The sequence below is a fragment of the Ochrobactrum soli genome, from assembly GCF_003664555.1.
Taxonomy (GTDB): Bacteria; Pseudomonadota; Alphaproteobacteria; order Rhizobiales; family Rhizobiaceae; genus Brucella; species Brucella teleogrylli.
Map to the genome: position 1 here is coordinate 633,553 of NZ_RCHH01000003.1, position 227,922 is coordinate 861,474.

A 227,922-nucleotide genomic window follows, 5' to 3' on the forward strand; every position below is an offset into this window, starting at 1 on the left:
GAACTGCTGTGGAACCCGCCCGGCGATCAGACCCGCCCGGTGGCACTGCTGTCACAGAGCATTCAGGCGCGTTTCAAGGATTCGTGACGCGAGCGGTTCCTGTTAAAACGGAATCGTGGAACCGCTCTATCTATTTGTTTTTACGCATTATCCTACGCATCGAAGCGGGACCAGAAATCAGTCCAGTGGACTGATTTCCCCGCGTAGGCGCTACGCACTTTTGCTGGAAATGCTCTAGCTTGCAAAGCGTCGGGTTTTGCCCGGCGCTTTGTCTTTGCTGGATAGCGTTTATTCAGCCGCTTCCTTGACCGCCATCGGATTGTTCGGATGGGTGGTCCAGTTGGCGTAATCAGGCATGATCGGCGCCTTGGTGCGTGGATCGACGCCGCCGATCTGCTCCATGGTGATGCAGTTCTCGACCGGGCAGACATTGACGCAGAGATTGCAGCCGACGCATTCCTCGTCGATCACCTCGAAATGGCGCGCGCCATTGACGAGATTGGTGATCGCCTGATGCGAGGTGTCCTCGCAGGCGATGTGACAGCGACCACATTTGATGCAGAGATCCTGATCGATGCGCGCCTTGGTGACATAGTTCAGGTTCAGATACTGCCAGTCGGTAACCTGCGGTACGGCCATGCCGCGGAAATCGTCGAGCGTTTCATAGCCTTTCGAATCCATCCAGTCCGACAGGCCGTCGATCATTTCCTGCACGACCTTGAAGCCGTAGGTCATGGCCGCCGTGCAGACCTGCACCGTGCCGCAGCCGAGCGCGATGAACTCGGCTGCGTCGCGCCATGTCGTGATGCCGCCAATGCCTGAAATCGGCAGGCCGTGGGTTTCGGGATCTCGGGCGATTTCCGCCACCATGTTGAGCGCAATGGGCTTTACCGCCGGGCCGCAATAGCCGCCATGGCTGCCGCGACCGTCAATGGAGGGCACCGGCGACATGCGGTCGAGATCGACCGAGACGATGGAGTTGATCGTGTTGATCAGCGACACGGCATCCGTACCCGCCGCATGCGCGCCGCGCGCGGGCTTTCGAATATCGGTGATATTGGGCGTCAGCTTGGTGATCACCGGCATGCGGCTATATTGCTTGCACCATTTGACGACCATGGCGACATATTCCGGCACCTGGCCGACGGCGGCACCCATGCCGCGTTCGCTCATGCCATGCGGGCAACCGAAATTCAGTTCGATGCCATCGGCGCCGGTTTCCTCGACCAGAGGCAGGATCGCCTTCCAGGCTTCCTCCTCGCAAGGCACCATGATCGAGGCGATCAGCGCGCGGTCCGGCCAGCGCATCTTTACCTCTTTCATCTCGCGCAGATTGACCTCCAGCGGACGGTCGGTGATCAGCTCGATATTGTTGAGGCCGAGCAGCCGCCGGTCGGCGCCGTGGATCGCGCCGTAACGCGGGCCGTTGACATTGACTACCGGCGGGCCTTCCGCGCCCAGCGTCTTCCAGACAACGCCGCCCCAGCCCGCCTTGAAGGCGCGCTCGACATTATAGGCCTTGTCGGTCGGCGGGGCGGAAGCCAGCCAGAACGGATTGGGCGATTTGATTCCGAGAAAATTCGTTGAAAGATCAGCCATGTCCTGAACCTCCTCAGCCTTGCTCGTTGCCAAGCTGGGTCGTTGCCCAATGATCGGATGGGACGTTGCGGTCCCGCGAGGGAGCAGCCGTGTGGTGCGCGCCGCCGGAAAGCACGGCTTCCGCAAAGCCTTCCACGGCCTGCGGACGCCGCGTCAGCGTGGCATGGATCGATTCAGCGGCAATCTTGCCCGCCTCGACCGATGCGACCGTCAGGTCCTTGCCGCCTGCAACGCAGTCGCCCCCCGCCCATATGCCTTCAACCGTGGTTCGGCCTTCCGCATCTGCGTTGATCCGGCCCTTGGCCATGCCGATACCGGAGCCGCGCAGCGGTTCTGGATCGAATGTCTGGCCGATAGCCTTGAAGACCTGATCAGCTTCCAGCGTCAAATATTCGCCCATGCCGACCAGCTTGCCGTCCTGATTGCCGGTATATTCAAAGGTCACGGCATGGACGGTGCCGTCGCCGCTGCGTTCCAGCGCATGGGGTCGCAGCCAGTGCCGGATGACGACGCCATGGATCTGCGCCAGTTCCTGCTCGTAGGCGCTGGCATTCATGCTTTCCTGACCGCGCCGATAGACGACGGTAACATTTTCCGCGCCGAGCTTCTTGGTCTGGATGGCGACGTCGATGGCCGTCATGCCGCCGCCGATGACGACCACATTGCGCCCGACGGGGAGGGCGGAGAGGTCCTTGGCCTGACGCAGATTGGCGATGTAATCGACCGCGTCGAGCACATTGGGCGCATCTTCGCCGGCAAGGCCAAGATCGTTCACGCCTGGCAGCCCCATGCCGAGGAACACCGCATCATGGCCCGCTTTCAGCGCTTCGATGGTGATGTCCTGACCGAGCGTCTGGTTGTATTCGATCGTGATGCCGCCGATTTCCAGCACGAATTCCAGTTCGCGCTGGGCGAAATTATTGACGGTCTTATAGGCCGCAATACCATATTCGTTGAGACCGCCGCCCTTCGGCCGCGCCTCGAACACGGTGACCTGATGGCCCTTCATGGCCAGACGATGCGCTGCCGAAAGACCGGCGGGACCAGCGCCCACCACGGCAATATGCTTGCCGGTTTCCGCTCCACGCTTGAAGGGCTGCTTGCCTTCGGCCATCAGAACATCGGTGGCATAGCGTTGCAGATTGCCGATCTTGACCGGCTTGCCCTCTGCCGTTTCGCGCACGCAGACTTCTTCGCAGAGCGTCTCCGTCGGGCAGACGCGGGCGCACATGCCGCCCAGAATGTTTTCGCTCAGGATTGTCTTGGCCGCACCGACCGGATTGCCCGCATTGATCTGCCGGATGAACAGCGGAATGTCGATGCCCGTCGGGCAGGCATTCATGCAGGGCGCGTCATAGCAGAAATAGCAGCGGTCGGATTCGACAATGGCTTCGTGCCGCGTCAGCGGCGGATGCAGATCGTCGAACACATGCGCATATTCACCGGCGGCAAGGCGCGCGCCGTGAATGTCAGGCGTGTGGCCCGTTTCTGCATCAATGGATGAACTGCCTGCGGATCCCCTCGTGGAAGGATTCATGGATCGCATCTCCCATTTTTATCTACAGTATTGGCCCAAAAGTCCGGATCGACCTTTGGAAATCACGATGCGTAGAAATGCTTCGGAGCGACCTTTGTGCGCCCTTGCGGACGCCTTGGTGCTCCATGCGACATGCGGGTTCCCTTTGCGCAATGCCGCTCATGTCCAGGCTGCAATCTTGCTGTTGCTTGCTCCGGTTATGGTTAGGATGACAGATTTTTTCGGAAGGTCAAATTTTTTATCATCTGGTCAATTTATGATTCCCGAGCATTGCCAGCAAAAGTGTGAAACGGTTTTGCGTTCGGAAATGCGGCGCTCAAAAACTGTCAAGAAATAGGCGATGCGAGGCACCGCTTTTCAAGGCAGATAGATGGTTTGAAATTATGCTGTTCTCGCAGAGGCTTCGGATGCAGCTTCGCCAATATTGGCGAAGAAGCGGTCGGCCACTTTGCGCGCGACAGAACCGAGCAGCTTGGTGCCGAGCTGGGCAATCTTGCCGCCCGCATCGCCGCGTATGGTATAAGACAGGATTGTTTCGTCGCCATCTTCGGTCAGCATCACGTCGGTCACGCCATGCGCAAAACCGGCAATAGAACCCTCGCCATGGCCGGAAATCGTATAGGAGGCTGGCGGGTTCATGTTGGACAATTCCAGCATGCCGTGGAACCGGACTTTGACAATGCCGAGATTGACTTTCAACGCAGCGCGGATTTCGGTTGGCGACAGACGCTCGATATCCTCGCAGCCGGGAATGCAGTCTTTCAGCGTCTCGATGTCGTTCAGCGCATCCCAAACCGCCTGTCTTGGCGCTGCTATGCGTTCTTCACCTGTCAGGTCCATGCTTTGCTCCAGACGCGTGCTGCTATCAATGTAATTTGATTGATAAGATGTATATGGCAATCTATCCAAATAGGAAGTTTCGGTGATTTAATTGCCACAAACTTTCTTAAACTGCCCTAATATGCGGAATTAAATCGATTTGATTCGGGAGTAGCATCATGGCAAGAGACGCGACGAAGCTTGAAGCAACGGTCGCTAAGCTGAAAAAGCACTGGACGGAGAAAGCCCCGCACGACATGCGCGCGGCATTTCAATCCGATCCGGGCCGGTTCGAGCGTTATTCGCTGTCGCTGGACGATCTCTTGTTCGACTGGTCGAAATGTCGGGTCAATGACGAGACCATTGGGCTTCTGAAAGAGCTGGCGCTGGCCGCAGACGTGGAAGGCCGCCGCGCTGCCATGTTCGCAGGCGAACATATCAACAATACCGAAGACCGCGCCGTGCTGCATGTGGCCTTGCGCGACACATCGTCGAAGGAAGTGCTCGTTGACGGCCACAATGTGCTGCCGGATGTGAAGCAGGTTCTGGATCGCATGGCGGCCTTTGCTGACGGCATCCGTTCCGGCGCGCTAAAGGGTTCGACGGGCAAGAAGATCACCGATATCGTCAATATCGGCATTGGCGGTTCCGATCTCGGCCCGGTCATGGCGACGCTGGCGCTGGCGCCTTATCACGATGGTCCGCGCGCTCATTTCGTGTCCAACATCGATGGCGCACATATTGCCGACACGCTGGCTCCGCTCGATCCGGCGACGACGCTGATCATCATCGCCTCGAAGACCTTCACCACCATCGAAACCATGACCAATGCGCAGACGGCGCGCAAATGGATAGCCGATGCGTTGGGCGAGGCGGCGGTCGGCGCGCATTTCGCTGCCGTGTCGACGGCGCTCGACAAGGTTGCGGCCTTCGGCATTGCCGAAGAGCGCGTCTTCGGTTTCTGGGACTGGGTCGGCGGTCGCTATTCGGTATGGTCGGCGATTGGTCTGCCGGTGATGATCGCTGTCGGTCCCGAAAATTTCCGCAAGTTCCTCGCCGGTGCCCATGCCATGGATGTGCATTTCCGCGATGCGCCGATGGACAAGAACCTGCCCCTGTGGCTCGGCCTGATCGGCTACTGGCACCGAGCGATTTGCGGCTATGGCAGCCGCGCGATCATCCCCTACGATCAGCGCCTTTCGCGCCTTGCGGCCTATTTCCAGCAGCTCGACATGGAATCGAACGGCAAGAGTGTGACTGTGGACGGCAAGCCGGTTTCCGGCCCGACCGGTCCGGTTGTCTGGGGCGAGCCCGGCACCAACGGCCAGCACGCTTTCTTCCAGCTTCTGCATCAGGGCACCGATACGATCCCGCTGGAATTCATCGTGGCCGCCAAAGGGCACGAACCGGAACTCGATCATCAGCATGAAATGCTTTTGGCCAACTGCCTTGCGCAGTCGGAAGCACTGATGAAGGGTCGCACGCTCGACGAAGCCCGCGCCCAGTTGCAGGCGAAGAAGCTGCCGGAAAGCGAAGTCGAGCGGATCGCGCCGCACCGTGTTTTCTCCGGTAACCGCCCGTCGCTGACGCTGGTGCACGACAAGCTCGATCCTTATGCGCTGGGTCGCCTCGTCGCGCTTTATGAACACCGTGTGTTCGTGGAAGCGCAGATTTTCGGCATCAATGCCTTCGATCAGTGGGGCGTGGAACTGGGCAAGGAACTGGCCACCGAATTGCTGCCGGTGGTTTCCGGCAAGGAGACGGCAGGCACCCGCGACGCCTCCACGCAAGGTCTTGTCGCGCATCTGCACGCACGACGCAAAGCTTGACGGCATAATCCTGCGTAATAGAAATAATGTGGAGCCGGGTTTGTTGTACCAGACCCGGCTTCATTCGTATGAAAATGAAATGGGATGTGAAATGAAGACTGAGATCATCGAATTTGCGGGCGACGTACCGGGCAATGCCATCGAACTGCGTGTGCTGCGCTTTGCAGGCAAGGGTGGCGATGCGCCGACAGCCTATCTGCAATCCTCGCTGCATGGTTCGGAGCTGCCGGGTCAGGCCGCACTTCATTTTCTCATCCCGATGCTGAAAAAGGCTGGCGAAGAAGGCCGCATTCTGGGCAACATCACCGTGGTGCCACAGGCCAATCCGGTGGGTTCCAACCAGTGGCTGGCCTATCAGCATCAGGGCCGTTTCGAGATGTTCTCGGCGGTGAACTTCAATCGCGCATTCCCGCTGCTGCCGGATTTCGATACCTCGGAACTGCCCGGTCCCGATGCGCCGGAAGCTTTGGCCAAGCGGCTCAAGGCGACGCTTCTCAAGCTCGCATTGCCGAACGATATCGTGCTTGACCTGCATTGCGACGACGAGAGCGAAAATTATGTCTATATCGCGGAGGAATTCGTGGAGGACATGAAGGATCTGGCGGTCGCGCTCAATTCCACAGCGATCCTTGCATGGGACACCACAGCTGACGCTGCTTTTGAGGAAGCCTGCGCGCATCCCGTTCTGCAACTGCCGAAAGACAAGCGCGATATGAAGCGCCGCGCCGTGACCACGGTGGAATTCCGCGGCCTGACCGATGTTTACGCCGATATGGGCAAGGGCGATGCGGAAGGTCTTTATAAGTTTCTCGTGCATCGCGGCGTCATCCGCGACGAGAGCGTCAAGCTCGACCTCGACTATAAGGGCCTCATATCGCCGCTTTCGAACGTCGAAATGGTCCGCGCACCGCAAGGCGGCATGGTGTTCTTCCATGTCGAGCCGGGCGATCAGGTGGAAGCAGGCGCGAAGCTCGTCACGATTGTCACCGTGCCGGGCGAACCGGAACACGACATCGTCATGACCGCGCCGCAGGCCGGTCGCATCCTGACGCGCCGCTCGCTGCGTTATGTGCGCCGTGGCGACGATCTCCTGAAACTGCTCGGTGCCAAGCCGTCTTCCGTCAAGAAGCGTGCGGGCGCACTCGAAGCATGAGTGCGACGCCCTTTGCCGACCGCCTGAAAAACATCCGTGCCGTTCTTTTCGATAAGGACGGCACACTGATCGATTTCGACCGCACATGGTTTTCGGTTTCGTGGACACTGGCGCAGCGTTCTGCCCAGTGTTTGGGAAAGGGCGACGAGCCGCATGCGCGCTCCCTGCTTGATGCCGGTGGCTATGACTGGACGGCAAAGCGTTTTCGCGCCAATTCGGTGATTGCTGCGGGAACGGTGGAAGACATCGTCTCGCTCTGGCATCCGGAACTGGACGACGCTGACCGGCGCAGCCTGATCGGCGAATATGACCGCTATGCGGTGGCGGAGGGCGCGCGTTCGGCGGTCGCCATCGAAGGCCTGCGCGAAACGCTGGAAGCGCTGCGCGCCATGGGCTATCGGCTTGGCATTGCGACGAATGATTCCGAGGCGGGCGCCCATGCGACGGCCAGGGCGCTCGGCATTGAGGGCTTCTTTGAAGTGATCATCGGTTATGACACGGCAGCGCGCCCAAAACCCTTTCCCGATCCATTGCTGCATTTCGCAGAGAAGCTGGGGCTTCAGCCGCGTGAAATCGCCATGGTGGGCGATAATCTGCACGATCTCGAAACAGCGCATGCGGCGGATGCGGGACTGGCCATCGGCGTCCTGTCGGGCAACAGCCCGCGTGAGGCGCTGGAACCGCATGCCGATGTGGTGCTTCAGTCCATTGCCGGTCTGCCGCAACTGCTGAAAGCCATACCGTAAAGCTTTCCGTTTTCTGATCTTTCGTTCAGAAGAATTCATCGCAGTGACCCTTGCGGAAGCGGGGTCCTGCGGTAGCATGGCCGGATTACAACCTCATCCGAGCTTAAGTCCATGATCCTTATCGGCCAATATGATTCACCCTTCGTCCGACGTGTTGCAATCGCCATGCGCCTGTATGGCCTGCCATTCGAGCATTGGCCGTGGTCTACATTTGGCGACCGTGACCGACTGGCGGATTATAATCCGCTCAGCCGTGTGCCGACCTTGTTGCTCGACGATGGCGATGTGCTGATCGAAAGTGCGGCGATCCTCGATTATCTCGATGAGATTGCCGAGGCGGGAAAACCGCTGATCGCTGGTCACGGCATTGAACGGCGTCAGGCGTTAAAGATTTGCGCGCTGGCAACGGGGCTTGCCGACAAGGCGGTGAGCCTTCTCTATGAGGGGCTTTTGCGCAAGGAACAGTCACCAGTCTGGGTGGAGCGGTGCGAAACACAGATCGGGCGTGTGCTCGACGTTCTGGAGCAGGACTTTTCCGCGCGCGGTTCGCCGTTCTGGTTCGGTAACGATATCGGGCACGCGGATATCGCGGTTGCCTGTGCGCTGCGGTTTGTTGGCGAGGCCCATGGGCATCTCGTCGACGTCGAGAAATATCCGGCGCTGGCGACACTCGCCGGGCGCTGCGAGGCGCTCGCACCTTTTCAGGAAATCGTGCAGCCGCTTGCCCCGCCATCGGCCTGATCTAGAGCATTTCCAGCAAAAGTGCGTAGCGCTTTAGCGTGGGATAATGCGTAAAAACAAATAGATAGCGGTTGCCCGATTCCATTTTACCCGGGACCTCTCTAAAGAGAAAAGCCGGGGAGAAAACCCCGGCTGTTGATTTTTGCGATCAGTCGCGCAATTCGCGGCGCAGGATTTTACCCACATTGCTCTTCGGCAGGCTTTCGCGGAACTCGATTTCGCGCGGGCGCTTGTAATTGGTCAGCCGTTCGGCACAGAAGGCCTTGACCTCGTCTGCCGTCAGGTTCGGATCGCGGCGCACCACATAAAGCTTCACCACTTCGCCGGAATGCTCGTTGGGAACGCCGATGGCGGCTGATTCCACAATGCTCGGATGGCCTGCTGCGACTTCCTCGATCTCGTTCGGATAGACGTTGAAGCCGGAGACGAGGATCATGTCCTTCTTGCGGTCGACAATCTTCGTATAGCCGCGCTCGTCCATGAAGCCCATGTCGCCGGTGCGGAAAAATCCGTCCGGCATGATGGCGCGGGCGGTTTCGTCGGGACGGTTCCAGTAGCCTTTCATGACCTGCGGGCCGCGCACGCAGATTTCGCCGACTTCGCCGAGCGGAAGATCATTGCCGTCATCGTCGCGGATGGCAATTTCGGTCGAAGGCATCGGCAGGCCGATGGTGCCGCTGAATTCGGTCGCGTCCAGCGCGTTGGCGCTGGCGACCGGCGAGGTTTCCGACAGGCCATAGCCTTCGGTGATCAGGCAACCGGTCATGTCATGCCAGCGTTCGGCCACCGGGCGCTGCACGGCCATGCCGCCGCCAAGCGTCAGGATCATCGGCTTGAAATCCAGCGTCTGGAAATCGGGATTGTTCATCAGCCCGTTGAACAGCGTGTTGAGGCCGGGGAAGATATGGAACGGATATTTCTTCAGTTCCTTAACGAAGCCCGGAATGTCACGCGGATTGGGGATCAGGATGTTGCGCGCGCCAAGTTTCATGCCGTAAATCGCATTCACGGTCAGCGCGAAGATGTGATAGAGCGGCAGCGCGCAGACAAAGTTCAGCGCTTTCGGCCTGCCCTTGATGCGGAAGGCCACCTCATTCCACAGTTCCATCTGCTCGACATTGGCGAGAATATTGCTGTGGGTGAGCATCGCCCCCTTGGAAATGCCGGTCGTGCCGCCGGTATATTGCAGAAAGGCGAGGTCCGAACCTTCGACGGGAACCGGATTGAACGACTTCGACCTGCCTTGCGCCAGAGCATCCTTGAAGCTGACATGGCCGGGAAGGTTCCAGGCCGGAACCATCTTCTTGACCTTGCGCACCACCAGATTGACGATGTGGCCCTTGAGCCCCAGCATATCGCCCATGGAGGCCACGATGATGGTCGACAGCTTGACGGCGGGCAGGGTCTTTTCAACGGTCGCAGCGAAATTCTCCAGCACGATCAGCGCCTTGGCGCCGGAATCATTGAGCTGGTGTTCCAATTCGCGCGGCGTATAGAGCGGATTGACATTCACCACGACGAAGCCCGCGCGCAGGACGGCGGCGATCGCGATGGGATATTGCAGCACATTCGGCATCATGATGGCGACACGGTCGCCCTTGACCAGTCCGCGCGATTGCAGGAATGCGGCGAGCGCCCGCGCATTCTCGTCGAGCTCTTTAAAGGTCAGGTCCTTGCCCATGCAGGTGAAGGCAGGATTGCCGGGAAACTGACGGCAGGCGGTAGCGATCATGTCACCAATGGACATGGCGCGGTTCAGCTCGAACTCATGGGGAACGCCAGCCGGATAGGATTGCAGCCAGTAGCGGTTCAACTGTCCGGGTGCAGGCTTGGCCTGCTGCGCCATGACGGTTTCGGTTGCAGATGCACTTTGCCCTGTCGCTTTTTTCGCCATTTTTTCTCCCCGGATCGCTCCGTCCGTTGCAGCTGGAGCGCCTGCGATCCCATCACCGGACCGGCGCTCTGATCGTTTGTTCGTGCACATCGCATCCGAAAGCCATTTCACAGTTTTCGGAATGTCTTCCAGCGGAACGTCATCCGCCCATCTCCCAAGCTGGCCCGTCCTCCCGGTCAGCTCCCTCCAGAATAATGTGGTCGAGTTTCCACTTCTTCGCAAGGCTTACATTGACGTAAACGTAAAATAATAAGCTGTCGAGTCTTCCTGAAAAACTTTAGCAAACACTGGATAATGGCCTGATCTCGGTGTCAGGGGGTGCGGGCTGTGCTGGCGGAAATGCAAATTTTGAGAACCGGAGCGTAGCTTTACCGTGTCTGACCGATCTCAGTCGTTCCGGCGAAGCGACTGGATATGTGTCCTCACAGCCCTGCTGCCGCCCGCCACCAGATCGAAATTCTTTTCGCTGCGCAGCCATTCGTTCAGCAGTCCGCTGACAATGGCGAGCAGGATCGGAGCCGCGGTGCTGGCTGTCCATTCCGGCGACAGCTCGCCGCGCCGTTCCGCAACGTCCAGAAGTCCGGTGAAAAGCGACAGCACATTGTCGCGGGCTTCCTTGATGCGCTCCACCACCGGGGCCATTTCGCCCACATATTCGCAGCGCTGGTTGATGATGGTGAAAATGACCTGCTGGCGCTCATTCGTCACGAACAGTTCCAGCGCCGAAACAATGGATTGTTCGAGCACATTGAGCGGGTTCGGATGATTGACGCTCGCCGCCTGCAGCATGATCTCTTCTTGTGGAAAGCGCGCCTGTCCGATGATGGCCTGAAATATGTCCAGCTTGTCGTGAAAGTGGAAATAGATCGCGCCACGGGTCACGCCTGCATGGGACGCGATTTCCATCAGCGATGACTGATTAACTCCGCGTTCCAAAAACATCTGCTCGGCAGCGATCAGTATGGCTTCCCGCGTTTCGGCGGCTTCGGCTTTGGTTCGGCGCATATTTGTCTCAATCTGCCGGAAAAGACTGGATTTCCTTGCTTTTTCGGCTGTACCGTGGATAAATCATTCGTGATCTACCTTTGAGCTTATTGACTATAGCATCGCAAATCGTGTTTACAAACAGATATGTATGTTTAATTGGCCGCACCTCATGGGCACCACCGGGGCGACAGCAAGGGCAACACCCATCATGACCATCCATCGTTCTATCCGGCTTTTTGCGGCGGGAGCCGCTTTTCTTGTTTTTGCAGGGCAGCCTGTTTTTGCACAGGCACCCGCAGGCGCACCGCCTGCGCAGGTTTCTGTCGTGACGATCAGACCGCACGACGTGCCCGTTACCTATGAATATGCAGCGCGCATCAGCGCCTATCGTAACGTGCAGGTTCGCGCCCGCGTCGGCGGCATTCTCCTGCACCGCAACTTCGTCGAAGGCACCGAGGTGAAGGCCGGCGAAGTGCTGTTCGAAATCGATCCGGCGCCCTATCAGGCCGAGCTTGAAAAAGCGCAGGCTCAGGTTGCGCAGGCGCAGGCGCAGTATCAGCAGTCCATCCGCGATGCCGAGCGCGCCGAACAACTGGTCCAGCAGAAGGTGCAGAGCACGGCAGTCCGCGATACGGCCTTCGCGACCCGCGATCTGAACAAGGCCGCTGTCGCCGCCGCGCAGGCGCAGTTGCGCACTGCCGAACTCAATCTGAGCTATACCAAGGTGACCGCGCCGATCAGCGGCATTACCAGCCAGGAACAGGTGTCCGAGGGCAGCCTTATCGGCACCGACGCGACATCGAGCCTTTTGACCTCGATCACGCAGCTTGATCCGGTCTATGTGAATTTCTCGTTCACCGACACGGAAGCCGCTGAAATCCAGCGGCTGCGCGCCGAACGCGGCGCGACGGGCGAGGATGCCGACCGTCTCAAGATCAAGATCCTGTTCGGTGACGGACAGGCTTATGACCATGAAGGCACGATCGACTTCACCTCGTCGTCGCTCGATACGGAAACCGGAACGCTCGGCGCCCGCGCCGTGGTCCAGAACCCGGATCGCCGCCTGATCCCCGGTCAGTTCGTGCGCGCCGTCATTCTCGGCATTCAGGTGAAAGACGCCGTGACGATCCCGAAGGCTGCCCTGATGCAGGGTCCGCAGCTGCAATTCGTCTATGTCGTGAACAAGGACGATGTCGTGGAAGTGCGCCCGGTCACGGTCGCGCGTGAACTCGCCGACGAATGGCTGATTTCCGATGGCCTCAAGGAAGGTGACCGCATTGTGACCGAAGGCGTCATCAAGGCGCATCCGGGCGCCAAGGTGCAGCCTGTCGAGGCGGCGGCTGCCGGCAACAAGGAAGCATCGTCGGCTGAAGCTGGCAAGGAACAGGCGGCAGGCAGCAAATGAATAAGTTTTTCGTAGACCGCCCCGTTTTCGCGGCGGTCATATCCATTGTGCTTGTGCTTGCGGGGCTTATCTGCATCCGCATCCTGCCGATCGCCCAATATCCGGAGCTGACACCGCCGCAGGTGGTGGTCACCGCGACCTATCCGGGTGCAAGCGCGGAAACGGTGACGCAAACCGTCGCCGCGCCGCTGGAGCAGCAGATCAACGGCGTCGAGAACATGCTTTACATGCAGTCCTCGAGCCTTGGCAGCGGCACCATGCAGCTGACTGTGACCTTCGCGCTGGGCACCGACCCGGATCAGGCCACGATCAACGTCAACAACCGCGTTCAGCGCGCGACCTCTTCGCTTCCGCAGGAAGTGCAGCGTCTCGGCGTGACCGTGGACAAGCGTTCCACCACCATTCTGGGCATGGTCGCCATGTTCGCGGAAGAGGGACGCTATGACCGTACCTATGTCGGTAACTATGCGCTTTTGAACGTCATCGACGATCTGAAGCGTCTGTCGGGCGTGGGCGATGTGCAACTGCTCGGCAATATCGATTATTCGATGCGTATCTGGCTGCGCCCGGACAAGCTCGCGCAGTATAATCTGACGCCATCCGACGTTCAGACCGCCATTCAGGAACAGAACGCGCAGTTTGCTGCAGGTCGCTTCGGCGATCAGCCTGATCCGCAGGCCGGTCCGTTCACCTATACGGCGACGACGCAGGGCCGTCTGCCGGATACAAAGGCCTTCGAAAACATCATTCTGCGGTCCAGCCCCAATGCGGCGACGTTGCGTCTGAAAGACGTGGCGCGCGTGGAACTTGGCACCGAAAGCTATCTCGTCGATAGTAATCTCAATGGAACGCCCGCCGTTCCGATTGCGATCTATCTGCAGCCGGGCGCAAACGCGCTCAACACGATGGAACTCATCCAGAACCGTATGGATGAGCTGAAGGCCAGCTTCCCGGCGGGCATCAATTATTCCATCCCGTTCGACACGACCAAGTTCATTAAGGTTTCGGTCGAGGAAGTCATCCACACCTTCATCGAGGCTATTATCCTCGTTGTCCTCGTGGTGTTCATCTTCCTGCAAAACTGGCGCGCAACGCTTATTCCCGTTATCGCGGTGCCGATCTCGATCATCGGTACATTTGCGGGCATGTATGTGCTGGGCTTCTCGATCAACCTTCTGACCCTGTTCGGTCTGGTTCTTGCCATCGGTATCGTCGTGGACGACGCCATCGTGGTGCTTGAAAACGTCGAACGTATCATGACGACCGAGAAGCTCTCGCCGCGCAAGGCCGCCATCAAGGCCATGGGCGAAGTGACGGGGCCGGTTATCGCGATTGTTCTCGTGCTTTGCGCGGTGTTCATTCCGGTTGCCTTCATGGGCGGTCTCGTCGGTGAAATGTACAAGCAGTTCGCCGTCACCATCGCGATCTCGGTGGTGCTGTCCGGTACTGTGGCGCTGACCCTGACACCGGCGCTCTGCGCGCTGATCCTGAAGCCGGGACATCATGAGCCGATCCTGCCGTTCCGCATCTTCAACCGATTCTTCGACCGGGTTACGGAAGGTTATACGGCGGGCGTTCGCTTCTTCCTCAAGCGCGTTGCCATCGGCCTTTTGATCTTTGCAGGTCTTCTGGGCAGCACGTATTTCCTGTTCCAGAAGGTTCCAAGTTCGCTTCTGCCGGATGAAGATCAGGGCTTCCTGTTCAGTGTCGCCATCCTGCCTCCGGCCGCCTCGCTGGAACGTACGACGGCGGTTCTCAATCAGGCGAGCGAAAATATCCGCAAGCATCCAGCCGTGGAAAACGTGTTTGCCGTTTCGGGTTTCGACCTCTTGTCGGGCGGTCTGAAGACCAGTGCGGGCACCATGTTCATCATGCTTAAGGACTGGAAGGAACGCACGACGCCGGATCTCGACGCGCGCAACCTGCCGGGCGCCATCATGGGCATGAATGCGGGGATCAAGGACGGCCTTGTGCTGGCCTTCAACCCGCCGCCGATCCTCGGCCTCAGCACGACCGGCGGTTTCGAACTTTATGTTCAGGACCGTACCGGCGGTGGTGTGGAATCGCTGACCAATGCCACGAAGCTGCTCACTGATGCAGCCGCCAAGCGGCCCGAGCTTGCAGGTGTACGCACGACATTCGATCCGAATGTTCCGCAATACGACATCCAGCTTGACCGCGAAAAGGCCAAGGCGATGGGCGTGCCGATCAACTCGGTGTTCACCGCCATGCAGGCGACCTTCGGCAGTGTCTATGTCAACGATTTCACGCTGTTTGGTCGTAACTATCAGGTCAATCTGCAATCCGAGGCAGAGTTCCGCCGCGATCCAAGCGATCTGAAACACGTGTTCGTGCGCGCCGACTCCGGCAGCATGATTCCGCTGAGTGCTCTTGTGACCGTCAAACGCATCGTCGGTCCCGACCAGCTCGAACGTTTCAACGCGTTCAACGCTGCAAAGGTCACCGGCAACCCGGCGCCGGGCTACACCTCGGGCGACGCCATCAAGGCGATGCAGGAAGTGGCGGCGGAAGTGTTGCCGCAGGGCTTCCAGATCGCGTGGACGGGTTCCGCCTATCAGGAAGTCACGACCAGCGGCACCGGCACGCAGGCCATGATTTTCGGTCTTCTGATGGTGTTCCTCATCCTGGCTGCCCAGTATGAGCGCTGGAGCCTGCCGCTTGCCGTTATCACGGCGGTGCCTTTCGCAATCTTCGGCGCGCTTTTGGCCACCCATCTGCGCGGACTGACCAATGACGTCTATTTCCAGATCGGTCTGGTGACACTCATCGGTCTTGCGGCAAAGAATGCGATCCTGATCGTGGAATTTGCCGTGCTGGAACGCGAGACGGGCAAATCCGCCTTCGATGCGGCATTGTCTGCGGCACGCCTGCGTTTCCGCCCGATCGTGATGACCTCGCTGGCCTTCATTCTCGGCGTGGTGCCGCTGGCAATCAGCTCGGGCGCAGGCTCGGCCAGCCGTCACTCCATCGGTACGGGCGTTATCGGCGGTATGCTGGTTGCAACCTTCGTTGCGACGCTCTTCATCCCGATGTTCTACAGCATCATCGCGCGCAAGCCGCCGAAGAAGCCTGAGGACGAGGATGATGCAATCGAGCAGACGCCATCCCATGATGCGCCGAATGGCTCGGCCGGCGGTCTCTGACCGCTAGCCCTGAAACCAAAAAAGCAAAAGCCCCGCTATCCGGCGGGGCTTTTCATTTGCTCAAAATCTTGTTTCACGAACATCCTCACCGGGATGTCCCCAATGGTTTACAGATCACGCCACAGCAGCCCCGGTCTCCTCAAGCCGGGTGAATTGCGTTCTGACCCGAAAACCGCTCAGTGCAGCAGCGAGCCGATGCTCTGGAACAGTGCCCAGCCGAGAAACGCCGCCGGTACGGTCAATGCTGCCAGCATGATCCCCAGAAAGACATATGCCGCTTCATTCGGCGAGCGTTTGGTTTGTTCCGGAGTTTTGTGCCATTGTGCGGGAACGCCATCAAACATCGTATAAATCCTCCTTCTCCCCATGACAGATTAGGGATCAGGCGGTTGTTTCTTCAAGTCAAAATAAATCGATGTATTTAAACTTATGTTTGTGGTAAAAGCGGCGCGTAACTGCTTGATATCGGTCGCTTTATCAACCTTTTAGCGGCTGAAATTTACCAAAAGTGCTTGATAGTAAACATTTTTACTTTATTACTGTAAGTATTGTTCTGTCGGAAGTTTCAAAAATTTGTGAAATCCGAAATCGTTGAGTCTATGCTCTGCGTCAAAATGGCACGCATGTTTGGCCCCCTGTGGGGAGCGTGTGCAGCAAATGCCGTCATTTGAAATGCGCATTTGGGCGTGGGGTGGCCGAAAAGTGTTATCCGGCTGATTCAACCCGGGCTCAGTAAAAGCTTGTCGGGAAATAACGCAGGTACAATTCGGTCAGGACGCCCTTTTGCTGCAAGGCTTGCAGCGCATTGTTGATGGCGCTGGCGATGGCGGCGTTCTCGCTCGTCACGGCGATGCTGAGGCCGGTTCCCAGATATTGCGGCGCGAGATAGGGGCCATCGGTCAGGGCGCAGCAATTGCCGCTTTCGGCATCATTGAGCCAGAAGGACAGCGCCATGCCGTCGTCGAACACGCTATCGAGCTTGCCGCCTTTCAGGTCGGCCAGCATGGCTGCGCGATCCGGATAGGGTTTTGCCAGCGCCTGTGGGAAATAGCTCTTGAGCAATTGCTCATGCGCGGTGCCCGCAACAACGCCAACTGATTTGCCGCGTGTTGCCAGCGAGGCGGGCTGGTTAAAGCTCTTGCTTTTTTGCGTCGCGAAGCGGGCGGGCAGGCGCATATAGCTGCGCGAAAACACGAAATCCTTCCTCCGCGCTTCGGTGGGTTGCCAGCCGCCGATGATAGCCTCCGCATCACTTTTCAGGACACGGTCTTCCAGCTCGTTCCAGGGGGCTGCTTCGATCTGGCAGATATCCTCGATGCCGAGCTGGCGGCAAAGCGCCTTGGCCAGATCGACATTATAGCCGGAGAGCTGCCCCTGATTGTTGAGCGTGTTGAACGGCGGAAAATCCACTGTGGTAATGAAACGCAGCCGCGTGAGCCGTTGCAGCGAAGGCAGGGGCAGGCGTTCCCTCTGGTTGAGGAAATCCGGAGCAGCCGGTGCCGTCTGCGCAAACGCGGTCGGGCTCGCCGCCAGCGCGCCAGCTAAAATCATCAAGCTTGAAAGACACCGTTTCATGGGCAGGCTTCCTATCAGCTTCGGCATAATTTCGCGTTAACGCGCAACTTGCAAGAGTTGCATAGTGAATGGCGCTTAAAATAATGGTTGCATTTTTATAATATTTTTTTACTTTAAAATTTCAATAAAAGGCGAAGAGAAAGGTAGTAGTGCATAATTATATTCTACTATTATAAATCAATAAAATAAATATATCTGATTTATATTTGTCGAACGTCGGGGGGCGTTATGAATAACGGATCGATTGGCTTCGATCTGGAGATATGCGGCGCCATATCTGCCAGATTGCAGCGGCGCGGAGTTGCACGATGTTCGCTTATCGGGGCTTATAGCGAAGCCGTGCGCAACGGGACCACATTCTGCGCCGAACTTGTTCAGCAGCCCGGCATGACGGAAATTGCGGTTTTCGAAGCGATTGCAGACCTGTTGGGGCTGGAGTTCACGCAGGCAATATTGCCGTCTCGCGTGTTCATGTCGGATGAAGAGGGCTTGCTGCGGCTCACCGATGTCGCGCAGGTCACGACCATCGGGCCGGATGGCACGACATATCTCTATATTGCGCCGGCGGAGCATCGGATCAGGAGCCTGCTTTAGCATGTGCGTGCAAATCCGTCGCTGCGCAGGCGTATCCGCATCTGCACGCCTACACTTCTCAGGCAGATCTTGCGACGGCGATACCGCGCGCGGCTGATTGAACGGGCGCGGCAGATGACGCCGCAAACCCTTTCGGCAGCCCGCGTCTTGCATAGTTGGCAAGCCTTCGTCATTGCGATGGCGCTTTATCTGCTGATCGCCGCCCTCATCAACTGGCCGCTCCAGACTTTTCTTGCCATCCATGTCCTGATGACGCTGTTCTTCTTCGGCTGCGTGCTGATCCGGCTGTTCGCGGTGACGAGCGGCGGGCGTCTGTGCTTTGTGGAACTCTTCCCGCTGAAGAAAAGTGAGTTGCCGGTCTATTCCGTGCTCGTGCCGCTTTATCGGGAAAAAGAGGTAATCGGCCAGCTGATTGCCGCGCTCAACGGGATCCACTGGCCACGCAGCAAGCTGGAAATCAAGCTCGTCTGCGAAGAAGACGATGTCGAAACCCGCGCCGCGATAGAGCGCCACACTCTGCCTGCGAATTTCGAGGTCATTACCGTGCCGCCGGGTGGGCCGCGCACCAAGCCGAATGCACTGAACTATGCATTGCAATTTGTGCGCGGCGAGATTGTTGCGGTGTTCGACGCCGAGGACCGCCCGCATCCCGACCAGTTACGCGAGGCATGGCAGGCTTTCCGGCGCGACGGCGGGCAGCTTGCCTGCGTGCAGGCGCCGCTGATCATCGGCAATTTCCGGCATAATCTTTTGACGCGCATGTTCGCCTTTGAATATGCGGCACTGTTTCGCGGGCTTCTGCCATGGCTGGCCAGCCGGGGGTTGGTCATTCCGCTTGGCGGCACGTCCAATCATTTCCGCCGGTCGTGTCTCGAAGAGGTCGGCGGCTGGGATGCTTTCAACGTAACCGAAGATGCCGATCTGGGCATTCGTCTGGCGCGCTATGGCTACAGTATCGGCATAATCAGTCGAGGCACCATCGAGGATGCGCCTGAGGATTACGCTGTCTGGCGCAAGCAGCGCACGCGCTGGATCAAGGGCTGGATACAGACATGGCTGGTGCATGCCCGCGACCCTTACACGGCCTTGCACCAGCTTGGCGGCTGGCGCTTTGCGATCAACCAGATTTATACGCTTGGCATTATTGCTTCGGCGCTGCTGCATCCGTTCATGCTGGTGACGCTGATCGTCCTGGTCGTAAAGCTGCTCGCGCAGCCGCTGACGCCCGCCAGTCTCTGGCTGCTGGTACTGGATGTGGTGAATATTCTGCTGGCCTATCTCAGCTTCTATCTGCTCGGCGCAAAAACCATGGAGCCGACAGAACGCGGCGGTTATGCCTATCTGCCGGGAATACCGATTTATTGGGTGCTGATTTCGCTCTCGGCCTGGCGGGCGCTGTGGCAGCTGGTGCGCAAACCACATCTTTGGGAGAAAACGCCGCACAGGCCGAGTATTTTTTACTTGGATGCCGTCGACTGCGTGATGAATGCCGAACCGCGCCCGATAATGGACTGATCTTCCGGGCCGATGGCGTCGAGGTCTCGTCCGTCATAGGGGAGGGTCAAAAGGATACGCCGGATGGCGGCCAGTCGTGCGCGCCGCTTGTCGTTGGAGCGCACGATGGTCCATGGCGCATAGCCGCTGTCGGTGCGTTCCAGCATGGTGTGGAGTGCTGCGGAATAATCATCCCAGCGCGAAATACCGGCCACATCCATCGGCGAGAATTTCCAGCTCTTGAGCGGGCTGTGGCGGCGCTCGTGAAAGCGTTTCAGCTGCATTTCCTGCCCGATATCGAGCCAGAATTTGAACAGGTGAATGCCGTCCGTCACGATCATCCGTTCGAAATCGGGCGTTTCGGTGAGGAAGATTTCAAGCTGCGCAGGAGTGCAGAAGCCCATCACCGCTTCCACGCCAGCCCGGTTATACCAGGAGCGGTCGAAGGTGACGAATTCGCCCGCCGTGGGGAAATGCGCCACATAGCGCTGGAAATACCACTGCCCGCTTTCGGTGGGGGTGGGTTTTGGCAGGGCGACGTTGCGCGCGGTACGCGGGTTCATGAATTCGCGGATGGTGAAGATGGTGCCGCCCTTGCCAGCCGCATCGCGCCCTTCAAAGACGCTGATGACGCGTCCGCCGGTCGATTGCAGCCAGTATTGCAGTTTGACCAGCTCGATCTGCAGGCGTTCGAGCGTCGCCTCATATTCATCGCTCTTCATGCGGGATGAATAGGGATAGCCACCGGACTGCAGCGCCTGATCGTCAATCCAGTTGGGAAGCTTGGGATCGTTGATATCGAACTTGCGGGTTTCGCCGCCGATTTTCAGCTTCAGCGGCTTATCAATAGCTGGGATATCGCTTTTCTTGTCGTTCTTTTTGTTAGCTGTCTTCGAACTGTCACCCACGGCAATTCCCTTTCGTTTATATCAATCCATGATATGGGCAGATAAGAAGTTGCGTAAAGACGTCGCTGTGGATTTTGGGGCAGATCTTCGGCACGCCTGAGGGACAAGAATGAGTGAAAACAACCGCCATACCGAGGATGCCAAGACCGCCCAGACGGCGCAGGTTCAGGAATCGTCGATTTTTGCGCCGCTAGGCAGGGTAAAAGGCGTTCTCATCGTCAGCATGGTTCTGGCGGTCTGCGTCATGGCTCTGGAACTGCCATTCTGGTTCCGGGCTGCGCTTCTGGCTCTGGTGGTGCTGGGGGCGGTGTGGGTCGCGAATGAAGTCGGTAGTGGTGAACCCGAAGCGGCTCCGGTCAAGGACGAAGACCACAGCGAAATGGCCGGTGTTTCCGGCGAGCGGCTGGCCGATCTGCTTACTGATCCGATGATCGTTTTCGACCATGGCGGCACGGTGCTGTTCGCCAACGCGGCGGCGCTTGAAGCCTTTCAATCGCTGGAAAGCGGAACGGCGCTCTATCTGCGCTTCCGCGCCCCGGAAATGCATGCGCTCATTCAGGGCGTTATTGCCGATGGCGAGCCCCGCAGCATCGAATATTTCGAGCGTGTGCCAATCGACCGCTGGTACAAGGCCATGGTCAAGGCGCTGCCGGATATGGACGGGCGGCCCGAACTCTTCGTGCTCATCTTCCGCGATCAGAGCGAGACGCGCCGCATCGACCGCATGCGGTCCGACTTTATCGCCAATGCCAGCCATGAATTGCGCACGCCGCTCGCCTCCTTGCGCGGTTTCATCGAAACCTTGCAGGGTCCGGCGCGCAATGACGTTGCCGCCCGCGACCGCTTTCTCGATATCATGCAGAAGCAGGCCGAGCGCATGTCGCGTCTGATTGACGATCTCCTGTCTCTGTCCCGGCTGGAAATGCGGGCGCATCTGGCGGTCAATGAAAGCGTCGACCTGACGGCTGTTATCAACCATGTCACCGACACGCTGACCCCGCTTGCCGCCAATCTGGGCGTGGCCATCGAACGCAATCTGCCGGATCGTCCGGTGCTGGTCACGGGTGCCCGCGACGAGTTGATACAGGTGTTCCAGAACCTTGTCGAAAATGCCTGCAAATATGGGCAGGGCGGCAAGAAAGTCATCGTCAAGCTGGAGACGGATGAAACCGGGAGCGCGCCGGAAGTCGTGGCTTCGGTGCAGGATTTTGGGCCGGGCATCTCTGCCGAACATCTGCCGCGTCTGACCGAGCGGTTCTACCGCATCGATGTGGAAACCAGCCGGGCGCAGAAGGGCACCGGGTTGGGGCTTGCCATCGTCAAGCATATTCTGGCCCGCCATCGCGGACGCCTCGTCGTCCGCTCGCAGCTTGGCGAAGGCTCCACCTTCATGGTGCGCCTGCCGAAGCGCGAGGGCTGAGCGTTCAGCGCGAGAACCGGCGCAGCAATTCCCATTTGAGCGGGCGAAGCCGCTGATAAAGTCGGGTGGAGCGCAGCGATCGTAACAGTTGCTGGCTTGCCAGAGACAGTTTCCCGCGCGCTGTCCGGGCGGCAACATAATCGCGCAAGGGGATCGTGCGATCTGCGAAATCCTGCTTCCACGGCTCATTGCCGAAGCCGAGATCGAAACAGGCGTAATTGTCGGTTTTCAGCGCTTCGATCAGGCGCAGGATCAGCACCTTGCCAGGCGAATATTTGTTCCAGACACCATCTTCGAAAGTGGTGATCATTGCACAATAATGCCCGTTGCGCGTGACGCTCCACATGGTGGCGACCACCTCGTCGTCCATGGTCAGGGCGGAGAAATGCAGGGCGTTGCGGGCGGCGAGCGGTTCCGTCACCAGCTCGAAGAACTGGCGCTTTTCGGGATGAGCGTCGAAGCCCGGCACGCGGGTTTCCACGAAGCGCCGCTGCTTCTGCCGCAACATGGCGTCGAGAATGGTGGCGCGTTCTTCCGGCGTGCGCGTGACGAGAAAGCGATAGCGGCCTGCCTGACGCAGCGCCTTGGCGCGCTTTTTCAAGGTGCGCAGGCCGCGGATCGATGCTTCGATATCGGGCTGTGCCCGGTCGAGCGTGATCCATTGCGTTGCCTCATCGCAATCGCGGTTGGAAATATACCAGAACGGATTGGGGCGGCCCTCGATGCTTTCCGGCATCTTGTCGAAAGCCGCTATGTCGAAGGGCGGCAGAGCGGCGATAATGGATTGCAGCAGCGCCTCCGCACTTGCGGCATCCCATGTCTGCCCATGGTCGAAAAGGATCGGCGCATTGTAATCGGCCACACCGTCATCGGTGAAGGCGAGGACGCGCGCGCCATGTTGCTGCTGGATGTAAAGGGGGACAAAAAGGACCGGGCGCCGGTCCTGGTCGCGCACCTCGACCAGACAAAGCTGGGCCTTGCGGGCTTGGCCATAACTCGCTTCCCAGGCGCGCAAAAACGTTTTCGACTGAAAGACGAACAATGCGCTGCCGCTGCTGTCATTTGCATCGGGCCAGTCTTCGGATATATCATCAACGCGACTGTGTACTTCTATTTGAAAATTGGCATTCGACATCAGTAGCCTTGAAATATCTGTTTGCTTTGCCGGTTGATAAGCTTATCCGCCAATATGCACTGACGATTCGATATTGGCATAGCGGTGTTTAGTTTATTTGAAACTAAACGGAACTATGAAACTTTGGAAAACATCCAAGAAGTGTATGTGCTTCAAGCGATGACTGTCGATAACCAACCGGTAGCGGGCAAGGCGGGGTAATGTCAGTTTCGATCATCATCAAGACTTTGAATGAAGAACAGCGCATCGCCGCCGCGATTGAAAGCGCGCTTGCAGCCTTGCCGGACGAACAGGTCGAAGTCATCGTCTCCGATAGCGGTTCGACAGATCGCACGGTGGAGATTGCCAGCGCCTATCCGGTGCGGGTGGTGCAGATCGAAGCGCCTGCGCGGGCGAGCTGCGGTCTGGGGCCGCAACTGGGCTTTCAATATTCCACGCAACCTTTCGTCGGCCTGATTGACGGGGACATGATCATCGAACCGGATTTTTTTCCGGCAGCCCTGCAATATATGGCCGACCACCCCGAAGCCGGTGGCGTCACCGGCCATGTGGTGGACCAGATTCTGGAAAGCCTTGAATTTCAGCGGCGAGCCCGCAGGCATACGCCCGAAAAGCAGGCTGGTAACATCGACCGGATGAATGGCGGCGGGCTCTACCGTCGTGCCGCAATCGAACAGGCAGGCTATTTCTCCGACCGCAACCTGCATGGCCATGAGGAGTTTGACGCGGGCGTGCGGCTGCGTACCCATGGCTGGAAATTGCACCGTCTCGACCGGCCATTCGTGCAGCATTTCGGCTATTCGATGAATGCCTACAAGCTTCTGACACGCCGCTGGAAAAGCAAATATCTGCGCGGCACGGGCGAGGTGCTGCGCGCGGCAGTCGGGCAGCCGCACTGGAAGAACGTTATAAAAGAACTGCCGGAATTGCGGCTCTGGGGCGCGGTCTATGTCTGGTGGCTGTTGGTGTTCGCCGCGCTATTGCTGGGTTTCGTCACGCCTTGGGGGCCTGTCGCAGCCCTCGTTTTCGCGCTGTTGCCTTTCGTGCTGATGTCGATCCGCGAGCGCAGCGTTTCGCTTGGCGTCTACGCGGTTGTTGCGTGGATTTTCCACGCAGCCGCCATGCCGCTCGGCTTCTTCCAGTCGCGCCGAAAGCCGCAGGACTGGATCGAAAGCCGAGTTGTGAAAGAAATATCGAAAGAGCCTCTCAAAGAGACGACATGAGAAAGCCGCGCGCCGCTTTCCTAACCTGCCTTGCCGGTCTCGGCGCTTTGGCGTGCTGGCCGGTAACGGCTGGCGCGGAAGAGTGGATGCCGGTCACCGAAACCCGGCTGGAAATGGCACCGGGCAGCCCGCTGGACTTCTCGTCCTTTCTGCCCAACCCTGCGATCGATGAGCAAGGTCGCATCGTCGCCAATGCCGCCGGGCGTCTGGTCCGGGCTGCAAAGCCGGATGAGCCTCAGCGCCTGTTTTGCGCGTCGCTCTCCTGGCGATTGCCGTCAGCCGGGAAAATTGACCACGCCTTCATCGACCGTTATGTGCGGCAGCTGCGTCTCCATGGCTACAATATTGCGCGGCTGCATTTCCTCGACACCGACCTGATGCTGGGTCGGGATGGTGACTTCAACTTCGACCCACAGGCGCTGGACCGCATTCGCTATCTGATGGCGGCGTTGAAACGCGAAGGCATCTACTTGACCATCGACGGGCTGACGGCGGAAAGCGGCGCGCTCGGCGGCAAGGATATCAACCGCTGGGGGCCGGAAGGCAATCTGAAACGCCGCATCTATGTGGACGACACCGCGTTCGACCACTGGTTGCGGTTTCAAAAGGAAGTCTATGCGACGGTCAATCCCTATACGGGGCTGGCCCCGCTGCACGACCCGGCGCTGGCGCTGATTGTTCCCTTCAATGAGAATGGCATTGAATTCACGAGTTTCCTGCATGGTAGGCCAGCGAGCGGGCCGTTCTGGCCGGGATTTGCCCCGGCTTTCAATGCGTTTTTGAAAAAACGTTATACCGGCACGGCTGCATTGTCGCGCGCCTGGGGCGGTCTTGCCGCTGGCGAAAGCCTTGAAGCGGGAACGGTGCAACTGCCACAAAGCCGCTCCGGCGGCGGTCGGCGGCTGCATGATTTTCAGGCTTTCGCCGTCGAGCGGGAACAGGCGCTGGCCGCGCGCTTTGAGGCTGCCTATCGGAAGCTGGGTTATAAGGGGCTGATCGCACCCTATAATAACTGGTTCACGGTCCAGACCGCGCTGTCGCGCATGCCGCAACAAGCGGTCAGCGCCAACAGCTATCACGACTGGACCGGCTCAATGGAACAGGGAACGACGATGAAGCAGAACAGCTCCATCGGTGAGGCCGCTTTCTATGTAAGCGAGCTTGCGGCGGGGCGCTGGATCGGGCGTCCGTTCTTCGTTACCGAATATGAACATCTGTTCTGGAACCGCTATCGCTACGAAGCCGGGCTGGTCTTTCCGGCCTATGCCGCCTTGCAGGGCTGGGACGGCATTTGCCGCCACGGGCAGGGGCCGGTCACGCTTGGTTTCGACGAGGCGGAGCCGCTTCGCCAGCGCATCGTGCCCTATACATTTGCGGTCGATCCGGTGGCGCGGGCGGGCGAAACGCTGGCCTCGCTGTTGTTCCGGCGTGGCGATGTCAAAACGGCGCCTTTTACCGTTCCCTTCATGATACAGGGCGAAACCAGCTTGGGAGATTCGCTTGAGGCGCGTGAGCCGGAAAGGCTGAAACCGCTGGCGCTGGTCGGCGGTATCGGACTTTTCGCCTCCGGTCTGCAATGGCCGGAAACCGTAACGCGGGGCATCGAGATCAATTATCGCAATGTCGCGCTGGATAATGTTCTGGGGCGTTTGAAACAGGCAGGCTTGCTTTCGCAGGACAATCCGACCGATCCCTATCGTGGCATCTTCGCCAGCGCGACCGGGGAACTCCTTCTGGAACGTGACCGCAGCCGCATGCGGGTGGTGACACCCCGCACCGAAGCTCTGGCCTTTGCCGATCTGAAGGACAGTCTGACGCTCGGGGTTGTGACACTTGGCAATGCCGAAGAGCGCGGCCTCGTTTCCGTGTCGGCGCTCGATGAACAACCCCTCGCGACCAGCGAAAAGATGCTGGTGATTTTTGCCACCGATGCGCGCAACACGGATATGCGTTTTCGCGACAGCGCGCAAAAGGTGATCGAGGATTGGGGGCGTCTGCCCGTTACACTGCTGCGCAACCGCGTCGATATCCGGCTTGCAGGCGCCGCATCGGTCTGGAAACTGTCCGCCATCGGCCTTGACGGCAAGCTTCATGCGCCCGTTGCGACCGGCGAGGGCGCAGTGGAGTTTCGTCTCGATAACGGCGCCAGCGCCAATGGGCCGACGACATTCTTCCTGCTCGAACGCCGGTTCAGCCGCTAGAGCATTTCCGGTTAAAATGGAATCGTGGAGCCGATCTATCTATTTGTTTTTACGCATTATCCTGCGCAAAACCGCTTCGCACTTTTGCTGGAACTGCTCTAGCTAGAACCTCACTGGAAATCGGTTACAAGCCTGCTCCAGCTTTCTCCCGCGAGTCCGCCGACAAAGATATCGTTGTGGTCGAGGGCGTTCAGCACATCTGGATTGGCGGTCACCACACAGACATTGGCTTTCAGGCGGAAGAACATCACCGATTGCTGCGACAGCGCGCCGAGAAAGTGCGGGTCTGCACGGCCTTGCGCCGCGATATGCCCGGCCTCCTGCAAGTGGGACAGCATGACTTCGACCACGGCTTGCTCGCGGTTTTTCGGCGCCAGAATGCTGAGCACTTCGGCAATCCCGTTTGGCCGGGCATAATAGCAGAAGAAACCCACCGGCTCGCCGCTCGTGCCGGAAACCGAGCAGGAACGGAGCGCACCGGCGGCGCGGTTGTCGCGGGCAAGGTTCAAGACCCAGTGCAGGTCCTGTTCCGTCCATGCCGGATAGGCGTCTTAGGTCGGCAGGAAGTGACGGATCAGGCCGATGGCGTCGCTTTGCTCAATGTCCTGCACCGCCAGCTTGCCATTGGTGGAATTGCGCAATTTGGGCAGTGGAACGAGAGGGTCCAGAAGCTGGCCGACCTTTGCCGCAGGCCAGCCGCGCAAGGCGGCGCGGCGTTCGGCGACGAACTGGGCCACATAACTGGCAGCGCGGAAAATCCGGGTCCAGGCAAGGCCATGGGTATCGAGCGTGATGCCACCGACCGCGCTGAAATGGCGGGTGCTGACGGGTGCTGCACTGTCGCTGAAGGAGAAATCATTGGGCCGGGAGCGCAAGGTCAGCGTCAGTTCCGCTGCGCCGCGTGGTGAGCTGCCGGGGCGCATCATATAGGCGCAGAGCAGCCTTCCCATGACGATCTTGCCGTCGACATGATAGGGGATGGGCAACACGCAAAGCGTACTGTCGATCTCGCCCTTACTGTCCTCATGCACGATGCTGCACAGATCGGCATCGTAATAGGGGTTTTCGAAGAAAACTTGCTGGAAATAGCGGTCGAAACTCTCGTCGTTCGAGGTGGCTTCGGGTCGGAAGACCTGTCTGAACAGGTCGCGCACCGCTGGTATGTCGTCGACACGCATGGACCGGACCCGATGTGTCCTTGTATCCGCGACAGATGTGAACCCCACTATACCCTGCCCCTCTGCCCGGGCGGACCGGGCTTAAACTTGAACCTCTTTCCTTGCAGCAGCCTCGCGGCTTCTTTTGACGAGATAGAAGACGCAGCACCACGAAGCCAACACGATACATATTTCAATAAAGTAAATGGCGGTGAACGTGCCGGTGATCGGGGCGTACCATGTGGCTGCCGCCAGAAGCGGCGCACCCAGAATATTACCGACATTCAGCACCGCCGTGCGATAGGCGTGCTGGCTGGCAGCACCGAGCAAATCCACTGCAATCGACCACAGGGCGACGAAGATCGTGATCCAGCACAGTGTGCGGCAGAAGGCGATCAGCGTCGTATATTCCTGGCCGAACAGAAGAGGGAGATAGGGCGCGGCGATGAAGATGACCAGCGAGGTCAGCGTTCCGATCAGAAGCGAAGCACCGAGCAGACGCAGCGTGATCGGCAATGCGTGGTGAATGCCGTTGGCGCTGGCTTGCGACAGGCGCGGATAGACGAGACGGTTCATAGCCTCGATGGTCAGCATACTGCTGTCCACGATACGGCGGGTTACGCCATAGCTGCCGACGATGCTGGGTGCGACAAGCGCGCCGAGGATGAGAAGGTCGGCATTTTGGCGAATAGCGCGGAAGATGAACTGCGAGGCGAACATGATGCCGAGCCGGATTTCCTCGCGCACGATGCGATATTGCGGCGCGCCGAGCCGGCGCAAAAACCACACATAGATCGCCAGCACCAGCACATGGCAGCCGAACTGCCAGTAGGCCCACTGCACCACGGTTGAAATATCGAAGACGAGGCAGGCAATGACTGCGGCCAGCGTGCGCGCCACCGCAAAACCGACCACCGACAGGTTGGCCGATACGAAGTCGGTATGGGCGATATAGATCTGTTCGACGAGAAGAATGGCGCGGACAAGCACGATATTCGTGACGAGCAGGAAAAACATGCCGAGATAATTGCTGGCGAATTCCGGGACAGATTCAAGCCAGAACGGCAGCAGGATCATGCCGATCACCACCAGCACGACGCCGCTTGTGACGATCAGGATGATATTGTGCCCGAGCATGGCGGGGTAGATGGCCCGGTTTTGCGCCACGCGCCGCACGAGGCATTCGGCTCCGCCAAGTCCGCAAATGTAATTCGCTATGGCCGTGATCGCCATGACGGTCACGAAAAGCCCGAACTCGTGTGATCCGAGATACCGTGCCAGAATGGCAAAAGTCAGCAGCTGCGCCACATTGGCTGCAAACAGACTGCCACTCGATGCGGCATAGGACAACAAGGTGGGCCAGTAGCGTTTCAACATTTCTTACTGCGGATTTAGGGGGTAATCTGTGTCGGGCATTGTCTGCCGATGTCGGCTTTGCGCCTCGGTCCAGCCCGGCATGGCTTTTGCGGAAAGGTTGTTTCCCTCTCCCGACTTACTCAATATTGTCTTGATCTGCGGTTATTCTGCTTATTGCACATGTAGCGTTGAAATATGAACCCTAACTGAACAGGTCATGTATTTTCCAGTTTTATCGCGTATTGCTGCCCGATAGTTGTGATTAACCAATTTTTTTAATCTTCTCATATAAACAAGGCAAAGGCGCTTTTTGCGCGACGGGGCAACACGAGGGCGATCAAAGGCCCAACCATAGGATCGATCAATGTACACCTTGCGTGACCTTGCTTCGAAGGCTCAGCAACCGGCTGCTCAAAAGCGCGGTGCAGAGACGCTCGAGCAATGGAACCAGGCTTTGGCGCAGAACCATGCGCCGTCATATCCAAGGCCAGCGTCCGTTTCCGATGCACCTGCATCCCGTCCGGTGGAGCGGGAGACGGGGTCTAACGGCGGCGGGCTCATGCTGCCGGAAATCGATCTCTGGGCGGCACTTGAATGGGTGCGCGCCCGCTGGATATGGATCGTCATTCTCGCGCTTGCCGGTGCACTGGCGGGCCTTGCCTATGGCATCACGGCCAAGCCGCGCTATACGGCCTATACGGATATGCTGGTGCCGCCATCCGGCTTGCAGCTTTTGCCCAACGATATCTATGCCCAGAGCCTTCAGGCTGACAGCCAGATTCTCGACATCGAAAGCAAGATGAAAATGCTGGTGTCGGGCAATGTGTTGCGTCGTGTCGTGCAGGATCTCAACCTGCAAAGCGATCCGGAATTCGTACCGCCGCCTGCCAGTTTCGATCTGCGCGCGCTGGTTGGACTTGGCAAACCGAAGGGTGCATCCGACGACACGCTGACGGCGGTGCGCGCCTTGTCGCAACGCATTGTCGTGAGCCGGCCGGAGCGGTCCTATCTCGTGACCATCGGTGTCTGGACTGATAATCCCGAAAAATCGGTCAAGGTTGCCGATACTCTGGCGCAGTCGTTTCAGGAAGAAGTGGCCGAGGCGGATGCCGATGGCGCAGGTCGCGCTGCTGCGGCCTTGTCGGAACGCCTGACCTCCTTGCAGAAAGCCGCCACCGATGCGGAAGAGAAAGTCGCCGCTTTCCGCCGCGCACATGGTCTCCAGACCACCGGCGGCGAACTGGTCAGCGCGCAGTCCATGGCGCAGATCAACACGAAGCTGGTCGATGCCAAGGCGCGCCAGACCGACGCCAGCACCCGCTATAACGAGCTGACTCGTGATACGGGCAGCCCGGTTGGCCCGGCAAGCACGCTGCAATCGCCGACCATGACCAATCTGCGCAGCCAGTATGCGACGCTGAAGCAGCGTTACGATGCGCTGACCATGACCTATGGCCCGCGCTATCCCGAGCTTATCAACACGCAGCGCCAGCTCGACGGGCTGGAACAGCAGATCGCCAATGAACGCTCGCGCATCCTGCAATCGGCAAAGGTCGATCTCGATCAGGCCAATGCGGTTGTCAATGCGCTCAATGCGCAGGCCGCGACGGCGCGCTCTGCGGTAGCGCTGGATAATGATGCGCAGGTGCAGCTGTCCGACCTTGAGCGCGACATGACCGCCAAAGTGTCCATCTACAACACGTTCCTGACGCGCTCGACGGAAACGCATCAGCGCCAGCAACTCGACGCCACCAATATCCGCGTGATCTCGACGGCGATCCCGCCCGTCAGCCGCAGCTGGCCGCCGCGCACCGTGTTGCTCGGTGCAGCCGGTGGTTTCGTGGGGCTCGGTCTCGGCGTGGCGCTGGCGCTGGCGCTGGGTTATCTTGGCGCCTGGCGGAGAAATCGGGAGAGCCGTGTCTGACCTCGCTTCCCATCGGCGTGTGACGGCCCCTGTCCCAGTCAAAGCATCGCCCCGCGACCTGACGACGGTATCGTCATCGCTGGGCGTTGCCCTGTTTCTGATCATGTTTCTGTTCATGTGGGTGGGGATCAGCCCCTATCCGACTTCCAGTGCTGAACTGGGCACTGCTGCCTCGGCAGGGCAATCGAACCTGCTGAACCAGCTGCTGACGCTGGGACTGACCGCAGGCTTCATCGCTTGCGGCCTGAGCAGTCCCTTGCGCCAGACCATTCTCCAGCCGCGGACGCTTCTGGTAACGCTGTTCATCTGGATGTTCGTGACGGCCCTTGTCTCGGCGCATCCTTCGATCGCAAGCCGCAAGGTGGTGCTGTCGGTATTGATGGCGCTCAATGCCAGCATATTCCTGCTTTTGCCGCGCTCCGCCACCCAGATGGCGCGGCTCCTGCTGATCGGGTCGTTCATCACGCTCGGCTTTGCCTATTTCGGCGTTATCTTCATGCCGAGCCGGGCCATCCATCAGGCAACAAATGTCATCGAGCCGATGCTGGCGGGCGCATGGCGCGGACATTTTCCGCACAAGAACGCTGCTGCTGCTGCATTGGTGCTGCTCAGCTTCTTCGGCCTTTATGGCTGGCAAATGGGGTATCGCAAGGCAGGCGGGCTGGTCGTGGCGCTCTGTGTCTTCTTCCTGCTGCACACGGGCGGCAAGACATCGACGGCCATGCTGCCCTTCATTGCCATCATATCGCTGATCTTCACGCATTGGCGCTGGACACGCATTCCGATCTCGATCGGCGGGGTGGCGGCGTTCAATTTCGTCGCCATTGGAGCGGCGGTTTCGGACCCCATCCGCCAGCTGATCACCAGCATCGGCATTGACGCGACATTTACCAACCGCGCCGATATTTGGCGCATAGCCTTTTCGGCAGTCGCTAAAAAGCCGATATTCGGTTACGGGCTGGACTCTTTCTGGAAAACACCGGAAATGGTCTATGCCGGGGGAGGCGGGGCGACATGGGCAGTCGCGGCCTTCAACGCGCATAATGCCTATCTGGATATGATGATCAATGCGGGCGTTTTCGGCCTGATCCTGATGCTGATCTGGCTGATGATCCTGCCGCTACGTTATATCAAAGCAGCCGAAGCGACGGGGAACGATCCGGCATTGACGCTTCTTTTCAGCCGTTTGTGGTTGTACGGCCTCTATGCATCCTGCATGGAAAGCACGTTTTTCCAGAATGGCAGCGCCGTCTGGTTTTGTTTGATGATTGCCGTTTTCGGCATGCGCCTTCAGGCGAAGGCGCGACTTGTAAGTTAAGCTTTTTGGGGCAAAGGCTTGGTAAAGACAATGGGACAGGAAAAATTGGGGGAGCAGGACAGATTGGGCTGGGCGCGGGCACGTCTGGACCGGCTGAACAACCGCCTGCATGACGCGCTGAGCCGCAGTTTTCCGTTGCGGCCCTTTCCACTGCCGAAGGACCGGCGGATCATCAGTTTCACATTCGACGATGTTCCCGACAGTGCTGAAAGCGCAGGGGCGAAGATACTGGAACGCTACGGCTTTCATGGCACGTTTTATATTGCCGGTGGTCTGGTCGGCTCCGTCGAAACCCACCGGCGGCTGATCACCGAAGACGGGCTCCGCAGGCTGGCCGAGGCCGGGCACGACATTGGCTGCCACACATATGCACATTGGAATGTGCCTTCGGTCGGCGCGCGCGATCTGACGGCCGATCTTGACCGCAACCACGCTTATCTGCACGGGTTCGAACCGAACCGGGTCGGGCGGCGCAATTTCGCCTATCCCTATTGCGCCTCGTCGATGCGCTCGCGCGGCCTGTTTGCCGACCGCTTCGCCACCTGCCGCAGTGGCGGCGAGCGCATCAATCGTGATGCGGTTGATCTCGCCTTTCTGGAAGCCGTCGAGATAAGGCAGCCGGAGCAGCATGCGGAGCAATTGACCCGCTGGATCGACGATCTCGTCGCAAATCCCGGCTGGCTGATCTTCTATACGCATGATATCAGCGACAGGCCGACGCCTTTCGGTTGCACGCCGGAAACCTTCGAAGAGCTGGTTTCCCATGCGGCACAAAGCGGCGCGGAAGTTTTGTCGATACGCGATGCGCTGGCTCATATCGGAGCAGAGGAAGGTGCTCCCTGATGAAAGCTGCCGATCCGGATCACCGCCTGCTGGCAATCAATAATTATTTTTACCGTCGCGGCGGGGCCGAAGCGGTTTTTCTCGACCATATCAAGCTCTTTTCCGAGATTGGATGGGAGACGGCTCCCTTTGCCATGCAGCATCCGGACAATTTCGCCTCCGACTGGTCGTCCTATTTCGTGTCGGAAATCGAATATGGGCGCGAGAGCGGCCTTCTCACCAAAGTCGCGCAGGCAGGCAAGATCATCTATTCATGGGAAGCGCGCGACCGCATCAAGGCGCTGATCGAGCGCTTTCGCCCGAACGTCGCCCATGCGCATAATGTTTATCATCACCTGTCGCCGTCGATCTTTCCGGTGCTGAAAGCGGCGGGTATTCCGACCGTCATGACCGCGCATGATCTGAAGCTCGCCTGCCCGGCCTATAAGATGCTGTCGCATAACCAGATTTGCGAGCGCTGCAAGGGCGGGCGCATCTACAATGTCGCAGTCCATAAATGCATCAAGGATTCGACGGCGTTGAGCGGGTTGGTTCTGGTCGAAACGGCGATCCATCGCACGCTCGGCCTTTATCGCAACACGCTCGATCGCATCGTGGTACCGAGCCGCTTCTATATTTCGAAGCTGATCGAATGGGGCTGGCCGGAGGAAAAGCTGGTCTATATCCCGAATTTCGCGCAGACCGATAATCTCGAACCCTTCGAGCATGAGAGCGACTATTTCGCCTATGTGGGCCGTCTGGCCCCGGAAAAGGGCATTGGTACGCTGATCCGCGCAGCTGCAATTGCCGGCCAGAAACTGGTGATTGCAGGCACCGGCCCGGAAGAGCAAAGTTTGCGGGCGCTGGCGGCTGAAACCGGCGGCGATATTACCTTTGCGGGTTATGTCTCGGGCGAGCGGCTGCACCGGCTCATTGGCGAGGCCAAGGCGCTGATCCTGCCGTCGGAATGGTATGAAAATGCGCCGATCAGTATTCTGGAGGCCTATGCGCTTGGCGTGCCGGTGATTGGCGCCGACATTGGCGGTATTCCCGAAATGATCGTGCCGGGCGAGACCGGCATGGTGGCCAGAACCGGCGATGCTGAAGACCTTGCCCGCGTCATGAGCGAAGCCGCCAGTCTGCCCCCGCAGGCCCGGCGCAGGATGGGCCGTCTTGGCCGCACCTGGGCCGGTCGGGAGTTCTCGCCGGAGGCTTATCGGAACCGGACACTGGAACTTTACGCGGAACTGGGAGCGCTTTGATGGAACAAAGGGCTAAAAAGCGACGTGTCATGATGCTCGGCCTGCGCGGCGTTCCCAATGTGCAGGGCGGCGTGGAGCGACATGTCGAAGAATTGGCCCGTCTTTACATCGCCAAGGGTTGGGATGTCGAAGTGGTGGGCCGCAGCCCCTATCTCCCCAACAAACAGCCCTATGTCTGGGAAGGCGTGAAAGTCACGCCGATCTGGGCGCCAACGTCGATGAAGTTCGAAGCCATCGTGCATACCCTTCTGGGCGTGCTGCGCGCGGGTTTCACACGGCCCGACATTTTGCACATCCACGCTATCGGCCCGGCACTAGTGACGCCGCTTGCGCGTCTGCTCGGTTTGCGGACGGTCGTGACCCATCACGGCTTCGATTATAACCGTCAAAAATGGGGCCGCCTGGCGCGCACGACATTGAAGCTTGGCGAAAAATGGGGAATGCGCTTTGCAAACGCCCGCATCGCCGTCTCCAACGATATCGCGAAAACGGTCGGGCAACGCTATAACGTTCCCGTCACCTTCATCCCGAATGGCGTGACCCTGCGCGAGCCGAGCCGTGATCCAAGCTGGCTGGAAAAGCATGGGCTAGTTCCGAGCCGCTATATTGCGCTGGTCGCGCGCATCGTACCGGAAAAGCGCCAGCTCGATCTGATCGAGGCATTCGCCAAGCTCTCCGATCCATCGCTGAAACTCGCCTTGATCGGCTCGGCGGAATATACGGCCGCCTATGCGGGAGAGGTGCGCACCCGTGCCGAGGCCGTGCCAGGCGTCGTCCTGACCGGGGCATTGCAGGGGGAGGAACTCTCCGCGCTTTTCAGTCAGGCTGGGCTATTCGTGCTGCCGTCGAGCCATGAAGGTATGCCTATCGCGCTTCTGGAGGCGATGGGCTACGGGCTCAATGTGCTGGCCAGCGACATCACGGCCAATCTGGAAGTCGGACTGCCAGACGACGACTATTTCCCGCTCGGCGATATCGATGCGTTGAAAACCGCGCTACGCCGCAAGAGCGACAACCCGCTGACGGCAGAACAGTCGCAGCAACTCATCGACTGGATCGCCCGCGATTACAGCTGGGACGGCATCGCGGATCGCACGCTGAGGGTCTATGAGGAGGGGAATAGGGGAGTAAGTGAGTAGGTGAGTAGGTGAGTAGGGGAATAAGGGAATAAGGCAGTAGGGCAGTAGGGCAGTATGTGAAGGAATAGGGTGGCAGGCAAAGAAAAAGGGAGCTGCCGACGATATCGTCAAGCATACTCCCTTATTCCCTTACTCACCTATTCCCTTAGATCAGCGTGCCCGGCGTCGTTCTGCCGTCGGCTGGAAAGCCAGGCGGGAGTGGTAGCTGCAATAAGGGCTGGATTCACCCGATTCACTGCCGCAGAAGTGGAAATCTTCGTTCAGCGGGTCGCCGATCGGCCACTTGCAGGTACGCTCGGAGAGCTGCAACAAAGTGAGGCGACGCGAAATCGGCACCACCACATTCGAAGCCGGCTTGACGACGGTTTCCGTCACCACTTCGGCTGCATATTCCATCTGCAATGCCGTTGCGCCTACCGTCTTGGTGACCGTTGCGGTGCGCATCGTCGTCGTATGGGCCGTATGCGTGCTGCCGCCCGCATGCTGCGTTACAGGACGCGGTGCTGCTGCAACCGTATTGACTTTCTTGCTGCGCGGAGCAGCGGTCGTCGTCTTACCGCGACCCGAAAGCTTCAGACGGTGCACTTTGCCGATCACTGCATTGCGGCTCACACCGCCAAGCTGTGCTGCGATCTGGCTTGCGCTCAAGCCTTCGCTCCACAGTTTCTTCAGTAGTTCAACGCGTTCGTCTGTCCAGTTCATCGCCCTGGGCTCCAATCATTTTCGTTATCCGGAATCCACCAGTGTTCCCGGATTGCTCCAGGCGCAAACACCATATCTATCCGGGTGACTAGGTCCGCCGCACGAAATGTAGCTTTTTTCTTTAAAGAGAAACTACAATACCGGATGACTCCATGACAAGGGATAGCCCTGTCAGGCAGATTCCATTTTTAAGGTTTTCCCCAACTTGGGTGGCAAAGACGGTTTTTCTTTGGTCCCGTGGTGCATTTTTGAACACCTTTGAGAGAGAAGCCGCTGCACGCGCCGCGCCGTGGAAACTGGGCTCTATATATAGGCGGGATGTCGGTAGCGCTAGCCCGCTTCCGGAAATGTTGGCGACAAGTCCGGCATGCGCGCTGAAAAAGTGCGGGCAACGCCCGTACAACGGGCAAAAAATGCATCAACTCATGCGTAAAGAAGCGCGATAATCGAGCCTTAGTTTGATTGACATTTTTTTCGCGAGCGCCAATATACACCCAGAATAATTATGCCGCCCGGTGGGCGGCTTTTTATTTCGGCAGGTTCGTCATGCGAAGGGCGCATGATCGACGTGCCAAAATCCTGTGATAACTGGCCGGAGAGAGGGCCGGAATATCGCTCAAAATGGCAAGGCTGACAGTCCGCTTTCTGCGGATATGCAGCATTAGAAAGGCTTATGGAGGCCTGATTGCAATGACCGACGCTACGACCGTGCAACCGCTTTACGACACCTATAATCGTGCGGCTCTGCGCTTCGAGCGAGGTGAGGGCATCTGGCTGATCACCGAAACCGGCGAGCGCTATCTCGATTTTGCGGCTGGCATTGCGGTGAACTCCCTTGGCCATTCCCATCCGCATCTGGTCGAAGCCCTAAAAAATCAGGCAGACAAGCTGTGGCACCTGTCCAATCTTTATGAAGTTCCCGGACAGGAAAAGCTCGGCCAGCGTCTGGTCGACAACACATTCGCCGACAAGGTCTTCTTCACCAATTCCGGTGCTGAAGCGCTGGAATGCGCGATCAAGACCGCCCGTCGCTATCATTTCGCCAACGGTCATCCGGAGCGTTTCCGGATTGTCACCTTTGAAGGCGCGTTCCATGGCCGCACGCTTGCGACCATCGCTGCCGGTGGCCAGGCCAAGTATCTCGAAGGTTTCGGCCCGAAGGTCGAAGGCTTCGATCAGGTGCCGTTCGGCGACGAGGTGGCCCTTCGCGCCGCCATCACTGATGAAACCGCCGCTGTCCTGCTTGAGCCCATTCAGGGCGAGGGCGGTCTGCGTGGCTTCCCGGAAGAATTCATGCGCCTTATCCGTCAGATCTGCGACGAAAAGGGCCTGCTCCTGATCCTCGATGAAGTGCAGACCGGCGTTGGTCGTACCGGCAAGCTTTTCGCCCATGAGTGGTCGGGCATCACGCCGGATATCATGGCGGTTGCCAAGGGCATCGGCGGTGGTTTCCCGGTTGGCGCCTGCCTTGCAACGGCTGAAGCCGCCAAGGGCATGGTTGCCGGTGTGCATGGCACCACCTATGGCGGCAATCCGCTGGCCATGGCGGTCGGCAATGCCGTGCTGGACGTCATTCTGGAAGAGGGTTTTCTGGAAAATGTTCAGGCCACCGCGCTTGTCATGAAGCAGGGCCTTGCGTCGATCATCGACCGGTTCCCGAATGTGGTGTCCGAGGTGCGCGGTCGCGGCCTTTTGATGGGCATCAAATGCGTTGTGCCGAACACCACGCTCATTCAGGCGCTGCGCGACGAGCATTTCCTCAGCGTCGGCGCTGGCGACAATGTCGTGCGTCTGCTGCCGCCATTGGTCACGACGCCGGAAGAAGCCCGTGAAGCGCTGAACCGCATCGAAACAGCCGTGGAACGGCTTTCTGTCGTAAATCCGATCATCAAGACGGCGTAATCATGGCTCAGGATAACGGTATCAAGCACTTTCTCGACCTGTCTTCTGTTTCAGGAAGCGAATTGCGTTCCATCCTCGAAGACGCCAAGGCGCGCAAGGCGCGGCTGAAGGCGGGCGAGATTGAAAAGCCCTATGCCGGCAAGGTGCTGGCGATGATTTTCGAAAAGCCATCGACCCGCACGCGCGTGTCGTTCGATGTCGGCATGCGCCAGCTCGGCGGCGAAACGCTGATGCTCACCGGCTCGGAAATGCAGCTCGGTCGCAGCGAGACTATCGCTGATACGGCAAAGGTCCTGTCGCGCTATGTGGATGCGATCATGATCCGCACCACATCGCATGACCGCATGCTCGAATTGGCCGAATATGCCACCGTTCCGGTCATCAACGCTTTGACCGACGACACCCACCCTTGTCAGATTATGGCCGACGTACTTACATATGAGGAACATCGCGGCTCGATCAAAGGCAAGACCTTTGCCTGGATGGGGGACGGCAACAACGTCCTGCATTCGCTTGTGGAAGCCGCGGCGCGGTTTGACTTCAACGTCAATATCGCGACGCCGGAAGGCAGCGAGCCAAACCAGCACTTCATTGACTGGGCCAGGGCAAACGGTGCGGACATCATGTCCACGACAGACCCGGAAAAAGCGGCAAGCGGTGCGGATTGCATCGTGACCGACACCTGGGTTTCGATGGGACAGGAGGACCGTGCCCGTGGACATAATGTGTTCATGCCCTATCAGGTCAATGCGCGGCTGATGGCGAAAGCCGACCCGAAGGCGCTCTTCATGCATTGCCTGCCCGCACATCGCGGGGAGGAAGTGACCAACGAAGTGATCGACGGGCCGCAATCGGTCGTGTTCGACGAAGCCGAAAACAGGCTCCACGCCCAGAAGGCCATTCTGGCCTGGTGCCTGCAAGGCGCGTGATTGGAGTTTTCTGTGGCTGAGAATACCAGCAACGATTATATCGAAGCCGAAAACGGCCATTCGGGTCCCAAGCTCGATCTGGGTGATTTCGGCTTTGCAGGCGACGACGCCGTCGTGCCTTTCCAGGTGGAAGGGCTCGATGTGCGCGGTCGCGCGGTTCAGCTTGGCACGAGCATCGACGCCATCCTGAAACGCCACGAATATCCGGAAGAAGTGGCCCGCCTGCTGGCGGAGGCGACGGTTCTGACCGTTCTGCTCGGCACTTCGCTCAAATTCGAAGGCAAGTTCATCTTCCAGACCCAGTCCGACGGTCCGGTGGACATGCTGGTGGTGGATTTCAGCACACCCAATGCGGTGCGCGGCTATGCGCGTTTCGATGAGGATCGCCTGAAGGACGCCATCGCCACAGGCAAGACGCAGCCTGAAGAGCTGCTCGGTCGCGGCACATTGGCCTTCACGGTGGATCAGGGCGCCTATATGCAGCGCTATCAGGGTATTGTGGCGCTGGACGGCTCGACGCTGGAGGAAATTGCCACGACCTATTTCCGTCAGTCTGAACAGATCCCGACCGATCTGAAGCTGAGCGTCGCCAAGCTGGTCGAACGGGGTGCCGATGGCAAGCCGGTCGAGCAATGGCGCGCAGGCGGTCTGATCATCCAGTTCCTGCCGGAATCGGAATTGCGCGCGCGTGTTCCCGATCTGCCGGGCGGCGACGGTGACGAGGAAGAAGCCGTGTTTCATCCGGTGGATGATGCCTGGGATGAGGCGCGGTCACTGCTCGGCACCATCGAAAGCTCGGAACTGACCGATCCGCAGGTCGGCTCGGAACGCCTGCTGTATCGCCTGTTCCACGAGCGCGGCGTGCGCGTCTTCAACGCCATCAAGGTGGCGGATATATGCTCCTGCTCGCGGGAGAAAATCCAGGGCGTCCTGTCGGGCTTCTCGGCAGAGGAAATTCAGGACAGCATCGAAAACGGCAAGATTTCGGTGTCCTGCGAATTCTGCTCGACGCATTACGAGTTTGATCCGGCGCAGTTCGCCAAGTAATCAAAAAAGGCGGTTCAGAAGAACCGCCTTTTTTGTTTCCTGCTCTAATTCAGCGTGCGGCGCTGTTCCGGCACATCCAGCGAGAAAGCCGGAATATCCACTTCGAATGTATTGCCCGTCGGGTTCTGCATCTGATAGCGCCCGACCATGACGCCGGATGATGTGGTCAGCGGACAGCCGGATGAATATTGGAACGAGTCGCCCGGATCGAGCACCGGCTGTTCGCCGACGACACCGGCCCCGCGCACTTCCTCGACGCGGCCATTGGCATCGGTAATCTGCCAGTAGCGCGAGCGCAGCTGCACCGTGTCGGAGGAATTATTGGCAATGGTGATGCGGTAGCCCCAGACATAGCGGTTGTCTTCGGGAGCCGACTCGTCTTCCAGATAAAACGGCTCAACCGTTATTTCGATCCCCTGCGTCACCGCCCTGTACATCGCATCCGCCTTTGTCATGTGCCTGTTGCCCACCTATCGCCAAAGTTGCGTTGGAGGTCAACGTGGCGCGGCAATCTCGACAGGGCCAAAGCGGGCGGTTTTCTGCAATCGGATCGTTCTTGTGGTGGATTGCAGCGAAAAGGTCACATTTTTTAAGACGAAACACCGTCTTTTGCATGATCCGGAGATGCTTCGGCACAAGAAAATGCAGAAAATAAACGGATGACCCGGCCTGACGGAATCAGGCCGGATCATCCTTTTCTTTATTTAGCGAACGGCTGCCTTCAGCGCCTCTTCGACGTCTTCCAGAAGATCGTCGGTATCTTCAAGGCCAACCGAAATGCGCAGCACGCCATCGGAAATGCCAAGCTCGGCCTTGGCCTCATCGCTCAGGTTCTTGTGCGTCGTGGTGGCCGGATGGGTGATCAGGCTCTTGGCGTCGCCCAGATTGTTGGAGATGCTGAACACCTGCAACGCATTTTCGAATTTGAACGCGGCTTCCTTGCCGCCTTCCAGTTCGAGCGCGATCAGGGTCGAACCGCCAGTCATCTGCTTGGCGATCACATCTGCCTGCGGATGGTCGGCGCGGCCCGGATAAAGGACGCGCTTGACGCCCGGCTTGCCTGCGAGAACATCGGCAACGGCAGCCGCCGACTGCGTCATCTGGCGCACGCGCACGGACAGCGTTTCCAGACCCTTCAGCATAATCCAGGCATTGAACGGGCTCATGCCGGGGCCGGTATGGCGATAATAGTCCTGAAGCTCGGTTTCGACCCATTCGCGGTCGGACAGCACGATGCCGCCAAGGCAGCGGCCCTGACCGTCAATATGCTTGGTGGTCGAATAGACGACGATATGCGCGCCAAGCTCCAGCGGCTTCTGGTAAAGCGGGGTCGCAAAGACATTGTCCACGATCAGCTTCGCGCCTGCTTCATTGGCCACTTCGGCCACGGCGGCGATATCGATGATTTCGAGCGTAGGGTTCGACGGGCTTTCGAGGAACATCACCTTGGTGTTCGGACGAACAGCGGCTTTCCAGTTGGCGATGTCCGAGCCGTCGATGATCGAGATTTCCACACCATAGCGCGGCAGCAGGGTCTCGACGATATAGCGACACGAGCCGAACACGGCGCGCGCGGAAATCACATGATCACCCGCCTTGACCTGACACAGAATGGCAGCGGCGACGGCAGCCATGCCGGAAGCCGTGGCACGGCCTTCCTCGGCGCCTTCCAGCGCGCACATGCGCTTTTCGAACATGTCCGTGGTGGGGTTGGCGTATCGCGAATAGATGAAACCCGGATTTTCGCCCTTGAAACGCGCTTCGGCGGCTTCGGCATCGGGATAAAGGAAACCCTGCGTGAGGAACATCGCTTCCGACATTTCGGCGAAACCGGAGCGGAGCGAACCGGCGTGCACGAGCTGCGTTGCGGGGCGGAACTTGCGGGTAGTCTCAGTCGTCATTTTTCCAACCTGTCAAAAGCTGGTCGGCCGGGACGCCCAAAAGCGTTTAGTGGCATCTCGGCGGCCAATAAAAAACCGGCCCAAAAGGCCGGTAACGAACCGCGGCCCTTTTTAGCGAATTCTTTAACGTGGCTGCAAGCCGGCCGGCCAAATCACCACGGAACACATTTTCCATATGCCTGTTGCGCAAGGTCGTCAATGCCACGATAGCGAGTTTTGAGGAAAAGCCTGCCTCGTTGGCTCACGATTGGGTTCGATTCCTGCGGAAAACCCCGTTTCTCCGGGCGTGAAGGGTTGGCATTGGGCCTTCGAGTGGTCAAAGGTCTTTTGAAGAATTGCTCAGACTATGGAGTACGAGGTCGATGGCGCTAAGAGATGCGGGAATTCTGGCGGATGCGGATATCGCTGCGCTGTTCGAAAGCGGTTTGCTGGCTTCGCCGCGCCCGCTGGATACCGACCAGATTCAGCCTGCGAGCCTCGATCTCCGCCTTGGCGCAAAGGCCTATCGCGTTCGCGCCTCCTTCATGCCGGGTCCCGGCACACCGGTTATAGATAAGCTGGAACGGCTCAAGCTGCACGAGATCGACCTGACCGCAGGCGCGGTTCTCGAAACCGGCTGCGTCTATATCGTGCCGCTCTTGGAAAGCCTTGCGCTGTCGCCCGAACTGTCGGCATCCGCCAATCCGAAAAGCTCGACTGGCCGTCTCGACATCTTCACCCGCGTGATTGCCGATGGCGCGCAGGAATTCGACAAGGTGCCTGCCGGTTACAACGGCCCGCTTTATCTGGAAGTCAGCCCGCGCACATTCCCCATTGTTGCGCGCACCGGCTCGCGCCTGTCGCAGATCCGTTTCCGCAAGGGCCGCGCCCAGCTCGATGAGGCGGAACTCGCCGCGCTGCATAATTCCGAGACGCTGGTGGCCGCTGAAATGCCGAACATCTCCGGCGGCGGCATTGCGCTTTCCGTCGATCTTTCCGGCGGCCCGGACAAGTTGATCGGCTATCGCGGCAAACATCACACGGGCGTTGTCGATGTGGACAAGCGCGCCGCCAATGATGTGCTCGATTTCTGGGAGCCTATCTATGATCGCGGCGCACGCGAACTCGTGCTTGACCCGGATGAATTCTATATCCTCGTCTCGCGAGAAGCCGTGCATGTGCCGCCGCTCTACGCCGCAGAGATGACGCCGTTCGATCCGCTGGTCGGTGAGTTCCGCGTTCACTATGCGGGCTTCTTCGATCCGGGCTTTGGTCACAGTGCGGCTGGCGGCACGGGCAGCCGCGCGGTTCTCGAAGTGCGCAGCCATGAAGTGCCCTTCATTCTGGAACATGGCCAGATCGTCGGACGCCTTGTCTATGAGCATATGCTGCACCGTCCGAAGGCGCTTTACGGCACCGATCTCGGCTCCAATTATCAGGCGCAGCAGTTGAAGCTTTCCAAGCATTTTCGTTGACTGTATGAGCCTGCTCCGCGCAGATAGATGAAGTGCGGAGGAAAGCGACGAACGTGGCCAACGGAACAGGACCGGAAACAAGCCGAAAACAGGATGCCCCGGCGGATGCGTCGCCGCGCAGGCTGTCGGTTGGCATTGTCGCGCTGCCGGGTTTTACGCTGACGGCGCTCAGCCTGTTTCTCGATCCCTTCCGCCTCGCTGCCGATGATCGTGACAAGAGCCGCCAGATCCGCTGCGCCTGGAAAATCTGCACGCTGTCGGGCGATCCGGTTGCGTCCAGTTCCGGCATGGTGATCGAGCCGACAGCTCCCATCGGCGAACTCGACGAATGCGATTATGTGGCGGTCGTTGGTGGGGTGCTTGCCCAGTATCGTCCGCGCCAGCAGGCATTGATCGATCTCATCAAGCGCGCCGACAAACGCGGCAAGACCGTGGTGGGGCTTTGCACCGCCGCTTTCCTGCTTGCCGAGGGCAGCTTGCTCGAAGACCGCAATTGCTGTGTGAACTGGTTCCACCGCGACGATTTTCTCGATCTGTTCGACGGCTATACCGCCGATACGACCAGCCTGTTTCACCGCAGCGGGCGGCACTATACCTGCGCGGGTGGATTGGGTGCAGCGTCGCTGGCGCTTTCCATCATCCAGAACGAAATTTCCGAGGAACTGGCGCGTAAAAGCGCATCGATCCTCATGATCCCTTACGAGCTGGTACGCTCCGAACAGCCAGCGCTTAGTTTCAATGGCGTGCGCTCGCCGATGATCCGCAAGGCCATCCGCATTTTCGAGGAAACGCTGGAAGACCCGGTGCCCATGATCGATGTGGCGCGCAGGCTCGGCATTTCGGTGCGGCAGATGGAGCGCGGCTTCCGGCTGGCGCTGGAACGCACAGCCTTCGAAGTGCGCGAAGAACTGCGCGTCAAGAAGGCAAAGGAACTGCTGGCCGAGACCGGATTATCGCTTCTGGAAGTGGCCGTCGCGAGTGGCTTTACCGATACGCGCAGCATGAACCGGTCCTTCTCGCGCCAGAAGCAGAAGGCTCCACGCGATTATCGTAAGCAAAGATAGATGCAGACGCTCAAAACTTGCGGATGTCATCATCTCCGCTTATGTCTTGCGCGATGAATCTGTCAGCATGGCGGAAAATTGAGACGCAGGAGATTTGCATGTCTGATGGTGTAAACCGTTTTCTTGGCGATACGCCTGCACGCATCATCGTCAAGCTGGTGCTGATTTCGCTGGTGGTTGGCGTGGTCATGAGCGCGTTCCACTGGACGCCCTACGATATTCTCTGGGGCATTCGCGATTTCTTCCTGCGCCTGTGGAATATGGGCTTCTCCGCCGTCGCCCGTTTCGCGGATTATCTCATTTTGGGCGCAGCCGTTGTCATCCCTGCCTTTATTTTGCTCCGTATCCTCAGCTATCGCAAATAGCAGATATTGGAAGCAGGGTTATACATTCGGACGATGCAGCAAAAACAAGGATTTATGCTTTCCCGGCGCGGCTTTCTGGTTCTCGCCGGGGGCGCGGTTTCGCTCTCCGTCTTGCCGTTCGGCGCAGCGGATGCAGCGACGAATGTGGTGAGCGCGGGTGATCCCACCGCGCTGTTCAACACCATCCGCAAGGCAAACGGCCTCTCGCTCATGGCGACCGATTCCAAGCTGGAACAGGCCGCGCTTTTTCAGGCGAAGCGCATGGCAAGCTATGGCAAGATCGGCCACAGCGTCGGCTGGGGCAATGGTTTTGTCGCGCGGTTGCGTCAGGCGGGCATTCGCGGTCCTGCGGCTGAAAATGTCGCCTCCGGCCAGCCCAATACCGAAGCCGTGTTCGACGCCTGGATGAAGTCGCCCGGCCATCGCAAAAACATGCTCGATCCCACCTTCAGCCATTATGGCCTGGCCTGGGCCACGCCGGAAAACAAACCCAATCGCATCTATTGGGCAATGATGCTGGGCCTCTGATCTCTAGAACTCCTGACATAAAGCTGTCAGGGGCTGCGACAATCTATGGGCCGAATTCTCTGTAGTTTCGAGCGATTCCAGAGTAGACGTTCTCGAATTACAGGTGTGAATTCGGGGATAGTGGTTATGGATCAGTCGCAGCGCGTTGGAAGCGTTACGAGGCCGTTCGATGTGACGCATCGCATGGTCATGCTGATCGCCATTCCCATGACGCTTGCCGCCATCACGACGCCGCTGCTGGGGCTCGTCGATATGGGCGTGGTCGGGCAGATGGGCAAGGCCGAACTGATCGGCGGGCTGGCCATCGGCGCGCTGGTGTTCGATTTCCTGCTGTCCATGTTCAATTTCCTGCGCTCCGGCACTACTGGTCTGGTGGCGCAGGCCATGGGTGCTGAAGATGCCGTCGAAGAACAGGCAATCTTCTGGCGCGCCATCATTATTGCGGTGATCGCGGGCGGCTTGATGATCCTCTGCCTGCCGCTCATTCTGGCCGCGGCCTCCAGCTTCATGCATCCGACAAGCGCGACACAGGAGGCCATGGCGACCTATGTGTCGATCCGTATGCTGGCCGCGCCGGTGGCGCTCATCAATTATTCGGTGCTGGGGCTGGTTCTCGGACGCGGACAGGGCCTGCTTGGCCTCGGCCTTCAGGTTCTGCTCAACGGCATCAATATCGTGCTCTGCATTATCCTCGGTCTGGAACTCGGCTGGGGCGTGACAGGCGTTGCCTGGGCCACGGTCACCGGCGAAACCGTCGCGGCGATTGTCGGCCTCTTTCTGGTGGTCCGGCATTTCCGCAAGGACGCGACCAAGCGCCCGAGCCGCCAGCGCATTTTCCAGAAGGAAGGCATTCTGCGCATGTTCGCGGTCAATCGCGATATCATGATCCGTTCCTTCCTGCTTCTGACCGCTTTCGCCTTCTTCACACGTGCGGGTTCCGATCTCGGGCCGGTGACGCTCGCAGCCAATGCCGTGCTGATGAATTTCTTCCTCGTGGCGGGCTTTTTCCTCGACGGCATGGCCGCCGCCGCTGAACAGATCGTCGGGCGGTCGATCGGTGCGCGCTACAGCCCGGCCTTTGTGCGCGGCACTAAGCTCACCTTTGTGTGGGGTCTGGTGATGGCCAGCATCATCGCCTTCGCGCTTTTGGTTTTCGGAGATCCAATCATCAGCCTCTTGTCCAAGGCTGAGGATGTGCACGCCGAGGCGCTCAAATATCTGCCATGGGCAGCACTCACCGGTATCACCGGGCTGCTCGCCTTTCATATGGACGGTGTCTATATCGGGGCTACATGGTCGCGCGACATGCGCAACATGATGTTCCTGTCGCTGGCCTTCTTTATGGCCGTGCTTTACGCGGCAAAGCCCGCGATGGGCAATCACGGGCTTTGGCTGGCGCTTAATCTGTTTCTGTCGATACGTGGCATCACGCTTCTGGCGATGCTGCCACGCCGCTATCGGCTGGAATTCACGAAATAATCACGCAGGCAACGGACGCGCTGCCCAGTCTTTTGTGTCGCGGTCGCGCAGTTCGGCAATATTGGCAACGCCTTCGCGTTTAACCGCTGCCGAAAGCCCGCGCAGAATGTCGCTTGGCAGACCGGGGCCGCGATAGATGAGGCCCGTATAAAGCTGTACCAGATCAGCCCCAGCCTTGATCTTGGTCAGGGCGGTTTCGGCGCTATCGATACCACCAACGCCGATCAGCGGCATGTCAGGCCCCACACGCTCGCGCATGCGGGCAAGAACCACGGTGGACCGTTCGAACAGCGGTGCGCCGGAAAGCCCGCCGGTTTCGTCGCGGTTTTCAGCACTTTTCAGCCCGGTACGCGACAGGGTGGTATTGGAAACGATGATGCCGTCCAGTTTCTGCTCGGTGGCCTCGGCGGCAATGTCGTCCAGTTCCTCATCGGCCAGATCAGGCGCGATCTTGAGGAACACCGGACGCTTCAGCGTGCACATGCTGCCTTCCTCGTTGCGCGCTTCCAGCACACGGCTCAAAAGCTCGCGCAGACTGTCGCGCGCCTGGAGATTGCGCAGGCCCGGCGTGTTGGGCGAGGAAATATTGACGGTGAAATAGCGCGCCAGCTGGTAGAAGCGGCGAATGCCCGCCACGTAATCGGCGATGCGATCTTCCGCATCCTTGTTGGCACCGATATTGACGCCGACAATGCCGCTCTTGCCTGCGCGCTGCGACAGGCGCTTGAAAGCCGCCTCGTGGCCTTCATTATTGAAGCCAAGGCGATTGATGACGGCCCTGTCATCCACAACACGGAAAATGCGCGGACGCGGATTGCCGCTTTGCGAGCGCGGCGTGATGGTGCCGATTTCGGTGAAGCCGAAGCCGAGCTTCAAAAGCGCATCCGGCACTTCGGCATTCTTGTCATAGCCAGCGGCCATGCCGAGCGGATTGGGAAACTGCAATCCCGCAACCTTGACCGACAAAGCGGGGTCGCTCGGTGCGCTGCAGCTTACGAGGCCGGTTTTCAGCCCGGCAATGGACAGGCCATGCGCCTGTTCTGCGTCGAAAGAGAAGAGGGCGCGTCGGCCGAGAGTTTCAAAAAGTCCGCTCATTCGTCTTTCAGCTCCGGGAAAATATGAAGTCCATTGTCGTCGAGCAGCAAGGGCTCGACAGCCACGACCGCATCAAGCGGCAGGTCCGCATAGAGATGAGGGAAAAGCGCACCACCGCGCGAGGCCTCATATTTAAGGTCTTCACCAAGACGGGTCGCGTCCACGCTCACAAGAACCAAGTTGTTCTGGTTCGCGAAATGCTTCGCAGCGGTTTCGCGCACCTGTGTTGCAGTAGAGAAATGGATATAGCCATCGGCAATATCAACCGGTGCGCCGGAAAAGCTTCCCGCCTTTTCCGCTTGCTCCCAGAGTTCGCGCGGGGCGATCTTGTAGATGATCTTGGTCATGGCTGTCCTCTAGACCGAAATTGTCAGAAAATCAAAGACCGTGATGTTCGATTTTCGTCGCAAAGCTCCCATATGATGACAGGAAGCCAAAGGGAGATCGGATTATGTCGAACAAAAACACCTTTTTCGCCGCACGTCCCGTCATGCGCGGTCTGGCGGCGGTGGCTCTGGTCGCACCGGTTCTGGCTGCATCCGGGGCGGTGGCGCAGGAAAATGGCCGCTATCGTCTGGAACAGACTGAAACCGGCTATGTGCGCCTTGATAGCAAGACCGGCGCGATTTCGGTTTGCACCGAACAGTCGCAGGGCCAGATGATCTGCAAGATGGCCACGGAAGACCGCGAGGCTTATGAGAATGATCTGGCGGATTTGCAGGGCCGCGTGAAGGTGCTGGAAGACCGGCTGGCGGCCATCGATCAGAAGGGCGGCGGCAATACCGCTTCGGGCCTGCCGAGCGAACAGGAGTTCGAACAATCCATGAGCTATATGGAACGCTTCATGCGCCGCTTCATGGACATTGCCAAGAGCTTCGACAGCGAGCCGGAAAAGCCCGCCGAGACGACACCAACACCGCCCGGCGGACGGACGTGATCGCTCGTGGATAATAAAAAAGGCGCCAAATGGCGCCTTTTCTGTTTCTGTCGTTACGCCGCGTAGCGCTTGGTCGCTTCGATCAGCTCATGAACGATGCCCGGCTCGGTCACGGCGTGGCCGCTATCCTCGACGATCTTGAGGTCGGCTTCCGGCCACAGCTTCTTCAGCTGCCATGCATTGATGAAGGGCGTGCAGATGTCGTAGCGGCCATGCACGATGACGCCCGGAATATGCCGGATGCGTTCGACATTGCGCAAAAGCTGGTCGTCGGAATCGAGGAAGCCGCGATTCTGGAAATAGTGGCACTCGATGCGCGCAAAGGCGATTGCATATTCATCCGCTCCGAAGGCATCAACGCGGGATGGGTCCGGCAGAAGCGAAATGATTGAGCCTTCCCAGCGCGCCCAGCGACGGGCGGCTTCCAGCTGAACTTTCGGATCGCGGTCCGTCAGGCGCTTGTAATAGGCGGCAATCATATCGCCGCGCTCGGCTTCGGGAATATGCTCCTGAAAGGCTTCGAAGTGATCTGGAAAAATGATGCTGGCACCGTTGGTATATGTCCAGTCGATTTCGAACCGGCGCAGCATGAAGATGCCACGCAGCACCATTTCCGACACGCGTTCCGGGTGCGTTTCAGCATAAGCGAGGCCGAGCGTCGAACCCCAGGAGCCACCGAAAATCTGCCATTTGTCGATGCCGAGATGGGCGCGGATATGCTCCATATCGGCGACCAGATCCCAGGTGGTGTTTTCACGCAATTCGGCGTGCGGCGTGGACCGACCGCAACCGCGCTGGTCGAACAGGATGATGCGATAACGCTCCGGATCGTGCAGGCGACGCATGGCTGGCGTGATGCCACCGCCGGGGCCGCCATGAATCATGATCACCGGCTTGCCGTCCGGGTTGCCGCACTGCTCGACATGGATGCGATGCAGCGGGGACACCTGCAGCATCTCTTCCTTGAAGGGTTCAATCTCGGGATAAAGCATATTGCGCGTCATGAAAGGCCTTCTGGTTCCCACCCTCTGCTTCACGTGCCTGGCGGGGCCTGTGTTTCAATTTCCGGCGCAACCCTACCACAGAATGCGGCCAGATGGCGGCAATGAGAAATGCGAAAACACGTTAGCAACGTGATTTTTGGTTGCTCCGCATAAAAATAGGCATAAAAACTTGTTTGGTAGCATTGGATGCACCGCACGGGGAGGAACCACTTGAAATTGGCGCGCGAGGCACATGCACTTTATCATCGCTGACGATCACCCGCTTTTTCGCGGCGCATTGAGACAGGTTCTGTCGGGACAATCCGAAAACGTCGAGATTGTCGAAGTTGGCGATTTCGATGCCGTCAGGAAACTGGTTGCCGAACGCGACGATATCGACCTTCTGCTGCTCGATCTGACCATGCCCGGTGGTGCAGGCCTGTCAGGGCTGGTTGCGCTGAAGGCGCTCCAACCGGCTTTGCCGGTGGTGATCGTATCGGCCACGGATGACGCCGCCACCATCCATCATGCGGTGGAGCTTGGCGCATCGGGCTTCATCTCCAAATCTGCCAGCATGGAAACCATCGGCGAGGCGGTTCGCGCCGTGCTTGCAGGCGATATCTGGACGCCGGAAGGCATCGATCTCGATCACCCGAAGGATCCGGAAATCGAGGGGCTGATTGCGCGCCTGCGCACGCTCACACCGCAGCAGACCCGCGTGCTGACCATGCTCGCCGAGGGTCTTCTCAACAAGCAGATCGCGTATGAGCTGAGCGTGTCGGAAGCGACCGTCAAGGCGCATGTCTCGGCCGTGTTGCAGAAGCTTGGCGTCGATAGCCGCACTCAGGCTGTCATCTTGCTGTCGCGCATCGGCAGTGACGTTATCAGCACATGATATGATTATTGCGCAGCCGTCTGTGACGGGCTGCCGTCCTGTCGCGCATGATAAAAATGCGACAGCAATGAGCGCAACGCCGCCGGGCGAAGCGGCTTGTTCAACAAGGTGATGTTTTCATCCTCGGCGCGCTGGCGCACTTCCTTGGAACGGTCGGCGGTCAGCAAGATGGCGGGTATTTCCGTCTCGAAATGCTCCCGCGTGAAGCCGATCATGTCGATGCCGTTTTCATGGATCAAATGATAATCGGCGACGATGACATCCGGCGCGGTGCTGCGATTGGCGCAAAAGGCTTTCAGCGCCGCGCCGTTGCGCAGCGTGGTCACGTTGCAGCCCCAGCCCGAAAGAAGCGTTTCCATGCCGGACAGAATGTCGGCATCATTGTCGATGCACAGCACATCGAGGCCTGTCAGTTCCAGCGCGCGCGCATGGCCACGACGGCTTCTGGTTTCCTCTACCGGCACCGGCTCGTTTGAAACCGGAATGCGCAGGGTGAATGTTGTGCCCTTGCCCTGCACCGAGCGCACCGACAGCGGAAATTCCAGCAGCCGGGCGATGCGGTCGACGATGGACAGGCCAAGTCCCAGCCCTTCCGCCTCGCGCATACCTTCATCAAGGCGGGTGAATTCGCGGAAGACGAGCTTCAGCTTGTGCTGCGCAATGCCGATGCCGGTGTCCAGCACCTGCAATTCGACAAAAGCGCCCCGCCGCCGGACGCCAAGCAGCATGCCGCCGCTGCGGCTATATTTGATCGAATTGGAAACGAGATTCTGGATCAGGCGGCGCAGCATGTTGCGGTCGGTTTTCACCACGATGCTCGACGGCACCACGCGCAGTTTCAGCGCCTTCTTGCGCGCCAGCGGCGTGAAATCCGTGGCGATCTGGCTCAGCAACCTGTCCAGCCGGAACACCGAGACTTCCGGTTTCAGCGCGCCTGTGTCGAGGCGCGAAATATCCAGCACCATGCCCAGAATGGCTTCCACCGCCTCCAGCGAGGAATCGATGTTGCGGGCAAATTCGCTGGTTTCCGAACGCCCAAGTTTCTCCGACAGCGCGGTGGAATAGAGGCGCGCGGCGTTGAGCGGTTGCAGAATGTCGTGGCCCGCGGCGGCGAGAAAGCGCGTCTTGCCGAGATTGGCCTCTTCGGCAGCGGCCTGCGCCCGCGCCAGTTCCTTGTTCACATGGGTCAGTTCCGCCGTGCGGTCGGCCACGCGCTGTTCCAGCATTTCGGCGGCCTTCTGGCGCATCAGATCGGCTTCGACGGCGGCGGTGATGTCGGTATAGGTCGCGACGATACCGCCATCCGGCATCGGATTGGACTGGATTTCCAGCGTCTTGGCCGTCGATTTCATCTTCAGGCGCGCGGGCTTGCGGCTGGCCGTCAGCGAATGGATGATGCTGTTGCGCGCATTGAAGGCGATGTCTTCGCGGCGGATCAGATGCTCGACGATTTCCGAGACCGGGATACCGACCTGCATCACCTCGTCAGGCAGGTTGAGCAGGGTGCGGAACTGGCGGTTCCAGAAGGCCAGCCGAAAATCCTTGTCGAAAACCGTAATGCCCTGTTCCATCTGGTCGAGCGCGATCTGCAACAGGTCGCGATTTTGTTGCAGGGCGGCGGAAGCGTCATCGAGAAGCTGGCGCGCATCACGCCCTGAAGCATCGTTGCGTTGCAGAAGCAGCGACAGAACGAGCCGTGCCGAAGCGGTGCCAACCGCCGTGCCAAGCAATTGTTCGGCATGGCGGATCAGGGGCGTGTCAACGGTCATGCCCGGATCGAGCCTGCGCTGTTCATGCCCTTCGAACCGCAGGAAGGCGCGCTCGACACGTTCGGAGCCGAGATAGCGCGCCATGGTGGCTTTCAGTTCCGCCACGGTGACGGTGGTGCGGAACCGTCGGAGCGTCGGCGTCGCGATGAAATAGCGCGGCAGGAAGATGCTGGCCTGAATGCGCTCCAGCGGCGTCGAGGCGCGCGAGAGCGAACCCAGAATATAGAACAGCGTGTTGGCGGTGAGGCTCCAGATCACGCCATTGGTCAGCGGCAGCGCATCGGTGCCAAACAGCGCTTCCGGGCGCAACGCGGTGAAACCCAGAAAGCCGTCGCGCAAAATGGCGGCATCTTCCGGCGCCATGGTGGGCAGCAACAGCGTATAGGCCCATACGAGAAAGCCCGCCGACAGCCCCATCATTGCGCCGCGCCCATTGGCATTGCGCCAGAACAAACCGCCGATAAAGGCCGGAACGAATTGCGCAATCGCCGCAAACGATACGAAGCCGATAGAGGCAAGGTGAATATTGTTGGACGTGAAGCGATAATAGGCGAAGGCGAGCGCCAGAATGGCGATGATCGTCACACGCCTTGTATTGAGAATGACCTTTGTCAGGTCGGGCTGTTCAGCCGGGTGACGCTTGGCCATGCTGCGGATGAAAAGCGGCAGCACGAGATGGTTGGAAATCATGATCGACAGCGCCACGCAGGCGACGATCACCATCGCCGTTGCAGCGGACAGACCGCCAAGGAAGGCGATGAGCGCCATCCAGTGCGCTTCGGCGGCAAGCGGCAGCGCCAGCACGTAAAGATCGCCACTGACCGTGGTGCCAAGCGTCATCACGCCGATCAGGGCAATCGGAAACACGAAGATATTGATCAGCACCAAATAGACCGGGAACAGCCAGGATGCGGTGCGTAATTCCTTTTCGCTGCGGCTTTCGACGACCGTAACGTGGAACTGGCGCGGCAGCATGATGATGGCCGCAGCACTCAAGGCGGTTTGTATGATCCAGGTGCCGATGGAGGTCTGGTAGTGGAAGGCTTTCAGCGCATCGGTGGACTGGGAAATCTGGTCGATGAGCTGCGAGGGCGAGCCGAACAGGAAGAACGTGCAGGCGAGCCCCACGGTGAGAAATGCGCAAAGTTTGATGACGGATTCCACCGCAATGGCGAGGATCAACCCGTTCTGGTGTTCGGTCGCATCGGTGTGGCGCGTGCCAAACAGGATCGCGAAGACGGCGAGCACAGCGGCAACCGCCAGCGAAATATCGCCGAAGATGAAGGCAGGCGGCGCGACGGCGCGGCCATAATGGTCCATCACCAGCCCGACGCTGCCCGCAACTGCTTTCAGCTGCAAGGCGATATAGGGGATCGACCCTACGGCGGCGATACAGGTGGCGAGAGATGCCACGCCAAAACTTTTGCCATACCGCGCCGCCAGAAAATCGGCGATGGAGGTGATGCGCTCCGCCTTGGCCAGCCGCACGATATGGCGCAGTAGCCGGTTGCCGAGCGTGAACACCAGGATCGGCCCGATATAGATTCCGAGAAATTCCAGCCCGCGCTGTGCGGACAGGCCGACAGAGCCGAAGAAGGTCCAGGACGTACAATAGACCGCAAGGCTCAGCGCATAGACATAGGGACGCGGCGCACTGTTCCAGCGTGAGGCTCTGCGGTCGCCGATACTGGCAACAGCAAAAAGCAGCAGCAGGTACAGGAAGGCAGCGCCGATGATTCCCCAGCCTTGCATAGGCGGCTTTATTCCTCTTCAGTTTATCCAAGTCTGTCTGACGCAAGCACTTTCATGTCCTGCGTGCAAGAATATTGATGAAAAAGCGGATGTTTTACCCGTCGATATCCGCGTTTATCTTTTCTTTGAAGTTTTTCGAATACAAACTAAGCGAAATACAGTTTGATAGAACCGTTCTTCGAGCCTCCCCCTGTCAGGAGCGGTCCTATCGTTCACCGTCGGAGCGATCTGACGCCATATTAATTGACGAACGCACCGCAGCAACGACGGCCCGGTTATGTGGAATGCAATCGTGAGGGAGACTGACGAATGTTGAAAGAATTCAGGGAATTCGCTCTCAAGGGCAATATGGTCGATCTGGCCATCGGTGTGATTATCGGCGGCGCCTTCGGTGGCCTCGTCAATTCCATCGTCAACGATATCATCATGCCGATCATCGGTCTGATCACCGGCGGTATCGATTTCTCGAACATGTTCATCCAGCTTGCCGGCGAGCCGAAGTCCACGCTTGCCGCCGCCCGTGAAGCCGGTGCAACCGTTGCTTACGGTAACTTCGTGACCCTGCTGATCAATTTCCTGATTATCGCCTGGGTGCTGTTCCTTGTCGTCAAGGGCATGAACCGCATGAAGAAGAAGGAAGAAGCAAAGCCTGAGCCGGAAGCTCCGCGCGAGGAAGTGCTGCTGACCGAAATCCGCGATCTTCTTGCCAAGAAGGCCTGATCGGGATTTTTTCTTTGCGTTACAAGACGGAGCCTGCAAGGGCTCCGTTTTTGTTTTGGCATTCATCAATACCGATGATCGGATCATCACAAAATGCCGAGTGATTTTGTGCTCGCGTCTTGCTAAGGCCGATAGACATAGAGCAAGTAGCGCAGGATCATCATGACACTTTTAGCCAGTCTCCGCCGTGAAGCAGCGCAAGCGCCAGAAAGCGGCATTGTCGCCGTTGCCAATCATGGCAGGGGCCGCGAAGGGCTCATTCCGTTATGGGTGGGCGAAGGCGATCTGCCGACGCCGGATTTCATCCGCGATGCGGCGCAGAAAAGCATTACCGACGGCGAGACCTTCTATACATGGCAGGCCGGTATTCCCGAACTGCGCGAGGCGCTGGCCCGTTACCATGCGCGTCATTTCCCGCTGGCCTTGAAGCCTGAGAATTTCTACGTCACCGGCTCGGGCATGCACGCCATCGAAATGGCGCTGACGGCGACGGTCGGTGCGGGCGAGGAAGCGATCTATCTGTCGCCGGCCTGGCCGAATTTCGTCGGCGCGGCTGGTCTTGCAGGTGCGGTGCCCGTCGCGGTGGAACTGGAATTCGGCGCGAATGGCTGGGTGCTCGACCCGGAGAAGGTCGCCGCCGCCATCACGCCCCGCACCCGCGCGCTGTTCATCAACACGCCGTCCAACCCGACCGGATGGACCGCCGACCGTGAGACGCTGCGTTACATCCTTGATCTGGCGCGCAAGCACGGGCTCTGGATCATCGCCGACGAGATCTATACGCATTTCTATTATGGCGGCGGTCACGCCCCGTCTTTTATGGAAATCATGGAGCCCGACGACCGCATCATCTTCGTCAATTCCTTCTCCAAGAACTGGGCGATGACCGGCTGGCGCGTGGGCTGGATGACGGTGCATCCATCCGTCGGTCCGGTGATCGAAAACATGATCCAGTATTCGAACTCCGGCGTGGCGCCATTCATGCAGCGCGGCGCGGTGGCCGCGCTCGATCAGGGTGAACCCTTTATCGCCATGCAGGTGGAGCGTGCCCGCGCCACCCGCGACAGGCTTTGCTCGACCTTGCAGGCAACCGGCAAGGTGCGCCTGGCCCCGCCGGAAGGCGCGTTCTATCTGTTCTTCGGCGTTGAAGGCGTGACGGATTCGGTCAAGGCGGCCATCGATATTATCGACCGGGCCAATGTGGGCCTTGCACCGGGCAGCGCCTTTGGGCAAGGCGGCGAGGCGTTCTTCCGCCTTTGTTTCGGTCGCGCCCCGCATCAGATTGATGAGGCCGCAGCCCGCCTCGTGAAATGGATTGAGCGACTTTAATCTAAAACAAAGGCCGGTGAAAACCGGCCTTCTTCATTCAGCTGTATACGAGAATCTTATCCGCCCGCCTTGGACACCATCAGCGGCACGACGCGGTCGGAACTGGCTGTCTGCGGGGCATTGGTTTCGGCAAAGGGAATGCCAAGCGTGTTCCAGACTTCCAGCAGAGCATCTTTCAGCCCGTCGATCAGCGCATCGTCATGCAGCGGCGACGGCGTGATGCGCAGGCGTTCGGTGCCGCGCGGCACAGTCGGATAGTTGATCGGCTGGATATAGATGCCGTGGACATCGAGCAGCCGGTCGCTGGCCTTCTTGCACAGTTCCGGATCGCCGACCAGCACGGGCACGATATGCGTGTCCGACGGCATGACCGGCAGGCCCGCTGCCGACAGCACATCCTTGGCCTGCTGCGCTTGACGCTGCTGGCCGTCGCGTTCGATCTGCGAGGTTTTGAGATGGCGGATCGAAGCCGTTGCAGCCGCTGCCACCGATGGCGGAAGCGCGGTCGTGAAGATGAAGCCCGGCGCATAGGAACGCACGGCATCGATAATGGCGCGTGAGCCGGTGATATAGCCGCCCAGCGCGCCGAAAGCCTTGGCGAGCGTGCCTTCGATGATGTCGATGCGGTGCGCCAGACCATCACGGTCGGTGATGCCGCCGCCGCGCTTGCCGTACATGCCAACCGCATGAACTTCATCAATATAGGTCATGGCGTTATACTTGTCGGCCAGATCGGCGATCTTCTCGATCGGTGCAATATCGCCATCCATCGAATAGACGGATTCAAACACGATCAGCTTTGCGCGCGCCGGATCGGCGGCCTTCAAAAGCTGTTCCAGATGCTCGACGTCGTTATGACGGAAAATCTTCTTCTCCGCGCCCGAGCGGCGCACGCCTTCGATCATCGAGGCATGGTTCAGCTCGTCGGACAGGATCAGGCAGTTCGGCAGCAGGCGCGCAATGGTCGAAATCGAGGCTTCGTTGGAAATGAAGCCGGAGGTGAAGACGAGACCGGCCTCCTTGCCGTGCAGGTCGGCCAGTTCGGCTTCCAGCTCGACCAGCGGATGGTTGTTGCCGGAAATGTTGCGCGTGCCGCCTGCGCCGGAACCGGCATTGCTTGCGGTGTCGCACATGGCCTTGATCACATCGGGATGGTGTCCCATGCCGAGATAATCATTGGAACACCAAACGGTGATTTCACGGGCCGTGCCATTGTTCCGCCAGATCGCGCGGGGGAAACGTCCGACGATGCGTTCCAGGTCGGCGAAAACGCGGTAACGCTTCTCTGCGTGCAACTGATCAATCGCGTCTTCGAAAAACCGGCGATAATCCATCATGCGCTCCTTAGAGGGCAGCGCGTCCTTCAGGGCGCACAAAACTCGCTCTAACTATTTGATTCGACGCACCGTGTTTCCGAAAAATCGCTCCCGATTTTTAGGCCGATGCGCTTGTCTTTGCCTTAACTAGCGCTTTTGGCCGTTAAGGTCCATGGCGTGGTCGCGGGCAATTTGCCACGTTTTATTGAAGCAGCATTGATCAGGATCAAGCAAATGCAGCCAGAAGGGCAAAATGGCTGAGACGTTCATTCACGCATTCGTATCGTCGCATCACACAGCGTGATTCTTGCTGACATGGAATTGCCTGGAATGAATAGCGATATAGTGTTTATTAGCGCTTCCTGAAAGACATCCCCCGTATGAAGTCGGTTTTGCCGCCAATGCACTATCCAGCGTCAAAAGAAACGGATTGGGCCGCCTATTGGCGCGCCTCGTCGGCCCAGCGGTTCAAGCTGCGCTGGCGTCATGCGCGGCTGTCGGTGCCCAAAAAGCGCGGCAAGGCCAATTTGATCGCCTCGGCTGGAAGTTTCGCGGCCCTGCTGCCGAATGATCTGCCGCTGATTTGCGTGGTGCGCAATGCTGGCGCCTATCTGAATTCGTTCCTGCGCTATTATCGTGCGCTGGGCGTCACGCGTTTCATCGTCGTGGACGACAAGTCGGATGACGGCACGGCCGAAATTCTCGCCAATGCCGCCGATGTCGATCTGTTCGTTTCTGACGTGCGCTATGCTGAGGCGGATCGCGGGCGCGCCTGGCGCGATGCGCTGTTCAATATTTACGGTCGCCGCCGCTGGTATCTCTCGGTGGATGCCGACGAGTTCTTCGTCTTCCCGCGTATGGAACAGCGCAGCTTGCGCGATTTCATCGGGGAACTGGAAGCACATGGTATCCGGCGTTGCCTCGCGCCGATGATCGACATGTATCCAGCCGGTCTTTTGCGCGATGGCGTTTTTGTCGATGACGGAACGAAATATCCTTTCGAAGTGTCGTCGCATTTCGACGGCGACGGCTATACGGTCAAGCAGGAGCGTTTCGGCGTTGCCGTGCGCGGTGGGCCGCGGCAGCGCCTGTTCGGGCGCAGCATGCGCCTGTCCAAGTTTCCGCTGATCTGGGTGGACCGCAAGACCGATTATCGCCGCGGCAGCATTCACGGGCCGGGCCCTTGCTTCCGCAATTATCTGCCGGTCACCGGGGCGCTTTTGCACTATCGTTTTTCGTCGCGCTCGGTCGAGGAGTTTCAACGGATCGCGAAAGAGGGCGGCCATGCAGGCGGCTCGGAACACTACAAGGCCATCGTCGGCAACGAGCGGTTTTCCGACGACCTGTCGCTGGTCTATTCCGGCTCGGTTCACTATACGGGACCGGAATGTCTGGTCGAACGCGGCTTCATGGTGGATTTGCAAAACCTGACGAAGCCGCCCCGCATGGAGCGGGCCAAGGCAAGCTGAAACCGGTTATGTTTCGGCTCAGGACAGGGCGATCTTCCGCAGGAATTGCAGCCATATATCGTTACGCCGGATCGTCAGGCGCGGAATGCCGAACGGGTCGTCGGTGGCTTTTGCGCGGCGCTTTTCCGTGGTGGTGGCGTATTTATACCCGGCCTGCGCGACGATCTCGCGTGTTCTCGCAGTCTCGCCGCCATAGGGATAGGCGAATGATATGACTTCCTGACCAAGCAAGTCCTCGATCTTTTCGCGAGACTGCCGGATCTGCACTTCAGCATCCGTATCGTTTGCGGTGCTCAGATTGATGTGATCGAGCGTATGTGACCCGACTTCGTGACCGAGGGCCGCCCATTCCCGCATTTCGGCGACGCCCATGCAATCGGCCCGCGCCACGCCGATTTTCTGATCCCAGAGATTGAAGCCACCGATCTGGTTCGCGACGAAATAATTCGTGGCGGTAAAGCCATGTTCCTGCAAGATAGGCAGAGCATTGCGGAAGACATTGTCAAACCCATCATCGAAGGTGATGACCGCGACTTTCCCCTCTTTGCCACCATAGATATAGGGCAGCGCATCCTTCAGCGACAATCCCTGATAGCCGAGGCGCTTGAGCCAGGCCATCTGGTTGCCAAAACGGTCGGGATGCACGGTCATGCTGCGAAAAGGCGCCTTGTGCCGGGGCGGAACATCGATCTGGTGATAAAGAAGAATTGGGACGGACACGATAATCCTCGATCTTGTATGTTCAGTCGGTCGCGCGAAATATTGTTTTGTCGCTAAATCTTTAAAAATAAATAATTAAATCAGTTTTTTCCTGAATGGAATTGCTAACTCTTGCGAGAACGATTTTTGATCTTCCAGCGATAAAGCGGTCGCAGGATTTCCCGCTTCAGCTTATCGGGCAGGGATCGGGATTTCTGGATGGTGCTGCCGCCCAGACGCACCGACACCTCGCGCACGCCGCCGGGCAGGACGGAAAGCGGCTTCAGTCCCGTCACCCAGTTCATCTGCGCCGTGGTGTCGACCGGCCGGTCGAAAGTTTCGGTCGCGGCCAGCAGCCGTCTCGCCGCGTCGCGCCCGACAAGCTGGGCGACCATGCCGAGGCCGACCGGTACGGGCAGGATCACGCGCACGCCATCGATATTCAGCACTTCGCGGCCTGTTTCCCGCTCGCGGAAAGGAAAGCGGATGAAGCTGTCATGGTCGACAAGCTGCAACGCGGCCTGAAAAGCGGCGGCAAATTCCGGCGTCAGCTCCACGTCATCTTCCAGCACAAAACCGGCGTCGATCTTCTGATCGACGATGGCCTGCCATGCCTTGCGATGCGACAGAAAGCAGGCAATCTCGTTGGTGCTGAGGGGGAAGGGGTAGTGGGGCTTGTGCACCGAGCGGCGATAAACGCGCTGGATCGTTTCTCCATCAAGCACACGCCCGTCAATGGCGTCTATCACCTCGGCCCGCATGGGCAGGCTTTCGATGAGCTGCGCCACCTGCGGCTGGCGATCGCTCGCCCGCTTCAGATGGATGATGAAGGCCTTCACGGCCCTTTTCGGGCCGTCTGGTTTTTGTTGCGTGGCGGGCTTTTGCGATCCGCTTTGCGCTGGAGAGTCATGACGCGTTTCGTTCATGGTCTCTATGTAGCGTGGAGCCGATGAAAAAGCTTCAGGATTTTTGCCGGAAAGGAGCGGCGATCAGACCGGCTTCCAGCCCGGTTCCACAAGGTCGGCTTCGGCGCGCCACAGATCGGCATAATCGACATTCTGCCAGTCTTTGAACCAGGGACCGCCGCTGGTGTAATGCACGACTTTCGGCAGGCCGTGTTCGGGCTTTTCGTTCCAGCCTTCAAGCCAGTTATACTCGGTCGGCAAGGCGCCGATTTCATCATCGGCAGCCCATTGCATGCGATGCAGAAAAGCGCCTGTTTCGCGGTTGACCAGTTCCGGCGTCAGCTGCTGCGTCGAAGGATGCCCGCAATTGAACAACATGCAGGACGACCAGTTCTTGCGCGGATAGGTGGTCTGCACCTTGCCATCCATCTTGACGCTGTCTTTCGGCTGATAGTCGTGCTGCACGCAGTAAACCGCCTTCGACGGGTCGTTATAGGCCTGCAGCCCGGCAATATCGCCGAGAAACAGGAAGTCGCAATCGCAAAACAGCGCCCAGCCCTTGTAGCCGGCAAGCCAGGGCGTGAAGAACCGCGAATAGGTGAATTCCGTGGAGGCCAGCGGGTCGATGTCACGCGTATAGACGCCCTGATCGACCAGATCCTGCAACTTGATCGGTACGATCTCCAGCGGAATGGAAGAATGTTTCAGCGCCGAGGCCCTGGCGACTTCATAGGCGATCGGTTCGCGGGAGTCCCAGCCAATAAAAATGCGTAACGGTTCAGTCATTCAAATACTCCTTTTAACGAGATTTGTGGCGAAGGCCCGAGCAGGTCGGGCTATTCGATGATGCTGATGCGCCCGGAAGCCACTTGTCTTTCGACCCAGCTGCGCTCGTCGCCCCATGCGTGGCGTTTCCAGCCTTCCCAGGTGAAACCGCACAGCTTCACGTCCCAGCTTTCGGCGGGGCATTTGCCCAGCATGTGCCAGATGCCGAAAAAGCCGGTGCTGGGAAAAACTTTGCTCAGCTGCTCCTCGCTGACGCCCAGTTCCTTGCAGCCAGCCATGTAGAACTGCGGCGGCATGATGCGGATTTCCTTGCCCGCAGCGCCCACGACTTCGATGGTTTCGGCGGTCCAGTCGGAACGACGCCCCTTGAGACGCGACAGGATATTCGGCTTGGGGTGATAAAGACGCATGATGCTCGGGTGATAGGCGAGCATGACTTCCTTCGCGGCCCGGAAGGTCGGGGTTTGCACGAAGCCCGGATCGCGCAGGCGGCGCTGCATCGGCTTGCTGGAGGTGGCCAGTATCAGGAGGTCGGTCCGCGTGCCGCTCATGCCGATCGATTGCTTGGGCTCGTTGAAACGCACCACGAAATCTGCAGCATCAACCTCGCGCGACAGGTCGCGGGGTAAAGGGGCATTACCGACTATAATGAGAGTTTTCTTCATTTTTACCGGCGGGAATCGACTTGAAAGACGTTCTGCTTCCCGTCTAACCGGAATTTTTATATTTTAAAAGCATTAGCTAATTTAGATAAAAAGAATGTTGGCTGATTTGCAGGATTTCCCCAATCACAATGCAGCCATGCAGTATCTGCACTTCTCAAACGCGTTTGAAAGGCGGAAGCTCATTTTTGGGAGGAAGATAAAAACAAGGGGATACCGCCATGAGCCTTCCAATCAATCTTCGTACCCAATTCAATCGCTGGATGCAGTATTGCGAAAACCTGCGCGAGCTTGAAAGCTGCAGCGACCGCGAACTGAGCGATCTCGGCCTCAGCCGCAACGACATCCGCCGCGTGGCGCGCGAAGCCGCTTACGCCGCAGCCTGACAATGCGGGCAAAAGGAGCCCATCGCGTTCGGCATGAAACCGGACGCGGGCTCCAGTCGCGGTGGAATGTTAGCCGTTAAACATCTCCAGGCTTCTTGAAGCGGACGTGAATATCGTCGCCCGCAAGATCGAAACCGGCATAGTTGCGCTGGAAGGCGATCAAGGCGTCATTGACGCCCTTGGAATAATCGTCGTCCTGCACTTCGATATGGTGCCGGTAGAGGATCCTGTCGCCTTTGTAGAATATAACCTGACCTTCCATCATAGCCTCCTTCTCAGCTGATAAGCATCAAGACGGAACGCCGCCGGATGGCGCGTAAAGTCGGTGTATCTATTTGAGATAGGCGACGACCCGCGCGCTTCAAGGGGTTTTTGACGTTCCACCGCTTGCAAGTGTCAGCCAGGCCCGCGCCGCATGGGACAGAAACGCGCCTTTGCGCCAGATCAGAGCCATGTTCCAGTTCATGTCCGCATCGGTGATTTTCTGAATGCGGACGCCGGAATGATGGCGTTGCTCGGCGATCATCAGGGGCAGGAAGCCGACGCCCATGCCCGCTGCCACCAGCTCGACGATGAAATCGATCTGACTGGAACGCACCGCGACATTGGGGGCAAAGCCATGCTGCTGGCAGGCATCGAGGATGATATGATTGAGTGCAAAGCCGCTTTCAAAAAGAATGAAAGGCAAGCCTGCGATCTGGTCCAGCGTCACGCCGTCGCCTTTGGCGGCCTCATGGGTCGCGGGCAGCAGGGCGACGACCGGCTCGCAGCGTACATCCTGCCACTCGAAACTGTCCTCAACAGGCAGAAGCGAGGCGGCAAGCTCGACATCACCCGCCAGCAACAGCTCTTCCAGGCGGCGGCTGCCATGCTCGACCAGCTGAATGTCGATATCCGGGTGAAGCTTGGTATAGGCGGCGAAAACCGGCGCAAACAGCACGCTGGAGCCGATGGGCGGCAGGCCGAGGCGCAGCAGACCGCGTTTCAGGCCGCGCAATTCGCCCAGTTCCGCCAGCATATCGTCTTTCTCGGCCAGCATGGCGATAGATCGGCGATAGACGATTTCGCCCGCAGCCGTCAGGCGGGGCGGGGAAGCGTCGCGGTCGAGAAGGGCAAGGCCCAGCTCTTCCTCCAGCTGCTTCACTGCCTTGCTGACGGTGGACTGGGTCGCGTGAATGGCTCTGGCCGCGGCGGAAAACCCGCCCTGCCGCACCACCTCCACAAATGCCTGAAAGCTCCTCAAGTTCATGAGCTATTCTATATCGGAATAGCTGCAATGAAATCAATTCATTTCTAGAATAAGCCATGACGGCCTATATTGTTGTTCACAAGAGACCGAATTCAAACGGGTCAACGCCCGGGAAGAAGCCAATGAACGCCTCCAAAAATGCCCGTACTCTCGCCGTCCGCTTCCGCTATGCGCTGCACCACAGCCGCATGATGCAGATTGCGACGCTGGTCGGCTTCTGGCTGGCGGGTGAAGCTTTCGTCCGCGTGGTTGGCCTGCCCCTGCCGGGTGGCATCATCGGCATGGCGCTGGTGTTGGCGCTTTTGTTGAGCGGGCGCGTCAGCCTGTTCAGCATGAAGCGCGGCGCGGAATGGTTTCTGGCGGAAATGCTGCTGTTCTTCGTGCCCGCCGTTCTGGCGATCCTTGAGCATCGCGAACTGATCGGTGTGCTTGGCCTCAAGATCATGGCCGTCATCCTGCTCGGCACGCTGACGGTGATGAGCGTCACCGCATTGACGGTAGACCTCTGCTATCGCTGGAGCCTCCGTTATGCTGCCAAGTAACCCCTTCGTGGCAACGCTGTTCTGGTCGGCGGCCACGATCCTGCTTTATCTCGCGGCCAAGCGCGTTTATCGCCGCTTTCCCCTATGGTGGCTGACGCCTTTGGCCGTCACGCCGCTTCTGCTGATGGGGCTGGTTGTCGCGCTTGATGAAAACTATCGCGGCTATTTCGGCGCCACCCACTGGCTGGTGGCGCTGCTCGGCCCTGCAACGGTTGCCTTCGCCATTCCCATCTATCAGCAGCGCGCGACCATCCGCCGGTACTGGCCGGTTTTGCTGGCTGGTGTGCTGGTCGGCAGTTCATCGGCCATGGCTTCGGCCTGGGGGCTGGCGCATCTGCTGGGCTTGAACGAGGCGATCAGCCTCAGCCTGATGCCGCGTTCGATGAGCACGCCGTTCGCCATGACGGTTTCGGGCGACATTGGCGGCACGCCGGACCTGACTGCCATCTTCGTGGTGCTGACCGGTGTTTTCGGCGCGGCGCTTGGCGAAGTGATGCTCAACTGGCTGCCGCTGCGCTCCGCACTGGCGCGCGGCGCACTGTTCGGCATGGGAGCGCATGGCGCCGGTGTGGCAAAGGCCCACCAGATCGGCAGCGAGGAAGGTTCCATCGCCGGTCTCGTCATGGTGCTGGTTGGACTGGTGAATGTACTGGCTGCGCCGATGATTGCACATTTCCTCTAAATCGCTGATTATAAATATAAATCTTCCTTCAGAAGCGCCCGTTTTTGCCGGCGCTTTTGCATTTTCCGCAGATGCCTTTTTCTTGAGCAGTGCGGAATTTGCATAACTGACATGCATTATTGGCCGTTGTTGTATAAAGTACAGCGGGTTAGAACTTGGCCATCGAGTTCACTCCTCCTCCCAGAACTCGATACCGGAATACGGCACTCCTCCTCCCAGCCGTATTCGAAGATCAGGCCGCGCATCCTCCTCCCGCGCGGCCTTTTTCTTTTTGTGAGCCTCCCCAAAATCTGCACAAGCCAAACGCTCCATCCGTTGACAATCCGTCACCGTATAGCCCCATGGGCAATCCGCACTGGCTGTACTATCTCTCGTGCAGCTTTATTAGGACGGGAGATCGCAATCATGACCAGTGGCATCCATCATCTCACGCTGATCACGCACAAGGTGCAGGCGAATGTCGATTTCTATGCGGGCTTTCTGGGTCTGCGTATCGTCAAGCGGACGGGCGGCTTCGAGGATGCCGAGCAGCTGCATCTGTTCTATGGCGACCGCTCCGGCACGCCCGGTTCGCTGATCACCTTTCTGGTCTGGGAAGACGGCTCCAAGGGCCGGGTCGGTCACGGGCAGGTCAGCGAAATCGCGCTTTCCATCGACCGCACGGCCATCGGCTTCTGGCTGGAGCGCGCGTTGCGTTATCACGTATCGTCCGAGGGTCCGGTGCAGGAATTTGGCGAGCCGGTTTTGCGGCTGCGCGATCCCGATGGCGTGATCGTCAAGCTGGTCGGCAGCGATCTTGCGGCCAATGACCCGTGGTCCGGTGAGGGCATTCCGGCTGAATTCGCCATTCGCCGGATACGCTCCGCCACCATCCTGTCGGAGCAGCCCGAACAGACCGCCGCATTCATCGAGCGATATTTCGGCTTTCGCCATCAGGGGAAGGAAGAAACCATCGACCGGCTGGTCTCCGATTCCGGTGACGCCATCGATGTGCGCGATGCGAGCGGCTTCTGGCCCGGCATTCCGGGGACCGGCATTGCCGATCATGTGGCGTTTCGCGCCCGCACGACCGACGATGTGACGACGCTGGAAAAGGAGCTGTCCAAGCTCAATTCCAGCGAGGTCAATGTGCATGACCGCAAATATTTCACCTCGCTCTATGTTCGTGAGCCGGGCGGAACCCTGTTCGAATTTGCCACCGACGCCCCTGGTTTTACCGTGGATGAGCCGGTGGAAACATTGGGGCAGCTTCTGTTCGTGCCGCCGGGCAATGAGAAACAGGCCCAGGCAATCCGCGCCCGCATGCCGCAATTCGGCCTGCCGGGTGAGGAGCGGGTGATCTATCGCGATCTGCCCTTCGTCCATCGAGTTCACCTGCCGGAAGATCCGGATGGCAGCACGCTGATCCTGCTGCACGGTTCGGGCGGCAATGAGAATGATCTCATGCCGCTCGCCCGGCTGGCCGCGCCGCGCGCCACGCTGATCGGTGTTCGCGGTCGCAGCACGGAGGAGGGCATTCAGCGCTGGTTCCGCCGTTTCGATCAGAAGCGGTTCGATCAGAAGGACATCCGGTTCGAAGCGGAAGCCTTTGAGGCTTTCGTTGAGGGCGCGATTGCGGCCTATGACATCGACCCGGACCGACTGGCCTTTATCGGCAATTCCAACGGGGCAAACCTGCTTGCGGCCTTCATGCGGCTTCATCCGCATATCGTGCGCAAGGCGGTTCTGCTGCGCCCTTCGGAAGTTCTGGAGGAACAGCCGGACGCCGATCTCTCCGACGCTGCCGTTCTTCAATTGAACGGCGCAGCCGATCCGTTCGGCGATGCTTCGGGCGCATTGGCAAAGGCGCTGCGGGATGATGGTGCCGATATCGATGTTCACGCCATCGAGGGCTGGCATGGCCTGACCGACGACGATATTCGCCTCACAGGCGATTGGCTGAAGCAGAAACTCTGAATGCCTCGTCGATCAAACGAAAAAAGGGCCGCCGGATTTCTCCGGCGGCCCTTTTTATTTGCTTAGTCCAGCGGCTTGAGGCCTTTTTCGATGGCTGCGCGCTTGCTTTCGAGGAAAGGCGGCAGCGACAGGCTTTCGCCGAGGCTCTCCAGCGGTTCATCGACGGCAAAGCCCGGACCGTCGGTTGCGATTTCGAACAGGATACCGTTCGGTTCGCGGAAATAGAGCGAACGGAAATAGTAACGCTCGACTTCACCGCTGGACGGCACCCTGAGCGACCGCAGGCGTTCGACCCATTCCTGCATGCTTTCCTGATCCGGCGTGCGGAAGGCGACATGGTGCACCGCTCCCGCACCCTGCCATGCTGTCGGCAGGTTGGGCTGCACGGCGACATGAAGTTCGGCAGCCGCGCCGCCCGGTCCCATCGAGAAGACATGCACATGGCCTTCGCCATCGGGCGAGGCATAGTCGCCGGTCTCGCTCATGTTCATCAGCTTTTCGAGCACGATCCTGGTCGGCGCGAGGTCGGGGACGCTCAGCGTTATCGGGCCGAGGCCACGAATCTGCCTCTCGGCGGGTACGGGGCTTCTGTCCCAGCTATGGGCGTCGCCCGCGCCGCCATCGTCGGTCAGCCGCAGACGCTGGCCTTCCGGGTCTTCGAAATCGAGTACGGCGCGACCGGCCACTTCAAAAATATCGCCGGCTTCGATGCCCTGTTCGTTCAGGCGCTTGCGCCACCAGTCGAGGCTTTCGACGCCATTCACGCGCAGGCCCGTGCGGGCCACGCTGTTGGTGCCGCGGCGTTCGCGCTCGACCGGCCAGTCGAAGAAGGTGATGTCGGTGCCCGGCGATGCCAGACCATCGGCATAGAACAGATGGTAGGCGCTGGTGTCGTCCTGATTGACGGTCTTCTTGACGAGCCGCAGCCCGAGCGTATCGGTGTAGAAGCGCCGGTTGGCCGGTGCATTGGCGGTGATGGCCGTCAGGTGGTGCAGTCCGGTAAGTTCCAAAGCCATAATTGCCTCCTTTGTTCAGGGAGTTGCGTTTGCTGTTGGTCCCTATATCGTCCGTTGGGGCGTTCCGGAAAAGTGCTGGTTGCTGAACAGTGTGTAACCGATAAGCCGCAGCCGTGGCCTGATCGTTCGGTGGTGGATAAAAGGGGCTTGGCAGAGCTTGGCCCGTCAAGAATATATTAACCTGCAAAATTCGCAGTGTAAAAGAAACGCGAATTCATTGACGTGGCGTGTCTGGCCTTTCAGAAATCAGGTCTGATTTCGGTGCGAAGCGGTGGCGTAAAGGGAGCTTGGTTTTGCAGAGCATGTTTCGTCGGGCTGTGCCTGCATTGCTTGTTTTGGTGACGCTGCTCGCAGGTTGCGCCAGTCGTCCTGAAGGCGTGCTTGTGCCGGTGGGCGAGGTTACATCGCCCGGAACGACCAAGGTTGATCTGCTCGTCGCAACCACCCGCCGCCCATCTGACAATCCCGGCATTCTGTTCTCCGGCGAGCGCGACAAGCTTGTCTCGATCAATGATATCGTCGTATCCATCCCGCCGGAAAAGAACCGCAAGGCCGGCGAAGTGCAGTGGCCAAAGAAGCTGCCGCCCAATCCGCAGACCGATTTTGCCACCGTCAGCGTAACACCGCTCAAGACCGATGTTGAGAAGGCAGGTTGGGTTCGCCCGCACCTCACCAAGAGCCGCCGCGTGATGGTGTTCGTGCACGGCTTCAACAACACGTTTGAAGATTCCGTCTACCGCTTTGCCCAGATCGTGCATGATTCCGGGGCCGATGTTGCGCCGGTGATCTTTACCTGGCCGTCGCGCGCCAGCGTGTTCGACTATAATTACGACAAGGAAAGCACCAACTATTCCCGCGACGCGCTGGAACAGATCCTTCGCGCCATCGCCCGTGAGCCGGAGGTGAAGGACATCACCGTGATGGCCCATTCGATGGGCAGCTGGCTGACGGTTGAAGCGCTGCGCCAGATGGCGATCCGCGACGGGCGCGTGAATGCCAAGATCACCGATGTCATTCTGGCTTCACCCGATCTCGACGTCGATGTGTTTGCCAAGCAGTTTCTGGCGATGGGCAAGGACCATCCGCGCTTCACGCTGTTCACCTCGCGTGACGACCGCGCGCTTGCAGTGTCGCGGCGCATTTCCGGTAATATCGACCGCCTCGGCCAGATCGATCCGTCCATAGAGCCTTATCGTTCGGGGCTTGAAAAGGCGGGCATTACCGTCATCGATCTTACCAAGCTCAAATCGGGTGATCGCCTCAATCACGGCAAGTTTGCCTCAAGCCCCGAGGTCGTGCAGCTGATCGGCCAGCGCCTTGTTGCAGGCCAGACCATCACGGATTCGCAGATCGGTCTCGGTGATCGTCTGGGCGCCGTGGCCATCGGCACGGCGCAAGGCGTCGGTACGGCGGCCTCTCTCGTGGTCACAGCGCCGATTGCCGTGTTCGATCCGAAAACCCGCAAGACCTATGACGAGCAGATCGACCGTTTTGGTCGCGCTGTCGGCAATACGGTGGGAGCGGTGGCGACCCCGACGCAATAAGCGGCTTGGTGCGCCTTGCCTTCGCTGTTGTCATATTTGAGTTGACGCTGTAGGACTCGCGGCCATCAGAAGATCGGCCCGCGAGGAGGAACGCGTATGCAGATTATCCGGACCATCGAGGAATTGCGGCAGGTTCTGGCGCCTGCGCGTCGTGCGGGCAAGCGCATCGGCTTCGTGCCGACCATGGGCTATCTTCACAAAGGCCATCTGGAACTTGTACATCGTTCCCGCGCCGACAATGACTTGACCATCGTGTCGATCTTCGTCAATCCGCTGCAATTTGGCGCGAATGAAGATCTCGACAAATATCCGCGCGATCTGGAGCGCGATGCGGCTCTGTTGCGCGGGGCAGAGGTCGATTACCTCTTCGCACCAGCCGTCAGCGACATGTATCCGCGCCCGATGCAGACGGTGGTGGATGTGCCGACGCTCGGCAATCAGATGGAAGGCGAGGCGCGTCCCGGCCACTTCGCCGGGGTCGCGACGGTGGTGAGCAAGCTCTTCAATATCGTCGGTCCCGATGCCGCCTATTTCGGCGAAAAGGATTTTCAGCAACTCGTCATCATCCGCCGCATGGTGGAGGATATGGCCATTCCGGTGCGCGTCGTCGGCGTGGAGACGGTGCGGGAGGATGACGGGCTCGCCTGTTCGTCGCGCAATGTCTATCTGACGCCCGCTGAGCGTGCTGCCGCCATCATCGTGCCGAAGGCGCTTGATGAGGCTGAGCGGCTTTATCGCTCCGGTGTGGATGATCCCGATGCGCTGGAAGCGGCAATTCGCGCCTATATCGCCACGGAGCCGCTGGCGACGCCGGAAGTAGTGGCGCTGCGCGACCCCGAAACGCTGGAGCGCCTGACGGTGGTGCAGGGGCGTCCGGTGCTGCTTGCGCTGTTCGTGCGGCTTGGCACGACGCGGCTCCTCGATAATCGTGTCATTGCGCATGTCGCGCAGGAACAGGCGGCCTGACATGAGCGCACCCGTCAAACAGAAGCGACTGACGCCCAAGGCCATTTCAGCCCTGAAGGGCGAGCGCCCGATTGTCAGCCTCACCGCTTATACGACACCGATTGCGCGTCTGCTCGATCCGCATTGCGACCTGCTGCTGGTGGGGGATTCGCTCGGCATGGTGCTTTACGGCATGGATTCCACCCTTGCCGTGACGCTCGACATGATGGTCGCCCATGGGCAGGCGGTGATGCGCGGAGCCGAGACGGCCTGCGTCATCGTCGATATGCCGTTCGGTTCCTATCAGGAATCGAAGGAACAGGCGTTTCGCAACGCCGTTCGCGTGATGCAGGAAACTGGCTGTGATGGCGTCAAGCTCGAAGGCGGCGAAGAAATGGCCGAAACGGTCGATTTTCTGGTGCGGCGCGGCATTCCGGTCTTCGGCCATGTCGGTTTGATGCCGCAACAGGTCAACACGGTCGGCGGTTTTCGCTCGCTCGGACGCGGCGACGAGGAAGCCGACCGCATCCGCCGTGACGCGCAGGCCATTGCCGATGCCGGCGTGTTTGCGCTGGTGATTGAAGGCACGGTGGAGCCGCTGGCGCGCGAGATCACCGGTGCCCTTGCCATTCCGACCGTCGGCATCGGTGCGTCGGCGGCTTGCGACGGGCAGATACTCGTCTCCGACGATATGCTGGGGCTGTTTCAGGATTTCACGCCGCGCTTCGTGAAGCGCTTTGCGCAACTGGCGCCGCAGGTGTCCGATGCCGCAAAAGCCTATGCCGAGGAGGTGCGCGCGCGCACATTTCCGGGGCCGGAGCATGTTTTCGGGGCCAAGAGCAAGGCGTAGGCGCTGAAAGCTGTGGCCGGTAACGCACAGCGCCTTGTATTCGTTGGTCAATCGCGTTCAATGTCGGAACTGTTTTCCGGAGTTGCCGTGACCGACGATATTGCCCATACCGAACTGATTGCCGTGCTGGCCGCCGTGACCAGCGAACAGCCGCGCGTCATGACCGTGCGGCAGGGGCAGGCTCTTCCCTCTGGCCCGTTCGAAAGCGAGCATCGTTCGTTGCAATCCGGTCTGCGCGCCTGGGTGCAGTCGGAAACCGCACATCCGGTCGGTTATCTGGAGCAGCTCTACACTTTTGCCGACCGTGACCGTCACGCACAGGGCGAACGCATCATTTCGATCAGCTATCTCGGCCTTGTGCGTGAGAGCGATGCGGCGGCAGGGCAGGCCGGCTGGCGCGGCTGGTATGATTATCTGCCGTGGGAAGATCACCGTCAGGGCGAACCGGCCATCATGGAGCATCTCAACAATGCGCTCCTTGTCTGGGCCTATCGGGCCGAAACGCCGGAACTGACCGCGCAGCGCATGCGGCGTATCGCCTTCACCTTCGGCTTTGAAAATGGCGAGTGGGGCGGGCGCTGGAACGAAGACCTCGTGCTGCAACGCTATGAACTGCTGTTCGAAGCCGGTCTGGTGGCGGAAGCTGGGATGAAGGAAGACGAGAACGGTCGCTCCATGTTTGCCGATCATCGCCGCATCCTTGCCACGGCCATTGCGCGACTGCGCGCCAAGATCAAATATCGCCCGGTGGTGTTCGAATTGATGCCGGACAGTTTTACGCTTCTGCAATTGCAGCGCACGGTCGAAGCGCTGGCCGGTCTGCGCCTGCACAAGCAGAATTTCCGCCGCCTGATCGAGCAGCAGGATCTGGTCGAGGAAACCGGCGAAAGCGATAGCGAAACCGGCGGTCGCCCGGCAAAACTCTTCCGTTTCCGTTACTCGATTGTCGAGGAACGCGCCCTTTCCGAGCGCCATCTGGCTGGAGCCAAGCTGCCAATCTCCCGCGATTGACAATATACTCGAATCGAGTATAAGTTCATAAACATGAAATGCTCAGATTGAGTATAATGGGTAGGCTCGGGAGGCCCAACCATGAACGATCATGTTTCCGTTTCGCAACTCTATGACCGCGTGGCCAAGGTGCTACCCAAGGCGGAGTGGCTGGGCTTCGAAGACGATGTCGCAGCCATTCTCGAATTGAAGAAAAAACGCAATGCGGTGATCCTTGCGCATAATTACCAGACGCCTGAAATCTTCCATTGCGTGGCTGATATTGTCGGCGACAGTCTGGCGCTGGCCCGCAAGGCTGCGGAGGTCGATGCCGATGTGATCGTGCTGGCGGGTGTGCATTTCATGGCCGAGACGGCGAAGCTGCTTAATCCCGGCAAGACGGTGCTGATCCCCGATATGGGCGCGGGCTGTTCACTGGCCGACAGCATCACGCCGGAAGATGTGGCGTTGTTGCGGCAGGCGCATCCGGGCGTGCCAATCATCACCTATGTCAATACATCTGCTGCCGTGAAGGCGGCGTCCGACATTTGCTGCACTTCCGGGAATGCCAAGAAAGTGGTGGAGTCGCTTGGCGTGCCGCGTGTGCTGATGATCCCCGACGAGTTTCTGGCGCAGAATGTGGCGCGCGAAACCAATGTCGAAATTCTCGCCTGGCATGGCCATTGCGAGGTACATGAGCGGTTCACGCCCGACGATATCCGTGAATTGCGTGAAAGCCATCCCGGCGTGGTGGTTCTGGCCCATCCCGAATGCCCGCCGGAAGTGGTGGCGGTCGCCGATTTTGCCGGTTCCACAGCGGTCATGTCGGACTATGTCGGCGAGAAGAAGCCGCAGCGTGTCGTGCTTTTGACCGAATGCTCGATGAGCGACAATGTCGCCGTCGATCACCCGGATGTGGAGTTCATCCGCCCGTGCAATCTCTGCCCGCATATGAAGCGGATCACGCTCGCCAATATTCGCGACGCGCTGGAAAACAACCGTCATGAAGTGACCGTCGATGCAGCATTGATGGAGCCTGCCCGGCGTGCCGTCGAGCGGATGCTGGCGGTATGAATACGGCCCCGGTCCTCGTCATTGGCAGCGGCCTTGCCGGTCTGATGACGGCGCTGACCTTGTCGCCGCAGCCTGTGTTGCTGGTGACGGCGGGAACCCTCGGCCTTTCCGGATCCAGCACGCTGGCACAAGGCGGCATTGCCGCGAGCCTTGGCGCGGATGACAGCGCGGCGCTGCATCTGGCCGATACGATTGCGGCGGGCGACGGCCTGTGTGACGCAGGCGTGGCGGCAGAAATTATCGCGGCAGGCGCGGACGTGGTTGCCGCGCTGGAAGCCCATGGCGTACACTTCGACCGCACGGCGGACGGTTCATTTTCGCTCGGGCTGGAAGCCGCCCATAGTCGCTATCGCATTGTGCATGTGGATGGCGATGGGACCGGCGCTGGCATTATGCGCGCCTTGATTGCGAAAGTGCTGGCGACGCCTTCGATCAACGTCATGGAAAACACCCGCGCCTTGCGGCTCATCCGGCAGGATGGCCGTGTCGCCGGCGCTTGTCTTGAAAATGTCGGTCCGGTTGCAGCGCGCGCCGTGGTGCTGGCGACGGGCGGGATCGGCGGACTTTATAACGCAACGACCACGCCGCTCGGCAATCTCGGCCAAGGGGCCGCTCTGGCAGGCCGTGCAGGCGCTGTGCTGGCCGATATGGAATTTGTGCAATTCCACCCGACCGCGCTAGCCGTTTCCGCGCCGCGTCTGCCGCTGATCAGCGAAGCGGTGCGCGGGGAGGGCGCCAATCTCGTCAATGATCGTGGCGAGCGCTTCATGGCGGATATTCCGGGCCGCGAGCTTGCGCCCCGCGATGTAGTGGCGCGCGCCATCGGCAGCGAGATCGCGCAAGGGCGCAAGGTCTATCTCGATGCGCGTACAGCTCTGGGCGCGCGTTTTGCAACCCGGTTTCCCGGTATCGATACGCTTTGCAAACAACATGGCGTCGATCCGTCCCGCGATATGATCCCGGTCAGACCCGCCACGCATTATCACATGGGCGGCGTCAAGACCGACGCTGACGGTCGCACCAGCTTGCCCGGTCTCTGGGCTGTGGGCGAGGCTGCCTGCACCGGCCTGCATGGCGCCAACCGGCTTGCCAGCAATTCACTGCTTGAAGCCGCCGCCATGGGGTTGCGCGCCGCCCGCGCGATTGGCTGTGAAGAGGCGGTCGCCGTGCGGCATCCCGTGCCGGTCAGCCTGCCGCAGAGCGCGGACGCTGAACCCGTGCGGCACATTGTTTCCCGCCATCTTGGCCTGCTGCGTGATGAAGAAGGTTTGCGCTCTGCAATCACCACCCTTCTCCCCCTCGCGGAGACCGACGATGCCGCAGCCGTGGCGCTGGTCGCTGCGGTTGCGGCATTTGACCGGTGCGAGTCGCGCGGCAGCCATGCCCGCACCGACTATCCCACCAAAAGCACGGATTCAGGCCGCAGCTTTTTCACCTTTCCGGTCGCTTTCGCACTGGCTTGCGAAATCGCCGCGCCTCACCCTGTTACAAGGACTGCATGATGAACCTGCCGCGCTTGTCTCCGCTTGTCGTCGAACCGCTGGTGCGCGCCGCACTTCTGGAAGATCTGGGGCTCGCTGGCGATATCACCAGCAATGCGGTGGTGCCGGAGGATCACCGTTCGGCCATGCTTTTCAGCCTGCGCCAGCCGGGCGTCATTGCCGGGCTGGATGTGGCCGAAATGGCGTTTCGTCTGGTCGATCCGGATGTCAAATTCGAACGTTTGGCGCGGGACGGTCAGTCTCTTGAGAAGGGGGCGGATGTTGCCCGCGTTTCCGGCTCGTCCCGTTCCATTCTGGCGGGGGAGCGCACGGCGCTGAATTTCCTCGGTCACCTCTCCGGTATCGCCACAGCCACCGCCGGCTTGGTGCAGGCGGTCCAAGGCACCAGGGCCTCCATCGTCTGCACGCGCAAGACAACACCGGGGCTGCGCGCCTTGCAGAAATATGCAGTGAGGGCAGGCGGCGGCATGAACCACCGTTTCGCGCTTTATGATGCGGTGCTGATCAAGGACAATCACATCGCAGTTGCTGGCGGTGTGCGTGAGGCCATCGAACGTGCCAAGGCCGGGGCCGGTCACATGGTCAAGATCGAAGTCGAGGTCGATACGCTGCAACAGCTTGATGAGGCGATGGCTGTCGGCGTGGATGCGGTGCTGCTCGACAATATGTCGCCTGCGCAATTGCGCGAGGCGGTGTCGGTGATCGACGGGCGCGCGATTTCGGAAGCGTCCGGCGGGATCACGCCGGAAACGGTGGCGGCGGTGGCTGCCAGCGGCGTTGAGCTGATTTCGGTCGGCTGGACCACGCACAGCGCGCCGAACCTCGATATCGGGCTCGATTTCGAAGAGCTGAAATGAAAATGGGAGGCAATCGCCTCCCTTTTTTCGTCTGCATGGCTGCGAAACTTATTTTTCGACAAAAGCCTTTTCGATCACGAAATGACCGGCTTCGCTCTGGCTGCCTTCCTTGAAACCGCGCTCTTCGAGGAGCTGCTTGGTTTCAGCCAGCATTTCCGGGCTGCCGCACAGCATCACGCGATCGTCTTCCAGATTGAGTTCCGGCATGTCGATATCGGTGAAAATCTGGCCCGAGCGAATGAGGTCGGTGAGGCGTCCGCGGTTCTTGTAAGGCTCGCGGGTGACGGTCGGGTAATAGATGAGCTGCTTTGCCGCCATCTCGCCGAGGAATTCGTCCTGCGGCAATTCGTTGGAAATGAAATCCGTATAGGCCAGTTCCGCCACCTGACGCACGCCATGAACGAGAATGATCTTCTCATAGCGCTCATAGGCTTCCAGATCGCGGATGATCGACAGGAATGGCGCAAGGCCGGTGCCGGTCGAGAGCAGCCACAGATTCTTGCCGGGCTTGAGATTGTCATAGAGCAGCGTGCCGACCGGCTTCTTGGACAGGATGATCTGGTCGCCAACTTTCAAATGCTGGAGCTTGGAAGTCAGCGGACCGTTCGGCACCTTGATCGAGAAGAATTCCAGCCCGTCTTCGTAGAGGCTCGAGGCAATGGAATAGGCACGGGTGAGCGGCTTGCCGTTCACTTCGAGGCCCATCATGATGAACTGGCCGCTCTGGAAGCGGAAGCCCGGATCACGCGTCGTGCGGAAGGAAAACAGCGTGTCGGTCCAGTGATGGATATCGGTGACGGTTTCCTGATTAAAGTTGCTGCTCATCTTCGGAACTGTCTCTGTTGTTCTCCGGCACCACGCTTGGGAGGACGGCGCCTTCAGGATTGGGTCGGTTGGTTTGGTCTTTATCGGTCATTGCTGCGGCCCGCCCGCATGGATGCAACTCCGTGGAGTTTGCATCCTGAGCAGGCAGGCCGCTTTGATCGCAATCAATATAAGCGCGTCAGGCTGCCTTCAGGGTGGCTTCCGCGAATTCGTAGTTGGCCAGCTTGTCGAGGAAGTTCGTTACATAGTCAGGCCGACGATTACGGAAATCGAGATAATAGCTATGCTCCCAGACATCAAGCCCTAATAGCGCCTTGCCTTCGCCGGTTGCCAGCGGATTGGAGCCATTTGGCGTCTTGGTGACCTTCAGCTTGCCGTCATTGGCCAGAACCAGCCACGCCCAGCCCGACCCGAACTGGCCGACAGCCGCCGTCTTGAAGGCTTCCTTGAACTGGTCGACGCCGCCAAAGTCTTCAACGATCTTCTTTTCCAGCGCGCCGGGAAGGCGTCCGCCATTTGCCGACAGGTTCTGCCAGAATAGATCATGGTTCCAATGCTGACCGGCATTGTTGAAGACCGGAGCGAGATCGGCCTTGTCCTTGGCAAAGAGCACGATTTCCTCAAGCGACTTGCCCTTGAGCGCATCGTTCTTCTCAACGAAGCCATTGAGCGCCGTTACATAAGCCTGATGGTGCTTGCCATGGTGCAACTCAAGCGTTTCGGTGCCCATGCCGACGCCTTCAAGAGCGTTGGTCGCATAGGGAAGCGGAGGCAGGGTAAAGCTCATTTTGGACTCCTTCATACAGAACGATCTTGATAATTCCGGGCGGTTCGCTTAATTTAACAAGATAATGCTTCTTTAAATCGAAAACAGGCAATATGTCAAGGAATGACTTTCTAAATACGGACGTTTCGGGAGCACGTTCACCCGCAGAACGCGTGATGCTGGCGCTGAAGATGCGCGGTGCGCAGACGGCTGCCGCAATCGGTGAACATCTCGGCACCACCGGCGAGGCGGTGCGCCAGCAGTTGGTGCGGCTGGCCGAGGAAGGTCTCGTCGCGCCGCATTCCGTTTCGCAGGGCGTTGGCCGCCCGTCGCAGTTCTGGGATCTGACGGAAACCGGCAATAAGCGCTTTCCCGATACCCATGCCGATCTGACCGTGCAGCTTCTGCATTCCGTGCGCACCATCCTTGGTGAAGACGCGCTGGAAACGCTGGTTGCGCATCGCGAGACGGAAACCCGCCGCCAGTATCATGCGCGCCTCAAGGACATGGAGTTCGACGAGCGCGTCAAGGCGCTTGCAGATATTCGCTCGACCGAGGGCTATATGGCCGATGCCGAGCGGCGGGCGGATGGTTCTTGGCTTTTTGTCGAGAACCATTGTCCGATCTGTGCCGCCGCCGATGCCTGTCAGGGCTTTTGCCGGGCCGAGCTTCAGGTGTTTGAAGCGGTTCTGGGTCCCGATGTTTCGGTTGCCCGTACCGAGCATATTCTGGCCGGGGCGCGGCGCTGCGCCTATGTTTTTACCCCGGCCAGTCTTTCCTGATCAGCACGATGCCACTTGCGGCTGTCTTGCGCTGCGCACCAAAGCCAGCGCGGACAGGAATGCCAGCGCCGACATGATGGCAAAGCCGGAAAACAGCCACATGGCGGCATTGGCGGTGCCTGCAAAGCCGCCGGGATTGCTGAGGCCAGCCATATTGGCGACCATGCCCGCCAGCGCGGCGCCGAGCGCCGTGGTGAAAAGCTGGACAGTCGTGACGGATGCCGACGCTAGATTCTGGTCATCCGCATCGGCGCGCTTGAAAATGCGCGTCAGAAGATGCGGCCATGTCATGCCCACGCCAAAGCCGATGACCGCCAGCGCCAGACAGATTGGCAACAGGCTTGCCCATTGACCGTCGCTGCCGACGGGAACCAGCGTGGCGAGCGTGACCATGCCCGCTATGCCCATCAGCGGCGCGGCGATGATCACCCGGTCAACCCGGCCTGACGAGACGCCCGAAGATCCGATGGAACCGAGCGTCCAGCTTCCGCCCATGATGGCGGCCAGATAACCGGCGACTAAGGGCGACTGGTTATGCAGCACCTGAAAGAACAGTGGCACGAACACTTCGGCGCTGGTGACCGAGGCGCTGAGGAAGGCGAGCGTCAGATAAAGCGCGCCGAGCCGGCGGAGACTGAAAGACCCCTTGGGCAGAATGCGCCGTGACGAATTGCGTTCGATCACGAAGAGCAGGACCAACAGCACGATAGCCAGCGCGACGCCTGCCGCATTCATGACGGCATTGACCGAAATGCTGGCGGCGGAGACGGCAAGGACAGCCGCCGTCAGCAAAATGAGCTGCGGCCAGGCCAGTGGTGCGCGGCTGCCTGCATCGCCGGAGGCGCGCGGCAGCACGACCATGGCCATAATGGCGAAGATGCCGATCACCGGTGCCAGCGACCAGAAGGCAGCGCGCCAGATGCCAAGCTCGGCGAATATGCCGCCGATCGCGGGACCGACGAGGGTTGCAACGCCCCACATGCCGGAGACGAGACCGATGGCGCGGGGCCAGAGGTTTTCAGGGAAAACGATGCGGATCATCGCATAGGAAAGCGCCAGCATCATGCCGCCGCCAAGGCCCTGCACCGAACGCCCGGCCAGCATGACCGGCATGGATGGCGCGAGACCGCAGGCGAGCGTCCCGGCGGCGAAAATTATTGCCGCCAACAGATAGGCGCTGCGCGGACCTGCCTGCGAGAGCAGGCGCGGAACGAGCGCAGAGCCGAGAATGGAGGCCGTCACGAACAGCGCCGTGTTCCAGGCGTAATAATCCATGCCGCCAATATCGGCGACGACCGTGGGCAGGATGGTGGTGGCGATGAACACGTTGATGGCGTGCAATGCGACACCGCCGACAAGCGTGAGCGACCGGATGGCGTTCTTACCGGCAAACAGGTCTCCCCAACCGGCGGTCTGGCCGCTAGCGGATGTTTGGTCCTGCATGATTTTTACCTTACACAACTGAATAACCGGACATGGAGGCCCCAAAATGCCCATCTGTCCGAACTGCATGCCAATCGCTACGCCCGCCCCTTTAATTTGTCAAGAAGATGCTTGTTTAATTATCAGGGAAATATTTCGGGCGATGATAGAGCGGTCAATCACGCGCAGGAAGCCGGGCCAGCGCACAAAGACTTTCAATCAAAACAAGGGAGAAGCGTGTAAAGGGTTCAAATTCTGGCGAAAAGCTCTATATCAGGGCCAACCGTTGAAGGCTGATAGCCAAGATGGAAGCGATCCGCGACAGCTTGTGGGGAAATTTTTCCCCGTGGTGCTGTGGCGGATTTGTGTTTCTGTCACAAGCTTCCTATAAGCCTTTGAATAATTCCAGAAGAAGCGTCTGACGCTTCTTCCCAACGTGGCGACCAGCCTTGCTGGACAGGCCAGATTTCCCCATTGGACGACCCGAAGACGAAGAGCCATGATCCAGACGCCTTATTACCTGATCGACAAGACCAAGCTGAAGCGCAACATGGAAAAGATCGCCTATGTGCGCGAGAAGTCCGGCGCGAAGGCTTTGCTGGCGCTGAAATGCTTCGCGACATGGTCTGTGTTTGATTTCATGAGCCAGTATATGGACGGCACCACCTCGTCCTCGCTCAACGAAGTGCGTCTTGGCCACGAGAAATTCGGCGGCGAAACCCACGCCTATAGCGTTGCCTATGCCGATCACGAGATCGATGAAGTCATCGCCAATGCCGACAAGATCATCTTCAATTCCATCGGCCAGTTGGATCGCTTTGCCGATAAGGCGGCGCATATCAAGCGCGGCCTGCGTCTCAATCCGGGCGTGTCGTCATCGAGCTTCGATCTTGCCGATCCGGCGCGTCCGTTCAGCCGTCTTGGCGAGTGGGATGTGGCGAAGGTCGAGAAGGTCATGGACCGCGTGACTGGCTTCATGATTCACAACAATTGCGAAAATTCCGATTTCGGTCTGTTCGACAAGATGCTGACGGAGATCGAAGACAAGTTCGGCTCACTTCTGCGCCGGGTTGAATGGGTCAGCCTTGGCGGCGGCATTCATTTCACCGGCGAGAATTATCCCGTCGATGAATTCTGCACGCGCCTGAAGGCGTTTTCGGAAAAGTTTGGCGTGCAGGTCTATCTGGAACCGGGCGAAGCCTCGATCACCAAGACCACGACGCTGGAAGTGACGGTTCTCGACACGCTGTTCAACGGCAAGAACCTCGCCATCGTGGATAGCTCCATCGAAGCCCATATGCTCGATCTTTTGATCTATCGCGAAACCGCGAAGATGGAGCCGAATGAGGGCAACCACCGTTACATGGTCTGCGGCAAGTCGTGCCTGGCGGGCGATGTTTTCGGCGAGTTCAATTTCGGCCATGAACTGAAAGTTGGCGACCGTCTCTCTTTTGCGGATGCCGCCGGTTATACGATGGTCAAGAAAAACTGGTTCAATGGCGTGAAAATGCCTGCGATTGCCGTGCGCGAATTGGACGGCACGGTCAATGTTGTCCGCGAATTCACCTTCGCGGATTTTGAAGGGTCGCTTTCGTAAAGATCCGGTTGCGGCTTCAGGCTGCAACGAACTCATGTGTTCCGAATGAGAAGGCAATCGGGACGGTCAATAGATGGCGGGAAACCGCTGGAAGAGGAAGCATCGACAGAAAATGAAGAAGAACGTTCTCATTATCGGCGCCGGGGGCGTGGCACAGGTTGTTGCACATAAATGTGCGCAAAACTCTGACATTTTGGGCGATATCCATATTGCGTCCCGCACGGTTGAGAAATGCCGCAAGATTATCGATAGCGTGCATGAAAAGAAGAGCCTCAAGACCGAGGTGAAGCTGGAAGCGCATGCGCTGGATGCTCTGGAAGTTGAAGCCACCAAGGCTCTGATCCAGAAGACGGGTGTTCAGATCGTCATCAATGTCGGCTCGGCCTTCCTCAATATGTCGGTCCTTCGCGCCTGTATCGATACGGGCGTTGCCTATATGGACACGGCCATTCACGAAGATCCGAAGAAGATCTGCGAGACGCCGCCATGGTATGGCAATTACGAATGGAAGCACCTCAAGGAGTGCGAAGAGAAGGGCATCACAGCCATTCTCGGCATCGGCTTCGACCCGGGCGTGGTCAATGCCTATGCGCGTCTGGCCGCTGACGATTATCTGGATGATGTGACGTCGATCGATATCGTCGACATCAATGCCGGTTCGCATGGTCGCTGGTTCTCGACCAATTTCGATCCGGAAATCAATTTCCGCGAATTCACCGGCACGGTCTATTCCTGGCAGAAGGGCGCGTGGCAGTCGAACAAGATGTTCGAAGTTGGCCACACCTTCGACCTGCCTGTCGTCGGCCCGAGCAAGGCTTACATGACCGGCCATGACGAAGTGCATTCGCTGTCCAAGAACTACCCGAAAGCGGATGTCCGCTTCTGGATGGGCTTTGGCGATCACTACATCAACGTCTTCACTGTGCTGAACAATCTTGGTCTCTTGTCCGAACAGCCGGTCAAGACTGCTGAAGGCCTGGAAGTCGTGCCGCTCAAGGTGGTCAAGGCTGTGCTGCCCGATCCGTCGTCGCTGGCGCCGGATTATACCGGCAAGACCTGCATTGGCGATTTCGTCAAGGGCACCAAGGACGGCAAGGAAAAGGAAGTCTTCATCTACAACGTTGCCGATCATAAGGACGCTTACAACGAAGTGGGTTCGCAGGGCATTTCCTACACGGCTGGCGTTCCCCCTGTGGCTGCCGCAATCCTGATCGCTTCCGGCGAATGGGATGTGAAGAAAATGGTCAATGTGGAAGAGCTGAACCCGAAGCCTTTCCTCAACATCCTGAACCATATCGGCCTGCCATCCCGTATCAAGGATGAGAATGGCGACCGCGCGCTGGACTTCGCGTGAGGTTATAGCTTTACACAATAAAAAACCCCGCTTTGGCGGGGTTTTTTATTGCGTGCTTCATGCTTTGCACTGTCTCCTTCGATCCTCATCCTGAGGAGGCCCGTAGGGCCGTCTCGAAGGATCGAGGATATTCTGGAACCCTGAATTTCGGCGGCATAGAGTTGGGGATGTGGGAGAATCCGATCTGTGTTCAACTCCACTGTGTTTACAACAGAGGAGGTCTTCGATGAAAAATACAGTGATAGCCTTATCGGTCCTGACAGGAATTCTGGGTGGCGCCATGGGCGCATCCTGGGCCGGCGGGCAGGCCAAAGGTCTGTCTAGTCCTTTCCACGTATTGCCATGCTGGAATTGTGGACCTCGGCGCTAAACCAGTACCGCTCTATTCGAACGAATCCGGCTATTCGCCCCGGGGCCAGGTGTCCGACAACCGATACCCCCCGGGAAACGGATCGCTCGGATCGAGCATCAGCTGCGCGGTGCCGGTCACCCATGCGCGACCGGAAATGATCGGGCTGATGGCGGGCTTGCCGCCAAGTTCCAGCGCTCTGTCCAACCGGCAATGAAATTCCGTACCCAGTACGGATTTGCCGATGAAGCGCTCACCCACTTTCATCTGGCCCTTGGCGTGCAGCACAGCCATTCGCGCCGAACATCCCGTCCCGGTCGGCGAGCGGTCCAGCTTGGCCGGACGGATAGCTACCGTGTTCACGCCGGTCAGCACATCGCCGTCGCGCGTGACCGGCTCGGTGATCTGGCAAAACGAAATGTGGTTCCAGTCCTTTTCCGGGTGACGAAAGCCGAGCTGCTCATTGGCGGCCTTGGTGATCCTCACGCCGATCTCTGCCAGTTCCCGCGCCTGACCCGGCTCGATCTTCATGCCGATCTCAGCCGCATCGATAATGACAAAGCTGTCGCCACCATAGGCCGTATCGACGGTGAGGGTGCCTAGTCCTTCGACTTCAAGCGCAGCATCCAGCCGGTCAGCGAAAGACGGCACGTTGCGCACGCTGATACGCTCGGCCTTGCCGTTGCGACACTCCGCTTCCACCTCGATAAGCCCGCCCGGCGCTTCGAGCACCATGCGCGTTACCGGTTCCTGCATCGGGATGATGCCGCTATCAAGCAGCACTGTTGAAACGCAGATCGAGTTCGAACCCGACATAGGCGGCGTATCGGCAGGTTCCATGATGATGAAGCCCATCTGCGCGCGCGGATCTTTCGGCGGCACCAGCAGATTGACATGGCGAAACACTCCGCCGCGCGGTTCGTTCAGCACGAAATTGCGCAAGGTCTCATCGCTGGCGATGAAGCGCGACTGTTCCCACCCTGTTTCGCCCGGAGGCGGCGCGACACCACCGACGATGACATCGCCGACTTCGCCCTCCGCATGACAGCCGACGATATGGATGACCTTGGTGCTGCGCATGGGAACCTCGCAAAATACAACACGTATATTCCTATCCAGACGCTGTGCCGGTCAATCATTTATCGGACGATGGATGGCTCATTCGCGACAGTTTTGAAAACTGGTTTCGAGGCATGCCGCGAAGTTGGAATTTACTTCCCAAGATGTGTTGCTCTTTTAAGCGGGTCTGATATCCATGTGCTGCTAAATTGTGCAGATCGATGCGCAACCCGCTTGGCTCCGGATCAGTTTCAGGAACATGCAAAACGTTCCCCATTGAAATTGAACAACCCGAAAAGCTGGGGCGCCGTTGTTTTGAAAAGCAACGCGCGGCTCTTAGCCGGCATGGGACGGTCGATGATCGTATCGCGACGCCACTCTCTCCTCAGATTGACCCGGTCTCTGAGTCTTTGATGTCTCGGCGCGTGGTTTTCAGGTTTTGAATTGTCCGGCGGAGTGACGGCTCCTCGGATGATTCAGGGGAGTGGAATGTGAGCAGTACAACCAATGCGGGCTTTCATGAGCCCAATCAGAACAGCGTTCAACGCTGGGGCAGGGAACTTTCGGCGGCGCTGAAGCTCGGCTGGCCGCTGATCCTGACCAATGTTTCGCAAGCCGCATTGACGGCAACCGACGTGATCTTCATCGGGCGTCTCGGCAAGGATACGCTCGCCTCGGCGTTGCTCGCCACGAGCTTCTACCACACGCTGGTCATCTTCTCGATGGGGCTGGTTTCCGCGGTCATGCCGATGATCGCCATCGCGCTTGGCAAGAACCGCCATTCGGTGCGCGATGTGCGCCGCACGGTCCGTCAGGGCTTCTGGACGGCGATCATCATCTCGATCCCGATCTGGGTCGTGCTGTGGCATTGCGAGGAGATATTCCTGTTCCTCGGCCAGCAGCCGGATATTGCCGCACGCTCGACCGATTTCATGCACACGCTGCAATGGGCGCTGTTGCCCTATCTGTTCTACATCGTGCTGCGCTCGTTCTTCGCGGCGATGGAAAAGCCCATGTGGACGCTGCTGATTGCAGGTGCTGCGATCGGCTTCAACGCGCTTGCCGGATGGACGCTGATCTTCGGTCATTTCGGCTTTCCGCGCATGGAGCTGCATGGCGCAGGTATTGCGACGACACTTTCCAGCCTGATGATGTTTCTCGGCATGGCGGTGATCGCGCTGCGTCATCGCCGCTTCCGGCGCTATCACCTGTTCGGTCGCTTCTGGCGTCCTGACTGGCCGCGTCTGCGCGAGCTGTGGCGCATTGGCTTTCCGATGGCGCTGACCTTCGTGTTTGAAACCTCGATCTTCTATGCGGCGGTGGTCATGATGGGCCGGATCAGCCCGACCGCCATGGCGGCGCATGCGGTGGCGATCCAGATCGCATCGCTGAGCTTCATGGTGCCGCTCGGTTTCGGGCAGGTGGCGACCGTGCGGGTGGGGCGCGCTTATGGCGCGGGCAATCCTAAAGCCGTCGCCTATGCAGGCTGGAGCGCCTATGCGCTGGGCGTCGGCTTCATGATGATCATGGGCCTTCTGATGATCCTGATCCCGCGTCTGTTCATCGGCGTGTTTCTCGATCTGCACGATCCGGAAAATCTGCCCGTGATGGAACTGGCCGTCAGCTTTCTTGCGCTGGCCGCCCTGTTTCAGACGGTCGATGGCGCGCAAGCGGTCGCGGCGGGCATGTTGCGCGGCATGCGCGACACGCGCGTTCCGATGTTTCTGGCGCTGCTTGGCTATTGGGGCGTCGGCCTGCCGCTTGGCGCGCTGCTCGCCTTCAAGGTCGGCATGGGCGGTCAGGGCATTTGGCTCGGCCTTGCCGCCGGGCTTGGCATCGTTGCGGTGATGATGACCCTGCGCTGGCGCAGGCATCTGGCCCATATTTCCAGAACACTGGCATAAAACAAAAATGCCGCACGGCCTGAAGGTCGTGCGGCATAGTTGCATGCTGCGGATATCATACCGTATCCGCGTTCTCGCTTTTGCGATTACTTCGTCAGAGCAATAATGCGATCAAGCGCGCTGCCGAAACCCTTCAGGGAAATCTTGAAGGCGACCGGCTGGCTTGGGCTGAGCGCCGTCGCGGTCACGTTGATATTGGCACCCGCCTTGATGGCCGCAACCTGTTTGGGGTCGAAGCTGACCGGTGCAAGGCAACCCTGCGGAAGGCAGGTGGAAAATGCCAGATTCGGACCAGCGGCCTCATCAACCTTGATGGTTGCGCCTTTGCCGATATCAAGGCCGAACGGCATCAGGATGACGCCGTCGACCTTTCCGCCCGCCACATTGCGCAGCTCGACGGTCAAGACGCGCTGGCCGGTCTGAGAGCTGTTCTGCTCCTGGCGGATAGCACAGGTGGACGCGTCCTTCTGCGTCTGGCAGGAGACGGTCCAGTCCTGATAGGTTTCCTGCAAGCTGTTTGCACCGCCCGGAAGGGGGGCTGCAAAGGCAGGGGCTGCGAGAAGTGCTGACAGCGTGCAAGCAAGGCCGAGCGCGCGATGGTTTTTCATAAATATATTTCTCTCTAAAAAACAATCATCCGAAGCCTGCTGCTCAAAAGAGGCGGCTTTGGAGATTTATTGAGCATAAATCAGGAGGGCGTTCAACTGCAATCCCATCAAAATATCTTGTTTGCTCGAATAATCTTAAAAGGTTATCGAAGTCTAATATAGTCTTCACTGCAACGTTTGCTTGAAAATAGCGGGTTGGGCGTTGCAGTGAGCAGGTATCCAGCCAGCTTTGGCCGGATACCTGTTGCGGTTTACGCTTATCGCGACAGTTTCATATGACGGTTCACATCCTTGTAAAGCAGATAGCGGAACTTGCCCGGACCGCCTGCATAGCAGGCCTGCGGGCAGAAAGCGCGCAGCCACATGAAATCACCGGCTTCCACTTCCACCCAGTCCTGATTGAGCCGGTAGACCGCCTTGCCTTCCAGCACATAGAGGCCGTGCTCCATGACATGGGTTTCGGCAAAGGGGATCACGCCGCCCGGTTCTAGCGTCACGATGGTGACATGCATGTCGTGGCGCAGATCGTTCGGATCGACAAAGCGCGTCGTTGCCCAAACGCCATTGGTGTCGGGCATGGGCGAGGGGGCGATGTCGTTTTCGTTGAGGAAGAGCGGCTCCGGCACATTAAGCCCGTCCACATAGTCATAGGCCTTGCGGACCCAGTGGAAACGCGCGGTCGCGCTGGCCGTGTTGCGCAGGCTCCAGCCGCTTTTCGGCGGCAGATAGGCATAGCCGCCTTCGGTCAGCGTGTGGGTCTTGCCCGCGACGGTGACGGTGACTTCGCCTTCGACCACGAACAACACGCCTTGCGCCGTGTCATCAAGCTCGGCGCGGTCGCTGCCGCCGCCGGGCTGCACTTCCATGATATATTGCGAGAAGGTTTCGGCAAAACCCGACATAGGGCGGGCTATCACCCATAGACGCGTCTTTTCCCAGAAAGGCAGGAAGCTCGTCACGATATCGCTGAACGTGCCTTTCGGAATAACCGCATAGGCTTCCGTGAACATGGCGCGGTCGGTCAGAAGCTGCGTCTGCGGTGGCAACCCACCGGTCGGTGCGAAATAAGTGCGGGTCATTGTCTGTTCCTGATCAATAAAGCGTTTCTGGCAGAATATCTTTCAGCCGGAGAAGGGCGATACGCTCGACTTGCGCGCAAGCGGTGGCGAATTCCGTATCGCGGTCATTGGCGACGCGGCGCTGGAACGTGCCGAGGATTTCCTGTTTGTTGCGCCCCTTCACGGCAATGATGAAGGGAAAGCCGAATTTCTGCGTATAGGCGTCGTTCAGTTCGGTGAAAGTCTGCTTTTCCGCATCGGTCAGTGCATCGAGCCCGGCACCGGCCTGTTCGGCGGTGGATTCCGCCGTCAGGCGTTTGGCCTGCGCCAGCTTGCCGGCGAGATCCGGGTGGGCATTCAAAACGCCAAGCCGCTCCTCGGGCGAGGCGGCGCGGAAGATTCTCGTCATCGCAGCGGCAAGACCGGAGGCCGTGTCCTCAGCGGCACCGAAGCCGGCATCATAGGCGCGCTCGGCGATCCACGGCGAATGCTCGAAAATGCTGCCGTAACGGGCCACGAAATCGGCTTTGCTGGCTTGGGATGGCACTACATCGGCCACTTTTGGCTTATGGTGTTCGTGCCAGTGATTGGCAATGTCGATGCGCTTGGCAACCCAGACCTTGTCGTGGCTCTGGACATAGTCGAGGAAACGTTCAAGGGCGGCTGCCCGACCCGGACGTCCAACCAGACGGCAATGCAGGCCGATGGAGAGCATCTTGGGCGCGCCTTCTGCGCCTTCGCGGTAGAGCACGTCGAAGGCGTCCTTCAGATAGGTGTAGAACTGGTCACCGGAATTGAAGCCTTGCGGCGTTGCAAAACGCATGTCGTTGGCATCGAGCGTATAGGGCACAATCAGATGCGGGCCTTTCGGGCCCTTGACCCAATAGGGCAGCTCGTCCGCATAGGAATCGGCTGAATAGACGAAGCCGCCTTCTTCCATCACCAGTTTCAGCGTGTTGTCGGACGGCTTGCCCTGATAAATGCCGAGCGGACGCGAGCCAGTCACTTCCGTGTGCAGGCGCACGGCTTCGCGAATATGCTCGCGCTCCACTTCTTCCGGCACGTCCTTATATTCCCACCAGCGCAGGCCGTGGCTGGCGATTTCCCAGTCGGCTTCCTTCATGGCAGCGACTGCTTCGGGATTGCGCGCCATGGCCAGCGTCACGCCATAGACAGTGACGGGCATGTTGCGCCGCGTGAAGGCGCGCCACAGACGCCAGAAACCGGAACGCGCACCGTATTCGTAGATGGATTCCATGTTCAGGTTGCGCTGGCCGTTCCAGGCCTGTGCACCGACGATTTCCGACAGCAGGCATTCGGAGGATGCATCGCCGTCGAGAATGCAGTTTTCCGCACCCTCTTCATAATTGACCACGAATTGGACGGCTATATTGGCCCCGCCGGGCCAGCGCGGATCTGGCGTGTTGCGGCCATAGCCGATCAGATTACGTGGATAGCTCATGCCATACATCCCCTTCCAAACATCCCTTTGGGTTCTGTTATTTGGTCCATGATAATAAAGATTTGCGCACCGAATTCCCCTTCAAAATTTTGAAAGACATCCAATGAGAAAGCTCTTTCTTAATGCCGCATAAGGCGGAATACTTCACGATGGGAACAAAAGCGGGAACGCCGCCGGTCTGCCATAAAAATGTGCTTTCATTGCAAAAACAGCACTGGCAAACCGAGTAAAATCAGCAACTTGCGGCGGTTCGGCTGTTAATGGCCGGAGAATCACGCAAGCGGTCAGGAGTGCAAATGGGTCAGGGACATCACGGCGATGAGGGCAGAACAGGTCGTTTGACGACACATGTTCTCGATACGGTCAGCGGCAAGCCTGCTGCGGGATTGCGTATCGAATTGCGCCGGATCGAGAATCACACGCCGCACAGCGTCAAGGAAATCCGCACCAATCAGGACGGGCGCAGCGGTGAGCCGCTGCTGGCCAATGGCGACCTGCAACGCGGCTCCTATGAGCTCCTGTTTCATGTCGGCGAATATTTTGGCAAGGACGAAGACGGCGTGCCGTTCCTTGACGTCGTGCCTTTGCGCTTTGGTGTTTCCGATGAAAAGGCGCATTATCATGTGCCGCTTCTGGTTTCGCCTTTTTCCTATTCGACCTATCGCGGGAGCTGAGCATTATGGTTCAGTCTGTGAGAAACAGGATATGCTTTCTTCTCAACAGCGAACGGGTTGAACTCGACCGGGTTTCGCCAACGGAAACGCTGCTCGATTATCTGCGCCTGTCGTGCAAGCTGCGCGGCACCAAGGAAGGCTGCGCCGAAGGCGATTGCGGCGCCTGCACGGTGCTGGTGGGCAAGATCGCGGGCAGCGAACTGGTTTATGAAAGCGTCAATGCCTGCATTCGTTTCGTCGGTTCGCTGGATGGCTGCCATGTGGTGACGGTCGAGCATCTGCGCGGGGCCGATGGCGGCCTGCATCCGGTGCAAAAGGCGATGATCGACTTCCACGGCTCGCAATGCGGCTTCTGCACGCCGGGCTTCGTCATGTCGCTTTACGGGCTGTGGATGCGCAATCCGAAGCCCGCCGATCCGGCCATTGAAAAGGCGCTGCAAGGCAATCTCTGCCGCTGCACCGGCTATGAGGCGATCATTCGCGCCGCCCGCGCCATTTCCGATTACGGCAATACGACGGAAGACCCGCTGGCGGCAGAACGCGCCCATGTGCTGGAACAGTTGAATTCCATGCGCGACGGTTCGCGGGTCGAAGTCGGCGATGGCAAGGACCGTCTGGTGGTGCCTGCTGACCTCGATGATTTCGCGCAAGTCCTCGCCAATGAACCGAAGGCGACCGTGGTGGCCGGTTCCACCGATGTGGGCCTCTGGGTCACAAAAATGATGCGCGATATTTCTCCGGTCGTCTTTATCGGCCATCTGACCGAATTGCGGGCGATCACCGAGGACAACAATGTCGTCACCATTGGCGCGGGCGTGACCTATACGGAGGCCTTCGCTTTCCTTGCCAAGCGCATTCCGCAGCTTGGGCAACTCATCAACCGCATCGGTGGCGAGCAAGTGCGTAATATGGGCACGATCGGCGGTAATATCGCCAATGGTTCGCCCATCGGCGACACCCCACCGCCGCTGATCGCGCTCAACGCAAGGCTGACGCTGCGCAAGGGCGATAGCCGCCGCACCATTCCGCTGGAAGATTTCTTCATCGCCTATGGCAAGCAGGATCGTCAGCCCGGCGAGTTCGTCGAGGCGGTGCATGTGCCGATCCCGGCGGAAGACAACCACTTTGCGATCTACAAGGTGTCCAAGCGTTTCGAGGAAGATATTACCGCAGCGCTCGGCGCATTCCACATGGTGCTCGATGCGGCAGGCAAGGTCGCTTCCATTCGCATCGCCTATGGCGGCATGGCGGCGACACCAAAACGCGCCTTTGCGGTTGAAGCCGCACTGCTCGGCAAGCCATGGACCGAAGAGACGGTTGAAGCCGCCATCGGTTTCTATGAGCAGGATTATCAGCCCTTGAGCGATATGCGCGCCACGGCGGATTATCGTCTGATGGTCTCGAAGAATTTATTGCGCCGCTTCTATGCCGAAACGCAAGGGCAAGCCGAACCCTTGCGCGCTCAGCATATCGAAGAAGCGGTCTGAAGGAGGCAGGCATGAACAAACATCCTGCAAGCACGATCAAAGCCGCAGCTATAAAAGGTGGTGTCGCCACCGACCAGAAGCATGATTCCGCGCATAAGCATGTGACGGGCGAGGCGGTCTATATCGACGATATTCCCGAACCCGAAGGCACGCTGCATGTCGGCATCGGCCTTGCGACGGTGGCCCATGCCAATATCAAGTCTATCAACCTTGCCGCCGTGCGTGCAGCGCCCGGCGTGGTTGATGTGCTGACCTGGCGGGACATTCCCGGCGAAAACGACGTTTCGCCATCGGGCATGCACGACGACCCGATTTTCGCGGTCGATAAGGTGCAGTTTCATGGCCAGCCGATCTTTGCCGTGATTGGTCGCACCCGCGATCAGGCCCGCCGCGCCGCGCGTCTGGCCAAAGTCGAATATGAGGAAATGCCCGGCCTGTTTTCCATTGCCGGTCTCGACGGCGCAAAAGACCGTCTGGTCTTCACGCCGCTGACGCTTAATCGCGGCGATGCCCGCAAGGCCATCGACGAGGCCCCGCGCAAGGTCAAGAACCGCATGATGGTCGGCGGTCAGGACCATTTCTATCTTGAGGGCCAGGCTTCACTGGCCGTTCCCGGTGAAGATGAAGACGTCACCATCTATTGCTCCACGCAGGGGCCGAGCGAAACGCAGCATCTGGTCGCCCATGCGCTGGGTGTGCCGAGCCATGCGGTCACGGTCGAGGTGCGCCGCATGGGCGGCGGCTTCGGCGGCAAGGAAACGCAGGCCAATCAATGGGCCGCCATTGCCGCCATCGCCGCCAAGAAGCACAGGCGCGCGGTGAAAATCCGTCTCGACCGCGACGAGGACATGACCGCCACGGGCAAGCGTCATGATTTCATGATCGATTACGAGGTCGGTTTCGACGACGAAGGCAATATTCTGGGCGTCGATTATATGTTTGCGCTTAATGCCGGTTTTTCCGCCGACCTTTCGGGACCGGTCGGTGACCGCGCGCTGTTTCATTGCGACAATGCCTATTTCTTCCCGGCAGTGCATGCGCAATCCGCGCCGCTTTATACCAATACCGTGTCCAACACGGCGTTTCGCGGTTTTGGCGGCCCGCAGGGCATGGTTGGTGCCGAACGTGTCATTGAGGAAGTGGCCTTTGCGGTTGGCAAGGACCCGCTCGATATCCGCAAGCTCAATTTCTACGACGCGATGGGTACCGAGGGTGGCGCTCGTAACGTCACACCCTATCACCAGAAGGTGGAAGACTGCATCATCCAGCGCATTGTCGCGGAACTGGAAGAAAGCGCCGATTACGCTGCGCGCCGTGAGGCTATCCGCGAATTCAACGCCAAAAGCCGCACCGTGAAGCGCGGCATGGCGCTGACGCCGGTGAAATTCGGCATTTCCTTCACCAAGACCGAGTCCAATCAGGCGGGGGCGCTGGTGCATGTCTATAATGACGGCTCGGTGCATATGAACCATGGCGGCACCGAAATGGGGCAGGGGCTCCATATGAAGGTGGCGCAGGTCGTGGCGGAAGAATTCCAGATCGATATCGACCGGGTGAAGATCACCGCGACCACCACCGCCAAGGTGCCGAACACTGCGCCGACGGCGGCATCGTCGGGTGCCGATCTCAACGGCATGGCCGCGCAGGATGCCGCGCGCCAGATCAAGAAGCGGCTGATCCGTTTTGCTGCCGAGCAATATCGGGTGCCGGAAGATCAGGTTGTATTCCTGCCCAACCGCATTCGCGTCGGCAATCAGGAGATCAGCTTTAATGAGCTGGTGAAACAGGCCTATATCGGGCGCGTGCAGCTTTCCGCCGCCGGGCACTACAAGACGCCGAAAATCCACTGGGACCGGGCCAAGGGTAAAGGCCATGCGTTCTATTATTACGCCTATGGCGCGGCCTGCTCGGAAGTCTCTATCGATACGCTGACCGGCGAATATGTGGTGGAACGAACCGATATTCTTCACGATACCGGACGCTCGCTCAATCGCGTCATCGACATCGGCCAGATCGAAGGCGGCTTTGTGCAGGGCATGGGCTGGCTCACCACCGAGGAACTTGTCTGGGACGACAAGGGACGGCTGCGCACACATGCGCCGTCCACCTACAAGATCCCGCTCGCATCCGACCGGCCCAAGATTTTCAATGTCGCGCTGACCGACTGGTCGGAAGCCTATGAGCCGACCATCCATCGCTCGAAAGCGGTGGGCGAGCCGCCGCTGCCGCACGGCATGTCGGTGCTTTATGCGCTGTCGGATGCGGTGGCGAGCGTTGCCGATCACAAGATCAGCCCGCGTCTCGATGCGCCAGCCACGCCTGAGCGTGTGCTGATGGCCATTGAGCGGCTGCGCGCGCAAAAGGGGTAACACTATGAGCCGCGGCACGCTGGGCAGGCGGGACGATATAAGGGCATTCCTGAACCGTCGCCACGACAGCGTGCTGGTGGAGGTGGCGGACGTGAAGGGCTCTGCGCCCCGCGATGCCGGGGCATGGATGCTCGTCGCCCCCGATATGATCTTCCGCACCATCGGCGGCGGACAGCTCGAATATATGGCCATCGACCACGCCCGGAAAATACTCGCTGGCGGTCGCGATTCCCCGATGGATGTGCCTCTGGGCCCCGAAATCGGCCAATGCTGCGGCGGGCGCGTGGCTTTAAGTTTCAGACGCGTCAATCGCGGCCTCGCCGATGAACTGGTCGGCAAGATCGATGCGGAAATCGCCACCCGACCGCATGTATATGTCTTCGGCGCAGGCCATGTCGGCGATGCGCTGGCCTATGCGCTGTCGCTGACGCCGGTGCGGGTGGTGCTGGTGGATACGCGCGAGGCGGAGCTTATGGCTGTTGACGCGCCGGGCGTCGAAACTTGCCTCGCGGCCATGCCGGAACAGGTGGTGCGTTCCGCGCCGCCTAGCAGTGCGTTTATCATTCTGACGCATGATCATGCGCTTGATTTTCTGATCGCCGCCGAGGCGCTGCAACGCCGCGATGCGATCTATGTCGGCATGATCGGCTCGAAGACGAAGAAGGCGACTTTCAAAAATTGGTTGAACCGCGAATTCGGCAGCGACGAGTTGTTTGAAGAGCTCATCTGCCCGGTCGGCGGTGCGGTCGTGAAGGACAAACGGCCGGAAGTCATTGCAGCCCTTGCGGCGGCCGAAGTGCTGACCGCCGTTTTGACCGCGAGCAAGGTCTCGCAGCCTGTTTAAGCCAGCGCTTCCCGTATGAGCCGCTGGCAGCGCTCCGTCATGAAATCGATGATCAGACGCACCTTCGGGTCCTGAAAACGCTTGTGCGGATAGATCGCGGCAAGCTGGATCGGTGCTGGCGGCGTGCTTTCGAGAAGCGGCACCAGCCGACCGTCGCGGAGATATTCCTTCACCTCGAACAGCGGCTTGTTGATGATGCCGCGCCCGCCCAGCGCCCATTGCGTCAATACGTCGCCATCATCGGAATCATAAGGCCCGGTGACTTCGAATTTGCGAAGACCCTCCGATGTTTGCAGCGACCAGTAATATTCCTTCGACCCCGGAAAACGCAGCAGCAAACAGTCATGCGTGTCGCCCAGCAGCTCTTCCGGTGATTGCGGAATCCCATGTTTTTCAAGATATTGCGGGGCGGCGCAGATCACGCGCTCACAATTCAGGATGCCGCGCATGCGCAAGTTGGAGTTTTCCAGAACACCGAGTTTGAAGGCGACATCCACGCTTTCGCTCATAATGTCGATCTCGTGGTCAGATAGTCTCAGGCGCACTTCGATATCCGGATATTTGTCGTGAAACTCCGGAATGCCCGATGCGATGAGCCTGCGGCCAAGCCCCAAAGGCGCGGTGATGCGAATCGATCCCTTGGGATTTTTCGCAAGTTCCGCGACGGCTGCTTCCGCCTCATCGACTGCTTCGAGGATTTTCAAAGCGCCGTCATAGAATATGCGGCCATGCTCGGTCGGCGTCAGCTTGCGCGTGGTACGGTTGAAGAGCCGGACGCCAAGATGCTTCTCCAACTCCTTGATTCGATTGCTCGCAACCGCCGGAGAGGCGCGCTGGTCGCGCCCGGCGGCAGAAAGATTTCCCAATTCGACAACGCGCACGAAAACGCGCAGATTATCAAGATAAGACATGCGTCCCCTCCACGATTGTCTAGTTTTTTTTGAAAGTGATGGTCGTGTTGTGACGTTCCCTCGGACGCAAAGCTTTGGCACATAATAAGATAACGAACAATGGGGCGAACAATGGGAGTGCCTGATGTATGATTTTGCCGTAGCCTGGGACTGGCTGGGCTTCGCAGCGCGGTGGCTGCATGTCATTACCGCGATTGCGTGGATCGGCTCGTCTTTCTACTTCATCGCGCTTGATCTCGGTCTGCGCCAGCGTCCCGGCTTGCCGGTTGGTGCGCATGGCGAGGAATGGCAGGTCCATGGCGGTGGTTTCTATCACATCCAGAAATATCTGGTTGCTCCAGCCGAAATGCCGGAACATCTCACCTGGTTCAAATGGGAATCCTACGCCACCTGGCTGTCGGGCTTCACGCTGCTCTGCATCGTTTATTACACGGGCGCCGATCTTTACCTGATCGATCCGAATGTGCTCGATGTGTCGGTTCCGGTCGCCATCGCGATTTCCATCGCCTCCCTGGCCTTTGGCTGGGTCGCCTATAACACCATCTGCAAGCTGATGCTGGGCAAGAGCGACACGCTTTTGATGGTCATGCTCTATGCGGTGCTGGTGTTCGTGGCCTGGGGCTATACGCATCTGTTCACCAGCCGCGCGGCCTTCCTGCATCTGGGCGCTTTCACGGCGACGATCATGTCGGCCAACGTGTTCATGATCATCATCCCGAACCAGAAAATCGTGGTGGCCGATCTCATCGCCGGTCGCAAGCCCGATCCGAAATATGGCAAGATCGCCAAGCAGCGCTCGACGCATAACAACTATCTGACGCTGCCGGTTCTGTTCCTGATGCTGTCGAACCACAATCCACTGGCTTTCGGCACGCAGTATAACTGGATCATCGCCTCGCTGGTGTTCCTGATGGGTGTTACGATCCGCCATTGGTTCAACACCCAGCATGCTCGCAAGGGCAAGCCGACATGGACCTGGCTGGTGACGGTCATCCTGTTCATCATCATCATGTGGCTTTCCACCGCACCGAAGATTCTGACCGGCCAGCCGGAAGAACAGAAGGTTTCCGCTTTACAGCAAACTTTCATCTCGGACCCGCACTTTGGCAAAGTGCGGGATACCGTTTTGGGACGCTGCGCCATGTGCCATGCGGCGGAGCCGGGTTGGGAAGGCATGATCACGCCGCCGAAGGGCGTGACGCTTGAAACGGATCGGGAAATCGCCGCTCATGCGCGTGAAATCTATTTGCAGGCCGGTCGCTCCCATGCCATGCCGCCCGCCAATGTGACCGGAGTGACCGACCAGGAGCGCCAGCTTCTCGCCTCCTGGTATGAATCCGCTACTGCTGGAGCAAAGTAACAATGACCCGACTTCTCATCCGTGGCCGCGTGCTGACCTTTCGCGATGAGCCGCAAAGTCTCGATGACAGCGCTTCCTATCGCTATATCGAAGATGGCGCCATTTTGGTCGAAGACGGACGCATTGTGCGCCTTGGGGAGTATGCGCAAGTTAGCGCGGAAGCGGGCAGCGATGTGAAGCTGGCCGATCATCGTCCGCATCTGATCCTGCCGGGCTTCATCGATACGCATATCCATTATCCGCAGACCCAGGTGGTCGCGTCCTATGCCGCCAATCTTCTGGAATGGCTCAACACCTATACATTCGTGGCCGAACAGAAATTCGCCGATGAGCAGCACGCGGAATTCATTGCCGAGCGTTTTCTGGACGAACTAATCCGCCATGGCACCACCACCGCTGTCGCTTATTGCTCGGTGCATCCGCAAAGCGTCGACGCCTATTTTCGTGCCTCGCAGCATCGTAACATGCGCATGCTGGGCGGCAAGGTGATGATGGACCGCAACGCGCCGCCCGCTTTGCGCGACACCGCCCAATCCGGTTACGACGATAGCAAGGCACTGATTGCGCGCTGGCACGGCAAGGACCGCCTCGACTATGTGATCACGCCGCGCTTCGCCATTACCTCGACGCCGGAACAGCTCGAAGCCAGCCAGGCGCTTGCCCGTGAACATCCCGAATGCTTTATCCAGACGCATCTTTCGGAAAACCACGACGAAATCGCCTTCACCAAGTCGCTTTATCCCGATGCGCCGGATTATCTCGGCATTTACGAGCATTACGGCCTTTTGGGAAACAAGACGCTGCTTGGCCATTCCATCCATCTGGAAGAGCGCGAAGTGGGCGTGATGGCGGAAACCGGCTCGGTGGCGGTGTTCTGCCCGACCTCGAACCTGTTTCTCGGTTCCGGCCTGTTCGACCGTGATCGCCTGAAGGCGTCGGGCGTGCGCATGGCTGTGGCAACCGACGTCGGCGGCGGCACCAGCTTTTCCATGCTGCGCACCATGGACGAGGGTTACAAGATTTTGCAGTTGCGCGAACAGCGTCTGAACCCGTTCCAGTCCTTCTACATGATGACGCTTGGCAATGCTCGGGCGCTGTCGATGGAAGACAAGATCGGCACGCTGGACGAAGGCACCGAAGCCGATATCGTGGTGCTTGATTCAGCCGCCACATCGCCGATGCGTCTGCGCATGGCGGCAGGCGCAACGCTGGAACAGGAGCTGTTCCTGCTGCAAACGGTCGGCGACGACCGCGCCATTGTCGAAACCTATGTGGCGGGGAGGCCGCTCAAGGCGGAACTGTAAAGTACAGATGTAGCCTGACGATTTTCGTCTAATCCGTCGCTTCGCTTCCCCCTCATCCTGAGGTGCGGAGCGAAGCGAAGCATCATCCTGAGCCTGTCGAAGGATCGAAGGACGAGGGGGCGCTGATTTGTTTTTCCTCAGCCCTTCGAGACGCTTTCCTTCGACAAGCTCAGGAAAGCTCCTCAGGGTGAGGGAAAAGAGCAGCGCGGCAACATAAGCGCTCAGCCCAAAATAATCGTGTTCAGAGTTCTTCCGGGCGCTTGCCGCCGATGGCCCGGGTCAGTTGATCGGCGGTCGCGCGGATGAGCGGCCCCAGCTCTTCAAGCTTCTTCTTGGGCAGGCGCACGGCGGGACCAGAGATGGAAATGCCCGCAATGCCCTCGCCATATTCGTTGAAAATCGGCGCGGCGATGCAGCACATGCCGAGCGTGTGTTCCTCTTCATCGATGGACCAGCCGCGCATGCGTGTCGCCTGAATGTCTTTCAGAAGCGCAGGCAGGCCATCCAGCGTGCGCTGGGTGAAGTGCTCCAGCGCTTTTCCTGAAAGCGCGCGGGCGATTTCGCCATCCGACCAGGTCGACAGAATTGCTTTGCCGATGCCCGATGCGTGGATCGGTCCGCGCCGTCCGGGACGAAAGAAGGCGCGCATCGGCGCATGGCTTTCAATCTGCGAGATGAACACCACATCGCCGTCGTCCTCGACGCCGATATTCGCGGTCTCGCCGCTCGTCTCCATGAGTTGCTTCAGATAGGGGCGCGCCAGCGTGCCCAGCTTGCGGAAGCGGCGAAAGGCATTGCCGATTTCAAACGCCTTGACACCGATGGTCCAGTCGCCGCTTTCCAGATCGTGCGAAACCATGCCGTGATTGGCAAGCGAGGATAACAGACGGTGCACGGTGGAAGGTGCCATGCCGCTCGCATCGGCGAGATCGGTCAGGGTTGAGCCATCATTCTCGGCGATCAGCGCCAGAAGTTTCAGGCTGCGGTCCAGAACCTGCACGGACGAGGGCGCTGCATTATCCGCCGCCTTGCGGCCCCGCTTTGCCTTGGCCTGTTCCATCTGCCCGCCTCCGATTCTGCTGTGATCATTCACTATCCTATCGCTGCACCGGCGAAAAGGGCCGCCGATTATCTCCATTCCGTTGAAAATCTTTATTTCCATATAATGGTATGCATTTCCATTTTTTGAAAATAGGATTTGTAAATGGAGAATAATTCCATAGGAGGATTGGCCATGGCCAGAATGCGTGCAGTCGATGCAGCCGTGCTTGTGCTGGAGAGGGAAGGGATTAGTTGCGCTTTCGGCGTGCCGGGCGCGGCTATCAATCCATTTTATTCGGCGATGAAAGCGCGCGGTTCGATCCGCCATATCCTGGCGCGTCACGTCGAGGGCGCTTCGCATATGGCCGAAGGCTATACGCGGGCAAAGCATGGCAATATCGGCCTGTGCATCGGCACCTCCGGCCCGGCGGGCACGGATATGATCACCGGCCTCTATTCGGCATCTGCCGATTCCATTCCCATTCTCTGCGTCACAGGGCAAGCCCCCCGTGCCCGGCTCGACAAGGAGGACTTTCAGGCAGTCGATATCGCCAAGATCGCGGCCCCGGTCACCAAATGGGCGGTCACGGTCATGGAGCCTGCACTGGTGCCTTTTGTTTTTCAGAAGGCGTTTCATGTCATGCGGTCAGGCCGTCCCGGTCCGGTGCTGATCGATCTGCCGATTGATGTGCAGATGGCCGAAATAGAGTTCGACATCGACACCTATCAGCCGATGGAAGCCTATAAGCCAGCGGCCACGCGGGCGCAGGCCGAAAAGGCGATTGCCATGCTGAACGCGGCGGAACGTCCGCTGATCGTTGCTGGCGGCGGCATCATCAATGCCGATGCATCGGATTTGCTGGTCGAATTCGCCGAGATCACCGGCATTCCGGTCATCCCGACTCTGATGGGCTGGGGTGTCATCCCGGACGATCACCGTCTGATGGCGGGCATGTGCGGCCTCCAGACCTCGCATCGCTACGGCAATGCCAATCTGCTGGCGTCCGATGTCGTCATCGGCATCGGCAATCGCTGGGCCAACCGTCACACCGGCAATGTCGATACCTATAAGAAGGATCGCACCTTCATCCATGTCGATATCGAGCCGACACAGATCGGTCGTGTGTTTGCGCCGGATTTCGGCATCGTGTCCGATGCGGGCAAGGCGCTGAAGCAATTGCTCGACGTTGCGACCGAATGGAAGGCAGCAGGCAGGCTGCGCGACTGGTCTGGCTGGGCGAAGGAATGCGAGGGCCGCAAGCGCACCATGCTACGCAAGACGCATTTCGACCAGACGCCGCTGAAACCCCAGCGTGTCTATGAGGAGATGAACAAGGCTTTCGGGCGTGACACCTGCTATGTCACCACCATAGGCCTCAGCCAGATCGCGGGCGCGCAGTTCCTGCATGTCTATCGCCCGCGCAACTGGATCAATTGCGGTCAGGCCGGTCCGCTCGGCTGGACCCTGCCTGCGGCTCTGGGCGTCCGCGCTGCCGATCCGGATCGGCCTATCGTGGCGCTGTCGGGCGACTATGACTTCCAGTTCATGATCGAGGAACTGGCGGTCGGCGCGCAGCACAAACTGCCCTACATCCATGTCGTCGTGAACAATTCCTATCTCGGCCTGATCCGTCAGGCGCAGCGCGGCTTCAATATGGATTTCGAGGTCAGCCTTGCCTTTGACAACATCAATGCGTCCGGCGATGCGGAGAAGGGCTATGGCGTCGATCATGTGGCGGTTGCCGAAGGTCTCGGCTGCAAGGCGATCCGGGTGCGCAGCCCTAACCAGTTTGCGGAAAGTTTCGAGCAGGCCAAGGCGCTGATGCAGGAGCATCAGGTGCCGGTCGTGATGGAATTCATTCTGGAACGCGTCACCAATATTTCCATGGGTGCCGACATCGATCAGGTGGTCGAGTTCGAGGACCTGGCCGAGCGCGGCGAGGATGCGCCGACCGCGATTGCGGCATTGCTGGATTAGCGGCGCGATTTTTCCCCCGGCTTCACTCCTCATCCTGAGGTGCGGAGCGAAGCGAAGCATCATCCTGAGCCCGTCGAAGGGTCGAAGGGTGAGGGCAGGCACGGTGCGTTTTCCCTCGCCCTTCGAGACGCCTCCCTTCGACAAGCTCGGGAGGCTCCTCAGGATGAGGGAAAAGAACAACATTAGAGCAATTGGAGAAGTGTGAAGCGGTTCTCCGCAATTGCGTAGAAAAACAGAGGAGGCGGAAATGCCAAGATTTGCAGCCAATCTCACCATGCTTTTCACCGAAGTGCCGTTCATGGATCGCTTTGCGCTGGCCGCCAAGGCGGGTTTCACCGGGGTGGAATATCTGTTCCCCTACGAGTTCAACCGGCATGAGCTGAAAGCAGCGCTGACCCGGCACAATCTGGCGCAGGTGCTGCATAATCTGCCCGCCGGCAACTGGGCAGGCGGCGAGCGCGGTATCGCCGTCTTGCCAGATCGTGTGGATGAGTTCCGGCGCGGCGTGGCGGATGCCATCGATTACGCCACGACGCTCAACTGCTCGCAGGTCAACTGCCTTGCCGGGATCGCGCCGCAGGGCATCGATCCGGACGCGCTGCGGGCCACCTTTGTCGGCAATCTGCGGCTGGCCGCGAAGGAACTGGGCAAGCACGGTATCCGCCTGCTGATCGAGCCGATCAACCATTACGACATTCCCGGTTTCTATCTGAACACGGTGGAGCAGGCGGTTTCGATCATCGACGAGGTGGGCAGCAACAACCTGTTCATTCAGTACGACCTTTATCACCAGCAGCGCACGCGCGGCGAACTCGTCGCCACCTATGAGCGCTACAAGCCGCTGATTGCGCATGTGCAGCTTGCCGACAATCCGGGGCGCAACGAGCCCGGCACCGGCGAGATCCATTATCCGAACGTCTTCGAAGCACTGAAGAACGCCGGATACAAGGGCTGGATCGGCTGTGAATACAAGCCGAAGACCACCACCGAGGAAGGTCTGGGCTGGTTCAAACAATATGAAGCCGAGCGTCTGAGCGCGTAAATTGCATAGGGAGGTAGAGAATGGCCAAGATCGGCTTTATCGGACTGGGTATCATGGGCAAGCCGATGGCGCAGCATTTGCAGAAAGCAGGCCACCAGCTTTTCACCTCGAAGCATAGCCAGCCGCCGCACAAGGACCTGATGGATGCGGGGCTGACGGTTCTCGATACGCCCAAAGCGGTGGCCGCGGAATGCGAGACGACCATACTCATGCTGCCGGATACGCCGCAGGTGGCCGAAGTCCTTTTCGGGGAAAACGGCGCGGCGGAAGGTCTGGGCAAGGGCAAGACGCTGATCGACATGAGTTCGATTTCGCCCATCGAGACCAAGGAATTCGCGAAAAAAGTCCGCGCCACGGGTGCGGAATATATCGACGCGCCGGTTTCCGGTGGCGAGGTGGGCGCGAAGAACGCCAGCCTCTCCATCATGGCGGGCGGCGCGCAGGCAAGCTTTGATGCGGCGCTGCCGCTTCTCAAGCTGATGGGCAAGAACATCACGCTGGTCGGCGATTGCGGCGATGGCCAGACCACCAAGGTCGCCAATCAGATCATCGTGGCGCTCAACATCGAAGCTGTTGCCGAAGCGCTGGTCTTCGCCTCGAAGGCGGGTGCCGATCCGGCCAAGGTGCGCGAAGCGCTGATGGGCGGTTTTGCTTCCTCGCGCATTCTCGAAGTGCATGGCGAGCGCATGATCAAGCGCACCTTCGATCCTGGTTTCCGCATTGCCTTGCATCAGAAAGACCTCAATCTGGCGCTTCAGGGCGCGAAGGCCTTGGGCGTCTCGCTGCCCAACACGGCCATGGCGCAGGAGCTGTTCAATTCCTGCGCGGCGCACGGCGATGATGGTCTCGACCATTCCGGTCTGGTGCGCGCGCTTGAGCGGATGGCCAATCACGAGGTCGCCTGAGCTTCGGGCATGACCTTTTCTCTGGAGGGGAGAAGGTGGAGCTGGCCGCTTTGGAGGAGGTGGCCGGCTCCATTGATTTTATGTGCGCGGCACGAAATAGTGCTGCCAAACCAATAATCAAAATCGGGAATCTCATGACTGCCCCAAGCGCCATCGCCGATCCGAAGAAGTTTTTGACCAGCCTTTTCGATGCGGCTGTTGCCGCAGCCGATCCGGAACTGGTGATACGGGCAAACCTGCCCGCGAAGCCCAAGGGCCGCACGATCGTCATCGGCGCGGGCAAAGGTTCCGCGCAGATGGCGGCGGCTTTCGAAAGGGCGTGGGGCGGGCCGATTGAGGGTCTTGTGGTGACACGCTATGGCTATGGCACGCCCTGCGAACGCATCGAGATTATCGAGGCGGCGCATCCGGTTCCAGATGATGCCGGGCTTGTGGCATCCAAGCGCCTGTTCGAAGCCGTATCGGGCCTCACGGAAGACGATCTCGTGGTGGCGCTGATATCAGGCGGCGGCTCGGCACTGCTGCCATCACCGCCGGAAGGGCTGACGCTGCAAGACGAAATTGCCGTCAACAAGGCCTTGCTGGCGTCGGGCGCGCCGATCTCGGCCATGAATGCCGTGCGCAAGCATCTTTCGACCATCAAGGGCGGACGCCTTGCCGCCGCCGCCCATCCGGCCAAAGTTTTCTCGCTGGTGGTCTCGGATATTCCGGGCGACAATCCGGCCTTCGTGGCTTCCGGCCCGACTGTGCCGGACCAAACCAGCCGCGACGATGCGCTGAAGATAATCGAACGCTACCGGCTCGACTTGCCGGAGGCTGCGCTCAAGCATATTCGCGGCGAAGGCGCACATGCGCCAAAGCCGGACGACGCGGTTTTCGCGCAAAACGAGGTGAGGGTGATTGCATCTGCCGCCGTATCGCTGGAAGCGGCGGCGAAAGAGGCCGCCCGCCACGGCGTCGAAGCCGTGATTCTGTCAGACGCCATGGAAGGGGAATCGCGCGAGGTGGCGCATGTCCACGCCGCAATTGCCCGTGAAGTGGCCGAACGCGACCGCCCGTTCAAGAAACCGGTGGTCATTCTGTCCGGGGGCGAAACCACCGTCACCATTCGCGGCAAGGGTGGCAAGGGTGGGCGAAACAGCGAATTCCTGCTGTCCTTCGCGCTCGATATCGACGGCTATGGCAATATCCATGCGCTGGCCGCTGACACGGATGGCATTGACGGTTCGGAGGACAATGCGGGTGCTTTCGCCGATGGCAGCACGGTGTCGCGTCTGCAAAAGGCGGGCGAGGATGGTGCGGCGCGCCTCAACAACAACGATGCCTGGACGGCGTTTGACGCCATCGGCGATCTGTTCATACCGGGTCCGACCGGCACGAATGTCAACGATCTGCGCGCGATTCTTGTGACGGCCTAGCGTCGTCGTCTAAGAGAATACGACTAGCCGCGCCATCAAGATCCTCATACTGGCCGTTTTTCAGCGACCAGAGAAAGGCGGCAAGCCCCACCGCACCCATAAGCAGCGCAACGGGAATGAGAAAGAGAAGCCCGCTCATTTATGCGCTTCCTTGACCACGGTAACCGGCGCGGCTCGTGTCTGCGCCTGTTGTTTCTGCTTTCCGGCTTTCAGCCGCAGTGCATTGCTGACGACGACGATGGACGACAGCGACATGGAAAGTGCTGCCACGAGCGGCGTGACATATCCGAAGATCGCAATCGGCACGGCGATGATATTATAGCCGATGGACAGCGCGAAATTCTGGCTGATCAGCCGGCCAGCCTCCTTCGAGACGGCGAGGGCCAGCGGCACGGCGGCGAGGCTTGTCCGCAGGAACACGAAGTCGGCGGCATTGCGCCCGATATCGGCTGCAGTTGCAGGCGCTATGGAAACATGGGCCGCGACGAGGGCGGGCGCATCGTTGAGACCATCGCCCACCATCAGCACCTTGCGGCCTTCGCCGGAAAGCTCCTGTACAAGCCGGGATTTGTCGGCGGGCAGCACTGCGCCGCGATAATCATCGACGCCGAGATAATCCGCGAGTTGTCTGACGGCGGGCAACCGGTCGCCGGAAATAATGGCGAGCTTCAACCCATCCTTTTTCAGCGCGGCGATGGCAGCGGCCGCGTCTTCGCGCGGGCTGTCCTCGAAACGGAAGGTTTCAACCAGCATACCGTCGATGGAAAGGCAGGTTTCCGGGCCGTTTGCGGCGGTTGCATCGACCATGCCGCCCACCCATTCGGATTTGCCGAGACGATAGAGCTTGCCGTCGATTTCCGCCTCGATACCCGAACCGGAAAATTCCTCGATCCGGGTGAAGGCGCTCATCGGGCCCTGACCGGAAAACTGCGCCAACGCCCGCGACAGCGGATGGCGGGAATAGAGCGACAGTTCGGCGGCGATTTCCAGATAGCGCGCATTGACGCTTTCAACGCCGATCAGTCGCGGCTGGCCGAGCGTGAGCGTGCCGGTCTTGTCGAAAATCGCCGTGTCGATCTCGGCCATGCGCTCCATGGCGGAGCCGTCCTTGATCATGATGCCGTTTTCGAACAGGCGGCGCGCCGCAACCACCTGCACAATCGGCACCGCCAGCGCCAGCGCGCATGGGCAGGTGATGATCAGCGTGCAGATGGCGATATAGATCGAGCGATACCAGTCGCCGCCCGTGTAGACCATCCAGCCTGTAAATGCGAGGAAGGCGATCGTGTGCACCATCGGCACGTAAAGCTCCGATGCGCGGTCGGCGAGGCGGCGATAATAGGCGCGTCCGCTCTCGGCCACATCCATCAGGCGCACCATTTCGGCAAGGAAGGAATCTTTCGCTTCCGCCGTCGCCCGGATGATGAGTGGCGTGGAGAGGTTCAGCGTACCGGCGCGGATATCCGAACCGGGGCCGACCGGCACCGCATCGCTTTCGCCTGATGCAATGGCGCAATCGAGTTCGGAGCGGCCTTCCTCAATTCTGGCATCCACCGGCACACGCTCGCCCGCCGCCAGAATGATGCGCATGCCGGGGCGGATTTCATTGACGGGCAGATAGTTCCGCTCGCCGTTATCGCCGATCACCACCGCGCCGCGACTGCCAAGCTGCGCCAGTCCGCGCACGGCGGAGCGGGCGCGGGCGCGCATCATGTAGTCCAGCGTGCGACCGATCAGCAGGAAGAACAAAAGCGTCACGGAGGCATCGAAATAGGCATGATGACCGTGGTTCATGGTCTCATAGATACTCATCGCAAAAGCGAGCGAAATGGCGAGCGCTATCGGCACATCCATGTTCACTCGCCTGTTGCGCAGCGCATTCCAAGCGGAAACATAGAAGATACGGCCCGAGAAGATCAGCGTCGGCAGGGCGATGAGGCCAGAGACCCAGTGGAACAGATCGCGGGTTGCCGCATCCGCGCCCGACCAGACGGCGACGGAAAGCAGCATGACATTGCTGGAGGCAAAAGCCGCAACGCCAAGCGCGATCAGCAGGCGCGTGAAGGCGGGGTCCTTCTCCTGCGCTATGTCGAAAATATGCGCTTCATAGCCGAGCTTCCGCAGCGGATCGACGACATTGGGCGGCGTTTCGCCGTCCTTCCAGCGGATCGCGACCCGGCGCGCCGTCAGGTTGACGCGCACATAGGCAACGCCCGCAATCTGGCCCAGCGAATCTTCGATGGTCTTGATGCACAGGCCGCAGTGAACGCCCGGCACCGAGAGGTCGAGTTGCCGCAGCCCGTCGCCAAGCGCGCGGCTGGCAAGCTGCATTTCATCCGGAGAAACACGCTGGATGACGGTCGCGATCTGTGCATTATCGACGCAGCAGCTCATAGCATTTTGCCGTTTTTGATCAGGACACGGATGATGTGGCGATACGGGTCTTCCAGACCGGCATCGGCATTGATTTCCATGACCCATGCGCCATCGGTAAGCGCGATGTTGGCGCCGAGCACACCTGCTTCGTCGCCAGCGGTGAGCGCGGCCTTGGTATCGTTCACATCGCCCACCGGACGCTTGAACTCCACGGTACCGCCAGTCACTGCAACCGGCTGGCCGTTGCGGTCGAGCAGACGATAGGTCAGCACGCCATTTTCATAAGACGGTTTCGACTGCCATTGCAGAGCGGCCTGCTGCTTGCCGGTCTCGGCCTTTTCGTTGAACTCCTGGCTTGCGACATAGGAATTGGCGACGACCAGCCCGCTCCAGCTGTTGATGGCGAAATAGGCCATCGTCACATTGACGGCGATGATCACCCCGAAGAACGCCAACATGATGCCCAGCATGTGCCAGCCGGTGAAAGTGCCCGACGAATTTGCGGATGCTGTCTTGGTTTCTGCCGACATTATCGTCCCTCCGGAGCCATGAAGGTTGCCTTGTAGCGGGCGTGTTCCGCGCCGTCCGCATCGCGCACTTCGATTTCATAATCCTGGCGGTGATCGGTGATGGCGCTGTGCGGCAGGGTCACGAAGACGCGCAATGTCTTCAGCCGGTCGGGTTCGACGGGCACGGCATAATTGCCGTCTACGTCTGCCGTCTCGTCCTGTACGGTCAGGGTCGCGCCGGGCAGACCTTCGATGGAAAGCCGGAAGGTGCGCGGCGTCGGGATCATGTTCAGAAGCTTGACGGTGTAACCGTTGCGGATTGAACCGTCGGACAGAAGCACATATTGCGGGTTGCGATCATGCAGGACATTGATGCCGATGCGCTGGCGCATCGACAGCGAAATGATAAGCGTGAGGCCGATCAGCGCCCAGACGATGAAATAGAACAGGCTGCGCGGACGCAGCACCTTGCCCCACGACAGGTTCTGCACCTTGTCGGAAAAGCGGTTCGGCGCATCATAAACCCGCGCTGGGGTGATGGGCATCGTTCCGTTGTCGGTCGCAAGCGCCATATTGGCGTTGTAATCGGCCAGTGTCGCATAGGAGATAAGCCCGCGCGCCTTGCCGATCTTGTCCATAACGGAATTGCAGGCATCGATGCATAGCGCGCAGGTGATGCATTCAAGCTGCTGGCCGTCGCGAATGTCGATACCCATGGGGCAGGCGGCGACACACGCATTGCAATCCACGCAGTCACCGACGGCTTCCCCGGTGGCGATTGCCTTCTTGGCACGGCGCGAACGCGGCTCGCCACGCCAGTCATTATAGGTGACGGTCAGCGAATTCTCGTCCAGCATCGCGGCCTGAATGCGCGGCCATGGACACATATAGGTGCAGACCTGCTCGCGCATCAGCCCGCCCAGCACATAGGTGGTGGCGGTGAGAATGGCGACGGTGAAATAGGCGACGGGCGCCGCCTGTCCGCTCACGAAGTCGAGGAGCAATTTCGGCGCATCGGCGAAATAGAAAATCCACGCGCCGCCGGTCAGCACCCCGATCAAAAGCCAGATCGAATGTTTCGCCACCCGCTTCCAGATCTTGTCGAAAGTCCATGGCCCCTTGTCGAGCTTCATGCGGGCGTTGCGGTCGCCTTCGATGGCGCGTTCCACCACGAGATAGAGATCGACCCAGACGGTCTGCGGGCAGGTATAGCCGCACCATGCGCGGCCTGCGACGGATGTGACCAGAAACAGGCCGAGGCCCGCCATGATGAGCAGGCCCGCGACGTAATAGAATTCCTGCGGCCAGATTTCGATGAAGAAGAAATAGAAGCGGCGATTGGCGAGGTCGATCAGCACGGCCTGATCGGGCGCATAAGGCCCGCGATCCCAGCGCAACCACGGCGTGAGATAATAGATGCCCAGCGTGATGAGCATGACGAGCCATTTGAAGCGCCGGAACTCACCGCGAACACGCTTCGGAAAAATCTTGACCCGCGCCGCATAGAGCGATTGCCGGGTCTTGGGGGAATTCACTGCCTGAACGTCGATGCGTTCGACCTGCTCTGACATTTTATGCTCCTTGAGAGGAGAAGGGAGTAGGGGAATAGGGGAGTAAGGGAGTATGAAAAAAAAAGGGGAGCGACGTTGCGGGCCTTCACAACCAAAACATACTCCCCTATTCCCCTACTCCCTTACCCCCCTCTCTTCATTCTCCCCCGCCCAGCGAGTGCACGAATATCGCCAGCTGCTTGACGGTCGTGTCGCCGAGGCGCGGTTCCCATGCGGGCATGACGCCGTGTTTGGGGTGCGAGACCTGACGGATGATCGCGTCTTCGCCGGAACCGTAGAACCAGATCGCATCGGTCAGGTTCGGCGCGCCGAATTCGCGGCTGCCCTTGGCGTCGGCACCGTGACAGACGGCGCAGTTTTCGGCGAAGACTTTCTGGCCTGCCGGGACCATCGACGGGTCATGCGGCGTGCCGGTCAGGCTCACCACATAGGCCGCCACATCGCGAACTTGCTGCGGTTCCAGAATGTCGGCATAGGCAGGCATTTCGGAAGTCCGCGTATCCGCGTCGTCCTTCGAGCGGACACCATGACGGATGGTCGTCAGAATTTCGTCGATGGAACCGCCCCACAGCCAGTCATCGTCGTTGAGGTTCGGATAGCCGGGCGCGCCCTGCGCGCCGGAGCCGTGGCACTGCACGCAATTGACGCGGAAGGCAGCCGCGCCGCCTGCAACGGCGAACTGGCGCAGATTTTCATCGGCCAGAATCTCGTGCACATCCTTGGTCTTGATCTGGTCGAGAATGCCCTGTTTTTCTGCCACCACCTGGCGCATGTCTTCCTGCAACGCGCCGCGGCTCGACCATTGGGTCAGCCCCGCAGTCGAGCTGGAAATCAGTGGCCATGCCGGATAGGCGATGGTGTAGCCGATGGCGAACAGGATGGTGGCGTAGAAGGTCCACAGCCACCAGCGCGGCATCGGATTGTCGAGTTCGCGGATGCCGTCCCATTCATGGCCGGTGGTGGAAACACCGCTGACGTCGTCAATATGCTTATCAGTCATTTGCGTCATCCTTGAACGGAATGGCTTTCACCTCGTCGGCGATCTTCTTGCTGCCGGGACGGAAGACATAGAAGACGGTGATAACGAAGAAGACCGTCATGCCGAGCAGGCCCCAGCTGTCGGCGAAGTGGCGCATGGCGTTGTAATCCATGGGAAGCTCCTATCGCGCTTTGGGGGATTGATCGTAGGTCGAGAAATCGACCAGCGTGCCGAGCATCTGGAGATAGGCGACGAGTGCATCCATCTCGGTCAAAGCAGCCGGGTTGCCGTCGAAATCGCCAAGTTTTGCTTTCGGATAGCGGGCTTCGACGCCGGATGTATCCGCTTCGGGATCGGCCTGTGCCTTCAGGTCGGCCAGCGCATTGTCGATCATGTCCTGCGTATAGGGTACGCCCACCGCGACATTGGCCTTGAGATCGGCGGCAATGGTGTCGGCGCTGAGCGGCGTATCCTTCAGGAAGCCATAGCCCGGCATGACCGATTCCGGCACCACGTCGCGCGGGCGGATCAGGTGCTGGACGTGCCATTCGTTGGAATAGCGGCCACCGACGCGGGCGAGGTCTGGCCCCGTGCGCTTGGAACCCCACTGGAACGAGTGGTCATACATGGATTCCGCCGCAAGGCTGTAATGCCCGTAGCGTTCCACCTCGTCGCGGAAGGGGCGGATCATCTGGCTGTGGCACAGATAGCACCCCTCTCGCACATAGATATTGCGCCCCGCAAGCTCGAGCGGTGAATAGGGTCGCATCCCTTCCACTTTCTCGATGGTGTTTTCGAGATAGAACAGCGGCGCGATTTCCACGATGCCGCCAATCAGCACCACGGTCAGCGATCCAACCAGCAGCAGCGTTGCGTTCTTTTCGATTACGGCATGTTTTTTCAGAAAGGACATGTGTGTTCGATCCTTATTCCGCAGGCTGCATCGCTGGTGTCGGCTTGGCCGGGGTTGCGCCGGCAATCGGCGCTTCATCGCGCAGATTTCCGCGAATGGTCTGATAGACGTTCCAGGCCATGACGAGACCGCCCGTGAGGTAGAGCAGGCCGCCAGTCATGCGGATGACGTAGTAAGGGAACATCGCGGCGACCGTTTCTGCGAAGGAATAGACGAGGAAACCCTGGTCGTCGTATTCGCGCCACATCAGGCCCTGCTGGATACCCGCAACCCACATGGCGGCGGCGTAGAGCACGATGCCGAGAATAGCGAGCCAGAAGTGCCAGTTGACCATGCGCACCGAATAGAGGCGTTCGCGGTTCCACAACTTCGGAGCCAGATAATAGATTGCGCCGAAGGTGATCATGCCGTTCCAGCCAAGCGCGCCGGAATGGACGTGCCCGATGGTCCAGTCGGTATAGTGCGACAGCGAATTGACCGCCTTGATCGACATCAGCGGACCTTCGAAGGTCGCCATGCCGTAGAAGGCGATGGCCGCCACCATCATGCGGATGATCGGATCGGTGCGGATCTTGTCCCATGCGCCCGAAAGCGTCATCAGGCCGTTGATCATGCCGCCCCAGGACGGCATCCACAGCATGATCGAGAACACCATGCCCAGCGTCTGCGCCCAGTCGGGCAGGGCGGTATAGTGCAGGTGGTGCGGACCAGCCCAGATATAGAGGAAGATCAGCGACCAGAAGTGGATGATCGACAGGCGGTAGGAATAGACTGGACGGTTCGCCTGCTTCGGCACGAAATAATACATCATGCCGAGGAACGAGGTGGTGAGGAAGAAGCCGACGGCATTGTGGCCGTACCACCATTGCGTCAGCGCATCCTGAACGCCCGAGAAGGCGGAATAGCTCTTGGTGCCAAGGAAGGAGACCGGCACGGCAAGGTTATTCACGATATGCAGCATGGCGATGGTGATGATGAAGCCGAGGAAGAACCAGTTGGCCACATAGATATGCGGCTCCTTGCGCTTCAGGACCGTGCCGAGGAACACGACCAGATAGGCGACCCAGACGATGGTGAGCCAGAGGTCCACATACCATTCCGGCTCGGCATATTCGCGGCTCTGGGTGATGCCGAGCAGATAGCCGGTGGCGGCCATGACGATGAAAAGCTGGTAGCCCCAGAACACGAACCAGGCCAGATCGCCGCCGAACAGACGGGCGCGGCAGGTGCGCTGCACCACATAGAAGGATGTGGTGATGAGCGCGGTGCCGCAGAAGGCGAAGATGACGGCGGAAGTGTGCAGTGGGCGCACCCGACCGAAGTTCAGCCATGGTTCCAGATTGAGATCCGGGAAAGCCAACTGGGCTGCGATAACGACGCCGACGAGGAAGCCGACAACGCCCCAGAACACCGTGGCGATCACGCCGTAGCGGATCGGGCCATCCATATAGACGGACTGGTCCGTCTTTTTCGGCGTCAGACCGTAATCGGCATTGCGCATCAGAAGAATGGTGAAAATGGCGAGCACGACGAACAGAATCCACATATGGGTTCTGAACAGCTCGTCATGGGAAAATCCGGCCAGAAGCACGGCAAAAAGCGCTCCCAGACCGGATAGGACTGTTCCAGCGGCGTAGTTCATGAAATCCCCTCGCAGCGCGTAACGAAGACCGCCCGTCAGGGGCAGTTGTAGCGACAGGATGTCTATCTGCGCTCGGTGGTGTGCTGTCATTGATCCTAATCAACGACGATTTTCTAGGGAGGGAAGTGGTCCCGGAACTTATGCCACCGGGACGATCATAGAGGCGCGAAGACCACCATCGGAACGGTTGACCAGAGCAAAACTGCCGCCCATGCGCGTCACCGCCATGTGCACGATGGCAAGCCCAAGGCCGCTGCCATTATCCTGCCGGTGCTTGCCACGGAAGAAGCGTTCCGTCACATGCGGCATTTCATTGTCGGGAATGCCGGGGCCGCTGTCTTCGACGGTAAGGGTGAGGCGGTCGTCCGCGACGGTAAAGCCGCAGCGCACGAAGCCATCCACCGGGGAATGCAGCACGGCGTTTTCGATCAGGTTGCGCGCAGCAAGCGTGAAGAGATGTGGGAACGGCATCTGCACAAGCGGCATCCCCTCCAGCAATTCGATGGTGACGCCGCGCTGCGCGCCGAGCATGCGCATATCGGTGGCGATGGTGTGCAGAAGCTTGCAGGCCGGTTCCGGCACTGGTGTCTCGGCTTCGTCGCTGGTTTCAAGCGCTGCAAGATCGAGCAACTGACCGACCAGCCTGCTGGTGCGGTCCACGCCCGCCGCAATCTGGCGCACCGCATTGGCGCGCACGGCTTTGTCCTTCGCGCTTTCGGCGATTTGCGCCTGCGTCTTCAGTCCGGCGAGCGGCGTCTTCAGCTCATGGGCGGCGAAGATCGCGAAGTTGCGCTCGCGCTCGCGCGCTTCCTCGACGCGGTGGAACAACCCGTTCAGCGCCGTCACGACAGGGGCAATTTCTTTGGGCAGGTTGTCTTCCGGCAGCGGGCGCAAATCCTGCGCCTGCCGTTTCGACAGCACGGCGGCAAGGTTGCTCAGCGGATTGAGTCCGCGCCGCACGCAAAGCCAGATCATGCCCGCAAGCAGCGGCAACACCAGAAGCGCTGGCACGGCCAGCCCCGTCACCACCGTGCGCACCAGCCTTTCACGGACATAGAGACTGTCGCCAACCATGACGCGCAGACCGAGCTGCGTGTTTTCAACCGCAAAGACCCGCCAGCGCTCGCCGTCGACAACGGTGTTGGAAAAGCCGTTTGCCACATTGGTCAGCCGTGTGATGGGCGCACTTTCCGAGCGCCCGACCAGCTTGCCGTCCAGCGCCCAGATCTGGCAGAAAAGCTGCCGGTCATAGTCGGAAAATTCCGGCATGGGTTTTAGCGAAAGCTGGCCGCCATCGCCGTTCGGGCCGACTTCGACACGGTGATCGCTCAATAGTGAATTGACCATGCGCGCGGCTTCCATCAGACGCGCATCCAGAACCTTTTCCAGTTGCGCCTGCGTGGTGATGTGAATCCACACCACCGCAACCAGCCAGACGATACAGGTCACGCCGATCAGAATGCCGGTCAGACGGCCACGGATCGAATTCATGCGCAGGCTCCCGCCAGACGATAGCCGACCCCGCGCACCGTCTCGATGAAATCGGAGCCAAGCTTGGATCGCAGGTGGTGGACATGGACCTCCACCGCATTGCTCTCCACTTCCTCCTGCCAGCCATAAAGCGCTTCTTCCAGCGACGATTTCGAAAGCGTCGCATTGGGGCGCTCCATCAGGGCACGCAGGATCGAGAATTCGCGCCGCGTCAGCCGCAGCGGTTCGCCGTTAAAACGCGCCGACATTTCCGCCGGATCAAGCTCGACGCCGCGCCATTCCAGCACGGCATTGGCGCGACCGGCACCGCGCCGCGCAACAGCGCGCACCCGGGCGGCCAGTTCATGCAGATCGAACGGCTTGCCGACATAATCGTCGGCACCGGCGTCCAGCCCGGCAATGCGTTCCGGCACCTGATCGCGGGCGGTCAGAAGCAGCACCGGCGTATCGTCGCGTCCGCGCCGCATGGTTTTGAGAATGTCGAGGCCGGACCCGTCCGGCAGCATCAGATCGAGCACCACGGCATTGTAATTCTGCGCGGCGAGGGCTGCTTCCGCATCGCCACAGGTCGAGACCGCATCCACGGTGAAACCGGCAATGCCAAGACCGACGGACAGCCCGTCGAGCAGGATTGCATCATCTTCAACCACCAGAATGCGCATTGGTCTTCCTGTTTTCGCCTTGTTTGTCGTTTTAAACCGCCCGGGCTTGTCGGCAACCCAGCTTAAGGCTGCCTTAAGGTGGCGGCGTCATTCGCCTTTTACAGCATAATCAATTTTCTACGAATCAGTTCGGAAAACCGGAATGCGTCTTTCTGCGAGCCTTGCGTGTTTGGCTCTCCTGATCTTCACGGCGTGCTCGTCCGCCTTTGCCGCAGGCCCCTTGCCGGTGAACGAAGCCTTTCGTCTCGGCGTGACGAAAGATGCCGACGGACGCCTCGTGCTTGGCTGGACCATTGCCGAAGGCTATTATCTCTATCGCGATCATATTGCCGCGAAGGACGACAAGGGCAATGCGCTCGATGTCGATACACAGCCCGGCATTGCCAAGGATGATCCGAATTTCGGCAGGCTTGAAGTCTATTATCGCTATGCCAGCGCCAGCGTGAACGCGCAAACCGCGCCGGTGGAAATCACCTATCAGGGCTGTCAGGAAGACGGCATCTGCTACCGGCCTGAAACGCGGACGGTCGATCCGGTGACGCTGGCGGTTTCCAGCCAGATGGGAAATCTGGCGAAATCATTCGGGCAGAGTTCGGCCTTCACGCAAGCCGCGGTCCCGCCGACCCCTGGCGCACAAAGCAAGGCCTTTGCGCTCGCGCCGGAAAAGGGCATGGTCGAAAACCTGCTGGCCGAGGGCGGCACGGGCTTTGTCATCGCGGCGTTTCTGGCGTTCGGGGTGCTGCTGGCCTTCACGCCTTGTGTCTTCCCGATCTATCCCATCGTTGCCGGAACACTGGCACGCGAAGGTGAAAAGCTGACGGCAAAACGCGGCTTTCTCCTCTCCTCCATCTATGTGGTCAGTCTGGCTTTGGGCTTTGCGCTGGTGGGGGCGATCGCTGGCTGGTCGGGGCAGAACCTGCAAATGGTCCTGCAATCGAAATGGACAGCGCTTGCTCTGGCGGGGCTGTTCACGCTTTTGGCCCTGTCGATGTTCGGCCTGTTCCAGATCCAGCTTCCCAGCCAGTGGGTGAGCGCGGTTTCCGCGCAGACTGGCCAGCGCACAGGCTCCAAGCGCTCCGCCGTCATACTCGGCTTTTCGTCGGTGCTGATCGTCGGTCCTTGCGTGACCGCACCACTGGCGGGCGCGCTTCTCTATATTGCACAGACGGCCAATATCGCGCTGGGTGCGGGGGCCCTTTTTGCGCTCGGCATCGGCAAGGGCCTGCCGTTGATCGCTTTCGCGACCCTTGGCGCGGGCACCTTGCCGCGCGCAGGCGCATGGATGGAAACCGTGAAGCAGATTTTCGGCTTCGGTTTTCTGGCAACCGCCATCTTCATGGCCGCGCCGCTTCTGCCGTCAGGCGTGGACATGGCGCTTTGGGCGATGCTGCTGTTCGGCGTGGCAAGTTTTGCCTTTCTCAAAGTGCCGGGGCACAGCGTGGTGGCTCGCACGATTGGCGCGGCGGCCTTCGTCTACGCAACCATTCTGATGCTTGGGCTGGCGTCCGGCGGCAGAGATCCGTTGCAACCGCTGGCCGCATTCGCTAACCGTGGCGACAACCAGAATAGGACCGAGCTGCGATTCGCGCCGGTCGATACGGTTTCTTCCCTTCAGGAGAAGCTTGCGACAGTGGAAGGCTCGCGCCCGACACTGGTCTATTTCACGGCGGATTGGTGCGTGAGTTGCTCCACCGTGGAAAAACGTGTGTTGCCGGATGCCGATGTGAAGAAAAGCCTGAACGGCTATCAGCTCATCAAGGCTGATATTTCCGATCTCACCGGTGGCAATGCCGACCTGATGGCAAAGCTGAAAGTGGCTGGCCCGCCGACGATGATTTTCTTCGACAAGGCAAGCCGCGAGCGGGATCGGACGAGACTGGTGGGCGATGTCACGTCTGCCACCATTGCCCGGTCGGTTGGTCTCACAGCCGATGGCCGGATGTAATTGCAGAAACAAGGATTGAAGATGATGCCGGGGGCTTGGACTATTATGAAACGCGGGGACGATAGATATCGTATTGCAGCGCGACTGTTGCGCATTGCCACTGTCGCTGCGCTGCCACTGGCGGCAGCCGCCTGCACGACCACTTCCGCCGAGCAGCCGGTCGCGGTTGTTATGCCCGCGCCGATGGTTCAGCCGGTGGTGGTTGAGCCGCAACCGGTGCAAGTCGCAGCCGTTGTGGAACCGGAAGTACAGACGGCGCGCAGCGAATATGAAGTGATGTATGGTGCCGTCACCGACGGAAAGAACTTCATTCCCGCGCTCGACGTGAACAAGATTGCCGAGCGCAACCTGCGCAAGCAGGTCGATTACGCGACCGACCATCCGGTCGGCACCATCATTGTCGATCCCTATGCGCGCTATCTTTATCTCGTGCAGCCGGGCGGTAAGGCCATGCGCTATTCGGTCGGTGTTGGCCGCGCCGGACTGACCTTCAAGGGCGAAGCCAAGGTCGCCTATAAGTCGCAATGGCCGCGGTGGACCCCGACCGCCAATATGATCAAGCGCAATCCCGATCATTACGCGAAATATGCCAATGGTCTGGAAGGCGGCATTCGCAATCCGCTTGGCGCCCGCGCGCTCTATCTCTATCGCGACGGCAAGGACACGCTCTACCGCATCCATGGCACCAACGAACCGTGGTCGGTCGGCAAGGCGGCGTCCTCGGGCTGTATCCGCCTTTTCAATCAGGACATTCTCGATCTCTACAAGCGCGCCCCGACGGGCGCCCGCGTTGTGGTGCTCGACAAGTCGCAATCCGGTACGGGAGTGAGTTCATGATAAATCGTCGTCAGATGCTGGCTGTTTCAGCCGGAACCGTTGCGACGCTCGGCCTTTCGGGCGTGCAAGGTTTGGCACAGGCCGTTCCGACCGTGGCCGAGGTTCTCTACGACACCGAAATCCCGGTTCTCGGCAACCCGAATGGCAATGTCACCATCGTCGAATATTTCGACTATCAGTGCCCTTATTGCAAAAAGGGCCATGGCGAACTGATGCGCGTCGTCAAGGATGACGGCAATGTGCGATTGGTGCTGAAGGACTGGATCATCTTTGGCGAAACGTCAGCCTATGCGGCGCGGCTTGTTCTGGCGGCGGAAAAATCCGGTAATTACGCCAAGGCGATGGAAGCCATGATGGCCACGCCGGGCCGTCTGACCAAGGAACAGGTCGATGCAGCCTTGAAGAAGGCTGGTCTGGACGCGGCCAAGCTTCAGGCGGCCTATAAGGCGGATTCCAAGCGCATCAACAACATACTCGAGCGCAACATGAATCAGGGCGAAGCGTTTAATTTCAGCGGCACCCCGTCTTTCGTCATCGGCACCAAGCTCTATGGCGGGGTCATGAAGCAGCAGGAACTGATCGCAGCTATCGCGGATGCGCGTAAAGCGTGATGCGAATTTGAAAGCAAGCAGCGGAGTGTGAGCGCCCTTGTAAGCTTCTATGTCTGGTTCATATAAAGAAGGAACACGGACATGAACCTTATGACACTCGCAAAGCACGATCCCGATGAAAGCCGTTGGCAGAAGGTGCTCGGACGCGACAAGGCGTCGGACGGCGCCTTCGTTTATGCCGTGCGCACCACTGGCGTTTATTGTCGCCCGTCCTGCCCGTCGCGGCGAGGAAAGCGCGAAAACGTGCAGTTTTTCGACCGCTGTGAGGATGCGGAGCGGGCAGGCTTTCGCCCCTGCCTGCGCTGCAAGCCGCATCTGACCGAAACGCTCGCGACGCAGAATAATGCGCGCCATGCCGAAATTGTAGCCGCTGCCTGCCGCTATATAGAGGCGGCGGAAGAAGTGCCGTCCCTGGAGGAAATCGCAGATGCGGTGAAGACCAGCCCCGCGCATTTCCACCGCATTTTCAAAGCCTTCACCGGGCTGACGCCAAAAGCTTATGCCGATGCGCATCGCGCCCGCAAAATGCGTGTGGCGCTCGACGCGCCGGAAATCCGCGTCACCGATGCAATCTATGATGCGGGTTACAATTCCAGCAGCCGCTTCTACGAAGCCTCCGACCGGATTCTCGGAATGACGCCAAAGGCTTACCGGCAGGGCGGCAAGGATGCCGACATTCGTTTCGCCATTGGCCAATCGGCGCTTGGCGCAGTGCTTGTGGCGGCGAGCGACAAGGGCGTCTGCGCCATTTCAATGGGCGACGACTCGGAAGCACTGATACGCGATCTGGAAAAGCGCTTTCCGAGAGCCAATCTCATCGGGGCCGACCGCGACTTCGAGGACATGATCGCGCAGGTGGTCGGCTTTGTCGAAGCGCCGGGCATTGGTCTCGATCTGCCGCTCGATCTGCGCGGCACGGCATTCCAGCAGCGTGTCTGGCAGGCCTTGCGGGAAATTCCGGCAGGAAAAACAGCAAGCTATACGGATATTGCCGAACGGATCGGCGCGCCGAAAGCCGTTCGCGCTGTTGCGCAGGCCTGCGCCGCCAACAAGATCGCCGTCGCGGTGCCCTGCCATCGTGTCGTGCGCAATGATGGCGGACTGTCCGGCTATCGCTGGGGTGTCGAGCGCAAGCGCGACCTCCTGAAGCGGGAGCGTGAAGCATGAGTGGCGATCACGAAACGGCGGCGGCAAAAGTCGCCGCTTATGACTGGGAGAAGATCGGCGCCGAACTCGACACATTCGGTACGGCTATTCTCCCGAAACTCCTCTCAGATAGCGAATGCCACAATTTTGCCACGAAATGGCATGATTCCGCCGTATTTCGCACCACCATTTCCATGGCGCGGCACGGTTTTGGGCGCGGCGAATACAAATATTACGCCTATCCGCTGCCTGCCTTAATTGCGGGCCTGCGCGAAAATCTCTATCCGCAACTCGCGCCCATCGCCAATGCGTGGAGCCGGAGAATGGGCAGCGACATCCGTTATCCGCCGACCCATGACGCCTTTCTGGAAGGCTGCCACGCAGCCGGTCAGTTACGCCCGACGCCGCTTCTCCTGCAATATGGCGAGGGGGATTATAATTGTTTGCATCAGGACCTTTATGGCGACATCGCGTTTCCGTTACAGGTGGCTATCCTCCTGTCAAAGCCGGGCGAGGATTTTTCGGGCGGCGAATTCGTGCTCACCGAGCAACGTCCGCGCATGCAGAGCAGGGCGGAAGTGGTGCCGCTTCAACAGGGCGATGCGGTGATCTTCGCCGTCAATGACCGCCCGGTACAGGGCACGCGCGGCGACTACCGGGTCAAGATGCGCCACGGCGTCAGCCATATCCGCTCCGGCATGCGACATACGCTGGGCATAATCTTTCACGATGCGCGATAGGCCGACATAAGGGGTTGAACCGAAACGCGTATTAGCCTTTGATCGCGCAAAGGATTGAAGGAGTCGACCATGAGCGTGACCATTTACGGTATCAAAAACTGCGACACCATGAAGAAGGCGCGCACATGGCTGGAGGACCATGGCATCGACTATGGTTTTCACGATTACAAGAAGGAAGGGCTGGATGCGGCAACGCTCGACCGTTTCCTCAAAACCGTCGCATGGGAACAGCTTCTGAACCGCGCTGGCACGACCTTCCGCAAATTGCCCGAAGATGTACGCCAGAGTGTCGATGCCGCCCAGGCGCAGGCGCTGATGCTGGAACAGCCCTCCATGGTCAAGCGCCCGGTGCTCGACAGGGACGGCGTGCTGACGGTTGGTTTCAAGCCGGATCAGTATGAGGCGTTCTTCAAGGCTTGAGCTGCCGGGCTTCTGCCATAAATATCTGCGGATAGGCCTGCCCAAGCGGAGAAAACCCCATGCATCAGCGCGTGAACAAGGTTGTCCAGCAATGGTCGGTGAGCTGGCGCGATGCGCTGATTGCTTCCATTGGTGGGGCTGTGGCGTGGCTGATCTGCCAATGGCTTCTCGGTCAGCCAAGGCCGGTCTTTGCCATGGTCACGGCGGTGATCTGCCTTGCGCCCAACCTGCCGAACCACGGCAAGCAGGCCATCGGCGTCATGGTCGGCGTGACGACAGGGGTAGCCGCGGGAGAATTGTCGCTGCTGCTGCCGGAAACCGTTCTCGTCGTGCATATGGCGGTGGTGACCTTCATCGCCATGGTGCTGGCAACCTCGTTCGGCATGGCGCCGGCAATTGCCATCCAATCCGGTGTTTCGGCCATTCTGGTGCTCGCCATGGGGCCGCAGGTGGCGGGTGTGACGCGCTTGATCGACGTTCTGGTGGGGGCCGGTGTAGGGCTTCTGTTCAGCCAGATCTTGCTGACACCGGACCCGGTGCGGCTGATCGACCGGGCGGCGCGGGGCCTGCTGGACCGGCTGGCCAACGGGCTGAAACAGGCGGCTATCGCGCTCGACAAGGAGGACGCGGCACGCGCCCAAAACGCAATCAACCAGTTCACCTCCGCGCATCGCGCGGTAATCGCATTGGGTGACGGCATTGCGCTAGCGCGCAGCAATGCGCGCTGGTCGTTGCGCGGGCGGTTGGCGGCGCGCGAAGTGACCGAAATGGCCGGGCGTTATGACCGTCGCGGCATTCGTCTTTATGCTTCAGCGCTCTTGTTCGGCGAAGCACTGGGTAATGCGCTGCGCAAGAAGGAAGCGCCTCCGCCGCCATGGGTCAGCGAGGCGTTGCAGATCATCATCGCCAATTGTTCGCTGGATGAAGGCGTGGCGCCGCAGCGCATTCCGCCCGTGCCGAAGGAAATTCCCTTCGGCTGGCGCGATTGCGTGCACCGGCTGGAATCGGTGCAGGATACGCTGCTGCACTTCCTCCATGCCGGGGTTCCGGACAGCGTGCCGGTGGTGAGGGGATAGAGGAGGGCAGTAGGGGAATAGGGGAATAGGGGAATAGGGGAATAGGGGAATAGGGTAGGCACTCGGTGCCCCGAAGAAAAACGCTTGCGCTGAATAAGCGCCCGCGATCCTCTTCCCTTACTCCCTTACTCCCTTACTCCCTTACTCCCTTACTCCCCTTGATCGCTGCCATCAGAAAAATTCAATTGTGCGGCTGCATTTGAGGCGTATTTTCCCGCGCATGACTCAGTTCTCTCCCAAGTCGAACTTCCTTAAGTCTGCCTTCTTCCGTTCGGATTTTTCAATGTCATCCTCACTAAAATCCGCTCAACATCAGACGGCGATCCGTTATGCGCTGGGCGGTTTTCTCGCCATGGCCTCCGCAATGGGGATCGGGCGTTTCATCTATACGCCGATCCTGCCGGGCATGATGGCCGATCTTGGCTTCAATGCCGCCGATGCGGGCTTCATCGCTTCCGCCAACTATATCGGCTATCTGCTCGGCGCTGTTGCCGCAGGCTATGGCTGGTCGGCAGGCATAGAGCGCGCCAGCGTGATCACCGGCCTGATCATCAGCGCCGCACTTTGCGCCGCCATGGCACTCTTCGACGGCGTCTGGATGTTTGCCGCGATCCGCTTTGCCGCCGGTTTCGCCAGCGCCGTGACCATGATCCTCTGCACGGCCATCGTGCTCAGCCATGTGACCGCCGCCGAGCGCAGCGGGCTTGGCGCGTTGCATTTCGGCGGCGTGGGCAGCGGTATCGCCATATCGGCGGTGCTGGTGGCGGCCATCCGTTTTTCCGGCCTCGGTTGGCGTGCGGACTGGATCGGCGCGGCTTTGCTTACGCTGGTCATGCTGGCGGCAGTGGTCTTTCTGGTGCGCGAGGGACCGCGCGGCAACGGCGGCAACGCGCGTGAACCGGCTTTGCCGAAAAGCTTTGCCTTCAACGCGCTGGCGCTCGCCTATGGCATTTTCGGCTTCGGCTATGTCATCACCGCCACCTTTCTGATCGCCATCGTGCGCGCCAATGATGGCGGGCCCCTGATGGAAGCAGCCGTGTGGATCGTCACCGGCCTCACCGCCGCGCCGTCGATCTGGCTGTGGTCTCCGGCGGCGAAGAAGTTCGGCCTGTTCAATGCCTTCGCGCTGACGGCGCTACTGGAAGCCATCGGTGTCGCCGCAAGCGTCGTCATCGCCCCGCCTGTCGGTCCGCTGGTCGGCGGTGCGCTTCTCGGCATGACCTTCATGGCGCTGACCGCGTTCGGTCTCCAGATCGCGCGGGTTCTGGCTCCCGCCTCGCCGAAGCGGGCGTTGGCGCGCATGACCGTATCGTTCAGCATCGGGCAGATTGTCGGGCCACTGGTCGCCGGTTACATGGCGCAGCGTTCCGGCTCCTTCACCTCGGCCAGCCTTGCCGCCGCCTTCTCGCTGGTGGCAGTCGCCGTCATTGGCGTGCTGGCCGGTCAAAAGGCCAAGTAGAACTGCAAAATTGGGAATCTAAAAAAGGTTTCTGTCAAAATCTTACAAACATTTAACTGGCAAAGGCGCTGCGAGAAGCATTCTATGGGGGCGATAACCCCATAGAATCGGGACCGCTTTCGTGTTCGTATCTTTTTTCCCCCGCCCAAAACTGTTTTTTCCATCTGTCGTTCTTTGGAGCCTGCTGGCCGTGTTCGGCTGGTATATGGGGAGCGAAAATCTCGGGCGTCTTTTCGGCCTGCCGCCCGCCGCGCCGGACGCCGCGCCGATCATCGGCGCAAGCCTTTTCTGGTCTGCGCCGTTTCTCTGGTTCTACATTTATTTCGCCGTGGCGACCTTTGCGTTTTACGCTTTCTGGGCGCTGTTTTCACCGCATCCATGGCAGCGCTGGTCGATCCTCGGTTCGGCACTGATCCTGTTCACGACCTATTTTTCGGTGCAGGTGAGTGTTGCGGTGAACGCCTGGTACGGACCATTCTACGACATGGTGCAGAAGGCGCTGTCGACGCCGGGTTCGGTGACAGCCGCCGATTTTTACTGGGGGATGGTCGAATTCGCTGGCATCGCCTTCATCGCGGTCACGGTGAGCGTGCTCAGCCTGTTCTTCGTCAGCCATTATATCTTCCGATGGCGCACGGCGATGAACAATTACTATATGAGCCACTGGCCGCGGTTGCGTCATATCGAAGGCGCCGCGCAGCGCGTGCAGGAAGACACGATGCGGTTCTCCTCCACGCTGGAACAGCTGGGCGTCAGCCTTGTGAAATCCGTGATGACGCTGATCGCCTTTCTGCCGGTCCTGTTCACCTTTTCGGAAAAGGTCAATGAACTGCCGATCATCGGCGCTATTCCGCATGCGCTTGTCTGGGCGGCCATTTTGTGGGCCGCCTTCGGCACCGGTTTTCTGGCGCTGGTCGGCATCAAGTTGCCGGGGCTGGAGTTCAACAATCAGCGCGTGGAAGCAGCCTATCGTAAGGAGCTGGTCTATGGTGAGGATCACGAAGACCGCGCCGCGCCGGTGACGATGCAGGAACTGTTCCGCAATGTCCGGCATAATTATTTCCGGCTTTATTTCCACTACGTCTATTTCAACGTCGCCCGCATCTTCTACATTCAAGCGGATAATATTTTCCCGACCCTGATCCTCATTCCGTCCATTGTGGCAGGCAAGCTGACCCTGGGCCTGATGAACCAGATCTTGAACGTCTTCGATCAGGTGCGCGGCTCGTTCCAGTATCTGGTCAATTCCTGGACGACAATCATCGAGCTTCTGTCGATCTACAAGCGCCTTCGCGCCTTCGAGGCGACCATCCATGGCGAGCAGCTGCCGACGCTGGATCGCGAAAATCTCGAGGCGCCGCAGGGCGTTTAGGGAAGGGCACCAACACCCTCATGCTAAAGAGCGCCAACACCCTCATGCTGAGGAGGCGCGTCAGCGCCGTCTCGAAGCACGAGGGTTTGGAAAAACGCCGGTTACGACCGGTTCTGAATGGTCGAGCCGGTGTTCTTGTCGAGGCTGTTCAGATAATCGCCATAGGTGGTGCATTTGACGTCGGCCTTGGTGCAGACTTCCGAAACAAGGCGCTCCATGGCGCGCCAGTATGCGCCGTCATTCATCAGCACGAAATGGAAGCCAAGCTGCAAGGGAATGCGCTCGCCGTCATATTGCTTGTCGAAGGCGGCGCGAAACGCCTTATAGGCGCGCTCTTCGAACGCTGCCGACTGGTCAGGTATTTCCTTAGCCTTGGAATGGCGGACATAGAGATTGTAATCCATGCCGACGATCGGTCGCTTTGACGGGCCTTCCGGGATCAGCGGCAGACCGAAAGATGCGAATTGACCGGTGATCTGCGGCAGTTCCGGCCCGCGTGTGACGGATGATGCCTGATAGCGGAAGCCATTGGCCTTGAGTGCGTCCTGCACCGGCTTTGAAGCGGCGAGATAGGGCGCGCGAAAGCCGTTGATGCCGTTGAGAGCGAGGTTGCGCCAGCCTTCCGGCTCGCCGTCTATGCCATTATTTTTGTAGGCGTCGGCGACGATGCGGCGAAACGCGCCGATCTCCTTGTTCCAGTCGGCGGTGGACCAGCTCGTGCCGTCGAAATGGCCGCAGCCGTGGCTGGCGATCTCGTTGCCCTCCAGATGCGCCTGCCAGATATTGCCAAGCCGGGTGGCGATTTCATCGCGGGTTTGGGCAAAGCCGACATTGGATACGCCCGCCTTTTTGTGCGGCGGCTGATAGCTGGCGCGGTCCTTGCGGGTCATCAGAAAGACGCAGGACAGGAAATAAGTGAAACGAGCGTTGTTTTTCTTCGCAAGCTCGCGCGAGCGCGTCCAAAGCGCATTGTCATGCGCGCCGTCGAAGGAAATCAGCACATATTGCGTTTTGCTGGCCGTTGTTTCCGGTGATGTGGCCCCGGCAGGCGCACAAAAAGCCGCCGAGAGGGAAAGAGCGAGGAGAGTTTTGGGGAAGAAAACGCGCATTGCCATCAAATACCGGGAAAATCCAAGGCCGGGAAGGGGCCAGTGACCCGGCTATCCCTTGAATATGGCGAAGGTCGGACCGAAATTCACTTTTACGCAGGGCTCGCTATGCTTATTTCGCGGACGGGTCTTACATATGGCGACAATTCCGACTAAAAGCGCCAGAACAGCTATTTCGTAAATCAGATTCAAGAACAATGGCAGGTCCATGGCAGACGACAGTTTCATTCGCGAGGTAAACGAGGAACTCCGTTCGGAACGGGCGAAGCAGGTCTGGAAGAATTTCGGCCCGATCGTGATCGGTGCTGCCGTTGCAATCGTTCTGGGCACTGCCGGCTGGGTCGGCTACCAGCACTGGACCGACAGCAAGGCCTCTGCTTCCGGCGACAAGTTCCTTGCGGCGCTTGACCTTGCATCGGCAGGCAAGAACGATGAAGCACTTGCTGCGCTCGACGATCTGGAAAAGACCGGCTATGGGTCTTATCCGGTTTTGGCGCGCCTGCGTGCGGCCTCCGTCCTTGCCAGCAAGGGCGATGCGGCTGGCGCCGTGAAGGCGTTTGACGATATCGCTGCCGACAATGCCGTGCCGGGTACGCTGCGCGATGTGGCGCGTTTGCGGGCGGGTTATCTGCTGGTCGATAGCGGTTCTTATGACGATGTCGCCAAGCGGGTTGAAACCCTGTCTGCCGATGGCAATTCGATGCGCTCCAGCGCGCGCGAAGCCCTTGGCCTCGCAGCCTGGAAGGCCGAACGTTTCGACGATGCGGTCAAATTGTTCAAGCAGATCGCCGATGACGGTATGGCGCAGGCCAATATCCGCCAGCGCGCCAATACGATGCTGGACCTGATGCGCAGCGCAGGCGTTGCGGCACAAAGTTAAACAAAGGCTACCTTCGGGGCTGGTCTTGAACCGGCCCTGTTTCTTTCTGGAGTAATTTTCGTTCATGGGTTTCACTCTCGCAATCGTCGGGCGTCCCAATGTCGGCAAGTCCACGCTGTTCAATCGTCTCGTCGGCCGCAAGCTGGCGCTGGTGGACGACCTGCCGGGCGTCACGCGCGACAGGCGCATCCATGACGCCAAGCTCTACGACCTCAAGTTTCAGGTGATCGACACGGCTGGTCTCGAAGAGGCCGCCAATGACTCGCTGGAAGCGCGTATGCGCGCCCAGACGGAAGCCGCCATCAGCGAAGCCGATGCGGTGCTGTTCGTGGTCGATGCCAAGAACGGCCTGACGCCTGCCGACAACACCTTTGCTGAACTGGTGCGCCGGTCCGGCAAGCCCGTGGTGCTGGTGGCCAACAAGGCCGAAGCGCGCGGCGCGCAGTCGGGCCTTTATGACGCCTTCCAGCTTGGTCTCGGCGAACCGTGCCCGATCTCCGCTGAACATGGTCAGGGCATGCCCGACCTGCGCGACGCCATTGTCGAACTTCTGGGCGAAGAACGCGTCTTCGCCGACGAAAAAGAAGCGGAAGCCGCTGACGAAGTCTTCACGCCAAAGGCGGTCGGCGAGCTGATCGGCGACGACATTGAAGATCCGGATGAGGAAGTCATCCCGGCCTATGACGCGACCAAGCCGCTGCGCATTGCCATTGTGGGACGCCCGAATGCGGGCAAGTCCACGATGATCAACACCATGCTCGGTGAAGACCGCCTGCTGACTGGCCCGGAAGCGGGTATCACCCGTGACTCGATCTCGGTCGATTGGGAATGGCACGGTCGCAAGATCAAGCTGTTCGACACTGCCGGTCTGCGTCGCAAGTCGCGCGTGCAGGAAAAGCTGGAAAAGCTTTCGGTTGCCGATGGCCTGCGCGCCATCCGCTTTGCCGAGGTGGTGATCATCGTGCTTGATGCGACGATCCCCTTTGAAAAGCAGGATTTGCAGATCGCCGATCTCATCATCCGTGAAGGTCGTGCGCCGGTCATCGCCTTCAACAAGTGGGACCTGATCGAAGACCGTCAGATGGTTCTGGCCGATCTTTACGAAAAGACCGCCCGTCTTCTGCCGCAGGTGCGCGGGCTGCGCGCCGTGCCGATTTCCGGCGAACGCGGCCAGGGTCTCGACAAGCTCATGGAAAATGTCGTGAAGACCCATGAGATATGGAATCGCCGTATTTCCACCGGCCGCCTCAATCGCTGGCTGGAAAGCGTGATTGCCCATCAGCCGCCGCCGGCTGTTTCCGGTCGCCGCCTGAAAGTGAAATATATGACGCAGGTGAAGACCCGCCCGCCGGGCTTCGTCGTCTCCTGCTCGCGTCCCGACGCGATGCCGCAATCTTATGTGCGTTATCTGGTCAATGGCCTGCGCGAAATCTTCGATATGCCGGGCGTGCCGATCCGCCTTGCGCTGCGCACCTCGGACAATCCGTTCGCGGGCCGCGCCAAGAAGAAGCGATAAGCATCATGTAAAAAAGCCCGGAGTGATCCGGGCTTTTTCTTTTGGCATTACTGTGCAGACGGCATCATGCCTTTGGCAGCACAAATTCCACACGCCGGTTCTGGGCGCGTCCATCGGGGTTGTCCTTACCCTTGATGTCGTTGGGAGCGACAGGTTCGCTTTCGCCACGCCCTTCCGGCTTCAGGCGCGCCGACGGCACGCCATTGCCGACTAAAAATTCGACAACCGCTCTGGCCCGCGCTTTCGAAAGCTTGAGGTTATAGCTATCGGAGCCCTTGGAATCCGTATAGCCGACAACCTGCACGGTGGAATCCGGTGTGCTGTCCAATATCTTGACGACACCACCCAGTGTGGACTTGGCCTTAGCCGTCAGCTTGGCGCTGTCGAAACCGAACAGGATATCGCTCGAGACAGACAGGACGACGCTGTTGTCTGTCTCGCGCATCGTGATGTTGCCGCTCTTCTCGACAATCTGTTGCGCTGCGGCCGAAAGGCCGCGTGCGTTGTCATCCGTACCGCCGGAAGCCGAAACCAGATCGCGGATTTCCGGCACAAGATCACGGATATAGGCGTTCTTATCCGTATTCAGCCCTGCATCCTGCGCTGTTCCGACCGACGGCAGGCACAGCGCAGCAAGGCCGATCAGACCGAGACGGGTCAATCGATGGATTGTAGCCATTGGCTGTTCCCCCTATTCGGCGGGAACGGCGAATGGTCCGAGCGGCTCGACCCCCTTGATATAGAGCGTCACCTTCTGATCTTTCGGTGGTGCCGGAAAAACGCCGTGCCAGACGCCGACCACAGGCCCCTTGCCGAACAGTGAAACGGAGGTTGGCGTGAGCGGCTTGCCCTCGGAGTCCTTCAACAGCAGATACTTCTTGTCGCCGGCGAGAAGGTAATAATCATTCTCGTACTCCTTGTCTGACATGGAGCTGTAAAGCGTCGAGGAAACGTTGTCGCCTTCCGTGGCGTTCTTGAAACGAACCTTGACGGTTAGCTTGTCGCCGTCGCGGATGGCGCCGCTGACCTCGGCGGTAACCTGACCGCTGCTGTGATAGCCGGTGGCGAGCGGCTGGCCCGCTGATTCTTCAGCCAGCGCTCCAAAGGGCAGGGCGCTTGCAGACAGCAAGACGGTGGCGAGAAGTGTACGTGAGAGAAACGCCATGAGTATCGCTTTCATTTGTTGGACAGCCTGGAGCATTATGCAGTCGGAAGAAATCACCCGGCGTCGCATTCATGCGGTGAGAACAAATAAGGGAGCAGTTCTGGCGGTATTATGAGAGCAGGTTTGATCGGATTATGCTCTAAAAGGTGAACCACTCCGGATGCGGGGCTGAAACCTAACAGTCTGAAAACAAAAATTCTATAAATTTTCAAAAAACCTACAATCTTTTACTTCAAACTTCTTTTCCGTTCGTTACATGATGGGTTGGGCCGGTGTTTCAGGTATTTTTTTCGCGCCGATCTTATCCGTTGGCATCAAAACGCACATTAACGGGTTGAGCTTGGTCGTCGCGGCTGCTAATCCGCCCGCTCCCCGATTTTCTCCCAAAAGGTGCCACGATGACGAAGGCTATTGAGAGCCCATTTGATGGCGTGACATTAGGCATCGATTTCGGCACCACCAACACGGTTCTGTCGGTTGCAAGCCCCGATGGCACCGCGGCTGTGCTGAGCGTCGTCAAGGATGGCGCCGACGTGACCGGCTATCGCTCGATCCTCTGTTTCTGGCAAGATCGCGAAACCGGCGAGCGCACGGTGGAAAGCGGCCCATGGGCGATGGATGCTTTTGTCAATGCGCCGCATTCAACGCGCATGTTGCAATCCTTCAAGACCTTTGCGGCGTCAAAATCCTTCACCGATACGCCGGTCTTCGGCAAACGGTTCAAGTTCGAGGATATTCTGACGACATTCCTCGAAACGGTTGCCGCGCGCCTCGGCGACAGGTTGCCGCCAAAGGGCAATCGCGTGGTGGTCGGGCGTCCGGTTATTTTTGCAGGCGGCTCGCCGGACGAGCAGCTGGCCATGCAGCGCTACGAAAAGGCGTTTCGCGCCTTCGGCTTCACCGACATTCACTATGTCTATGAACCGGTGGCCGCGGCTTATTTTTATGCGCAGGAATTGAAGGCGGATTCGACTGTTCTGGTGGCCGACTTTGGCGGCGGCACGAGCGATTTTTCCATCGTGCGCTTCGAAGTAGGTAAGGGCGGTCTTTCCTTCACGCCGATGAGCCAGACCGGTCTTGGCATTGCGGGCGACACATTCGACTACCGCATCATCGACAATGCGGTTTCGCCATTGCTCGGCAAGGGCACGGAATACAAGTCCTTCGGCAAGCGCCTGACCATGCCGAACCATTATTACGCAAATTTCGCGCGCTGGAACACGCTGTTCCTGATGAACTCGCCCGCGACGATCCGCGACCTGACCGAGCTTGCCAAGCAGGCGGTCGAGCCGGAAGCGCTGGAGCATTTCATCAATCTGATCGAGAATGATTACGGCTACGAAATCTATCGCGCCGTTTCGAACCTGAAGGTTCGCCTCTCATCCGAGCGCATCGCGGAACTGCATTTCAAGGCGGACGATTTTGAAATTCGCTCGGATATCACCCGCAACGATTTCGAAAACTGGATCGCCGAGGATGTGCGCCAGATCGAACAGTCGGTGGATGAAGCCGTGGAAAAGGCCGGACTGCAATCCGGCAATATCGACCGCGTTTTCCTGACGGGCGGCACGTCCTTTGTGCCGGCCATCCGCACCGCATTCGAAAGCCGCTTTCCCGATGCGGCCGTGACCAGCTCCAACCAGTTCGATTCGATTGCCACGGGTTTGGCGCTGATCGGACAGGACGCCGATATCGACCGCTGGTCGGTGAAGTGATTGCCAAAGGCGCTCTGTTCTGACAAGCGCTTTAGGATGCAGTTGCCGTATCGGCAAAACAGCTGGCGATCTTTCCATTCGCGCCAAGCTTTTTGGCCCATTTGACCAGATCCGGCACTTCACTCCTGTCGGCCATGCCGCCCCAGACGTCTTTAAGCTGCGGTGTCTTGCCTGAAAGGTCGAAGAAGAAATAGCCGGGGTCGGCGACCGGAACATCGGCATAAACGACTGCCCATTCACCGCTTTGCATGAAACTGTCGATTTTGACCGCAGTTGGCTTCACCTTCTTGCGAAGGCTTTTGGCAATCAGGGCCGAGTAATCGGACCGCTGTTGCTTGGTCAGGCTCGTGGTAACCCCGTCGCAGGGCGATTTGGCGAAGGCGCTCCCCGGCGATGCCAGAAACGCCATTGCAATGAAACCATTGATGCAGGCCGTCTTGAAGATTGCGTTCATCATTCCCCTCCGAACGATTGCTGTCGAGTGCGCTTGATAGAGCTTACTTAAATCCCGGAAAGCCATCCAGTCGCCACTGACGATCCGGCTTGCGGACCGATGCGGAAAACATGCGAATCTTACCTTTTATTTGGTCCTTGAGAACAAGGCCGACCGATGGAAAGCGGCTGTCATTCGCGTTGTCCCGATTGTCCCCCATAATATAGTATTCATTATCCGCGAGTGTCTTTGCGTCGATATTATCACCGAAACTATTATTGACCATGTCCAGCAGTATATAGCTTTTGCCTTTCGGTGTTGTTTCCCGCACGAAACGACATTGATAATAAGTGCTGGATTCTGTCTCTTCGGGGCACCCCCCATCGAGAGTCGATGAAATTGGTGTCATCTTAAGCGGTTCACCATTGATAATTGGTATCCCGTCCTCGATCTCGATTGTTTCTCCAGGCAAGCCTATGATCCGCCCGAGGAATACCGTATCCACAAGCTGGCCGGGGCCGCCCAACAAGCTTTTCGATATATAGTGGACCTTGTAGGCAACGAGATCGCCCCGTTCCATGGTTTCGGTCGACGCATAGCTGGTGGTGGCGACCACATCCCCCGGACCAAAAGTGGGCATCATGGATGAGCTGGTCACTCTGAGGTTCATGACTTCCGCTGAAGCAGCATAACATCCAACTATGCTGATAAGGCCAGCCGCAAACATTTGGAAAAAGTCCATTCTGCCTCTGTTTGAATATCACGTGCCAATGACGTTCGCTGGTTCCTGTCGGTAATCTTATGCAGGCATTTTTTGCCAAAGGGCTTTTATCCCTGCCATACCGTTTTGACCATTGCCACTCAAAAACGCAATGAAAACAATCGTTGGGCGGACAGTGTTAATTCAAAATTAATCAATATTTTCAAAGGGTAAACAAGACATCGTTAACGATCCATCAAGGTTAATACTCCATTATCGGCTTCGTTAAGCACATCCCGAAAAGCGTGAAACGGCTTCGGAACCTGTGCGCGAGAACTGAAGTCTGTGTGAGTGGAGTGTGCGGTGCGTCTTGTGTCGATACGAGCGCTGTTTGGCCGACGGAAGGCCGTTGCCGAGCCGGTATGGCATTATCCTGTCACGGGCTATTGCCCGGAGGATGGTCGCTATTATGCCGTGCGCGCGAAACCGCGTCACATCGCCCGCAGGCCGCAGCGTCTGATCCCGCTGGTCCTCACAGCCTTCGCCTATCTCTTCAATTCCAATGCGATTGCCTTTCAGGATATGGCGAGCCTCGTGCCGTCTGCTGATCTCGGCACGCATCGCTGGACGGCTTTTGTCGCCAAGGCTCCCGTTGGTTCGGTGCATCAGGCGGAAATGCCCTTTGTCGATGCAACGACCGTCACCGGCAGCATCGCCACCAACGGCATCGAAGTGCCGGGCATCGGTCGTGTAGCGCTTTCGGGCGGCAAGAAGACCGCGAAGCTCGGCCCGGATGATCCCAACCCGGACGAAAACCGCATCAACCGCGCCGACAAGACGGGCCGTCTGGTCTCGGTGCAGCCAAAGGCGCCCGCCAAGGCGTTCACCGCGGGCAGCATGTTCGACAAGATCAGCATGATCACCCGCCCGCCGGAAAAGACCGACACCAAGATGGCCTTTTCCAGCAAGCTTGAAGGCAAGGAAATCGACATCACCATGGCCTTCCATGCCGTGAAGCCGCCAAAGCCGCGCGCAGAAATGCCGGTGCAACTGGCCAAGCTGATCAACAATGACCAGCCGGATGTGCTGGCCCTGGGTTATGCACCGTCTGCGCCTGATTATGGAAAAACATCACCCTTTGAGAGTATCCTGAAACCAGACCCGAGCGAGGGGCGTTTCGTCCCGCCCATCGGACAGGAAGATCACGACTGGGCGGCAACTCCGTTGCCGCCTTCGGCATTTAGCAAGGGCGAACAGAAGTGCCTCGCCGAAGCCGTTTATTACGAGGCGCGTGGCGAAACGGTCAAAGGGCAGGTGGCTGTGGCGCAGGTCGTGCTCAACCGCGTGCGCAACCCGGCCTATCCGGGCACCATTTGCGGGGTGGTCTATCAGAACCGCGATTGGCTGAATGCCTGCCAGTTCTCCTTTGCCTGCGACGGGCAGAAACATCGTGTTACCGAGATGCCGCAATGGCGCATGGCGCAGCAGGTGGCGAAGACGGTGTCGTCCGGTCAGATATGGCTGCCGGAAGTGGGCTCGGCCACGCATTATCATGCAACCTATGTGAAGCCCTTCTGGGCACCCACCATGAAGAAGCTGACCAAGATCGGCCTTCATGTGTTCTACCGCACCTATGGCGGCGGGTGGAGCTGACAAGCATTTCCAGCAAAAATTGCGAAGCGACTTTGCGTTCGGAAAAGCGTAGGGAAGAAAGCATTTCCAGCAAAAGTGTGAAGCCCGCGGCGGCAAGCCCGCTGGACTGCCCACTGATACAGCTTTGATCTATCCGGTATCCACCCGCAAAGGCCCGCTTTAGCAGAGCTTGCTGCGGCTTCGATTTCATAAAATATGCGCGAATAAATGTCTGGCGTGTCGATCCGGCCCGCCTGCGCGTAGCTATTCTTATTATCTAAATTAGATGTAAAATAATATATAGATAAAGTTACTTCATATTTAACTTTATTAGTGTATATATGAATATTTTGTAATATAGACATGATACTTTAAAATAAATATAAGATAGGAATCATCGGAGTTTGTTCATCTTTTTTGATGTGTGAGGGGTAATGAAAGTTTTAAATAAGAATTTGGCGTATTTGCTTATTGGTACATCTTCTTTATTAGGCGTTGCACATATTGCGATGGCGCAGCAGCTGGAGCTTGATCCTAACCCTGCACCCATTTTGGTTGAGGGGGCTGGCTGGGTTAGGTCTGTTGCCCAAGGCGTTTCTGCTGACGGCAGTGTGATTTTTGGGTACGTTGCAGATACGACTGGCGGCGCTACTACTGCTTCAGTCTGGGATAGCAAAACTGGAAAACTGACTGTCCTCCAAAATTTGGCTTTGGACGCAGGTCGTCCGTTTTCTGCGAATGGTGCGTCTGCTGACGGGAAGGTTATTTTTGGCGGCACGGTCGACGCCCAAGGTGTGCAGCGCCCTCTGGTGTGGTTGAATGAAACGTCGACGCCAACTGGTCTTGACGCTCTCGATGCCAATAGTACGGCGGTCGCCCATGCAATTTCGGCCGACGGAACGACGATTGTCGGATCCTCGAACAGTAATGGTGCTTTGAACAACGGTCATGCCGTTCTTTGGTCGCGTGTTAACGGTGCCTATTCGATCCTTGATCTTGGAACATTGGGTGGCGCTACTTCCGCCGCGGCTGCCGTTTCCCACGATGGATCGGTGATTGTCGGTTCGGCAGATTTGGATGCGACACATAACCATGCTGCGGCATGGTACGACATAGATTCGCATGCGGTGGATCTTGGGACTTTGGGTGGTAACTCCAGCGCACGCGGCTTGTCTGCCGATGGAACCGTAATTGTTGGACAGTCGAACCTGGCTGGTGGAGATTTGCGCGCCGTGGCGTGGTACGGCAAAAACGCGAATCCGGTGAATCTGGGCGTTTTGAATGGCGGATCGAGCTCTTTTGCCCGTACTGTGTCCGCTGATGGCAGTGTCATCATCGGGGGGGCAACGTATTCATCAACAGCTGATACCCATGCCGTAGCGTGGTATAATCAAGAGACAACACCGACCGATCTGGGCACTTTAGGGGGCAAGGCTTCTGACGCAACTGCCGTTTCAGCGAATGGGGGGTTATCGTTGGCCATGCGACGAATGAGAGCGATGCAATCCACGCCGTGGTTTGGATTGGCGGTGCGACATCGCCGACAGACCTTGGGACTTTGGGGGGCAAGGCTTCCTATACGAGCGGCGTCTCTGCTGATGGGACTGTGATCGTCGGTTACTCTTATGGCGCCGATACTGTTCCACATACCGCGCTCTGGAAACTCGTGACGGTAACGCCGCCCGATCCTAAGCCGAACCCCACTCCGACCCCTGATCCGGACCCGAACGCGAATGGGAAGCCGACACCAGCACCGGAACCAACGCCCACGCCTGTCGGCATCGATGTCACCAATACGGTGCAGACGGTTGCCGCACTTGCCAATGACACCTTCTCGGTCGTCGGCTCGCAAGGCGCCATTGTTGGCCGGCTGATGGGCGGCAGCAGCAGCGGTCAGGGCTTCAACGACTTCTCCGGCGCCGGTCTCGGCATGGCGCGGGGTGGCGAAAGCTGGTACGGCATCTATTCCGACGTTGGCCGCGCAGGCGACAGCAAGGATGTGCTCGGCTGGATGACGCTCGGTCACGCCTTCACCGATAATTTCTCGGCAGGCGCAACCATTGCCCATACGTTCTGGCAGGACATGCCGGACAATTTCGACCGCACCAACAATAATCTCGGCGGCGGTATCTATGCGCAGTGGAAAGACCGGACCCAGAGCGGAACCTGGTATATGCGTGGTTCGGCTGCGATCAATCGCTATGATGTCGAGCGGACGCGTCAGGTGCTGGGCTATACCGAACCGGGCAGCGGTGACAGCACCGTCAATGGTTGGGGCGTACAGCTGGAAGCAGGGCAGTCGTTTGATCTCGGCAACAAGGCATCGTTCGGTTATTACGGCGGCTTGGACTATACCGACCTGAAAATGGACGGCTATACCGAATCCGGCGCTCATTTCCCATTCACCTATTCGGATGTGAAGTCACAGCGCACCACGGCCTATCTCGGTCTCAATTACGGCATGGCGCTGACCGACAAGGTCAACTGGTCCGTCAATGCCGAGATCGAGCAGGATTTGTCGCACAAGGACCCGAGCGTAATCGCCAGCGCCGACTATATCGGCTCGTTCAAGTTCGATTCCGATGCGGCGCATACACGCGGCAGCCTGTCGACCACGGTTTCCTATGCGTTCAGCGATGCCGTCAGCATCGGCGTGACGCCTTATGTAAACCGCACGGTCAACAAGGATACGGCCTTCGGCGCGATCATCGGCCTTTCTGGCAAGTTTTAAGCTTTGCCGGGCAAGGAACGGTTCTGCTTGGCATGAAGCGTTAGAGCCGACGGCAGATCGGCTTCGACGTGCCGTTTAGCGAAACTGTCATTATGAAAACAAACAGGCGGGAGAGGGCAACCTCTTCCGCCTGTTGCGTTGCGCCCGTTCTTGACCCAGCTTTCCCTGTCTGTGTTTCACTGCTCGACAGCAAGCACTTGGCGCAGTGCGCTCTCACGCGAATCCAGGGCAAGTTTGATCGTTGATCGCGGCGGAAACCGGATGGCTGAAGCAGGGCCCGCGTTTCATTGGCGCTGGAGCCGCTCCGGCTGCGATACGCTGGGGATAGTGGCAACGAAAAAGTGAAGGATTCGCGCCACATTCTTGGACTTTGGGCGGAAAATGAGTCGCACCATTAGCTATCCAATTGTTTTTTATGAATAAAAAACCTTCTGGAGCAGTGGCTTCACCGCCTTGACTAGCGGGCGGGGTGTCAATATGTTGCGCGCAACTTGGAAATGGGGTTTTGAACCTGCCTTTCTTGAAAAAAGGAGCTGCCAATGGCACGGGGAATTGAGCCCGAAAAGCCATCCGGTGCTGTCAAGGATGGGCAAGGGCAACCTGCTTCCGGGGAGCTGGATCAGCGTTTGAACCGTCTTGAGGCCGAATTGGTCAAGAAGGGCATGTTCAAGAAGCCAGCTTCCGAGGAGGAGCGGTCGGAGACGGCAAGTTCGGTCGCGCAGGCCATGAAGCTTTCCAGCGAGTTTATCGCTGGGATCGTGGTGGGTGCGGTGCTTGGCTGGTTCATCGATCGTGTCGCCGGCACGTCGCCTTGGGGATTGATCGTATTTCTCCTACTGGGCTTCGCAGCGGGTGTCCTCAATGTGCTTCGTTCCGTAGGTTATGTCGCCGATCAAGGCGGCATTAAGACTAACGCGGAAAAGAGTGACAGGAAATAAGACTTGGCGGACTTTACGGTAAAGTTCGTTCAAGTGTAAGTGATAAGCGGGCCGGATGCATGTCGGGCCCCGAGACTGAAACGCCTTCGGGTAGACCAAGTCGCCTCAGGGCAGACTAAATCGCCTTCGGGCAGGCCAAATCGCCTTCGGGCAGGGAAGACAGACGAGGTTAAGGTGGCGAACGATCCGATCCATCAGTTCCAGATTTCTCGGTGGATTCCCATCGATGTAGGCGGCGTTGACCTGTCGTTCACGAATGTTTCGGCTTTCATGGTCGCAACCGTCGTGGTCGCTTCGGGCTTCCTTTATCTGACATCGTCGGGCCGCGGTCTTATCCCGACCCGTCTGCAGTCGGTTTCGGAAATGGCCTACGAATTCGTGGCGACAAGCCTGCGGGATTCGGCTGGTTCGAAGGGTATGAAGTTCTTCCCCTTCGTCTTCTCGCTGTTCATGTTCGTGCTGGTCGCGAATTTCATCGGTCTCTTCCCGTATTTCTACACTGTCACCAGCCAGATCATCGTGACGTTCGCTCTCGCGTGCCTGGTCATCGGTACGGTCATCGTCTACGGTTTCTTCAAGCACGGTTTCGGCTTCCTCAAGCTGTTCGTGCCGAGCGGTGTTCCCGGCATCATCGTGCCGCTGGTTGTCGCCATTGAAATCATCTCGTTCCTGTCGCGTCCGATCAGCCTCTCGGTTCGTCTTTTTGCGAACATGCTTGCAGGCCACATCACGCTCAAGGTTTTTGCCGGCTTTGTTGTTTCGCTGGCCGCTCTTGGGCCCATCGGCGTCGGTGGCGCGGTGCTGCCGCTCATCATGACGGTTGCGATCACCGCACTCGAATTCCTCGTAGCCTTCCTCCAGGCCTACGTGTTTACCGTTCTCACCTGCATGTACATCAACGACGCAGTACATCCGGGACACTGAGTTCAAACCGGCGGGCGACCGCCAGAACTGAAATCCGCGCTTATATTTCAATCCAGAAGGAGCTTAACATGGAAGCGGAAGCAGCAAAGTACATCGGCGCCGGTCTCGCCTGTTTCGGTATGGCCGGTACGGCTCTCGGCCTCGGCAACATCTTCGGCCAATACCTCTCCGGCGCTCTGCGCAACCCGTCCGCTGCTGACAGCCAGTTCGGCCGTCTGGTGTTCGGTTTCGCCGTTACGGAAGCTCTGGGCATCTTCTCGCTGCTCATCGCGCTTCTGCTCCTCTTCGCCGTCTAATAAACGGTTCAAGAGTCTGGCCTGCCGCGATCTGTATCTTGAAATGCAGCGCGGCTGGCCTTTGCATATGACGTTCGAGTAGGCATGATCCCGGAAGACGGGAACCGGTTTTCGGATCAGATCATGCTCGATTTAAGGGGAAATCTGGATGTTCGTGTCCACGGCGTTTGCCCAAACCGCCACCGAATCGCAACCGGCACCAGCTGCTGGTGAGCACGGCGCAGCTGATGCTGTGCACACCGAAACCGGGGTCGCGCAGGATGCCGGACACGGCAGCGGCGTATTCCCTCCGTTCGATTCCACCCACTACGCCTCGCAGCTTCTGTGGCTGGCGATCACTTTCGGTCTTTTCTATCTGTTCATGTCGCGCGTGGTTCTGCCGCGCATTGGCGGCGTGATCGAAACCCGTCGTGACCGTATCGCCCAGGATCTCGAGCAGGCTGCCCGTCTCAAGCAGGATGCCGATAACGCCATCGTTGCTTATGAGCAGGAACTGGCCCAGGCCCGCACCAAGGCCGCTTCCATTGCAGAAGCTGCTCGCGAAAAAGGCAAGGGCGAAGCAGACGCCGAACGCGCTGCTGCCGAAGCTGCGCTGGAAGGCAAGCTCAAGGACGCCGAAGAGCGTATTGCTGCGATCAAGGCCAAGGCCATGAGCGACGTCGGCACCATCGCCGAGGAAACCACGGCTGAAATCGTCGAACAGCTTCTGGGCACCAAGGCCGACAAGGCTTCGGTAACAGCCGCTGTCAAGGCCGTGAACGCCTGAGGAGAGGACAATGGACGCTACATTTTGGGCACTTGTTGGCCTCATCATCTTCCTGGCGATCCTCGCCTATCTGAAAGTTCCGGCCATGGTTGGTCGTTCGCTCGATGAGCGTGCCGATCACATCAAGAAGGAACTGGAAGAAGCCCGTACGCTGCGCGAAGAAGCACAGCAGCTTCTGGCCGAATACCATCGCAAGCGCAAGGAAGCCGAAAAGGAAGCAGGCGATATCGTCGCCGCTGCTGAACGCGAAGCCAAGGCTCTTCTCGAAGACGCCAAGCGTGCGACTGAAGAATATGTGGCCCGCCGTAACAAGCTGGCTGAACAGAAGATCGCAACCGCTGAAGTAGACGCTATCAATGCCGTCCGCGCTTCGGCTGTCGATCTCGCCGTTGCCGCCGCTGGCAAGCTTGTCGCCGACAAGGTTGACACCAAGGTTTCCGGCGGTCTGTTCAAGGACGCACTGGTTCAGGTCAAGTCGAACATGAACTAAGGTTCTCGCGACCTTTTGAGTTTTGAAATGCCGCCTGAAAGGGCGGCATTTTTGTTTTAATAAGGCCTCGGAGAGGGTGCGCCAATTCGGCGGTGCATACCAGTGGAATGGATGAGCCATTCAGGGACATGCCGAGTATTCGAAAAGAATGGAGCTACCGGGGGCGATGGATGACATAACCGGCGCGATCTGGTTGATCGCCGCCAGTGGCGCCTGATAAATCCACCAGGATTCGATCGGTGCAGCTTCCGGTTTTGCGCTCGCATCTTTTCGGACCGAGCCGGATAAGGGCTCATTCCTGCGGACTGATTTCCGTTCAGGCGTTTCGCATCTACACGATGCGCTTAAGTGTGAGGCTCAAAGCGTCCCTTGATCGGTGCGAAAGTGTAACGGTGCAGGCCGGGGATGGGGCCGTCGCTTTCAATGGCGGCGCGGTGGCGGGCGGTTGCATAGCCTGCATGCACTTCCATGCCGTAGATCGTGTGAACGCTGCCTGCGCGCTCCATCATGCGATCCCGCGTCACTTTGGCGACGATGGAAGCCGCAGCAATCGACACGGAGCGCTGATCGCCCTTCACGAGGGCGGAACCGGGGCAGGGCAGGCCGGGCGGTACATCGCGCCCATCAATCAATGCGTGGCATGGCTGTAAGATCAGCCCGTGTACGGCGCGACGCATGGCTTCCAAAGCAGCTTTCCGAATATCGCTGACATCGATGCTGCGGGCGCTGAGACTTGCAACAGAGACGCTTATGGCCTTCGCCAGAATAGTCTCATAGAGCGCATCGCGCTTGGCTGCATTGAGACGTTTGGAATCGTCTAGCCCGTCGGGAACGTCGCTTGCGTCCAGCAGCACGGCAGCAGCTACGACCGGCCCGGCGAGAGGCCCGCGCCCCGCTTCATCGATGCCGACAATATGGCGAAGCCCACGCGCCAGCAGCCTCGCTTCTTCAGAGAAGTCGGGCACGAGTGGGATGTCGAATAGAAGAGGAGAATCAGAAGCCGTGCTTTTCATGAGGCGGCGATTTTCGCATTGCCTCCGATTCTCCGCAAGGTCCTGCCAAGAGGAATGGTGGCGGGAAGCAGGACCCGATCCGCCTGACGGGACAGGCGGAAATAGATAGTGTGTTAATCTGTATTGGGTGTGGCCATCAAAACAATGACAACTGCTTGCCGCCTTTCTGGACGGGTTCGAACAGATCGGTACGCAGGTGTTTGCGCTGGCTGTTGAAGCCGAACTTGCGGGCGGCGATTTCAAACCGGCGGCCGATCTGCCAGGCATAAGGGCCGGTGCCGCGCATCCGCTTGCCCCATTCGGCATCGTAGTCCTTGCCGTCGCGCATCGAGCGCACCAGCGACATCACATGCCGGTAACGGTCGGGATAATTGCGCAGCAGCCAATCCTTGAACAAGGGCGCTACTTCCAGCGGCAGGCGCAGCAGTACATAGCCAGCCTCGCGCGCTCCTTGCGCATAAGCCGCGTCGAGAATGCGCTCGATCTCGTGATCGTTGATACCCGGAATGACAGGTCCCATCATGACCGAAGCCGGAATACCTGCATCGGTCAGCTTGCGGATTGCCTGAAGGCGCAGGCTCGGCGTCGAAGCGCGCGGCTCCATCGTGCGGGCCAGATGCGCGTCCAGCGTCGTCACCGATAGCGCGACCTTGGCGAGACCCTTTTCAGCCATGCGGCTCAAAATGTCGATATCGCGCACCACAAGCGCCGATTTCGTTACGATGCCGACGGGGTGGTTGGCCGCTTCCAACACTTCGAGAATTTCGCGCATGATGCGCCATTTCTTCTCGATCGGCTGGTATGGATCGGTATTGGTGCCGATGGCAATCGTCTTGGGCTGATAGCCAGCCTTCGCCAGTTCGCGTTCCAGAAGGCGCGGCGCGTCCGGCTTGGCGAACAGGCGGGATTCGAAATCGAGACCAGCCGACAGCCCCATATAGCTATGGCTCGGGCGGGCGAAACAATAGATGCAGCCATGCTCGCAACCGCGATAAGGATTGATCGAACGGTCGAAGCTGATATCGGGAGAATCGTTGCGGGTGATGATCGTGCGCGGCTTTTCCACCTGCACATCGGTGTTAAAAGCGGGCAGCTCTTCCAGCGTCGTCCAGCCGTCGTCGAAATCCTCGCGCGTGGTCGGCTCAAAGCGTCCCGTCGGATTAATGCCCGCACCGCGTCCACGCCGACGGCTGTGATCGATCCGCAGCCCCGCTTCGCCGACAAGCGCGTTGGCATGCTCCGCACGGCCAGTGCCGAATGCGGCCATGTCTGCCTGCTTGATGATATCTGCGTGCTGGATAGCTGCCACCTTCATCTCCCTGCGGAGCTTCAAAGCATGTCCGGCAAAGCCTCTGACGGCTTGCATGCGGCAACGCTTCTGGTAATTGTCCGACTCTGTCTGATGAATCTATTCCTATCCGAAGAGTAAGAACAAATCAAGAACATAGTTCGTTCCGCTTTCCGTTCACGCGCTGTTGATATAAGAAGCGCGCATGCTGTCCGTGATTATAGAAACGCAGAATTCCGAAAAGCCTCTGACCCACACATTGTCGGCGCTTGTGCCAGCGGTGGTGGAGGGGCTTGTTCGTCGCGTTCTGGTGATCGACAAAGGCTCGTCGGATGAAACCGCACTGGTGGCGATTGGCGCCGGATGTTCGTTCAGCGATGGCGCGGATAAGGCGGCGGCGTTAAGCGAGATCCGCACGCCCTGGGTTCTGGTTCTCGCGCCGGGCGCTATTCCGCAGGATGGATGGGAAGAAGTTGCGCGTCGCCATATGGAAGGCACAAGTGATCCGGCGCGGTTCACGCTGGCCGGGGAGCGCGGGCTTGGCGGGTTGAAGGCGGCAGTGTTCGGCAAGGGGCCGACGCTCGATGCCGGGCTTCTGGTTCGGCTGGATATGATCAAGCCTCTGATTTTGGACGGGATGGCTTTTGCTGGGCTTCCGCGTCAGATGAAGCCAGTGCGGCTCAAGCATGGCATTCATCCGCCCACGCAGGATTGAAGCGGTCCCTAAGAGCCTGTTCCAAAAGTCGTCCTGTGTGGCTGCAAATGGCAATCTTCTGCGTTCCGGTGCTCACGTACTTTGAGTACGCCCCGCTCCGGTACTCGAAAATCACCATTTTCGCACACACGTGCCGCTTTTTGATTCAGGCTCTAAACAGCAAAAGGCGAAGCAGGAGCTTCGCCTTTTTGTAAGATAGCAGCTTTCGCTTCTATCTTGATTAGTTCTGGTAGCTCGAAGGCGAAGCGTCGCCAAAACGATGTGCAGAACCGTCCTGATAGGTCGAACCCGACTGGATCGTCGCGGTTGCGGTGTGGTCAACGGTCTGAGAAGCAACCGGGGTGCGGTCGTTTGCATAGAGGTCGGCCGGTTCGCCGACATGCGGGTTTTCTGCGAAAGCAGCACCGGCGCTAAGGGCAACGGCAACGGCAGCAAGAGCAAGCTTTTTCATTTTCATATTCCTTTGAAGATCGCCCTTCGGATGGCACCCGAACCAATCGGGAAGCAAGTAAGGGCACCCGGGTGGCTCAGGCACCATCCTTCGGGGAGATAACTGTTGAAGCCGGATCGTTTGAGGCCCGGCCTTGGGCGTCAGCGTTCGAACGCGACGCCCGTTATGCAGCAGGCTTTGGCCTGATTAGTTCTGGTAGCTCGAAGGCGAAGCGTCGCCAAAACGATGCGCGGAACCGTCCTGATAGGCCGAACCCGACTGGATCGTCGCAGTTGCGGTGTGGTCAACGGTCTGCGAAGCAACCGGGGTGCGGTCGTTTGCATAAAGGTCTGCAGGTTCGCCAACATGTGGGTTTTCTGCGAAGGCAGCACCGGCGCTAAGGGCAAGGGCGGCAGCAGCAAGAGCAAACGTTTTCATTTTCATATTCCTTTTCGTTTGCCGCACGAACGACACCCAATCACTGGGTTCTGTCCGGGGCGTCCCGGGTGGCCGAAATGCCATCCATCAGGGAGGGGAAATCAATCGCCGGGATTGCTTGGGAGGATTCCGGCAGGGCGGGCGTCAGCGGCGTTTTCAGCGCGACGCCCGTTATGCAGTCAGGCGTAGGCCTGATTAGTTCTGGTAGCTCGAAGGCGAAGCGTCGCCAAAACGATGTGCAGAACCGTCCTGATAGGCCGAACCAGACTGGATGGTTGCGGTTGCGGTGTGGTCAACAGTCTGCGAAACAACCGGGGTGCGGTCATTTGCATAGAGGTCTGCAGGTTCGCCAACATATGGGTTTTCAGCGAAGGCAGCGCCGGCGCTCAGGGCGAGGGCAGCAGCAGCAAGAACAATCTTTTTCATTTCCTATCTCCTTGGAAACTGGAGCGGCGTTTCTTTTCGTCGTTCCGATGCAGCTGAAATGGGTGACAATGGGCAAAAGTTCCAGTCACGAAAATGTTTTGTTAATCACACATTCGTGCTCGTTAATATTTGGAAACAATCGAAAATAGGAAAAATATATACGTAAAATCAACAGTTTGATTGATATACCAGCAATCACGTGACTGTTATATGACGCTTTTTGTTCATAAATCGCGAACAGAGTGTCCGTGTTTATTGTCCAATAAGAGTGAACAATAGCTGGCTTTTGAATAGGGTGTTACTGACTATCGAAGGAGAATGGATTTCTGCGGGCTGCACGCAAGCGCAAAGCAGGCAGAATCAATATCGGAGGAGGCGGGTTACAGCTGTGTGAGGGTTACGATGCAGCTGTGCCGGTCGCGATGACAAACCAGTCCGGCTTTTCGGCTCTCATGCGGGCTGCGGCCTTTTGCAGGGCGTCTTCGTCGGCGAAGATTGCAAAACAGGTCGCGCCGGAACCGGACATCTGGGCGTATAGCGCATCGCCCGCCCGTAGCAGCGCAAGCTTGTCGCCGATTTGCGGAGCAAGCGCCAGGGCTGGCGACAGGAGATCATTGCGCGTCGTGCCAAGGTAATGGCAGAGCGCGCCGAGTTCATTCTGGTCGGGCGGCAGCAAGGCGGGATTGTTCCGCTTGTCGAGGGCGCGAAACACATCGGGCGTGGCAAGCGCCGTGCCGTCATTGACGAGCAGCAGGGGCAGGGCCGGAAGGCCCGTAACAGGTGCAAGGTCTTCGCCAATGCCGCGCGCCGTCAGCGGCGTGCCATGCGCCGCACCATGCAGGCACATGGGCAGATCAGCGCCAAGCGCCAGACCGAGCGCGGCGAGCCGGTCGAAATCGAATTGGAGGTTCCAGAGCGTGTTGAGGGCAAGCAATGTGGCCGCCGCATCGCTGGAGCCGCCGCCAATACCCGATGCTATGGGCAGGTTTTTTTCAAGATGAATGGCAACGGGCGGCAGATCGCGCCCGGAATGCGCGCGCAATGCATCGCGCGCCTTGAGCACCAGATTGCCGCCATCGAGGGGAACCGCCGAGGCGAAAGGCCCGCTGACCGTAAACCGGTCTTCCGGAGCATCGGCAACCGTTATCGTATCGCCATAGTGCGCAAAGACCACCAGCATGTCGAGCAGATGATAGCCATCGTCGCGCCGTCCGGTGACGTGCAGCGCGAGGTTGATTTTCGCAGGGGCAAGACGGGTAACAGACCGGCTGTCAGCAGGCCGGGCGCGCAACAGGGTGTCGGTCATCGGGGTTTAAGCGGATCAGTCTTTCTTGACGTAATATTCGCCGGTTTTCGGGTCCTGCACCAGCGTGCCGTTGGCACGGTTCTGCGCTTCCTTCTCGGCCTGACGAACGCGCTGCGACACGCGTGTGGCTTCACGCTTGAACGAGCGGTAGCCATACCAGGCGGCGATGATGATCAGCAGCAGAAAAATGAGCTGTGGCATGACCAAATTCCTTATGTGTCGTGTTGGGCGCGCGCTTATCGCACCCTGTCATTTCTGACATCTTATCACGAGAAACCGTGATGTTTCAAAGACCATAGCGTCCCCAAAGCGCTTTTTCTTCAGCAACGGAGAGCAGGCCGTCGCCGAGATGGGCGGCAATTTCCGCCGGTTCCAAGCCGGAAAACGCCGATGAAAGCGCCATGCCGACGCCCGGAACCTTGCGGCCAAGCAGTCCGCGCTGGGGCTGGATCAGCTGGAGCTCCACCTTGTCGCCATAGGTCTTGCGCAGGAAACTGCGCATGTCGCCCAGCCCGTCGATGAGGCCGAGCTGCAAGGCTGTCGTGCCGGTCCAGAACAGGCCGGTGAACAGGTCGGATTCCTCGACAAGCTTGTTGCCACGCCGTTCCTTGACCATTTCGATGAAGGTGTCGTGGATTTCGAGTTGCAGCGATTTCAGCCGTTCGATGTCGGCCTTCTTTTCCGGCTGGAACGGATCAAGCGTGACCTTGTTGCTGCCGGCGGTATAGACGCGCCGCTCCACGCCGATTTTCTTCAGCAATTCCGGAAAACCGAATGACGCGGACACCACGCCGATGGAGCCGACGATGGAGGAGGGGTCTGCGATGATCTCGTCACCGGCCAGGGCAATCATATAACCGCCGGATGCGGCCACATCCTCAACGAAGATGAAAACCTTTTTCTGGTGTTCGGAGGCGAGATCGCGAATGCGGCGATAGATCAGGCGCGACTGCACCGGTGAACCGCCGGGAGAATTGAGCGAAATCGCCACGGCTGGCGCATGCTTGTTGCTGAAAGCCTTTTCCAGCACGGCGGCGGTCGATGCCAGCGATAGCGACGGGCGCAGCGCTGAACCCCCACTCATGATGGCGCCATGCAGGCGCACGACGGGAATTTCAATTGCGGCATTGCGAAAGCGGCGCGGAACAAGGCGCGTCAATAAACCGGGCAAGGCAAACTCCAAACTGGATCAACTGTTGGTTGCCAATGTAGGAACCAATCTGGGAAACACAAAGAAAACCCTCCGAAAATTTATATCTTCGGAGGGTGAGTAGGATCATTTTTTCGCGGGTTTTGCCACGATCCGCAACAGTCCGTAGCCGAATATGGCCGAGAGCGCCGAACCGGCCAGAACGCCAATTTTCGTTTCGGTCTGCATGAGATCGGACGGGAAGGACAAAAGCCCGATGAAAATGCTCATGGTAAAGCCGATGCCGCACAATATGGCGACGCCATAAAGCTGCGCCCAGCTGGCGCCCATCGGCTTTTGCGCAAGGCCGGTCTTGATGGCGAGCCAGGCTGCGCCGAACACGCCAAGCTGCTTGCCAACAAAAAGCCCGAGCAGAATGCCGAGTGTCAGCGTGTCGCCCATCACCGAGGCATCGAGCCCGGCAAAGGAAATGCCCGCATTGGCAAAGCCGAAGATCGGCACGATGAGGAAGGCGACCGGTTTTGCCAGCGCATGTTCGAGGATGTGCAGCGGTGACGTCATGTCATCCGGTTTGCCGGGCGCAGGTTTCAGCGGCACCATCAGCGCTGTCACCACACCGGCGACGGTGGCGTGAACGCCGGAATTGAGCACGAAGAACCACAAAATTGCGCCACCGATCAGATAGGGCAGCAGCTTCATCACGCCCATGCGGTTCATCGCGAAAAGCGCAATCGCAGTTATGAAAGCCCCGCCCAGATAGGGCATCGAGATTTCGGCTGTGTAGAAAATGGCGATGATGACGACGGCGGCCAGATCATCGAGAATGGCGAGCGTCGCCAGAAAAACCTTGAGGCTCGACGGTACGCGTGAGCCGAGCAGCGACAGGACCCCGAGCGCAAAGGCGATATCGGTTGCGGAAGGCACCGCCCAGCCCCGCACTTTTTCGGCATCGTGAAAATTCAGCGACGCGAAGATGATCGCAGGCAGGATCACGCCGCCTGCTGCGGCAATGCCCGGTAGCATCCGGTTTGGCCAGCTTGCAAGCTGCCCGTCGATGAATTCGCGTTTGATCTCCAGCCCGACGAGCAGGAAAAACACCGCCATCAGCGCATCATTGATCCAGTGCGCAAGGCTCAATGGGCCCATATAGACGTGAAGCGCATCGAAATAGATTTGCGAGAAGGGTGAGTTGGCCACGATGAGCGCAAGCGCTGCCGCTGCCATCAGCACCAGGCCACCGGCAACCTCGCTATCCAGAAAGCGTCGCATGAGAGATACGGGGCGAGCGGAATTTGGACTGTGGTTCATCGGTCTCCTTAAAGAAACTGTTAGGTGCTTTGCGGCGCATCCACTTCGTAGAGCACAAGATCGCGGTCGGTGATGCCGAGTGTCGGCCATGTCGAACGCCAGGCGGCAATGTGCCCGGAGGCAAAATGTTTGTCCAGCGAAGCCCGGTCCAGCCACAGCTCTTTTACATGGATAAGACCCGGATCGAGAATGTCGGCGGCATAGGAATAGTCGATGCAGCCAGCCTCGGCGCGGCTGGCTTCGATCATTTGCTGCATGACAGGGCGCGCCTCATTCAACTTCGCAGCAGGCAGCCGAACGGTTCCGACGATAAGCAGCACGGTTTATTCTCCCCGGATCAAAGAAGCGCGGTCTGGCCGTTGTTGATGGCATTGGCGCGGGGTGTGAAACCGTTGCCGCTGTCGCCATGCAGGACGAGTGGCGGCATGAACGAGAGACCGGCGCGGCTGCCCCGCGTGCCGGTGACGACGATACGGATTGCCGCTGCGTCACCGCGGGGGTGCACCGGCACGATGCGCAAGCCGCCGAAGCGCCCGGTGAGCGCTTCCAGAATGAGCGCAATCGAGCCCGGTCGCGCTATGATGGCGATGCCGCCGCCCGGCCGGACGATGGCCGCCGCCGTGCGCACCCATTGTTCGAACATGCCTTCGGGCATGACATGCGCTTCCGCCTTGAGCGGATCGGGCGTGCGCCGGTCCGCCGCTTCGTTGAAAGGCGGGTTCATGATGGCGAAATCGAAGCTGTTATCGGCAAGACCTGCCGCAACACGCGCTTTTCCGGTCAGCGCCACATCCGCTTCCACAATCGCGAGGCGGTCTGCCAGAGCTGTATTCAGGGGATGCGCGATGGTCTTTCTGGCAAAGCCGACCATCAGGCCAGAGCGTTCGACAAGGGTAATGCGGCTTGCCGCGCATCGGGCCGCAACCGCAAGCCCGGCTGCACCCGCACCGCTGCCAAGATCGGCGAGGCGTCCGGCAAAGCCGTCCGGCACCGCGCTTGCAAGGATCATCGCATCGACGCCGGAGCGATGCCCTTTCATTGCCGGTTGCACGAGATGAAAAGCGCCGCGATGAAAGACATCCAGCGTTTCTTCAATCTCGTCTTCGGTCGTCAGGGTCATTGATCGCGCAGTTCGTGTTCAATCTCGGCATCGATCAGGATTTGCCGCGCTTCGTCCAGCTGATCCTCACTGACCAGAAGACGGCGCGGCAGTACGCCTAACGACCCCTCGATAATGCTCATATTGGTGTCTGCGATGAAATAAGCTATTCCCGCTTCCTTCATCAAGGCTTCGGCGAAAGACAAAAGGACGGAATCGTTGGTGCGGATAAGTTCGATCATTTACCTAGTTTGGAGCCAATGCACCGCATTGACAACAGCTTCCGTCAATGTTGAACAGGCAGTGAAGGCACGGAATGCGTCTTGAGCATTCCGCCGCGCTTAAATATGGTGGCGGCCCCATCAAGGAGTAATGGCATTGGGTGTGGTTCTGAATCTCGACGACAAGAAAAAGCAGACAGGATCGGTGCAGCCGCTTGTCGACCTGACGAAGGCCGATATGGCGCGCGTAAACGAAATGATCCTGTCACGCGCCGGTTCCGACGTCGAAATGATTCCCGAAGTCGCCAATCATCTGATCTCGTCGGGCGGCAAACGCCTGCGCCCGATGATGACGCTCGCTGCCGCCCGCATGTTCGGTTACGACGGCGACGGTCATGTGCGTCTCGCAACCGCTGTCGAATTCATGCATACCGCAACGCTTTTGCACGATGATGTGGTTGATGAAAGCGATCTGCGCCGTGGCAAAAGCACCGCCCGCATGATCTGGGGCAACCAGGCCAGCGTTCTCGTCGGCGATTTCCTGCTCGGTCAGGCTTTCAAGATGATGGTCGATGTCGGCTCGCTCGACGCGCTTGACGTGTTGGCGACCTCTGCTTCGGTGATCGCCGAGGGCGAAGTCATGCAGCTTGCCGCTGCCAAGAACATGGAAACCACCGAAAACGAATATCTGGCGGTCATCAAGGCCAAGACGGCGGCGCTGTTTTCGGCGGCTGCCGAAGTCGGCCCGATCATCGCCGGTGTGCAGCGTTCGGATCGCGCAGCCTTGCGGGATTACGGTCTCAATCTCGGTCTCGCTTTCCAGCTGGTTGACGATGCGCTCGACTATGGTGGCTCGGCTGCCGATCTGGGCAAGAACACGGGCGACGACTTCCGCGAAGGCAAGATCACGCTGCCGGTGATTCTCAGCTACCGTCGTGGCACCGATGATGAACGCGCGTTCTGGAAGCACGCCATCGAGGACGGTGCCAGCGACGATGCATCGCTGCAAAAGGCCATCGGCCTGATGACCAAACATGGCGCGATTGCCGATACCGTGCAGCGTGCGCGCCACTTTGGCGAGATTGCCCGCGATGCTCTGGCGCCGCTGAAGGCCTCGCCGGAAAAGGATGCCCTCATCGAAGTCATCGACTTCTGCATCAGCCGCGTGAACTGAGTTCGAATATTTCGAACGGGATCGATCAGGAAAAGCACCCCATCACGGATGCTTTTCTTGCCCCCTCATCCCAAAAAGGCCATGCTTGAAGTGCCTTTTCCGGTGAGGAGACGGCTTGTCGGTTTTGGATACGGTCGGCGATTCGTTGCCGATGGCACAGGTGGGAATGTGAGAAGAGGATTGGGCTTCATGCGGCATGGAATGAAAAACGGCCCGCTTTACGGTTTGCTTTTTTCGCTTCTGGCGGGAATTGCAATGCCTGCCAGCGGCGCATGGGCCAAGGCGGCAGCCGATCCCGCTCCCGTCGTCACGCCTGCTGTTCGGGCCGGTTCCTTTGCTGGCGCCTATCTGGCGGGCCGCACCGCCGAAGCCGATAACAACCTGTCCGCCGCCGCCGATTTCTATCGTCAGGCCATGGCTTTCGATCCGGGCAACAGTCAGGTCAAGCAGGACCTGCTTCTCGTTCTGCTGACCGAAGGCCGCTTCAAAGACGCCCTGCCACTTGCTTCCGAATTGCAGAATGTGCCGGATATCGAGCGTTTCTCTCGCGTCGCCCTTGCCATCGACGCTATTTCCAAAAAGCAGTACCGCAAGGTCGGACCGCTTTTGATGCTGTCCATGCAGTCCGACATGGACCGGCTTGCGACAGGCTTCATGAATGCGTGGGTCAAGGTGGGGCAGGGCAATCCCAAGCAGGCACTGGCCGATATCAAGAAGATGGAAGGCCCCGAATGGTATGGCCTGTTCCGCACCTATAATTCTGCTTTGATCGCCGATCAGGCCGGGATGAAGAAGGAAGCGGCGGAATTCTACCAGCAGGCCTTCGATGACCGTCCCGGCGGCAGCGCTGCGCCCGACACCTATGAACGCATCATTATGGCCTATGCCTCGTTCAAGCTGCGTCAGGGCGACAAGGCCGGGGCCATCCAGATCTTGAAGGATGGCGAGGAACTGCTGAATGGTCGCATGACGCTCACCGAACTGCGCGAGCAGGTCGAGGCGGGGCAGAAAGTTGACCGCCTGATCGAAACGCCGCAGCAGGGCGCTGGTGAAGTGCTTTATACGCTCGGCACCGCGATCAACCGCAGCGGTGCAGAGGCATTTGCGAAGCTTTATCTGCAACTCTCGCTGCCGCTGCGTCCGGGCAATGATGCGACCCTGTTCCAGCTTGGCGATATTTCGGCCAAGCTGCGCCGTCCGGAAGCGGCAGTGGAATATTATGCGCAAGTGCCGGAAAAATCGCCCTATCGCCGCGATGCCGAAATGCAGCGCGCGCTGAACCTTGCCGATAATGACAAGTCTGCCGAGGCCATTGAGCAGTTGAAGACGCTTCTGGGCCGCGACAAGACCGACATCCGTACCTATCTGGCGCTGGGTGGCGTTTACGCGCAGGACAAGAATTTCGCCGAAGCCGCCAAGATTTATGACGCGGCTGTCGAACAGATCAAGACGCCGGAACGCAAGGACTGGCCGGTCTTCTACCAGCGCGGCATCGCCTATGAGCGTCTGAAGCAGTGGGACAAGGCGGAACCGAGTTTCAACAAGGCGCTGGAGCTTTATCCCGACCAGCCGCAGGTGCTGAATTATCTTGGTTATTCCTGGGTCGATATGGGCATCCATCTCGATCGTGCGCTCGACATGATCAAGAAGGCGGTCGAGTTGCGCCCGCAGGACGGTTACATCGTCGATTCGCTGGGCTGGGCCTATTACAAGCTCGGTCGTTACGACGAAGCGGTGGTGGAACTGGAAAAGGCTGTTAAGCTGCGCCCGGAAGACCCGACGATCAACGATCATATGGGCGATGCCTATTGGCGCGTTGGTCGCCAGCTTGAGGCGACGTTTCAGTGGAACCATGCGATTGCAGGCAAGCCGGAGCCGGAAGAACTCGTCAAGATCGAGGAAAAGCTGAAGAAGGGCCTGCCCGACGTTCCGGGCCAGTCTTCCGCCGATGCGACCAAGCCAGGCGAGAAAAAGCCGGACCAGCCGAAGCCGGAAGAACCGAAGCAGGACACGCCTGCTGTCGCGCCTGCACCAGCTGCGCCCACACCGGAAAAGCCGACGACGGATTAAAAGCGGCAGATAGGTCCGGTTTCAGGGCGATAGGACACTGAAACCGGCAGTCTGTGCTTGACCCTGCGGTGCTGATGTATGATCTGGCAGGATTTTTATCCGAAAACCGGTTGCCACTTTTCGGAAATCCTGCTTAGACCGGGCCATCATTTCAATAACGAGGCCCAGCCCGGTGTCTAATTCGTCCAGCATGTTGCCCGCACATATGCATCCCACCCGTTCCTTTCAGGGTCTGATCCTGACGCTCCATCACTATTGGGCGGAACATGGTTGCGCTATTTTGCAGCCTTACGACATGGAAGTGGGTGCGGGTACGTTTCATCCGGCAACCACGCTGCGTTCGCTCGGGCCGAAGCCGTGGAAAGCCGCCTATGTGCAGCCGTCGCGCCGTCCCAAGGATGGCCGCTATGGCGAAAATCCCAATCGGCTGCAGCATTATTACCAGTATCAGGTCATCATCAAGCCATCGCCGCCGAACCTTCAGGACCTTTACCTCGGTTCGCTGAAGGCCATCGGCCTTGATCCGACGCTGCATGATGTGCGTTTCGTGGAAGACGACTGGGAAAGCCCGACGCTCGGCGCCTGGGGGCTTGGCTGGGAATGCTGGTGCGACGGCATGGAAGTGTCGCAATTCACTTATTTCCAGCAGGTCTGCGGCATTGAATGCTCGCCGGTCGCCGGGGAACTGACCTATGGTCTGGAGCGCCTCGCCATGTATGTGCAGGGCGTGGACAATGTCTACGACCTCAATTTCAACGGTCTCGAAGGCGACGAAAAGGTTACCTATGGCGATGTGTTCCTGCAGGCTGAGCAGGAATATTCCCGCTACAATTTCGAAATGGCCGATACCGAAATCCTGCATCGCCACTTCATTGATGCCGAGCGCGAATGCGAAGCCATTTTGAAGGCGGGCAGCACGGGCGAGGGCTCTTTGCACAAATGCGTGCTCCCCGCCTATGACCAGTGCATTAAGGCATCCCATGTTTTCAACCTGATGGATGCGCGCGGCGTGATTTCGGTCACCGAGCGCCAGAGCTACATCCTGCGCGTCCGCAATCTCGCGCGTCAGTGCGGCGAGGCATTTCTGCTCACCGATGCAGGCGGCTTTAATTACAAGAATGAGGCTGTTTAATGCCTGACTTACTTCTCGAACTCTTTTCCGAGGAAATCCCGGCCCGCATGCAGCGCAAGGCTGCCGGCGATCTGAAAAAGATGATCACCGATGGTCTGGTCGAAGCCGGTCTTACCTATGAAGCCGCGACCGCTTACTGGACGCCGCGTCGCCTGACGCTCGACATTCGCGGCCTGACCGTGCGTTCCAAGGACGTGCATGAGGACATCAAGGGCCCGTCGGTCACAGCACCGGAACAGGCCATTCAGGGCTTTCTGCGCAAGGCCGGTCTCACCGATGTTGCGCAGGCCCATGTGCATTCCGATCCGAAGAAGGGCGATTTCTATGTCGCCCATCTGACGAAGCCGGGCCGCCCGGCGGAAGAAATCGTCGCCGAGCTGGTGCCGCAGACGATCCGCAATTTCCCGTGGCCGAAATCCATGCGCTGGGGCGCGGCTTCGGCAAAGCCCGGTGCATTGCGCTGGGTGCGTCCGCTGCAATCGATCCTGTGCACCTTCGGCCCTGAAACCGAGGAAACAGTGGTTATCGAATTCGACGTCGATGGCATCAAGTCCGGCAATCTGACCTATGGTCATCGTTTCCTGAGCGACGGTCAGGCGATCAAGGTGCGCCGCTTCGACGATTATGTCGAAAAGCTGGAAAAGGCTTTTGTGGTGCTCGACGCCGAACGCCGCAAGGAAATGATTTCGCAGGACGCGCATAACCTTGCCTTCGCGTCGGGACTCGAACTGGTCGAGGATGAGGGGCTTCTGGAGGAAGTTTCAGGTCTTGTCGAATGGCCGGTCGTGCTGATGGGCGAATTCGAGGAAGAGTTTCTGGCGATCCCGCCGGAAGTCATCCGCCTCACCATCCGCGCCAACCAGAAGTGTTTTGTCACGCGCAAGCAGGGCGAAACGGAAGCGCTGTCCAACCGGTTCATTCTGGTGTCGAACATCGCAGCCCGCGATGGCGGTACGGAAATCGCATACGGTAACGGCAAGGTGGTGCGCGCACGTCTGTCGGATGCGCTCTATTTCTGGCACACCGATCAGCATGATCTGCCCGACCTCGACAAGCTCAGCGCCTCGGCGGAAAAATTCGGCCTCGATTTGAAGAAGCCGCTCGATCAGCGCATGGCGCGGCTGGACGCGTTGAACGTGACCTTCCATGCCAAGCTCGGGACGCAAGGCGCTCGCGTTGAGCGTATCCGCGAACTGGCTGCGCAGATCGCGCCGCTGGTCGGTGCCGATCCGAAGCTTGCTGCACGTGCGGCAGTGCTGGCCAAGGCTGATCTGACCACCGAAGTCGTGGGTGAATTCCCCGAGCTTCAGGGCGCGATGGGCCGCAAATATGCTTTGCTTCAGGGCGAGGATGCAGCCGTCGCCGCAGCGGTTGAAGAACATTACAAACCACAAGGCCCGTCCGATGTGGTGCCGAAGAACCCGGTCTCGGTTGCCGTGGCGCTGGCCGACAAGCTCGATACGCTGGTCGGCTTCTGGGCCATTGACGAAAAGCCGACCGGTTCGAAAGACCCCTATGCGCTGCGTCGTGCCGCCCTTGGCGTGATTCGTCTTCTGCTATCGCAGGACTGGAAATTCCCGCTGCTGCCGCTGTTCCGTTCGGCCTTCGCCGCGCTGAAAGAAGGCGTGGTCCAGCGCAAGCTGCGTGAATTCGAAGCCAGGCTTGCAGGTGAAAAGTCTGGCGATGTCGATGGCGAACAGGATGTCGACAATGCACTGCGCAACTATGAGACGGAAGTTCGTGCCGAAGCCGACCGCAGCGCCGAACCGGTGCTGGCCGATCTTCTCTCCTTCCTTCACGACCGTTTCAAGGTGCATCTGAAAGACGAAGGCGCACGTTACGACGCTATCGACGCCGTGCTGACGCCGGAAGCCGACAACCTGCTTTTGGTCGCACGCCGCCTGGAAGCGCTGATCGTCTTCATCAATGAGGAAGACGGCAAGAACCTGCTGGCTGGCACCAAGCGCGCCGCCAATATTCTGGCAGCGGAAGAGAAGAAGGGCACCAAAGTCGCGAGCAGCGTCGATGCTTCGCTTCTCAAGCTGGACGAGGAAAAGGCTCTGTTCGACGCGGTCAATCTCGCATCGAGCGAAACCGAAACGGCCATTGCCCGCGAAGATTTTTCGGGCGCGATGCTGGCGCTCGCCAAGCTGCGCGGTCCGGTCGATACGTTCTTCGAAAAGGTGCTCGTCAATGACGAGGACGAAAATGTTCGCGCCAACCGTCTGGCTCTGCTCGACCTGATCCGCACGGCCACCGGCAAGGTTGCGGATTTCTCCAAGATCGCTGGCTGATAGCCAGCCTATACGAAATAAAAATGGCGCCGGTTGGCGCCATTTTTATTTGAGGATTATTGAAGGCTGGGTCTGAGCGTCAGCGAACTGAGGTCCACTTCTCCCGATGCGCCTGCCCACGGATCGCCGACGACGCGCACGGGCTTGGCGGGGTCGAAGTCTGGCATCTTCTGTTCGGTCGGGATGATAGCGGGCTGTTCCTGCACGTCTTCCGGCAGCGGCTTGCCCTGCATGCGCGCCATATAGGCGCGGGCGCGCTTGCGCCGTGCTTCGATTTCCTTCAGCGCTTCGGCTTCAGCCTCTTGCCGCTGGCTGCAAGCGCCGCAGACAGGCAGCCCGTTGGCGCCCATCCGGTCATAGCCGATATAGTCGATGGAACCGACCGCATAGGTCGTTCGCGCAAGTTCCGCCCCGTGGGCCGATGGAACAGCGGGCAGTCCGGCGACAGTCAGTGAAATGGCGATAAATCGCGATAACATTATTCACCTCAAGCATGGATAGTAACATCCTGCCGCAAAAAAGCTAACAAAACGCAATTTTCCGGGTCGCGTTGCCATAAATGTGCACGAGGCAAACCGCCTGTTTGCTTGCGCAGGGCTTCGCGCTTGTGTAGGCAGAAGGCGCTCATATCTATGCGTGCATCTTGTCCGAAAACCGCTTTGCACTTTTCGGGATGCACTCAACTTGGACGCCCGAGAGGCGGAAAACCAGTGTCAGATGTAATGAAATTCGATGATGAGGCAGTTCAGCGCGCGGTGGAAATCCTGCGGCGCGGCGGTCTTGTCGCCATTCCCACCGAAACCGTCTACGGTCTTGCCGCCGATGCCTCGCACGGCGAAGGCGTGGCCGGTATTTTCGCCGCCAAGGGTCGCCCGCAGTTTAACCCGCTGATTGCTCATGTCAGCGGCATTGCCATGGCAGAGCGCTATGTTACCTTCGATGCCCTGTCGCGCAAGCTGGCGGAACTGTTCTGGCCCGGCCCGCTGACCATCGTGCTGCCGCTGAAAGACCAACAGGATACCAGTCGGCCCATTCATCCGCTGGTGACGGCGGGACTGCCGACGCTCGCCATCCGCATGCCGCATGGCCGCGTGCAGGAGGTCATCACGGCGCTGGACAGCCCTGTTGCGGCACCGAGCGCCAATACCTCCGGGCGTATCAGTCCGACAAGCGCCAAAGCCGTCGCGGACGATCTTGGCGACAAAATAGACCTGATCCTCGATGCCGGTCCATGCGGAGTGGGCGTGGAATCCACCATCGTGAAGGTCGAGGGCGGCATGGTGCGTCTGTTGCGCCCCGGCGGGCTTGCTGCAGAGGACATAGAAGCAGCGATTGGCACAAAGCTGGTGCGCACCGAACAGACCGAGGCCATTCAGGCGCATATCATCGCGCCGGGCATGATGGCCTCGCATTATGCACCGGATGCCGCCATGCGGCTTGCGGTTGGCGATGTGCAGCCGGGCGAGGCGCTGCTGGCTTTCGGGCCGTCGCGGGTGGCCGGAGCCGAGACGGCAAAGGCCGTACTCAACCTCAGCGCCGATGGCAATCTGCGCGAGGCGGCCAGCAATCTGTTCGATTTCATGCGCAAGCTCGACGCCATCGGCGCCAGCACCATTGCCGTTGAACCCATTCCCTTTGACGGTCTCGGCGAGGCCATCAATGACCGTTTGAACCGCGCTGCCGCACCGCGCTAGATTTCAAAGGACCAATATGGACACCGGATTGATCGAACGTTTCGCCGCCATCGTGGGCGAGAAGAACGCACTCACCGCGCCAGAAGACATTGCGCCCTATCTGATCGAGCAACGCGATCTTTATAAGGGCAATTCGGCGCTGGTGTTGCGTCCCGGCTCCACGGAAGAAGTCGCGGCGATCATGAAACTCGCCAGCGAAACGAAAACACCGATTGTGCCGCAGGGCGGCAATACGGGCCTCGTCGGCGCGCAGACGCCGGATGAGAGCGGCACGACGATCGTGCTGGCGCTTGGCCGCATGAACAAGATACGCGCGCTTGATACGGTGGGCAATCTGGTGACCGTCGAGGCAGGCGTCATCCTGAAAAACCTTCAGGACGCGGCCGAGAAGGCGGGCCGCCTGTTCCCGCTGTCGCTGGGCGCGGAAGGTTCGTGCCAGATCGGCGGCAATCTCGGTTCCAATGCAGGTGGTACGGCGGTGCTCGCCTATGGCAATATGCGCGAGCTTTGCCTCGGTCTCGAAGTGGTTTTGCCAACCGGCGAAATTCTCGACGACCTCCGCTATGTGAAGAAAGACAATACCGGCTATGACCTGAAAGACCTGTTCGTGGGTTCCGAAGGCACGCTCGGCGTGATCACGGCGGCGGTTCTGAAAATCTTTCCGCAGCCGAAGGGCAAGGGCGTCGCCTATGCCGGGATGCGCAGCCCGGACGACGCGCTGCGCCTGTTCCAGCTCGCGACCGAACATGCAGGCCCGTCGCTGACCGGGTTTGAGCTGATGCCGCGTGTCGGCGTCGAGTTCACGGTGCGCCATGTCGATGGCGCGCGCGATCCGCTGGAAAGCCCGCATGACTGGTATGTGCTGATCGATATTTCCTCCACGCGCTCGGAAGAAGATGCGCGCACCACGCTGGAAACCATTCTGCACGAAGCTTTTGAGGCGGATATTCTTCAGGATGCGGCGATTGCCGAAAGCGTCGCGCAGGCGCAATCCTTCTGGAAAATGCGCGAGGAAATGTCCTGGGCGCAAAAGCCGGAGGGCGGCTCGATCAAGCACGATATTTCCGTGCCTGTTTCATCCATTCCGGCCTTTATCCGCGAAGCCAATGCGGCGGTGCTGGAGATGATCCCCGGTGCACGCATTGTCTGCTTCGGCCATATCGGCGATGGCAACCTGCATTATAACGTGTCGCAGCCGGTCGGCGCGGACAAAAAGGAATTCCTCTCCCATTGGGGCGCGCTTAATCACCGCATCCACACGATTGTCACAAGTTACAGGGGGTCGATTTCTGCCGAGCATGGCATCGGTCGCCTGAAGCGGGACGAGCTTGCGCATTTCAAGCAGCCTTTCGCGCTCGACCTGATGCGCCGCATCAAGACGGCCTTCGACCCGGCGGGGATTATGAACCCCGGCAAGACCCTGTAAAACAAACCAAATTGCTACTTGAATGACGGGCGGTTTTTCCGCCCGTTTTGCTATCGGTAAACGCATATTAGGAAGAATTTCCGAATTCTTACACCTGGTTGCATTCTGATAACCAAAGGAAAAAGCAGGGAAAAGTTAACCCAACTCCTTAAGGCCATCGGTAACAAACGCGGTCTATTCTCCATCTCAACGAGGGCAGAAAGCCCAATCAAAGAGAAGCTGGAATAACCGGCTCTCGACAGAGACAGAGAGACAGAGGCGTTGACAATGATGAGCAAGGGACTGAAGCCAGACTGGGCAGGCCGTGAACTGCGGCTCGATCCGTTTCACTTTCCGCAGGTGGTGAGCTACGCATCGCACGACGGCAATACCGACGTCACCTTCACCATCAACGAACGGGGCGCGGTCATCCGGCAGGTTCTGCCGTCGAGCGGCCTGCCCATGTCGATTGCACTGCCGATCCATGCTTTTGTCGGTGTTGTCGCCCGCGCGGTCGAAGACGAATATGGCGAAATCACCGTCACGCTGGAACTGATGCATCAGGACCCGCAGCTTTCCGTGCCGCTTCTGGTGGCGCATGACCTGACCGATGTTGCCGCCGACTGGCGCGCCTGGGCGGCTGCGTTCAACCTGCCGATGATGCTGGTGGAAGAAGACGGCGTCGCCCGTCCGCTTTACGAAAGCACCGGCCCGGTGCGCACCAGCCAACCGCAGGCCCGCCGTCAGGGGCACGAGACGCGCCGTCGCCGCCCGCGCTTCCTCGCCCGCCGCAAGGCTGGCACGCTGGGCGTCCGTCTGGTGATCGAAGGCAAGGAAATCATCGCCCGGAATTGACCGCAGCGGAAAAGTTGAACGGGCGAGATTATTCACATTGTCGTGTGATCACGATCTCGTCCCATTCTGCCGCTAGGTTTAGGAGACTGCTTCATTTTGAAGCTAAATTAATTGGCTGACCTCCAGACAAAGCCACCCGGATGGGTTTCCCCATCCGGGTTCTTTTTTATCGATCAGAGCCGGGATTTACTTCTTGCGGCTGAGAAAGGCCATGATGGCCTCACGCGCTTCATTGGAGGTCAGGCGTTCGCCGAAAAGCTTCGCTTCCCGCGCAATACGATCCGCGATGTTTTCGGCGGGCATGCGCATGAGCGACCGCGCGATCTGCATGGCCTCCGGCGGCTTGGCGGCGATTTCTTCCGCAGCCTTCAGCACTTCCGCTTCCAGCTCTGCGCTTTCCACGATTTTATAGACGATGCCTGCTTCAAGCGCTGCTTCCGCGCTGAAACCATGACCGAGCGCCAGAAGGGCAAAGGCCTTCTGATGCCCCATCAGCGGTGGCGCGAGCAAGCTGGAACCGGCTTCCGGCACGAGACCGAGATCAACGAATGGCGTGCGGAACAGCGCATGTGACGTTGCAAATGTCAGGTCGCAATGGAAATGGATCGTCGTGCCAATGCCAATCGCAAGGCCATCAACGCCTGAGACGACCGGCTTTTTGGCGCTCGACAGGGCATAGAGAAAATCCAGAATATCCTTGCCCATATCGCCGCCGCCAGCCGCTGCGGCCATGAAATCCTGCATGTCGTTGCCGGATGAAAACGCGCCCGGCACACCAAGAAACACATGGACGCGCACCGCGTCGTCGGCGTCGCCATCCTTCAACGCCTTGGCCATGGTGGCATACATGGCGCGGGTGATGGCGTTTTTCTTGTCGGCCCGGTTCAGTCGGATAATCTGCACCGCATCGCGACGTTCGACGAGAATATGTTCGCTCACGTTCAAGCCTCCAGTGCGGATTTAGCGGCGGCGAGGCTGGCTGCGCCGGTGATGACGGTGTCTTTCAACGACGATACTTCGGCCAGCATGTTCTCGGCGAAGAAACGGCAAAGAACGGCGCGACCCTTATCGTCGCCTGCAAGGGCTGCGCGGGCCAGATAAGCGCCGCCGGAAGTAAGCGACAGCAGACGCTGATAAGGCGTTGCACCGGCAAGTGCCGCCTCTGCGCCACCCTCGGCAACTGTCTTTTGCAGCCAGTCGGTCGCTTCACGCGCTTCGGAGAGCGCCTTTGCAAGACGTGCGCCGGTTTCGCCCAGTTCCGGGCGGTTGGAGGCAACTACCTTGTCGGCATCCTGCTGCAATTCGGCAAGGAAACCCTTGATATGCTCGCCATTTCCAAGCGGCAACTTGCGCATCACCAGATCGATGGCCTGAATGCCGTTGGTGCCTTCGTAAATCGGCGTGATGCGCGCATCGCGCAGCAATTGGGCCGCGCCGGTTTCCTCAATGAATCCCATGCCGCCATGGATCTGCACGCCGAGCGACGTGACATCCACGCCAACATCGGTGGCAAAACTCTTGGCCAGCGGCGTGAGCAAACCGGCACGGTCGGCCCAATGCTGTGCATCCGCACCTTCGGTCGCATGGCTCATGTCGATGGCATGGGCGCAGGCATAGGTGATGGAACGGGCGGCCTGCGTCAGCGCCTTCATGGTCAAAAGCATGCGCTGCACATCGGGGTGTTCGATGATCGGGCTCATACCCTCCTTGGGATTCGCACCGATGGCGCGGCCCTGCTTGCGCTCCTTGGCATAGTTGAGCGCCTGCTGGTAAGCCGCTTCCGCAACGCCAACGCCCTGAATGCCGACCAGCAGGCGGGCATTGTTCATCATGGTGAACATGCAGGCGAGGCCGCGATTTTCTTCGCCGATCAGATAGCCGACCGCGCCCTGTTCCTCGCCTTTCACGAAACCGTCGCCATAGATCATGGTGCAGGTCGGCGAGGCGTGAATGCCCATCTTGTGTTCAAGACCAGAGCAGAACAGATCGTTGCGACGACCGAGCGAACCGTCTTGATTGACGAGGAATTTCGGCACGAGAAACAGCGAAATGCCCTTGGTGCCCGCAGGCGCATCGGGCAGGCGGGCCAGCACCAGATGCACGATGTTATCGGTCAGGTCATGTTCGCCATAGGTGATGAAAATCTTCTGGCCGAAAATGCGATAGGTGCCGTCATTGCCGCGCTCGGCGCGGCTGCGCAGCGCGCCAAGGTCGGAACCGGCCTGCGGCTCGGTCAGGTTCATCGTGCCCATCCACTCGCCGGAGATAAGCTTTTCGAGATAGATATCCTTCAATTCCCTGGAGGCATGCTTTTCCAGCGCCTCAATCGCACCCGTGGTGAGCGTCGGCCCGATGGCGAAGGACAGCGAACCGGCATTCCACATTTCATTGACGGCGACCGACATCATGGTCGGCAGACCCTGACCGCCATAGTCCGGCGTGCCCGTCAGCGAATTCCAGCCGCCTGCAATCCAGTCGCGGTAAAGGTCTTTCCAGCCCGGCGCGGTGGTGACGACGCCGTCCTTGACGGTCGCGCCATGCCGGTCGCCGGGGATGCGTAAGGGCTCGACACGTTCAGCGGCAAACTTTCCGGCCTCTTCGAGAATGGCTGCGGCCAGATCGGCGGAAAATTCGGGAAAGCGGTTGTCGGCCAGCGCTTTTTCAAGCCCCGCAACCTTCATCAGCGTATGGGAAATTTCAGAAACCGGCGCGCGATACATCTTTCCTCCACATCGTGCTCATCGAGGCCCCTCCTCGGAAACCCCGGCCTCCGATCTGCAAGCGTGCAGAGGGAGTATCAGTCTTCTTCAACACAAGAGCTATCGGCTTATTACGTAAACGTCAATATTTTCTCGCAGCCTATTGCATGATGAAAACAGGCTCCAATCGCATCCTATCTGTCAAAAGGATGCGATCATGCCGGTGCTGTCATTAAAACTATTTGCCGGAACGTTCCCGCTCCACAGCACGCCAGCCGATATCGGTGCGATAAAAACCTTCCGGCCAGTCGATCTTCCTGATGGCGTCGTAGGCTTTCGCCTGTGCTTCCGCGACAGTGCTGGCGACTGCGGTGATGTTCAGCACACGACCGCCATTGGCAATGAGATTGCCGTCCTTTTCAGCCGTGCCTGCGTGGAAGACCTTGACACCATCGAGACCGTCAAGCGCGTCGAGACCGCGAATGACGCTGCCCTTCTTTACATTGGTCGGATAGCCTTCCGCAGCCATAACGATGGTCAGCGCCGGATCATCTTTCCAGTCCGGCGAAACCTGATCCAGCTTGCCGTCGACGGCGGCATTGATCAGCGCCAGCAAGTCGCTGTTGAGGCGCATCATCAGCACCTGACATTCCGGGTCACCGAAACGGGTGTTGTATTCGATCAGCTTTGGGCCGTCCTTGCCGATCATCAGGCCGAGAAACAGGATGCCGGAGAAGGGCGCGCCGATTTCCGCCATGCCGCGCATGGTCGGCTCGATCAGTTCGCGCATGGTGCGCTCAACGATTTCCGGCGTCATGACCGGAGCTGGGGCATAAGCGCCCATGCCGCCCGTATTGGGGCCGGTGTCGCCATCGCCGACACGCTTGTGATCCTGCGCCGAGCCAAGCGGCAGGGCCGTTTTGCCGTCGCAGATGCAGAAGAAGCTTGCTTCTTCGCCGTCCAGAAATTCTTCCACCACCACTTCGGCCCCGGCAGAGCCGAACGCGCCTTCGAAGCAGGCATCGACCGCATCCAGCGCTTCATCGAGCGTCATGGCGACGACCACGCCCTTGCCTGCGGCCAGACCGTCAGCCTTCACCACTATGGGCGCGCCCTGCTGGCGGATATAGGCCTTGGCTTTCGGCGCATTGTTGAAACGGCCATAGGCCCCGGTCGGAATATCGAAGCGGGCGCAGAGATCCTTGGTGAAACCCTTGGAGCCTTCCAGCTGGGCTGCCGCCTTGGAGGGGCCAAAGACGCGGATGTTTTCGGCGCGCAGATCGTCGGCAAGGCCTGCAACCAGCGGCGCTTCCGGTCCGACGATGACCAGATCGATGGCCTTATCCTTGGCGAAGGCAATCACGGCCTTATGGTCGCTGACATCGATATCGACCAGTTCGGCGGCTTCCGCGATGCCGGGATTGCCCGGCGCGCAATAGAGTTTTGTCAGTGACGGAGAAGCGGACAGTTTCCAGGCCAGAGCATGTTCACGACCGCCAGAACCGATTAAAAGAACTCTCATTGCTTGCTCCGTCTTCGTCGGGGTTATAGTGATGGCTGCATATATCAAGGATTTCGCCATGTCACAGCCCGAACTACACGGATCGATTCAGTCACGCAATGCGCAAGGGCGCGTAAAGGACGCTCCGTCGGGCCATTGGGTCTATAAGTTGTTGCCGCAGTCGCTTTGGCCCTATGCGCAGCTTGCGCGCTGGGATCGCCCGATTGGCTGGCAGCTTCTGTTGTGGCCGTGCTGGTGGTCGGCGGCACTGGTGGCGGGCACCGGTGCGCAGCCCGGTGACGGCGCATGGTCGGTCGTGCCTTCGATCTGGCACCTGTTCCTGTTTCTGGTTGGCGCCATCGCCATGCGCGGCGCGGGCTGCACCTATAATGATCTGGTCGATCAGGATATCGACGATCAGGTGGACCGTACCCGTTCACGCCCGCTGCCTGCCGGGCAGGTGACACGCGGTCAGGCCAAGGCCTTTCTCGTCCTGCAAGCGCTGGTCGGGCTTGTCGTGGTGCTGCAATTCAACTGGTTTTCGATTGCGCTCGGCATTTTCTCGCTTTTGATCGTCGCTGCCTATCCCTTCATGAAACGCATTACCGACTGGCCGCAATTTGTGCTGGGTCTCGCCTTTTCATGGGGCGCGCTGATGGGTTGGGCTGCGGTCGAAGGATCGCTCTCATTGCCACCGGTGCTGCTCTATATCGGCGCGATCCTGTGGACCATCGGTTACGACACGATTTACGCCCATCAGGACAAGGAAGACGACGCGCTGGTCGGCGTGCGTTCCACGGCGCGCCTGTTCGGGAAGCACACCAAGACCGCACTGATGATCCTTTATGGCGGCGCTATCGGTTTCTTTGCCGCCGCTTTTGCGGTGGCGCAGGTGCCGATGCCGGCACTTGCCGGATTGCTGGCCGCTGGCGTACATCTCTACCGCCAGATTATCGTGCTCGATATCGACAACCCCGACCAGTGCCTGAAACTGTTCAAGTCGAACAATATCGTCGGCTGGCTGATCTTCCTCGGCCTCGTTTTCGGCAGCCTCTGGGTGGCGATCAAGCCGATTGTGTAATTGAGGGGCAGGCGTAAACGCGCGACCCTCATCCTGAGCTTGTCGAAGGGCCGACCCTTCGAGGCTTCGCTACGCTCCGCACCTCACGGTGAGGGCGGGGCGTAGCAGCTTTTCTTTCTCTTACGGATAAAGCCGGTCCTTGTTCCAGTCCCCTTCCGGCACGGGCCGGGTAAACAAGACGCGGTCGTGCAGGCGGAACGGGCGATCGTGCCAAAACTCGATCGAGACCGGGCGAATGCGGAAGCCCGACCAGTATGGCGGGCGTGGAATGTCGCCGATGGCATATTTCGCGGTATATTCCGCGACAGATTTTTCCAGCGCGAAACGGCTTTCCAGCGGGCGCGACTGTTTTGAGGCCCATGCGCCGATACGGCTGCCGCGTGGACGCGAGGCGTAATAAGCGTCGGCTTCGGCATCGCTGACTTTCTCAACCGGCCCACGCACGCGCACCTGACGGCGCAGCGTCTTCCAATGGAAGCACATGGCAGCCTTCTCAGCCGACAGGATTTCCTGCCCCTTCTTGCTCTCATAATTGGTGTAGAAGACAAAACCCTGCTCGTCGAAATCCTTCAGCAGCACCATGCGCACATTGGGCAGCCCGTCGGGATCGACGGTGGCAAGCGCTACGGCATTGGGATCGTTCGGTTCGGTCTTGCCTGCATCGGCCAGCCACTCCGCAAAAAGCTTGAAAGGCTGGGAAGACAGGGTGAAATCGTCGCTTGAGCTGGTCATTTCCACTATTCTCGAATGATTGTGGTGATAGGCGGGGTCGGAACGGGAATCCCGACCTGAAAAACTGGCGCGAGCTTCCTCCATAAAGCGCGTCTTGTCCACCTCCTGGTCAGGGACAGGGGCGGGGTTGAATGCATATGCCGCATCACAAGAATGGGCGTGGATTTTTCTGCCCGTCGGCTGAGGAAACCCACAGAGTTGCTGTTGTGCATTGGTATGGTTTTGTTTACCTTGCCAGCTCATCGCTTGTTAACCCACCACCGCCATAATCGCTGCATCCATAGCGTGTAAAATTGAGGACGTAGCGTTTGGCTGCTGGAACTGTCTGTCACCAGAAACATATCCGCTCTGCCGTTGATTTTGCTGCGGCCCTGCGCAATGCCGTGATCGGCATGACGCTGTTTTCGCTGGCCGGTTGTGCCATGGGTGGCGTCAGCATCGACAAGGCCGTTCCTGATTCGACCACCATCACCGGTTCGGTGCAGCAGCCGACCGTGCCGGATTCCAGTACGCTTTCCGATCAGTCAACAGTCAAGAACGTGGTTTCCGCTTTAAACTTCACGCAATGGGGTAAGAAGCCGGTGCCGTGGACCAATCCGGATACTGGCAGCCAGGGCACGATCACGACCGTTGCCGAGAGCAACAAGAACGATCAGCTCTGCCGTGAATTCGAGACCTCACGCGAAGCTTTTGACGGCGTTTCCATCTATCGCGGTGAAACCTGCATGCAGCGCGGCGGCCAGTGGACTGTCACGGCATTTGCACCGATCTGACAATATGCGCAGTCTGACGTCGGTACAGACTGGAACTTTTCTTGCCTGATGCGCATATTAGGCTCAATTGAGTCTTACCACTGACTTCACAGTCATTTTCCTGAATGAGGAACTATATGCGCGATCCCTATAGCGTGCTGGGCGTCGCCAAAACGGCGAAGCCCGAAGAAATAAAATCGGCCTTTCGCAAGCTGGCCAAAAAGCACCATCCGGATCAGAACCAGGATGATCCAAAGGCGCAGGAGCGCTTTGCGGAAGTTAATCAGGCCTATGAAATCGTCGGCGACAAGGATAAGCGCGGTCAGTTCGACCGCGGCGAGATCGATGCCGAAGGCAAGCCCTTGTTTCAGGGTTTCCAGGGCGGCGGTGGTTTCGGCGGTGCACATGGCGACCCGTTTGCGGGCTTCCGCCAGGGCGGCGGCAACAGCCATTTCGAATTCCGTTCCGGTCCCGGCGGTCAGGGCGGCGGCTTCGGCGGCGCAGAAGACATTCTGAACGATTTGTTCGGCGGTGCTTTTGGCGGCGGCGGACGGCAGCGTGGCCGCGCGGGCGCCAGTGCCAAGGGCCAAGATCTGTCCGCATCCATCGACGTGACCTTGTCGCAAGCGGCAGGCGCGGAGAAGGTCGAGGCGATTTTCCCGAATGGCAAGCATCTCAATATCAAGCTGCCGAAATATGTCGAGGATGGCCAGACCATCCGCTTGAAAGGGCAGGGCGAGCCGCTGATGGGCGGAACGCCCGGCGATGCGCTTGTGACGATCCGCTTCAAGCCGCATCCGCGTTTCCGTCTTGAAGGGCGCGACGTGCATGTGGATTTGCCGGTCAATCTCAGCGATGCAGCCCTTGGCGGCAAGGAAGAGGTCGAGACGCTCGATGGGCGTATTGCGGTGAAGGTTCCCGCCTGGTCGAGTTCGGATCGGGTGCTGCGCCTGAAGGAAAAGGGCCTGCCGCTGAAAGCGGGCGGGCGCGGCGACCTTTATGTTCATATCCGCATCATGCTGCCGGAGGGCGGTGACAAGGAACTGGAAGAATTCCTCCAGAAGCGCCGCGAAGGCTGATATTGTTCTCCCGAAGCGGAAATCGCTTTGGGAGGCAATAAGGCCACACAATAAGAATTTATGCGATTCTGATCGATTGAATTGCTTTTCAATCGATCAGAACTGTTTTTCTGTGGTCACGCGGGCCAAAATGCGGGCCGGGTGTTGTAGCTTTGCGGCAGTAAAGTGACAATGCCCGGCTTTTTCGCTGCAATTGCTTGAAGGTGATGCAAGCCTGTGCGATAGGGCAACAAGTTTATAGTTTTTCAATGAGGACCCTTAATGACCGCACAGTCTGGTTTGTTGCAGGGCAAGCGTGGATTGATTCTGGGCGTGGCCAACAACCGCTCCATCGCCTGGGGCATTGCCAAGGCCGCCCGCGATGCCGGCGCAGAACTCGCATTCACCTATCAGGGCGATGCATTGAAGAAGCGCGTCGAGCCGCTTGCCGAAGAACTTGGCGCTTTTGTTGCCGGTCATTGCGACGTGGCGGATGCCGCGAGCATCGACGCTGTTTTTGACGCGCTTGAGAAGAAGTGGGGCAAGATCGACTTTCTGGTGCACGCCATCGGTTTCTCCGACAAGGACGAACTGACCGGCCGCTACCTCGATACGTCGGAAGCCAATTTCACCAATACGATGCTGATTTCGGTTTATTCGCTGACCGCAGTTGCCCGCCGCGCGGAAAAGCTGATGGCTGATGGCGGGTCGATCCTGACGCTGACCTATTACGGCGCCGAGAAGGTCATGCCGAATTACAACGTCATGGGCGTTGCCAAGGCTGCACTCGAAGCAAGCGTAAAGTATCTCGCCGTCGATCTCGGCCCGCAGAACATCCGCGTCAACGCGATTTCGGCAGGCCCGATCAAGACGCTGGCCGCTTCGGGCATTGGCGACTTCCGCTATATTCTCAAATGGAACGAATATAACGCGCCGCTGCGCCGCACCGTGACGATTGAAGAAGTGGGCGATGTTGGCCTCTACTTCCTCTCCGACCTGTCGCGTTCGGTGACGGGTGAAGTGCACCACGCTGATAGCGGTTACCACGTCATCGGTATGAAGGCGGTGGACGCGCCGGACATTTCAGTCGTCAAGGACTGATACGATCCTTTTGAAATCCCGAAAAGTTGAGACGCTTTTCGGGATTTTTCTTTGTCTTTCCCGGACCGGGAAAGTTATCCCTGTTTTAGCGCCTGATCCAAAAGCCGCCATGCCGGTCTGCAAATGGCAATTTCTGCGCTTCCGGTGCTCACGTACCCAAATGTACGCTGCGCTCCGGTTCTCGAAATCACCATTTTCGCCACAGCCTGCCGGTTTTTGATTCAGACACTAAGAGAAAGAGGAAACAGCCGGAACGGCTTCGACAGCTGTTTTCGACTGGCAACGCTTTAGAGGTAAGGCTTTGGCCCGGGAGATCATCTACTTTTCGCGTCACGGCGAAACGGACTGGAATGTTTCGCAGCGCATTCAGGGGCAGCTCGATATTGACATCAATGCTCATGGACGCACCCAGGCTGATCGCAATGGCGATATGCTGAAATCGCTAATCGGTGATGGCGCAGGCTTCGATTTCGTGGCAAGCCCATTACGCCGCACGCGCGAGACGATGGAACGCATCCGGCTGCGCATGGGCCTTGATCCTTATGATTTCCGCACCGATCCGCAATTGATGGAAGTGAATTTCGGCGACTGGCAGGGCTTCATGATGGAAGACATTGCCAGGGAGCGGAATGATCTGGTGGAAGCGCGCGCCCGCGACAAGTGGAATTTCGTGCCGCCGGGCACGACTGCGGAAAGCTATATGAGCCTGTCGCAGCGCATTGGCCGCTGGGTTGAGGCCGTGGAATGGCCAACCGTTTGCGTCACGCATGGCGGCTGCATTCGCACATTGTTTTATCTCTATGGCGATCTCGACGGCCATGAGGCCGCCAATCTCTCCATCCCGCAGGACAAGATTCTGAAGTTCGAAAACGGCAAGCTGGAGTGGGTGTAAAGGCGTGGTTGGACTGCGCCTGATCGGCAAATTATGCCTTACGGCGCTTCCTGAATGTCGGTGATGAAGCGGGTATTATCCACCATATCGTAAATGATGATGACCTTCATGCCCTTGTTGATGGCGCTGTAATCGAATTCGCCCGGCAGTTTGTAAGTCTTACCGTCATCGAGTGAAAGCGTTTCGCTATCCTTGTTGATGGACGTGATCTTGCCTTCGGCATCGTCGGCCATGGCGACTGTCGAAAACAGCGAGGCGAGAATGAGGATCAATCCGACCAGATACTGCATGGTTTTCCGTTCCTTTGCCCGCTCTTTCGCCCGGTTTCATTGTCGTGAAGCAAGACTTCACCGAATCGACACCACGTCGCCATTTGTTTATTAGCGACTTGCTCTTTGTTGCCCTCAATCTAGCGTGTCGAATGTGTCAAAAAAAATACCGGAACGGGATGATCCGAAGGAAATTTCGGGTCGGCGGTGGCCATGATTTGACCGATCCCGAAAAGCTCAATAAAACGCCCGGTGAAGTAGCTAGTATCCTGCCCGTCAGGGTTCGCCTCCGGGGCGTTCCGGGGTCATTTTAGTCAGGCGTCGCGCATGTCTCATAATAGTTTCGGTCATCTGTTCCGCGTAACCACCTGGGGCGAAAGCCACGGTCTGGCGCTCGGTTGCATCGTGGATGGGTGCCCGCCCGGCATCACCTTTACCGAAGCTGAAATTCAGTCCTATCTCGACAAGCGCAAACCTGGTCAGTCCAAATATACCACCCAGCGTCGCGAGCCGGATCAGGTGCGCGTGCTATCCGGCGTTCTTCTCGGCGAAGACGGCGTGACCATGACCTCCACCGGCACACCCATCTCAATGATGATCGAAAACACCGATCAACGCTCCAAGGATTATGGCGAGATCGCCCGCCAGTACCGTCCGGGTCATGCCGATTACACCTATGACGTCAAATATGGCATTCGCGATTATCGTGGCGGGGGCCGCTCGTCGGCGCGGGAAACGGCGGCCCGTGTGGCGGCTGGCGCCATTGCGCGCAAGATCGTGCCGGGCCTTGAAGTCAAGGGCGCGCTGGTCGCCATGGGCGTACACGGCATCGACCGCCGCCGCTGGAACTGGTCGGAAGTGGACAACAATCCTTTCTTCTCGCCGGATGCCGGGTCGGTCGAATTGTTCGCGGATTATCTCGACGGCATTCGCAAGAGCGGATCGTCGGTCGGCGCGGTGATCGAGATCGTGGCCGAGGGCGTGCCCGCCGGTATCGGCGCGCCGATCTATGGCAAGCTCGATCAGGATATTGCCAGCCTGCTGATGTCGATCAACGCCGTGAAGGGTGTCGAAATCGGCAATGGCTTTGAGGCTGCCCGCCTGACCGGCGAAGAAAATGCCGATGAAATGCGGATGGGCAATGACGGCACGCCGCTGTTCCTGTCCAACCATGCCGGGGGCATTTTGGGGGGCATCGCCACCGGCGCGCCGGTGGTGGCGCGCTTTGCGGTCAAGCCGACGTCTTCCATTTTGACGCCGCGCCGCTCCATCGACAAGGACGGCAAGGAAGTGGACGTGATGACCAAGGGACGTCACGATCCATGCGTGGGCATCCGCGCCGTGCCGATTGGCGAGGCGATGGTCGCTTGCGCCATTGCGGATCATTATCTGCGTCACCGCGGCCAAACTGGCCGCGTCTGATAAAACGGGGCCAGACCGGACGGATTTAAAAAGGGTGTATGTCGATGAGCTATAATCAGAAGCAGGTTGTGGATGCATTGCGCGCTTTCGAGCGCGGCGAAATCGTCGTCGTCATGGACGATGATGGCCGCGAGAACGAAGGCGACCTGATCGTTGCCGCCGTGCATTGCACGCCGGAAAAGATGGCCTTCATCGTGCGCCACACATCGGGCATCGTCTGCACGCCGATGCCACGTGAGGAAGCGAAGCGCCTCAATCTCGCGCCGATGGTCGCCGAGAATGAATCTGCCCACACCACCGCTTTTACGGTCACGGTTGATTATCGCCATGGTACGACCACCGGTATTTCGGCGGAAGACCGCACGCTGACGGCGCGCAATCTGGCGAACCCGAATGCAGGTGCGGATGATTTTGTGCGTCCCGGCCATATTTTCCCGCTGATCGCGCGCGAAGGCGGCGTTTTGATGCGCTCGGGCCACACCGAAGCTGCCGTCGATCTTTGCAAGCTCGCCAATCTGCCGCCCATCGGCGTCATCTGCGAACTGGTCAATGATGACGGCTCAGTCATGCGCGGCCCCGATGTGACCGCTTTCGCCGAAAAACATTCGCTGCACCGCGTGACGGTGGCAGACCTCATCGCCTATCGCCAGCGCAAGGAAACGCTGGTCAAGCGCGTCGGCGATGCGGCGATCAAGACCTGCGCCGGCAATGCCCATGCCTATACTTACGAACTGCCATGGGAGCCGATGCAGCATGTGGCGGTGGTGTTCGGCGACATTCGCGATGGCGAGGAAGTGCCGGTGCGCCTGCATCGCGAAGACGTGCTGAACGACGTGTTCGGCAAGGGTGGCAGCAATCTCGACGCGATCATGGAGCGCATGGGCAAGGAAGGCCGGGGCGTTCTGGTCTATCTGCGTGAAGGTTCGGTCGGTGTTCGCGCCGATCATCACGATGCGCGCGCCCGCGATAATCTGCCAGGCGAGCATGAAAGCCATGCGGAAGCCCGCGCCCGTGAAGAAGAATGGCGTCAGATCGGCCTTGGCGCGCAGATCCTCAAAGATCTGGGCATCACCTCCATCGTGCTGCTGGCCTCGCGCGAACGTCACTATGTCGGCCTCGAAGGTTTCGGCATCGGCATTGCCCGCACCGAAATCATCTGAAGACTGCAGGCAGGATATGCACAGGGCCGTCATGGTCATGTGCTCGCCTGATGCTATAGTGGACGCATGACGACACGGCTTTACTGGCATCCGATCTATCTGGAACATCTGACACCGTCCGGGCACCCCGAGCGCCCGGATCGCATTCGCGCGCTGATGAGCGAGCTGGAAGGGACAGATTTCTACCGGCTCGACCGGGTCGAGGCATCGAAGGCGAGCGCAGACGCGATCCTTCTCGCCCATCCGGAAGAGCATCTTGATGCGGTGCGCGCCAAAATCCCGGAGCCGGTCGAGGATGAAGAAGCGCCGCAGCCCGTAGTGAAGCTCGACGGCGACACCTATGTCAGCCCGAAAAGCATGGAGGCAGCGCTCACCGCCATCGGCGCAACGATGGGCGCGGTGGATGACGTGTTTTCAGGCGCCGCCAGCAACGGCTTTGTCGCTGCACGCCCCCCGGGCCATCATGCCGAGCGTGAGCGCGCCATGGGCTTTTGCCTGTTCAATTCGATTGCCATTGCGGCTCGTCATGCGCAGCGCCGACACGGTGCCGAGCGGGTCGCCATCATCGATTGGGACGTGCATCATGGCAACGGAACGCAGGATATTTTTCAGGACGATCCAAGCGTTCTGTTCTGCTCCACGCATCAGTTTCCGCTCTATCCCGGCACGGGCGCGAAGGATGAAACCGGCGTCGGCAATATCGTCAATGCGCCGCTATCACCCAATACGGGCAGCCGCGAATTTCGCGAAGCATTTAATAGTCGTGTATTGCCCGCTTTGGACAACTTCCGGCCAGATTTGATCCTTATTTCGGCTGGCTTCGATGCTCATTTTCGCGATCCGCTGGCCGAGATCAATCTCGACGAGGCGGACTTCGACTGGGCGACCGGCAAACTCATGGAACGGGCGGAACGCTTCTGCGATCACCGGCTCGTGAGTGTGCTGGAGGGTGGATATGATCTAGAGGGCTTGTCGCAGTCCGCATCTACGCATATTACGCGGCTGTTGAAAGGATGAATCATGGTAACCGAACCGTCCAACGCCGATATTGCGGTCATGAGCTTCGAGGATGCCCTCAAGCAGCTTGAAAAGATCGTCGATGATCTGGAGCGGGGCGATGTGCCGCTGGAAGAATCCATTCGCATCTATGAGCGCGGCGAAGCGCTGAAGAAGCATTGCGACACGCTGCTGAAATCGGCGGAAGACAAGGTCGAAAAAATCCGCATCGGCCGCGATGGTCAGCCTGTCGGCACGGAACCGCTCGACGCGGAATAGTTAGAACAGCGCCCTGAGTTGAGAGACATAGGGCGCGAGCACGCCGCTCAGCAAATAGGGGCCAAGGCCCCAGCAGAGCGTCCACCCGGCAGCGCCGATCACGTTTGCAGCCAGAAAATGCAGCGGGTTCATATTCATGGAGCCCGCGACAATGCCGTTGAGCTGGCGCAACAGCACGACGAAGCGCGCCGTCGCGACCACATAAAACCCCTTGCTGTCGAACAGCTTTTCAAATTGATCGAGCCTTTCAGGCGTGAGCTTGACCAGATGGCCATAGCGCAGGATCAGCTTGCGCCCGCCGAAATGCCCGATCAGATAGCCGGTGCAATCGCCCAGTACCGCGCCGATAAACACCGCCAGCAGCACGGCTTCGATATTCAGCGTGCCATGCAGCGCCAGAAGCGAGCTTGCGATCAGCGCGCTTTCGCCGGGAAGCGGCGCGCCGAACGACTCGAAATAGACGATGACGAACAGCGCCAACGCGCCATAGGCTGTGATGTAGGGTTCGAGAAAGCTCATAAATTCAACATCTTTGCTGAGAAACCGCTGGTCCTGAAACGCAAACGGCTCCGGCGCGGACCGGAGCCGGAAACATATAAATCAAAATATCAGCCGATAGAACGTTTGCCGGTGATGGCGTGATAGGCCCAAAGCACGATGACTGCGCCGACAATGGCGATGATAAGGCTGATCGGATCGAATGCGCCGGTGACGCCGCGCCCGAACAGTGAAGATGAAAGCACGCCGCCGACGATTGCGCCGACAATACCCAATGCGATGTCAAAGAAGACGCCTTGACCGCTTTTATTAACGATTTTGCTGCCGACGAAGCCAGCAATCAGGCCGAGTATGATCCAGCTTATTACAGACATCTTATATCTCCCGAAGCGCAGATAAACATTTGTTTCGCGCTCGCGGAAAATTTTCATATTTATTGCGCAGAGGCAAGTTAATATGCTTGTCAAAACGAGAAATCGTTTTAACTTCAACTTACCGCATGCACGTCAAGCTGCATGGGATAACAGGGAGTATTGCGTCATGGGTAGTTACGACGATAACTCAAACGGTTCGCCGATCCCCGGCGGCAGTCTTGCCAAGCCAATCATGATTGCACTTGGCGCGTTGCTGGTTGGCAAGATGCTCGGCGGCAGCAAGGAAGAACCCGCACCGACGCAGGCGCAGCCGGTGCCTGACCAGTCTCAGGCTGGCGGCGGCTTGGGCGATCTTCTCGGTGGCCTGCTTGGCGGCGGCGCAGCCGGTAATGCTTCGGCTGCACCATCTGCGGGTCAGGCTGGCGGGCTTGGTGGTGGATTGCTCGGTGGCATTCTCGGCGGGCTTGGTGGCCTGCTTGGTGGCGCTGCTGCGGGCAACGCATCGGCAGCACCTTCCGCGCCGGGTCCGCTCAGCGGTGGCCTTGGCGGCCTGCTGGAACAACTGAACCAGGCAGGTCTTGGTGAAAAGGTTGAATCTTGGGTCGGCCAGGGGCAGAACCACCCCATCGAGCCGGGCCAGCTTGGCGATGCTATTGGCCAGAAGACGCTCAGCGAAATTGCACAGCATGCAGGCATTGACCAGCAGGAATTGCTGAACCAGCTTTCGCAGGTTTTGCCGGGTCTGGTGGACAAGCTGACCGCCAACGGTCAGGTGCCGGACACCAACGCGCTTTCCAAGCTGTTGCAGGGTCGCTAAAGCATTTCCAGCAAAAGTGCGTAGCGCCTACGCGGGGAAATCAGTCCACTGGACTGATTTCTGATCCCGCTTCGATGCGTAGGATAATGCGGCTCTGGAAAAGCGTGGAGCTAGCGCCATATTGATGAATGCGGACCGCACCGGCCTGCCGGTGCGGTTTTGTTTTGAACAGATTTGATCGGCTGGTTTTGCGGCTGATCCGGTTGGAAGGATGTCTCATGAGCTTTTTCCCCTGTCCCGATCCGGTGCTTGGCGACAAGACGACAGTGGATGCGATTGAGACGCTGGTAATTCCGCGCACAAGCGACATTGGCGGGCTGGAAGTGCGCCGCGCGCTGCCAACCGTTCGCCGCAGGCTGGTGGGGCCGTTCATCTTCTTCGACCGCATGGGGCCGGCAGTGCTGCGCGATGGCGATGCGCTCGACGTGCGCCCGCATCCGCATATCGGCCTTTCGACGGTCACCTATCTGTTTGATGGTCATATCCGCCACCGCGACAGCCTCGGTACGGAAATGGTGGTGCGCCCCGGCGATGTGAACCTCATGACAGCCGGGCGCGGTATCGTGCATTCGGAGCGCTCGCCCGAAGAAGAACGCAATGGGCCGCTCTCGATTTCCGGCGTGCAGACATGGCTGGCGCTGCCCGATGCGCTGGAAGAAATCGACCCGCATTTCTATCATACCAATGCGCCCGATCTGCCGTTGATGACGGATCCCGAATTTGACGGTCGCCTGATCATCGGTTCGATGCATGGGCTGAAATCGCCGGTCATCCAGCATGCCGATACGCTTTATGCCGATATCCGCATCAAGCCGCATGGTCGTTTTCCCATCCCGCCGACAGCGGAAGAACGCGCGATCTATACGCTGAGCGGCAATGTGGGCATTGGCGGCGAAGTGTTTCCGCCCGACCGGCTGCTGGCCTTCCGCCCCGGTGACGATATCGTCGTGCAGGCCGGGCCTGAAGGCGCGCATATCATGCTTTTCGGCGGTGCGGCGCTTGGCTCGAAACGTTACATCTGGTGGAATTTCGTTTCATCCTCCAAAGAGCGCATCGAGCAGGCCAAGGAAGAATGGCGCACGGGTCGGTTCGATATCGTGCCGGGCGACGAACAGGATTTCATACCTTTGCCTGAATGATAGCCTTATGGTGTTAGCTTGGGCATATTGGCCCAGATCGGCCTGCGCTGCTTGATCTGGCCACGCTGCTGCTATACCGACGACCAATCCAGATAATCCCAAAGACAGGTTGTTTCGATGTCCCGACCCAACACCCCATTGCTCGACAAGGCGCCGACCCCGGATCGCCTGCGCGCTTTGCCGGAGCAGGACCTGCCGCAACTGACGGCAGAACTGCGCGCCGAGCTGATCGACGCCGTGTCCACCACGGGCGGGCATCTGGGCGCGGGGCTGGGCGTGGTCGAGCTGACGGTCGCGCTGCACCATGTTTTCGATACGCCGCATGACCGCATCATCTGGGATGTCGGCCATCAGGCCTATCCGCACAAGATCCTGACCGGTCGTCGCGACCGCATCCGCACGCTGCGGCAGGAAGGCGGCTTGTCCGGTTTTACCAAGCGTTCCGAGAGCGAATATGATCCATTCGGCGCGGCGCATTCCTCGACGTCGATTTCCGCCGGTCTCGGCATGGCGGTGGCCAGCGATCTTTCCGGCGAAAAGCGCAATGTCATTGCCGTCATCGGCGATGGCTCCATGTCGGCGGGCATGGCCTATGAAGCGATGAACAATGCCGGTGCGCTGGATGCGCGGCTGATCGTGATCCTCAACGACAACGACATGTCTATCGCGCCGCCGACCGGCGCGATGAGCGCCTATCTGGCGCGCCTCGTTTCGGGCCGCACCTATCGCAGCGTCCGCGAAGCCGCCAAGCAGGTAGCGCAGAAACTGCCGAAATTCCTTCAGGACAAGGCGCGCAAGTCGGAAGAATATGCCCGCGCATTCTTCACCGGCGGCACGCTGTTCGAAGAGCTGGGCTTCTATTATGTCGGGCCTATCGACGGGCATAATCTCGACCATCTTCTGCCCGTGCTGAAAAATGTGCGTGACACGCAAAAAGGCCCGGTGCTGATCCATGTGGTGACGCAGAAGGGCAAGGGCTATGCGCCTGCCGAAGCTGCCGCCGACAAATATCATGGCGTCAACAAGTTCGATGTCATCACCGGCAAACAGGCGAAGCCGCCTGCGAATGCGCCGAGCTATACCAAGATTTTCGGCACGAGCCTGATCGAGGAAGCGCGTCACGACGACAAGATCGTGGCGATCACCGCCGCCATGCCGACCGGCACCGGGCTTGACCTTTTCGGCGAAGTTTTTCCGCAGCGCACCTTCGATGTGGGCATTGCCGAACAGCACGCCGTCACATTTGCAGCCGGTCTCGCCAGCGAGGGCTTCAAGCCGTTCTGCGCCATTTATTCGACCTTTCTGCAGCGCGGCTACGATCAGGTCGTGCATGACGTGTCGATCCAGAACCTTCCGGTTCGCTTCCCCATCGACCGCGCCGGTCTGGTGGGTGCCGATGGCGCCACCCATGCAGGCTCCTTCGATACGGGTTTCCTCGCCGCTCTGCCGGGCTTTGTCGTCATGGCGGCTTCCGACGAGGCCGAACTGCGCCATATGGTGCGCACTGCCGCCGAATATGACGAAAGCCCGATTTCCTTCCGCTATCCGCGTGGTGACGGCGTCGGCGTCGATCTGCCGGAACGCGGCTCGGTGCTGGAAATCGGCAAGGGCCGCATCGTGCGCGAAGGCACCAAAGTGGCGCTGCTATCCTTCGGGACGCGGTTGCAGGAATGCCTTGCCGCCGCCGATGAGCTGGGCGCTGCCGGACTTTCGACGACAGTTGCTGATGCGCGCTTTGCCAAGCCGCTCGATCACGATCTCATCCGTCGTCTCGCCCGTGAGCATGAAGTGCTGGTGACGGTAGAAGAGGGTGCGGTAGGCGGCTTTGCCTCGCATGTGCTGCAATTCCTCGCCACCGATGGTTTGCTGGATCGTGGCCTCAAGGTTCGTGCGCTGACGCTGCCCGATCTATATCAGGATCACGGCAAGCCGGATGCGATGTATGCCAGCGCCGGTCTCGACCGTGCCGGTATCGTGCACACGGTCTTTTCGGCGCTTGGCCGCGAAGATATCGCGACACCGTTCCGTGCCTGATTTCAGGGCGCGCCTTGACCAGTTGCTGGTGGAACGCGGATTGTTCGCCACGCGCTCGCGCGCTCGCGATGCGATCCAGCGCGGCACGGTCAAGGTGGATGGCAAAGCCGTCACCAAGCCGGGCCAGACGGCTGCCCACAACGCGGCGATCACGGTGGACGATCCGGCCAGCGCCTATGTCTCGCGCGCGGCGCTCAAGCTGATTGCGGCGCTCGATCATTTCGATCTCGATGTGAAGGGGCGCACGGCGCTCGATATCGGTGCATCGACTGGTGGTTTTACACAGGTGCTTCTGGAACGCGGCGCAAGCCATGTCATCGCCATCGATGTCGGACACGACCAGTTGCACGAGCGCCTGCGTGGTAACGCCCAAGTAACCAACAGGGAAGGCGTTAACGCCCGCGCGCTGGAGCTTATCCATCTCGATGGACGCGACATCGACTGCGTCGTTTCGGATGTGAGCTTCATCTCGCTGAAGCTGGCGCTGCCCCCGGCATTGGCCTTTGCGCAAAAAGATGCTATCTGCGCGCTTCTCGTGAAGCCGCAATTCGAGGCAGGACGTGAAGCCATCGGCAAGGGCGGCATTTTGCGCGACACGGCAGACGGCGAACGCATCGCAGAAGAACTCAAACTTTGGCTTGAGACGCAGCCTGGCTGGCGCGCGCTCGGCCTTTGCCCGTCGCCCATCGAAGGTGGTGATGGCAATCGTGAATATCTCTTGGCAGGAAAGAAAGACCAATGACGACGCCAGTAACGGGGCAAGTTAATATCCGCTCGATTGGTGCGGGCGGCGATGGCGTCGCCAATCTTCCCGATGGTCAGATTTATGTGCCTTTCACCCTGCCGGGCGAAGTGGCCAATGTGGCGCGCGACAAGAACCGCGCGACACTGATGGCCTTGCTGGAAGCCTCGCCAGAACGGCAGGACCCGGCCTGCGAGCATTTCGAAGCCTGCGGCGGTTGTGCGCTGCAACACTGGCAGGACGAACCCTATCGCCTTTGGAAGCGCGAACTGGTGGTCTCGGCCCTGAAGGGCAGGGGCATCGACGTAGAGGTTGAACCGCTGGTGGCTTGCGCGCCGCATACGCGCCGCCGGGCCGTTTTTGCGGTGCGCAAGACCGAGAAGGGCGTTCTGCTCGGCTTCAATCGCCATCTCAGCCACGAAATTATCGATATTGTCGAATGCCCGGTCACCGTGCCGGAAATCATCGCGCGCCTCGACGATTTGCGCGATGTCGGCGCTTTGCTGGCCCCCGGTTCCAAACCGTTCAAGCTGGCGGCCACACTGACGGCATCCGGCCTCGATCTGGCGGCAAGCGGCTGCGGTGTGCTGGATGACGACCAGCGCCGCGCCCTGACCGCGCTGGTCATCAAGAAAGGCTTTGCGCGTCTTTCGCACGAGGGCGAAATCATCGTCGAGCCGAAAAAGCCACTGATCCATTTCGGCAAGGTTCCGGTGCCGGTGCCGCCCGGCTGCTTCCTGCAAGCGACGGCCGAAGCCGAGGAAACCATGACAGCGCTGGTGCTGAACCACGTCGGCAAGGCGAAGCGCGTCGCTGATCTCTTCTGCGGCGTCGGCACGTTTGCCCTTAGAATCGCAGAGAAAAGCGCTGTGCATGCGGTGGAAAGCGATGCGGCTGCGCTGGCGGCGCTCGATCGTGGCGTGCGCCATGTGCAGGGCTTGAAGCCTGTCTCGGTCGAGCGGCGCGACCTGTTCCGCCGTCCGCTGATGCCGAAGGAATTGCTGCCATACAACGCCGTGGTCTTCGATCCGCCGCGTGCGGGCGCCGAAGAACAGGCGCAGGAACTGGCTAAGTCCAAGGTGGAAAGGGTGGTTGCCGTGTCGTGTAACCCGGTGACGCTCGCCCGCGATCTCGCCATTCTGCTGAAGGGCGGCTATCGCATCCAGCGCGTCACGCCCATCGACCAGTTCCTGTGGTCGCCGCATGTGGAAGCGGTGGCGACGCTGGTGAAGAAATAATGCGATAAATGCCGGGCAGAGCGCCCGGCATTTTTATTTCGATCATCAGGGTCAGTTGGCCAGTCCGTCGAAATTCGTCAGAATGGTGGTCCAGCCTTTGATGTGGCCGTCGCGCGCTTCGGGGCTGCGGAATTTGACCTGCTTCAGCGTGATGTCCGTGGTGTTCGGGTCCACTTCCTTCAGGTCTATCGTCACCACGCTGTCGTCCAGCGAATGCGGCGAATTCCACGTGAACGCCAGATGCGCATGGGGGTCTATTTCCAGATAGGTGCCCGAATGCGGCACGTCGCGGTCGACCATGTGCATCAAAATGGAAAAGCGACCGCCTTTCACCGCATCCGTGCTGACATCGGACGGACCGGTGCTGTCGCTTGATGCGCGCATGAATTTCGCCAGCGTTGCGGGCGAGAGCCATGCGTTGAAAACCTTCTCCCGGGGAGCGGCGATCCTGCGATTGACTGTCAGTTCAAGCTCACTCATTTTCCTGTTCCTTCGAAACGAGTACATCCTCCAGCGCCGTCAGGCGCAGTTCCCAGACAGACTTCAGTTCCGCAAACCAGTTTTCCACTTCCCGTACCGGTTCCAGTTCAGCGGCAATGAAATGCTCGCGGCCCAAAGTCTTGCGGGTGACCAATCCAGCCTCCTCCAGCACTTTGATGTGCTTGGAGACCGAGTTGAGCGACATGTCGAAATGAGCGGCGAGCGCAGTCACTCTTGATGGCCCCTCCTGTACGAGCAGCGTCAAGATATGCCGTCGCGTAACGTCTCCGACGGCTTTGAGAATATGTGACAGAGCATCTTCGTTCATTATTCACCCGTAAGGTTGAATATACGCCATCCACGGAAATAGTCAACCATATGGGTGAACGTTTTTCAATGGGCCGTGGTGGCGGTTGCGTGCTTGAGCGCGTTTCGATCTGAATGAATCAGATCGGCGCTCTAAGCTGCTATATTTCAAGCATAATCTTATCGATCCTTGTTTCGCTCCGGTCGGATTATGCTCTAAAAACAAAAACCATCTGTACGGGCGGTACAGATGGTTCAATGCAAAACGAATAAGAAGGCCGCCCTTGCGAGGGGGAGGGCTCACATCTTTTCGATGATTTCGGGATCGCCTTCGCGCGGCTTGCCATTGGCGGCGATGATGGCCGGCACAATGTCTTCCGCCCGGTCGATGACCAGCGGCTGCACCTGATGGGCGGTATGGAGAAACCCTTCCGCACGCATATGGTCGAGCAGCGACAGCATAGGCTGCCAGAAATTGTTGATATTGGCGAAGACCATAGGCTTGCGATGCTTGCCGAGCTGTCCCCAAGTCATCATCTCGACGATTTCCTCGACCGTGCCGATGCCGCCGGGCAGTGTGACGAATGCATCCGACTTCTGGAACATCAGGTGCTTGCGCTCGTGCATATCGTCAACGACGATCAGTTCGGTCAGCTGTTCCGCCTTTTCGAGGCTTGCTTCCTTGTCGAGCAGGAAAGTCGGGATGATGCCGGTGACTTCGCCGCCAGCTTCCATCACGCCCTGCGACACCGCGCCCATGATGCCGCGTGTGCCGCCGCCATAGACAAGGCGCAGGCCGTGTTCGGCGATGGAGCGGCCAAGCGCAAGGCCCGCTTCGCGATAGATGGGGTTCTGGCCCATGGAAGAGCCGCAATAAACGCAAATGGATCGAATCTCAGACATAGTGCTTTTTTGGGCTTTTGCTGCGTAAGCGTCAAGTCGGGCGTCACGCCGCAGAGCCGTAAAATCCGTTCATGTCCTGTACATTCAGCGCCAGTATTCTAAGTCTTATTTTGCAAATCAAATCGGAGTGAATTTGAAAATGTTGTCACCAATGAAATTGTCCGTCGCGCTTTTTGCACTGTCCCTGACCGCCTCCGCGGCATCGGCTGCTGAAATTACCATCAAACTGCCGGACGATACGGCGGTGACGACCAATTCCGTCCTTTATAAATGCGGCGAAAAGGACGTGTCCGTCACCTATTACAATGCCGGTGATATTTCGCTGGCCGAGCTTGAGCTGGATGATGAAACCGTCGTCGCTTCCAACGTCATTTCTGGCTCAGGCGCGAAATATGCCGGTGGGGTTTATGTCTGGTGGACCAAGGGCCCGGAGGCTAGTCTCTACAATCTTATGGACGACCCGGAGCAGGAAAAGCCTACAAGCTGTGCAGAACAATAAGCAAGCTAAGAAAAACCCTCGTAGCTTTCTCTAATTCGGTGCAGATTTGTTGTGGGGGGAAGCCAAAAGCTATAAACCCGTTCTAGAGAGCATTTCCAGCAAAAGTGCGAAGCGGTTTTGCGTTGGATGATGCGCAGAAAAAAATAGATAGCGCGGTTCCAAAGTCTCCGTTTTAACCGGAAACGCGCAAGTCTCTGGCGTGGGTTTCGAAACGAAATGCAGAAGAACAGCTTTGGATTGCTCGGCGCTGGCGTGATGGCGGTTATTGTCGGGCTCGGTCTTTATTGGAACGCGAAAAAGACAGAGCCAGATACGCCGAAGGCCGGCGTTTCCGCGCCCGCCGCTTCCGGCGGCGAACAACAGGCAGCACAGCCGCAAACGCCCCAGACGGAAACACCCCCAGCGCAATCCGCTGCGGCTGCGCCAAAGGCCGATAAGCCGACCACCCCTGCCGAACAGGCTGCCGTTGAACCGGAACAGCAACACCAGACGCCGATCTTCGACGTCTTGCGCGTAGAACCGGACGGTTCCGTGGTGATTGCAGGCAAGGCCATGCCGAATTCGGACGTCGAAGTCGTGGCTGGCGCCAGTGTTCTCGGCAAGGCCAAGGCAGGCCCCAATGGCGATTTCGTCGTGGTGCTGGACGATCCTTTGAAGCCGGGCGATCATCAGCTGGTGTTGCGCGCCTCGGGGCAGGACAAGGTTGCCACTTCCGCCCAAACCGCCATTGTCTCCGTGCCGGATTCAAAAAGCGGACAGGTTCTGGCGCTGGTTGAAGAGCCGGGCGCAGCAAGCCGCCTGATCACCAAGCCCGAAGCGGCTCCCGCGCAGCCCGCCGACAGCGCCTCCGGCCCGTCGAATGGCGCGGCTACAGCGCCGACACCGGGCGAAAGTTCGCAGGCCAAGCCTGCGGAGGAACTTCCGATTGCCATCGAAGCGGTGGAAATCGAAGGAGACGCCATCTTCGTGGCAGGCAACGCCAAGGGCGGAAACCGCGTGATCGTCCATGCCAACGATATTCTGATCGGCTCCAGTGCCGTTTCGCCGGAAGGCCGTTTCCTCGTGCAGAGCACGCAGCCGCTGGCTGTTGCCGATTACATCATTCGCGCCGATCTTCTCGACAATGCCAATCGTATCGTCGCAACTGCGCGTGTGCCGTTCCGTCGCGAGGCTGGCGCGAATATTTCGGCGGTCGCCCCCGCCGCCAGCGGCGCTGCGCCCGCGGAAGCCGGTGCCGAGGACAAGGCCGCGCTCCAAAAGGTCGATGGTTCGGTGATCATCCGCCGCGGCGATAATCTGTGGACGATTTCCAAGCGCGCTTATGGCAAGGGCACACGCTACACGACGATCTATCTGGCCAATCGCGAGCAGATCAGGAATCCGGACCTCATCTGGCCGGGGCAGGTGTTCCACATGCCCAAAGAGCCACTGGGCGATGAGGAAGTGAAGCGCCAGAGGCAGGAACGTCAAAACTGACCAGTCTTCGTTCTACCACGACAGTTGCATTCTTCGTGATGCCGGTCTGCAACGAGCAATTTCCTGTGCTCCGGTGCTCGAAAATCACTCGTTTCGCCACAGCCTGACGAATTTGCAACTGTCGTGCTACTTAACAATCACGATAGCTTGTTTTTACATTCACGGCGTTTTTTGGAAAAGACGCCGTGAAATCTTGTGCTTTAAGGTATAATCGTTTATCGTCGATATACGATGAAGATTTCCATGAATGATCAGCCCGCAGCCGATCTCGGCACGATGGCGAAAGGCGACGAGGATGCCGCGCGGATCTATGCCGCGCTGGGGCATCCGGTGCGTATCGCCATCTTACGGCAGCTGATCCTTGAGGACGCCTGCTGCTGCAAGGACATTGTCGGCAGGCTGGATCTCGCCCAATCCACTGTTTCGCAGCATTTGAAGGTTCTCGTGACCGCAAGGCTGATCGACTATCGACCCGAACGCCAGTCTTCGCGCTACAGCGTCAACTGGCAGCAAATCAATGCCATTCGCACCCACCTTGCCGCATTTGCCGGTGGTTGTTGCACGTTATGATCTGACCCGAAAGAACGCCTGATGAGCTCCTCCAAAACGGTTTCTGCCGAATCCGGCGAAACATTCAAGACCCTGCGCAATCTTTGGCCCTATATGTGGCCCGAGGGCAGGCCGGACCTGCGCATGCGCGTGGTGTGGGCGACGTTCTATCTGGTCATTTCGAAGATCGTACTCATTCTCGTTCCCTATTTCTTCAAATGGGCGACGAATGCGCTGAACGGACAGCTGCAAGCGCCGGGCTATGTGCCGCTCTTCCTGACCGGTACGGTCATGCTGGTGGTGGCCTATAATGGATCGAGGGTCGTGCAGGCCGGTCTCAACCAGCTGCGTGACGCGCTGTTTGCCAGTGTCGGCCAATATGCTGTGCGTCAGCTCGCCTATCGGACGTTCGTGCACATGCACCAGCTTTCGCTGCGCTTTCATCTGGAGCGGCGCACGGGCGGCCTGTCACGCGTGATCGAGCGCGGCACGAAGGGCATCGAAACCATCGTCCGCTTCACCATTCTCAACACGCTGCCGACCATTCTGGAATTTGCAATGACGGCGGTGATCTTCGCCGTCTCCTACGGCATTTCCTATCTGGTCGTCGTCGCGGCGACGGTGTGGCTCTATACGTGGTTCACCATCAAGGCGAGCGACTGGCGCATTAACATCCGTCGCGAGATGAATGATTCCGATACGGACGCCAACACCAAGGCTATCGACTCCCTGCTGAACTTCGAAACCGTGAAATATTTCGGCAACGAGGCGATGGAGGCCAAGCGTTTCGATAGCTCCATGGCGCGTTATGAAAAAGCTGCGACCCAGACCTGGACCTCACTCGGCTGGCTGAACTTCGGTCAGGCGGTGATCTTCGGTGTCGGCATGGCGATCGTCATGGTGATGTCGGCGCTGGAAGTGCGCGCCGGAACGCAATCCATCGGCGATTTCGTGTTCATCAATGCGCTGTTGATGCAGCTTTCCATTCCGCTCAACTTCATCGGCTTCATCTATCGCGAAATCCGTCAGGGTCTGACCGATATCGAACAGATGTTCGACCTGCTCGACGTAAAGCAGGAAGTGAGTGACAAGCCGGATGCCAAGCCGGTGCAGGTCGACAAGGGCGCAATCCGCTTCGATGACGTGCATTTTGCCTATGATTCCAATCGTCCGATCCTCAAGGGCATCAGCTTCGAAGTTCCGGCGGGCAAGACCGTGGCGATTGTCGGGCCTTCGGGCGCGGGCAAGTCCACCATCTCGCGGCTGCTGTTCCGCTTCTACGATATCCAGTCGGGCTCGGTGACCATCGACGGGCAGGATGTCCGCGATGTGACGCAGGAAAGCCTGCGTAAGGTTATCGGCATGGTCCCGCAGGATACGGTGCTGTTCAACGACACCATCGCCTATAATATCCGCTATGGCCGCACCGATGCGACCGAGGAAGAGGTGGAGAAGGCAGCCGAAATGGCGCAGATCTCCCGTTTCATCCAGCATCTGCCGGACGGCTATAAGTCCATGGTGGGCGAGCGCGGCCTGAAGCTTTCAGGTGGCGAAAAGCAGCGCGTGGCGATTGCGCGCACGATCCTGAAAGCACCGCCGATCCTGATCCTCGATGAAGCGACCTCGGCGCTGGACACGGCGACCGAGCAGGAAATCCAGTCGGCGCTGGATATCGTCAGCCGTGGCCGCACGACGCTGGTTATCGCGCACCGCCTTTCAACGGTGATCGGTGCTGATGAAATCATCGTGCTGAAGGATGGCTTGATCGCCGAACGCGGCACCCACCGCCAGCTTCTGAAGCACAAAGGCCTTTATGCTTCGATGTGGGATCGTCAGCGTGAGGCTGACGAGGCCGAAGAACGCCTGCGTCAGGTGCGCGAAAGCGACGATATGGGCGTGGTTGTGCGCGGAACGCCTGCGGCGGAGTGATCACGCCACCTGACAGTCGTGCATAAATTGCGAAATGCATTTTGAGATTCTGGAAGGGATGCGCTACATACGGCGAAACGCGAGGAACAAGCGATGAGCCTGACTGACACTATCCGCAACACTTTCGTGCCGATTCACCGTGAAGGCTATCCGTTCATAGCGGGCTTTTTCGTGGTTTCGCTGATTCTTGGCTGGTTGTGGGACCCGCTGTTCTGGATCGGTATGGTGCTGACGGTCTGGTGCATCTATTTCTATCGCGATCCCGAACGCGTGACGCCGATGGACGACGATCTCGTCATCAGCCCGGCTGACGGCAAGGTATCCTTCGTCGGCCCGGCCATTCCGCCTGCGGAGCTTGATCTCGGTTACGAGCCGCTGACGCGCGTTTCCGTGTTCATGAATGTCTTTTCCGTGCACATCAACCGCTCGCCGGTTCGTGGTCAGATCGTTAAGGTCGAGCATCGCCCGGGCAAGTTCCTCAATGCCGAACTCGACAAGGCCAGCACCGAAAACGAACGCAACAGCGTTCTGATCGAGAGCCCGCATGGCAAGGTCGGCGTGGTGCAGATCGCTGGTCTGGTGGCGCGCCGCATCGTGTGCTGGTCCAATCAGGATGACGATCTGTCGGTCGGAGAACGTTTTGGCCTTATCCGCTTCGGTTCCCGCGTGGATGTCTATCTGCCCGCCGATGCGACTGTGCGCGTTGCCGTCGGTCAGACGGCTGTTGCTGGTGAAACGGTGCTTGCCGATTATGGCAGCAACCGTAGCGAACCCGTCGTCCGGATTGCGTAGCCGATGGGAACACCTTTTCCGCCTTTTGAGCCTAATGGCCGCGTGGAGTCATCCCGCGGCCCAAAGCTGTCGCAGATACCGCTGCGTATTGTTATTCCGAACCTCATTACGGTTTTGGCCATTTGCGCTGGTCTGACCGGGATTCGTCTTGCTTTCGAAAACCGCTTCGAGCTGGCCGTCGCTATGGTGCTGGTTGCGGCATTTCTCGACGGCATCGACGGACGTGTCGCGCGCATGATGAAAGGCTCGTCGAAATTCGGCGAGCAGATGGATTCATTGGCCGATATCGTCAATTTCGGCGTTGCGCCCGCGCTGGTGCTTTATGCATTCATGCTGGATCAGGCGCGTTCCTTCGGCTGGATCGCCGGTCTTCTCTATGCGATTGCCTGCTGTCTGCGTCTGGCGCGCTTCAATGTGATGCTGGAAGACCCGAACCGGCCTGCATGGCAGAGCAATTATTTCATCGGCGTGCCTGCGCCCGCAGGCGCTATGCTGGTGCTGCTGCCGGTCTATCTCGGTTTTCTCGGCCTGACGCCCTCGCGCGGGCTGGCCTTCGGTGTTGCGATTTATACAGTAGCCATCGCGTTTCTGCTGGTGAGCCGCCTGCCAGTTTATAACGGCAAGTCGGCCGGCAGCCTCGTGCGCCGCGATATCGTCATGCCGCTGATTCTCTGCGTGGTCGTCTACGTGGCGTTCCTGATGAGCTTCACATGGCAGACGCTGAGCCTGACAGCTCTCGCCTATCTGGCGTTCCTGCCGTTCAGCCTTGCCGCGTGGAACCGCCGCGAGGCTGCGGATCGGGCAGCGGCGGAAGAAACCGCGACCGAGAGCGAGGAAGAAAAGTCGTCGGCGTCAGAAGAAAACTGACGGGAGCTTTTCCAGAATGAACGCAACGCGCTCCTCAACCGAAGTTTTCGGCAGGAGCGCGATTTCATATCCGAACCGGCGATAGGTTGTTTCCATCGCCGTGAAGGTGCACACAGCCTCGTCGAAATCCTGCTTGCGCTCGGCATCTTGCCCAAAAATATCCGGCCATGGCGGGGCGAGAAACACTGTTTTGTTATAACGAATCTGCTGTGCTGCCGCTTCCATATGCGGTGGTGCGGGCAAGTTGCAAAGCGAAAGATAGCCGATCACATCCGGCACGCCGCGATCAAAGAAGACCGGCCCTGTTTGGTCTTGCGCCAAGCGGTATGAGCGCATTTCCCACGACAACATGAGCTCGGCGAAGAGAGCGCGGTCGTCCCAGGGCAGGGCCGTGCCACTAATGGCAACCTGATCCTGAATGATGGCGCGTCCGGCCTCCACGGTGCGAGCGTAGCCGTGCTGTTCGAGTGCGTCAATCAGCGTGCTTTTGCCCGTTCCGGGGCCGCCGCTGATGACGGTGAAGCGCGTAGTGGCGTCAGTCATTTCGTCCTCATGTTGAAAAAGGCTATTCACCAACTGAAAATTGGTTCATCAATTCGGGATGGGGGCAAAAGCAGCAAGCGCCAAGCCAGCGGGCGCGTCGGGGAGGATGAGCCACCCCGACCCAGGCAAGGGCTTTGCTCTCCTTTTGGAGGTGAACTATGTGGCTGATACCCATCAGGTTCACGCTTAGGATAAAGAAAACCCGCACAGGCTGGCAAGCATATGTGCGGGTAATCATCTTAGCCTAAGTACGCGGCGGCTGGAGTTACAGCTTCAGCCGCCATTCCAAACATAACTATTTTGGATCAGATTTTCAATCCGGCATGTGATAGTCGAGGAAGCGGTCCTGCCGCACGTCGAACAGCTTGCCCGTGACATTGAGCGCCGGATCGGCAAGCTTCACGATTTTTTCGGCCACTTCCTGCGGTGTCGGCAGGGTGTCCGGGTCTTCGCCGGGCATCGCTTGCGCGCGCATGGCGGTGCGGGTTGCGCCGGGATTGACCGAGTTGATGTTCAGCGCCATCTGCCTGGTCTCTTCGGCCCAGCTGCGGGCCATGACCTCGACAGCCGCCTTGGAGGCCGCATAAGGCCCCCAGAAGGCGCGGCAGCTATGCGCAACGCCGGATGAAAGCAGAATGGCGCGCCCGGCATCGGAAAGACGCAGCAGCGGATCGGTAGAGCGGATCAGCCGCCAAACGCTCGTCACGTTGACATTCATGACCTTCTCGAAGGTCTTTGCTTCCACATGGCCGATCGGGGAGATGGTGCCCAGCACGCCCGCATTGGCGACCATGATATCCAGTTTGCCCCAGCGCTCGTGGATCGAGCCGCCAAGGCGGTCGATGGCTTCCATGTCGGTGATGTCGAGCGGCACCAAAGTCGCGTTGCCGCCGAGCTTGCGAATGTCGTCGTCCAGCTCTTCAAGGCCGCCGACAGTGCGCGCCACGGCGATCACATGCGCGCCGCGCTTTGCCAGTTCCAGCGAAAGAAAATAGCCAATGCCGCGCGATGCCCCCGTTACCACGGCCAGCCGGCCCGTAAGGTCGATTGTCATTCCGTCCCCAATGACTTTTATGAAGAGATTGGAGCGGCCCGGAGGCCGCCCGTTCGCGAATATGCGTCAGCCGTTGCTCGCAAGCAGCGACAGCGTGTGGATGTTGCTTTCGCCTTCCTGATCGAGAAGGCGGGTCGGGTAGTCACCCGTGAAATAGTGATCCGTGAAGGCAGGCGCCTTCGGATCACGAACCTTGCCGCCGACAGCCTTGTAAAGACCGTCGATGGACAGGAAGGCCAGCGAATCCGCACCGATGTAACGGCACATGGATTCCAGATCTTCATGCTGGTTGGCCAGAAGCTTGTCGGCATGCGGCGTGTCGATGCCATAGAAATCCGGATGATAGATCATCGGGCTTGCCACGCGAATATGCACTTCCTTCGCACCCGCATCGCGCATCATCTGCACGATCTTGACCGAAGTGGTTCCGCGCACGATGGAATCATCCACGAGCACGACACGCTTGCCTTCGATCATGGCGCGATTGGCCGAATGCTTCAGCTTCACGCCCAGGGCGCGAATCTGCTGGGTCGGCTCGATGAAGGTACGGCCCACATAATGATTGCGGATGATGCCATATTCGAATGGAATGCCGCTTGCCTGCGCAAAGCCGAGCGCCGCAGGCGTACCGCCATCGGGCACCGGCACGATGACATCCGCTTCGACACCGGCTTCACCGGCAAGTTCGATGCCCATGTTCTTGCGCGCCACGTAGACGCTGCGTCCGCCGACGACCGAATCCGGGCGGGCGAAATAGACATATTCGAACAGGCACAGGCGTTCCGGCTGGGGGTTTTCCGCCTTGATGGACTGGGTGGTGATCGAGCCGTCCTGCTGGATTTCGCAGACGATCACTTCGCCATTTTCGACGTCGCGAATATATTTGGCGCCAATGATGTCGAGGGCGCAGGTTTCCGAGCAGAAGATCGGCTTGCCGTCCAGTTCGCCCATGACGAGCGGACGAATGCCGATGCTGTCACGCGCAGCGATCAGCTTGGTGCGGGTCAGCGCCAGCATGGCGTAACCGCCCTCAACCTGACGGATCGCATCCACGAAACGGTCGGAAGACGAGGCAAAACGCGACCGGGCGATCATATGCAAAACGACTTCCGTATCGGAAGTCGCCTGGAAGATCGCACCCGAGGCGATCAGCTGTTTGCGCAGCGAAATGCCGTTGGTGAAATTGCCGTTATGGGCAATCGCAATGCCGCCGACTTCCAGTTCCGCGAAAAGCGGCTGCACATTGCGCAGGATCGTTTCGCCGGTGGTGGAATAGCGCACATGGCCGATGGCGCGGTCGCCGGGCAGGCGGTTCAGCGTGGCGGCGTCGGTGAAATGGTCCCCGACGAGGCCCATATGGCGTTCGGAGTGGAAGCGGCGATTGTGATAGGACACAATACCGGCGGCTTCTTGCCCGCGATGTTGAAGGGCGTGCAGTCCGAGCGCTGTCAGCGCTGCGGCGTCTTCATGACCCAAAATGCCGAATACACCACACTCTTCATGCAGGGTGTCGTCATCCAGCATAAAGGAAGTCTCATCATGCGACTGTTGGAACATTGTCCGCAAGGCCTTTCGATTGCGGGTTGTTAAAAACAACATTTACATGAAAGGACGCCGTTTTGAAAGCGATCCCTTGAACCCGCGTCAGTTAAGCTGATCATATAGGCCTTTATTGGGGCCAAAAACAGATGAAACCGGCACAAGCCGGTTTCAATTTTTCACATCAGATTGTGATTATTGCTGCGCAGGCGCGTCATCCGGGACAGGCGCTTCTTCCTGCTCGCCAGTGGCCGGAGCATTGTTCTGCTGCGGCTTGAACTTGTCGACCATCTTTTCCGGGTCAGCCGGCAGGAGATTGCGCAACTGTTCGCCGAAGGAATCGAGCATCGGCTTCGATTTGGCGTTGGTGATCCAGGCAGGCTGGTTATCCGGCACCGCCCAGTTGAAGAACAGCATGGCGACGACCATCAGAAGCACGCCGCGAGCCGCACCGAACAGGAAGCCCAGCGTGCGGTCGAGCGCGCCGATGCGGCTGTCGATGATGAAATCCGCGATCTTCATGGTGATCAGCGAAACGATGATCAGCACCACGAGGAAAACCGCAGCCATGGCGGCGATCATGGCTAGCGTGTCGTTATTGATATAGGGCTTTATGTAGGGCAGCACCGGCTTGTAGAACAGGAATGCAGCAGCGGCGGCAGCGGCCCAGGATACCAGCGACAGCACTTCGCGGGAAAACCCGCGCACCATCGCCAGAACCGCTGATACCAGCGTTATTCCGAGTAGAATTCCATCAAGTATGGTTATCGGCATTCTGGCCTGTCCTCAGTGTTTCGCGCATGCGTTCCGGTGCGCAGGGCAGTCAAAGACGCGGAAGCTTAACATCGGAAGGTTGACAGAATCTTCCCGCGTTAAGCCCCTGAATTATTACTTCTTTCCGGCACCCGATGCTGCAATGCGCGCAACGAGGTCGGGCAGGGCGGCGGTTTCCATGAGACGGAAGCTGCGATCTTTCCAAAGTTCGCCGCTGCCGCTTGGCACTTCCGCCTGCCGGAAGCCGAGTTTCTCCGCTTCCTTCAATCTCTGTACTGCATGCGTCACCGCACGAACAGCACCGGAAAGGCTGATTTCGCCGAAATAAACACAATCTGGCGGAAGGGCAATACCGGCCATGGAGGAAACAAGCGCCGATGCAACCGCAATATCGGCAGCCGGTTCGCTGATCCGATAGCCGCCCGCGACATTCAGATAGACGTCATGCTGGCCGAAGCGAACGCCGCAATGCGATTCGAGCACTGCGAGGATCATGGCGAGACGCCCGCCATCCCAGCCCACGACCGCGCGTCGCGGCGTGCCGAGCGAGGAGGGCGCGACGAGGGCCTGAATTTCCACCAGAACCGGGCGCGTGCCTTCCATCCCGGCGAAAACCGCTGCCCCCGGCGCTTTTTCGTTGCGTTCGCCCAGAAAAAGCTCGGACGGATTGGACACTTCACGCAAGCCGCCATCGGACATTTCAAAAACGCCGATTTCGTCGGTGGGGCCAAAGCGGTTCTTCACCGTGCGCAGGATGCGGTAATGATGCCCGCCTTCGCCTTCGAAATAGAGAACACCATCGACCATGTGTTCGACCACGCGGGGACCGGCAATCTGGCCGTCCTTGGTGACATGGCCGACCAGAACAACCGCAGCGCCGGTCTGCTTGGCGTAACGGATCATGGCCTGTGCCGAGGAGCGCACCTGCGTGACCGTGCCAGGGGCAGAATCCGCCATGTCGGTCCACAAGGTCTGGATCGAATCGATGATGACGAGATCGGGACGTTTGCCGTCGGAAATGGTGGCGATGATGTCTTCGACATTGGTTTCGGCGGCAAGTTCCACTGCCGATGTGGCGACGCCGAGACGCTGCGCGCGCAGGCGGATCTGCGCGACCGCTTCTTCGCCTGAAACATAGACGATGCGGTGGCCGCGATTGGCAAGGGCTGCTGCCGCCTGCGTCAAAAGCGTTGACTTGCCGATGCCGGGATCGCCGCCGATCAGCAGCGCCGACCCGCGCACGAAGCCGCCGCCGGTTACACGGTCGAGTTCGCTGATGCCGGAAATAATGCGCGGGGCATCTTCAATGTCGCCGGACAGCGAGGTCAGCGCCACGGCGCGGCCCTTGCGCTTCGACAGCATCGCGCCCGGACCGGAACCGATACCGCTATTGGTGCCTTCCTCGACGAGCGTGTTCCACTCGCCGCAGGAATCGCACTTGCCCGCCCAGCGCGTATGCACTGTGCCGCAATTCTGGCAGATGAACTGAATGCGCGCCTTGGCCATCAGATACGCGCCTTTTTCGAAGAGATATTATTCATACTGTTCGGGAAGATAGGAACCCTCGGCCAGATCTGCAAATCGCGTGAATTCGGACTGGAAGGCGAGCTTGACCGTACCGGTCGGTCCGTGGCGCTGCTTGGCGATGATGACATCGGCAGTGCCGCGCACTTTTTCAAAATGCTGCTTCCATTCTTCGTATTTCGGGTCGAACTCGTCGCGCGGTTCGAGGTTCTTGACGTAATATTCCTCGCGGAACACGAACAGCACCACGTCGGCGTCCTGCTCGATCGAGCCCGATTCACGAAGATCGGAGAGCTGCGGGCGCTTGTCGTCGCGGCTTTCCACCTGACGCGAGAGCTGGGAAAGCGCGATGATCGGAACGTTCAGTTCCTTGCCGAGCGCCTTCAGGCCGGTGGTGATTTCGGTGATTTCCTGCACGCGGTTCTGTGCCGAGGCCTTGGACGAGCCGGTCATCAGCTGCACGTAGTCGATGACCAGAACATCAAGGCCGCGCTGGCGCTTGAGGCGACGGGCGCGGGCGGCCAGCTGCGCGATGGAAATACCACCGGTCTGGTCGATATAAAGCGGGATTTTCTGCATCACCTGCGAGCAGGCGACCAGCTTTTCGAAATCGGTCTCGGTGATATCACCACGGCGGATTTTCGAGGACGACACTTCCGTCTGCTCGGAAATGATACGGGTGGCGAGCTGTTCCGCCGACATTTCGAGCGAGAAGAAGCCGACTACACCGCCATTCTTGGCTTTCACCGTTCCATCGGCCTGTTGTTCGCCCTCATAGGCATTGGCGATGTTGAAGGCGATATTGGTGGCGAGCGAGGTTTTACCCATGCCCGGACGTCCGGCGAGGATGATCAAGTCGGACGGCTGCAAGCCGCCCATCTTGCCGTCAAGCGTGTGAATGCCGGTGGAGATACCCGACAGGTGGCCATCGCGCATGAAAGCGGCATTGGCCATGTCCACTGCGGTGGTCACGGCGTCCTTGAACGGCAGGAATCCGCCATCGTAACGACCGGTTTCTGCCAGTTCGAACAGGCGGCGCTCGGCGTCCTCGATCTGCTCCTGCGGCGCGTTGTCGACCGGCGCATCATAGGCGAGATTGACCATGTCCTCGCCGATCCCGATCAGCGCGCGGCGGGTCGCCAGATCGTAGATCGCGCGGCCATAATCGGCAGCATTGATGATGGTGACGGCCTCGGTGGCAAGGCGGGTGACATATTGGAAGATCGAAAGATCGCCGACCTTGCCCTCGGGCAGAAAGGTCTTCATCGTGACCGGATTGGCCATCTTACCGACGCGGATCAGATCAGTGGTGATTTCGTAGATACGGCGATGCAGCGGCTCAAAGAAATGGGTCGGCTTCAGGAAGTCCGATATGCGGTAAAAGGCATCGTTGTTGATCAGGATTGCGCCCAGCAATGCCTGTTCCGCTTCGATATTGTGTGGTGCTTCCCGATAGAGTGCGTCCTTCTGATCGCGCACATCCTCGAGTTTGCGTACCGCCGCTTCCGCCATGATTCTTGATCCTGTCCCTGATGCTGCCAGCTAACCGTCATGTGATGCCAAACGCAACGCGGCTTCGGATGATTCCTGCTGGAAGGGATAAGCTATACCATGATTCACACTGATTCACAGTTTGCGCCTGTGAATGAGCGCTATGTTCTTGACGGGCGTTGCCGCGAATAGCAGTGGATATTACTCTGCCTCACGATCATCAAATTCACCCTGTCCACGGTCGTGCCAGATCCCGGTGACAGGTTCTTCATGCAAAGGTTCATTCATGCGGCATCGTCTGATCGCAGCCGGGCTTTCCTGCCTTGCTTATCTCGCTTCGTTTACGGCACCGGCTACGGCTGCCGAGCCGATCAAGGTCAAGGTCTTCATCGCCGCCATGTTCGAAATCGGACAGAATAGCGGTGATCGCGCCGGTGAATTCCAGTGGTGGTATGACCGTTACTGGAAAGACGCAAAGCCCATCGAAGTGAAGGGCGCGCTGAAGCCGGTCTATTGCAACAATGATGGCGTTTGCGGCTCGGTGCTTGGCATGGGCAAGGTCAATTCCTCCTCCAGCATGCAGGCTATTCTGCTCGATCCGGCCTTCGATTTCTCGAAGAGCTATTATATTCTGTCGGGCGTCGGTGGTACGCCGCCATCGCGCGGCACCATCGGCGATGTCAGTTGGGCGACCTGGCTGGTCGATTACGATCTCGGCCATCGCTGGGCGCCGGAAGAAGGCAAGCCCGGCGAGCCGGTTTTCATGCCGCGGAAGGGTTATGAGGATTACCGGGTCTTCAAGCTGAATCCAGATCTGATCGCCGCCGCGCTTCGCCTCGATTCGAAGGTCGAACTGCTTGATTCGCAGGACGCTCAGAACTATCGCATGCGTTATCCCGACAAGGCCGCACAGGCCAAGCCGTCGCTCAAGACAGGCACGCATATGACCGGCGATACGTTCTTCCACGGGCCCGGCCTGTCGAAAGAGGCGCAATATATCGCGCATCTCTACGGTGCGGATGATTATCTGGTGACGGAAATGGAAGCGGCTGCAATTACGCTGGTCATCAAGCGCCAGTTCGGCACGGATCGTATCGCCAGCCTGCGCGGCTCGGTGAACTTCGATCAGGGCAACCCGAACGAAACCACCTTGCAGCATCTTGATCCAGCGCCGGGTCAGACGGCAGGCGGTTTTGCGGAGACGGTGCAGAACATCTATCTCGTCGGTTCGCCGCTGGTCGATGATATCGTTACCCATTGGGACAAGTGGGAAACCGGAGTGCCGAAGGCCGACTAAAATAAGGATGAGTGCCGAAGGCTGGCTAAAATTAGGACCAGTGCCGAAGGTCGAGTGAAAATGCAAAAGGGCTGCCGGAGACGGCAGCCCTTTTTGTGAACCGGTGCTCGCCGGATCAGGCGTTCGCGCTTTTCTTGACGGCGCGGGCCTCGCTATTGGCCCCCTTTGGCGCGCTGTCGAGCCGCTTGAGGCGCTTTTCTTCCGCTTCGATATAGTTGCGCGTCAGCGGAACGGATTCCTGCCGGTGCGCGATCTGGATGTGGAACACCATCATGTTCTGCCAGCGGAAGGCGCTTTCCGATGCGGCCAGATAAAACTCCCACATGCGGCAGAAGCGTTCGTCATAAAGCGCCTTGGCCCGTTCGCGATTGGCCATGAAGGCCTCACGCCAGGCTTTCAGCGTTTCCGCATAATGCAGCCGCAGGATTTCGATGTCGGTGACATAGAGCCCGGCCTTTTCGATATGCGGCAGCACTTCCGACAAAGCAGGAATGTAACCGCCCGGGAAGATATATTTGCGGATGAACGGATTGGTCGCGCCCGGTCCATCGGCACGCCCGATGGCATGCAGCATGAACACACCATCCGGCTTCATCAGTCGCGCCACATGCTGGAAATATTCCGCGAAATGGCCGACACCGACATGCTCGAACATGCCGACCGAAACCAGCCGGTCGAACTTGTCTTCGATATTGCGATAGTCGGTCAGCTCGAACTTGGCGCGGTCGGAAAGTCCTTCATCGGCGGCGCGCTGGTTGGCGATGTCGTGCTGTTCTTCCGAAAGGGTCACGCCGGTCACATTGGCCTTGAGATGGCGGGCGAGATAAAGCCCCATGCCGCCCCAGCCGCAGCCGATATCGAGCACCTTGTCGCCTTCCTTCACCAGCATTTTCGCGGCGATATGGCGCTTTTTTGCAAGTTGCGCTTCGGCAAGCGTTGCATTCGGTGTTTCGAAATAGGCGCAGGAATACTGCTTGTCCGGGTCGAGAAACAGGTCGTAAAGCTCGCCGGAAAGGTCGTAGTGACTTTTGATATTGTCGGACGAGCGCGCAATCGTGTTCATCTGCTGGAAGCGGCGGAACAGGATGCGCAGTTTCGCCAGCGCCTTCATCCACGGTTCTGTCGCGGCGGTCGGCCCGGTGTTTTCGAACACGATCTGAAGCAGCGTGTAGATATCGCCGTCCAGAAAGTCGATCTCGCCGTCCATGAAACATTCGGCGAGCTTCAGTTCGGGGTCGAGCGCTACGGCGCGCTCGGCGTGCTTTGTCTTGAAGTGTATATGAACCGGCACCCCGGTCTTGTCGCCATACTGCGAACGCGCACCACTAGAATCGGTGACCGTCAGGTCTCCGGTTTTAATCATATGCGAAAGAACAGTACGCATCATTCCATACATCGGCCCCATCTCCTTTTATGGAGTGAGACAGGCGTAGCATCCATGCGGTTGCATGGCAGGCGGCTTGTGTATCCTCTTCTCGAGCCACACTGTCATCAGATTTTCAGGCAGTTTCCGTAAGGTCTACCGGCCCTGGGAACGCTGTCTTAAGCAACGCGGACGTTTCCGTCTGCACCCTCTCCAATACATTACCATGGAGAAGAATAGGCAGTTTTCCCGTTCTGGAAAGAGAAAATGCCCGGCGGAGGCCGCCGGGCATGATCATTTAAAGTTTACCACCATTGGAACGCCTGCTGACAAAGCTGGCTTTTCCGGAGGTAAGTGTAACAATTAAGCCTGGTCTTCAGCTTCTTCGTCTTCGTCGAAGATTTCTTCCGAAAGCGGGGCTTCTTCGATGCCGTAGATGGCTTCGATCGAGGTGAGGTCTTCACCCTTTGCCTGACGTTCAGCTTCTTCGTTCGAACGAGCGATGTTGACGGTCACTTCAACCTGAACTTCCGGATGCAGCGAAATCGAAACTTCGTGCAGGCCGATGGTCTTGATCGGATGGTTCAGTTCAACCTGGTTGCGGTGCAGGGTGAAGCCGTTTGCGGTGATGATGTCGGCGATGTCGCGGGTCGAAACCGAACCGTAGAGCTGACCGGTTTCACCAGCCGAACGCACAACGATAAAGCTCTGGCCATTCAGCTTTTCAGCAACGGCGCTTGCTTCGTTCTTGCGTTCCAGGTTCTGGGCTTCGAGCTGAGCGCGCTGGCCTTCGAACTTCTTCTTGTTGGCTTCGTTGGCACGAAGAGCCTTGCCCTGCGGGAGCAGGAAGTTACGGGCATAGCCGTCCTTGACCTTGACGGTTTCGCCCATCTGGCCGAGGCGGCCAATGCGTTCCAGAAGAATGACTTCCATTGGAGTTTCCTTTCGAGTGTTTAATCCGGGTTATTGTTTGTCATTGCCCGGAATTTTCGAGATCGGCGCGCCACGCGACGTATCGAAAAGTCCGAGAACCATGAAGACGAAAAGCAGAAATGCGAAAAGAATGATCGCAAAATAGGCAAACCACAGCGCCACCGGGCGCCATACCTTGCCGCGTGTGCGCATATGCATGATGGCAAGGCCCGCCATCATGAAGCCTGCGCCGAGCGAGCCGACCACGACGGTTGCCACCAGACCGGCGGCGCCCGACAGGAAAGCGACTGCAAGTGCTACTGCGAAAACGATCAGCGCCGTGCGCGGCATGCGCAGCGTTGCGGGCCAGTCGTCACGCGGACGGCGCAGGCGGCCCGACATGGCAGTCAGGCGCAGCGCCAGATAGAGATTGCCGACCAGAATGGCAAGACACGTGGCGGGCTGGATCGCCGGAAGGGCGAACATCAGCAGCGCCGACATGGTGTTGCGCATTTCATCGCTGGCGGTGAATTGCGGGTCGGCTTCGGCAACGCGGTCGATAACCGCATTGGCAAGTTCGCGCGCCATATCCGGGCCAAAACCCAGAACTGCGCCGATGACGATGAAGGAAACCGCCACCATCAGGGCGAGGCGGAAAACGATATCCGACAGCGGATACCAGACCATCACGCCTTTCGGTCCGCCCAGTTCTTCGGCGGGGCGCGCAAGGCCGGACAGATATGCACCGATGGCCGCAGGAATATAGCTCGTCAGCGCCATCAGGAGGGCCGCCATCGGAACGGCGAAAACGCCGACCGCTACAGTTGCTACGGCTGCTGCGACAATACCGGCGGTCGAACCCCAGCCGAGTGCTGCAACGAAAATGGGAAGCGGTGTCAGGAAATACAGAACCATCGCCATGCCCGACTGGACAATGACGCCGGACGACATCAGTGCCGAGGCAAGCCCCGCCAATATGCCGACACCAACTATGGTTCCATTGAATTTCATCAGTTTCGCTGTCCTGCCCCGGTCTTGCCGGCTCGTGCAGTTAGAGGCAAATGCCCCAACTTGGGTTTTCAGTACGCTCCGTTGCGCCCATCGCAAGGGAGGAAAGGGTCCGGGAGGCAAACTCTGATGAGATGCCTCCCGAAAATCTTGTCTTACTTCACAACGTAAGGCAGCAGGCCGAGGAAACGGGCGCGCTTGATCGCCTTGGCGAGTTCACGCTGCTTCTTCTGGCTGACAGCCGTAATACGGGAAGGAACGATCTTGCCGCGTTCGGAAATGTAACGCTGCAGAAGCTTGATGTCCTTGTAGTCGATCTTCGGTGCGTTTGCGCCGGAGAACGGGCACGTCTTGCGACGGCGATGGAAAGGACGGCGGGTCGGGATCTGATTGATATCAACCATGATTATGCTCCTTCACCAGCTTCGTTGTCGCGTGGGCGACGTGGGCCGCGATCACCGCGATCGCCACGATCACCGCGGTCGAAACCACCTTCACGGCGGCGCGGACGGTCATCACCATCACGCTCGCGACGGTCGTCACGGCGGGTCAGCATAGCCGACTGGCCTTCTTCGTGTTCTTCAACGCGAATGGTCATGAAGCGCAGGACGTCTTCATTGATACGCATCTGACGTTCCATTTCAGCAACGGCAGCAGCCGGAGCGTCGATGTTCAGAAGCGTATAATACGCCTTACGGTTCTTGTTGATACGGTAGGTGAGGGGACGCAGACCCCAAGCTTCAACCTTACCGACCTTGCCGCCATTAGCTTCGAGGACACCCTTGTACTGTTCGACAAGAGCGTCGACCTGCTGCTGGGAAATGTCCTGGCGGGCAAGAAGCACATGTTCATAAAGAGCCATTGGCTTTGCCTTTCTTCGTTATATCACGCCGACACCAGCGGCTAAGCCCCTGCGACTTCTCTTTTGCCGGAAACCGGTGAAGAAAGGACGCGTATTTGAGACGGTCGAGAGCGGAGACACGGGAGGCAGAAGCGCTTATGACTTCCAACGTGCTATCCTGCTTTTAACGGCAAGAAGACACGGCCCTCCGTTCAGCCCCCAGCTGGTGCCGAACAATGAACGGGCGGCTATTACGTGTTTTTCCCCTTGTTTGCAAGCGCGATATCCCCGAAAAACCGACAAATGCTTGACTTTTCGCCCAAGGCTAAGGCACATCGCGCCAAATTGTGCATTTCATTGCAGGCATGGCGGCGAAAACGGATACCGGTTTCACCTTTATCATATGCATAGAACCAGAACGAGGCATCAATGGCGGTAGCATTTACCTTTCCCGGACAGGGCAGCCAGGCGGTAGGCATGGGCAAAGCCCTGGCCGAACAGTTCGCGGAAGCGCGCGCTGTCTTCGACGAAGTGGACGCAGCGCTTGGCGAAAAGCTGTCCGCCACCATGTTCGAAGGCCCGGAAGACGTTCTGACGCTCACCGCCAATGCCCAGCCCGCGCTGATGGCCGTGTCGATGGCCGTCCTGCGCGTCATGGAAGCGCGTGGCTTCTCGCTGAAGGAAAAGGTTTCCTATGTGGCCGGTCATTCGCTGGGCGAATATTCTGCACTTTGCGCTGCCGGCACCTTCTCGCTTGCCGATACGGCGCGCCTCCTGCGCATTCGCGGCAATGCGATGCAGAAGGCTGTTCCGGTTGGCGAAGGCGCGATGGCTGCCATCATCGGTCTGGAACATGGCGATGTGGAAGCAATCTGCACGGAAGCAAAGGCTTCCGGTTCGGTTCAGATCGCCAATGACAATGGCGGCGGCCAGCTGGTAATTTCCGGCTCCAAGGCTGCGGTCGAACTGGCGGCAAAGCTTGCTTCGGAAAAGGGCGCAAAGCGCGCCATCATGCTGCCGGTTTCCGCACCCTTCCATTCGACTCTGATGGCTCCGGCTGCTGAAGCAATGCGCGAAGCGCTGGCCAGTGTCGAGAAGCACAATCCGGTTGTCCCGCTCATCGCCAATGTGCGCGCCGCGCCGGTGACGGACGCCAGTGAAATCGCCGATCTGCTGGTTGAGCAGGTGACGGGTCAGGTGCGATGGCGCGAGACCGTGGAATGGTTTGCCGCCAATGGCGTGACCTCGCTTTATGAAGTAGGTTCGGGCAAGGTTCTGACCGGTCTGGCGCGCCGCATCTCCAAGGATGTGTCGGGCGCCGCTGTTGGTTCGGCTGAAGAAATCGAAGCAGCGCTTGCTGCTCTGGCATAAAAGCTCATTAGCTAAAAGGATCCGATATGTTTGATCTGACTGGCCGCAAGGCTCTCGTAACAGGTGCGACCGGCGGTCTGGGTGAAGCGATTGCTCGCGCTCTCCATGCACAGGGCGCTATTGTCGGCCTGCACGGTACGCGCGAAGAAAAGCTGAAGGAACTGGCCGCCGAACTCGGCGATCGTGTTTTCATCTTCCCGGCCAATCTGTCGGACCGCGAAGCCGTCAAGACGCTCGGCCAGAAGGCGGAAGAAGAGCTGGGCGGCGTCGATATTCTGGTCAACAATGCCGGTATCACCCGTGACGGCCTGTTCGTGCGCATGAGCGATGAAGACTGGGATGCCGTTCTGAATGTCAATCTCACCTCGGTTTTCAACCTGACGCGTGAGCTGACCCATCCGATGATGCGCCGCCGCAATGGCCGCATCATCAACATCACCTCCATCGTCGGCGTGACCGGCAATCCGGGGCAGGCGAATTATTGCGCGTCGAAGGCGGGCCTCATCGGCTTCTCCAAGTCGCTGGCGCAGGAAATCGCAAGCCGCAATGTGACGGTGAACTGCATTGCGCCGGGCTTTATCGAATCGGCCATGACCGACAAGCTGAACGACAAGCAAAAAGAAGCGATCATGGCCAATATTCCCATGAAGCGCATGGGTGTTGGCGCCGATATTGCTGCTGCCGTGGTCTATCTCGCCAGCGATCAGGCCGGCTACGTGACGGGTCAGACGCTGCACATCAATGGCGGCATGGCCATGATTTAAGCCCCTTCACGCCGCCAGTTTATGGTATAAAACACCTTAATACATGGGGCGTGACGGGAAAAGGCGCTTTGCCTTGCTCAAGAAGCATGGTAATGCGCCCATCGAGAGTTGTGGCATTTCGTAGAATTTGCCGCGATCCTGTTCCGAAAGGAATATCCACAGGATGACTGTCCGGGCGGCTTCGCTCGAAACTGGCAGTCATCTTAGAACTTGATTACAATCCTGCATGCCGCTAACCAAGGCAGAGCAACAAACAAACAGGTCGAGGTTCCGACATGAGCGATACCGCAGAGCGCGTCAAGAAAATCGTTGTTGAACATCTGGGCGTAGATGCCGACAAGGTCACGGAAGGCGCAAGCTTCATTGATGATCTCGGCGCAGACAGCCTCGACACCGTCGAGCTGGTCATGGCTTTCGAAGAAGAATTCGGCGTTGAAATTCCTGACGACGCTGCAGAAACGATCCTCACGGTCGGCGACGCTGTGAAGTTCATCGACAAGGCTTCGGCCTAATCAGGACCAGAGCTGAGGGCTGGGCTCTTCGGAACCCGGCCCTGCCTGTATTCTGAGCTCTATTCCGACATTGCCGGATGCTGCGCCTTTGTAATGAAGGTTGCCTCGCATCCGGGAATGGCCGGGAATAAAGCGTGTAGAAAATACAGTGTACAGACATGTCTGTACGGGCCGTTTCGGCATCCAAGTGAATTTGCCGGCATGCCGGTGTCGGATCGTTTCGACAGGCTCTTGCGGCAGACTCCGATTTAACGATTGGAGCATCATCCCTTTCAAAGCCAGGCCCGGACATTGCATCTGCCGGTGAAAGCCTGCGGGTCGATGCTCGTGACATAACAGTTTTAAGGGGTGGATATGAGGCGTGTCGTCATCACCGGTCTCGGTCTGGTGTCACCGCTTGCAAGCGGTGTGGAAGAGTCCTGGAAGCGGCTTCTGGCTGGCGAAAGCGGGGCTCGCCGCATCACGGAATTCGAGGTTGACGATCTGGCCTGCCAGATTGCCTGCCGTATTCCGGTTGGCGATGGCACCAACGGCACGTTCAATGCCGATCTCCACATGGAGCCCAAGGAGCAGCGCAAGGTCGATCCGTTCATCGTCTATGCCGTCGGCGCGGCCGATCAGGCACTGGATGACGCGAACTGGCATCCCGAAAGCGATGAAGATCAGGTGCGCACCGGCGTTCTGATCGGTTCCGGCATTGGCGGCATCGAAGGTATCGTCGAAGCAGGCTACACGCTGCGCGACAAGGGCCCGCGCCGCATTTCCCCGTTCTTCATTCCCGGCCGTCTGATCAACCTGGCTTCCGGCCATGTGTCGATCAAGCACAATCTGCGCGGCCCGAACCATTCGGTCGTCACCGCCTGCGCAACAGGCACGCACGCCATTGGCGATGCCGCCCGCCTGATCGCTTTCGGCGACGCCGAGGTGATGGTTGCCGGTGGCACGGAATCGCCGGTCAGCCGCATTTCGCTGGCGGGCTTTGCCGCCTGCAAGGCGCTGTCCACCAAGCGCAACGACGATCCGACCGCCGCATCGCGTCCTTATGACGATGACCGTGACGGCTTCGTCATGGGCGAAGGTGCAGGCGTTGTGGTTCTGGAAGAACTCGAACACGCGCTGGCGCGTGGCGCGAAGATCTATGCCGAAGTGATCGGCTACGGCCTTTCGGGCGATGCATACCATATCACGGCTCCGACCGAGAGCGGTGAAGGTGCGGAGCGCTGCATGGTTGCGGCTCTCAAGCGTGCTGAAATCACGCCGGACCAGATCGACTACATCAACGCCCATGGCACATCGACCATGGCCGATACGATCGAACTGGGCGCTGTGGAGCGCGTGGTCGGCGATGCGGCTTCGAAGATTTCCATGTCCTCTACCAAGTCGTCCATCGGCCATCTTCTGGGTGCTGCCGGTGCTGCCGAAGCGATTTTCTCGACGCTGGCCATTCGCGACAATATCGCACCTGCGACGCTCAATCTCGACAATCCGGCTGTCTCGACCAAGATCGATCTGGTGCCGCACAAGGCACGCGAACGCAAGATCGACGTGGCTCTTTCGAACTCCTTCGGATTCGGCGGAACCAACGCTTCGCTGGTGTTGCGTCGCTATTCCTGACCGGCATTTCTGGCCGGACAGACCAAATCTGATAGGAATAAATAAAAACGCGGGGATTTCTCCGCGTTTTTGTCAAAATATAACCGGATGCGATATTTAAAATCGCTAATAGTGGTTAGGGTGAGCACGCTCGAATTGACGGAAGGCTTCGGCCTGAGCGGATTTGGGCATCAAGTGCGGAGAGCCGCTCGGGACAGGTCGTTGACGCCTCTTGGCGGCAAGGCCGGTCAAGGCTACAAGACCGAGGTGACGGAGTGAATTCAGAGGTACAGCCCGGGGCACAACCCGGAACCAACTCTGCTGAAGAGCAAGCCAAGGCTGGCAAGCCGGAGACGCCAACGGAAGCGCCGGCGGAAACGGCTGCGGCCACAAAGCCGTTTGTTCCCAAATCTGCGTCGGAAGCTCTGCGTCCTGAACCCGGCACGCCGCCGCCGCGCAAGCGTTCGCGCCATGCGCGTAGCCAGATCGTCGTCTTCATGAATTTCATGCTGTCGCTGGTCGTGCTCGCTTTGCTGGGCGCGTCGGCGCTGTTTTATTTCGGCAAGATGCAATTTGACGGGCAGGGCCCGCTGGCAAGCGAGACGACTTTCGTGGTCAAGCGCGGCGCGGGCATTTCCGAAGTCGCCAACAGCCTCGAAGCCCGCGATATCGTCAGCGATGGACGTATTTTCCGTTTCGGCATGCGCGCCTATGGTCACGAAAACGACCTCAAGGCCGGTGAATATGCCATTCCAGCGGGTGCAACCATGCGCGACGTGATGAATATTCTCATCAGCGGCAAGTCGATCATGTATCCGCTGACGGTGCCCGAAGGGCTGACGGTCAAGCAGATTTTCGATCGTATTTCGTCCGATCCGATTCTGGTCGGCGATATGCCGAAAGACATGCCGCCGGAAGGTTCGCTCTTCACCGACACGTTGCATTTCACGCGTGGCACCACGCGGACCGAAATCATCGACCGCATGATCGCTTCGCAAAAGAAGCTGGTTGACGATATCTGGGCGAAGCGCGGCCCCGACCTGCCGGTCAAGGACCGCAATGAATTCGTGACGCTCGCTTCCATCGTCGAGAAGGAAACGGGTATCGCGTCGGAGCGTCCGCATGTCGCTTCGGTTTTCGTCAATCGTCTGAACAAGGGCATGCGGCTGCAATCGGACCCGACGATCATCTATGGCTTGTTCGGTGGTGCGGGCAAACCGTCCGACCGTCCGATCTTCAAGTCGGATATCGAAAAGCCGACGCCCTATAACACCTATGTCATCAACGGATTGCCACCGGCGCCGATTGCCAATCCGGGCAAGGCGGCACTGGAAGCGGTCGCCAATCCACTTGCGACCGAGGATTTGTATTTCGTTGCCGATGGCACCGGCGGGCATGTCTTCTCGAAGACCTTGCAGGAACACAATGCCAATGTCCGCAAGTGGCGCAATGTCGAACAGCAGAACAGCGCCGGTGGCGCTGCTGGCAGCCAGAAGGTTGCGGAGTGACCTGACTGCCAGACATATCTGTGTGTGATTCGACAGAGCCGGTTGCTGAAAAGCGCCGGCTCTGTATGTCTAAAGGAATGCAGCATTCCGCGTATTGGAGTGCATGATTGAGTTTCGGTGCACGGGCGGCGAACTATCGCTTCCGGGCTCAGGTTGAGGGGAAGGGACGCATGGCGCTCCAGAGCATGACCGGATTTGCGCGCTATGCCGCGCAGCATGACGGCGCCAATGGCGAAGCGCGTATCGTTTGGGAAGTGCGCTCGGTCAATGGCAAGGGGCTTGATCTGCGCCTGCGTCTGCCGCAGGGGCTGGAAGCGGTCGAGCATCCGGTGCGTTCCATGCTGGCGCGTCATTTTTCCCGCGGCAATTTTCAGGCGAGCCTGAGTGTCGAACGGACCGACGAGCAGGCCAATTTCGTCATCAACCACGCCATGCTGTCCGAGGTGCTGAAACTCGGTGCCGAATTGCAGGAAAAGCACGGTCTGACACCTGCTAGCGTCGATGGTGTTCTGTCGCTGCGCGGCATGATCGATCAGGCGCAGGTCTCGGAAGACGACGATGCCCGGGCAGCACTGGAAGCAGCCGTCGTGGCAGCCTTTGAAGGCGCGCTGAAGGCCATTGCCGAGGCGCGGGCGCAGGAAGGCAAGGCGCTGTTCACGATCCTGTCGGGTCATGTCGATACGATTGGCCGTCTCACAGAAGCGGCGCGTCAGGATCCGTCGCGAAGCACGGATGCCATCAAGGCGCGGCTCGCGACGCAGGTTGCGCTGCTGCTTGACGGCCCGCGTGAACTGGATGAGGCCCGGCTTTATCAGGAAGCGGCTTTCCTTGCGACCAAGGCGGATATTCAGGAAGAGCTGGACCGGCTCGACACCCATGTCGCCTCCGCCCATAAATTGCTCGCCGATGGCGGGCCGGTCGGGCGCAAGCTCGATTTTCTTTCACAGGAATTTAATCGTGAAGCGAATACACTGTGTTCCAAATCGAACGCGGCGTCGATCACGGCCATCGGGCTGGAACTGAAAGCGGTCGTCGATCAGTTTCGCGAACAAGTACAGAATCTGGAGTAAGAGTAACATGGCCATCACTTCAGTTGAAAATGGCGTCGCGCGCAGAGGCTTGATGGTGGTGATCTCGTCGCCATCGGGCGCTGGAAAATCCACGATTGCCCGGCTGTTGCTGGAAGACAAGAAGATGGACCTTTCGCTGTCGATCAGCGTGACGACGCGCCAGCGCCGTCCGAGCGAGATCGAAGGGGTGCATTATCACTTCAAGACCATTCGCGAGTTCGAGCGTCTGCGCGACAATGACGAACTGATCGAATGGGCGGAAGTGCACGGCAATTTTTACGGCACTCTGCGCGAAACCGCCGAGATTGCACTGGCCGATGGTCAGGATATGCTGTTCGATATCGACTGGCAGGGCGCGGACCAGCTTCAGGCCAAGATGCCTGCCGATGTGGTGTCGATCTTCATCCTGCCGCCGACGATGCGCGAATTGCAGCAGCGTCTCAACCGCCGTGCGGAAGACACGCCGGAAGTGATCGAGACACGCTTGCAGAATGCCCGTTTTGAAATCCAGAAATGGGTGAAATACGACTATATTGTCATCAATGAAGACCTCGACCGCTCCTTTGCGGCGATCAAGTCGATCATTGAGGCCGAGCGCCTGCGTCGCGACCGCCGCCCCGGCCTGTTCGATTTCGTGACAGGCCTGCTCGAAGAAGAGCCGGGCATCTGAGCATTCTGCTGAACAATAAAACCGCCTTTTGAGGCTGTTTTATTTTTATGGATGCCAGACTGAAAATTGTCAGGCGAGGGCACGCTTCGCGGCGTTTCCCACATCTTCACCGCAATGCGGGGCAATTCTTCTATGCTCGCATTTCGCGAGGCGCGGCGCCATATGCGCGGCGATAATCGCGGCTGAACTGCGTCGGGCTTTCATAGCCGACAGCAAAAGCAACCGATGAAACCGGCACTGCGGTTTCGCTCAACTGGCGGCGCGCTTCCAGAAGCCGCAACGCCTTTTGATATTGCAGCGGCGTGGTGGCCATGACGGATTTGAAATGCTCGTGAAAGCTGGAAGGGCTCATTCCGGCAATATCCGCCAGCTCTTCCGTGCGGATCGGATTGTTCCAGTGCTGCTTGATATGGGTGATTGCTTTAGCGATGCGGCTTGCCGGGCTGCCCGGCTGGGCAAGCTGACGCAACATCGCGCCGTTGCGGGTCAGAAGCACGCGGAAATGCAGTTCCTTGCGGATCATCGGCTCAAGAACGCGGCGTTCCAGCGGCTTGTCGCGCAGATCGAGCAAACGCGTCATGGCATCGGTCACGCCTGCATCCGCCCTGCCGGTGGCCACGGCTTCGCTACGCGCCGCCGCGATCATCTCCGGCTCAATCTCGCCCTGAAGGGCGCGCAAAATCTCCAGATCGATCCGGCAAGCAAGGGCTATATAGGGATTATCGGGGCTGGCTTCGACAATGCGCGCACCTGTGATCAATTCGTGCGAGACGATCGCCGTCATGCCCGCATCGAAACGAACGGCCCGTTCGCCATGCAGGATTTCTTTGGCGCCCTGGAGGACCAGGCAAATCATCGGCTGATACATATCGGGCCGAATGGCCGATATGGCCGGGGAGCAGACCACGGTTACGCCGTCGATGCCGGTCGGTGCAGGATAAGGCCCCACCCCAGTTTCGCGGACAATTTCGATGCAGCGGGCTGCGAGATTTGAAGCGTGTTCGGACATGGGAAAAGCATAGCAAGCCTTTGTTTTCCGTGACACAGAAATCGGAGCCTTCGGAGGAATGGGCATGTTTCATGGAGAATGTGGCAGGCCGAACGAACGGGAAAGCGGCAATATAGAAACCAGAATTCGTTGAGCGAAAGGAAACTGACATGACGATTGCACTCATCACGGGCGGTAGCCGGGGCCTTGGCCGCAGCGCAGCGCTGCATCTGGCCAGACAGGGCGTCGGCATCGTCCTGACCTATCAGAGCAATGCGAAGGCCGCGGAAGAGGCGGTTTCTGAAATTGCAGCCGAGGGCGGCACCGCCATTGCCCTGCCGCTCGACACGGGGAAGGTGGCAAGTTTTGCTGCTTTTGCTGAAAAGTTGCAGCAGGCGCTTCAGGAAAAATGGGGCCGCACAACCTTCGACTATTTGGTGAACAATGCCGGTCATGGCGTTCACAAGCCATTTGCCGAAACCACGGAAGAAGATTTCGACGGTCTGGTGAATGTGCATCTGAAAGGCGTCTTCTTCCTGACGCAGTCCCTGCTGCCGCTGATCGAGGATGGCGGCAAGATTTTGAATGTCTCGACCGGTCTCGCGCGTTTCGCGCTGCCGGGCTATTCGGCCTATGCCACCATGAAGGGCGGCATCGAGGTTCTGACCCGCTATCTCGCCCGCGAACTTGGCCCGCGCGGCATTGCGGTGAACGCGATTGCGCCGGGCGCCATCGAAACGGATTTCGGCGGTGGCGTGGTGCGCGACATGCCGGAAGTCAACAAGATGGTGGCGAACTCCACTGCCATGGGTCGCGTGGGACGTCCGGATGATATTGGCGGTGCAGTAGCGGCCATTCTGTCGGGCGGCACGGGCTGGATCACCGGCCAGCGCATCGAAGTGTCCGGCGGTCAGAATATCTGACGATCTAGTTTAGCCTTATCGAAATGCGGCTGGTGTCATGCACCAGCCGTCTGAAGGCTTCCAGAAAAGGCTTGCCTCCGAGCGTGCGCAATTTGCTTAGCGCTTCTGTGTTTTTAAACACAATCTCGCATTCGCCGGGCCAACCTGGCCCTTGCCATTGCACCGCATCCCAGAAAGAATCGAGCGTATAGCCGAAGGACTGCACATCCTGCGCCGGGACCGCGGCAAGGTAGCGTCGCCAGAGTTCGTCTGGCGTTGTCACACCTGCGCAGTCGATTTCGTAAACGGGCACCATCAACCGAGCAGGATCAAAAGTCCGTCCACCATGCCTAATAGCAGGATGAGCGCGCCCATCGTGATCGCCGTGATGATGAGCATGCGCTTTTGCCGGTTGCGCTTGTCGGGCTGCTTCCCTGTCCAGTCATATGAAGAACCAGGCATATGCATCTCCAGATCGGCCTATATTTTCTATAAGCCTTCAGAGAGCTTTATAAACGCCTTCGGTGCGGTTTATCAAATGCGCGGCGTTTCAGGCTAAACGACGGTCCTCAGACCGCCGTACCGCCGACGGTGACCTGATCCATACGCAGATGCGGCTGGCCGACGCCAACGGGAACCCACTGGCCGCCCTTGCCGCAATTGCCGCTGCCGGTATCGAGCTTCATGTCGTTGCCGATCATAGAAATGCGCTGCATGGCATCCGGGCCGTTGCCGATCAGCATGGCGCCCTTGATTGGCGCTGCAATCTTGCCGTCCTCGATCATATAGGCTTCCGTGCAGCCGAACACGAACTTGCCGGAGGTGATGTCCACCTGTCCGCCGCCGAACGAAACAGCATAGATGCCTTTCTTCATGGAGGCGATGATCTCTTCCGGTGTCTTGTCGCCCGACAGCATATAGGTGTTGGTCATGCGGGGCATCGGCGCATGGGCATAGGATTCACGGCGTCCGTTGCCGGTCGCCTCCATGCCCATCAGGCGGGCGTTCTGGCGGTCCTGCATGTAATTGACCAGCTTGCCGTCGTCGATCAGAACCGTGCGATTGGTCGGCGTGCCTTCATCGTCGATGGTCAGCGAACCGCGACGCTCGGCAATCGTTCCGTCATCCACGACCGTCACGCCCCTGGATGCAACCTGCTGGCCGAGCAGCCCGGCAAAGGCCGAGGTCTTCTTGCGGTTGAAGTCGCCTTCAAGGCCGTGACCAACCGCTTCATGCAGCATGACGCCCGGCCAGCCATTGGCGAGTACAATGTCGAACGTGCCTGCCGGGGCGGGGATCGCTTCCAGATTGACCAGCGCCTGACGCAGCGCCTCGTCGGCGGCATGCTGCCAGCTTTCGACGGTGATGAATTCGCCGAACCCCTTGCGACCGCCCAGCGTGTGCGAGCCGGATTCCTGACGGTCGCCGCTGCCTGCCACGACCGAAACGGTGAGCCGCACCATGGGGCGGATATCGCGCACGAAATGGCCGTCGGCGCGCAGGATTTCAACTTGCTGCCATGAACCGGCCAGCGAGACGGAAACCTGACGGACTTTCGGGTCCTTGGCGCGCAGATAGCCATCGATCTGCTGCAAAAGCTGCACTTTCGCATCAAAGGTCGGCGAGCCGATGGGGTTTTCGTCGGTATAGAGGTGGCGATTGGTGCCAGCCGGTGCAGCGGCGTAGGTGCCGCCATAGCCCTTGATGGTGGCGGAAACCGCATCGGAGGCGCGCTTCAGCGCGGCCATCGAAAGGTCGCCCGCATGGGCATAGCCGATGGCTTCACCGGCAACCGAGCGCAGGCCAAAACCCTGATCCTGATTGAAGGAACCGGTCTTGAGACGGCCATTGTCGAAAACGAGCGCTTCAGCTTCGCGATATTCGATGAAGAGTTCGCCGTCGTCGCTGCCCTTGAGGCTTGCGGCGACGAGGCGTTCGATATCGTCGCGTCCGGTATCGAAACTGTCGATCAGGCTTTTCATAAAAACAAATCCTGCAGCATGGGTCTGCTGCAGGATGTAAGCCTTAAAACGGTTGAGAACAACCACGCGATGAAGAACTGTTGAGATTCTGGTGATGGTGAGGCGAAAACCGTAGGCCGCGAGAACCAGAGCGGAATGTACTTAAGGGTACATGAGCACCGGAAGCGCAGCGGGATGCGGTTTGCAGCCCGCCAGCGCCGGAATATCGATAGTTCTTAGGGCAGGGCGTCGAAGCCTTCACCAAACCCCTTCAAATCCACGGGAATGCCGACGCCTTCTTCCGGTGTCTGGAAGACGATGAAGGTTGCGGCCTTGCCGGAACGCAGCGTCTTCAACAGCTCGTCTTCGAGAATGACTTCCGCATAGCAGCCGTCTTCGAAGCAGCGCACGAAATAGGCGCGGCCAATATCCTTGCCGTCGACGTTGAGGCCGAGGCCGTTCGGCAGCAGAACGCCGAGCGGGGCCAGTACGCGCAGAATGCGCGCCTTGTTATCGGCGGTCTTCAGAACCACGACCGAAAGGCCGAGTTCCGGACGCTTGGCGGCAACCACATTCTGGATTAGCGCGCATTGCTCGGTCTTGGCGCCAGCGGGCGTATCGCAAAGCACAGCCCAAGCGCCGTGCTGCGACTTCAGCTTGCCGCTTTGCTGCGGGTTGGACGGGGCCGCCTGCGACTGCGCAGCCGGGGCCTGATCCGGTGTCTGCAACGGCGCGGGCGTATTCTGCGCGGCGGACGGCAGGGTTGCGGCTGCGAGCGACAGGCTGACGCCAGCGGCAAGAGCCATCAGGCGCTGAAGAATCGGGCGGTTGGCAAGCATGCGGACAGTCATGAAATCTCCAGATCGAATCCCTGATCGAATCAGTGGGACGTTAACGCGCAGCATCAGCCATGAAAAGCAATCAGAGACGCGATTATCAGTCATCGTCAATCATAGCTATCATTGCAACGGTGATATCGCCTGTTGGATCGATTGTCACGTAGCACGTGCGGCGAAACCTCTTTTCAAATCATGGCTTCATTATGAGATTTACAGGTTTTTCCCAAGTTTTTGCCGGTTTACGGATGCGCAGGCATAAGGCTAGAAATCCGGGCGGAATTGGGAGTGGTTCCGTCGGCGGGCAAAAGCTGCGCGCAAAAATGCCGCACAGGAACATATTCGCCTTCCTTGCGGTGTGCGTTAAGGTGTGATTTGAACGCCGACGGGGGATGCGGCCGTCATTTGCGTCCGGCGTCCAGCCTGAAAGGGCGAAAAGGGAGAGAGTTCTGGTGGATAAGATTGTTGCCACAACGAAGGGCGCCGTCGTTGGTGCTCTTGCAGTGCTGTGGATGACCGGTGCCGCTTTTGCGGATCAGCCGCGTCCATGGGAATGGAGATTTCAGGACGCTGCAACGGGTATTGCCGAGCAGATTCATTGGTTTGAGCGCTATACGCTCTGGTTCATTATTCCGGTTACGTTGCTGGTTCTGGCGTTGCTGGTTATCGTCGTGCTTCGCTTCCGGGCGAGCGTCAATCCGGAACCATCGAAGACCAGCCACAATACGATGATCGAAGTGATCTGGACCGTCGGTCCCGTGATCATTCTTCTGTTCCTGGCTGTGCCGTCGTTCCAGCTTCTGACCGCGCAATATTCGCCGGAAGACCCGTCCCTGACGGTCAAGGCAACCGGCTACCAGTGGTATTGGGGCTATGAATATCAGGTCGACAATCCGGTCAGCTTTGACGCCCTTCTTCTGAAGGATGCAGATCGCGCCGCCGCGGGCAAAGAGGATAAGTCCCGCTATCCGCGCCTTCTGGCCGTCGACAATGAAGTGGTTGTTCCGGTCGGTGAAACCGTTCGCCTTCTGGTAACCGCCGCCGACGTGATCCATTCCTGGACCATTCCCGCCTTCGGCGTGAAGATGGATGCCGTTCCCGGCCGTATCAACGAAGCCTGGTTCAAGGCTGACAAGGAAGGCCTCTATTACGGTCAGTGCTCGGAGCTTTGCGGCAAGGATCATGGCTTCATGCCAATCGCCGTGCGCGTTGTCTCGAAAGAGCAGTACCAGACATGGCTCGCCGCTGCGGGCTCGGATCTGAACGGCGCGAACAAGGCGCTGCAGGCTGCCGTCGAAGGTGGCGCAAACAATAAAGTGGCTGCGGCGGGTCTCTGATCCCGAACGCCAAACTGTTGAAAAACGGGAGCGAATTCCATGGCTGGCACAGCAGCTCACGAGGGTGCCCATGACGACCACAAGCCACACGGCTGGGTTCGTTGGGTTTACTCGACCAATCATAAAGACATCGGTACGCTGTACCTGATCTTCGCAATCATCGCCGGTATCATCGGCGGCGCGCTGTCCATCGCGATGCGCGCCGAACTGCAGGAACCGGGCATTCAGATTTTCCATGGCCTTGCGTCCATGGTCTACGGTGTCGAGGGCGATGCCGCACTTGATGCCGGCAAGCAGATGTTCAACGTGTTCACCTCGGCGCACGCGCTGGTCATGATCTTCTTCATGGTCATGCCTGCGCTGATCGGTGGTTTCGCCAACTGGATGGTGCCGCTGATGATCGGCGCGCCGGACATGGCCTTCCCGCGCATGAACAATATTTCGTTCTGGCTTCTGCCGCCTGCGCTGATGCTGCTGATGATCTCGCTGTTCATGCCTTCGGCACCGGGCGGCTGGGGTCCTGGCGGCGGCTGGACACTGTATCCGCCGCTTTCGACGAGCGGTCAGCCGGGTCCGGCAATCGATTTCGCCATTCTGGCGCTGCACATTTCGGGTGCATCGTCGATCCTCGGTGCAATCAACTTCATCACCACGATCCTGAACATGCGCGCGCCGGGCATGACGCTGCACAAGATGCCGCTCTTCGCATGGGCTGTTCTGGTCACGGCGTTCCTGCTTCTGCTTTCGCTGCCGGTTCTGGCAGGCGGCATCACCATGCTGCTGACCGACCGTAACTTCGGCACGACCTTCTTCGCGCCGGATGGCGGTGGCGATCCGATCCTCTACCAGCATCTGTTCTGGTTCTTCGGTCACCCGGAAGTGTACATCCTGATTCTGCCGGGATTTGGCATCGTCAGCCACATCGTCTCGACCTTCTCGCGCAAGCCGATCTTCGGTTATCTCGGCATGGCCTACGCCATGGTCGCCATCGGTGTCGTCGGCTTCGTGGTCTGGGCGCACCATATGTACACAGTCGGCCTGTCCCTCGACACCCAGCGCTATTTCGTGTTCGCCACGATGGTCATCGCGGTTCCCACAGGCATCAAGATCTTCTCATGGATCGCGACCATGTGGGGTGGTTCGATCACCTTCCGCGCGCCGATGCTGTGGGCAATCGGCTTCATCTTCCTGTTCACGGTTGGTGGTGTGACTGGCGTTCAGCTCGCCAATGCCGGTCTCGACCGTGCACTGCACGACACCTATTACGTGGTGGCGCATTTCCACTACGTTCTGTCGTTGGGCGCTGTCTTTGCGATCTTCGCGGGCTGGTACTACTGGTTCCCGAAGATGAGCGGCTACATGTATAACGAGTTCACCGCGAAGCTGCATTTCTGGGTCACCTTCATCGGTGTGAACCTGATCTTCTTCCCGCAGCATTTCCTCGGTCTCGCCGGCATGCCGCGCCGTTACATCGACTATCCGGATGCCTATGCAGGCTGGAACATGGTGTCGTCCTACGGCTCCTATATTTCGGGCTTTGCCGTGCTGATCTTCCTCTACAATGTCTTCGAGGCATTCGCGAAGAAGCGTGAAGCGGGTGCAAACCCATGGGGCGAAGGCGCAACCACGCTGGAATGGCAGCTTCCTTCACCGCCGCCGTACCACCAGTGGGAACAGCTGCCGCGCATCAAGTAATCGCGCGAAGGGCATGAGCATTTCCAGCAAAAGTGCGAAGCGGTTTTGCTTAGGATAATGCGACAGAGAAAAGTGAGCATTTCCAGCAAAAGTGCGAAGCGGTTTTGCGTAGGATGATGCGATGGGGAGGGGGAGGTCTGCAAAAGGCTTCGCCCTTTCCAACAAATTGTGCTAAAGGCGGGCGACATTCTGTTCCGCCCATCGCGTTATGACCGTACTGGCAGGTTTGGCCTGCCGACAATTGCACGGCATTTCCGGCAGGAACGGATGTTCTCCGGGAGGGACAGGTTGTGTTGGTTGTCGAACTGCATCGAACAAGATGCGGTGGTCGGACCGGTGAATTTGAGGTTGTTGAAGTCTAATGTCGCTGGTGGAAAAAAACGTAAGCGCTTCAGGTCCGAATGACGCAGTCGCGTTCTCGGAGGCAACGGCGCGGGACTATCTGGTTCTGCTGAAGCCGCGCGTGATGTCGCTTGTGGTTTTCACGGGGCTGGTCGGCCTTGTCCTTGCTCCGGGCACGATGAACCCGGTTCTGGCTGCCATCAGCATTCTCTGCATCGCGGTTGGTGCGGGCGCATCCGGCGCGCTGAACATGTGGTACGACGCCGATATCGACGCGGTGATGAAGCGCACCCGCAGCCGCCCGATTCCAGCTGGTGTGATTGCACCCAATCAGGTTCTGGCTTTCGGTCTGACGCTGTCGGTCTTTTCGGTGCTGACGCTGGGCCTGATGGTCAATTGGCTGTCGGCAGCGCTTCTGGCCTTCACAATCTTCTTCTATGCCGTCATCTACACGATGTGGCTCAAGCGCTCGACGCCGCAGAATATCGTCATTGGCGGTGCTGCGGGCGCGTTCCCGCCGATGATCGGTTGGGCTGCGGCAACGGGCGAGATCACCTGGGACAGCGTCGTGCTGTTCATGATCATTTTCCTCTGGACACCGCCGCATTTCTGGGCGCTGTCGCTGTTTTCGACCAATGATTACGAAGCCGCGCGCATTCCGATGATGCCGAATGTGAGGGGCGAGCTTTCGACCCGCCGTCAGGCGATGTTCTATACGCTGCTCATGGCGCCGGTCGGCGTGCTGCCATGGGTGATGGGCTTTGCAGGCCCGGTCTACGGTGCCGTATCGGTGCTGCTGGGCGGAGCCTTCATCTATTATGCCTGGCGCATGTGGATGGCCGCATCGCAGCCGGAAATGCTGGTTGCCGCGCGCAAGCTGTTTCGCTTTTCGCTGGTGTATCTGTCCGGCCTGTTCGCGGTTATGCTTGTCGAGGCACTGACGTTGAAGGCGCTTCACGCCTTTGGAGTGTTGTAATGGATAAAACGGCAGAAAATCCGGTTCATGAGAAGCTGGAACTGGTCGTGCCGACCGAGCAGCAGAAGAAAGCCCAGCGCAACCGGTCCTGGGGACTGGCAATTGCCTTGGCGCTGTTCGTGCTGCTCGTCTATGTCGGCACGATAGCAAAACTGGGTGCCAATATTCTGGTGCGGCCGCTCTGACAAACAGTTCGGGTTAGGCTGTTTCGGGAGGGAAACTGGGAGGAGACCATGGCAGATCAGCAGAACAAAGACGATAAGCTCAAGCGGCAGCAGCGTTCCAACCGGACCATTGCGATTGCCTGCGTGTCTTTCTTCGTCTGCATGATCGGTGCGGCCTATGCGTCCGTCCCGCTTTACACGCTGTTCTGTCAGGTCACGGGCTATGGCGGCACGACGCAGCGCGTTGAGCAATATTCCGATACGATTCTCGACAAGACCATCAAGGTGCGTTTCGACGCCAATACGGCTAATGGCCTGCCTTGGGATTTCAAGCCGGTGCAGCGCGAAGTGACGGTGCGTATCGGCGAAACCACCATGATCAAGTATGAAGCGCGCAACCTGTTCGATGAAGCGACCTTTGGTCGTGCGAGCTTCAATGTCTCGCCGGGCCGGGCAGGCGCCTATTTCAACAAGGTCCAGTGCTTCTGCTTCACGGATACCACGCTGAAGCCGGGCGAAGACATGGAAATGCCGGTGGTTTTCTTCGTCGATCCGGAGATCGTCAACGATCCCGATCTGAAGGATGTGAAGACCATCACACTTTCCTACACATTTTTCCCGATCGACAAGCCGAAGCCGGTTGCCGATGCAAAGGCAGCAACGAAGCCGGATGATGCGGCGAGCAATGGGGGATAACGGGACGCCAGTTCCGGGGCGGCACATAATGCCGCAAAGACAAATGCGAAGACTGGTTTTATTGTCGGAATCAAACCGTTGGTAAAACCGCTTGAATATCGACGGTATGCGGCATCTGGTCAGGGAGCCATCTGACGCAAAACATAGTCGCGCTTGCTTGTGTCCCTTGGCGGATTTCAGCAGGCAGGCACGAGAGAGGAGCCCCTCAGGGGATTACGGGGAGAGACATGGCGGACGTACACGAGAAGAACCACGATTATCACATCATAGCGCCCAGCCCTTGGCCGTTCCTGAGCTCGATGGGCGCTTTTGTGCTCGCAATCGGCGGCATCGCCTGGATGCGTTACATCAATGCGGGTGAGGTGCCGTTCTTCGGCCTGAACCTCGTCACGCCGTGGATTTTCTTCATCGGCCTCGCAATCGTGCTGTACTGCATGTATGGCTGGTGGGCGGATACCATCAAGGAAGGCAAGGAAGGTCACCATACCCGCGTCGTGTCGCTGCATCTGCGCTACGGCATGATCATGTTCATCGCTTCGGAAGTGATGTTCTTCGTGGCATGGTTCTGGGCCTTCTTCGATGCAAGCCTCTTCCCGAACGAAGTTCATCAGGTGGCGCGCGCCACGTTTACGGGCGGCGTCTGGCCTCCGAAGGGCATCGAGGTTCTCGACCCGCTGCACCTGCCGCTCTACAACACTGTGATTCTGCTCCTGTCGGGCACGACGCTCACCTGGTCGCACCACGCGCTGCTGCACAATGACCGCAAGGGCATGATCACCGGCCTCGCTATCACCGTGGTGCTGGGCATTATCTTTTCGTTCGTGCAGGCCTATGAATACATGCACGCCCCGTTCGCGTTCAAGGACTCGATCTACGGCGCAACCTTCTTCATGGCCACCGGTTTCCACGGTTTCCACGTGATCATCGGCACGATCTTCCTTCTGGTCTGCCTGTTCCGCGCAATCGGTGGTGATTTCACGCCAAAGCAGCATTTCGGCTTTGAAGCTGCCGCCTGGTACTGGCACTTCGTTGACGTGGTCTGGCTGTTCCTGTTCTTCGCCATCTATGTCTGGGGTGGTTGGGGCGCGCCGATGCACGCCGGCTGATTGGCCGTAATCTGAGTTTCAAGGCGGCCCTGGCAACATGGCCGCCTTTTGTTTTGAAACACCGTCAAGATCTTGGAGCGCGCGATGCCTGATGCCAATCTCTATCCGCCGGTCGATCCGATCAAAAGCGGTATTGCCGGGCGCTGCCCGCGCTGCGGCGAGGGCAAACTGTTCAATGGTTTTCTGACGGTCGCGCCGCGCTGCAATGCCTGCGGGCTGGATTATGCGTTTGCCGATTCCGGCGACGGTCCGGCAGCTTTTGTGATCCTGATCATCGGCTTTATCGTGGTCGGGCTGGCGCTTTGGATGGAAGTCAATCTCGGCCCGCCGCTCTGGGTGCATTTCATCCTTTGGGTGCCGCTGGCGATCATTCTCAGCCTCGTGGCCATGCGATGGATGAAGGGTATTCTCATCAATATGCAATATCGCAACAAGGCCGCGCCCGGCACGATACAACGAGGTGCCGATAGCCATCCGGATACCAAAGAATGACAGAGCGTCAGGCATCGCGCCGCTTTCCATGGGGCGTTCTCATCGCATCGGGTATCGCGCTCGTCATCCTTCTGGCGCTCGGCACCTGGCAGGTGGAGCGGCTCTATTGGAAGGAAGCGCTGATCGCTTCCACCAATGAGCGCATCAAGGAACCGCCTTTGCCGCTGGCGGAGATGGAAAAGCTCTATAAGGAAAAGGGCACGGTCGAATATCTGCCTATGACCGTTTCCGGCACCTTCATGCATCAGGGCGAACGGCATTTCCTGTCCACCTATGAAGGTGCGGCAGGCTATAATGTCTATACGCCGCTGATGCTGGAAGACGGACGCTTCGTGCTGGTCAATCGCGGCTTCGTTCCCTACGAGAAGAAGGACCCGGCCACCCGCGCCGATGGCCAGCTGGACGGGCCGGTGAGCATAACCGGGCTGGCGCGCGACCCGCTATCCGCAAAGCCCGGTTTCTTCCTGCCCGAAAACGATATCGCCAAAAATATCTTCTACTGGAAAGACTGGGCGGCGATGGCCGAAAGCGCCGATCTGCCGGATCTCAATCAGGTGGTGCCTTTCTTCATCGATGCCGACAGCAAGCCCAATCCGGGCGGTCTACCCATCGGCGGCGTGACGATCATCGATTTTCCCAACAATCATCTGCAATATGCTGTGACGTGGTACGGCCTCGCTCTGGCGCTGATGGGGGTTGTCGGAACGTGGCTCTGGCGCTATCGAAAATCGCCAAGGGGTTGACATTGGCCGCGTTGCGGCCCAACTCGGAGGCTACAGATCTTAAGTATTTCGTCACGCCGAACCTGCGAGCTTCTTCATGACCGATCAGCGCCCCCCATTGGAAATTCGCCTTTGCGGTCCGCGCGGCTTTTGCGCCGGTGTTGACCGGGCGATCCAGATCGTCGTGCTGGCGCTGAAGAAATACGGCGCGCCGGTCTATGTCCGCCATGAGATCGTGCATAACCGCTATGTGGTCGAAGGGCTGCAATCGCGCGGCGCGATCTTTGTCGAAGAGCTTGATGAAATCCCGGCGGAGCATCGCGATCAGCCGGTGGTTTTCTCGGCCCATGGCGTTCCGAAATCCGTGCCTGCCGATGCGGAATCGAAGAGCCTCTTCTATCTCGATGCGACATGCCCGCTGGTTTCCAAGGTGCACAAGCAGGCCATGCGCCATCAGCGGCTTGGACGCCATGTCATCCTGATTGGCCACTCCGGCCATCCGGAAGTCATCGGCACGATGGGCCAGCTGCCGGAAGGCGCTGTCACGCTGATCGAAACGGTCGAGGACGCCCGCAACTGCCATTTTGCTGATGAGGATAATCTCGGTTTCGTCACGCAGACGACGCTCTCGGTGGACGATACCGCAGGCATTATCGAGGAATTGCAGGCGCGCTTCCCCAATCTTTCGGCTCCGGCTGCGGAATCGATCTGCTATGCCACCACCAACCGTCAGGATGCGGTTCGCGCGGCAGCGCCCGGCTGCGACCTGTTCCTGATTGTCGGTGCGCCGAATTCGTCCAATTCGAAACGTCTGGTCGAAGTAGCGGAAAAGGCGGGCGCGCGCATGTCCATGCTGGTGCAACGCGCGGCTGATATCGAGTGGGACAAGATCGGCGATATTTCGGTCGTCGGTCTTTCGGCGGGTGCTTCCGCCCCGGAAATCATCGTTGACGAAATCATCGCATCGTTCCGCGACCGCTTCGATGTGCGCATCGAACTGGCGGAAACGGCAGTGGAAACGGAAAACTTCCTTGTGAATCGTGAAATTCGCGATGTGGAACTGACGGTGCAGGATATGGCATTCGTCAATGGCGAGAACAGGGTTGTCGGCATTCCGAAACTGGCGCCCAAAATAATGCCCAAGGTCATATAGGGGAAATAAGCGGCATGGCCGTCTATACTGATATCAACGAAATCGAACTTGGCGCATTCCTGCAGCAATACGATATCGGCACGCTGACGTCCTATAAGGGCATTGCCGAGGGCGTGGAGAATACCAATTATCTCCTGCACACCACTTCCGGCTCCTTCATTCTGACGCTTTATGAAAAGCGCACCAACCGCGAAGACTTGCCGTTCTTTCTGGGCCTGATGCAGCATCTGGCCCGGCATGGCGTGGATTGCCCGCAGCCGGTGATACGCAGCGACGGCGAAACGATCGGCGAACTGGCCGGGCGCCCGGCGGCCATCGTCACCTTTCTGGAAGGCATGTGGATGCGCAAGCCGACGGTGGCGCATTGCGAGGCCGTGGGCGAGGGACTGGCGCGCATGCATCTGGCAGGCGAGGATTTCGCCATGCGCCGCCGCAACGGTCTGACGCTGCCCGACTGGCGCCCGCTGTGGAACCTGTCGCGCGAACGCGCCGATACGGTCGAACCGGGGCTGGTCGAAGAAGCCGAAGCCGATCTCGACTTTCTGGAAAAGCATTGGCCGGCCGAACTGCCGCACGGTGTGATCCATGCCGACCTGTTCCCGGACAATGTCTTTTTCCTCGGCGACAAGCTGTCGGGCTTCATCGATTTCTATTTCGCCTGCACCGATATTCTGGCCTATGACGTTGCCGTCTGCCTGAATGCGTGGTGCTTCGAAAAAGACTTTTCCTATAATCGCACCAAGGGCGCAGCGCTGTTGCGTGGTTACACATCGATCCGTCCGCTTTCGACGGCGGAAGCCGATGCGCTGCCGGTCCTCTCGCGGGGGGCTGCGGTGCGCTTCATGCTGACGCGGCTTTATGACTGGCTGACCGTCCCCGACGGCAGCTTCGTCATGAAGAAGGACCCGATGGAATATGTGCGCAAGATGCGCTTCCACCGCCAGATCGTTTCGGCTGCCGAATATGGGCTGGAACCGCAGGGAGTGGCTGCGTGAAGCGGATCGAAGCCTATACGGACGGCGCTTGCTCCGGCAATCCCGGCCCCGGCGGCTGGGGGGCGGTGCTGCGCTGGAACGGCAATGAGAAAGAGCTGAAGGGCGGCGAGGCCGAGACCACCAACAACCGCATGGAGTTGATGGCGGCAATTTCGGCACTGTCGGCGCTGAAGGAACCTTGCGAAGTCGATCTCTATACGGACTCGGTCTATGTGCGCGACGGTATTTCCGGCTGGATTGAAGGCTGGAAGCGCAATGGCTGGAAAACAGCGGCCAAGAAGCCGGTGAAGAATGCCGAGCTATGGCAATTGCTGGATGAGGCGCGCAAGCCGCACAAGGTCAACTGGCACTGGGTCAAGGGCCATGCCGGGCACCCGGAAAACGAACGGGCCGACGAACTGGCCCGCGCCGGTATGGAGCCGTTCAAATATGGCGGCCACAAATCTTTGAAGGTGCTTTAGACATCATTCTGGATACTAAAAAGGGCGGTTTTCACCGCCCTTTTTTGCATTGGATCAAAGCTGTTCGAGAATTCCGGCAGCAGCGGAGGTCACGGCCTGACCGGCCTGTTCCTCGATATTGAGCGTCTTGACCACGCCATCTTCGACGATGGCCGAATAGCGCTTGGAGCGAATGCCAAGGCCGCCCGCGGTGGCGTCGAGTTCAAGGCCTGCTGCCTTGGTGAAAGTGGCTGAACCGTCTGCGAGATAAAGAATCTTGCCTTCGCCGCCGGTGCTCTGCGCCCATGCGCCCATGACGAAGGCGTCATTGACGGCGACGACCGCAATCTGATCCACGCCCTTGGCGAGAATTGCATCGCGATTGTCGAGATAGCCCGGCAGGTGGTTGAGGCTGCAGGTCGGCGTGAAAGCGCCCGGAACGGCAAAGAGGACGACCTTCTTGCCTTTGAAGACTTCGTCGGTCGTCACTTCCTTGACACCGTCCGCAGTCTTGACCTTGAAGGTTGCTGCGGGAAGCGTGTCGCCAACTTTGATCGTCATCTGTTCTCTCCTGAGGGCAGGGGATAAATCGCCGTCTGATCCGCTGCCTGATTTTAAAACTGTCATTGCCGCACTGCGAAGCGCAGGCAGCGACAGTTAAACCGATAACGGGGCGCTCGACAATTTCAAAACGTTGATATTGCCATCAAAAAGGGCGAGGGCGCACACGACTTCAGTCGAGCGTGACCTGTCCCGATACAGCCTTGCCGTTCTGCACGACGGTATAGTCGACTGTTGCATAGCGCGCATTGCCCTTGATCGTAACGGTGAAGTTGCGATTGCCGGACGCCACCGGATCAGACAGGCGAAGCTTGTCGCTGGCGACGAAAAGCTCGGCAGGTGCTTTGGGATCAGGCACGGCCACGGTGAAGACGGCCGTGTCCTCATCGCGCTTCACAGCGCTGACGCCGAAAGTGGGGGAGGCCGTCGCCGGAAGCCGCCCGAAGGCCGTCTCCACAATGGTACGCGCGGCAATGGCCTGCGGCTCGGCGGATTCGGCATTTGCACTCACGGGGAAGTCGAATTCGGCCTGCACGGGGATGCAGATATGTTCGCAAACACCCAGAAAGGCATGGCCTTTGAGGCGTGTGTCATCGGGTTGCAGCTTGAAGATGATGGGGAGCGAAACCGGCTTCTTGTAGCCGATGCCGTCGTCATCTCCACCGAACCGCACTGGCGCGGGATAGTCGATCTGTGCGTTGGCGTTGCCATCAAGATTGATCTGTGGCGGCACACCGGCACTGCCCGGATTGCGCCAATAGGTTTTCCACCCCGGCTGCAACTCGATTTGCAACGCGCCGCGTATCTCGCGCTTTGGGCCCGCTTCAGCTGAAACCGCACCATCTTCGATGATGACGCGGACGCGCCCGCCGGGGGTGTCGGTCCAGGCGGACGTTGAAGCGTGGGCGGGCAGGGCCGAGGTGGCCAGCAGGCCAAACGCAAGAATATTCAGACGTGTTTTCATTGTTCAAAAATGAAATGAAATCATGGTTGCTTCAAGTCCAACATTGTTGGGAGCAATTATATTTTTGCGTCCGTCGAAGACAATTCTGCGACGCCCATTGTTATTTTCTGCAGGCTTGCTACCTTCATCACTATGACCACGATGCGGAAGCCAAACCACGAGCAGGGGTTCTTAAACGGGCAGTTCCTGCTGGCCATGCCCGGCATGAGCGACGAGCGTTTCGCCCGGTCGGTGGTCTATATCTGCGCCCATTCGGACGAGGGCGCGATGGGCTTCATCATCAATCAACTGCAGCCGATCGGCTTCCCGGATATTTTGCGCCAGATTGGCGTGATCGATGAGGATGAACTGATCATTTTGCCAGAGCGCACGCAGCATATGATGGTGCGCAATGGCGGGCCGGTAGATACCTCGCGCGGTTTTGTGCTGCATTCCGACGATTACATGGTCGATTCCACCATGCCGGTCTCCGAAGATGTCTGCCTGACCGCAACGGTTGATATTCTGCGCGCCATTTATGGCGGCAAGGGCCCGTCACAGGTTTTGATGGCGCTGGGCTATTCCGGCTGGGCGCCGGGGCAGCTGGAAGCAGAACTTGCCGACAATGGCTGGCTCTGTTGCGATGCGCCGCTCGACATGCTTTTCGACAGCGACATCGAAGGCAAATATTCCCGCCTCATGATGCATATGGGCATCGACATGTCGCGACTGGTTTCCGACGCGGGGCATGCGTGAGTCAAGGGAGTAGGGGAATAGGGCAGTAAGGGAGTAGGTCAAAAAGACTTGCTTCGGCTGACCCGATTCAGTTTTTATTCCCCTATTCCCCTATTCCCCTATTCCCCTATTCCCCTATTCCCCTATTCCCCTATTCCCCTAATCTCACGCTGCCGCTGCTTCCAGCTGTTCCTTGATCATACGGGTGGCGTCTTCGCGGCTGGTCGGCTGGCCGAACATGAAGCTCTGCACATATTCGCAGCCCATCTGGCGCAGCTGGAGCGCGTCGCTTTCGCTCTCCACACCTTCCGTCACAACCGCCAGCCCCAGATCATGCGCCATGCTGACGATGGAACGCAGCAGGGTGGTCTTCTGCGGCTGGTCGCCCTTCACGAAGGAGCGGTCGATCTTGATGATGTCGAACGGGAAGCGCGTCAGATAGGCTAGCGACGAATAGCCGGTGCCGAAATCATCCAGTGACAGGCCGATCCCCATCGTCTTGAGCCGCGCCAGCACATGGGCCGACTGCTCGGGATTTTCCATGAGGACGGATTCGGTCAGCTCCAGCTTCAGGCTGCCCGGATTGAGGTGGATGCGCGACAGTACGGACCGGACATCGTTGATGAGGTCTTGCCGGATGAGTTGCGTGGATGACAGGTTGACCGAGACGAACAGGTCGAGTTTCGGGAATTGTTCCTGCCAGGCGAAGAGGTCTTCGGCGGCGCGCTGCATGGCGAAAAGGCCAAGCTGCACGATCAGTCCAGAGTTTTCGGCAATCGGAATGAATTCCGACGGCGAGATTGCGCCACGGCGCGGATGTTCCCAGCGCATTAGCGCTTCGAAACCGGCGATGGTGCCTTCCTCCAGTTTGACGATCGGCTGATAGGCCATGCTGATTTCGTCGCGTTCGAGCGCGCGGCGCAGATCGGATTCCAGCTGCAGCTTGTCGCTGCCGATGGCGCGGAAGGCTGGGCGGAACGGCTCGATCCGGTCGCCGCCAAAGCGCTTGGCCTGATACATGGCCAGTTCCGCGTCCTTCACGAAATCTTCTGCCGTGGTGGCGGTTTTCGTCCATGTGATGAGGCCGACGGAGGCGGTCAGGACGATCTCGCGCTTGGCGTAGGCAATGGGCGCGCGGGTGGCCTGACGCAGCGCTTCCGCAAAGGCCGCGATACGGCCGGGGTCGCTCTCTGATGCAAGCAGCAGCCCGAACTGGTCGGAAGACAGGCGCGACAGCGTGTCCTGCGGCTTCATCAATCGCGCCAGACGGCGCGAAATGGTCAAAAGGATTGTATCGCCCGCCGACATGCCCAGACTGTCATTGACCTGCTTGAAGCGGTCAATATCGATCATGAACACGGTCGGGTGCAGATTGCTCTCGCCGCGCGCCATGTTCATCACATTGCTGAGGCGGTCGAGGAAAAGCTCACGGTTGGGCAAGCCGGTCAGATTGTCATGTACGGCATCGTGCAGCAGGCGCTCTTCGGCCTTCTTCTGCTCGGTAACGTTGACGAGCGTGCCGACGCAACGCACGACTTCGCCGTCCGAGCCGATCACCGGGCGGGCGCGCAGCGCATACCAGTGGTAATGGCCGTCATTGGCGCGCATACGGAAAATCTGGCCGATGCGTCCGCGGCGGTTTTCCAGAATGGCGTCCAGCGTCGAACGGAAACGATCCCGGTCGTCGGAATGCATGACGGGCAGCCAGTTGCGCACCGGTCCCTGCAAGCTGCTTGCCGAATTGCCGAGCTGGTTGGCGATATCGGGCGTCGTAACCACGCGGTCGCGCGGCACATCCCAGTCCCAGACGATATCGCCCGCGCCGATGACGGCAAGCGCCTGGCGTTCCATGTCGGACAGCAGCCCTTGCTGCAGCGCACCGCCCGCAAAGGCGTGCTGCATGACGGTAAAGCCGATCAGAAGCACAATCAGCACGAGGCCGCCGCCCAGCGCTGGCTGGACAATATCGTTGTCGAGACGGCCCGTGACCGCCATCCATGCGCCGAGCAGCCATATCAATGTGAGAAGCCAGGCGGGTATCAGCATGACCGCCCGGTCATAGCCCTTCACCGCGAGATAGCCGATAATCGCCACACCGGAAACGACGGTCAGTGCGAGCGAGATGCGGGCGATGCCCGAGGCAATCGGCGGATCGAAAACCGCAACGCCTGCAAGCGCCAGCAGGCCCAGAACCCACGTCACCGCGCCATAGCTGAAATGGTCGTGCCAGCGGTTGAGATTGAGATAGGCGAACAGGAAGATCACCAGCGAGGCGGCAAGCGCCACCTCTGTGCCCGCGCGCCATATCTGCTCATTGCCGGGTGTGATTTCCATCAGCTTGTTCCAGAAGCCGAAATCGACGCAGATATAGGCGAGAACCGCCCATGCAAGCGCCGCCGTGGCTGGAAACAGCGAGGTGCCCTTGACGACGAAGAGAATGGTCAGGAACAGCGCCAGCAGGCCTGAAATGCCAAGCAGGATACCGCGATAGAGCGTATAAGAATTGACCGTGTCCTTATAGGCTTCCGGTTCCCACAGATAAAGCTGCGGCAGATTATGCGAGGAAAGCTCGGCGACGAAGGTGACCACGCTGCCCGGATTGAGCGTGATGCGGAACACATCCGCATCGGCGCTTGGCTGGCGGTCGAGCGCGAAGCCTTCGCTGGGGGTGATCGACGCAATACGCGGCGAGCCGAGATCCGGCCAGATAATGCCTGAACCGACAAGACGGAAATGCGGCGCGACGATCAGGCGGTCGATCTGCTGGTCGGTCGGATTGGCGATGGAGAAAGCGGCCCAGTCGCCGGAGGCATTGCTGTTCTGATCGGCCTGCACTTCGATGCGGCGCACAATGCCATCGGGGCCGGGCGCGGTAGAAACCTGAACGCTCTCGCCCTTGTTGCGCAGGAGTTCGACGGCGCGCGACAGATCGAGAGCGGTGTCGTCCTTGGAAATCTTGATCGGTTCGATGGCAGATGCATGAACGGTCGAAAAGGCCAGAAAGACGATCAACGCGAGAAACCGCGCGGCGTTCTGGAATAGCTTTTCAGAAAAACCGCTCACGAGCGTTCAACCTTGCCATTGATCATGCGGCCATCCAACATACGTTTGTCGCTTTCTATGAGGGCGAACAGCAGGTGGTCCTGCCAGAAGCCATTTATCTTGAGATAGGAGCGCAACAGTCCTTCTCTCTGA

Annotated in this window: 215 protein-coding genes, 2 pseudogenes and 1 riboswitch (2 of these 218 cut by a window edge); of the genes and pseudogenes, 123 read left to right on the forward strand and 94 right to left on the reverse strand. The window is 58.9% G+C overall.

Annotated features, from left to right (window positions below):
- Positions 1-87, forward strand: the 3' portion of a protein-coding gene (locus tag D8666_RS08385) for an NUDIX hydrolase (protein WP_121537226.1). 309 nt of this gene lie to the left of the window's left edge; only the last 87 of its 396 coding nucleotides appear in the window; the start codon falls outside the window, past its left edge; it ends in the stop codon at positions 85-87.
- Positions 88-288: 201 nt separating this feature from the next.
- Here the strand turns inward: D8666_RS08385 and preA are convergent, their stop codons facing one another.
- The 3 genes from preA to D8666_RS08400 all read right to left on the reverse strand — a co-directional run bounded on the left by preA (position 289) and on the right by D8666_RS08400 (position 3,976).
- A complete protein-coding gene (preA, locus tag D8666_RS08390; protein ID WP_109368322.1) occupies positions 289-1,599 on the reverse strand; it encodes an NAD-dependent dihydropyrimidine dehydrogenase subunit PreA in 1,311 nt (436 codons plus the stop codon).
- Positions 1,600-1,612: 13 nt separating this feature from the next.
- Complete coding sequence (locus D8666_RS08395) at positions 1,613-3,136, reverse strand: NAD(P)-dependent oxidoreductase (RefSeq protein ID WP_371830797.1); 1,524 nt, start codon at positions 3,134-3,136, stop codon at positions 1,613-1,615.
- Positions 3,137-3,517: 381 nt separating this feature from the next.
- Positions 3,518-3,976, reverse strand: coding sequence for an SRPBCC family protein (locus tag D8666_RS08400; protein ID WP_121537230.1), 459 nt, complete (start codon positions 3,974-3,976; stop codon positions 3,518-3,520).
- A 158-nt stretch (positions 3,977-4,134) separates the two neighbouring features.
- On the opposite strand from D8666_RS08400, the gene pgi reads away from it, so the two are divergent.
- The 4 genes from pgi (at position 4,135) to D8666_RS08420 (ending at position 8,424) form a co-directional block, all read left to right on the forward strand.
- Positions 4,135-5,784 carry a glucose-6-phosphate isomerase gene (gene pgi, locus D8666_RS08405; protein ID WP_109368325.1) on the forward strand — a complete coding sequence of 550 codons (1,650 nt, stop codon included), beginning with the start codon at positions 4,135-4,137 and terminating at the stop codon, positions 5,782-5,784.
- A 91-nt stretch (positions 5,785-5,875) separates the two neighbouring features.
- Positions 5,876-6,937: a succinylglutamate desuccinylase/aspartoacylase family protein gene (locus D8666_RS08410; protein ID WP_109370161.1), complete on the forward strand. Its 1,062-nt coding sequence runs from the start codon at positions 5,876-5,878 to the stop codon at positions 6,935-6,937.
- A complete protein-coding gene (locus D8666_RS08415) occupies positions 6,934-7,683 on the forward strand; it encodes an HAD family hydrolase (protein ID WP_109368326.1) in 750 nt (249 codons plus the stop codon). Before D8666_RS08410 ends, D8666_RS08415 begins: the two co-directional genes overlap by 4 nt.
- Before the next feature lie 111 nt (positions 7,684-7,794).
- Entirely contained in the window at positions 7,795-8,424 is a 630-nt protein-coding gene (locus D8666_RS08420) for a glutathione S-transferase family protein (RefSeq protein ID WP_109368327.1), read from the forward strand.
- 148 nt (positions 8,425-8,572) lie between these two features.
- On the opposite strand, the gene D8666_RS08425 is transcribed toward D8666_RS08420, so the two are convergent.
- Both D8666_RS08425 and D8666_RS08430 read right to left on the reverse strand, forming a co-directional pair.
- On the reverse strand, positions 8,573-10,318 hold the full coding sequence (locus D8666_RS08425; RefSeq protein WP_109368328.1) for a long-chain fatty acid--CoA ligase: 1,746 nt from the start codon (positions 10,316-10,318) through the stop codon (positions 8,573-8,575).
- A gap of 387 nt (positions 10,319-10,705) precedes the next feature.
- Entirely contained in the window at positions 10,706-11,323 is a 618-nt protein-coding gene (locus D8666_RS08430; RefSeq protein WP_109368329.1) for a TetR family transcriptional regulator, read from the reverse strand.
- Positions 11,324-11,513: 190 nt separating this feature from the next.
- On the opposite strand from D8666_RS08430, the gene D8666_RS08435 reads away from it, so the two are divergent.
- Positions 11,514-12,710 carry an efflux RND transporter periplasmic adaptor subunit gene (locus tag D8666_RS08435; protein ID WP_109368330.1) on the forward strand — a complete coding sequence of 399 codons (1,197 nt, stop codon included), beginning with the start codon at positions 11,514-11,516 and terminating at the stop codon, positions 12,708-12,710.
- The gene (locus tag D8666_RS08440) at positions 12,707-15,874 is read left to right on the forward strand and encodes an efflux RND transporter permease subunit (RefSeq protein WP_109368331.1); all 3,168 of its coding nucleotides are present in this window, start codon (positions 12,707-12,709) and stop codon (positions 15,872-15,874) included. Before D8666_RS08435 ends, D8666_RS08440 begins: the two co-directional genes overlap by 4 nt.
- A 176-nt stretch (positions 15,875-16,050) precedes the next feature.
- Here D8666_RS08440 and D8666_RS24185 read toward each other — a convergent pair whose 3' ends face one another.
- Both D8666_RS24185 and D8666_RS08445 read right to left on the reverse strand, forming a co-directional pair.
- The gene (locus D8666_RS24185) at positions 16,051-16,218 is read right to left on the reverse strand and encodes a hypothetical protein (RefSeq protein ID WP_167836049.1); all 168 of its coding nucleotides are present in this window, start codon (positions 16,216-16,218) and stop codon (positions 16,051-16,053) included.
- A 385-nt stretch (positions 16,219-16,603) separates the two neighbouring features.
- Positions 16,604-17,449: a transporter substrate-binding domain-containing protein gene (locus D8666_RS08445; RefSeq protein WP_109368332.1), complete on the reverse strand. Its 846-nt coding sequence runs from the start codon at positions 17,447-17,449 to the stop codon at positions 16,604-16,606.
- A gap of 228 nt (positions 17,450-17,677) precedes the next feature.
- On the opposite strand from D8666_RS08445, the pseudogene D8666_RS08450 reads away from it, so the two are divergent.
- Positions 17,678-19,558, forward strand: a pseudogene (locus D8666_RS08450) (glycosyltransferase).
- On the opposite strand, the gene ppk2 reads toward D8666_RS08450, so the two are convergent.
- The gene (gene ppk2 / locus D8666_RS08455; RefSeq protein ID WP_109368334.1) at positions 19,501-20,445 is read right to left on the reverse strand and encodes a polyphosphate kinase 2; all 945 of its coding nucleotides are present in this window, start codon (positions 20,443-20,445) and stop codon (positions 19,501-19,503) included. The pseudogene D8666_RS08450 and the gene ppk2 overlap by 58 nt on opposite strands.
- A 109-nt stretch (positions 20,446-20,554) precedes the next feature.
- Between ppk2 and D8666_RS08460 the strand changes: the two genes are divergently transcribed.
- Positions 20,555-21,865 (forward strand): ATP-binding protein, encoded by a 1,311-nt coding sequence (locus D8666_RS08460; RefSeq protein WP_109368335.1) that lies wholly within the window; start codon positions 20,555-20,557, stop codon positions 21,863-21,865.
- A gap of 4 nt (positions 21,866-21,869) precedes the next feature.
- On the opposite strand, the gene D8666_RS08465 is transcribed toward D8666_RS08460, so the two are convergent.
- A complete protein-coding gene (locus D8666_RS08465) occupies positions 21,870-23,000 on the reverse strand; it encodes a GNAT family N-acetyltransferase (RefSeq protein WP_109368336.1) in 1,131 nt (376 codons plus the stop codon).
- Between the two features lie 200 nt (positions 23,001-23,200).
- Between D8666_RS08465 and D8666_RS08470 the strand changes: the two genes are divergently transcribed.
- Together D8666_RS08470 and D8666_RS08475 are read left to right on the forward strand one after the other, a co-directional pair.
- The gene (locus tag D8666_RS08470; RefSeq protein ID WP_109368337.1) at positions 23,201-24,223 is read left to right on the forward strand and encodes a glycosyltransferase family 2 protein; all 1,023 of its coding nucleotides are present in this window, start codon (positions 23,201-23,203) and stop codon (positions 24,221-24,223) included.
- Positions 24,220-26,424 carry a glycoside hydrolase gene (locus D8666_RS08475; RefSeq protein WP_235858903.1) on the forward strand — a complete coding sequence of 735 codons (2,205 nt, stop codon included), beginning with the start codon at positions 24,220-24,222 and terminating at the stop codon, positions 26,422-26,424. Before D8666_RS08470 ends, D8666_RS08475 begins: the two co-directional genes overlap by 4 nt.
- A 110-nt stretch (positions 26,425-26,534) precedes the next feature.
- Here the strand turns inward: D8666_RS08475 and D8666_RS24420 are convergent, their stop codons facing one another.
- From D8666_RS24420 to D8666_RS08485, 3 genes are all read right to left on the reverse strand, one after another.
- The gene (locus tag D8666_RS24420) at positions 26,535-26,933 is read right to left on the reverse strand and encodes a hypothetical protein (RefSeq protein WP_235858904.1); all 399 of its coding nucleotides are present in this window, start codon (positions 26,931-26,933) and stop codon (positions 26,535-26,537) included.
- Positions 26,934-26,975: 42 nt separating this feature from the next.
- The gene (locus tag D8666_RS24425; RefSeq protein ID WP_235858905.1) at positions 26,976-27,602 is read right to left on the reverse strand and encodes a hypothetical protein; all 627 of its coding nucleotides are present in this window, start codon (positions 27,600-27,602) and stop codon (positions 26,976-26,978) included.
- Between the two features lie 81 nt (positions 27,603-27,683).
- Entirely contained in the window at positions 27,684-28,958 is a 1,275-nt protein-coding gene (locus tag D8666_RS08485; RefSeq protein WP_180917925.1) for a lipopolysaccharide biosynthesis protein, read from the reverse strand.
- 343 nt (positions 28,959-29,301) lie between these two features.
- Between D8666_RS08485 and D8666_RS08490 the strand changes: the two genes are divergently transcribed.
- The 5 genes from D8666_RS08490 to D8666_RS08510 are packed head-to-tail and all read left to right on the forward strand — an operon-like array spanning position 29,302 to position 35,402.
- Complete coding sequence (locus D8666_RS08490; protein WP_121537232.1) at positions 29,302-30,861, forward strand: GumC family protein; 1,560 nt, start codon at positions 29,302-29,304, stop codon at positions 30,859-30,861.
- Positions 30,854-32,179 carry an O-antigen ligase family protein gene (locus tag D8666_RS08495; protein WP_328589811.1) on the forward strand — a complete coding sequence of 442 codons (1,326 nt, stop codon included), beginning with the start codon at positions 30,854-30,856 and terminating at the stop codon, positions 32,177-32,179. The genes D8666_RS08490 and D8666_RS08495 overlap by 8 nt, the downstream gene beginning before the upstream one ends.
- A gap of 30 nt (positions 32,180-32,209) precedes the next feature.
- Positions 32,210-33,022 (forward strand): polysaccharide deacetylase family protein, encoded by an 813-nt coding sequence (locus D8666_RS08500; RefSeq protein ID WP_121537234.1) that lies wholly within the window; start codon positions 32,210-32,212, stop codon positions 33,020-33,022.
- The gene (locus tag D8666_RS08505) at positions 33,022-34,263 is read left to right on the forward strand and encodes a glycosyltransferase family 4 protein (protein WP_121537236.1); all 1,242 of its coding nucleotides are present in this window, start codon (positions 33,022-33,024) and stop codon (positions 34,261-34,263) included. Before D8666_RS08500 ends, D8666_RS08505 begins: the two co-directional genes overlap by 1 nt.
- Positions 34,263-35,402 (forward strand): glycosyltransferase family 4 protein, encoded by a 1,140-nt coding sequence (locus tag D8666_RS08510; protein ID WP_121537238.1) that lies wholly within the window; start codon positions 34,263-34,265, stop codon positions 35,400-35,402. Before D8666_RS08505 ends, D8666_RS08510 begins: the two co-directional genes overlap by 1 nt.
- A 150-nt stretch (positions 35,403-35,552) precedes the next feature.
- On the opposite strand, the gene D8666_RS08520 is transcribed toward D8666_RS08510, so the two are convergent.
- Entirely contained in the window at positions 35,553-36,104 is a 552-nt protein-coding gene (locus D8666_RS08520; RefSeq protein WP_109368343.1) for a GcrA family cell cycle regulator, read from the reverse strand.
- A 690-nt stretch (positions 36,105-36,794) separates the two neighbouring features.
- Here D8666_RS08520 and D8666_RS08530 point away from each other — a divergent pair.
- From D8666_RS08530 to D8666_RS08540, 3 genes are read left to right on the forward strand one after another with little or no spacing between them, the layout of a single operon-like run.
- Positions 36,795-38,006, forward strand: coding sequence for an aspartate aminotransferase family protein (locus D8666_RS08530; protein ID WP_121537242.1), 1,212 nt, complete (start codon positions 36,795-36,797; stop codon positions 38,004-38,006).
- A gap of 2 nt (positions 38,007-38,008) precedes the next feature.
- The gene (gene argF / locus D8666_RS08535) at positions 38,009-38,935 is read left to right on the forward strand and encodes an ornithine carbamoyltransferase (RefSeq protein ID WP_109368345.1); all 927 of its coding nucleotides are present in this window, start codon (positions 38,009-38,011) and stop codon (positions 38,933-38,935) included.
- Positions 38,936-38,947: 12 nt separating this feature from the next.
- Positions 38,948-39,982, forward strand: coding sequence for an Hsp33 family molecular chaperone (locus tag D8666_RS08540; protein WP_109370165.1), 1,035 nt, complete (start codon positions 38,948-38,950; stop codon positions 39,980-39,982).
- Positions 39,983-40,026: 44 nt separating this feature from the next.
- On the opposite strand, the gene apaG is transcribed toward D8666_RS08540, so the two are convergent.
- Together apaG and D8666_RS08550 are read right to left on the reverse strand one after the other, a co-directional pair.
- A complete protein-coding gene (gene apaG / locus D8666_RS08545; protein WP_109370166.1) occupies positions 40,027-40,419 on the reverse strand; it encodes a Co2+/Mg2+ efflux facilitator ApaG/CorD in 393 nt (130 codons plus the stop codon).
- A 267-nt stretch (positions 40,420-40,686) separates the two neighbouring features.
- On the reverse strand, positions 40,687-41,883 hold the full coding sequence (locus tag D8666_RS08550) for an O-succinylhomoserine sulfhydrylase (RefSeq protein WP_109368346.1): 1,197 nt from the start codon (positions 41,881-41,883) through the stop codon (positions 40,687-40,689).
- A gap of 89 nt (positions 41,884-41,972) precedes the next feature.
- A riboswitch (SAM riboswitch) is annotated at positions 41,973-42,052 on the reverse strand.
- Between the two features lie 193 nt (positions 42,053-42,245).
- On the opposite strand from D8666_RS08550, the gene D8666_RS08555 reads away from it, so the two are divergent.
- From D8666_RS08555 to D8666_RS08575, 5 genes are all read left to right on the forward strand, one after another.
- A complete protein-coding gene (locus tag D8666_RS08555; RefSeq protein WP_121537244.1) occupies positions 42,246-43,337 on the forward strand; it encodes a 2'-deoxycytidine 5'-triphosphate deaminase in 1,092 nt (363 codons plus the stop codon).
- A gap of 53 nt (positions 43,338-43,390) precedes the next feature.
- Positions 43,391-44,401 (forward strand): GlxA family transcriptional regulator, encoded by a 1,011-nt coding sequence (locus D8666_RS08560; protein WP_109368348.1) that lies wholly within the window; start codon positions 43,391-43,393, stop codon positions 44,399-44,401.
- 98 nt (positions 44,402-44,499) lie between these two features.
- Positions 44,500-44,766, forward strand: coding sequence for a DUF6460 domain-containing protein (locus tag D8666_RS08565; protein ID WP_078338112.1), 267 nt, complete (start codon positions 44,500-44,502; stop codon positions 44,764-44,766).
- Between the two features lie 33 nt (positions 44,767-44,799).
- Positions 44,800-45,294 carry a CAP domain-containing protein gene (locus D8666_RS08570; protein ID WP_109368349.1) on the forward strand — a complete coding sequence of 165 codons (495 nt, stop codon included), beginning with the start codon at positions 44,800-44,802 and terminating at the stop codon, positions 45,292-45,294.
- Positions 45,295-45,420: 126 nt separating this feature from the next.
- On the forward strand, positions 45,421-46,773 hold the full coding sequence (locus tag D8666_RS08575; RefSeq protein ID WP_121537246.1) for an MATE family efflux transporter: 1,353 nt from the start codon (positions 45,421-45,423) through the stop codon (positions 46,771-46,773).
- On the opposite strand, the gene D8666_RS08580 is transcribed toward D8666_RS08575, so the two are convergent.
- Positions 46,774-47,868, reverse strand: a complete 1,095-nt coding sequence (locus D8666_RS08580; protein ID WP_121537248.1) for a quinone-dependent dihydroorotate dehydrogenase — start codon at positions 47,866-47,868, stop codon at positions 46,774-46,776. It abuts the gene before it with no gap.
- Positions 47,865-48,215 (reverse strand): DUF952 domain-containing protein, encoded by a 351-nt coding sequence (locus D8666_RS08585; protein WP_121537250.1) that lies wholly within the window; start codon positions 48,213-48,215, stop codon positions 47,865-47,867. Before D8666_RS08585 ends, D8666_RS08580 begins: the two co-directional genes overlap by 4 nt.
- 104 nt (positions 48,216-48,319) lie before the next feature.
- On the opposite strand from D8666_RS08585, the gene D8666_RS08590 reads away from it, so the two are divergent.
- Positions 48,320-48,805, forward strand: coding sequence for a hypothetical protein (locus D8666_RS08590; protein ID WP_109368353.1), 486 nt, complete (start codon positions 48,320-48,322; stop codon positions 48,803-48,805).
- 53 nt (positions 48,806-48,858) lie between these two features.
- On the opposite strand, the gene pip is transcribed toward D8666_RS08590, so the two are convergent.
- Positions 48,859-49,809: a prolyl aminopeptidase gene (gene pip, locus D8666_RS08595; RefSeq protein ID WP_109368354.1), complete on the reverse strand. Its 951-nt coding sequence runs from the start codon at positions 49,807-49,809 to the stop codon at positions 48,859-48,861.
- A gap of 232 nt (positions 49,810-50,041) precedes the next feature.
- Between pip and D8666_RS08600 the strand changes: the two genes are divergently transcribed.
- Complete coding sequence (locus tag D8666_RS08600) at positions 50,042-50,683, forward strand: response regulator transcription factor (protein ID WP_109368355.1); 642 nt, start codon at positions 50,042-50,044, stop codon at positions 50,681-50,683.
- A gap of 5 nt (positions 50,684-50,688) precedes the next feature.
- On the opposite strand, the gene D8666_RS08605 is transcribed toward D8666_RS08600, so the two are convergent.
- A complete protein-coding gene (locus D8666_RS08605; protein WP_121537252.1) occupies positions 50,689-54,204 on the reverse strand; it encodes a hybrid sensor histidine kinase/response regulator in 3,516 nt (1,171 codons plus the stop codon).
- 309 nt (positions 54,205-54,513) lie between these two features.
- On the opposite strand from D8666_RS08605, the gene mscL reads away from it, so the two are divergent.
- Both mscL and D8666_RS08615 read left to right on the forward strand, forming a co-directional pair.
- Entirely contained in the window at positions 54,514-54,924 is a 411-nt protein-coding gene (mscL, locus tag D8666_RS08610) for a large conductance mechanosensitive channel protein MscL (protein WP_109368357.1), read from the forward strand.
- 162 nt (positions 54,925-55,086) lie between these two features.
- Positions 55,087-56,253 (forward strand): pyridoxal phosphate-dependent aminotransferase, encoded by a 1,167-nt coding sequence (locus tag D8666_RS08615; RefSeq protein ID WP_121537254.1) that lies wholly within the window; start codon positions 55,087-55,089, stop codon positions 56,251-56,253.
- 56 nt (positions 56,254-56,309) lie between these two features.
- Here the strand turns inward: D8666_RS08615 and hemA are convergent, their stop codons facing one another.
- Positions 56,310-57,587 carry a 5-aminolevulinate synthase gene (gene hemA / locus D8666_RS08620; RefSeq protein WP_121537256.1) on the reverse strand — a complete coding sequence of 426 codons (1,278 nt, stop codon included), beginning with the start codon at positions 57,585-57,587 and terminating at the stop codon, positions 56,310-56,312.
- A 383-nt stretch (positions 57,588-57,970) separates the two neighbouring features.
- Between hemA and D8666_RS08625 the strand changes: the two genes are divergently transcribed.
- Complete coding sequence (locus D8666_RS08625) at positions 57,971-59,038, forward strand: glycosyltransferase family 2 protein (RefSeq protein WP_235858906.1); 1,068 nt, start codon at positions 57,971-57,973, stop codon at positions 59,036-59,038.
- 18 nt (positions 59,039-59,056) lie between these two features.
- Here D8666_RS08625 and D8666_RS08630 read toward each other — a convergent pair whose 3' ends face one another.
- The 4 genes from D8666_RS08630 to D8666_RS08645 form a co-directional block, all read right to left on the reverse strand.
- Complete coding sequence (locus D8666_RS08630; protein ID WP_109368361.1) at positions 59,057-59,758, reverse strand: polysaccharide deacetylase family protein; 702 nt, start codon at positions 59,756-59,758, stop codon at positions 59,057-59,059.
- Positions 59,759-59,862: 104 nt separating this feature from the next.
- Positions 59,863-60,663, reverse strand: a complete 801-nt coding sequence (locus D8666_RS08635; RefSeq protein WP_121537260.1) for a glycosyltransferase family 25 protein — start codon at positions 60,661-60,663, stop codon at positions 59,863-59,865.
- A gap of 63 nt (positions 60,664-60,726) precedes the next feature.
- A complete protein-coding gene (locus tag D8666_RS08640) occupies positions 60,727-61,428 on the reverse strand; it encodes a glycosyltransferase (protein ID WP_121537262.1) in 702 nt (233 codons plus the stop codon).
- Between the two features lie 50 nt (positions 61,429-61,478).
- Positions 61,479-62,093 carry a glycosyltransferase family 29 protein gene (locus D8666_RS08645; protein ID WP_109368364.1) on the reverse strand — a complete coding sequence of 205 codons (615 nt, stop codon included), beginning with the start codon at positions 62,091-62,093 and terminating at the stop codon, positions 61,479-61,481.
- A gap of 218 nt (positions 62,094-62,311) precedes the next feature.
- Here D8666_RS08645 and D8666_RS24190 point away from each other — a divergent pair, with 218 nt between their 5' ends.
- On the forward strand, positions 62,312-62,476 hold the full coding sequence (locus D8666_RS24190) for a DUF1127 domain-containing protein (protein WP_210261360.1): 165 nt from the start codon (positions 62,312-62,314) through the stop codon (positions 62,474-62,476).
- Positions 62,477-62,552: 76 nt separating this feature from the next.
- Here D8666_RS24190 and D8666_RS08655 read toward each other — a convergent pair whose 3' ends face one another.
- Together D8666_RS08655 and D8666_RS08660 are read right to left on the reverse strand one after the other, a co-directional pair.
- A complete protein-coding gene (locus D8666_RS08655) occupies positions 62,553-62,738 on the reverse strand; it encodes a hypothetical protein (RefSeq protein ID WP_109370167.1) in 186 nt (61 codons plus the stop codon).
- A gap of 99 nt (positions 62,739-62,837) precedes the next feature.
- Positions 62,838-63,725, reverse strand: a complete 888-nt coding sequence (locus D8666_RS08660; protein WP_109368365.1) for a LysR family transcriptional regulator — start codon at positions 63,723-63,725, stop codon at positions 62,838-62,840.
- Positions 63,726-63,847: 122 nt separating this feature from the next.
- Between D8666_RS08660 and D8666_RS08665 the strand changes: the two genes are divergently transcribed.
- From D8666_RS08665 to D8666_RS08675, 3 genes are all read left to right on the forward strand, one after another.
- Positions 63,848-64,267, forward strand: coding sequence for a CidA/LrgA family protein (locus tag D8666_RS08665; RefSeq protein ID WP_109368366.1), 420 nt, complete (start codon positions 63,848-63,850; stop codon positions 64,265-64,267).
- The gene (locus D8666_RS08670; RefSeq protein WP_109368367.1) at positions 64,254-64,949 is read left to right on the forward strand and encodes an LrgB family protein; all 696 of its coding nucleotides are present in this window, start codon (positions 64,254-64,256) and stop codon (positions 64,947-64,949) included. The genes D8666_RS08665 and D8666_RS08670 overlap by 14 nt, the downstream gene beginning before the upstream one ends.
- A 405-nt stretch (positions 64,950-65,354) precedes the next feature.
- The gene (locus tag D8666_RS08675; protein ID WP_109368368.1) at positions 65,355-66,905 is read left to right on the forward strand and encodes a VOC family protein; all 1,551 of its coding nucleotides are present in this window, start codon (positions 65,355-65,357) and stop codon (positions 66,903-66,905) included.
- Positions 66,906-66,967: 62 nt separating this feature from the next.
- Here D8666_RS08675 and D8666_RS08680 read toward each other — a convergent pair whose 3' ends face one another.
- Positions 66,968-67,921, reverse strand: coding sequence for a ring-cleaving dioxygenase (locus D8666_RS08680; protein WP_109368369.1), 954 nt, complete (start codon positions 67,919-67,921; stop codon positions 66,968-66,970).
- A gap of 302 nt (positions 67,922-68,223) precedes the next feature.
- Here D8666_RS08680 and D8666_RS08685 point away from each other — a divergent pair, with 302 nt between their 5' ends.
- From D8666_RS08685 to nadC, 7 genes are all read left to right on the forward strand, one after another.
- The gene (locus D8666_RS08685; protein WP_121537264.1) at positions 68,224-69,465 is read left to right on the forward strand and encodes an alpha/beta hydrolase; all 1,242 of its coding nucleotides are present in this window, start codon (positions 68,224-68,226) and stop codon (positions 69,463-69,465) included.
- Positions 69,466-69,561: 96 nt separating this feature from the next.
- Positions 69,562-70,431, forward strand: a complete 870-nt coding sequence (panC, locus tag D8666_RS08690) for a pantoate--beta-alanine ligase (protein WP_109368371.1) — start codon at positions 69,562-69,564, stop codon at positions 70,429-70,431.
- 1 nt (position 70,432) lies between these two features.
- A complete protein-coding gene (panB, locus tag D8666_RS08695; RefSeq protein WP_109368372.1) occupies positions 70,433-71,260 on the forward strand; it encodes a 3-methyl-2-oxobutanoate hydroxymethyltransferase in 828 nt (275 codons plus the stop codon).
- A 60-nt stretch (positions 71,261-71,320) separates the two neighbouring features.
- On the forward strand, positions 71,321-72,271 hold the full coding sequence (locus D8666_RS08700; protein WP_109370168.1) for an NUDIX hydrolase: 951 nt from the start codon (positions 71,321-71,323) through the stop codon (positions 72,269-72,271).
- 81 nt (positions 72,272-72,352) lie between these two features.
- The gene (gene nadA / locus D8666_RS08705; RefSeq protein WP_109368373.1) at positions 72,353-73,324 is read left to right on the forward strand and encodes a quinolinate synthase NadA; all 972 of its coding nucleotides are present in this window, start codon (positions 72,353-72,355) and stop codon (positions 73,322-73,324) included.
- Complete coding sequence (locus D8666_RS08710) at positions 73,321-74,826, forward strand: L-aspartate oxidase (protein WP_109368374.1); 1,506 nt, start codon at positions 73,321-73,323, stop codon at positions 74,824-74,826. Before nadA ends, D8666_RS08710 begins: the two co-directional genes overlap by 4 nt.
- Positions 74,826-75,683 carry a carboxylating nicotinate-nucleotide diphosphorylase gene (gene nadC, locus D8666_RS08715; RefSeq protein WP_109370169.1) on the forward strand — a complete coding sequence of 286 codons (858 nt, stop codon included), beginning with the start codon at positions 74,826-74,828 and terminating at the stop codon, positions 75,681-75,683. The genes D8666_RS08710 and nadC overlap by 1 nt, the downstream gene beginning before the upstream one ends.
- Before the next feature lie 48 nt (positions 75,684-75,731).
- Here the strand turns inward: nadC and D8666_RS08720 are convergent, their stop codons facing one another.
- Both D8666_RS08720 and D8666_RS08725 read right to left on the reverse strand, forming a co-directional pair.
- Positions 75,732-76,508, reverse strand: a complete 777-nt coding sequence (locus tag D8666_RS08720) for a ferredoxin--NADP reductase (RefSeq protein ID WP_078337945.1) — start codon at positions 76,506-76,508, stop codon at positions 75,732-75,734.
- 178 nt (positions 76,509-76,686) lie between these two features.
- Positions 76,687-77,295, reverse strand: coding sequence for a superoxide dismutase (locus D8666_RS08725; protein ID WP_078337946.1), 609 nt, complete (start codon positions 77,293-77,295; stop codon positions 76,687-76,689).
- A 155-nt stretch (positions 77,296-77,450) separates the two neighbouring features.
- On the opposite strand from D8666_RS08725, the gene D8666_RS08730 reads away from it, so the two are divergent.
- Positions 77,451-78,056, forward strand: coding sequence for a helix-turn-helix transcriptional regulator (locus D8666_RS08730; RefSeq protein ID WP_121537266.1), 606 nt, complete (start codon positions 77,451-77,453; stop codon positions 78,054-78,056).
- On the opposite strand, the gene D8666_RS08735 is transcribed toward D8666_RS08730, so the two are convergent.
- Positions 78,057-79,499: an MFS transporter gene (locus tag D8666_RS08735; RefSeq protein WP_121537268.1), complete on the reverse strand. Its 1,443-nt coding sequence runs from the start codon at positions 79,497-79,499 to the stop codon at positions 78,057-78,059.
- A gap of 478 nt (positions 79,500-79,977) precedes the next feature.
- Here D8666_RS08735 and nspC point away from each other — a divergent pair, with 478 nt between their 5' ends.
- Both nspC and D8666_RS08745 read left to right on the forward strand, forming a co-directional pair.
- The gene (nspC, locus tag D8666_RS08740; protein ID WP_121537270.1) at positions 79,978-81,075 is read left to right on the forward strand and encodes a carboxynorspermidine decarboxylase; all 1,098 of its coding nucleotides are present in this window, start codon (positions 79,978-79,980) and stop codon (positions 81,073-81,075) included.
- 112 nt (positions 81,076-81,187) lie between these two features.
- Positions 81,188-82,429, forward strand: a complete 1,242-nt coding sequence (locus D8666_RS08745) for a saccharopine dehydrogenase family protein (RefSeq protein WP_121537272.1) — start codon at positions 81,188-81,190, stop codon at positions 82,427-82,429.
- A gap of 400 nt (positions 82,430-82,829) precedes the next feature.
- Here the strand turns inward: D8666_RS08745 and D8666_RS08755 are convergent, their stop codons facing one another.
- The gene (locus tag D8666_RS08755; RefSeq protein WP_121537276.1) at positions 82,830-83,858 is read right to left on the reverse strand and encodes a trans-3-hydroxy-L-proline dehydratase; all 1,029 of its coding nucleotides are present in this window, start codon (positions 83,856-83,858) and stop codon (positions 82,830-82,832) included.
- Positions 83,859-84,328: 470 nt separating this feature from the next.
- Here D8666_RS08755 and D8666_RS08760 point away from each other — a divergent pair, with 470 nt between their 5' ends.
- Positions 84,329-85,741 carry an MATE family efflux transporter gene (locus D8666_RS08760; RefSeq protein ID WP_109368381.1) on the forward strand — a complete coding sequence of 471 codons (1,413 nt, stop codon included), beginning with the start codon at positions 84,329-84,331 and terminating at the stop codon, positions 85,739-85,741.
- Between the two features lie 86 nt (positions 85,742-85,827).
- On the opposite strand, the gene D8666_RS08765 is transcribed toward D8666_RS08760, so the two are convergent.
- The 3 genes from D8666_RS08765 to puuE form a co-directional block, all read right to left on the reverse strand.
- Entirely contained in the window at positions 85,828-86,349 is a 522-nt protein-coding gene (locus D8666_RS08765; protein WP_109368382.1) for an invasion associated locus B family protein, read from the reverse strand.
- Between the two features lie 257 nt (positions 86,350-86,606).
- Positions 86,607-87,428, reverse strand: coding sequence for a bifunctional allantoicase/(S)-ureidoglycine aminohydrolase (locus D8666_RS08770; protein WP_121537278.1), 822 nt, complete (start codon positions 87,426-87,428; stop codon positions 86,607-86,609).
- Positions 87,429-87,441: 13 nt separating this feature from the next.
- Positions 87,442-88,869, reverse strand: a complete 1,428-nt coding sequence (gene puuE, locus D8666_RS08775; protein ID WP_121537460.1) for an allantoinase PuuE — start codon at positions 88,867-88,869, stop codon at positions 87,442-87,444.
- A gap of 296 nt (positions 88,870-89,165) precedes the next feature.
- Here puuE and uraH point away from each other — a divergent pair, with 296 nt between their 5' ends.
- The 4 genes from uraH to xdhC are packed head-to-tail and all read left to right on the forward strand — an operon-like array spanning position 89,166 to position 94,243.
- The gene (uraH, locus tag D8666_RS08780) at positions 89,166-89,543 is read left to right on the forward strand and encodes a hydroxyisourate hydrolase (protein ID WP_121537280.1); all 378 of its coding nucleotides are present in this window, start codon (positions 89,166-89,168) and stop codon (positions 89,541-89,543) included.
- 5 nt (positions 89,544-89,548) lie between these two features.
- The gene (xdhA, locus tag D8666_RS08785; RefSeq protein ID WP_121537282.1) at positions 89,549-91,030 is read left to right on the forward strand and encodes a xanthine dehydrogenase small subunit; all 1,482 of its coding nucleotides are present in this window, start codon (positions 89,549-89,551) and stop codon (positions 91,028-91,030) included.
- 11 nt (positions 91,031-91,041) lie between these two features.
- Positions 91,042-93,399, forward strand: a complete 2,358-nt coding sequence (xdhB, locus tag D8666_RS08790; RefSeq protein WP_121537284.1) for a xanthine dehydrogenase molybdopterin binding subunit — start codon at positions 91,042-91,044, stop codon at positions 93,397-93,399.
- A 4-nt stretch (positions 93,400-93,403) separates the two neighbouring features.
- The gene (xdhC, locus tag D8666_RS08795; protein ID WP_121537286.1) at positions 93,404-94,243 is read left to right on the forward strand and encodes a xanthine dehydrogenase accessory protein XdhC; all 840 of its coding nucleotides are present in this window, start codon (positions 93,404-93,406) and stop codon (positions 94,241-94,243) included.
- Here the strand turns inward: xdhC and D8666_RS08800 are convergent.
- Positions 94,240-95,154 (reverse strand): LysR family transcriptional regulator, encoded by a 915-nt coding sequence (locus tag D8666_RS08800; protein WP_121537288.1) that lies wholly within the window; start codon positions 95,152-95,154, stop codon positions 94,240-94,242. The genes xdhC and D8666_RS08800 overlap by 4 nt on opposite strands.
- Positions 95,155-95,278: 124 nt before the next feature.
- Between D8666_RS08800 and D8666_RS08805 the strand changes: the two genes are divergently transcribed.
- Positions 95,279-96,514, forward strand: a complete 1,236-nt coding sequence (locus D8666_RS08805; RefSeq protein ID WP_121537290.1) for a urate hydroxylase PuuD — start codon at positions 95,279-95,281, stop codon at positions 96,512-96,514.
- Between the two features lie 2 nt (positions 96,515-96,516).
- Positions 96,517-97,818 (forward strand): guanine deaminase, encoded by a 1,302-nt coding sequence (gene guaD, locus D8666_RS08810; protein ID WP_121537292.1) that lies wholly within the window; start codon positions 96,517-96,519, stop codon positions 97,816-97,818.
- Between the two features lie 241 nt (positions 97,819-98,059).
- Here guaD and D8666_RS08815 read toward each other — a convergent pair whose 3' ends face one another.
- Positions 98,060-98,878: an IclR family transcriptional regulator gene (locus tag D8666_RS08815; protein ID WP_121537294.1), complete on the reverse strand. Its 819-nt coding sequence runs from the start codon at positions 98,876-98,878 to the stop codon at positions 98,060-98,062.
- Between the two features lie 174 nt (positions 98,879-99,052).
- On the opposite strand from D8666_RS08815, the gene gcl reads away from it, so the two are divergent.
- The 4 genes from gcl (at position 99,053) to D8666_RS08835 (ending at position 104,202) form a co-directional block, all read left to right on the forward strand.
- The gene (gene gcl / locus D8666_RS08820; RefSeq protein ID WP_121537296.1) at positions 99,053-100,837 is read left to right on the forward strand and encodes a glyoxylate carboligase; all 1,785 of its coding nucleotides are present in this window, start codon (positions 99,053-99,055) and stop codon (positions 100,835-100,837) included.
- Between the two features lie 247 nt (positions 100,838-101,084).
- Positions 101,085-101,879, forward strand: a complete 795-nt coding sequence (hyi, locus tag D8666_RS08825) for a hydroxypyruvate isomerase (RefSeq protein ID WP_121537298.1) — start codon at positions 101,085-101,087, stop codon at positions 101,877-101,879.
- Between the two features lie 20 nt (positions 101,880-101,899).
- Positions 101,900-102,784 carry a 2-hydroxy-3-oxopropionate reductase gene (locus tag D8666_RS08830; RefSeq protein ID WP_121537300.1) on the forward strand — a complete coding sequence of 295 codons (885 nt, stop codon included), beginning with the start codon at positions 101,900-101,902 and terminating at the stop codon, positions 102,782-102,784.
- Between the two features lie 134 nt (positions 102,785-102,918).
- Positions 102,919-104,202 (forward strand): glycerate kinase type-2 family protein, encoded by a 1,284-nt coding sequence (locus D8666_RS08835; protein WP_121537462.1) that lies wholly within the window; start codon positions 102,919-102,921, stop codon positions 104,200-104,202.
- Here D8666_RS08835 and ccoS read toward each other — a convergent pair.
- The 10 genes from ccoS to D8666_RS08885 form a co-directional block, all read right to left on the reverse strand.
- Positions 104,168-104,341 (reverse strand): cbb3-type cytochrome oxidase assembly protein CcoS, encoded by a 174-nt coding sequence (ccoS, locus tag D8666_RS08840; RefSeq protein WP_121537302.1) that lies wholly within the window; start codon positions 104,339-104,341, stop codon positions 104,168-104,170. The genes D8666_RS08835 and ccoS overlap by 35 nt on opposite strands.
- The gene (locus D8666_RS08845; RefSeq protein WP_121537304.1) at positions 104,338-106,596 is read right to left on the reverse strand and encodes a cation-translocating P-type ATPase; all 2,259 of its coding nucleotides are present in this window, start codon (positions 106,594-106,596) and stop codon (positions 104,338-104,340) included. The genes ccoS and D8666_RS08845 overlap by 4 nt, the downstream gene beginning before the upstream one ends.
- Positions 106,593-107,108 (reverse strand): FixH family protein, encoded by a 516-nt coding sequence (locus D8666_RS08850; protein ID WP_121537306.1) that lies wholly within the window; start codon positions 107,106-107,108, stop codon positions 106,593-106,595. The genes D8666_RS08845 and D8666_RS08850 overlap by 4 nt, the downstream gene beginning before the upstream one ends.
- Complete coding sequence (gene ccoG / locus D8666_RS08855) at positions 107,108-108,658, reverse strand: cytochrome c oxidase accessory protein CcoG (protein WP_121537308.1); 1,551 nt, start codon at positions 108,656-108,658, stop codon at positions 107,108-107,110. Before ccoG ends, D8666_RS08850 begins: the two co-directional genes overlap by 1 nt.
- Positions 108,659-108,794: 136 nt before the next feature.
- A complete protein-coding gene (gene ccoP / locus D8666_RS08860; protein ID WP_121537310.1) occupies positions 108,795-109,658 on the reverse strand; it encodes a cytochrome-c oxidase, cbb3-type subunit III in 864 nt (287 codons plus the stop codon).
- Positions 109,651-109,809 (reverse strand): cbb3-type cytochrome c oxidase subunit 3, encoded by a 159-nt coding sequence (locus D8666_RS08865; protein WP_078337972.1) that lies wholly within the window; start codon positions 109,807-109,809, stop codon positions 109,651-109,653. Before D8666_RS08865 ends, ccoP begins: the two co-directional genes overlap by 8 nt.
- 9 nt (positions 109,810-109,818) lie before the next feature.
- Positions 109,819-110,550: a cytochrome-c oxidase, cbb3-type subunit II gene (gene ccoO, locus D8666_RS08870; RefSeq protein WP_109368400.1), complete on the reverse strand. Its 732-nt coding sequence runs from the start codon at positions 110,548-110,550 to the stop codon at positions 109,819-109,821.
- 13 nt (positions 110,551-110,563) lie between these two features.
- Entirely contained in the window at positions 110,564-112,192 is a 1,629-nt protein-coding gene (ccoN, locus tag D8666_RS08875) for a cytochrome-c oxidase, cbb3-type subunit I (protein WP_121537312.1), read from the reverse strand.
- A 138-nt stretch (positions 112,193-112,330) separates the two neighbouring features.
- On the reverse strand, positions 112,331-113,683 hold the full coding sequence (locus D8666_RS08880; RefSeq protein ID WP_121537314.1) for an ATP-binding protein: 1,353 nt from the start codon (positions 113,681-113,683) through the stop codon (positions 112,331-112,333).
- Positions 113,680-114,345, reverse strand: a complete 666-nt coding sequence (locus D8666_RS08885) for a response regulator (protein WP_121537316.1) — start codon at positions 114,343-114,345, stop codon at positions 113,680-113,682. The genes D8666_RS08880 and D8666_RS08885 overlap by 4 nt, the downstream gene beginning before the upstream one ends.
- Before the next feature lie 142 nt (positions 114,346-114,487).
- Here D8666_RS08885 and dsbD point away from each other — a divergent pair, with 142 nt between their 5' ends.
- From dsbD to sbmA, 9 genes are all read left to right on the forward strand, one after another.
- Positions 114,488-116,290 (forward strand): protein-disulfide reductase DsbD, encoded by a 1,803-nt coding sequence (gene dsbD, locus D8666_RS08890; protein WP_121537318.1) that lies wholly within the window; start codon positions 114,488-114,490, stop codon positions 116,288-116,290.
- Between the two features lie 45 nt (positions 116,291-116,335).
- Positions 116,336-117,127, forward strand: coding sequence for a L,D-transpeptidase (locus tag D8666_RS08895; protein ID WP_121537320.1), 792 nt, complete (start codon positions 116,336-116,338; stop codon positions 117,125-117,127).
- A complete protein-coding gene (locus tag D8666_RS08900; protein ID WP_109368406.1) occupies positions 117,124-117,738 on the forward strand; it encodes a DsbA family protein in 615 nt (204 codons plus the stop codon). Before D8666_RS08895 ends, D8666_RS08900 begins: the two co-directional genes overlap by 4 nt.
- An 81-nt stretch (positions 117,739-117,819) precedes the next feature.
- Positions 117,820-118,905 carry a bifunctional DNA-binding transcriptional regulator/O6-methylguanine-DNA methyltransferase Ada gene (gene ada, locus D8666_RS08905; protein WP_121537322.1) on the forward strand — a complete coding sequence of 362 codons (1,086 nt, stop codon included), beginning with the start codon at positions 117,820-117,822 and terminating at the stop codon, positions 118,903-118,905.
- Positions 118,902-119,624 carry a 2OG-Fe(II) oxygenase gene (locus D8666_RS08910; RefSeq protein ID WP_121537323.1) on the forward strand — a complete coding sequence of 241 codons (723 nt, stop codon included), beginning with the start codon at positions 118,902-118,904 and terminating at the stop codon, positions 119,622-119,624. Before ada ends, D8666_RS08910 begins: the two co-directional genes overlap by 4 nt.
- 69 nt (positions 119,625-119,693) lie before the next feature.
- Positions 119,694-120,044 (forward strand): ArsC family reductase, encoded by a 351-nt coding sequence (locus tag D8666_RS08915; RefSeq protein WP_121537324.1) that lies wholly within the window; start codon positions 119,694-119,696, stop codon positions 120,042-120,044.
- Positions 120,045-120,103: 59 nt separating this feature from the next.
- Positions 120,104-121,120, forward strand: coding sequence for an FUSC family protein (locus D8666_RS08920; protein WP_121537325.1), 1,017 nt, complete (start codon positions 120,104-120,106; stop codon positions 121,118-121,120).
- Positions 121,121-121,403: 283 nt separating this feature from the next.
- The gene (locus D8666_RS08925) at positions 121,404-122,579 is read left to right on the forward strand and encodes a YbfB/YjiJ family MFS transporter (RefSeq protein ID WP_109368411.1); all 1,176 of its coding nucleotides are present in this window, start codon (positions 121,404-121,406) and stop codon (positions 122,577-122,579) included.
- Positions 122,580-122,700: 121 nt separating this feature from the next.
- Entirely contained in the window at positions 122,701-123,951 is a 1,251-nt protein-coding gene (gene sbmA, locus D8666_RS08930; RefSeq protein WP_121537326.1) for a peptide antibiotic transporter SbmA, read from the forward strand.
- Positions 123,952-124,052: 101 nt separating this feature from the next.
- Here the strand turns inward: sbmA and D8666_RS08935 are convergent, their stop codons facing one another.
- On the reverse strand, positions 124,053-125,060 hold the full coding sequence (locus D8666_RS08935) for a polysaccharide deacetylase family protein (protein WP_121537464.1): 1,008 nt from the start codon (positions 125,058-125,060) through the stop codon (positions 124,053-124,055).
- A 208-nt stretch (positions 125,061-125,268) separates the two neighbouring features.
- On the opposite strand from D8666_RS08935, the gene D8666_RS08940 reads away from it, so the two are divergent.
- Together D8666_RS08940 and der are read left to right on the forward strand one after the other, a co-directional pair.
- A complete protein-coding gene (locus D8666_RS08940) occupies positions 125,269-125,940 on the forward strand; it encodes a tetratricopeptide repeat protein (protein ID WP_109368413.1) in 672 nt (223 codons plus the stop codon).
- Between the two features lie 64 nt (positions 125,941-126,004).
- On the forward strand, positions 126,005-127,456 hold the full coding sequence (der, locus tag D8666_RS08945; protein ID WP_121537327.1) for a ribosome biogenesis GTPase Der: 1,452 nt from the start codon (positions 126,005-126,007) through the stop codon (positions 127,454-127,456).
- A gap of 64 nt (positions 127,457-127,520) precedes the next feature.
- Here der and D8666_RS24605 read toward each other — a convergent pair whose 3' ends face one another.
- Entirely contained in the window at positions 127,521-128,135 is a 615-nt protein-coding gene (locus D8666_RS24605; RefSeq protein ID WP_109368415.1) for an OmpA family protein, read from the reverse strand.
- A gap of 12 nt (positions 128,136-128,147) precedes the next feature.
- On the reverse strand, positions 128,148-128,636 hold the full coding sequence (locus D8666_RS08955) for a hypothetical protein (RefSeq protein ID WP_121537466.1): 489 nt from the start codon (positions 128,634-128,636) through the stop codon (positions 128,148-128,150).
- Between the two features lie 383 nt (positions 128,637-129,019).
- On the opposite strand from D8666_RS08955, the gene D8666_RS08960 reads away from it, so the two are divergent.
- Positions 129,020-130,336 (forward strand): Hsp70 family protein, encoded by a 1,317-nt coding sequence (locus tag D8666_RS08960; RefSeq protein ID WP_109368416.1) that lies wholly within the window; start codon positions 129,020-129,022, stop codon positions 130,334-130,336.
- Between the two features lie 31 nt (positions 130,337-130,367).
- Here the strand turns inward: D8666_RS08960 and D8666_RS08965 are convergent, their stop codons facing one another.
- Both D8666_RS08965 and lepB read right to left on the reverse strand, forming a co-directional pair.
- Positions 130,368-130,793, reverse strand: a complete 426-nt coding sequence (locus tag D8666_RS08965; RefSeq protein WP_235858907.1) for a hypothetical protein — start codon at positions 130,791-130,793, stop codon at positions 130,368-130,370.
- A gap of 40 nt (positions 130,794-130,833) precedes the next feature.
- Positions 130,834-131,511: a signal peptidase I gene (gene lepB / locus D8666_RS08970; RefSeq protein ID WP_121537328.1), complete on the reverse strand. Its 678-nt coding sequence runs from the start codon at positions 131,509-131,511 to the stop codon at positions 130,834-130,836.
- A gap of 321 nt (positions 131,512-131,832) precedes the next feature.
- Here lepB and D8666_RS08975 point away from each other — a divergent pair, with 321 nt between their 5' ends.
- The 8 genes from D8666_RS08975 (at position 131,833) to D8666_RS09010 (ending at position 139,246) form a co-directional block, all read left to right on the forward strand.
- Entirely contained in the window at positions 131,833-133,122 is a 1,290-nt protein-coding gene (locus D8666_RS08975) for a cell wall hydrolase (protein ID WP_109368418.1), read from the forward strand.
- Between the two features lie 413 nt (positions 133,123-133,535).
- On the forward strand, positions 133,536-134,711 hold the full coding sequence (locus D8666_RS08980) for a hypothetical protein (protein ID WP_109368419.1): 1,176 nt from the start codon (positions 133,536-133,538) through the stop codon (positions 134,709-134,711).
- Positions 134,615-135,832 carry an autotransporter outer membrane beta-barrel domain-containing protein gene (locus D8666_RS24580; RefSeq protein ID WP_124915182.1) on the forward strand — a complete coding sequence of 406 codons (1,218 nt, stop codon included), beginning with the start codon at positions 134,615-134,617 and terminating at the stop codon, positions 135,830-135,832. The genes D8666_RS08980 and D8666_RS24580 overlap by 97 nt, the downstream gene beginning before the upstream one ends.
- A gap of 539 nt (positions 135,833-136,371) precedes the next feature.
- On the forward strand, positions 136,372-136,770 hold the full coding sequence (locus D8666_RS08990; protein WP_109368421.1) for an AtpZ/AtpI family protein: 399 nt from the start codon (positions 136,372-136,374) through the stop codon (positions 136,768-136,770).
- 174 nt (positions 136,771-136,944) lie between these two features.
- Positions 136,945-137,694 carry a F0F1 ATP synthase subunit A gene (locus D8666_RS08995; protein WP_109368422.1) on the forward strand — a complete coding sequence of 250 codons (750 nt, stop codon included), beginning with the start codon at positions 136,945-136,947 and terminating at the stop codon, positions 137,692-137,694.
- A 68-nt stretch (positions 137,695-137,762) separates the two neighbouring features.
- On the forward strand, positions 137,763-137,990 hold the full coding sequence (locus D8666_RS09000) for a F0F1 ATP synthase subunit C (RefSeq protein WP_002963544.1): 228 nt from the start codon (positions 137,763-137,765) through the stop codon (positions 137,988-137,990).
- Positions 137,991-138,138: 148 nt separating this feature from the next.
- Positions 138,139-138,756 (forward strand): F0F1 ATP synthase subunit B, encoded by a 618-nt coding sequence (locus tag D8666_RS09005; protein WP_109368423.1) that lies wholly within the window; start codon positions 138,139-138,141, stop codon positions 138,754-138,756.
- 10 nt (positions 138,757-138,766) lie between these two features.
- Positions 138,767-139,246 carry a F0F1 ATP synthase subunit B gene (locus D8666_RS09010; RefSeq protein WP_109368424.1) on the forward strand — a complete coding sequence of 160 codons (480 nt, stop codon included), beginning with the start codon at positions 138,767-138,769 and terminating at the stop codon, positions 139,244-139,246.
- Positions 139,247-139,590: 344 nt separating this feature from the next.
- On the opposite strand, the gene rnhB is transcribed toward D8666_RS09010, so the two are convergent.
- Positions 139,591-140,259, reverse strand: coding sequence for a ribonuclease HII (gene rnhB, locus D8666_RS09015; protein ID WP_109368425.1), 669 nt, complete (start codon positions 140,257-140,259; stop codon positions 139,591-139,593).
- Between the two features lie 136 nt (positions 140,260-140,395).
- Positions 140,396-141,568 (reverse strand): PA0069 family radical SAM protein, encoded by a 1,173-nt coding sequence (locus D8666_RS09020; RefSeq protein ID WP_209445964.1) that lies wholly within the window; start codon positions 141,566-141,568, stop codon positions 140,396-140,398.
- Positions 141,569-141,752: 184 nt separating this feature from the next.
- On the opposite strand from D8666_RS09020, the gene D8666_RS09025 reads away from it, so the two are divergent.
- Positions 141,753-142,262 carry a glycosyl transferase gene (locus D8666_RS09025; protein ID WP_109368427.1) on the forward strand — a complete coding sequence of 170 codons (510 nt, stop codon included), beginning with the start codon at positions 141,753-141,755 and terminating at the stop codon, positions 142,260-142,262.
- Positions 142,263-142,482: 220 nt separating this feature from the next.
- Here D8666_RS09025 and D8666_RS09030 read toward each other — a convergent pair whose 3' ends face one another.
- The 10 genes from D8666_RS09030 to D8666_RS09070 form a co-directional block, all read right to left on the reverse strand.
- Positions 142,483-142,713, reverse strand: a complete 231-nt coding sequence (locus D8666_RS09030) for a hypothetical protein (protein ID WP_109368428.1) — start codon at positions 142,711-142,713, stop codon at positions 142,483-142,485.
- A gap of 186 nt (positions 142,714-142,899) precedes the next feature.
- Positions 142,900-143,130 (reverse strand): hypothetical protein, encoded by a 231-nt coding sequence (locus D8666_RS09035; protein ID WP_109368429.1) that lies wholly within the window; start codon positions 143,128-143,130, stop codon positions 142,900-142,902.
- A gap of 195 nt (positions 143,131-143,325) precedes the next feature.
- A complete protein-coding gene (locus tag D8666_RS09040; protein WP_109368430.1) occupies positions 143,326-143,556 on the reverse strand; it encodes a hypothetical protein in 231 nt (76 codons plus the stop codon).
- 397 nt (positions 143,557-143,953) lie between these two features.
- Complete coding sequence (locus D8666_RS09045) at positions 143,954-144,862, reverse strand: 4-(cytidine 5'-diphospho)-2-C-methyl-D-erythritol kinase (RefSeq protein WP_109368431.1); 909 nt, start codon at positions 144,860-144,862, stop codon at positions 143,954-143,956.
- Positions 144,863-144,877: 15 nt separating this feature from the next.
- Positions 144,878-145,063, reverse strand: coding sequence for a hypothetical protein (locus D8666_RS09050; protein ID WP_109368432.1), 186 nt, complete (start codon positions 145,061-145,063; stop codon positions 144,878-144,880).
- Positions 145,064-145,148: 85 nt separating this feature from the next.
- Positions 145,149-146,033: a S49 family peptidase gene (locus D8666_RS24445; protein ID WP_171316579.1), complete on the reverse strand. Its 885-nt coding sequence runs from the start codon at positions 146,031-146,033 to the stop codon at positions 145,149-145,151.
- Positions 146,034-146,138: 105 nt separating this feature from the next.
- Positions 146,139-147,320 (reverse strand): Na+/H+ antiporter NhaA, encoded by a 1,182-nt coding sequence (nhaA, locus tag D8666_RS24450; protein WP_171316575.1) that lies wholly within the window; start codon positions 147,318-147,320, stop codon positions 146,139-146,141.
- Between the two features lie 20 nt (positions 147,321-147,340).
- Positions 147,341-147,640: a putative quinol monooxygenase gene (locus D8666_RS09060; RefSeq protein WP_109368433.1), complete on the reverse strand. Its 300-nt coding sequence runs from the start codon at positions 147,638-147,640 to the stop codon at positions 147,341-147,343.
- A gap of 17 nt (positions 147,641-147,657) precedes the next feature.
- On the reverse strand, positions 147,658-148,440 hold the full coding sequence (locus D8666_RS09065) for a tRNA1(Val) (adenine(37)-N6)-methyltransferase (protein WP_109368434.1): 783 nt from the start codon (positions 148,438-148,440) through the stop codon (positions 147,658-147,660).
- Entirely contained in the window at positions 148,437-148,661 is a 225-nt protein-coding gene (locus tag D8666_RS09070; RefSeq protein ID WP_109368435.1) for a putative signal transducing protein, read from the reverse strand. Before D8666_RS09070 ends, D8666_RS09065 begins: the two co-directional genes overlap by 4 nt.
- 136 nt (positions 148,662-148,797) lie before the next feature.
- Between D8666_RS09070 and D8666_RS09075 the strand changes: the two genes are divergently transcribed.
- From D8666_RS09075 to glyS, 4 genes are all read left to right on the forward strand, one after another.
- Complete coding sequence (locus D8666_RS09075) at positions 148,798-149,814, forward strand: polyprenyl synthetase family protein (protein ID WP_109370175.1); 1,017 nt, start codon at positions 148,798-148,800, stop codon at positions 149,812-149,814.
- A gap of 189 nt (positions 149,815-150,003) precedes the next feature.
- Positions 150,004-151,884, forward strand: coding sequence for a tetratricopeptide repeat protein (locus tag D8666_RS09080; protein ID WP_109370176.1), 1,881 nt, complete (start codon positions 150,004-150,006; stop codon positions 151,882-151,884).
- A gap of 205 nt (positions 151,885-152,089) precedes the next feature.
- Positions 152,090-153,016: a glycine--tRNA ligase subunit alpha gene (locus D8666_RS09085; RefSeq protein WP_109370177.1), complete on the forward strand. Its 927-nt coding sequence runs from the start codon at positions 152,090-152,092 to the stop codon at positions 153,014-153,016.
- The gene (glyS, locus tag D8666_RS09090; protein WP_121537331.1) at positions 153,016-155,310 is read left to right on the forward strand and encodes a glycine--tRNA ligase subunit beta; all 2,295 of its coding nucleotides are present in this window, start codon (positions 153,016-153,018) and stop codon (positions 155,308-155,310) included. Before D8666_RS09085 ends, glyS begins: the two co-directional genes overlap by 1 nt.
- A gap of 56 nt (positions 155,311-155,366) precedes the next feature.
- On the opposite strand, the gene D8666_RS09095 is transcribed toward glyS, so the two are convergent.
- The gene (locus D8666_RS09095) at positions 155,367-155,789 is read right to left on the reverse strand and encodes a hypothetical protein (RefSeq protein ID WP_109368437.1); all 423 of its coding nucleotides are present in this window, start codon (positions 155,787-155,789) and stop codon (positions 155,367-155,369) included.
- A gap of 243 nt (positions 155,790-156,032) precedes the next feature.
- Here D8666_RS09095 and D8666_RS09100 point away from each other — a divergent pair, with 243 nt between their 5' ends.
- The 3 genes from D8666_RS09100 to D8666_RS09115 all read left to right on the forward strand — a co-directional run bounded on the left by D8666_RS09100 (position 156,033) and on the right by D8666_RS09115 (position 159,264).
- The gene (locus D8666_RS09100) at positions 156,033-157,004 is read left to right on the forward strand and encodes an L-threonylcarbamoyladenylate synthase (protein ID WP_371830802.1); all 972 of its coding nucleotides are present in this window, start codon (positions 156,033-156,035) and stop codon (positions 157,002-157,004) included.
- Between the two features lie 16 nt (positions 157,005-157,020).
- A complete protein-coding gene (locus D8666_RS09105; RefSeq protein ID WP_121537333.1) occupies positions 157,021-158,430 on the forward strand; it encodes an FAD-binding oxidoreductase in 1,410 nt (469 codons plus the stop codon).
- Between the two features lie 267 nt (positions 158,431-158,697).
- A complete protein-coding gene (locus tag D8666_RS09115) occupies positions 158,698-159,264 on the forward strand; it encodes a DUF6101 family protein (protein WP_121537334.1) in 567 nt (188 codons plus the stop codon).
- Between the two features lie 186 nt (positions 159,265-159,450).
- On the opposite strand, the gene D8666_RS09120 is transcribed toward D8666_RS09115, so the two are convergent.
- From D8666_RS09120 to purD, 3 genes are all read right to left on the reverse strand, one after another.
- Positions 159,451-160,203 carry a crotonase/enoyl-CoA hydratase family protein gene (locus D8666_RS09120; RefSeq protein WP_109368442.1) on the reverse strand — a complete coding sequence of 251 codons (753 nt, stop codon included), beginning with the start codon at positions 160,201-160,203 and terminating at the stop codon, positions 159,451-159,453.
- A gap of 2 nt (positions 160,204-160,205) precedes the next feature.
- Positions 160,206-161,984 carry an acyl-CoA dehydrogenase family protein gene (locus D8666_RS09125; protein WP_109368443.1) on the reverse strand — a complete coding sequence of 593 codons (1,779 nt, stop codon included), beginning with the start codon at positions 161,982-161,984 and terminating at the stop codon, positions 160,206-160,208.
- Positions 161,985-162,201: 217 nt separating this feature from the next.
- Complete coding sequence (gene purD, locus D8666_RS09130) at positions 162,202-163,485, reverse strand: phosphoribosylamine--glycine ligase (RefSeq protein ID WP_109368444.1); 1,284 nt, start codon at positions 163,483-163,485, stop codon at positions 162,202-162,204.
- Between the two features lie 58 nt (positions 163,486-163,543).
- Between purD and ubiA the strand changes: the two genes are divergently transcribed.
- Entirely contained in the window at positions 163,544-164,545 is a 1,002-nt protein-coding gene (gene ubiA / locus D8666_RS09135; protein ID WP_109370178.1) for a 4-hydroxybenzoate octaprenyltransferase, read from the forward strand.
- Between the two features lie 120 nt (positions 164,546-164,665).
- On the opposite strand, the gene pdxH is transcribed toward ubiA, so the two are convergent.
- Complete coding sequence (gene pdxH, locus D8666_RS09140; protein ID WP_109368445.1) at positions 164,666-165,277, reverse strand: pyridoxamine 5'-phosphate oxidase; 612 nt, start codon at positions 165,275-165,277, stop codon at positions 164,666-164,668.
- Between the two features lie 308 nt (positions 165,278-165,585).
- On the opposite strand from pdxH, the gene D8666_RS09145 reads away from it, so the two are divergent.
- The 4 genes from D8666_RS09145 to D8666_RS09160 all read left to right on the forward strand — a co-directional run bounded on the left by D8666_RS09145 (position 165,586) and on the right by D8666_RS09160 (position 169,080).
- On the forward strand, positions 165,586-166,050 hold the full coding sequence (locus D8666_RS09145) for an RT0821/Lpp0805 family surface protein (protein ID WP_371830798.1): 465 nt from the start codon (positions 165,586-165,588) through the stop codon (positions 166,048-166,050).
- A gap of 116 nt (positions 166,051-166,166) precedes the next feature.
- Positions 166,167-167,108, forward strand: coding sequence for a DnaJ C-terminal domain-containing protein (locus D8666_RS09150; RefSeq protein ID WP_109368446.1), 942 nt, complete (start codon positions 166,167-166,169; stop codon positions 167,106-167,108).
- Positions 167,109-167,369: 261 nt separating this feature from the next.
- Positions 167,370-168,188 carry an enoyl-ACP reductase FabI gene (gene fabI / locus D8666_RS09155; protein WP_109368447.1) on the forward strand — a complete coding sequence of 273 codons (819 nt, stop codon included), beginning with the start codon at positions 167,370-167,372 and terminating at the stop codon, positions 168,186-168,188.
- 301 nt (positions 168,189-168,489) lie between these two features.
- The gene (locus D8666_RS09160) at positions 168,490-169,080 is read left to right on the forward strand and encodes a histidine phosphatase family protein (RefSeq protein ID WP_121537335.1); all 591 of its coding nucleotides are present in this window, start codon (positions 168,490-168,492) and stop codon (positions 169,078-169,080) included.
- Between the two features lie 38 nt (positions 169,081-169,118).
- Here the strand turns inward: D8666_RS09160 and D8666_RS09165 are convergent, their stop codons facing one another.
- Positions 169,119-169,370 (reverse strand): DUF1344 domain-containing protein, encoded by a 252-nt coding sequence (locus D8666_RS09165; RefSeq protein WP_109368449.1) that lies wholly within the window; start codon positions 169,368-169,370, stop codon positions 169,119-169,121.
- A 306-nt stretch (positions 169,371-169,676) separates the two neighbouring features.
- Between D8666_RS09165 and aroC the strand changes: the two genes are divergently transcribed.
- The 4 genes from aroC (at position 169,677) to D8666_RS09185 (ending at position 173,206) form a co-directional block, all read left to right on the forward strand.
- On the forward strand, positions 169,677-170,771 hold the full coding sequence (aroC, locus tag D8666_RS09170; RefSeq protein WP_109368450.1) for a chorismate synthase: 1,095 nt from the start codon (positions 169,677-169,679) through the stop codon (positions 170,769-170,771).
- A 44-nt stretch (positions 170,772-170,815) separates the two neighbouring features.
- Positions 170,816-171,931, forward strand: a complete 1,116-nt coding sequence (gene ribB, locus D8666_RS09175) for a 3,4-dihydroxy-2-butanone-4-phosphate synthase (protein ID WP_109370180.1) — start codon at positions 170,816-170,818, stop codon at positions 171,929-171,931.
- A gap of 66 nt (positions 171,932-171,997) precedes the next feature.
- On the forward strand, positions 171,998-172,948 hold the full coding sequence (locus tag D8666_RS09180) for a histone deacetylase family protein (protein ID WP_109368451.1): 951 nt from the start codon (positions 171,998-172,000) through the stop codon (positions 172,946-172,948).
- A gap of 3 nt (positions 172,949-172,951) precedes the next feature.
- Entirely contained in the window at positions 172,952-173,206 is a 255-nt protein-coding gene (locus tag D8666_RS09185; protein WP_078338030.1) for an exodeoxyribonuclease VII small subunit, read from the forward strand.
- Here D8666_RS09185 and D8666_RS09190 read toward each other — a convergent pair whose 3' ends face one another.
- Positions 173,207-173,725 (reverse strand): DedA family protein, encoded by a 519-nt coding sequence (locus D8666_RS09190; protein ID WP_109368452.1) that lies wholly within the window; start codon positions 173,723-173,725, stop codon positions 173,207-173,209.
- An 89-nt stretch (positions 173,726-173,814) separates the two neighbouring features.
- Entirely contained in the window at positions 173,815-174,078 is a 264-nt protein-coding gene (locus D8666_RS09195; protein WP_109370181.1) for a GlsB/YeaQ/YmgE family stress response membrane protein, read from the reverse strand.
- Between the two features lie 166 nt (positions 174,079-174,244).
- Between D8666_RS09195 and D8666_RS09200 the strand changes: the two genes are divergently transcribed.
- The 5 genes from D8666_RS09200 (at position 174,245) to D8666_RS09225 (ending at position 180,048) form a co-directional block, all read left to right on the forward strand.
- Positions 174,245-174,895, forward strand: a complete 651-nt coding sequence (locus D8666_RS09200) for a YidB family protein (RefSeq protein WP_109368453.1) — start codon at positions 174,245-174,247, stop codon at positions 174,893-174,895.
- 218 nt (positions 174,896-175,113) lie between these two features.
- The gene (locus tag D8666_RS09210) at positions 175,114-176,034 is read left to right on the forward strand and encodes a pirin family protein (RefSeq protein ID WP_109368455.1); all 921 of its coding nucleotides are present in this window, start codon (positions 175,114-175,116) and stop codon (positions 176,032-176,034) included.
- A gap of 117 nt (positions 176,035-176,151) precedes the next feature.
- Positions 176,152-178,068, forward strand: coding sequence for a 1-deoxy-D-xylulose-5-phosphate synthase (gene dxs, locus D8666_RS09215; protein ID WP_109368456.1), 1,917 nt, complete (start codon positions 176,152-176,154; stop codon positions 178,066-178,068).
- The gene (locus tag D8666_RS09220; protein ID WP_235858908.1) at positions 178,061-178,810 is read left to right on the forward strand and encodes a TlyA family RNA methyltransferase; all 750 of its coding nucleotides are present in this window, start codon (positions 178,061-178,063) and stop codon (positions 178,808-178,810) included. The genes dxs and D8666_RS09220 overlap by 8 nt, the downstream gene beginning before the upstream one ends.
- A complete protein-coding gene (locus tag D8666_RS09225) occupies positions 178,807-180,048 on the forward strand; it encodes a class I SAM-dependent RNA methyltransferase (RefSeq protein ID WP_109368458.1) in 1,242 nt (413 codons plus the stop codon). The genes D8666_RS09220 and D8666_RS09225 overlap by 4 nt, the downstream gene beginning before the upstream one ends.
- 51 nt (positions 180,049-180,099) lie before the next feature.
- On the opposite strand, the gene D8666_RS09230 is transcribed toward D8666_RS09225, so the two are convergent.
- From D8666_RS09230 to D8666_RS09240, 3 genes are all read right to left on the reverse strand, one after another.
- Positions 180,100-180,528: an SRPBCC family protein gene (locus D8666_RS09230; protein ID WP_109368459.1), complete on the reverse strand. Its 429-nt coding sequence runs from the start codon at positions 180,526-180,528 to the stop codon at positions 180,100-180,102.
- A complete protein-coding gene (locus D8666_RS09235; RefSeq protein WP_109368460.1) occupies positions 180,521-180,856 on the reverse strand; it encodes an ArsR/SmtB family transcription factor in 336 nt (111 codons plus the stop codon). Before D8666_RS09235 ends, D8666_RS09230 begins: the two co-directional genes overlap by 8 nt.
- A gap of 278 nt (positions 180,857-181,134) precedes the next feature.
- Positions 181,135-181,737 carry an LOG family protein gene (locus D8666_RS09240; RefSeq protein ID WP_109368461.1) on the reverse strand — a complete coding sequence of 201 codons (603 nt, stop codon included), beginning with the start codon at positions 181,735-181,737 and terminating at the stop codon, positions 181,135-181,137.
- Positions 181,738-181,876: 139 nt separating this feature from the next.
- Here D8666_RS09240 and D8666_RS09245 point away from each other — a divergent pair, with 139 nt between their 5' ends.
- The 6 genes and pseudogenes from D8666_RS09245 (at position 181,877) to pssA (ending at position 187,849) form a co-directional block, all read left to right on the forward strand.
- Positions 181,877-182,236, forward strand: a complete 360-nt coding sequence (locus D8666_RS09245; protein ID WP_371830799.1) for an MliC family protein — start codon at positions 181,877-181,879, stop codon at positions 182,234-182,236.
- A gap of 216 nt (positions 182,237-182,452) precedes the next feature.
- Positions 182,453-183,712 (forward strand): LysM peptidoglycan-binding domain-containing protein, encoded by a 1,260-nt coding sequence (locus D8666_RS09250; RefSeq protein WP_121537339.1) that lies wholly within the window; start codon positions 182,453-182,455, stop codon positions 183,710-183,712.
- A 243-nt stretch (positions 183,713-183,955) separates the two neighbouring features.
- Positions 183,956-184,282 (forward strand): ArsR/SmtB family transcription factor, encoded by a 327-nt coding sequence (locus tag D8666_RS09255; RefSeq protein WP_349496900.1) that lies wholly within the window; start codon positions 183,956-183,958, stop codon positions 184,280-184,282.
- 21 nt (positions 184,283-184,303) lie between these two features.
- A complete protein-coding gene (locus D8666_RS09260; RefSeq protein ID WP_121537341.1) occupies positions 184,304-186,190 on the forward strand; it encodes an ABCB family ABC transporter ATP-binding protein/permease in 1,887 nt (628 codons plus the stop codon).
- A gap of 87 nt (positions 186,191-186,277) precedes the next feature.
- Positions 186,278-186,982: pseudogene (locus D8666_RS09265) on the forward strand (phosphatidylserine decarboxylase); the annotation flags it as partial.
- Positions 186,983-186,985: 3 nt separating this feature from the next.
- Positions 186,986-187,849 carry a CDP-diacylglycerol--serine O-phosphatidyltransferase gene (pssA, locus tag D8666_RS09270; protein ID WP_109368467.1) on the forward strand — a complete coding sequence of 288 codons (864 nt, stop codon included), beginning with the start codon at positions 186,986-186,988 and terminating at the stop codon, positions 187,847-187,849.
- Here the strand turns inward: pssA and D8666_RS09275 are convergent.
- From D8666_RS09275 to D8666_RS09300, 6 genes are all read right to left on the reverse strand, one after another.
- Positions 187,835-188,392, reverse strand: coding sequence for an AAA family ATPase (locus D8666_RS09275; protein ID WP_121537343.1), 558 nt, complete (start codon positions 188,390-188,392; stop codon positions 187,835-187,837). The two genes, pssA and D8666_RS09275, sit on opposite strands and share 15 nt — an antisense overlap.
- A 313-nt stretch (positions 188,393-188,705) precedes the next feature.
- Entirely contained in the window at positions 188,706-189,446 is a 741-nt protein-coding gene (locus D8666_RS09280) for an SDR family NAD(P)-dependent oxidoreductase (RefSeq protein WP_121537345.1), read from the reverse strand.
- A gap of 66 nt (positions 189,447-189,512) precedes the next feature.
- The gene (gene purF, locus D8666_RS09285; protein WP_109368470.1) at positions 189,513-191,003 is read right to left on the reverse strand and encodes an amidophosphoribosyltransferase; all 1,491 of its coding nucleotides are present in this window, start codon (positions 191,001-191,003) and stop codon (positions 189,513-189,515) included.
- Positions 191,004-191,180: 177 nt separating this feature from the next.
- Positions 191,181-191,759, reverse strand: a complete 579-nt coding sequence (locus D8666_RS09290) for a CvpA family protein (protein ID WP_109368471.1) — start codon at positions 191,757-191,759, stop codon at positions 191,181-191,183.
- Positions 191,760-191,873: 114 nt separating this feature from the next.
- A complete protein-coding gene (radA, locus tag D8666_RS09295) occupies positions 191,874-193,265 on the reverse strand; it encodes a DNA repair protein RadA (protein WP_109368472.1) in 1,392 nt (463 codons plus the stop codon).
- A gap of 27 nt (positions 193,266-193,292) precedes the next feature.
- Positions 193,293-194,795, reverse strand: coding sequence for a replicative DNA helicase (locus tag D8666_RS09300; protein ID WP_109368473.1), 1,503 nt, complete (start codon positions 194,793-194,795; stop codon positions 193,293-193,295).
- Between the two features lie 265 nt (positions 194,796-195,060).
- Between D8666_RS09300 and D8666_RS09305 the strand changes: the two genes are divergently transcribed.
- Complete coding sequence (locus D8666_RS09305; RefSeq protein ID WP_121537347.1) at positions 195,061-196,071, forward strand: purine-nucleoside phosphorylase; 1,011 nt, start codon at positions 195,061-195,063, stop codon at positions 196,069-196,071.
- Positions 196,072-196,186: 115 nt separating this feature from the next.
- On the opposite strand, the gene D8666_RS09310 is transcribed toward D8666_RS09305, so the two are convergent.
- The 5 genes from D8666_RS09310 to rpsF all read right to left on the reverse strand — a co-directional run bounded on the left by D8666_RS09310 (position 196,187) and on the right by rpsF (position 200,216).
- A complete protein-coding gene (locus D8666_RS09310) occupies positions 196,187-197,467 on the reverse strand; it encodes a cyclopropane fatty acid synthase (RefSeq protein ID WP_121537349.1) in 1,281 nt (426 codons plus the stop codon).
- Positions 197,468-197,797: 330 nt separating this feature from the next.
- A complete protein-coding gene (gene rplI / locus D8666_RS09315; RefSeq protein ID WP_109368476.1) occupies positions 197,798-198,367 on the reverse strand; it encodes a 50S ribosomal protein L9 in 570 nt (189 codons plus the stop codon).
- Between the two features lie 30 nt (positions 198,368-198,397).
- Positions 198,398-199,357, reverse strand: coding sequence for a DUF2232 domain-containing protein (locus D8666_RS09320; protein ID WP_121537351.1), 960 nt, complete (start codon positions 199,355-199,357; stop codon positions 198,398-198,400).
- A 152-nt stretch (positions 199,358-199,509) separates the two neighbouring features.
- Positions 199,510-199,758, reverse strand: coding sequence for a 30S ribosomal protein S18 (rpsR, locus tag D8666_RS09325; protein ID WP_006466219.1), 249 nt, complete (start codon positions 199,756-199,758; stop codon positions 199,510-199,512).
- A gap of 2 nt (positions 199,759-199,760) precedes the next feature.
- The gene (gene rpsF / locus D8666_RS09330) at positions 199,761-200,216 is read right to left on the reverse strand and encodes a 30S ribosomal protein S6 (protein WP_121537353.1); all 456 of its coding nucleotides are present in this window, start codon (positions 200,214-200,216) and stop codon (positions 199,761-199,763) included.
- A 408-nt stretch (positions 200,217-200,624) separates the two neighbouring features.
- Here rpsF and fabD point away from each other — a divergent pair, with 408 nt between their 5' ends.
- The 7 genes from fabD to gmk all read left to right on the forward strand — a co-directional run bounded on the left by fabD (position 200,625) and on the right by gmk (position 207,683).
- Positions 200,625-201,566 carry an ACP S-malonyltransferase gene (gene fabD / locus D8666_RS09335; protein WP_109368479.1) on the forward strand — a complete coding sequence of 314 codons (942 nt, stop codon included), beginning with the start codon at positions 200,625-200,627 and terminating at the stop codon, positions 201,564-201,566.
- A 26-nt stretch (positions 201,567-201,592) separates the two neighbouring features.
- Entirely contained in the window at positions 201,593-202,330 is a 738-nt protein-coding gene (gene fabG / locus D8666_RS09340) for a 3-oxoacyl-[acyl-carrier-protein] reductase (RefSeq protein WP_121537355.1), read from the forward strand.
- Positions 202,331-202,605: 275 nt separating this feature from the next.
- Positions 202,606-202,842 carry an acyl carrier protein gene (locus tag D8666_RS09350; RefSeq protein WP_002963616.1) on the forward strand — a complete coding sequence of 79 codons (237 nt, stop codon included), beginning with the start codon at positions 202,606-202,608 and terminating at the stop codon, positions 202,840-202,842.
- 354 nt (positions 202,843-203,196) lie between these two features.
- Positions 203,197-204,456 carry a beta-ketoacyl-ACP synthase II gene (fabF, locus tag D8666_RS09355; RefSeq protein ID WP_109368481.1) on the forward strand — a complete coding sequence of 420 codons (1,260 nt, stop codon included), beginning with the start codon at positions 203,197-203,199 and terminating at the stop codon, positions 204,454-204,456.
- Between the two features lie 254 nt (positions 204,457-204,710).
- The gene (mltG, locus tag D8666_RS09360; protein ID WP_121537357.1) at positions 204,711-205,943 is read left to right on the forward strand and encodes an endolytic transglycosylase MltG; all 1,233 of its coding nucleotides are present in this window, start codon (positions 204,711-204,713) and stop codon (positions 205,941-205,943) included.
- 170 nt (positions 205,944-206,113) lie between these two features.
- Positions 206,114-207,013, forward strand: a complete 900-nt coding sequence (locus D8666_RS09365) for a YicC/YloC family endoribonuclease (protein ID WP_121537359.1) — start codon at positions 206,114-206,116, stop codon at positions 207,011-207,013.
- A 7-nt stretch (positions 207,014-207,020) separates the two neighbouring features.
- Positions 207,021-207,683 (forward strand): guanylate kinase, encoded by a 663-nt coding sequence (gene gmk, locus D8666_RS09370; RefSeq protein WP_109368484.1) that lies wholly within the window; start codon positions 207,021-207,023, stop codon positions 207,681-207,683.
- Between the two features lie 130 nt (positions 207,684-207,813).
- Here the strand turns inward: gmk and D8666_RS09375 are convergent, their stop codons facing one another.
- The gene (locus tag D8666_RS09375) at positions 207,814-208,692 is read right to left on the reverse strand and encodes an AraC family transcriptional regulator (RefSeq protein WP_167836050.1); all 879 of its coding nucleotides are present in this window, start codon (positions 208,690-208,692) and stop codon (positions 207,814-207,816) included.
- Positions 208,693-208,841: 149 nt separating this feature from the next.
- Between D8666_RS09375 and D8666_RS09380 the strand changes: the two genes are divergently transcribed.
- Complete coding sequence (locus tag D8666_RS09380) at positions 208,842-209,594, forward strand: SDR family NAD(P)-dependent oxidoreductase (RefSeq protein ID WP_109368487.1); 753 nt, start codon at positions 208,842-208,844, stop codon at positions 209,592-209,594.
- Positions 209,595-209,598: 4 nt separating this feature from the next.
- On the opposite strand, the gene D8666_RS09385 is transcribed toward D8666_RS09380, so the two are convergent.
- From D8666_RS09385 to D8666_RS09395, 4 genes are all read right to left on the reverse strand, one after another.
- A complete protein-coding gene (locus tag D8666_RS09385; RefSeq protein WP_121537363.1) occupies positions 209,599-209,889 on the reverse strand; it encodes a barstar family protein in 291 nt (96 codons plus the stop codon).
- Entirely contained in the window at positions 209,889-210,035 is a 147-nt protein-coding gene (locus D8666_RS24195) for a hypothetical protein (protein ID WP_167836051.1), read from the reverse strand. Before D8666_RS24195 ends, D8666_RS09385 begins: the two co-directional genes overlap by 1 nt.
- Before the next feature lie 107 nt (positions 210,036-210,142).
- Complete coding sequence (gene tldD, locus D8666_RS09390; protein WP_121537365.1) at positions 210,143-211,555, reverse strand: metalloprotease TldD; 1,413 nt, start codon at positions 211,553-211,555, stop codon at positions 210,143-210,145.
- A 215-nt stretch (positions 211,556-211,770) separates the two neighbouring features.
- On the reverse strand, positions 211,771-212,385 hold the full coding sequence (locus tag D8666_RS09395) for an invasion associated locus B family protein (protein ID WP_109368489.1): 615 nt from the start codon (positions 212,383-212,385) through the stop codon (positions 211,771-211,773).
- 437 nt (positions 212,386-212,822) lie between these two features.
- Here D8666_RS09395 and coxB point away from each other — a divergent pair, with 437 nt between their 5' ends.
- The 11 genes from coxB (at position 212,823) to rnhA (ending at position 222,509) form a co-directional block, all read left to right on the forward strand.
- Positions 212,823-213,707: a cytochrome c oxidase subunit II gene (gene coxB / locus D8666_RS09400; protein ID WP_109368490.1), complete on the forward strand. Its 885-nt coding sequence runs from the start codon at positions 212,823-212,825 to the stop codon at positions 213,705-213,707.
- Positions 213,708-213,746: 39 nt separating this feature from the next.
- The gene (gene ctaD, locus D8666_RS09405; protein WP_109368491.1) at positions 213,747-215,402 is read left to right on the forward strand and encodes a cytochrome c oxidase subunit I; all 1,656 of its coding nucleotides are present in this window, start codon (positions 213,747-213,749) and stop codon (positions 215,400-215,402) included.
- Between the two features lie 361 nt (positions 215,403-215,763).
- Positions 215,764-216,720 carry a heme o synthase gene (locus D8666_RS09410; protein ID WP_121537367.1) on the forward strand — a complete coding sequence of 319 codons (957 nt, stop codon included), beginning with the start codon at positions 215,764-215,766 and terminating at the stop codon, positions 216,718-216,720.
- Positions 216,720-216,905 (forward strand): cytochrome c oxidase system small membrane protein, encoded by a 186-nt coding sequence (locus tag D8666_RS09415; RefSeq protein ID WP_109368493.1) that lies wholly within the window; start codon positions 216,720-216,722, stop codon positions 216,903-216,905. Before D8666_RS09410 ends, D8666_RS09415 begins: the two co-directional genes overlap by 1 nt.
- 48 nt (positions 216,906-216,953) lie before the next feature.
- Positions 216,954-217,580 carry a cytochrome c oxidase assembly protein gene (locus D8666_RS09420; protein ID WP_109368494.1) on the forward strand — a complete coding sequence of 209 codons (627 nt, stop codon included), beginning with the start codon at positions 216,954-216,956 and terminating at the stop codon, positions 217,578-217,580.
- A 227-nt stretch (positions 217,581-217,807) separates the two neighbouring features.
- Positions 217,808-218,686 (forward strand): cytochrome c oxidase subunit 3, encoded by an 879-nt coding sequence (locus D8666_RS09425; RefSeq protein ID WP_109368495.1) that lies wholly within the window; start codon positions 217,808-217,810, stop codon positions 218,684-218,686.
- Between the two features lie 84 nt (positions 218,687-218,770).
- Positions 218,771-219,178, forward strand: a complete 408-nt coding sequence (locus tag D8666_RS09430) for a DUF983 domain-containing protein (RefSeq protein WP_121537369.1) — start codon at positions 218,771-218,773, stop codon at positions 219,176-219,178.
- The gene (locus tag D8666_RS09435) at positions 219,175-219,921 is read left to right on the forward strand and encodes an SURF1 family protein (RefSeq protein WP_121537371.1); all 747 of its coding nucleotides are present in this window, start codon (positions 219,175-219,177) and stop codon (positions 219,919-219,921) included. Before D8666_RS09430 ends, D8666_RS09435 begins: the two co-directional genes overlap by 4 nt.
- Before the next feature lie 76 nt (positions 219,922-219,997).
- Complete coding sequence (gene ispH / locus D8666_RS09440) at positions 219,998-221,053, forward strand: 4-hydroxy-3-methylbut-2-enyl diphosphate reductase (RefSeq protein WP_121537373.1); 1,056 nt, start codon at positions 219,998-220,000, stop codon at positions 221,051-221,053.
- A 14-nt stretch (positions 221,054-221,067) separates the two neighbouring features.
- Entirely contained in the window at positions 221,068-222,048 is a 981-nt protein-coding gene (locus tag D8666_RS09445) for a homoserine kinase (protein WP_109368499.1), read from the forward strand.
- A complete protein-coding gene (gene rnhA / locus D8666_RS09450; protein ID WP_121537375.1) occupies positions 222,045-222,509 on the forward strand; it encodes a ribonuclease HI in 465 nt (154 codons plus the stop codon). Before D8666_RS09445 ends, rnhA begins: the two co-directional genes overlap by 4 nt.
- A gap of 54 nt (positions 222,510-222,563) precedes the next feature.
- Here the strand turns inward: rnhA and D8666_RS09455 are convergent, their stop codons facing one another.
- Entirely contained in the window at positions 222,564-223,049 is a 486-nt protein-coding gene (locus D8666_RS09455) for a peroxiredoxin (RefSeq protein WP_109368501.1), read from the reverse strand.
- A 172-nt stretch (positions 223,050-223,221) separates the two neighbouring features.
- A complete protein-coding gene (locus D8666_RS09460; protein ID WP_121537377.1) occupies positions 223,222-224,013 on the reverse strand; it encodes a protein-disulfide reductase DsbD domain-containing protein in 792 nt (263 codons plus the stop codon).
- 132 nt (positions 224,014-224,145) lie between these two features.
- Between D8666_RS09460 and D8666_RS09465 the strand changes: the two genes are divergently transcribed.
- Positions 224,146-224,748: a YqgE/AlgH family protein gene (locus D8666_RS09465; protein WP_109368503.1), complete on the forward strand. Its 603-nt coding sequence runs from the start codon at positions 224,146-224,148 to the stop codon at positions 224,746-224,748.
- 144 nt (positions 224,749-224,892) lie between these two features.
- Here the strand turns inward: D8666_RS09465 and D8666_RS09470 are convergent, their stop codons facing one another.
- Both D8666_RS09470 and D8666_RS09475 read right to left on the reverse strand, forming a co-directional pair.
- Positions 224,893-227,790: a sensor domain-containing phosphodiesterase gene (locus tag D8666_RS09470; RefSeq protein WP_109368504.1), complete on the reverse strand. Its 2,898-nt coding sequence runs from the start codon at positions 227,788-227,790 to the stop codon at positions 224,893-224,895.
- Positions 227,787-227,922: the final stretch of a GNAT family N-acetyltransferase gene (locus D8666_RS09475; protein WP_109368505.1), read on the reverse strand. The gene runs 485 nt beyond the window's last position; only the last 136 of its 621 coding nucleotides appear in the window; the start codon falls outside the window, past its right edge — the gene reads right to left on this strand; the stop codon is at positions 227,787-227,789. The genes D8666_RS09470 and D8666_RS09475 overlap by 4 nt, the downstream gene beginning before the upstream one ends.

Bases quoted from the DNA above. Each gene is read 5' to 3' on its own strand.
- preA (WP_109368322.1), bottom strand. From the start codon at position 1,599: ATGGCTGATCTTTCAACGAATTTTCTCGGAATCAAATCGCCCAATCCG.
- D8666_RS08395 (WP_371830797.1), bottom strand. From the start codon at position 3,136: ATGAATCCTTCCACGAGGGGATCCGCAGGCAGTTCATCCATTGATGCA.
- D8666_RS08400 (WP_121537230.1), bottom strand. From the start codon at position 3,976: ATGGACCTGACAGGTGAAGAACGCATAGCAGCGCCAAGACAGGCGGTT.
- pgi (WP_109368325.1), top strand. From the start codon at position 4,135: ATGGCAAGAGACGCGACGAAGCTTGAAGCAACGGTCGCTAAGCTGAAA.
- D8666_RS08410 (WP_109370161.1), top strand. From the start codon at position 5,876: ATGAAGACTGAGATCATCGAATTTGCGGGCGACGTACCGGGCAATGCC.
- D8666_RS08415 (WP_109368326.1), top strand. From the start codon at position 6,934: ATGAGTGCGACGCCCTTTGCCGACCGCCTGAAAAACATCCGTGCCGTT.
- D8666_RS08420 (WP_109368327.1), top strand. From the start codon at position 7,795: ATGATCCTTATCGGCCAATATGATTCACCCTTCGTCCGACGTGTTGCA.
- D8666_RS08425 (WP_109368328.1), bottom strand. From the start codon at position 10,318: ATGGCGAAAAAAGCGACAGGGCAAAGTGCATCTGCAACCGAAACCGTC.
- D8666_RS08430 (WP_109368329.1), bottom strand. From the start codon at position 11,323: ATGCGCCGAACCAAAGCCGAAGCCGCCGAAACGCGGGAAGCCATACTG.
- D8666_RS08435 (WP_109368330.1), top strand. From the start codon at position 11,514: ATGACCATCCATCGTTCTATCCGGCTTTTTGCGGCGGGAGCCGCTTTT.
- D8666_RS08440 (WP_109368331.1), top strand. From the start codon at position 12,707: ATGAATAAGTTTTTCGTAGACCGCCCCGTTTTCGCGGCGGTCATATCC.
- D8666_RS24185 (WP_167836049.1), bottom strand. From the start codon at position 16,218: ATGTTTGATGGCGTTCCCGCACAATGGCACAAAACTCCGGAACAAACC.
- D8666_RS08445 (WP_109368332.1), bottom strand. From the start codon at position 17,449: ATGAAACGGTGTCTTTCAAGCTTGATGATTTTAGCTGGCGCGCTGGCG.
- D8666_RS08460 (WP_109368335.1), top strand. From the start codon at position 20,555: ATGAGTGAAAACAACCGCCATACCGAGGATGCCAAGACCGCCCAGACG.
- D8666_RS08465 (WP_109368336.1), bottom strand. From the start codon at position 23,000: ATGTCGAATGCCAATTTTCAAATAGAAGTACACAGTCGCGTTGATGAT.
- D8666_RS08470 (WP_109368337.1), top strand. From the start codon at position 23,201: ATGTCAGTTTCGATCATCATCAAGACTTTGAATGAAGAACAGCGCATC.
- D8666_RS08475 (WP_235858903.1), top strand. From the start codon at position 24,220: ATGAGAAAGCCGCGCGCCGCTTTCCTAACCTGCCTTGCCGGTCTCGGC.
- D8666_RS24425 (WP_235858905.1), bottom strand. From the start codon at position 27,602: ATGCGTGTCGACGACATACCAGCGGTGCGCGACCTGTTCAGACAGGTC.
- D8666_RS08485 (WP_180917925.1), bottom strand. From the start codon at position 28,958: ATGTTGAAACGCTACTGGCCCACCTTGTTGTCCTATGCCGCATCGAGT.
- D8666_RS08490 (WP_121537232.1), top strand. From the start codon at position 29,302: ATGTACACCTTGCGTGACCTTGCTTCGAAGGCTCAGCAACCGGCTGCT.
- D8666_RS08500 (WP_121537234.1), top strand. From the start codon at position 32,210: ATGGGACAGGAAAAATTGGGGGAGCAGGACAGATTGGGCTGGGCGCGG.
- D8666_RS08505 (WP_121537236.1), top strand. From the start codon at position 33,022: ATGAAAGCTGCCGATCCGGATCACCGCCTGCTGGCAATCAATAATTAT.
- D8666_RS08510 (WP_121537238.1), top strand. From the start codon at position 34,263: ATGGAACAAAGGGCTAAAAAGCGACGTGTCATGATGCTCGGCCTGCGC.
- D8666_RS08520 (WP_109368343.1), bottom strand. From the start codon at position 36,104: ATGAACTGGACAGACGAACGCGTTGAACTACTGAAGAAACTGTGGAGC.
- D8666_RS08530 (WP_121537242.1), top strand. From the start codon at position 36,795: ATGACCGACGCTACGACCGTGCAACCGCTTTACGACACCTATAATCGT.
- argF (WP_109368345.1), top strand. From the start codon at position 38,009: ATGGCTCAGGATAACGGTATCAAGCACTTTCTCGACCTGTCTTCTGTT.
- apaG (WP_109370166.1), bottom strand. From the start codon at position 40,419: ATGTACAGGGCGGTGACGCAGGGGATCGAAATAACGGTTGAGCCGTTT.
- D8666_RS08550 (WP_109368346.1), bottom strand. From the start codon at position 41,883: ATGACGACTGAGACTACCCGCAAGTTCCGCCCCGCAACGCAGCTCGTG.
- D8666_RS08555 (WP_121537244.1), top strand. From the start codon at position 42,246: ATGGCGCTAAGAGATGCGGGAATTCTGGCGGATGCGGATATCGCTGCG.
- D8666_RS08565 (WP_078338112.1), top strand. From the start codon at position 44,500: ATGTCTGATGGTGTAAACCGTTTTCTTGGCGATACGCCTGCACGCATC.
- D8666_RS08570 (WP_109368349.1), top strand. From the start codon at position 44,800: ATGCAGCAAAAACAAGGATTTATGCTTTCCCGGCGCGGCTTTCTGGTT.
- D8666_RS08575 (WP_121537246.1), top strand. From the start codon at position 45,421: ATGGATCAGTCGCAGCGCGTTGGAAGCGTTACGAGGCCGTTCGATGTG.
- D8666_RS08580 (WP_121537248.1), bottom strand. From the start codon at position 47,868: ATGAGCGGACTTTTTGAAACTCTCGGCCGACGCGCCCTCTTCTCTTTC.
- D8666_RS08585 (WP_121537250.1), bottom strand. From the start codon at position 48,215: ATGACCAAGATCATCTACAAGATCGCCCCGCGCGAACTCTGGGAGCAA.
- D8666_RS08590 (WP_109368353.1), top strand. From the start codon at position 48,320: ATGTCGAACAAAAACACCTTTTTCGCCGCACGTCCCGTCATGCGCGGT.
- pip (WP_109368354.1), bottom strand. From the start codon at position 49,809: ATGACGCGCAATATGCTTTATCCCGAGATTGAACCCTTCAAGGAAGAG.
- D8666_RS08600 (WP_109368355.1), top strand. From the start codon at position 50,042: ATGCACTTTATCATCGCTGACGATCACCCGCTTTTTCGCGGCGCATTG.
- D8666_RS08605 (WP_121537252.1), bottom strand. From the start codon at position 54,204: ATGCAAGGCTGGGGAATCATCGGCGCTGCCTTCCTGTACCTGCTGCTG.
- mscL (WP_109368357.1), top strand. From the start codon at position 54,514: ATGTTGAAAGAATTCAGGGAATTCGCTCTCAAGGGCAATATGGTCGAT.
- D8666_RS08615 (WP_121537254.1), top strand. From the start codon at position 55,087: ATGACACTTTTAGCCAGTCTCCGCCGTGAAGCAGCGCAAGCGCCAGAA.
- hemA (WP_121537256.1), bottom strand. From the start codon at position 57,587: ATGGATTATCGCCGGTTTTTCGAAGACGCGATTGATCAGTTGCACGCA.
- D8666_RS08625 (WP_235858906.1), top strand. From the start codon at position 57,971: ATGCACTATCCAGCGTCAAAAGAAACGGATTGGGCCGCCTATTGGCGC.
- D8666_RS08635 (WP_121537260.1), bottom strand. From the start codon at position 60,663: ATGAACGAAACGCGTCATGACTCTCCAGCGCAAAGCGGATCGCAAAAG.
- D8666_RS08640 (WP_121537262.1), bottom strand. From the start codon at position 61,428: ATGACTGAACCGTTACGCATTTTTATTGGCTGGGACTCCCGCGAACCG.
- D8666_RS08645 (WP_109368364.1), bottom strand. From the start codon at position 62,093: ATGAAGAAAACTCTCATTATAGTCGGTAATGCCCCTTTACCCCGCGAC.
- D8666_RS24190 (WP_210261360.1), top strand. From the start codon at position 62,312: ATGAGCCTTCCAATCAATCTTCGTACCCAATTCAATCGCTGGATGCAG.
- D8666_RS08655 (WP_109370167.1), bottom strand. From the start codon at position 62,738: ATGGAAGGTCAGGTTATATTCTACAAAGGCGACAGGATCCTCTACCGG.
- D8666_RS08660 (WP_109368365.1), bottom strand. From the start codon at position 63,725: ATGAACTTGAGGAGCTTTCAGGCATTTGTGGAGGTGGTGCGGCAGGGC.
- D8666_RS08665 (WP_109368366.1), top strand. From the start codon at position 63,848: ATGAACGCCTCCAAAAATGCCCGTACTCTCGCCGTCCGCTTCCGCTAT.
- D8666_RS08670 (WP_109368367.1), top strand. From the start codon at position 64,254: ATGCTGCCAAGTAACCCCTTCGTGGCAACGCTGTTCTGGTCGGCGGCC.
- D8666_RS08675 (WP_109368368.1), top strand. From the start codon at position 65,355: ATGACCAGTGGCATCCATCATCTCACGCTGATCACGCACAAGGTGCAG.
- D8666_RS08680 (WP_109368369.1), bottom strand. From the start codon at position 67,921: ATGGCTTTGGAACTTACCGGACTGCACCACCTGACGGCCATCACCGCC.
- D8666_RS08685 (WP_121537264.1), top strand. From the start codon at position 68,224: ATGTTTCGTCGGGCTGTGCCTGCATTGCTTGTTTTGGTGACGCTGCTC.
- panC (WP_109368371.1), top strand. From the start codon at position 69,562: ATGCAGATTATCCGGACCATCGAGGAATTGCGGCAGGTTCTGGCGCCT.
- panB (WP_109368372.1), top strand. From the start codon at position 70,433: ATGAGCGCACCCGTCAAACAGAAGCGACTGACGCCCAAGGCCATTTCA.
- D8666_RS08700 (WP_109370168.1), top strand. From the start codon at position 71,321: ATGTCGGAACTGTTTTCCGGAGTTGCCGTGACCGACGATATTGCCCAT.
- nadA (WP_109368373.1), top strand. From the start codon at position 72,353: ATGAACGATCATGTTTCCGTTTCGCAACTCTATGACCGCGTGGCCAAG.
- D8666_RS08710 (WP_109368374.1), top strand. From the start codon at position 73,321: ATGAATACGGCCCCGGTCCTCGTCATTGGCAGCGGCCTTGCCGGTCTG.
- nadC (WP_109370169.1), top strand. From the start codon at position 74,826: ATGAACCTGCCGCGCTTGTCTCCGCTTGTCGTCGAACCGCTGGTGCGC.
- D8666_RS08720 (WP_078337945.1), bottom strand. From the start codon at position 76,508: ATGAGCAGCAACTTTAATCAGGAAACCGTCACCGATATCCATCACTGG.
- D8666_RS08725 (WP_078337946.1), bottom strand. From the start codon at position 77,295: ATGAGCTTTACCCTGCCTCCGCTTCCCTATGCGACCAACGCTCTTGAA.
- D8666_RS08730 (WP_121537266.1), top strand. From the start codon at position 77,451: ATGCTGGCGCTGAAGATGCGCGGTGCGCAGACGGCTGCCGCAATCGGT.
- D8666_RS08735 (WP_121537268.1), bottom strand. From the start codon at position 79,499: ATGCAGGACCAAACATCCGCTAGCGGCCAGACCGCCGGTTGGGGAGAC.
- nspC (WP_121537270.1), top strand. From the start codon at position 79,978: ATGATCCAGACGCCTTATTACCTGATCGACAAGACCAAGCTGAAGCGC.
- D8666_RS08745 (WP_121537272.1), top strand. From the start codon at position 81,188: ATGAAGAAGAACGTTCTCATTATCGGCGCCGGGGGCGTGGCACAGGTT.
- D8666_RS08755 (WP_121537276.1), bottom strand. From the start codon at position 83,858: ATGCGCAGCACCAAGGTCATCCATATCGTCGGCTGTCATGCGGAGGGC.
- D8666_RS08765 (WP_109368382.1), bottom strand. From the start codon at position 86,349: ATGAAAAACCATCGCGCGCTCGGCCTTGCTTGCACGCTGTCAGCACTT.
- D8666_RS08770 (WP_121537278.1), bottom strand. From the start codon at position 87,428: ATGACCCGCACTTATTTCGCACCGACCGGTGGGTTGCCACCGCAGACG.
- puuE (WP_121537460.1), bottom strand. From the start codon at position 88,869: ATGAGCTATCCACGTAATCTGATCGGCTATGGCCGCAACACGCCAGAT.
- uraH (WP_121537280.1), top strand. From the start codon at position 89,166: ATGGGTCAGGGACATCACGGCGATGAGGGCAGAACAGGTCGTTTGACG.
- xdhA (WP_121537282.1), top strand. From the start codon at position 89,549: ATGGTTCAGTCTGTGAGAAACAGGATATGCTTTCTTCTCAACAGCGAA.
- xdhB (WP_121537284.1), top strand. From the start codon at position 91,042: ATGAACAAACATCCTGCAAGCACGATCAAAGCCGCAGCTATAAAAGGT.
- xdhC (WP_121537286.1), top strand. From the start codon at position 93,404: ATGAGCCGCGGCACGCTGGGCAGGCGGGACGATATAAGGGCATTCCTG.
- D8666_RS08800 (WP_121537288.1), bottom strand. From the start codon at position 95,154: ATGTCTTATCTTGATAATCTGCGCGTTTTCGTGCGCGTTGTCGAATTG.
- D8666_RS08805 (WP_121537290.1), top strand. From the start codon at position 95,279: ATGTATGATTTTGCCGTAGCCTGGGACTGGCTGGGCTTCGCAGCGCGG.
- guaD (WP_121537292.1), top strand. From the start codon at position 96,517: ATGACCCGACTTCTCATCCGTGGCCGCGTGCTGACCTTTCGCGATGAG.
- D8666_RS08815 (WP_121537294.1), bottom strand. From the start codon at position 98,878: ATGGAACAGGCCAAGGCAAAGCGGGGCCGCAAGGCGGCGGATAATGCA.
- gcl (WP_121537296.1), top strand. From the start codon at position 99,053: ATGGCCAGAATGCGTGCAGTCGATGCAGCCGTGCTTGTGCTGGAGAGG.
- hyi (WP_121537298.1), top strand. From the start codon at position 101,085: ATGCCAAGATTTGCAGCCAATCTCACCATGCTTTTCACCGAAGTGCCG.
- D8666_RS08830 (WP_121537300.1), top strand. From the start codon at position 101,900: ATGGCCAAGATCGGCTTTATCGGACTGGGTATCATGGGCAAGCCGATG.
- D8666_RS08835 (WP_121537462.1), top strand. From the start codon at position 102,919: ATGACTGCCCCAAGCGCCATCGCCGATCCGAAGAAGTTTTTGACCAGC.
- ccoS (WP_121537302.1), bottom strand. From the start codon at position 104,341: ATGAGCGGGCTTCTCTTTCTCATTCCCGTTGCGCTGCTTATGGGTGCG.
- D8666_RS08845 (WP_121537304.1), bottom strand. From the start codon at position 106,596: ATGAGCTGCTGCGTCGATAATGCACAGATCGCGACCGTCATCCAGCGT.
- D8666_RS08850 (WP_121537306.1), bottom strand. From the start codon at position 107,108: ATGTCGGCAGAAACCAAGACAGCATCCGCAAATTCGTCGGGCACTTTC.
- ccoG (WP_121537308.1), bottom strand. From the start codon at position 108,658: ATGTCAGAGCAGGTCGAACGCATCGACGTTCAGGCAGTGAATTCCCCC.
- ccoP (WP_121537310.1), bottom strand. From the start codon at position 109,658: ATGACTGATAAGCATATTGACGACGTCAGCGGTGTTTCCACCACCGGC.
- D8666_RS08865 (WP_078337972.1), bottom strand. From the start codon at position 109,809: ATGGATTACAACGCCATGCGCCACTTCGCCGACAGCTGGGGCCTGCTC.
- ccoO (WP_109368400.1), bottom strand. From the start codon at position 110,550: ATGTCCTTTCTGAAAAAACATGCCGTAATCGAAAAGAACGCAACGCTG.
- ccoN (WP_121537312.1), bottom strand. From the start codon at position 112,192: ATGAACTACGCCGCTGGAACAGTCCTATCCGGTCTGGGAGCGCTTTTT.
- D8666_RS08880 (WP_121537314.1), bottom strand. From the start codon at position 113,683: ATGAATTCGATCCGTGGCCGTCTGACCGGCATTCTGATCGGCGTGACC.
- D8666_RS08885 (WP_121537316.1), bottom strand. From the start codon at position 114,345: ATGCGCATTCTGGTGGTTGAAGATGATGCAATCCTGCTCGACGGGCTG.
- dsbD (WP_121537318.1), top strand. From the start codon at position 114,488: ATGCGTCTTTCTGCGAGCCTTGCGTGTTTGGCTCTCCTGATCTTCACG.
- D8666_RS08895 (WP_121537320.1), top strand. From the start codon at position 116,336: ATGAAACGCGGGGACGATAGATATCGTATTGCAGCGCGACTGTTGCGC.
- D8666_RS08900 (WP_109368406.1), top strand. From the start codon at position 117,124: ATGATAAATCGTCGTCAGATGCTGGCTGTTTCAGCCGGAACCGTTGCG.
- ada (WP_121537322.1), top strand. From the start codon at position 117,820: ATGAACCTTATGACACTCGCAAAGCACGATCCCGATGAAAGCCGTTGG.
- D8666_RS08910 (WP_121537323.1), top strand. From the start codon at position 118,902: ATGAGTGGCGATCACGAAACGGCGGCGGCAAAAGTCGCCGCTTATGAC.
- D8666_RS08915 (WP_121537324.1), top strand. From the start codon at position 119,694: ATGAGCGTGACCATTTACGGTATCAAAAACTGCGACACCATGAAGAAG.
- D8666_RS08920 (WP_121537325.1), top strand. From the start codon at position 120,104: ATGCATCAGCGCGTGAACAAGGTTGTCCAGCAATGGTCGGTGAGCTGG.
- D8666_RS08925 (WP_109368411.1), top strand. From the start codon at position 121,404: ATGTCATCCTCACTAAAATCCGCTCAACATCAGACGGCGATCCGTTAT.
- D8666_RS08935 (WP_121537464.1), bottom strand. From the start codon at position 125,060: ATGCGCGTTTTCTTCCCCAAAACTCTCCTCGCTCTTTCCCTCTCGGCG.
- D8666_RS08940 (WP_109368413.1), top strand. From the start codon at position 125,269: ATGGCAGACGACAGTTTCATTCGCGAGGTAAACGAGGAACTCCGTTCG.
- der (WP_121537327.1), top strand. From the start codon at position 126,005: ATGGGTTTCACTCTCGCAATCGTCGGGCGTCCCAATGTCGGCAAGTCC.
- D8666_RS24605 (WP_109368415.1), bottom strand. From the start codon at position 128,135: ATGGCTACAATCCATCGATTGACCCGTCTCGGTCTGATCGGCCTTGCT.
- D8666_RS08955 (WP_121537466.1), bottom strand. From the start codon at position 128,636: ATGAAAGCGATACTCATGGCGTTTCTCTCACGTACACTTCTCGCCACC.
- D8666_RS08960 (WP_109368416.1), top strand. From the start codon at position 129,020: ATGACGAAGGCTATTGAGAGCCCATTTGATGGCGTGACATTAGGCATC.
- D8666_RS08965 (WP_235858907.1), bottom strand. From the start codon at position 130,793: ATGATGAACGCAATCTTCAAGACGGCCTGCATCAATGGTTTCATTGCA.
- lepB (WP_121537328.1), bottom strand. From the start codon at position 131,511: ATGGACTTTTTCCAAATGTTTGCGGCTGGCCTTATCAGCATAGTTGGA.
- D8666_RS08980 (WP_109368419.1), top strand. From the start codon at position 133,536: ATGAAAGTTTTAAATAAGAATTTGGCGTATTTGCTTATTGGTACATCT.
- D8666_RS08990 (WP_109368421.1), top strand. From the start codon at position 136,372: ATGGCACGGGGAATTGAGCCCGAAAAGCCATCCGGTGCTGTCAAGGAT.
- D8666_RS09000 (WP_002963544.1), top strand. From the start codon at position 137,763: ATGGAAGCGGAAGCAGCAAAGTACATCGGCGCCGGTCTCGCCTGTTTC.
- D8666_RS09005 (WP_109368423.1), top strand. From the start codon at position 138,139: ATGTTCGTGTCCACGGCGTTTGCCCAAACCGCCACCGAATCGCAACCG.
- D8666_RS09010 (WP_109368424.1), top strand. From the start codon at position 138,767: ATGGACGCTACATTTTGGGCACTTGTTGGCCTCATCATCTTCCTGGCG.
- rnhB (WP_109368425.1), bottom strand. From the start codon at position 140,259: ATGAAAAGCACGGCTTCTGATTCTCCTCTTCTATTCGACATCCCACTC.
- D8666_RS09025 (WP_109368427.1), top strand. From the start codon at position 141,753: ATGCTGTCCGTGATTATAGAAACGCAGAATTCCGAAAAGCCTCTGACC.
- D8666_RS09030 (WP_109368428.1), bottom strand. From the start codon at position 142,713: ATGAAAAAGCTTGCTCTTGCTGCCGTTGCCGTTGCCCTTAGCGCCGGT.
- D8666_RS09035 (WP_109368429.1), bottom strand. From the start codon at position 143,130: ATGAAAACGTTTGCTCTTGCTGCTGCCGCCCTTGCCCTTAGCGCCGGT.
- D8666_RS09040 (WP_109368430.1), bottom strand. From the start codon at position 143,556: ATGAAAAAGATTGTTCTTGCTGCTGCTGCCCTCGCCCTGAGCGCCGGC.
- D8666_RS09045 (WP_109368431.1), bottom strand. From the start codon at position 144,862: ATGACCGACACCCTGTTGCGCGCCCGGCCTGCTGACAGCCGGTCTGTT.
- D8666_RS09050 (WP_109368432.1), bottom strand. From the start codon at position 145,063: ATGCCACAGCTCATTTTTCTGCTGCTGATCATCATCGCCGCCTGGTAT.
- nhaA (WP_171316575.1), bottom strand. From the start codon at position 147,320: ATGAACCACAGTCCAAATTCCGCTCGCCCCGTATCTCTCATGCGACGC.
- D8666_RS09065 (WP_109368434.1), bottom strand. From the start codon at position 148,440: ATGACCCTGACGACCGAAGACGAGATTGAAGAAACGCTGGATGTCTTT.
- D8666_RS09070 (WP_109368435.1), bottom strand. From the start codon at position 148,661: ATGATCGAACTTATCCGCACCAACGATTCCGTCCTTTTGTCTTTCGCC.
- D8666_RS09080 (WP_109370176.1), top strand. From the start codon at position 150,004: ATGCGGCATGGAATGAAAAACGGCCCGCTTTACGGTTTGCTTTTTTCG.
- D8666_RS09085 (WP_109370177.1), top strand. From the start codon at position 152,090: ATGCATCCCACCCGTTCCTTTCAGGGTCTGATCCTGACGCTCCATCAC.
- glyS (WP_121537331.1), top strand. From the start codon at position 153,016: ATGCCTGACTTACTTCTCGAACTCTTTTCCGAGGAAATCCCGGCCCGC.
- D8666_RS09095 (WP_109368437.1), bottom strand. From the start codon at position 155,789: ATGTTATCGCGATTTATCGCCATTTCACTGACTGTCGCCGGACTGCCC.
- D8666_RS09100 (WP_371830802.1), top strand. From the start codon at position 156,033: ATGAAATTCGATGATGAGGCAGTTCAGCGCGCGGTGGAAATCCTGCGG.
- D8666_RS09105 (WP_121537333.1), top strand. From the start codon at position 157,021: ATGGACACCGGATTGATCGAACGTTTCGCCGCCATCGTGGGCGAGAAG.
- D8666_RS09115 (WP_121537334.1), top strand. From the start codon at position 158,698: ATGATGAGCAAGGGACTGAAGCCAGACTGGGCAGGCCGTGAACTGCGG.
- D8666_RS09125 (WP_109368443.1), bottom strand. From the start codon at position 161,984: ATGTATCGCGCGCCGGTTTCTGAAATTTCCCATACGCTGATGAAGGTT.
- purD (WP_109368444.1), bottom strand. From the start codon at position 163,485: ATGAGAGTTCTTTTAATCGGTTCTGGCGGTCGTGAACATGCTCTGGCC.
- ubiA (WP_109370178.1), top strand. From the start codon at position 163,544: ATGTCACAGCCCGAACTACACGGATCGATTCAGTCACGCAATGCGCAA.
- pdxH (WP_109368445.1), bottom strand. From the start codon at position 165,277: ATGACCAGCTCAAGCGACGATTTCACCCTGTCTTCCCAGCCTTTCAAG.
- D8666_RS09150 (WP_109368446.1), top strand. From the start codon at position 166,167: ATGCGCGATCCCTATAGCGTGCTGGGCGTCGCCAAAACGGCGAAGCCC.
- fabI (WP_109368447.1), top strand. From the start codon at position 167,370: ATGACCGCACAGTCTGGTTTGTTGCAGGGCAAGCGTGGATTGATTCTG.
- D8666_RS09165 (WP_109368449.1), bottom strand. From the start codon at position 169,370: ATGCAGTATCTGGTCGGATTGATCCTCATTCTCGCCTCGCTGTTTTCG.
- aroC (WP_109368450.1), top strand. From the start codon at position 169,677: ATGTCTCATAATAGTTTCGGTCATCTGTTCCGCGTAACCACCTGGGGC.
- ribB (WP_109370180.1), top strand. From the start codon at position 170,816: ATGAGCTATAATCAGAAGCAGGTTGTGGATGCATTGCGCGCTTTCGAG.
- D8666_RS09180 (WP_109368451.1), top strand. From the start codon at position 171,998: ATGACGACACGGCTTTACTGGCATCCGATCTATCTGGAACATCTGACA.
- D8666_RS09185 (WP_078338030.1), top strand. From the start codon at position 172,952: ATGGTAACCGAACCGTCCAACGCCGATATTGCGGTCATGAGCTTCGAG.
- D8666_RS09190 (WP_109368452.1), bottom strand. From the start codon at position 173,725: ATGAGCTTTCTCGAACCCTACATCACAGCCTATGGCGCGTTGGCGCTG.
- D8666_RS09195 (WP_109370181.1), bottom strand. From the start codon at position 174,078: ATGTCTGTAATAAGCTGGATCATACTCGGCCTGATTGCTGGCTTCGTC.
- D8666_RS09200 (WP_109368453.1), top strand. From the start codon at position 174,245: ATGGGTAGTTACGACGATAACTCAAACGGTTCGCCGATCCCCGGCGGC.
- D8666_RS09210 (WP_109368455.1), top strand. From the start codon at position 175,114: ATGAGCTTTTTCCCCTGTCCCGATCCGGTGCTTGGCGACAAGACGACA.
- dxs (WP_109368456.1), top strand. From the start codon at position 176,152: ATGTCCCGACCCAACACCCCATTGCTCGACAAGGCGCCGACCCCGGAT.
- D8666_RS09225 (WP_109368458.1), top strand. From the start codon at position 178,807: ATGACGACGCCAGTAACGGGGCAAGTTAATATCCGCTCGATTGGTGCG.
- D8666_RS09230 (WP_109368459.1), bottom strand. From the start codon at position 180,528: ATGAGTGAGCTTGAACTGACAGTCAATCGCAGGATCGCCGCTCCCCGG.
- D8666_RS09235 (WP_109368460.1), bottom strand. From the start codon at position 180,856: ATGAACGAAGATGCTCTGTCACATATTCTCAAAGCCGTCGGAGACGTT.
- D8666_RS09240 (WP_109368461.1), bottom strand. From the start codon at position 181,737: ATGTCTGAGATTCGATCCATTTGCGTTTATTGCGGCTCTTCCATGGGC.
- D8666_RS09245 (WP_371830799.1), top strand. From the start codon at position 181,877: ATGTTGTCACCAATGAAATTGTCCGTCGCGCTTTTTGCACTGTCCCTG.
- D8666_RS09250 (WP_121537339.1), top strand. From the start codon at position 182,453: ATGCAGAAGAACAGCTTTGGATTGCTCGGCGCTGGCGTGATGGCGGTT.
- D8666_RS09255 (WP_349496900.1), top strand. From the start codon at position 183,956: ATGAATGATCAGCCCGCAGCCGATCTCGGCACGATGGCGAAAGGCGAC.
- D8666_RS09260 (WP_121537341.1), top strand. From the start codon at position 184,304: ATGAGCTCCTCCAAAACGGTTTCTGCCGAATCCGGCGAAACATTCAAG.
- pssA (WP_109368467.1), top strand. From the start codon at position 186,986: ATGGGAACACCTTTTCCGCCTTTTGAGCCTAATGGCCGCGTGGAGTCA.
- D8666_RS09275 (WP_121537343.1), bottom strand. From the start codon at position 188,392: ATGACTGACGCCACTACGCGCTTCACCGTCATCAGCGGCGGCCCCGGA.
- D8666_RS09280 (WP_121537345.1), bottom strand. From the start codon at position 189,446: ATGACAATCGACCTTACGGGCCGGCTGGCCGTGGTAACGGGGGCATCG.
- purF (WP_109368470.1), bottom strand. From the start codon at position 191,003: ATGTTCCAACAGTCGCATGATGAGACTTCCTTTATGCTGGATGACGAC.
- D8666_RS09290 (WP_109368471.1), bottom strand. From the start codon at position 191,759: ATGCCGATAACCATACTTGATGGAATTCTACTCGGAATAACGCTGGTA.
- radA (WP_109368472.1), bottom strand. From the start codon at position 193,265: ATGGCCAAGGCGCGCATTCAGTTCATCTGCCAGAATTGCGGCACAGTG.
- D8666_RS09300 (WP_109368473.1), bottom strand. From the start codon at position 194,795: ATGGCGGAAGCGGCGGTACGCAAACTCGAGGATGTGCGCGATCAGAAG.
- D8666_RS09305 (WP_121537347.1), top strand. From the start codon at position 195,061: ATGCGGCATCGTCTGATCGCAGCCGGGCTTTCCTGCCTTGCTTATCTC.
- D8666_RS09310 (WP_121537349.1), bottom strand. From the start codon at position 197,467: ATGTATGGAATGATGCGTACTGTTCTTTCGCATATGATTAAAACCGGA.
- rplI (WP_109368476.1), bottom strand. From the start codon at position 198,367: ATGGAAGTCATTCTTCTGGAACGCATTGGCCGCCTCGGCCAGATGGGC.
- D8666_RS09320 (WP_121537351.1), bottom strand. From the start codon at position 199,357: ATGAAATTCAATGGAACCATAGTTGGTGTCGGCATATTGGCGGGGCTT.
- rpsR (WP_006466219.1), bottom strand. From the start codon at position 199,758: ATGGTTGATATCAATCAGATCCCGACCCGCCGTCCTTTCCATCGCCGT.
- rpsF (WP_121537353.1), bottom strand. From the start codon at position 200,216: ATGGCTCTTTATGAACATGTGCTTCTTGCCCGCCAGGACATTTCCCAG.
- fabD (WP_109368479.1), top strand. From the start codon at position 200,625: ATGGCGGTAGCATTTACCTTTCCCGGACAGGGCAGCCAGGCGGTAGGC.
- fabG (WP_121537355.1), top strand. From the start codon at position 201,593: ATGTTTGATCTGACTGGCCGCAAGGCTCTCGTAACAGGTGCGACCGGC.
- D8666_RS09350 (WP_002963616.1), top strand. From the start codon at position 202,606: ATGAGCGATACCGCAGAGCGCGTCAAGAAAATCGTTGTTGAACATCTG.
- fabF (WP_109368481.1), top strand. From the start codon at position 203,197: ATGAGGCGTGTCGTCATCACCGGTCTCGGTCTGGTGTCACCGCTTGCA.
- D8666_RS09365 (WP_121537359.1), top strand. From the start codon at position 206,114: ATGGCGCTCCAGAGCATGACCGGATTTGCGCGCTATGCCGCGCAGCAT.
- gmk (WP_109368484.1), top strand. From the start codon at position 207,021: ATGGCCATCACTTCAGTTGAAAATGGCGTCGCGCGCAGAGGCTTGATG.
- D8666_RS09375 (WP_167836050.1), bottom strand. From the start codon at position 208,692: ATGTCCGAACACGCTTCAAATCTCGCAGCCCGCTGCATCGAAATTGTC.
- D8666_RS09380 (WP_109368487.1), top strand. From the start codon at position 208,842: ATGACGATTGCACTCATCACGGGCGGTAGCCGGGGCCTTGGCCGCAGC.
- D8666_RS09385 (WP_121537363.1), bottom strand. From the start codon at position 209,889: ATGGTGCCCGTTTACGAAATCGACTGCGCAGGTGTGACAACGCCAGAC.
- D8666_RS24195 (WP_167836051.1), bottom strand. From the start codon at position 210,035: ATGCCTGGTTCTTCATATGACTGGACAGGGAAGCAGCCCGACAAGCGC.
- tldD (WP_121537365.1), bottom strand. From the start codon at position 211,555: ATGAAAAGCCTGATCGACAGTTTCGATACCGGACGCGACGATATCGAA.
- D8666_RS09395 (WP_109368489.1), bottom strand. From the start codon at position 212,385: ATGACTGTCCGCATGCTTGCCAACCGCCCGATTCTTCAGCGCCTGATG.
- ctaD (WP_109368491.1), top strand. From the start codon at position 213,747: ATGGCTGGCACAGCAGCTCACGAGGGTGCCCATGACGACCACAAGCCA.
- D8666_RS09410 (WP_121537367.1), top strand. From the start codon at position 215,764: ATGTCGCTGGTGGAAAAAAACGTAAGCGCTTCAGGTCCGAATGACGCA.
- D8666_RS09415 (WP_109368493.1), top strand. From the start codon at position 216,720: ATGGATAAAACGGCAGAAAATCCGGTTCATGAGAAGCTGGAACTGGTC.
- D8666_RS09420 (WP_109368494.1), top strand. From the start codon at position 216,954: ATGGCAGATCAGCAGAACAAAGACGATAAGCTCAAGCGGCAGCAGCGT.
- D8666_RS09425 (WP_109368495.1), top strand. From the start codon at position 217,808: ATGGCGGACGTACACGAGAAGAACCACGATTATCACATCATAGCGCCC.
- D8666_RS09430 (WP_121537369.1), top strand. From the start codon at position 218,771: ATGCCTGATGCCAATCTCTATCCGCCGGTCGATCCGATCAAAAGCGGT.
- D8666_RS09435 (WP_121537371.1), top strand. From the start codon at position 219,175: ATGACAGAGCGTCAGGCATCGCGCCGCTTTCCATGGGGCGTTCTCATC.
- ispH (WP_121537373.1), top strand. From the start codon at position 219,998: ATGACCGATCAGCGCCCCCCATTGGAAATTCGCCTTTGCGGTCCGCGC.
- D8666_RS09445 (WP_109368499.1), top strand. From the start codon at position 221,068: ATGGCCGTCTATACTGATATCAACGAAATCGAACTTGGCGCATTCCTG.
- D8666_RS09455 (WP_109368501.1), bottom strand. From the start codon at position 223,049: ATGACGATCAAAGTTGGCGACACGCTTCCCGCAGCAACCTTCAAGGTC.
- D8666_RS09460 (WP_121537377.1), bottom strand. From the start codon at position 224,013: ATGAAAACACGTCTGAATATTCTTGCGTTTGGCCTGCTGGCCACCTCG.
- D8666_RS09465 (WP_109368503.1), top strand. From the start codon at position 224,146: ATGACCACGATGCGGAAGCCAAACCACGAGCAGGGGTTCTTAAACGGG.